The organism is Brevibacillus sp. FIR094, from assembly GCF_050477165.1.
Classification (GTDB): domain Bacteria; phylum Bacillota; class Bacilli; order Brevibacillales; family Brevibacillaceae; genus Brevibacillus.
Window position 1 is genome coordinate 1 of sequence record NZ_JBEAES010000012.1, and the last position, 177,616, is coordinate 177,616.

The window sequence follows — 177,616 nt, forward strand, 5'->3', positions numbered from 1 at the left end:
TATCGATAAACAACTTACAGTACACAGCAATTCCCCCGATTTCATATCAATTTATGTCCAATTGTAAACTGCTGATTTATTCGATACCACTTTTCTCCCTACACATTGTGATAAGATGAACAAAAACTAACTAAATATAGGTGATTAAATGGGCCTTACACATGAGTTTTTCTTACTACGGAGTGAAAGTGATGATGAACCAGTTGAGCAGGTAGTTTTAAGTGATAACCTTGTCCTTTACATATGGGACTCTTTTCGTTGGATCCCTGCCTTTAATCCCTCAACCAAAGAAAACCACGTCGGCTTAAATTACCACGGTATTACGTTGATTCGTCATGAAGGTGCAAACCTTCTCAAAGACATTTGCTTGAGTTGGTCATCCTTGTTTTCTCTGGCTCCTTCAACCCTCCAACTCACAGGCGACTTTGTTATGGACGAGAATGGTAATGGCCGATACGAGAAATTGAATTTCACCAGAGATGATCTGACTAAGCCCCTAACAACTTTAGCAGCTATTGCGGATCGGGCTTTTCTTGAAAACTACATCATCGTTCACCACGGCATTTAACATATTGAGCAATTTGTTAAATCTCGCACTTATCGCACACAACATCTTTGTTTGGATCGGTTTGGTAATATTCTTCAAATCCCGTGCAAACAATGACTTCCCCGCAGCGTTGACAAATCAGAGTTACCTTTTCGCCTTCAATTTTTACTTTTGCCAAGACGTCCACCACACTTTCCACAACATGAGCAGTTTGTTAAATCTCGATTTTCTTGTAATGCTCAAATTGGCCGTTCTTTTTTAGCTGATAAACCTTACTTAGAATTGTCCCGTGAGTCCTACCCAAGGCCATTGCAATATCAGCTTTTTTCATGCTGTCCCACATGGCGCACATATACGCCAGTTCTTTTACCGTGAAAGGCTTCCCATGGTTTTCGTGAAATTCAGGATTATATCTCATTCGATGATTTGAAGCCGTGTATTCGATTCCATCCTCCACATAGGATGCAGTCATTTCTACACCACCGTTTCGATTTAACATAATTGAGCTTGTGTTAAGCTTGGATATTGATCTCTAGGCTAAGCAAAGCGATTCCTCCCGTTTAACAAATCGTGTGTTTTGTGCTGATGAATCTGTCGAAAACAATTACTGTAAATCCGGAAATATGGACGGTATAATTTGCTTGCCCATTGTAAATTTGCTTTCTTCTTCGTTGATGGAACGCCGTGTGCGATGAAAGTCGCCCGCACGGTGTAGGCTCGAACGAAAACCCTCATAAAGAGAAGGGAATAAGTCGAGAATAGCCTAGTAGTACCGAATATTGATTCACTAACCATAAGAGCCAATAGTCCAGTTACTTTTAATATTCATCCGGATAAGTCAGATTGGCGGAGTAAACTAACATCAATATCTTTCGAGTCGACTGAGTTTATCGATGCGTATGACACAACTAAACCAAACTTACCATTTATGCCAGGTCGTATGGTTATCATTCAGCAAACAGGCACATATATCTGTACATTTAAATCAACCGGATATCCAGATGTAATTGTAACAATCACTGTTGTTTAATAATCCATCAACAACCCTTAGGGAAACCTAGGGGTCTTTTTTTACCCAATTACCGATTTGTTAAGTAGCCACTTCCAAAGCTTCCAAAGCGGCGTCGCAAATTGTCCTTGGGCTTATAGCATATATGCTGCTTGGAATGTGCTCATAAAAGACTAGGTACGCCAAATAGTTAGATTCTCTCAATGTTTTGAACTTCTCCACTAGCATCCAAGCATCAGTTAGGTTGTGGAGTGGGTTCCAATTTGCATAAAAGTCATCGGGCATTGCTTGCTGCCATCCAAAGGCTTGCATTCCATTATGAAAGGACCACTTCCACCCCATCACCTTCGTTGCCAGCGTTTCAATGATCTGCTGTTCAGTCATTGTCATCCTCGTCTTCCTCCTCAAACGCTTTTTTGAACATGCTTTCTAAGGCTTTTACATACGTCTCCAATTTCTCATCGGACATACTGTTGATATTTGGTCCGTGTCCTGGTACCGTTTGAAAGTTCGCCAATCGTTTGAGTAGATCTTGTCTAGCTGGTGTCAATGCAGTTATCTCTCCTTTCCTGAATAACTATTTTGATAAATACAGCCGTTTATGGTTTTGCTTATCTTCTTCTGTTTCCAGTACCATTTCATCGGGCTCAGGGCATCTGCCACGTTGATAAACCCAGCAGTCAATGCCGCACCCGCCCATAATCCCAACTTTGTGGCAATCAGTTGTATCAACCATGCCATAGAACGCTTCTTCTAAATGGTTGTCCACCTGCTTTCCTCCCTACACATAATGTAAAATTTAAATCATCCTTCATTTCACTTCATTGGGCACCAACGTTTTGCCGTTTTCAAAGCTAACGGACTTGCATATGTCATTGTCCCAAATCCGATAAAGTTATTTAGTGGTAGTCCTCGATCTTTCATTTGTTGCGTTTGTGGATGTTCGCAGTAATAACGTTTTCTGCCTGATTGGTTTTGTTGCGTCTGCTGCCTTCCTTGCTGCTTGCAGTACTCGCAATACTTACAGCTTCGAGTCACTTTCGTTTGCCACTCCTTATCTCACTGTGCATTACTCTTTGATCAGCTGTACCTCTGTCTTTGGCACTAGCGACACCTTCCCGGATTTCTCCCACTTAACAAGTAGCTTCGCAGGCTGCCATTGTATGACCACTCCCCGGCCTAATTCCGGGTGTTCAACTTTATCACCAGCCAAAAACGGATACATTTCCCCGTCTCCCTTTTTTTGTCCCAGCCTCCCACGTTACGCTCCAAGAAAAAGGAGTGTAGTTCCATGGAGAGGTCTTTTTACTATGTCGTTTCTTGACCGAAGCGAATGCATTAGTTCGGACATTATCCGAACGCTTTATTCCATTTGCACTCGTTCAGTCCAAGCAGCTAAAAATTCCGCCGAATCACATTGCAATCGTTTTTCCAGACCTCAACGTTCGCGTTTACGCCGTTGTTCGTGAACTATTCGGTGGGGACGGGATACGCTACCCTGAGTAACCCTATTTCCTCCCGTTCCAAGGCGGCAATGCTCCGCCTACTTTCCAGTTGTTCACGTATGAATTAGTGATGGACTGCTTGATATGGTCGTTTACCTTTTTGGTGATAAACCCCCGTCTCCAAGGGTGATCCGGTGCTGGCTTAACAGCTGTCATATGATCCCGCCTTTCTGGGGGAGAGGAGCAGCTTTACGCTGCCCCCGGTTCCTCACCGTTGAGTTTCGCCATATGTTCAGATACGAGTTTCTTGTATTTCGCCCAAGCAGCTTGTAGTTTGGAGGAGGATGTGCCGATCGATGATGCAATTTTTATCCACGTTTCGCCATTTTGTTTACGTGCCAGCAGTGCAGGGAAGTCATACTCCATTTCTTCAAACGCTGGGGCTTGTCCGCTCAAGATGAATGCCACCAGTTTATCCTTGTCGATTGCAGCGGCTGCATCCTCTTGTTTATTTGCCTCCTGATCGCTGTCATTCGTGTTGTCATCGGATTCTTCGTTGCTTTGTTGCTCTGGATCAGGTGTGTTCGCATTTTCTGTATCCTCAGTTTGGATTTCTGGATTGTCTTCGGAACCTTCCCCGCTCTCGGAAGATTCGTCGCCTTCTTCTCCGGTCTCTTTATCGTGTTCAAACTCTTCACTCTCGTTTTTATCGTTCTCCAGGTCATCGGTATCTTCGGGGTAATCGTCATGTTCATCCTCAGTGTCTACGCTAACTTGTGTTACCACGCCAGACTGATCGGTTGTGACGGATAAACCGCGACGTTCTTCTCTTTCATTCTCGTCAAACTCCAGAGCCATTTGTGGGTTTCCAAGATTTACAGTCACTTTGTCACCGATCATATCTACCAATTTCACTAGGGAAGTTGACTCGATGTTCCCTACCAACTCCAAGCTCAAAACCATTTTTTTATCATCCGTTGCCATTTTCTTTACCATTGCCGTAAATTGTGCTTGATTGCTCATTTTCCACACTCTCCCTTGGTTTAGAAATCAATTACCATCTGTTTTTTTGATGGCTTATTTTTTCGTGCTGGCGTGTCTCTTATAATCAGACCGCCAACAATCGGCTCTATTTCAATACGTGGGTTACCCCGATCAATTTGAAAATCCTGATACTGAATCAATGCCTGACTGTCATTTCTGTAGAGAATGCCCTCAAAAGCATCCGCCCAAGCTTTATCGGTGTTGTGGCAGTCTTTCTCTCTGGCATCGTTCCAGAAAATCCATGTGCGAAGAATAACCTTCCTAGTCTCAATCATCACCCAATCGTTATCCATGGCCCACTCAAGAGCAGCCTCTGCTACACGCTGTTTATAAAGCTCTCCCCACTTTCCGAGAGTTGGCTTATTTTTGACGATGGTGTACAGATGGTTCCAAGAAGGAACAACCCAGATATTCTCCATCTTCTTCGTAGTCTCGTTCCGCCGCCTTTTCTCCATCAGCAAGGGGATAATCAGCCGTTGCACCGTTTATGCCCCTTTCTTGATGGTCCGTGCTTTACCGGAGAAACGATGAATCAAAACCAGTTCTGTCATGCTATCGCGCTCAACCAGCCAGTTTGCTGGGTTTAAATCGCGTGCTTTCAATTCTTCTTTTTGCCGTTTGTTTGGTCGTTTGCCTTGCTTCATGACTGCTCTCCTCCCGGTTTAGGAACCTGTATTCAACGCTTCTTGTACCTGTCGCCCTGGAGCCATATCCCAGTCGATAAATTCTTGAAACACACGTCGAAAGGCAAGGTTCACTGTACCAACCGATCCGTCTCGATTCTTAGCAATGATGAGCTCAACCTTGCTGATTGGTTCTCCTGTTGCAAAATTTACGTACTCTTCGGTGTCATCCCTATGTAGAAAAGCAACCACATCAGCGTCTTGCTCAATATTTCCACTTTCGCGAAGGCTTGAAAGGTTCGGCCGTTTTACAATCCCTTTATCAATATCCCGGTTTAACTGCGCAAGAAGTACAACGGGGCAATCCAATTCCTTCGCTAATTCTTTTAGCGTGCCAGTATACTCCCCGATCTCTTGATCACGATTAAGGTTGCGGTTACGACGACCTCGACCTTTATTCCCAATAAGTCCAAGGTAGTCGATCAGAATCATACCCACTTTGCCATGCTTGCGTTTTAATGCCCGAGATTCTGCGACGATCTCGTTTAAAGCCTGTCTTCCCTTATCCTCCATGTAGATGTTAGAGCGATAAAACTTGTCGCTTACCTGCGTGAATACTTGCCATTCGCCTTCGCTCATCTTGTTGTGGCGGATTTTCAAAAGAGGTATCTTGGCCTCTGCGGAGAGCATCCGGTTTAACAAGTCTCCCTTTCTCATCTCTAGTGAGAAAATCGCTACCGGATCGCTATCAGGCTGAATACCAGTTGCTCGTGCCATCTTCAATGCGAACGCTGTTTTCCCAACCGATGGTCTAGCACCCAGAATGATCAGTTGACCCCCGCATGCTCCGCTGGTAAGCATGTCCGCTTTTGGTATGCCCCACGACTTGCCAAGAAGGGAACCACTATCTGTTCGAGTGTTTTCGATTACGGAAATGTGATCGAGGATAAAGTCCTTTACCGCTAGCAATCCTCCACGTTTACTTGGTCGAATTTCAGCGACCCTTTCTTCCGCCGAGTTCAGCAGCTCTTCGGCAGAATCATAATTCCCGTTCAATACACTCGCTCTGAGTGACTCCGCGTATCCGAATACTTTCCTTGTCGTTGCTGCCTCTTTGACTAATTCAGCGTGATGGTCTACTGCTGCGGCTGAGGCAACGACACTACCGAGACTAGTCAAGTACAGTACACCACCAATAGCATCTAGTTGTTTTTTATTACTCAATTCGGTGGTTAGAGCTACGAGGTCGATCTTTTCACCTCTATCTCGAAGGCTGAGCAAAGATTTGTAAATATCTTGGTGTCCTGAGTGTGAAAAATCTTCTGGAGACAAGATCAATTCGATTTCGTCGAGGCTCATCGGCTCCATGATTATGCTGCCTAGCGTTGCCTTTTCTGCTGGCAGGTTCTGTAGACGATCAATCATGTACTTTCTCCTTTCCCGAAAAGCATTTCTTGGAAGGCCAAGTCATTTGCAGCACGCCTTTCAAATCCAGCGTGAGTATGGTCTGAGCTATGGCCCATTGGAGTATTTGTTGATGGCTGTTCCACACGTGCCTGAGGCATGGGAACCACTTTCCTGCGCATATTTCCATCCAGTTTGTCGTACTGTTTTCGCAATGTACCTGCTGATAGGATATTTGTCTGCCAAAAGGAATCATCTGTTGCCCATTGGATGACAAGCTGTATGTCATATTTGCTACGCTTGTCCAGGTCGATCATCTTACGCATATCATCTGCCCATGTAGCTAGTGCAACAGGTGTGGCCTCTGGAACCTTAGCGTCAGGTTTCCAACGAATGATACGGTCGCGAAGATACCTTGCCAAAATAAATGCGTCTGTTGACTCGTCATAAACGCGCCTAGTGCGTTTGGGACAAGAATCTTTTTTATGTTTTACATGCTGTTCTTTAATGCTGTTCTTATATACTTCGGGAATCTCTTCGGGATTGTCTTCCGAATCTCTTCGGGAATCCTGTCCATCGGAAGCCCCTTCAACCATTGGTACATTAATGTTTTCAGCATCCTCCCTCTTCGGGAATTCAGGTGGAAACTCTTCGGGATTCTCTTCGGGAAAATTTGAGCCTTTTTGACGGCTATAGCTACCTAGATTTTGAAATGAATCATAGTTATTCACGGTGACCAACAGCCCGTTTTTTGTGTTCCCTCTGTAGAGCTGCCACTGGATCAATCCCATAGTCTTTAGTTGATTAAGCGAGTATTTGATTTGATCCTCGGACCAGTTTGTTTCTTTGGCATAGTCCTTCATGATGAATACAGCTTGTCCACGCCTACACTTTTCGTTGTCCTTGAAGTTCGCCTCACTCATAATCTCTTGGAAGATCCATTTGTCCCTTTTGCATCGAAAGGCCAACCGAGGGAGGACGTAGAACCCCGTTGTCCCGTATTCTGCTATGCCCATCCCCTGCCCCCTCGCGCATTAAGCAATCAAATCCAGATAGTGAATTGCACCACTAATCTTCTTTGTTTCCCGGCAATACTCACATTTTTCACATCTTGTCGGTTCAACCTCGCCAGATTTAACGGACTTAACACGCTCAATATGTTTGGCGACTATCGCAAGATGCGTTTCTATTGCGTCATAGTCAAAGTAGATAACTGCATGATCAGGTGGATCTTGTTTGGTTACAATGACCATGTGAGGTAGCAACCATTTCTTTACCCTTCTACCACTTGTCAATCGCTCTACCTCTGCATAGATCGCCATTTGAATTACATAACCGTAATAATCTAAGAAGTTTTCGTAACATTGAAGATCATTGTTCCACCATCTGCCGCCAATCTCAGATAGAGCCTTTAAGTCTGCGAATATCCCCAACTCTGGTTGATAACTATCAATCATGATTTTCCATGGGATACCGAATATTTCCGCAGTCATGATGACTTCTTTTTGACCAGCTAGTGCCTTCATAACCAATGGATCGCTTTCAAGCACTTCAATCATCTTGTTACAATGTTGGAAATTGCTCTTGAGCTGTCCCTTTGTTTGTCCACGACTGCTGTACAAATCGGGGTTGTTTGCCTTGAACTCGTCTAGAGTACCCTCGTTCCAAGCGTGTACATAATGACCCTCTGTAAAAGCTGGTGTGCTAGGGCGTTGATACCCTTCTGTAAGTTCAGCCATCGCTCGGGCTTCACATCCCCTATAAGCAGGTAAGAAACTCTTAAACTGACTTACAGACATGTAGTGGAGGTTGGCTTCAACAGAGTAGTAATTATGTTTGTTCAGCTTCATTTTCGTTCACCGGTTCATATTCACCATCAACCACTACTGCACCAGCGTTTAATGGGCTTTGCTGTTGTGGCTGTGGGGTCTTATTCATATCGAAGTCACTAGCATCCTCAAATGCTTGAGCCTGTTCGATCGTATCGAAATCTAACTCTATGTTTTTGCATAGCCTTCGCAATACCGTTTTGCGATACATCTCACCCGGGCTTTTCGTCCAGGCTTGTCCATTTGCTTGTTTGGAGTAATTTTTCCGAGTCGTTTCAATCTCAGATGCGCTCATCACCTCGTAAACCATTCCACCATCTTCAAACAAGGCGACAGCAAACGCTCCTAATATGGGTCCATCATTAAATGGCTTTGGCTTAAACTGAACGGTCTGTTGTCCATCCTTAATTTCTTCTGTAAACTCGTCACTTTCACGCACAAGCTTGGCGTAAATGTCCCTCACAGGGCGCACACTGTACTTCTTAGCAAGTTTCTTCTCACCTTTGTAGTCCGTCTGAAATTGAACGACACCACCATAGATGATTGCGTAGCACTCTTTGTTAAAGAAGTCGAGACCAAGGAATGCACCTTTGAGCATGGTTCTTGCTATGCTGGTCGGATCACACTTATCGACATCTCTCGTATCCTGTAGAACTGTCATGCAGTTTTGTAGGAAGCGCGTCTTGTTGAAGTTTGTTGGCATTGCTTCACGCTTGGAATCTAATAGCTTTTCAAGGTTGTTATGGATCACCAGTAGCTTGTTGTTTTGATCTGCCAAATTTGCCCCTCCCACTTGTTTTTTAATCTCAGGACGGCTAACATAGTTTTACTGATAATGTTTACCGTTCTGACCGAGACTCAGCGTTGCTGCGCTGGGTCTTTTTCATTTACTTCAATTTCGCCAATGGTTATTAAGGTGTTGTTTTGAAATAGCACATGATCGATCTTGGTTATTTTCCCTATCTGACCGTTAAAACCAATCTCTTGTCCAATTGATAACGAAATGTTACCTGGTCGCACCATCACTGTTTTTACGAAAGGAATTACGCGTTTACCAGCACTCACAGCATTCAGCCATCGTTTGTCTCGTCGCCTCACAGTTCCACCCCCTCTCCATTTGGTCGCGAGGCGCCGCCGTCCCAACCTCTACGGCAGCCGTTGTAGTTCCTTGCCTACGCCACGTCTTGACCTCGCTATGTATTACTTGGAGGTTCGAACCTCCGTGGAAGACTCAGTTCACGTGCGACTCTCAGATTTTGAAAGTCACTGAATCATCCACGCAGGGCCGAAGCCCGCGTTACTGCAATTCTTTAAGAGCATCCATCGCAATCCTTGCCTGACTTGATGACCTTGAGATTAATGTCGCTATCGCTTGAAGTTTCCCCTTCACTCTTTCGAGTTTTTCTTCTGCCTCAAGTGCTCGATGAATCCAATGGGGAAGGGCTTCTCTCGCCCGGAAAGCCTTGGCTGCATCTATGAGCTTATCCGGCAAATCAATTTCTCCCGAGGCGTGGCAGAGGCTCAAGTCTAACCCGGCACTTCGTTTTACTTCGCCCATTTAGTCAACCTCCGTTTCTGCTCCTGTAGTGATTCGAGATTGTCTCTGTTGGGGTAATCCCGCCTAAATTCCCAAATGCTTCGGACTTCCTCTTGGATATCTTCTAGCTCGCGCATCAAGTCTTGTACCTGTTCCTCCAGCGTTCCCAAATCCTGATCAAAGGCCAAAGTATCCATTTGTTTTTGTCGAATCTGTTCCGTTTGCTCCACATGCTCCGGAAAATCAAGCAGTTGCTGCATGCACCAACACCTCCTGTTGTTCCTCCAATTCGGTGATTTCTGCAAGGCGTGCGTCAATTTCTTCCTGACGAGCATACATACGAGCTTCTGCTTCCGACGCTTTTTTTCGGTAATATATTGCTTCGTCCATATTGCTATCCATTTCTGATTGGGCTTCGTCACGTAGCTCAGCCAAATTCGCTACTTCTTTTTGCAATTCCTGAACACGGATGTGTGCTGGCTTCATAAGGCTTGTCCTCCTCGGAAAGGTATGGTATTCTTCCGTTACGATGTTTTTCTAAGCCGTCCGTTCGCCGCGGGCGGTTTTTTCGTATTTCAGGTATGCTGCAACTTCTCTCGCTTTCAAAAGAACTGCTCTCCGCTTGCCCTTTACCATTACATACGGCGCCTTAAGAAATCGCTTCTCCCGCTTTGCCTTTACCTCCCGTAAACGAGTAGCTAGCCATAGAGCCTGTGATGCCTTTGTGTGTGCCAAACCCCTACGGTTCTCAACCGCTCTTTCTAACGCTCCGGCAGCCTGCTCTAACTGTTCCTCATCCAAGTAACCGGGATTTCCACCACACATTTCGATAAGAGTATTTGCCGTGATGATAAGCCGTTTTGCTTGCCAGGCATTACCCTCTTGCTGAACCCTGATCTTCTCTTCGACTAACGCTCCAATCATAATGAGCAACTGGTCTTGATCGAATACCATGTACTGATCACTCATGACGACCTGCCCCTTTCATCACTTTTATGAAACCTCTGCCCAAAAGCTTTGTCTTGTGCTTTGTCCATTGAGCTATCCAGCCCAACTTTCCTTCCTTTGTGATTACTGCCGCCATATGCGTTGTAGAAGTAACGACGTCCAACGTTTCTTGAACCAAATGCTCTATCTGTTGCTTTTCAGATGTACTCCATGTGGTTGGCGGTTTTACAAGGATGTTCTGGGCGCTCCTTATAGCTAGTAGCAACTCTTCGACTTCTTCGACCGTTTTAGCAACAACCGTATGCCTGTTCAATTCCACGTTGTTTCCGTCCAAAATGACCGGGCTTGTACCTGATGTCGATTCATAAGCTGCTGCCATGGCTAAGAACGGATTGTTTGTCACTTGTACAGCTCTCGACTTAACATCGGGCGGTGTCATAATTCTCCCCGTGGTGTATGAAGAAACTGCCTCCCGGCTTACATTAGCTTCGAAACCGAAAGCTAACTGTGTCATGCCAGCCTCTTGAAGTGACTGACCTAACTGTCTACCAAAGTCGCTCATTTGTTCGCACCATCCTTACCTTCATTATTCGATTTTCGATGTACAATGAATCCAAGCTCACTTTCCAGACTCCCCCTCGGCAGCCATATGAGCCGAGGGCATTTTTCTTTTTCGGATTAGTTCATGAAGCCTTTCTTTGTAAGCCAGAAGTTTTGGGAGCCGACGCTCTCTTTTCTCACGTGGCCATTTTGCTGATTGATTCACTTTTTTGGTGTACCAGCCAATGCGTTTGACCAGATTATCGAGTTTGTCCAGGTTGAATACCTCCAGTAATTGGTAGGGATTTCCACCCTTCCTGTCGAATTTCTCTGTCGGAAGAACGAGTACTTTGACGAGTGGCGTTCTTCTTCCAATATCAAAGACAGAAGGTGGTGAAATCTGTGAATCATGCAATCAACGTGAGGCAATTGTCAGAAGAGGATAAAGTGAAATTGGACAGTGATCTGAAAAGTCTAGGCTGGACTATACAAGGAACAAGTAAAGGACTACAATCTCCTGACAACCTAACTGACAAACTTGCAAGTTTGTGGCTTAGTTGCCCAGATGGTCATTTAGCCAAATTTCCTGATGGGTACGAAGTCACTCCAACTAATCAAGATGAATGTCCAAAATGTGGGCTTCCAACGTCAGTGATTATTCGCTAGCTTCAACCTTTTGGAGATACTCACGATAAATGTTGAAGCATGCTTCAAAGAGCGCGTCTTCCAATTGTTCTTTAAAAGGCTCCAACGACTCAGGAAAGTGGTACAGATCAAGACGATAGAAGTATTTAACCTCTCCATAACGATCCGACTGTTGTACGGATAATTGTGTGTGAATGCAACCGATTGCACTTTGAAACTCACTCAGAGGCCAATTATGTTGAACAGCAAGGCCAATAATTTCCGTTGCAATCTCATGGTTTTTGTTTGAAACGTAAAGCAGATCACGTATATTACGGATGGCTGGCTTTTTGTCGGTCATCCCTTTTCACCTCACTTTCATCACACAACTGCATGCACCGTCGAGTCATGGCAGTGACCCCACCTTGACCTTGTTTCAGCCTTACCCGGTGATTTGGTGGAATGTATTATGGCGCGGCTCATATCGTCGCTCGCTCCCGCTCTTCGGCGCTCTATGCAGTTGTGTGAAGCTTGTCCATCAGCACCGGGGATACTCACCCGGTCTGTTTTTGATAAATCTCTTCAAGGATCGTCCAACCTGCCATGTGCATATCACGGATGACTTTTTCTTTCTCTTCTGGCGTCTTTACGAAAGCGTTGCTTGCAATGCGAACAGTGGTGTCTCCATACTGGTACGTCTCCACAATGATTGGTTCATCGAACTTCCCAGCAGTTTTCATCTTGGAACCACCTCCTGTCACATGCTTATGCAGCATTGATGGGTGGACTACCATGGTTTTCACCCCCGTTGTTTTGTTGCTTCATAAGATCACTCCTTTCAGGCTGGTTGTTGATCCGCTTGTTCAACATGTTTTACAGTTTTGACAAAAAAAATTTCCCTTGGGTCTCTTTTTAAAGCTGCAGATATAGACAGAAGCACAAAACCTGTAGGTTCTTGTCCGCGCAACTCTATGTTAGTAATAGTTTGTCGTGTTATCTTTGCACGTCTGGCCAATTCCGAAACAGACATACCAACTTCAATCCTTACCTCTCTTAACTTGTTGTTCAACATGCTTTACACCTCCTGAAGTCAATGTAACACTTGTTTTACCGTTTTGTCAACCATGTTTTACAATGGTTTTGTTTATTATATTTTTCGTTTGTTGTAAAGTGTGTATTACAGGAGGTGATTTAATGAATAAGCTTGGGGATTTATTAATTCAGCTTAGAGGAAAAGAAACTCTTAGGGATGCATCTAAACGGATAGGTGTAAGTCACACATACCTTAGTCTGCTAGAGAAGGGCATTGATCCAAGGACAGGAAAGACTATTAGACCAACAGCAGATACTTTAAAACTATTAGCTAAGGCTTATCAGTACGATTATCAACAACTTTTGAAGGTTGCAGGTATCTTGAACTCTGATCTGACTGAAGACACTTTGCCTTCTGGAGTCCCCCACTATTACAAGGATTTTTTGGAAGTAATAAATGACCCTAGTGTTTCAGAAGACAAAAAAGAGCTAGCTCGTCTTCTTCTCAAAACCCCCTTACACCCTGAACAACTGGAATTACTCCGAGGAATGATAACTAACTTCAAGGCTGCAAACAAATAAAACGCCGTCTCCTATGCATGGAGAATGGCGTTTTTGTTTTGTTCTGCGAGTTCTTTTATAAGGTTCATTATATCTTCGGACATTTGATTTTCCCTTATCATCTTGCATAAAATTTGCACTTCTTCCGGTGATAGTGATTGCATTTTTCACCAACCCCCCTGATAAAAATTACCTATTTTATGTAAAAACAGTATAATTCTATCATATGGTTTAGCACCAATAACTTGGAACTTAAAATATTGGTTTTTTATCATTATTACAAAATTATTCATGAAATGGAAATTTTGTGTTATGATTTTAGTATAACGATATAAAATTGAGGTGGCCAATTTGAAACGTTTGATTGTGGCTTTTTTCATGATTTTTTCAATACTTAGCGTATCAACAGGAGCATCTGCAGGTAGTGGCATTGGTTGGTCTTCTGCAATTGATCAAAAAAATAAACCAGTTCCTACTCCCCCTGCAATTACTCTTCAGGGCAGTGGAATAGGCTGGTGATATAGGAGTCCCTTTTGGGACTTTTATATTTCCGAACAAATCGTTGCGATGTCGCCCTCGCGGAGCATTCCCAATAGCCTAACACAGTCTACAATGAGATTATTAAGTTTAAGTTTCCTCACTATAACAAATGCATCTTTAACCAATCGAGCTGCCTCAGTCTGATTGCCTTTATAAAGATGAAATTTTGCTATCATGAGTCTGACACTTACAGACATTTTCTTGTTGATTGGATCGTTTTTCTCAAACAATAATTTAATAGATTCTGAAAAAATCGAAAGCGTTTCTTCTATTTTGTCATACAATTCTTTACTAGTAAGATATCCCAGCACATAAATCAGATGGTTATAAGCCTCCTCGTGATGATTCCCCATAAGATTTATGAGTTCATGAACCCTCTCACCTTGCCCGGATTGAAGATGAACAACGCAAGAATTTAACTCACTCCAAATTTTAAAAATATCCCCTGGCAACTCACCACATAGTCTGTGTGCATTTAGAGCCTTTTGGAAATCTCCGGTGTTTCGATACGCAAATCCCAAGTAATTCAGGCACTTGGCATATAAAAAAATGTGCCTCTCTATATATGAATCCATTAGTGACTTTGCCTCTTCCCCGTACTTAATCAAGTGGTCCCATTTATCGAGAACATAAAATACAGACATAATGTTGGTATAAGCTTCAAACATCACTTCTTCTGGCAACATTCGTAAATGCTCACCAAGCTTTGTAGCTGCTTCATAGGCGTGATCCATGTCCCGATCTCGTACAACCATAAAGCGACGATAGTAGCTAAGCGCTAGATGTTCTGCCAGACGATTACGCTCGTTATCAATAACCAGGGTGTAGAAGTATTCGGCATCTCTTTGTAGGCCCTTCGCCTCCAGAATCACTCCGGTTGCATAAAAGATGTCGAGATGTTTCCCATCCTCAAGGGCTAGAGACACAATCTCCATTGTATAACGAAAAAAATTCTCTTCTCGTGTATAGCATAAAAACTCTGTAATCCTCTCCAGTTTATCCTTTGGAGCATGCCAACAGTCATACAAATAATCAGGTAAGAAGTAGTCTTTTGGCAAACTTAGATACTCTGTTGTAGCAATGAGTGCCTTTAGGTTAAACGGTCTCGTTCCCATTACCCATCGATCAAAAACATTCGAAGGATAATTGATGGCTTGAGCAATTTGCCTCCTAGATAAACCTCTCTGTTCAATTAATTCTTTTACTCGTTCTGAGACTCTTCGCTTCATAAATGCTAAATTAGTCCTCCTTCTTGCCTTTATATCTATTAGGTAGACACTTTTCCATTTCGTTTACTCTCATTTGCATTTTTTATACAAACATAATTATACATCCATTGAAAAAAAGTATTTTCTCAATCGCTCGACTTTTTATGACATAATTTTTAGTTGTAAGTAAGAATACAAAATAATTAAACAAAATTCGACATCATCCAAAATTTCTTTCACTGCGTTAGCTATATGACACATGTAGTAGATAACAAAAAAAGAGCAGCCTGAGCTCCTCTCACTTTTTTTCAAAATCTAAACCATATACCAATACAAATTTATATATGTATAGTGGCATATTGCTGCCCCAGAAGTTTCCACATTTGTTGTTCCGCATTTAGCGGATGGGATATAATGACAACAAGATAGTATACTATTAGAAAACGCCCAGTTTTCTGTTACCAAGGGCGTTTTTGTATTTTTAGACATCGACAGCTATCACTCATGGAGGGAAATATGGACCGAGTTTGTATGTACCTTCGTAAATCACGTGCTGATTTGGAAGCTGAAGCACGAGGTGAAGGTGAAACCCTTGCCAAGCACAAAAGAGCTCTTTTAAAACTCGCAAAACAGCATGAACTAAATATTATAAAAATTCGTGAAGAAATAGTTTCTGGAGAATCCCTGATTCACCGCCCAGAAATGCTAGAGCTCTTGAAAGAAGTCGAGAGCAAAGCTTATGACGCTGTATTGGTAATGGATATCGACCGTCTTGGTCGCGGAGACAAAGTGGATCAGGGGCTAATAGAACGAGCTTTTCGTGAATCTGGAACCAAGATCATCACGCCCAGGAAAATATACGATCCCAACGATGAATGGGATGAAGAGTACATGGAGTTTGAATCATTCATGGCACGCCGCGAGTTAAAGCTAATCAACAGACGTCTACAGCGAGGTCGTGTGGCCTCTGTCGAAGAAGGAAATTACATCGCTACTCGCCCACCCTATGGTTACCAAATTCATAAGACCGATCGTGAGCGTATCCTAATTCCACATCCCGAACAAGCTCGCATTGTGAAAATGGTCTTTGATTGGTATACACACGAAGTGCCTTCAAGCAGAATGGGGAGCAACAAAATTGCCCACACATTGAATAGTATGGGGTATTACTCATATACCGGAAAAGCCTGGTCTTCCTCATCTGTACTGGCAATCTTGAAAAATGCCGTATATGTCGGTCGACTCCAATGGAAAAAGAAAGAGGAAAAGAAGTCAACAGAGCCTGGTAAACGAAAGGATGTAAGAACAAGACCACGTAGCGAATGGGTAGACGTGCAGGGGAAGCACGAACCCCTAGTGGCGATCGAAACGTTTAAAAAAGCACAGGATATTTTAGGGCGTAAATACCACGTACCGTTCCAATTGGTTAATGGTATTACAAACCCCCTCGCCGGATTAGTAAAGTGTGACATGTGTGGTTCCTCAATGGTTCTTAGACCATACACAAAGCAACAAGCCCATCTAAAGTGTTACAACCAGCTTTGCCAAAACAAAAGTAGTCGCTTTAATTATGTGGAACAGGCTGTCGTTCTTGGGCTTAGAGAATGGCTAAACCAATACAAAGCCGATTGGGAAAAACACGAACAACCCTCACAGAATAATGACATTCTTGAGACCAAACGTCAGACCATCGCTATCTTTGAACGTGAATTAAAGGATCTGGATTCACAAAAAGGTCGGCTCTATGATTTTCTAGAAAGAGGTATTTACGATGAAGATACTTTTTTAGAGCGTTCTAAAAACTTGTCAAATCGAATGGAAGCCCTCCGCTCTGCAATTAACCAAGCAGAACAGGAATTAGAATTGGAATGTAAACGTCAGCAGGCACAGCTTGAAATTATCCCAAAGGTAGAAAATGTACTGGAACTATACGAACAAACGGAAGATGCAGCAAAGAAAAATTCTCTTTTGAAAACCGTAATTGGAAAAGCCGTGTACCGTAAGGAAAAGTGGCAACGTGAAAAAAACTTTGAGCTCACGCTATATCCATTGATTCCACAATAAAAAGACCCTCACAGATAACCTGTGAGGGTTAATTCATTGCCTTCTTTATCCGTCCCGATTGGGTCGTGCAAGGATACGTCTTTTTTGGTTTTTTTCAGGCTTCTTAGATGCATGAGGATCTCAATCTAAATGTCAAAAGGGGTGCGTAGGCAGACTCAGAACGTGTATATCTCCACGCTCTCTTCGAAAATTCTTACTTCCCTTACCACATGTCGGATCAGCTCTTTTTTATCTTCAAACGTTAGCTCATCCTGTGCTTTTGATAAATAATATTCAGCAGCTTCCTGGATCAAGTTGCGGCTATACTCATAATCGACCTGCTGTTTTGTTTGATCCAGCAGCTCGTTTAGACGCTGATTCAGTTTATCTTCCTTCTCCTTCAGTTCTTTCAACTCTTGGCGAATATCTTCTTCACCAATATCTTCTTCGCTAGACGCAAACAATTTAAGCAATCTCTTGCGTCCTGTTTTTGTTTTTTCGAGTTCCTTTTGCAATCGCTCCAATTCCACTTGCTCGAATGAAGTTTCCACTTTATCTTCCGCTGCCACCGCAATCTCGTCTGGATTATTCAACCAGGACGCAACCGTTTCCCAAACCTGATTGTCTAATTGCTCACATCTTACACGGCGACCGCATCCCTTATTTTTTGCACCTGCTGTATTCTTAACGTCGGTATACTCAAATACATGCTGGCTCCAGTTTTTCGCTTTTTTTCCTGACATGGTATTTCCGCAGGATCCGCAACGTACTAGACCACTTAAGAGGTACTCGTTTAAGCTCCGGCCCGCCCATCTTCTTCTGGATTCCTTAAGTAGTCGCTGGGCATGTTCAAATTTTACTTCGTCAATGATGGATGGACAGGGCAAGGATATCCACTCTTCTTTTGGCCGCATTTTCATACGGACTTTCTCATCTGGCTGGCGAAACTGATTACCCAGCATCCCTTCCGTATTCCACTTATTTTGATAAAATCTCCCCACGTACGCCTCATTCATCAGCATCTGTCGTACCACCTGACGATGCCATACACTAGCTCTCCGCTTTGTAGGGACCCCTTTATTGGTTAAATAAACAGCTATCCCGTTTATCCCTTGAACTAGCTCGTTGGGCTGAGTAAACAGATCAAATACAAGTCGCACCACTGCTGCCTCAGCTTTATTTATTACTATCTGTTCCTTCTCAGAATCATAACTGTATCCATATATTTGAAAGTCACGGAGAACGCGGCCTTGTCTTGCCTTTTCTCTTCTTCCACGACTCATTCGTTCATTAATTTTAGCTTTTTCGAATTCTGCAATTGCGCCACGCATGCTGTAAAAGAGCTGTCCTTCTGGGGTCTTGGCGTATTCGCCATTCACGAATACGAGCTCTATCCCGCGCTTATCAAATTCATCTGTAATAAGCAGTTGATTCATTAGCTTACGTGATAAACGGTCTGGGTCAAGACAAACGATCTTCGTAATGACTCCATCCTTAACATCTTGTCTTAGCCTTGAGAGAGCCGGTCGATCTAAGAACTCGCCTGATACATCATCTATGTACTCAGCAACTTCACTCGTTGCTGCCTTCTTCCTGCATTCCCTTAACTGATCGTCGAGGCTGAATCCGCTCTTGGCTTGTTCCTCTGTACTCACCCTGGCATATATTCCGATCATACGGCTTCTCCCTCCTGTATTTTCCTAATAAATACTGGTAACAGGCGGAACGAATACTGTCAGTAGAACTTCCCGGTATAATCTTTACATGCACCGTTCATCCCCTCCTGTCGAGAAGATATGCGCGAACGGCTTGTCAAAAGTAGTGAAGAAACCTGAAAAAACCGTCACCTTAAACCAAGGACGGGTTATCTACTTTTTGAACTCACTTTGAATATTTTCGCTGAATGTTCCTTTGATTTGAATTTATTCCTTTTACTGTTTTGCTTACATCATCGAAATGTAATATATTTCTGAAATGATTTGTTTTATTATCCATATTTAACAATTAAAGTAGGAATATGATGATTTTAACAAAGAGGTTCAACAAGCAATTCTTCAGCTTTGCTCTAATGTTTACTATTTTATTTTCTGGTCAGAACATTGGTCATGCCGAAAAACAATATTCTGATAATTTGATTGAAGTACATCAGGGTGCTAATAGTACCATTCTTCCTACCAGGTATTTACTGCATATCATTACTTACTTCTTGTTTGGACTATTGATTGACTTAGCACTTATATTTAGAAAAAAAACATCAAAATAATTAATAAAACAAAGGAGACATGTCCGAATAACATGCTTCCTTTGTTTTTTATAATGTTCATTTATTTGCAATTACTTGGTTACACTCACGAGGTCCTCTACATTGATCCAATCTATCGCCCAGTCGCTCACCAGCTTGAATCGCTTACGAATCGCGTCTATCTCGAGCACATCTCCCCGAAATCTTCATCGTCAACTTCCGGGCGCTTAATAAGGTCGCGTTCCTCATTATGCTTGAGTAGTTCCGTCCGATACTCCGGTAGCACCATGCGCATTGACGCGAATAAGTTATCGATTTTCTTCGCCACTGTTATCGTCCCTGTCGTTCCCACGATGTAATTACTTCCATGTTGTCCGGCTCCGACCGTTTCCACTCTGATGTACTCTTCGCGTGCCAACACGTCAAGCACGGTTATCACGCCTTCGCGACTTCGCCCGGTCTTTACAAATATTACGTTAATGCTCGGAGGCGTTGGATTCATCGCATAGTAATTTCCTAAAATCCGTAATACCTTGCGCTCAATATCCGCGAGCAAGCGACCCCTCCAAACAGGAACATTTGTTTGTATTGTATACGAACGCAATACGAACGCGCAAACAAAAAATGCCCTCCCCAGATTTTCCGAAAAGGAAGGTATTTACTTCTTTATAACAGAATCATTATCTACTCAAAATTTTCATTCTACGTGCTACAAGAAAAAAATGTTAAGGTGGTGATTTTTGTGCGTTCGCATAAGCAAAACACCGACAATTTTTCATCTTCCGCACATGAGTACACAAAAACTCCTTTCACACAGGCAAAAAGTCATTTGCAATTGCACAGTATACTGGCAAACTCGAAAAAAGTTTTCTCCGAACACTTTCATTCAAATGCAGAAAACCGTAGGAAATCGTGCGACCGAAAAGTTTTTAAAATCACAAATGCTTCCAAATCACCCTATTCAAAGGATCAAAACAGATCGGGCGAAAGTACGAATCGCAAGGAGGCGTTCAATTGCCGTTGCACGTAAGAGCGCTTTTCCTTCATGCTATGAGCCTTATTGAGTACGAACAATCGTTCTTCACTCATCTAATCAACGAATTTTTAGAGGAGATGAAATAACATGGCTACAATCATTGAAGGTTTCGTTCCTTATCAGGGCGAACATTGCGAGACGACGACGATGGGGAATTTGCTTCAATTTGCGGGTGTCCAGCTTTCGGAACCCATGTTATTCGGACTCGGGCAAGGATTGGGATTCATTTATTGGGATTCGAAGGGGATGGACTTTCCTTTTATTGGGGGGAGAGTGAAGCCTGATGAATTGACTGCTTGCTTAGCCACGCGACTCAACTTGACCGTCAGGATACAAGAAACTTCGTCCGTTGACAAAGCTTGGCAGAACGTACAGAGCCTCATTGAACACGGCATTCCGGTTGGACTTAAACTGGACTCTTACTATTTGGATTATTTCACAAACAAAGTGCACTTTGCCGCTCACTATGCGGTGATCTATGGAATGGATGACGAATACGCCTACATGGCGGATACGAAACAGCAGGGCGGACTGGTTAAGACGCGTTTGGATCATTTGGCCATGGCTCGCAATGCCAAGGGGTCTATGAGCTCCCGAAATCGTTCCTTCACGATTGAGTCGGTTGGTGCCCTTTCGCCGCTTGTACCTGCTATTCGAACGTCCTTAACCCAGAATGCTCATGACTATTTGAATCCGCCCATTCGAAATATCGGGAATAAAGGCATTATGAAAATGAGCAGCGAAATTCTGAAGTGGCATGAGCGCAGCAAAAATTTTGAGCATGATCTATGTTTAACTGCGTTGTTAATGGAAAGAGCGGGAACCGGCGGTGCATTGTTTCGAAACCTGTATCGCGATTTTCTCAAAGAATGTACAGATCTGCTTGGAGATCCAAAATTAGAGCAGGCATACTTGATGTTCGCGGAAATCGCTCCAATGTGGGCCAGTATTTCTTCTTTGATCGACCATGCAGGAAGAACGGGAAGTTACCAGGAGCTAAACCAGGTTTCCAAGTTTTTGCTCGAGATTGCGGATAAAGAACGAGCAGCTATGGAATTATTGTTGTAATTCCTTAGGTAGCGTAAGATCGGGCTTATTTGATTTAAGCTTAACGTACGTTTTTTCGCGTTTTGTTGTGGTCCTCTTCTATGGAGAAGATCCAAATTAATTAGCCCAAAATTCGACAATTTGCGCGTCAGATTAAAACCACCTCACTGAACTAACGGGGTTAGATAGTTCAATTAAACAGCGGTGAGTTTAAGACTTTATTATCAGGTCTTAACTCGCCGCTGTTTCAAATATTAGGCTTAGTCTAAAACTTAATTATCAACGAACACCTAGACGAGGGCTTGTTTCATACTGTCTACTTGACAGGGGTAAGACCATTCTCCGAAGGAGGGCTCAACTTGGTTTCATTCTGTTGTTATACGCTTATCCCGAGGATTTTGAGCTAGAGAGTCACTTCCTTGGTATCCATAATGATCAGTGGAAAGGACTCGTCGGCTGGATCAGTTCGGCCGGCATTAACCCGCCGAACAAAATGAGGCATCACTCAGTCGAAAAATCAATTTTTAAGACACCCCTATTACTTAATCAAATTATCTAGCTTCTCTGCTAGTTCTTCGTAATAAGACTAAAGCTCGAAGGAAGGATTGTTTAGGCAGTTCAATTTCCACTTCAATAGAGTTCATCATATGTATGAGTTAAACATTTTGCTCCACCAATCTTGTAATTTAGAATGAAGTAGTCTTTTGCCAGTCTGAGTTCTCTCTGTAATCTATTACACTTTGAATCATCTTTTCAATATCCCTCATGGAAGTATCAGGATCAAGCATTGATAGAGGGTCCTTACCATAACGGTTATAGTCCCGGTCCAGTATTCTGGATGGTGTCTTGCTATGAAAAATGTTTAAAGTTTCAAAAATAGCGGAAAACAACAAGCATATCGAATTTTTCTAAGAAAGGTGAGAGCAGATGTTCTTTCGAAATTTGAAGTTGTATTACAAAATCTTTACGCTTATTGTCCTAGCATTAATGATGTTGATCGCTGTCGGAGGGATTGGGTACATTTCCACAAGAGATGTGGTAGAAAGTTCGGAAACGTTGTATAACGAAAACTTTTATGCTGTCGAGTCGATCAGCAAGATCAGCACCAATATGCAGACCAATGCCTCTTATTTTATGGAACTAATGGTTACCACAGACCAGAAAAGGAATAAAGAATTAAAAGACAATATTGAACAAATGAAAAATGATAATGCAAAAGTAATAGCCGATCTGGACAACATCACTTTCGATCAGAAGAAAAGCGAGCTGTTCAAGAAATTCAAGGGATTGTATGCCGCTTACGTTACTGAACGAAATAAAACAATAGAACTTGCTACAACCAACAGGAACGTGGAAGCGTATCAGTATTACCTAACAAATGTCCGCGCTGTGCAGCAAGAGACCTTCGATGTGATGAAGGAATTCTCCGACTACATGGCCGATGATACAAGGAAGGTCAATGCAAAAAACAAGCAAAATGCCGAAACTGAAGCTACTTTCATGCTTGTTGCTGTCATCGTGTTTGTTATTCTACTTGCGGTAATCGGTGTTGTCATTAGCAATATGATTACAAAACCGGTAAAAAAAATACAGGAACTGATGAGCCGGGCCCAAGCTGGCGACCTAACCGTATTCGGAGAATATCAATCCAATGACGAAATTGGGACACTTACCAAAGATTTCAATCAAATGATCGCTGGACTGCGTACCGTTGTCAGCAAGATTAACGACAATGCCCTTTCCTTGGCAGGGAGCTCGGAAGAGTTGGCAGCTAGCGCGGAACAAACAGCGGAAGCCACTACTGTCATTACAACTGCGATTCAGGAAGTAGCCAATGGCGCGGAGCAACAGCTTCACGGGTCAGAGGAGAGTGCACGATCCGTGGAAGAAATGGCAGTAGGCATCCAAAAAGTTGCTGAATCAGCCTATACGGTGTCTGTCTCCTCCACAGAGGCTTCGGAGGAAGCGATACAAGGGAATACTTCGATTCGAGAAGCTATCGAGCAGATGGACTCAATCAAGGAGGCTGTAGATACCTCAACCAATGTCATAAAATTTTTGGGTGAACGCTCTGAAGAGATTGTCAAAATCGTAGATGTGATTACCGACATCGCCTCTCAGACCAATTTATTGGCGTTAAACGCAGCGATTGAAGCTGCCAGAGCGGGAGAGAATGGAAGAGGTTTTGCTGTTGTGGCTGATGAAGTAAGAAAGCTTGCTGAACAATCGGAGGAATCAGCAAAACAGATTGCACACTTAGTTCACGAGATTCAAAACAATACGAACCATGCCGTAGGCACGATGAGTAAAGTAAACCAAAATGTTCAATCTGGAATCAGTGTCGTCCACGAGGCAGGTGAATCGTTCCAGAAAATAGTAAACAAAATCCAGCACGTCACCGATCAAATTCAAGAGGTATCAGCTTTGGCAGAAGAGATGTCAGCCAGTTCCGAAGAGATCTCTGCTACTGTTTCTGAGTTTGAGCGGATATCCAAAGAAACAGCTGGGAACTCACAGTTGGTTGCCGCTTCCTCTGAGGAGCAGTTGGCTACAATGGAGGAAATTTCAGCTTCAACACAATCTCTAAATATACTGGCACAGGAGCTTCAGGAAATTACAGGTACATTTAAGGTAGCATAACGATAAGAATGGAAATCCTCGCATCTGCACAGATAGCGAGGATTTTTCGATGCTGATCTATTTTTGATCTCACTCGTTTTTTTAAGACAAATTGTCAAGCCACGTGCGAAAAAGCTTATATAATGGCAAGGTAGTGGCCTGTCTTGCGATCAGTGGGATGTCACTCGCCTTGCTTTCCCCATATCTTCATTTTAGAAGGTGTGCAAATAAAAATACGTGTCCGAATGATTTGACATACAAGCGTCAAATCAACTTTTGCCTGCCTAAACTTAACGCAAAACAGCTTTTCTTCTCCATCGATCCACCACATGTGCTCGCACACAATTTCACGTCCTCGCACCAATACATTTTTACATAAATTGTAAATAATGGTATATTCTATTTATAATATTTTGACTGGGGGTGATACATATGAAAAAGTTGCTTGCTGTTGTTTTCACTGTAATGATTGTAGCTTCTGTTCCGGTTGCTGCTTCCGCTTCCCCGTGGGGCTGGGGGGTTTGCCCTCCGTGGATTCATCTTTGCAGTAGAGGATAATTGCTATTTTCATAGTGAACGAGGACGATCATGCTCTCGTTTTCTTACAAGAAAATGTCCAAGTCGTGTGTTGTGTTATCCATTTCGAAGTAACGTCTTCACCATCCGTATCCTCTACAAAACTATAAATATCTATTAATTCACTTTACTAAAAACCGTTTTTATATTGACATTTATTGTAAATAAAACCATATTATTAGGGTGGACTAACAATGCAAAAACAAGATTTGTTTGATTTAGATGTACAGGTGAAATTCGTAAATCAAGTACAAGATGGCTTTCCATTGTCTGAGTATGGTTGTACTGGTATATGCCCAACTTATTGGCAATGCCCAAATTTTACCTACAACGGCTATTGCTAAGAAAATTATAAGTTTTTTAAAATATTAACTCACTGGCGACAGTGGGTTTTTGTTTTGTCTTAAGTAGGTAATTGAGCCATTTTCCTCAATTACCGTTGTGATAAATCAGTTCTCATCGTGAAGAGTGTTCAGCAGCTCGATTTTTTCTGCTTTGGTCATCGTTCTTTCCTCCATAACTATTTTGATAAATAAAGGTTTCTAATTCGTAAAAGATGAATTAACCTAAAAATTGAAATGCGATCACGTTATTTTTGGAGGACTTATGGAAAAGAAGATTAGTATTGTAATTGGTTTTCTTGTCGGAATTGTTTTAGTCAACTGGGACATAGACTATTTTTCCCTTTAAGAACTAGGAGTTATTCCATATTAGATACAATTGATTTGCCGGATAACATTACTTTTTGATGCCTGGAAAGCTATTCGTTCGAGCTGAAAATTTACATAGTACACATTTTGTAAAACCAGATCCCCTCTTGCTTCAAAACACTAAGGCACAGTAAGATTTAGGAAAAACAATTGGGAGTGGAAAAATGGTCACTTGTTACTTGAAATATGTTATTGATCCATATCAGGTCGATGTTTTTGAAGAGTACGCTAAAATGTGGATTCCTCTCGTCAATAAGTTTGGTGGACACCATCATGGTTATTTTCTACCTCATGAAGGAGCTAATAATATCGCCTACGCGCTATTCAGCTTCCCAAGCTTGGCTGAATACGAAGAGTACCGTAGGAAAATCCCTCTAGATGAAGAGTGCCAGAAAGCCTTTGCCCTCGCAGATAAAACAAAATGCATTATCAACTACGAAAGAAGCTTCCTACGCCCAGTACTTGAATAAATAGCTATCCAGTTGCCCATCTTTCGAGGATGGGTTTTTCCATGATCGTTGACATATTGATCAGTTTGTTAAAGGAGCCCCTAGTTATGAAGACCAGTCACGATCTTTTTCAGAGGCACCCCTTCATGTATCAACGTGTAGCCAATACTTTCTTCGATAATGTCGTGCGATCGTTCTGACAGCTCAAAACCGAAGATTTCCTGAACAAGTTGATACAAATTTGAATTCTGTTCCGCTCCTTTGCGGTATGCTTCAACGGCATTGTGATACTTTTGCAGGCGCTCTACTGTGTCGTCGTCAATCCAATCGCCTTCCTCCACTGTCATAGACTTACTAATATGTTGCACTATCGCATTTAGCGCATTCTCACTGCTTTCCAACTGTATCAGTGCATTGTATTCAAGCGTGACAGTTGCTCTGCTCAAGTCTGTCAACATCCTCATCACCTTCTCACAATTAATGATGTGTTAAGTCGTTTTCGTTGCATGGTATCGTATCCATTGTTCCCGTGCGACAAGTCAGCTTTTAATTGCTTAAACCATTCCTTGTCCTTCGTCAGCAAGGATAAATCGATCATTGGACATGTCCTCTGACATTCCCAAAATGAAACCAGTGAGTGTTCTACCAGTTTTGACATATGCATGAACCCAATCAGACTCTTTCAACCAAATCACCCCATTAACAAATCGTGTGATGTGATATTAGAAACCACAGTGCCTTTTTCACCTAAATTTAGTTAAAAATCTTTAGGAGGGCACATAATGTTATGGTTTTGGACGATTTGTCTAATAGTCATACTTTTAGTGGGAGCTACAACAGCAATTATATTTAGAAAGAACGCTGGCATATTTGTAGTTACCATCTTCATCACAGTTGGATTAAGCGTAATTATTGGTCTTGTCCCCTTAGAAAACGAGATGTCGGAAAGAAATATTAACATGATACAAAATATGTTGTATCTAATGGAGGTAAGGTACTAGACATCAGTTTGATTCATAAATCAAAGAATTCTAAAACATATCAAGTTAACTATGAATTGAACGGTGAAAAATACACTACTAGTTACCGACTACGTAATGCAGTAAATGCATCCGATACGGACATTGAAGAGGTCCACCCAGCCGATTAACTTTGTAACTATTAATAAAAAAAATAATTCGGAGCAGACTACTAAAATCAACCAACCTATATGGAGATGACTCTACTTATGGCCAACAACAATAGCAACAGCTCTGGTAACAGTAACAGCGGTGGTAATAGCAACAGCCCCGGTAATAACAACAGCCCCGGTAATAACAACAGCCCTGGTAATAACAACAGCCCTGGTAATAACAACAGCCCTGGTAATAACAATAGTGGCGGTAACAGTCCAGATTCCGGTCATTGGCATAACCCAAACACTAATAGTCAAGGACCCAATCAGCATAACCCTGATTTACCGGATACAAGTAACACCACCCACACTAACCCTAAACCTGATCAATAATTTGTTGTATTCTTAATCATTTTTAGCCGTTCATTACAGGAACGGCTATTTGTGTTTCTACTTAATAACTATTATGCTAAAAACTGTTTTCGATGTGGTAGAATGCCGATATACCTTTACCGGAGTGATTTATTAATGATTCAGAAACATGAGGTTATGGATTTATTCTTATCCGCCTGTCCCTCCTACGAAGAACGATGGGTCCGATACATTAGTGAATTATACGAAGATGGTGAAGAGCATCTACTTTACGTTGATCTTGGAGATTTCGCTCATCACGTAGTGGACCTGTATCAACTGAGCTACCTTGAGGAGTTCTCTAATCTATTTGAAGTCGTGGAGCATCTCCATATAAATGGTGACAGTTATGTGAAGGAGGCTGCTACTATTGGCTTTCTTGAGGCATTGCAAAATGTGTCCTCAAATTCTAATTTAGATCCCATACTATTCGTCCGTTTTTTAAAACCTGTTTCATTAAATTGGTGGGATGCATTGAATCGATTTTGGTCTGGGAGAAGCAATATTGTTGATGTGGAAGACTAATTTCACTAATTACACATTGTGTATCCATCCGTGATATCCCCGGCAACGAAAAGATTGTCTGTTGCCCGAATTGCTCCGCCGCAACAGGATTGATCCAAACCACTTTCGTTCTCGCCTTCCCCCGGCCCGCATAGCCACGAACTTCTTCCCGTCTCCAAGCGTAAATGAACACTTCTGGAAATCGGTATCGTTCAATCACCTTAAGCGCGTGCTGATTCTCAATTTGGACAGCCTTCGCTTGCTAAGTCCTTATCAAGAAGCGCCCCGCTCGTTCCAGTTTATTTCATTGTTTCTAGTTTTGATTGAGCTTTGTACTATCCTGATGCTTTCTTTTTCTTACACATGCTTAGGCAAAATTCTGAAAAGTCTGTATACAAATATCCATCTCCATGTGTTACTATTTAAATTGAAAGTTAAATTCATCCATAAATAGGAGGTAATTAGGAATGCTCAAGAAACTTCTTCAAAAGATAGGTAGTAAACCCCTAGCTAGATGTACTCCTCCCTGCCTTTGGTTTCCACCCTACACTAAATGCATGTGTCCTGACTAAGTGAGATATTACAAAAGAGGCCATCCCAAAGACCATGAAAATGGTAGAGGGGTGGTCTTTTTTTCGTCTATTTCGTTCATGTCTTTTTATCTAATCGAGCTGATTGTTTACCATAATTGAGCTTGTCGTGTCTGTCTCGGTTTTCCCTGTCCAAAGCCTTGAATTCCCCCATCGTTTTTGCTTTTCGCCTCTGTTTTCGATACTCCAAAACTCGCCCGATAGTAATGCTTTTAAGGTTTTCTGACATTTCACGTTTCATTTAGACGGCCTTCACTTAACGAGGCCGTGGCAAAAACATATTAGGGTCAAAGCATCCTCCATTTTCAGCCAGCCTGCAATCGTCACAATAGTGATCGATGTTGCCTTGCCATACGAAATCTTCACATCTGTCACGCTGCTTGACCATTTTTTCCTTTTTCATTGACTCATCCATACAAGGCCTCTCGTTTATCAAATCGTTTGTTGTGTTCCCATTTCGAAGTATTTTCTGCCCTTGATCACCTTCAATCAGCAAATCATCAGTATCTACGTTGTCATATTCGTTGTCTCCGCTAACTTGTGTTACAAAAGGTAAGTGTTGAAGATGTTGGCGTTATTCATAGAATTGACGATTTACGTCGGGTGCCTGCTTACACAAGATTCCTTTCTGTGGAACCGTTAATCGGTCCCATTGATAACCTGAATCTTGATGGCATTCATTGGGTAATTGTTGGAGGAGAATCTGGACCCGGTGCTCGTCCGATGAAGGAAGAGTCGGGGCGGCGTACAAAAACACCGTCATGGTAGGATAATAGATGGTCAGACATACGACGAATACCCAAATCATCTGGTAACAGTTTAAAGGGACCTTTATGGTTCTCTTTTCATTACACTGCTGCCCAACGGCTCACCTTATGACTTTAATATCTCATTCTCAATACAACGCGCAGCATACGTAGCAAGCTTGGTGCCCTTATCCACCTGATAACTCTCGATTGCTTTGATCAATCCAATGGTACCGATGGAAATCAGATCTTCACTGTCCTCACCCGTGTTCTCGAATTTCTTCACAATATGCGCCACCAAACGCAAATTGTGCTCAATCAGCTTGTTGCGGGCGTAAGGGTCGCCTTTGGCCATGAGTCGGAGGTACTTTTCTTCTTCGGTGTCCTGAAGCGGTTGTGGGAAGGCATTGTTCTTGACATAAGCCACGAAAACAAGAAGTTCTTTAAAAACAAGGGAAAGCGCCGCGATAATGCTGGACATGGCTGCCACCTCCACGTCTGGAATAGCTTACTTCTATCCTTATGTGGGCGGTTGCCTATGCGTGCCTGTACGCAGGGAGTTGTTGTCGATTAATTCACTGTTGCTTGTATGGTAAAGGATTGTTTCGAATAAATGAGATATTTTGGTAAAATGAACAAAACGAATGCTTGGAGTGATCACCCTTGGTAGAATTTGGTGCCGTATCGATCGAATGGGGTACTGTGCTCTTTCAACTCGTCATGTTATTACTGCCTTTAGCACTAGTCATTGTTTGCTGCTTGTTCATCGTAAAACGCACGTCAACCAAGCAAAAAGCCATCGACGAGCTGGAAAAACGCGTCACAGCACTCGAGCAAGAAATAAAGCGTCCGAAATCATAACGGACGCTTACCTTTTCCCCTATTCAAATAAAGCCATCATCTCTTCGTCTTCTCTCTCACGGGCTATATCGTATGGTGTTTGCCCCTCCATGTCCTTTTTGTGAGGATTCGCACCTTTAGCCAGCAGCAGCTCTACCACATCCACACGCTCCTCTCCATCCGCTACCTGTGTGTGCAGCGGCGTACTTCCATCAAGAGCGCTGGCATGTATGTCTGCACCGTGCGCGATGAGCGCCTCTGCGACCTCTGGATAGAGCGCGATATGCAATGGGGTAATACCCTCATCGTTTTTCGCATGGACATCTGCTCCCTGTGCGACCAAATACGCAATAAGGCCAACATCGTCTGTCATCACGGCTCCATGCAGGACAGAAAACTCATATTCATCCTTTTCATGTAGCAATTCCGGCTGGTTCGTGACGATCTTTTTTACGAGCTCAATGTCTCCTAGTTCAGCTGCATCATATAAATCCGCGAACTGGTAAGTCATATCTGTCCCTCCTTTCTCACGGATTCCTCTCTGCTCTTACCGCTCCTCTGTCTCAAATACAAGTTTGGCAAGCAGAACCACCGGTGAATCTTTTTCTTGCCCGCCCTCAGTGAGATCGAACAATTTTTCGTTAATCGGACCGTAGCGTGATTCATTTCCATACAGCAAAATGACATGTGGATACTTACCAATCTCCTCTGTTAACTGTTTAGGCCATTCTTTTCTATCGAGTGTTGCATTCATCGCATATTCGTTTTCCAAATACGTGAAAAAGTCAGCTCTGGCTTCTGCATCCTGTACCTCATGCACTTCAAAAAAATCTTCGTCAACCCATTCAAGGCCCGACGCAGTTAAAAAGCCAGACGGGATCACATCCCCATCCCCATCGTAAACCGGAGTCAGAAAATCCGCTAGTTCATCAGAAGATTGCAAGGTTGTTCCCCATACCGTTACCACATTTCTCATTGTCTTTCCCCCTTGTTCCATTCCTCTTGCACAAACATGGGTCAATGCCCCTTCGTCTAATACTTTGCTGTTTCCAAGGAAGAGCGAATGCGATCTACACGCTCCTTTTCCTTGCGCAGAATGGCTTTCTCGTACGCTACATCCAACAACCGATTAATTTCTTTCCAATTCGCTTCACCGAAAGGAGACTCATTACTTGTCAGCATTTTCCCCCAAGCACTTAGCGCAATCTGCCGCTGCGCTTCGTTTCCGTCTAGCCAGCGAATCAAGTCATCCCATTGTGGACGTGACAAAGCGAATAGCTCATCCCAGCCTTCAATCGGGTACGCCACATGCGGTTCCATCCACAAAATGACTTCACGGGAGCGAAAGTGGTGCATATGACTGTTGGCAGCATAGCCTACTAGACATTCTTTTCTGGCAACGACTTCGTCCATCTCAGCCAAAACTCGCTGTAAACCCTCTTCTTCAGGCAAACAAGCTGCCGTCACGTATGCACGTAAACTCGAGCCTATCCGTTCATAATGTGGCCCGGACTCCCAGAGCGAGCGTACCCACCCCTCTGCCTTTTTTCCTACTGTCTCTACAATGAGCTGGCACCAGAGTAGCAGATTGCTTGATGAGGTTTCCTGCTCGATTTGTGCTACCCATTTATGCAAAACCGACTCCCAATCGTACTGAGTAAAGGCCTCTTGGATACGTGCATCTCCTGCACCATGCATTTTTGCAAACAAGACCAGCTTCTCGAAATCTTGCGCCGCCTCTTCAAAGGTGAGCGTCCGATAGATTTGCAGCCATTCTTTCCACTCTTGTGCGACTTGCCCCTCGACATCGAGCCCATCTGCACCAGCGAGTGCTTCATAATTCCAGCACTCTGCCCCAATACAGCCCAGCTCCGTGACTCGCTCTACGAACTCTGTGAAGCTTTTGCCGAGTAATAGGAATTCATCTGTCTCATGCCCCCATGAATAGACCGGTGGGTCATCCGCGCCGGTCGACAAATCGATGAGCAGCATGTCGCCATTACCGCCGACGTGAAAACAGAGATACCTTTTCTCGTCCTCACTTTCTTCGTCTCCACCAAAGTACGGCCACTCAAATGCATCCAATGACCATCCCAAATCTCCACTGAGTGAAAAAGGATCTAACGCTCGAGATGGCAACGACCAATTTATTTGAACTTGACTGCTGCCCGCAAGCAAAATGCTACGGATCGTTCCGGGAAAGCTAACCCCAAGACTTTCCTCTCTTCTTTCGATTTCTTCCAGCGCCGCCGGTGGTTCTACCGTGAGCGGCCAAACCTGGGCACCCTGTCGCTCCATATCATGCATAAGTAACTTCCACGCTTCAAACCACTTTTCCATTCGCTGCTGCATTGGCATAACGACCTCTCTCGTTTGTCGTTTTCTATCTTCCGAATTCTATTTCTATTTTCTTTATCTAAAATTCGATTTCATATCCTACTAAAGCACCAATTATATCCATTTTTTTCATGGTAAAATTATCTACAAAGTCTCTAATTTTACCGATACTTGTAGAAAAAACACGGAAATGAGGACCTAGCTGATGACCACCATTGGAATTGATTTGGGCACGACGAACAGTCTGGTGGCCTACTGGACTGAGAATGGACCCGTGCTCATTCCAAACGCGCTCGGAGAAACACTGACTCCTTCTGTGGTCAGCGTCGATGAGAACGGCGAGATCTTGATTGGAAAAATCGCCAGAGAGCGCCTCTTGACTCACCCAGATCGTACTGCTTCTACCTTCAAACGGTTTATGGGGACAGAAAAAAGATACCAACTGGGTAGATATTCCCTTTCTGCCGAAGACCTTTCCTCCTTTGTGATTAAATCTTTGAAGGCCGATGCTGAGGCTCATTTCGGGCACGCCGTTCACGAAGCGGTTATCAGTGTACCTGCTTATTTCAATGACACACAACGCAAAGCAACGAAACGAGCAGCAGAGCTCGCTGGACTGAAAGTAGAGCGTTTGATCAGCGAACCGACTGCCGCCGCGATCTCATATGGGCTCCATCAGGAGGCATCCGAGACACAATTCCTCGTATTCGATTTAGGTGGCGGAACGTTTGACGTTTCTATTTTGGAAATGTTCGAGGGTGTGATGGAAGTAAAATCAATCGCTGGAGACAACTTTTTGGGCGGCGAAGACTTTACCGATCTGATTGCCTCTTATTTTATAGAAGCCCATCGACTCGATTTCAACACGCTGGACAGCAAAACGCGTTCTTCCATCCACAAGCAGGCTGAGTTGTGCAAGCGCGCCTTGTTTTCCGACCAAGAAGGGAAAATGAGTGTCAATATTCAGGGAGAGCTGGTTGAAACGACTCTCAGCCGGAACCAGCTGGAAGATCTCGCGTTTCCTCTGCTGCAACGACTGCGTCAGCCGATCGAGCGTGCTTTGCGAGACGCATCCATCTCGCCTCGGGAACTGGACGCAATCGTGCTTATTGGCGGTGCGACGCGGATGCCGCTTATCAAATCCATCGTAAGTAAAATATTTGGGCGACTGCCCTATTCCCATATTAATCCCGATGAGGCTGTTGCATTGGGAACAGCGATTCAAGCAGCACTCAAGGAACGCAACGAGGCGTTAAACGAGCTTGTTTTGACCGATGTTTGCCCATACACACTCGGTACGGGTATTGTACAAACCATGGCAAATGGTAAACACGAGGATGGCTACTTTTTTCCGATCATCGAGCGCAATACGCCAATCCCAGTCAGCCGAGTAGAACGGCTATACACCATTCTCGATTATCAACGCTCCATTCTCGTTGACGTGTATCAAGGGGAAAGCCGACGCGTCGAACATAACCTCAAGCTTGGTGAATTAAACGTTAAGGTTCCACCTGCAAAAAAGGGCGAGGAGTCTATCGATGTTCGTTATACCTATGACATCAACGGGATTCTGGAAGTCGAAGTGACTGTCGTATCTTCAGGCGTCAAAACCAAGGCCGTCATCGAAAAAAATCCGGGTAGCCTATCAAAACAAGAAATTGAGGAGCGTTTCCAAGCTCTTCAAAACATGAAGATCCACCCCAGAGAGCGAACCGAAAATCGATTGCTTCTGGCAAAAGGCGAGCGTATGTATGAGGAAGCATTGGGCGAAGACCGTATGATCATTGCGAATTACTTACGCCGCTTCGAAAGTGTCCTCTCCACCCAAAATGAAAGAGACATCGCCAAAGCAGCAGAAGAATTGAAGCAGCAGCTGGACATGTTTGAAGGGTGGAATGAGTATTAATGGGGATTTGGGAGATTCTCGGGATTGATCCGACAGACAATCCTGCCCAGATAAAAAAGGCTTATGCCAAAAAGTTGAAGGTGCACAACCCGGAAGTTGATCCTGAAGGCTTTCAGCGATTGAGGGAGGCGTATGACCTCGCCCTGAAGCACACACGCAATACCAAGCGCAATCGTATGTTCGAAGAAACACCCCTACCGGAAAGAAGACAGCCGGATGAGTGGAAGGAGCATGAATCGAAAGAAGAATCCGTTCACCTCCAACCGCCGAGACGTATTTACGAGCAGTGGCATTCTGACCCTGTAGAAGAAGAGCAGCCTAACTACGATCCACCACAGCGACTCACCCTGTTTGACAGGTTTTTAGAGGAAACAACGCAAGAAGTGGTCTCTCAAGAAGAAATCCCCATTCCCCAGCGGTACGATTTCACGGAGAGCTACGATCATGTCGAACGGTCCATGAACCCCGATGATATGGTGGCTCGTTTTTTCCGCCGTACACACGAGCTGTACGATAACTATCACGAACGAATTCAGCTTGAAAACTGGCGTGAGTTGCTGAATGACGAGGCCATGTGGAATGTCGGCTGCCATCAACTCATCGATACGCAATTTCTCCACTTTTTAGAAGAACACTATCACTTGCCTCATGAGGTGTGGAAGCTGCTCGATTCCCATTTTCAATGGCAGGAGGATTCGGAAAAGCTCGCAAGCCAGCTCTCAGGACGTTTTGTCGCTTACCTGAACGGCCAGCTCAATCAGACCTTCACGCTGCGTTACCACTCTTTTGAGAATCGCGAGGACTTGGATATTGAAGCGTTTCTAGAATGGCGCAGCGATGCGTTATTTGCCCTCATGGAAAATGATTGGGAAACGGCTCAGAGCTATTTGGCAAAAGCTCATGCTCTGTACGCTCTTGACCCCGATTTGATCCGTTTACAGGGCGAATATTTTTTGCGAACCGGAAATAAGAATCGTGCCTTTCATACCTTTGATCAATTGATACGTCTTGATCCAGATAACATCGATGCGTATTTGTATCGTGCCCGGCTTTTCCTCGAAAAGGGAGATGCAGCTGATGCGATCAAAGATTGCGAGGAAATCCTCACTCGCATGCCAGAACTGTGGGATGCTCGCAGCTTGCTGGGGAAAGGATATCTTCAGCTAGGTGAATGGGAGAAGGCACAAAAGGTTTTTCAGGAGATGCTTACGCATAATCCCTCCGATATTGATGTGAAGATATGTCTGACGCAAATACAATCACCGTTTGACAAGGGGTTTGAACCAACTGCGAACAAGCAAGCCAAAGCCGCTAGGAGAAAAAACTTGCAAGCACTCGGGCTTCCTGACATGTTAGGAAGGTTCAAGCAATTTTTTGCCATCTACACGAGACGTAACATTTGGACGATTATTTTTCTCCTTCTGCTCCATTACGCTATGTTTGCTGTTGTATCCATGAAGCTAGAGATGACTTCGGTGCAGATGTTTAACTCCTTGGTCAATAAATGTAAGCCTGTCCAAATTAAGACGAAGGACGAGTTGAAACAAACTCCCATTGGCTACCAGGTGGAATTTACATTGACCAAAGCTTCTTATATTAATATTCTCCGTGTCTATGACAAAGAAAAGCATCCCGAGCCAAAAGCCGAGTTCATTCCTGCTTCCAAAGCTGAAGAGCGAGATCTGTTAAACTCAGACACTGGCTATGTAAATGTGGGTTATCTGGATCAACAAGCGATCATTGTCATTACGGACTACGACCATGCCAAAGAAATTCACGATAAACATTCCATTACGATGCGAGGAACGCTCAAGGCGATACCGGATGGTGAGATGTTGCCTGTCATTGTGAATGCTTTGGAAAAACGCAAGCATCCTCACAATGCGGTTCTCGTGACCGATGCGTATATCAATGCCAAGCCTGACTTAGAAGAAAAAGGATGGGCGGGATCATGGCTTCTGGGCATTCTCGCGATCATTTCCATGTTGTATTACATCCGCATCATTCGTGAGATTCCCAAAACTCGCAAAGCATTGACATTCCACTAAAGGAGGCAGAGAGGAATTCCATGACAAAAGAAGCAGAAAACGAAAAAGAGATCGACCCAAAATTAAGCCGCTACTTGCATGCTCTCTCCTCTGTTTGCTTAAATCAGAAGCAGCTCGCGTATTATTTGGCAATCCATGAATACAACCGCCTGCGCGATACGTTTTTACGGCTTCGAATTGATAACAGATGGGACACGGGAGATGCCGCCAAAACCCAAGAGCGCTTGACCTGGTTTTTGGAACATGGGCGAAGAGCTGAATTTGATCAGCATCGCCACGTATTATCCGCACTCAGCGCTGCCAATCGTTCCAACTACATCGCATCCTTAAAAAAAGGCGCCCCGGAGTCAGCCCGGCAGTTGATCGTGTACGCATACATGAACAGACTCCCATATGCCGGTATTGCCGCCTTTGATTACGCCTGGTATCTCATTATTTGCAAGGCAGGTGCCCAGCAGTCCTATCTTCCCAAGGCGGATGCCGAATCGAGCATGCTGGACGTAGCCAAGCGAATTCAACTCGCTTATTCGAGCTGGGAAGAGTATTTATTTGCGTATGCATGTGGCAATCTTTACGACGAAGCAGGCTCTCCCAAAAATACGACTAAAGCAACCGAAGCTCATATTTTGAAGCTCCTGACGGGTAAGTACAGTCCGATCCGTGAATTTGACTGGAAGTTTGATCTCACATCTTACCTGCCCTCACCCAATTAATCTCTCTTAATGGAATAGTTGCAACGTTCTTGGCAATTCTAACTTTGCTGAACCACAGAGAGGAGTAATGAAAATTGGTGAGTTTTGGTACTCTGATTGCCTTTGTATTTGTTTCGCTTGGTATGGTTTGTTCCCCTGGTCCTAACATGATTTACCTCATTTCTCGTACTATTTCGCAAGGCCGCACAGCCGGAGTCATCTCGCTTCTTGGTGTTATACTTGGATTCGTAATTTACATGATCGCAACCATGCTCGGTCTCTCGGCACTTTTCTTAACGGTTCCGTTCATTTACGAATCAGTCAAGTGGGCCGGGGCTGTCTACCTGCTCTGGCTCGCTTGGAATGCGGTCAAACCAGGTGCTGCTTCCATTCTCAAGCCTGATACTCTTCCTATTGAACCGCCGAAAAAGTTATTTTTGATGGGATTGATCACAAATCTACTGAATCCCAAAATTGCTATCTTGTATGTTTCACTCTTACCGCAGTTTGTAGATCCTGCGCGGGGATCGGTGCTCCTGCAAAGTGCTACGTTAGGTCTAACACAAATAGCTGTCAGCTTTACCGTTAACCTGCTTATTGTTCTTGTAGCGAGCAGAGTTGCTCTGTGGTTTGGTACACGCCCAACATGGCTACGGGTGCAGCGTTGGCTAATGGCAAGTGTCTTGACAGGTCTTGCTGCGAGTCTTGCTTTTGATCGCAGATAGTTCGTTCAATAAAAAACAGCGACCAGTCTAAGACTTTTTTTCAGGTCTTAGGTGGCCGCTGTTGTATCAAGCCTCGATAGAGGTCTTCTTACGCCTTTTCCGCTATGTCCTTCACCATATGGCTCAATTTATGCCCGCTTACGATCACTGTCCCATCCTCACGATAGCCGAGCGATTCATACAGCTTGCGCGCACGTGGTTTTTCCTCGTCTACGAGCAAAGCGATTCGGTCATGCCCGCGCTGAATCGCTTCTTTTTCAAAGGCATCCAGCAGAAGTGATCCAATCCCCTTCCCTCTGCATGAGGAATCAACCGCAACAGAATCCAAATAGAATTCGTCATCCTTCGCTTCCTTTACAAGCGTAATCGTCTCGCCAGTCAAACGTTGGACATGCTCAACGAAGGGGCGATCGAGTACCTCTGTTTGGCTTCCATGATAAAAGAGCGCCAGTCCTACCGGTACATCTCCATCCATGGCAATCACCGCGTTTTCGTAGCTAAGTCGGTTATTTTCCTTCGCAAAAAACTCCTCCATCATGCGAATCGCATCCGCTGCCTCCGTTGCACCTGTCAACGTATGCGCGATATCTCCGATGGCATCATAAATTAATGGCGCAGCAAAAGCTGCATCTGTTGGTTCCGCTTTGCGTATCATGTGTTTCCTCCTTGCGTTTCGAACATTCGACACGGCTCTATTCGTTTCTTTGTCTATCATGCACACTTTCATTGTGTCACAATCTGCCAATCTGATCGAGCTTTCCCGACGATCGTTCACAGATCAGCAACAATGAAACCGCTCTCATTTCCCAAGAGCGGTTTCACCTTCTTCGCTTTGACTTTCTTATCCTATCATTTTTTCAATCGTCAGCTTGCGATCATGCCTCAAATCGAGGAATTCACCCATTCTTCTTACCAACGGACGCATTGGCTCATCCTGATGGATAAGAATCACTTCGACTTCTTCCCCGCTACTCAACCTCGCCTTCGCGCCTACGTACAGCAAGGCAATGTAGCGGACAAACTGTGCAACGATCTCAACGTTCAATATCCCGTTACAGGCTTCCTTCCACAGGAGCTGTGCCGCCTCGAATGGGGACGTCCTCCCTTTGTACACCCGATCAGAACAGATCGCATCAAACATGTCGGCAACGGCGAGTACCTGACATTCGATCGGAATGCTATCGCCTTTTCTTTGCTCCGGATAGCCAGACCCATCAAGTCGCTCGTGATGCAGCAAGGCACACAAAGCCAACAGCTCAGACCCACCCTTCATCTCACGGATCATTTCATAGCCGTAGATGGTATGCTTCTTCATGGTCGCAAATTCTTCTTCACTTAGCTTGCCTGCTTAAGCAATATTTCTTTGGGTACCCTCATTTTTCCAATGTCATGCAAAAATCCGGCTGTTCCCATGAATGCTATTCGCTCTTCATCCCATTTCATCAAGCGAGCAATGAGCGAACAGAGAATGCCTACATTTAATGAATGGCGGTATGTATAGCTGTCTGCCCCTTCTAGTACATACAAGTTCCGGAACAACCCCAAATGCTTCGTCGACTTTTCTGATACATCAAAAAAGATATTGGAAAAATGATCAAGACTCGGTGTCCCGCCAACTGTCAGTTCATCGAAGAGTACTCTCGTTTTGTCGAGAGCTTGTACATAAGCAGCAACGGTCTCAGAATCTGCCTCTAGTTGGAATAGTTGAGAAGTAACTTCCTCACCGGTTCCCTCCGTAAGACTCTGTATAATGTCAACCTCACGGACTCGTTGCTTTTGCAATAGGATCACATGGGCCGGCGTGATCGTCGTGTTTTGTCCCAGCAGCAAAATTCCTTGTTCGGTGTACAAATCAGCCGCTAAAACTTGTCCAATCAGTGAGAGATCAACAGGTGCCAAAGGCATACAATCAACCTTTCCAGTCTCCGTCTTTTTAGAGGTTGTTCAAAAAGTCGACTTTTTGAACTCACACTTTTACTCAAATTATAGAAAGGAAGGAGGTGAGTTACAATCTTTTTTTCGACAATTCATAACTTTGCTGGACACCGGGACATTTCACTATTCGCATACATATGATATCAAGCAAATGTCAGTGGTTTTATCAAGGAGGGACGAACGTCTCATGACGACGCTGTACATTACACCAAAAGCGTGGAAACAGATTGAGCAGGCCGTACGAAAAAAACCCTCACTGGAAACAGGAGGGGTTATGATGGGATACCCACTTGGCGAGGATAGATGGGTCGTTACGTATGCGAGTGAACCAGGCCCAAATGCGATTCACCAGCCACATTCTATATTTTTCGATGACATGCACCTCAATAAGCTCGTTCGCAAATTAAGCAGACATGGACAATGGAAATACATTGGTGATTGGCATAGCCATACGGTAAAGCGCCTTTCTCCCAGTAAAGGTGATAAGCGAACCATTTGGGCAAAAGCGTCGCAATCCATGTACATGTCCTCCTCTCCCCTCATGCTGATCGTTGGGCTAGGTAAAAACAATCAAATTAACGCAAGAGGATTCATCCTCGGAAATACTCTTCGCGAGGTTGGGAAGATTGAGCTGTATGATCGGCAAGCTCAGCAACAGCTCGGTGAAAAAGCTCCATAGCCTGGTTTTTTCCCCAGCTCGGCTGATTTTCTGCCACGACACAAATGGCGTAACGCGGCTCTTCTAACGGAGCGTACCCGAGAAACCACAGATGGTTGTTTCCATTCGCATCCCCAATTTGCGCAGTCCCGCTTTTTCCTGCCACCTGCCAAGCGGAATTCATGAGCATCTGTCCTGTTCCCTCTGTGACAACTTTGCGCATCATTTTTCGCAATTTATTGGCCGTGACGTAGTCAATACCGTCCAAAGAGAGCTCCTGCTCGGGGAATGTGTGGAACGACTGACCATTTCGGTATGCGATCTCTTTAACCAGCCGTACCTGAGAGCTTTGACCGCCACGCAAAATCGTTACCATCATGTTGGCTGCTTGCAAGGGGGTAATACGTACATCCCGCTGACCGATGGCGCTTTGAATCAGGACGCCTTCATCGTCGCGGGATATACCCTCTGCAAAGACTCTGCCTGGATCTTCGCCATCCAGCTGCTTAAAGTTTTTCAGTTTATACAGATGAGGGGTTACATGCCCCACTTGAGTGGTCAAGCCCAGCTTTTTTGCATATTCCTCCAACTTTTTTCCGCCCACCATCTTGGCGATATGGGCAATCGCAATGTTACAGGATTGGGCATACGCTTCTTCCAGTGTCACACTGCCGTGACCTTCTTTTTTCCAGCAGGAGAATTGGTACTTCCCGTACTCCCCTGTACATGTGAAACGGTCAATTGGTGAAACAATTCCTTCCGCCAAGGCGGCGGCGGCTACCACTGTTTTATAGACAGAGCCAGGCGGGAGTTGTTTGAATGCGCGATTCTTCCAGTCGCTTGTGTTTCCTGTAACATTTGTTTGATCATAGGTAGGGCGGCTAACAGCTGCAAGAACATCGGCTGTTTGTACGTCCAAAACAACGATACTGCCCTCTTTTAATCCTACTTGATCGGCTGCTGCCTCCATGCTTCTCTGGATTGCTGCATCCAAGGCAGTCGTTAATGACAAGGGATAGTATTGATTCGACTGCTTCGTATAGCGAATATCCAGCCCTCGGAGCGGTTGTCCGTGCCCATCTACATAATAGGACAAGACAGACGGCTCTACTCCCTGTAAAAACCGGTCAAAGCTTCGCTCCAGACCCGATGCCCCCAGCGTGCTCTCGGCATTCATTTTGCCGCTTGTCCATTCATCTGGATACAGCTTCTGCACCATGTCAGGATTTTTATGGATAAAACCAATCAGATGCTTGGCTACTTCATCAGCGCGGTATCGCTCTGTCACCGCCAATGCCACAACTCCTGGGATGGCAAGTGCATTGATTTCCTCAGCCTGCCGCTCGGTGAGCATCACCAGCTTACCGGATTCCTCTCGCATGAGTAGCGGTACTTTTGCCTTTTCCATCGTCTCCGACAGCCGTTCCTTGGATTCGCCGGTTATTTGAGCCAGCCTCTGCAAGCCATCTGTTCCTTGCAGGCTCCCACGCGCCAACGGGAACAAAATCAAGGCGAGATGCTCTTCTCCGGTAAAGGCGTACCCATTTCGATCCACGATATCGCCACGCCCGCTATGCAGTACGATGCTTTGCTGTCTTTGCTTTACTGCTGCCTTTACCAAATCAACGTCATGCCGAGAAAACCGATGGGGCGATCCGAGTTGAATCCACCACAATCGTACGACCAAACCGAGCCATAATAACGACATGGACAGCAATACAAGAAAGTGGCGTCTTTTGATTCGTCGATCCAGCTGCATCGAATTCCCTCCCTGGCTTTTTTCACCAGTATTGCCGGAATGTACGCGATAGAAACAACGAACAAAGAAAAAGCACACCGTATGTCACGGTGCACTTTTCGGTAATTAAGATTGATTGGCGAATTGTTGCTTCTCCAATAAAATATTGCTGATCTTCGTGGACAACAGATCCAATGCTACACGGTTGTAGCCGCCCTCTGGCATGATGACATCTGCATATCGCTTGGTCGGCTCAATAAACTGCAAATGCATCGGTCGAACGACGTTTAGATACTGTGTCACGACAGAATCGAGGGAACGACCGCGCTCTTCGATGTCACGTACGATTCGGCGTACAATACGCACGTCCGCATCGGTATCGACGAATACCTTAATATCCATCAAATTACGAATCCGCTCATCCTCCAGAATCAGCATTCCTTCCAGAATGACGACATCCTTTGGGTCGACCTGGATTTGCTCCGGCTTGCGGTTATGCTCTTTGAAGTCGTAGATCGGTTTTTGGATCGCTTTTCCTTGCATCAGCTCTTGCAAATGCGAAAGCAACAAATCATTGTCAAAAGCGAAGGGATGGTCGTAGTTAGTCAACGCCCGCTCTTCTGGGCTCAAATGGCTTTGATCCTTGTAGTAGGAATCCTGCTCAATCATCGTTACACTATCATTTTGGAACTGGCGGTACAGCTCCTTTGCTACAGTCGTTTTTCCAGAACCACTGCCTCCCGCTACCCCAATCAATACGGGGTTACCCATGCTTCATGTCCCCTTCCTCATGATGCTTTACACGTTTACGACCCTATGTTTTTACTTCTTTTTCATACTGATGGCCAACCCGTCTCCTACCGGAATAAATGTCGTTTCTAAATCAGGTCGCTCCATCAGATGTGAATTATAAGAAAGCAGCTTGTCCACCATCGGACGCTGGCGCTTGCCCGCTTCTTCTGGGGTCGCCACCAGTCCTCGGAACAGGACATTGTCGCTAATTACCAAACCGCCTTCGCGGAGAAGCGGTAGATACAAATCGAGGAATACTCGATACTGACCTTTAGCCGCATCGATAAACAAGCAGTCAAATTGATATGACTCCGGTAGCCCTAAAGTGGCGTCACGTGAGAGTATTTCCACACGATCTGCACATCCTGCTTCTTTTATATTTTCCCGTGCTCTCGCCAATCGATCTTCATCTATGTCCATCGTGACAATTCGCGCTTCCGACGCAGCTTCTGCAAGCCAAATGGTGGAATAGCCAATTGCCGTACCCACTTCAAGAATCGCTTTGGGACGATGCAGCAATAACAACATCCGCATGACTTGAGCGGATGGGAGCTGCACAATCGGAATGTTTTCCTCTGCCGCCTCCTGCTCCAATCGCTTGAGCAGCGGAGAACGCTCGGGAACCAGGCTTGACACGTAGTCGTCAATTGCCGGATTGGTAATCATGATTTCACTCCTCTTTCGTTACAACCGAATTATTATAGCACACCTTGAGAAAGCTTGGCTACGTCAAGCGCTGTTGATCGAATGCAAAAAAAAGAGGAAACCTGGTTAGTTTCCCCTGCTTTTCTTATCATTTGCTTCATGCTCTTGCAGTGTTTTGGAAAAGTAATGCTCGGACGTTCCGTCTTTTTTCGTTACATAGAAAAAGTAATCGTGTTTAGCCGGATCGACGACTGCTTCAAGCGAAGCTCTGCCTGGGTTGGCAATCGGCCCCGGTGGCAATCCAGGATTTGTGTACGTGTTGTACGGACTTTTTACTTTTAGGTCCTCAAAGGTCAAACGGTCTCGTTGTTTGCCGAGAACAAATTGGACGGTAGCATCAGCCTGCAACGGCCACTTGTCGCGAATCCGATTGTAGTACACGCCGGCTACAAGCGGACGCTCCTTGTCTACTGTTACTTCACGCTCAACGATCGATGCGAGATTAACTGCTTTATCCAGTGTTAAATTGCGCTGCTTCAACTGCTCTGTCCACTCTGGCTTCCATTCCTTTTGGAATTGAGCCAGCATACGCGAGACGACATCATGTGCTGTAGCATCTTTGTCCACCTCATACGTTTCCGGGAACAGATACCCTTCCAGACGGTATTTTCGGTCTGCATGCTTCGGTATGGCTGCGACAAAAGGATAGTCGGGGAATGCACCTTCATTTACTTCTTTTAAGAATGCCGACTTCTCTACAACGCCTTCTTTATCCAGATGATCTGCGATCTGTTCAACATTCCAGCCTTCTGGGATCGTAAATCGGTTCGCATTGATAACCGTGTTTCCTTCCACCATGGCGGTTAGTATCTCGTCAATGGCTTGGCCAGTCGTAAATTGGTATTCTCCCGCCTTAAGATCAGGGGCCACGCCTTTATACTTCACGTAGTAATTAAATACATCGGCATTTCGGATCAGACTTTGTTCTTCCAGAAGTCGACCAATTTTTTGTACGGATGAACCGGACGGAATCGCCACGTTTTTCACCGTCTGTTCACCTGCAACTGGCTGTAATTGCTGATACACGTACCACGCTGCTCCCCCCGCAGCCAAAATGATCAACAACAACAAGGCAACCAGCCACATCACAATTCGTCCGCCGCGTCTACGTCGATGCGCCACAGGGCGGCCGGGGTTAAAATCAGGCTTCGCTGACATTGGTTTCAAGCTAGAAATCCTCCCTTTAGGGTCTCTTTATCTCCATCCCATTCATTATACAAGAGGCTTATCCAGCTGTCACTTCATGGGTGATTTTGGCGAAAAAGACATAAAAAAAGAGCCCGCCAGTTGCGGACTCTCTTTCCAGGAATCTATTAAATTCCGTCTTTCTCCAAATCAGCAATCAAAGTTTCGAAGGTAGCTTCTACTTGCTCCCACTCTTCATCATCTTCGATAGGCATGAGCATGTCTGTACCATCATAACGCAGGAAGTGAACCTCGTACTCTTCTTCCTCTTCCTGGTCTACTGGTACGAGCACCAAATAGCTGCGGTCTTCAATGTCAAAAATGTACATGATACGAAAATCTCGCGGTTCCTCGGTACCTTCTTCCGTTAGCGCGATCACATCGCCCACTTCGAACTCTTCCATCATCTCTTCACTCATTGTGGTCACCTCGATTTCGCGTCCAAATATCCTTGGAGGATTAAAGTGGCCGCCATTTTATCTATCACTGTCTTTCGCTTTTGACGGCTGACATCAGCAGAGATCAGCATACGCTCTGCCGCCATCGTCGTCAAGCGTTCGTCCCACATGTGGACAGGAAGAGACGTGCGTTCCTCCAAAAGCTTGCCAAATGCTTGACACATTTCAGCACGCGGGCCTATGGTTCCGTTCATGTTTTTGGGCAAACCAACGACGAAAGCCCCAATTTGATACTGCGAAACTAATTCACTCAGGCGGGCAAAATCCTTTTCCTTGGATTGTCGCTTGATGGTCTCTATTCCTTGCGCAGTCCATCCCAGCTCATCGCTGACAGCCACTCCAATCGTCTTGTCGCCTACGTCTAACCCCATCAATCGTGTCATCGTTAAGGTCTACTTGCGCTCTGACAAGTAAACGGTCACCAACTCTTCTATGATTTTGTCCCGTTCCAATTTGCCGATCAGGCTCCGCGCGTTGTTGTGGCGTGGGATAAACGCCGGGTCGCCAGAAAGCAAGTAACCGACGATCTGGGTGATCGGGTTGTATCCTTTTTCCTGCAGGGCTTTGTACACCTCTGTCAATGTTTCTTGCACATCCGCCGCATTCGCTTCCTTGGGCACCGTGAACTTCATGGTATTATCCAACGAACTCACAATCAACACCTCGATTTCCTTTGAGACTCTTTTGGTTACTTACTCTTTTTTGTATTCGACTCGGATTTCGTTTACTCCTGTCGATTATACAAATTTCTCGCGCAATCGTACTATTTCGCTACTGCTTGACTCTTCACGAAGTCAACCACTGCATCCAGTGCTTCTTGCAGCTTGGATGGATCCTTACCGCCGGCTTGTGCCATATCAGGACGTCCACCACCGCCGCCACCGCAACGAGTTGCGACTTCCTTGATGATCTTACCAGCGTGAATACCTTGATCCATGAGATCTTTGGTTACACCTGCAACGAGGTTCACCTTGTCGCCATCGACCGCACCCAACACAATGACAGCGGAGCCGAGTTTGTTTTTCAGCTCATCTACCATGCCGCGCAGGTTGTCCATATCGACAGCGGAAACACGTGCAGCGAGTACATTCATGCCGTTTACTTGTTGGAGTTTATCCGTCAACGACGCTGCCTCGATGTTCCCCAATTTTGCACGCAGGGACTCGTTTTCGCGCTGAACTTCTTTCAATTGTTGTTGCAAACCTTCTACACGTGCAGGGGCTTCTGCCAGCACTGGTGCTTTGAGTGCTTGCGCCACTTCTTTGAGTGTAGTGAACTGCTGGTTCAAGAACTGATATGCGCCGCGTCCTGTTACTGCTTCGATTCGGCGTGTACCTGCGCCGATACCGCTCTCACTAACTAGCTTGAACAGACCGATTTCCGCGGTATTGTTCACATGGCATCCGCCGCACAGCTCCAGGCTGTATTCGCCCACTTTTACAACGCGTACAACGTCGCCGTATTTTTCACCGAACAACGCCATCGCGCCCATCGCTTTTGCCTCAGCCAATGATTTGTTGGAGATCTCGACACTCAGGTTTGCCCACACTTTTTCATTCACGATCGCTTCGATACGCTCCAGCTCTTCTGGAGTAATGGAGCTAATGTGCGTGAAGTCAAAACGGAGACGCTCTGGTGCTACCAAGGAACCTGCCTGATTGACATGCGTTCCCAGAACATCCTTGAGTGCTTGGTGCAGCAAGTGAGTCGCTGTATGGTTTTGTGTGATAGCCAGACGTGCTTCACGGTTCACTTCCGCGCGAACCTCATCGCCTTTGCGCAGGGTACCTGCTTCGACGATGACGGAATGTACATTTTGACCCATTGGTCCTTTTTGTACATCTGTCACACGTGCTTTCACCACATCAGAAATCAGGAAACCTTCGTCATTGATCTGACCGCCGCTTTCTGCATAGAAAGGAGTTTGGCTCAGAACGAGTTGAATGGTTTGACCTTCTTCTGCTTCTTCTACCAGCTGGTTGTCCAAAATAATCGCTTCAACTTTACCTGTTGCTACCAATTCAGTATAACCAACAAATTGGCTCGTAACCGTCAAATCAGACAATGGACCACCTTGGATTTGCATGCTGTCTACATCTTGACGTGCTGCACGTGCACGCTCACGCTGTTCTTCCATCGCTTGATCAAAGCCATCGCGATCGACAGTCAGACCTTGCTCGTCTGCGAAGTCTTCTGTCAAATCAACAGGGAATCCATACGTATCGTACATTTTGAACACATCTTGACCAGACAGTTGTGTCTTTCCATTTTCTTTTGCTGCCTTCACCATGTCAGACAGGATCGCAAGACCGTCGTTCAGTGTCTCGTGGAAACGATCTTCCTCGGCACGAATAACTTTTTCGATAAACGTACGCTTTTGGAAAACCTCTGGGTAGAATTCGCCCATCATCGTGCCTACTGTCTCAGTCAAGCTGTACAGGAATGGCTTCTCTACGCCCAGCTTTTTCCCCATACGTACGGCACGGCGAAGCAGACGGCGAATGACATAGCCACGTCCTTCATTGGATGGAAGCGCGCCGTCACCGATCGCAAACACAACTGTACGTGCATGGTCAGCGATTACCTTCAAGGCTACATCCATCTCAGGACTTGTTTTATACTTCACACCGGAGATTTCCGTGGTCTTTTCGATCAGCGGGAACAGCAAGTCTGTCTCAAAGTTGTTATCTACGCCTTGGATGACAGACGCCATGCGCTCAAGACCCATCCCCGTATCAATGTTCTTCTTAGGCAGCGGCGTGTATGTACCGTCTGGATTGTGGTTGTACTGGGAGAATACCAGGTTCCATACTTCCAGATAACGCTCGTTCTCCCCACCTGGGTACAGCTCAGGGTCGCTCGGGTCGTTTCCGAATGCTTCTCCACGGTCATAGAAAATCTCTGTGTTTGGTCCGCTCGGGCCTTCTCCGATATCCCAGAAGTTGCCTTCCAGTCGGATGATTCGCTCTTCTGGAACACCAATTTTCTTGCTCCACAGCTCAAATGCTTCTTCGTCCTCTGGGTGAATGGTTACGGAAAGCAATTCTGGATCAAAGCCCATCCATTTTGGGCTGGTCAAAAACTCCCATGCCCATTCAATCGCTTCTTCCTTGAAGTACTCACCAATAGAGAAGTTACCCAGCATTTCAAAAAAGGTATGGTGGCGAGCAGTACGTCCCACATTTTCAATATCGTTGGTACGAATAGACTTTTGTGAGTTCGTGATGCGCGGGTTGTCCGGGATGATTCGTCCGTCAAAATATTTCTTGAGAGTCGCTACACCGCTGTTGATCCACAGAAGGGAAGGATCGTCGATTGGAACCAATGGAGCGCTAGGCTCAATTCGATGTCCTTTTTCTACAAAAAAGTCGAGGAACATCTGGCGGATTTGATTGCCTGTCAGTTTCTTCATCTCAATTCTCCTCATCTAAAAATAAAAAAAGCCCCCATCCCCTCAGGGACGAGAACTGATTTTCTCGCGGTACCACCCTGCTTACAGGCTCGCTACACGTATCTGAGCTAAGGCCTGTCGCTTTAAGTGGCGTCTAACGGTGCCAAGCCGCCGGGTTTTGCCCGGTCTTAGGAGTAGCCTTCTGCTGCTCTTCTTTTGGTCGCCCTCTCAACCATGGAGCGCCCTCTCTGTAAAAGGTCTGCAACATACTCGTTCCCTCATTGATTTCACATAAATCACTTTGTCCATATTATAAATATTTTACCTGATCACTGTCAACTTTCATGCATCATGACAGCGATTCGGCTGACGATCACTTTGCAAACGGCAAGAATCGGGACAGCAACGATTAGCCCGATGATCCCCCCTACAGTCTCCCCTACCAGCAGCGCCAAGATAATGAGAAGCGGGTGCAAATGCAAAGAACGACCAACGATGTTTGGAGACAAAATGTTCCCTTCCACGATTTGAATGATGAGATTGACAACGAGAACGAGTAGTAGTGTCTTGGTTGAAATCGTAATCGCGATCACAACTGCCGGTGCCGCTCCAATCAATGGTCCGATGTACGGAATGATGTTGGTGAGACATACGAATGCAGCCAGTACAAAAGGATACGGCATGCCGATCCACCAGTAGCCCAAATATGCGAAAGCACCTACGATCAGGGCCACTATCATTTGTCCATGTATGTATTTGCCCAAGGATTCATTAATATCCCGCAGGACGATCAGCACTTGCTTCCGATAAGCCTTTGGAACAATCGACATACCCGTCTCATGCAATTGCTTCATATCCTTCAAAAAGTAAAAAGCGATAAACGGCACAATAGCAAAAGCGAACAGCTTTCCCATCGATTGCCGAGCATTATCCACGAATTTCGATACGGAATGAGACATTCCCTCATTCGACTGGATGATCACCCGATCCACACCCTTTGAGATGCTATCCGGCAAGAAATACTTTCGTGCCTCCCACTCACTCATCCATGTATAGTACCAATCCATCAGGCGAGGAATATCGTCTGACAGCTCCACCAATTGTTTCGTAAAAACAGGGATGGCGTTAATGATCGCAATGGTAATCACCAATACAAATGATCCATATATGAGCAGGACTGCCATTAAGCGCGGAACCCTTCTTTTTTCTAGCAATTGCACGACCGGATGGAGCAAGTAAGCGATGACGAGTCCCAATATGACGGGAACAAGCACTTCCTTTATGAGCGAAAACAACTGTGACAGGACTGGTCGGAGCAGCCAAAGCAGATTTCCGATGACCAAAAGTGCGATGAGCCAAACAGCAGCAGCAAATAGACGACTTCGCCGAAGTTCATCCACGTTCCCCAACTCCTCCCTATTTGCATACATCTTTTTTAGCTTGTCTCATTCACATTAATTTCATGTAACCTATTGACACACAATTTCGTGTTCAGTAGTATGTAATTACAAGAGGATATCTCCAAAGGGGAGTAGCTTTTTCGCAACATAGTCGTCATTACGGGATTTTTCCCCGGCTATGTTGGCAACATTTTCGTAAATGTTGTAAGCAAGACCTTTGCCGACCAGGTAAAAGGTCTATTTTTGTTTTTCCAACGACCTTTTCCTGTCCCGGGAAAGGTCGTTTTCTTTTTCGCCCCTTTACACACACTATAGGAGGTATCAAGAAAACGGCCAGCGGATTATTCGCTTCCAAAATGGATTAGGAGGAGGAAGAGAAATGGATTTATTGTTAAGCCCTGAGTTTTGGACCGCATTACTTTCTATCGTTATCATCGACCTGGTGCTGGCCGGGGACAATGCCCTCGTCATCGGGATGGCGGCTCGTAACCTGCCTGCTCATCAGCAAAAGCAAGCTATCATCTGGGGAACAGTTGGTGCAATTGTCATTCGTGCATTGGCGACACTTGCTGTCGTTTGGTTACTGAAAATTCCTGGTCTGCTGCTTGTAGGTGGTTTGATTCTCATTTGGATCGCCCTCAAGTTGCTGGTTCAAGATAATGGTCATGAAAATATGAAGGCAAGCGGAACACTTGGAGCAGCGATTTGGACGATTATCGTAGCCGACACAGTAATGGGCTTGGATAACGTTATCGCGGTTGCTGGTGCAGCACATGGTGATTTCCTTCTGGTAGTTATCGGTTTGATCATCAGTGTTCCGATCATGGTATGGGGTAGCACATTGATCTTGAAGCTGATCGAGAAATATCCGATCGTTATCTATATCGGTTCTGCCGTATTGGCGTATACCGCTGCGAACATGGTAACGAGCGAGAAGTTCCTGACACCATTCTTTGCCGCTTACCCTTGGGTAAAATGGGTATTCATCGTAGCTGTTGTGGTTGGTGTCCTGTTGATCGGACGCATGAAAAGCCAACAGCAAAAACGTTTGGCAGAACAATCTTAATGCAAAGCAAGGCTCCGTCGTTTCCGCGACGGAGCTTTTTCATGTATGTCGATGTCAAAAAAAGCACCCGAACACAGTGTATGTTCGGGTGTTTATTTACGTTCCACTTCACATTTTGTTAACGAGTCACGGCACGCATCAGCTTGCGACCTGATTTCCACATACGCGTAACATCACGCATGGAGAAGGGCAACTGATTCCAATTCAATGAAAACCGACTGCGACGTCGCGGAGCCATCCAATAGCCAATGATCGCCACAATTCCACTTGTGGCCAGAACCCGCAACAGGCCTCGAATGAACAAGCGTGCCACCTCCATTGGTTTTGCCGCTCAAATCGACTACATATTCAAGTGAGCGGTTACTGTCTGATCCTCAATAAACAGATCGTTGAGCGAATGCAAAGATCCATCTTCCTCAACCTGGTAGACAGAAGCGATCTGCTCATTGGAAACGCTCATTTCTATAAAGCAGTTCCAGCAATAGTATTGATTGGTTCCAATCTTTCCTACGTCTTTGGAACTGCAATTCGGGCATATGACACGCATCACGCTTTTCCTCCCTTTCACGCCTGGCCACGAACTAGTCCGGCACGATCAGGTTTTCTTCCCCGACGATAACGGATGCTGGTGCAGGGAGGCGCTTTCGTCCTTCCGTTATATCTGCAAACCAGCCATTCGATAGTTCGTACCCTACAAGTTTCTCCCAGTTGGCTGAAAAGTAAACGTCTTCCAGCCTCCCCAAACACTCTCCGGATGCGGTAATCACCGCTTTTCCTTTTAGCTTCGTCTTTCCCGTCACAATACCGACAGGCTCTAGTCCGGCGAGATGAGGTAAGGGCGTGATCGCGTCTTTTCCCGATACGGTAAGGCAGGACTCCCCGACCGCATGAATATGTTCGGTAGGAATATAGGTACCTGATTGGAACCAGCCCTGTTCGCTCAGCAAGACTCCTCGTACATGCCAAGTGGAGTCGCAAAGAATGTCACGCACGGTTCCAATCGTCTCGCCTGTTTGAAGGCAAACAACTGGCAATCCGACTGCATCCATTGCCTTGCGCATGTGGGACATCCCCCTTCCGCCTTGTTAGTATCAGGCGAAATGGACACGTCCATTCGGCGCAAATGGTTCCAACTTCACTCTTGCTTTAGCCGTTCCTCCAAGTAACTGTACCGTACCCCCTCCTCATCTGACTCTACAGCAGCACGGAACGCATCCGGCTCTCCACACATGATGAGGAATGATTTGCTCCGGGTAATCCCGGTATAGACCAGCTTACGTCTGAGCATACGGTAGTAGCTTTTGACAAACGGCATGATCACAATCGGAAATTCGCTGCCTTGAGACTTATGAACCGAGCAGCAGTAGGCAAGCGTCAACTGATGATAATCCGAACGCTTGTACACCACTTCCCTGTTATCAAAGGCAGCGACCAGCATCTCCTGGTTCTCCGCATTTTCATTCGGGAAAAAGATGGCGACGATCTCACCCATGTCACCGTTAAACACCTGTTCTTCAGCATTGTTCACTAATTGCAGAACCTTGTCTCCTGTACGGAAAGTCGTCTCACCGAAAGTAACTTCACGCTTTTGCGGCGTTTTCGGATTAAACAGCTCCTGCAATTCTTCATTCAACCGGTTGACACCGGCATTACCTTTATAGATAGGGGCTAATACCTGAACATCTTTTGCCGTATACCCTTTTTTTACGGCTCCGAAGCAAATTTGTTTCACTGCTTCCGGAACTTCTTGTGGCAAACTTGTGAAGAATCGCCGATCCGGGGTGGTGTGAAGCAAATCTGCCGGTACATTCCCCTTGCGTACATCATGGGCCAACCGAATAATGGTGGACTCTTCTGCTTGCCGATAAATTTCTGTCAGCTGTACCAGAGGTAGCAATCCAGATCGAATCATATCCAATAGGACATTGCCTGGTCCTACAGAAGGTAACTGGTCAGGGTCACCTACCATGATGATCTGCATGTCATCTGGAACCGCACGAAACAATTGATTGGCGAGCCAGATATCGACCATGGACATTTCATCCACAATTAATAGTCGGCCACGGATTGGGTGTTCCGCGTCATGCTCGAAGCTCTCCCCTTTGTAACCGAGCAAGCGATGGATGGTCATTGCTGGTAAACCCGTGGTCTCTGTCATACGTTTTGCTGCACGCCCAGTAGGAGCCACCAGAACGATCGGGAACGGATTTTCTTCGTTGTATTTTTTCAAGTCCAGTGACAATCCATGAAGCTGAGAAAAGACACGACAAATCCCTCGAATGACTGTCGTTTTCCCCGTACCAGGACCCCCTGTCAGAAGCATCAGTCCTGCTTTGATCGCCTGTTCAATGGCATCACGCTGTGTCTGGGCATACGTAATCCCCAGCTCATCCTCGACCGCCCCTAACGCACGGTAAAATTCAGATGTCGGGAACGTACCGAAATCATCCCGCTCAGCGAAGTGACGCAGTCTTTTGGCAAGACCTAGCTCGGCAAAAAACAACGAGGGCAAATACACCCGCTCATCTTCCCAGGCAATTTTGCTCGACACGAACAGGGCTTCCACTGCCAGTCGAATATCGTCTCCTGAAAAAACGTGCCCCCCGCACTCTTCGAGAAGGCCCAGCGTTTTTTCACAAAGCTCCTCCACAGGAAAATAAACATGTCCCTCTGAATACGAAGCCTCCTGCAACATAAAGAGAGCTGCCGCCTTCACACGTTCTTCTGAGGAAGCAGCAATTCCAGTTGCTCGTGCAATGTCATCTGCCCGCTTAAAGCCGATTCCTACGACATCCTCAATCAACCGATAAGGCTCTTCCTTCAGCACGGTCATCGTTTCCAGCTTATAGGTCTGATAAATACGCAGCGCCATGTTCACACCAATACCGAAGTCGTACAAGAAAACCATGGCACTTTCCAAGGAACGATGCTCGACTACGGAATCATAGATCGTTTTGGCACGTTGTTCAGAAATGCCTGGTACCTCAGCCAATCGCTCCGGGAAGTCCGCGATAATCGACAGCGCATCTACCCCAAGCTGCTCGACAATTCGTTTGGCCATCTTCTTTCCGATCCCTTGAAACAAGCCACTGGCTAAGTATCGCTCAACCCCTGCCAATGTTTTCGGCGTTTCACGTTCATAGCGCTTTGCTACGTACTGCTGGCCAAAACGAGCGTGTGTCTTCCATTCCCCGTAAAAGGTGTACAGCTCATCTGGATGTGGCCGAGGAAAATTACCGACAATAATGACCTCCGATTCTTTAATCGATTCGGTAGTCTCTTCTATCTTTAGACGGATAACTCCGTACCACGTTTCTTCATTGTAAAAAATTTCTTGAGAAACAAATCCTCGAATGAAGTTTTCCGCAAACAGCGAGATTGACTGCTGCTCGTCCATCTAAACGCCTCCTGACATAAAAACCGTTCCAGAAAGGAAAAATCCACTTCTCTCGAAAGTGGATTTCTCGTATGCTCGTCTTAAATTGTAAATCGTTTTACTTGTTCTGACAACTGCTCGGCCATTTTCGCAAGTGTTTCTGATGCTGCCGTCATTTCTTCGGACGTTGCTGACTGTTCTTCGGACGCTGCTGCCACTTCCTGTGTATCTCTGGCCGCTACTTCTGCAAGTCCAGCTATTTTTTCGGAATGACTCACTAATTGTACGGTATCGCGATGAATCCCTTGGGCTGCATCGTTCATACGATGTACTTGCTGGCTGACGTCTTGAACGGCCACCAAGATTTGCTGGAAGCTGTCTCCTGCCTGGGCCACTCCTTCGCGTCCATCCTGTATAGCAACTGCAGTCGTTCCCATTGCCGATACAGCGGCGAGAATATCTGTATGGATCGTATGAATCAAGCCTGCGATCTCTTCTGCAGCCTCACCCGATTGCTCAGCCAACTTACGTACCTCCTGGGCAACAACCGCAAAGCCGCGTCCCTGTTCCCCCGCCCGTGCAGCCTCGATGGCGGCATTCAAAGCCAATAGATTCGTCTGGTTGGATATTTGACGAATGATCGTGATGATTCCCATGATTTGCTCGGATTGAGAGCCAAGCTCGCGGATAACCTGCTCCGTACTACGGGCATGATTCGTGATTTGATCCATTTCTTGTACGAGCTCTTTCAGCTTGCCTTCACCAACCTGTGCCAATCGATTGGCGTCTGTCGCATCAGCATTTACTTGAGAGGTCGAGACTGCAATGAGTTGGATATCTCCACCGATGCGAGACAAAAAGCGTACTGTATCCGTCACCGTTTGTTTTTGTTGTTCGGAACCTGTAGCGATTTCCGAGGAAGCCATGGAAATCTGCTCGGAAGCACGTGCACTTTCTGTCGCACTCGCTGTTAATTCTTCCGAAGCTGCCGCGACCTGCTGGGCTACTCGCTGCACCTCGTTGACCATGCTGCGAAATACCCCCATCATCTCATTGTACATCGACGATAATTCCCCAAGCTCGTCCTGGGAACGCACAGTCACATGCGTGGTCAAATCTCCTGTCTCTGCACGCTTCATTGCCGATACTAGCTCTTTTAGCGGACGTACCAGCTTGTTGACAATAAAAATGCCTGTGACCAGCGCTAAGGTGGCACTTATCAGGTTGAGGAGAAACATCATCGGACGACTGCTCTCAATCGTCGTCAGCAAATCATTCTCGTAGCTGCCAATGACTAGAATCCACCCGTTCGGCAGTTGCTTATACGCCGCCACTTTGGTAGAGCCGCCGAATTCATATTCGATCCAGCCGTTTTTTTGAGCGAGCATGACTTGCGTGAATTCTTCATTCGCCAAAGAGGTATTTTCGACTTTCGGGTCTGGATGAAAAATAGCAATTCCACTCGCATCCAAGATATAGGCGTAGCCAACCATGCCGTTTGGCCGGTAATATTTTTCGGCCACCTCGCGTGTTATTTCATTAATTTTCTGTCTGTTCTCCTCATTACTCGTTGCATCTTGTGCGTAAACAGCCAGCTCACGTGCCTTCATTTCCGTTATGTATTGCAAGTCAGATACAGCCAGCTTGTATAGCGCACTGCGTGCATTTTCAAATTGGATATAGCCGACAACCATTAATGGAAGCATGGTTAGGATGAGTATCGTAAACACCAGTTTGTAGCGAATAGAGTAGCGTCTGGCCAACATGAAAGTCCTCTCCTTATCGGATGATCCGAGTTGTATAGTTCTTCAGGATTAGTACCACAGTATCATTTTACCATCCTCTTCCACAATTCACCACAAACTCCAATAAGAAACCCGCTTTTGCTCAAATGAAAAAACCGCTTGGCTTATCCAAACGGCTTTCATTCTGCGTTATTCGCGTACCAAGCGCTTTACAATCCCAGCAATCGCTGTAGCAGCTTGCTTCGCCTCTTCCACCGTATTCGTCATTCCAAAGCTGAAACGAATAGCTGAATGCACAATCTTCTCGTCCAAGTGCATCGCTTTCAGCACGTGTGACAGCTCTAACGATCCAGATGTACAAGCTGAGCCGCTCGCTGCTGCAATCTTGGCGATATCCAGATTCATCAGCATGGTTTCTGTATGTGCACCAGGGAAGGACACATTGAAAATATGTGGCAATACTTGCTCGCTATGTCCATTCAGGCAGAACGTAATTCCTGCTTCCTGCCAGACTGCGATCATCGCTGCTTTCATCTGCTCATACTTTTCAACCCGCTCCGCCATTTCCTCACCAGCTACCTTTGTCGCTTCGGCAAACCCAACAATCCCGGCCAGGTTTTCTGTTCCCGCTCTGCGTTTGCGCTCTTGTGAACCGCCGTGCAAAATCGGGGAAAACGGAACCTTACGCGCTAAATACAAAGCGCCGACTCCTTTTGGACCATTAATTTTATGAGCGGATACCGAGAGCATATCAACAGGCAGCTTCCGTGCATGGACAGGCAGTACACCAAAAGCCTGTACGGCATCCGTATGGAAAACAATCCCTTTTTCACGCAGGAAGGTACCGATTTCCTCAATTGGTTGGATCGTTCCTACTTCGTTGTTCCCGTACATAATCGACACAAGTACCGTATCCGGGCGAACCGCTTGTTTCAGGTCTTCGATGCGGACCATTCCTGTCTGGTCAACAGGCAAGTATGTCACTTCAAATCCAGCCTGCTCCAAAAATTCACAAGCATGCAAGACTGCATGGTGCTCGATTTGCGAAGTAATGATATGACGACCATGTTCGCGCTGTGCCATTGCTGCGCCGATGATTGCCATATTGTCCGCTTCTGTCCCGCCACTCGTAAAGATGAGCGACTGCGGATCAGCATCCATAAAGTCGGCAATCGTGTCTCTCGCATGCTCCAACGCCTTTCGCGCTTCGCGACCTGCACCATGAACACTGGATGGATTCCCGAATACTTGAGTCAAATAGGGAGTCATTGCAGCAACTACACGCGGATGTACAGGCGTAGTAGCTGCGTGGTCAAAATACATTAGATCTGACACTGCTGTCACCTTCTACTAACTTATATTCTAGATATAAAACATATAATTATCGGCAAGACTATCGTCTTCAAAGCTGATCAAGTCCTGAAGGGAAGTCGAATCCAGAACAGCAGAAATACTATCCCGAATACGCAGCCACAAAAAACGCTTAGCTGGGTCTTCTTCCTCTGCAAATTCCACAGGGCTGATCGGTCCTTCCAGCACGCGAATCACATCACCAGCAGAAATCTCATCCGGCTGCTTTGCCAGAACGTAACCGCCATATGCGCCACGAATGCTTTTTACCAAACCCGCGTTTCGCAGAGGTGCAATCAATTGCTCCAAATAATGCTCAGACAAATCGTGTTTTTGGGCGATGCTCCGCAGTGAAGTCGGCCCTTCTCCGCAACGGTTGGCCAATTCCATCATGATCGTCAGCCCGTAACGTCCTTTCGTCGAAATCTTCACGTTAACAACTCTCCTCTTTGTATCGGTAATACGCGCCCGCCCCCTACATGTCTTCTGTATCATGGGACACACTAACATCTTAGGGGGTGATATGCAGATGACAACGAACAAACGCTCGGAACGAGGTCCCAACCACCCGTCCGAAACCTTGTACGACCAACCCGCAGGCACGATTGCTCACAAAGCCCGTTACGGAGCGAGTGAGCAGAGCAAACAACCGAATGAAAACGGTGATTTGCCTAATAAACCAGGCGGAAACGTCCGCACGTAAATGTTAGCTCCCCCTAATTAGTCGGGGGAGTTTTTCCTTGGCAACCCACGTCCATCCATCTTCTGTCTTTCTTCCTGGAAGCGGCGAATGTGACGCTCATAGCCGTGATCCTTTGGCTGGTAGAACGAGTAGTTTACACCGTCAGGCAGATACTGTTGGGGTACATACCCATATGGATAGTTATGTGGATACAGATATCCCTGACCGTGTCCCAGCTTCGCAGCTCCCTTGTAAGCAGAATCTCGCAGATGAATCGGAACTTGTTTGTGACCATCCGTTCGGATACGATCCAACGCAGAATTAATTCCGTTGTAAGCGGCATTACTTTTGGGGGCAGTTGCCAGGTACGTCGTTGCTTGTGCTAAAGGGATACGCCCTTCAGGCATTCCCACCAATTCTACCGCCTGAAAGCAGGACATCGCAACTGTGATCGCTTGCGGGTCAGCATTTCCGATGTCCTCTGAAGCCGAAATGACCAACCGGCGAGAAATGAACCTCGAATCTTCTCCAGCATCGATCATTCTCGCCAACCAGTAAAGCGCTGCGTCCGGATCAGAACCACGAATGGATTTAATAAAAGCGGAGATCGTGTCGTAATGGTTGTCCCCACTCTTATCGTAGCGTACAGCCCTGCGTTGAATGGATTCTACAGCGACGTCCAGTGTTACCGTAATTCGTCCATCCGCTCCTGGTTGCGTCGTTGTCACTGCCAGTTCCAATGCGTTCAGCAAACGTCTGGCATCCCCTTCCGCGTATTGAATTAAATGCTCTGCCGCTTCCGGTTCTACGGTAACAAATAGCTCCGCCAATCCGTTTTCTTCATCAGATAGTGCCCGATCCATGACCTGCTTCAATTCCTCATGAGAAAGCGATTGAAGGGAAAACACTTGTGAACGCGACAAAAGCGCCGGATTCACCTCGAAAAAAGGATTCTCCGTCGTAGCGCCGATCAAAGTGATCGTGCCTTCCTCCACATAAGGAAGAAGGGCGTCCTGTTGCGATTTATTGAAGCGGTGAATCTCGTCTACGAACAACGTTGTCCGCTGACTGTCCATGACGAGCCGCTCCTTTGCCGCATCTACCACTTTACGGATGTCAGCGACACCGGCCGTAACAGCATTTAACTCGGAGAAATGCGTGCGTGTGGTCCGCGCAATGACTTTTGCCAGCGTTGTTTTCCCTGTACCTGGAGGTCCGTAAAAAATGACAGAGGACACTTGATCTGCTTCAATCGCGCGTCGGAGCAGCATTCCAGGTGCCAAAATATGCGATTGCCCGATCACATCTTGAATCGTTTGCGGCCGCATCCGTGCAGCCAATGGCTTCTGTTTGCCGCCACCCTGCTGGTCGTAGGCAAACGTGAATAAATCATCCATGTTCCACTATCCTTTTACAGGCTGCCACTCCAAAATATCTCTTGCCACTACACTGGCCAAAATTAAACCAGCTACAGAAGGCACGAAAGCATTGCTTGCTGGAGGCATCCGCACTTTGCTAATCGGTGAGCTCGGGTTGGAAACGATCTGTTCGCGTACATCTACACGTACGGTTATGGGAATCTCACGAGAATATACAACTTTTACCCCTTTGTAGATACCGCTTTTCCGTAGCTCACGACGAATGACCTTTGCAATCGGATCATAACTCGTTTGGGAAATATCGGCAACCTCAAAACGGGTTGGGTCCATTTTGTTCGCCGCACCCATGCTAGAAATAATAGGGATATTGCGACGCTTCGCTTCTTTAATTACATGGAGCTTCGCGGACATGGTGTCCATGGCATCCACGATGTAATCGAGTTCATGTTCAAACAGCGCATTCGCTGTTTCTTCATTGTAGAACATATTGAGAGTTACGACCTCGCACTCTGGATTGATCGTCGCAATGCGCTCCTTCATGAGCTCAGCCTTTTTTTGACCGACTGTGTTCAGCGTCGCATGGATTTGGCGGTTGATGTTCGTGATGTCTACTACATCCTTATCTACCAAAACGAGCTTACCTACACCTGTACGTGCGAGCGCTTCCACCGTAAAGGAACCCACTCCGCCAATTCCTAATACAGCAACGCGGCTATTTTTCATTTTTTCCAAACCTTCGGGACCGAAGGCCAATTCACAACGAGAAAATTGATGAAGCATATTTCGTGTCACCTTTCATTCGCAAGCGAGATTATTGGGTAGTTCAACACGCACTTATAGTCAATCGGAAAAGTAGGATTGAAATAGAAAAAGGAGCCCCATTATGCCGTGTTGCTCCTTAGTTTTGAACCTGCTCATCGCAGGTGGGTGTCTTGCCGAACTGTTACAGACGTCCACTCTAAGGAGGCATGCCTTTACAATCACGGACGAAAAACTCCCTAAACAAACTTTGTGGCTCAAAACTATCGGATGTCACGAGCATCGCAGGGCTTTCATCATAGTATTACCAATGTATCAAAGAGCAATGCAGTTGCGCAAGTCGATTACGCTTCCACCTTTTCTTCTTCTGTGACAATTGTTGCAATGGACAGCTCTTTCAATTGTTTTCCGTCTACTACATCTGGAGCGTTTACCATCAGGTCGCTCGCGCTTGCTGTTTTCGGGAATGCGATGACTTCGCGCAGGTTAGTGCGGCCAGCCAAAAGCATGATCAGACGGTCCAAGCCGAGAGCGATTCCACCGTGTGGAGGTGTACCGTATTCGAATGCATCCATGAGGAAGCCGAATTGTTTACGCGCCTCTTCTAGTGTAAAGCCAAGTGTGGTGAACATTTTTTCTTGCACGTCGCGCTTGAAGATCCGCATGGAACCTCCGCCAAGCTCGTATCCGTTGAGAACCATGTCGTACGCTTGTGCGCGCATTTGACCTGGATCGGTGTCGAACAGGTGCAGGTCTTCGTCTTTTGGACGTGTGAACGGATGGTGCAGGGCAACGTAGCGTTTTGCATCCTCATCCCACTCAACCAGTGGGAAGTCTACCACCCAGAGGAATGCGAACTGGCTTTGGTCAATCAGACCGAGTTCAGCACCCAGCTTGGAACGAAGAGCACCCAGGGCATCTGCTACTACTTTTGGTTTGTCTGCAACGAACAAGAGCAAGTCGCCTTCTTCTACCGCCAGACGTGCTTTCATCTCGTTGATTTCTTCTTCTTTAAAGAACTTCGCAATTGGCCCTTTGATCTCGCCGTCTTTGAAGCCGATCCAAGCCAAGCCTTTCGCGCCATAACGGGAAGCGAATTTGCCCAGGTCGTCTGCTTCTTTACGGGAGTAGTGTCCGCAACCTTTTGCGTTGATCGCTTTTACTTGTCCGCCGCCAGCTACTGCTGCTGCAAACACTTTGAAGTCGCTTGTCGCAACCAGATCAGATACGTCTGTCAGCTCCATGCCGAAACGTACGTCTGGTTTGTCAGAACCGTAACGCGCCATTGCATCCGCATACGTGAGACGAGGGAATGGAGTCGGTACGTCTACTCCAACTGTTTGCTTGAATACGTGAGCAACCATCTTTTCCATCATTGGCAGAATTTCTTCCATAGACAGGAAAGAGGTCTCAATGTCCACTTGAGTAAATTCAGGCTGACGGTCAGCACGCAGGTCTTCGTCACGGAAGCAACGAGCAATTTGGTAATAGCGCTCCAAGCCGGATACCATCAAAAGCTGTTTGAACAACTGTGGCGATTGCGGCAGTGCGTAGAACTCGCCTGGATGTACACGGGAAGGCACGAGGTAGTCACGTGCGCCCTCAGGTGTGCTCTTCTGGAGAATTGGTGTTTCTACTTCCACGAAGCTGTTCTCATCCAGATAGTCACGGAACGCTTTCGCTGCTTTGCTGCGTAAAATCAGGGAGCGCTGCATTTCAGGACGACGCAAGTCCAGGTAGCGGTATTTCAGACGAACTTGTTCATCTACTTCGATCTCGTCTTCAATCAGGAACGGAGGCGTTTTTGCATCGTTCAAGATTTCGATTTCAGAGATGTGCACTTCTACTTCGCCGGTTTTCAGCTTCGGATTGACTGCTTCTGGTGCACGGTTTACAACTTTCCCTTTTACCACCAGTACGTATTCGCTACGCACTTTGTCAGCCGCTTCCCAAGCCTCTTTGTTGTACTCCGGGTTGAATACGATTTGGACGATGCCAGTGCGGTCACGGAAGTCAATGAAGATGACGCCTCCGAGGTCGCGACGCTTTTGTACCCATCCGTTCAGTACGACTTCTTGCCCAACGTGTGCTGTTGTTACTTCTCCACCATGTACGGTGCGATATTGCCAAGACATGATCATTTCCCCCAACGATTTGTTTTATTGATTTGCTTTTGCAGCGAGTACCGAAACGAGTTCCTCGCGTTTCACTTCTTGTTGCTCGCCTGTTGCCATTTCCTTTAGAACAACCGTGCCATTCGCTAATTCAGACTCACCGATGATCGCCGTAAAACGAGCCTGTAGACGATCTGCTTGCTTCAGCTGTGCTTTCATTTTCCGATCCAGATAATCCAGCTCAGCCGCAATCCCGGCTTGGCGCAATTGGTCTACGAGGACGAAGGCTGTTGTTTTCGCTTCTGGTGTCTGCACCACTACGAAGCAGTCGATGCCACCCGAGATCGGCAGTTGAACACCTTGCTTTTCAAGAGCCAACAGCAGACGCTCGATACTAAGTGCGAAGCCAATGCCCGGCATATCGTCGCCACCCAGCTCTGCAACCAGTCCGTTGTAGCGCCCACCGCCACAAAGCGTTTCTACCGCACCGATCTCTGCCATTTTGATTTCAAATGCGGTCAGTGTGTAATAGTCCAAGCCGCGAACCAGACGCGGATTTACATGAAACGGAATATCCAACGCGGTCAAGTAATTTTGTACGGCTCCGAAGTGTGCCGCGGATTCTTCGCTCAAGTAGTCCAAAATAGACGGAGCGTCCATCGTTAGTGTTTTGCATTTTTCATTTTTGCAATCGAGCACGCGCAGCGGGTTGCGATCGATACGAGATTGGCAATCCTCGCACAGCTCGGAGCGAACGCCGTTCAAATGTGCGAGCAAATGCTCACAGTGACGCGCCCGGTCTTCTACTGTACCTACGCTGTTCAACTCCACAGAAAGTCCTGTCAATCCGAGCTCCTGATACAGACGAATTGCAAGGCCAATGACTTCTGCATCGATCGCTGGATCGCTTGAACCGAACGCTTCTGCACCGAATTGGACGAATTGGCGATAGCGGCCTGCTTGCGGACGTTCGTGACGGAACATTGGTCCTAGGTAGTACAGCTTGGTAGGCTGATTAGGTACACCGTACAGCTTGTTTTCCACGTAGGAGCGAACAACACCCGCTGTCCCTTCTGGACGCAGCGTGAGAGCATCCGTACTGCGCGGATTGGCTACACTGTACATTTCTTTTTCCACGATATCCGTGGTCTCGCCTACACCCCGTTGGAACAACTCTGTGCTCTCAAACAGCGGCGTACGAATTTCCGCGTAATTGGAGCGGCGACACAGATCGCGGGCCTTGGCCTCCACGTAGTGCCACAGCTCTACAGTACCAGGCATGATATCCTGCGTACCGCGTGGGATCTGGATTCTTGTCATTCCTCTCGAACCTCCATGTCTTTTCAAAAACTCGGGCTAAAGCCAAACCTTCAGGATCAAGGAACCTTTATTTTTGAACAAATAAAAAAGTCCCTCGTCTCCTGACATTTAGCAAATCGCCGCATGTCAGGGACGAGAGACTGGTTATACTCCCGTGGTGCCACCCTGTTTGAATAGCCCTACAATCATAAAAGGCTATCCCACTTATTAGCCGTTAACGCCGGCACACGCCTGCCAGTTACTGGGGAAAGAGATTTCTTTCAGCCGTTCACTGCGGTCTTCAGGGATGTCATTCACCAAGCCGTTATACGAAAGCACTCTCAGCCACGGCGCTTTCTCTCTGGGCATCCGGTTCCTGGATACTTGTTCCCGTCATCAGATCATTTCTTATTCAATAAAAAAGCTTAATGTGAATCATAGCAAACCCGCCAACAGCCGTCAACAGGCGCTCATGTAAAACTTTTTTTATTAAGGATCAGTATATCCATCACTTACTTGCCAGATACCTGTCCAGCCGTTCTCGCACCTGAATAGATCTCATCCAAATCACGGAGTTTGTTTTCGACCAATATCTTGTACGTGTCATTGTACGTTTTCGGGTCCTTTGGATTCGGAAAGCGCGTCAGCTTACCGCTTCCTGGAGCCATCAGCTTGGAGACTGCACCACAGCCGAGACCAAGAATGGTTTGTACCTCTTCCATGATCATGATGTTGTAGATGCTCTCCTGCCCTGGCTTGGCATATCCGACATTCTCCAAATTACCCAAAATATTTTTCTGCCGATACAAATAGTACGGGTCATAGCCGTTCGCCGCTGTCCACTCGGAAGCCATCTCCATCATCTTACTAATTTCATCACGACTGGCGACCTTGTAGCGTTCTTTGTTCTGCGTCATCTCAGATGCTCTCTTGAAAGACAGCGTATGAACCGTAAGCGAAGCAGGCATTAGCTTTTCTACCTCTTGGAGGCTGTGCGCCAGCTCGGCTACGCCTTCGTTTGGCAACCCAATGATCAGGTCCATATTAATATTAGTCAAGCCCATCTCCATAGCCAGATGGTATTTCTCAATCGTCTCTTCGACGGTGTGATGGCGTCCGATTGCTTGGAGCGTCTCCTGCGTGAACGACTGTGGATTAATGCTGATCCGATCCACTTCCCACTGCTTCATCACTTCAAGCTTTTCGCGTGTAATCGTGTCGGGTCTTCCCGCCTCAACTGTCAACTCACGCACATCTCCCATGTGTGGGAACGAACGATGCATCGTCTCAAACAGCTGGTTCATGTCATCTGCGGTAATACTCGTAGGAGTTCCGCCACCAAAATAAATGGACGTGATCCGTTGGTCGTTCGCGCGAAGCCACTCTCCCATACGCTCTATCTCGTAATGGAGACCTTCGAGAAACGGATTAACCGAAGCCGTATGACTGCGAATCGCGTATGCAGGAAACGTACAGTACGCACACTTCGTCGGACAAAATGGGATGCCGATATACACAGACAGTTCACGATCAATTTGATACAAATCAGGCACGACATAGAGCTGCTTGTCTATGATTTCTTGCAAAAGCTTTAGCTTATATGGACGCAAAATCACATCCTGCTGCAATCTCTTATGTGCTTCCTGCCTGTCTACTCCAGCGGCGTTCAACTGGTGCAGCAGTTTCGTCGGGCGTATCCCGGTCAAAATACCCCAGCCTTGCTCCATGCCCGTGTATTCTTCCAACATCAATAACAGCGCATAGCAAAGAGCTTGCTTGGCCGTCTTTTTCATCGCTTTTTCATCACGTGCTACGTAGTCTCGCTCCACCTGATGGGAGATGCTTCGTTTGCCATCGTATAACTCTCCCGAAGCTACGACTCCATTTTCATGCATGGTCAATGCCAGCTTGATTTTTAAATCAGCCTCACCTGTCCACTCCGGCACAAAAGTGAGCGCTGGATCTTCGTAAAATAACGCGAGAATTAAGGAGAGTTCCCGCTCGAATGCGTGTCCCTCACATATGATCTGTATCATGGAGTTCACCTGCTTTTTTCAAAAATGCCACTCCTCATCATAGCCGACGAGATTACTCGGGTCAACTAGACAAGTTGTGGCATCATGTGCAAGGTGGCAAAAACGGTCATTTCCGTTTTTGCCGCGGATGTTGGATATCCCTCAAGCCCGCATGAAAATCTTGAGCCATTTCTACATTTTGTAGTGACGTTTCTTTCTCCAAATCGTCTTGAAAATCAACAGACAAAAACTGCCGATTCAATCCTTGCGCAAATGTTTCCTTCTTTGACTGTCTCACGATGAATTCCTCCTGAAAAGCTGCGTGCACTAGCGTCTAGTAAAATCTAGTATTGCCTTGCCAGCTGAAAAGCAATCATGCAGAACTTTGTCGTTTTTTGCAGGAAAAAGCAGGAGAAATAGCGAAGTGATTATTTTGGTAAAAACATGCAAGATCGCAATGAATTCAAAAAGCTACGTATTTCGGAAAGGATGTCTATCGTGTTTGTTCGTCAAAAGATCCTGATGAGTCTCCTGACTGTCGCCTGTGCCATTTCCCTCCCCGTTTCTGCAGCCTGGGCCGCCGGTTCTGTTCAGGTCACCGTGGACAAGCTCAATGTCCGTTCAGGTCCCAGCCTCCAAGACGCTATCGTCTCCACACTGCCGAACAAAACTGTGCTGCCTGTCATCTCCACCAAAAATGACTGGATTCAAGTAAAGCTTCCGAACGGTCAAAGCGGTTGGGTAGCGAACTGGCTCGTCAGCACACAACAACAGCAACAGAAACCAGCAACATTATCTGCCAAGCAAGTGGAGAGCACCACAACGAATCTCAATGTTCGTTCTGGACCCGGTCAGACATATGCAGTCGTACAAACAATCAATCCAGGTACGCGCTACCCCATCGTGCAAACGAATGGCGAATGGCTCCAAATTCAACTCAACGCAGGAACAAAAGGCTGGGTCGCAAACTGGCTTGTAAAAGAAGTAGGTACGGGACAAGCAGTTTCTCCTCCCTCTACAGGTAGTACACCCTCAACGACCAATCCAGCGGGCACTGGCTCACAACCGAAGCCTCCTGCCGAACAAGGAGCCAGCCTAACCTTGGATTTCGCTCCGTACGTATACGCCACGCCAGATGCCAGTACACCTGCAATCGGTCAACTACATGCGGGCGAGAAAATCACGGTCATGAACAGACAAAACGGTTGGATTCAATTCCCTTACGATGGAGTCAATGCTTGGCTCTCCACCGATCAAACCAACCCGAACACAGGTCAACCGACCCTGCCCGAAAATGGAAATGGAAATGGAAACACGCAACCTCAGACTGGACAATCATCCTCTTCAAGTCAAACCGCCACAGTAAAAACGGACGGATTGAATTTGCGCAGTGAACCGAACACAAGCAGTGCCATTCAAACTACATTTCCCGTCGGAAGCAAGCTGACTGTTTTGGAAAAACAAGGAGACTGGTACCGCATCAAAGCGGCGGACGGAAAAACTGGCTGGGTGGCAGGCCAGCACATTACGGTGGACCAACCAAGCATGCCTACACCAAGTGGCCCATACGTGACGATCATGAATCCAGATACCAATGTTCGTTCTGGTCCGAGTACCGATCACGATGTTATCAAACAGGTACAGCCTGGCGAGAAATATGGGATTGCCAATAAATCAGGCGAGTGGTTCCAAGTAAACTTCCCTGACGGCTCCACAGGCTACATTGCAGGTTGGCTCGTTTCTGCTAACGGTGCGTCAGCAGTGGTACGCAGTAATGATCTTGTCGGCAAAGTCATCGTCGTCGATGCTGGACATGGTGGCACAGATGGTGGTTCGACTGGCTCCAGCTTCTCTACTTTAGAGAAAACGGTCAATCTGCAAGTATCTCTGCTCCTGCGCAACAAGCTGGAAGCAGCAGGTGCAAAAGTCATCATGACACGGGCTGATGATCGCAAACTGACCCTGCAACAGCGCGTCGACATCGCGATTCAAAATCAGGCTAATATTTTTGTTAGCGTCCATCACAATACGCATCCAAACTCTGCAACGAATGGTTCGATTATTTTCTACTACAACCAAGGTAACTCTAGCAAGCTCGCCTCCCTGGTTCAAACGGAACTGGTGAAAGCGACGAGCTACAAGGACATGAATTATCGGTACGGAGACTATTTCGTTCTACGCGAAAACCCGGTGCCATCCATTTTGGCCGAAATCTCCTTCTTATCCAACTACAACGATGAGATTCGCGCACGTTCCGAGAAACAGCAGGATCTTGCCGCAGACGGTCTATTCAAAGGGATTGTCCAGTACTTTAATACACAAAGCAATCAGGGAGGCTGATCCCTCTCTTACAACCCCCCATGCGAAAGAAGCTGCTCAAGCTCTCTCCTATGGGGGGTTCTTTTATGGCGCATCCGATCGCATCAAGGCAAGGTAGGCAGGAATTCCAAAAGGATTTGCGAATAACATAAAGCATCGAAAGGAGTGATGACGGATGAAAAATAATCACAACATCAGCAAACGTACGGTATGGACGCAGGTGATCACAAGTTAACCTTTAAAAATGGAGTGATTTCTATTAAAACCATGTTTGAGTACAATTGGATGGTTCGTGAAGAATGGCTGAAATGGTGTGAGGATGTTCCGATGGAAGGATTGCTTCGTCCGCGCATCGGTGGTGTCGGGGGTATTTTACACACACTGTTCCATGTTATTGATGTAGAGTGGAGCTGGATTCAAGTCATGCTGGGAAAGCCGGATTTTCAAGAAAGCTTCGACCTTCATAACCGGTTGGAAAAGGTTCGTGAGCTGGAGGCAACTTTTCGCCCGGATGTGCTTCAATTTTTGCGCAATTGGGATGAAAGTATGGAAACAAGATCCTTTCAGGATACGAAGCCAGACGGCAGCATCGTTACGTACACATGGGGTGAAATTATGCGGCACATGATCGCTCATGAAATCCACCATGTCGGACAGCTATCGATATGGGCACGAGAAATCGGGAAAAAGCCGATTTCCGCAAACCTGATCGGCAAAAATCTGATCCTCCCTTCAAACCATTTCATTCATTGACCCGAATCAGTACTGAAACGACAAAAACGATTGCATTCGGCAATCGTTTTTTGTTTTTGACTTCACTCTATGAATTAATACGCCGGGCGTTTCTCCCACAGCTCGACTTGACCGACGATGATTTGCCGTTCAGATGCTTGTAGAGCGCCAATCACCCCAACTGCGATTTCATCATTTGTCAGCCAGCGTGCATGCTCACCTGCAAACGTAAAACCGAGGATGACCCGTCGGTACATACAGAATTCCGATGCAGGCTCTGTCAGTGGATTTTTCCAAGCAGCACTCCCACACACATGCAGCAATTGCCAGCGCTTCTCAGGACGCGACAGTTCTTCCACGATCACAGGCAGTGCATGCGGCGCAGTCGAATGAATCCACGCGACAACCACATCCAACGGCCCTCTCTTCTCTATCAGATCGGCGATAGCTTGACGCAAGCTGTCTGTCTGGTGGTAGTCTTGCGATATCAAATGAATCGACTCTGGATGAGTTGAACCGTCTCTGACACTTCTTAATTTGACTGGATCACGACCAAGTACGGTTACTTGATAACCTTGGCGAGCCAGCCATCGGGAGACCTCTGTAAGCATGCCACTCGCACCTATTACCAATGCTTCTTGCGCCATGGTTTCATTCCCCCTGATGGTTGTCATTTACGATTCCACAATCAGAGTGACAGGACCATCATTTAACAAACGTACGTCCATCATTGCGCCAAAGCGTCCTGTTTCCACCTGGAGCCCTTTTTCACGCAGCTTGGCGTTAAACAGCTCGTACAGCGGTTCAGCTTGCTCTGGGCGCGCGGCAGCCATGAAGTTAGGTCGTCTACCCTTTCTGCAATCGCCATACAACGTAAATTGAGATACGGACAAAATTTGACCACCCTTGTCTAAAACAGAGAAATTCATTTTGCCTTCCTCGTCTTCAAAAATACGCAAGTTCGCAATTTTGTCTGCAACAAATTCTACTTCTTTTTCTGTGTCATCATGCGTAATTCCTACCAGCAGCATTAAGCCGTGATCAATTTGTCCAACGACCTCACCTGCTACGATAACACTCGCTTCTCTCGTTCTTTGTACAACAACCCTCACACTGACTCATCCTTCCTGTTATGTAAACAAGAACACCCAATCCACTAGGGATCAGGTGCTCAATATCCGGCGAACCGAATAAATATCTTTGATGCGCTTGATGCGCTCTACTACTTTCAACAGATGATCCACATTACTAATCGAGATGGTCATATGAATCGTTGCTACTCGATTTTTATCGGACTTGCCACTGACAGCCGCAATGTTCGTCTTTGTCTCTGCCACAACCTGCAATACATCGTTTAACAGTCCGCTCCGATCATTGCCCGTGATCTCGATCTCTACATGGAAATTATGTTTGAAATCGGTATCCCATTCGACATCAATCAGACGCGCTGTACATTCGTCTGTCAATACGTTCGGACAGTCCAGTCGATGCACGGATACCCCACGACCTCTTGTAATGAAACCAATAATCTGGTCGCCTGGGACAGGTGTACAACAGCGAGAAATACGGACGAGCAAATTATCCAAGCCACGGACTTTGACGCCAGACTCACTCTTGGCAGAACGATTTGCTGGATTCGGTTTGACTTCAGGAATGATCGGGTTTTGTTCTTCACGCTCCCGACGGAGTTTGTCTAGGAGACGAGTCGTAATTTGCGAAGCCGTAATGCCGCCATAGCCCACCGCGGCAAACATGTCTTCTGCCCCTTGGAAATTAAACCGGGCTGCCGCTTCCTTCAGGTTTGTTTCCGTCATCGCTTCTTTTACATCAAAGCTGCGCGACTTGATCTCCGCTTCCACCATCTGCTGACCTTTGGCGACGTTTTCTTCCCGCTTCTCTTTTTTAAACCACTGTTTAATTTTATTGCGAGCATGCGCGGATTTGGCCATTTTTAGCCAGTCCTGACTTGGACCATACGAATGCTTAGAGGTCAGGATTTCGACGATATCGCCTGTTTTCATCGCATAGTCAAGCGGTACAATCTTGCCATTCACTTTGGCGCCAATCGTTCTGTTTCCTACCGCAGAGTGAATCCGGTAGGAGAAGTCCAGCGGTACAGAGCCTTTTGGCAGCTCGACTACATCGCCTTTTGGCGTAAAGACGAAAACCGTATCCGAGAAAAGATCCTGCTTGAGACTTTCCATGAACTCTTGCGCGTTCGGAGCTTCTTCCGATCCGCCTTCAATAATCTCCCGCAGACTGCCCAGCTTCTCTGCAAACGAGCCTTGCACGATGCTTTTGCCTTCCTTGTACGCCCAGTGAGCCGCGATCCCGATCTCAGCTGTCTGGTGCATATCCCATGTGCGGATTTGCACTTCCAACGGCTCACCTTTTGGCCCAATCACTGTAGTATGAAGAGATTGGTACATGTTCGTCTTTGGCATGGCAATGTAATCTTTGAATCTGCCTGGCATCGGCTTCCACAGGGTGTGTACGATACCGAGAACCGCATAACAGTCGCGGATGTCATTCACGATGATTCGCAATGCAAGCAGGTCATAAATCTCATTGAACTGCTTGTTTTGCCTTGTCATCTTTTTAAAGATGCTGTAGATATGCTTCGGACGTCCCGAAATTTCCGCCTCGATATTTAACTCGCCCAGCTTTTCTCTGATCGTATCCGATGCTTCATTCAGATAGGCTTCACGCTCCACCCGTTTCTTTTGCATCAAATTCACAATCCGATAATACTGTTGCGGATTCAAATACCGAAGCGCCGTATCTTCCAGTTCCCATTTGACGGAAGCGATCCCCAAGCGATGGGCAAGTGGCGCAAAGATTTCCAGCGTTTCATCGGAAATCTCGCGTTGCTTCTCCTCGGACATATGCCGAAGTGTCCTCATGTTATGCAGACGGTCTGCCAGCTTGATCATGATGACGCGGATGTCCTGTGCCATGGCAACCAGCATCTTGCGGTGGTTTTCGGCGAGCTGCTCTTCTTTGGACTTGTATTTAATTTTTTCCAGCTTGGTCACTCCATCTACCAGGAGAGCTACATCCGGTCCGAACTGCTCACGAAGATGATCAAGCGTAATCTCGGTATCTTCCACGACATCATGCAAAAATCCAGCCGCAATCGTAACGGCATCCATGTGCAGGTTTGCGAGAATCCCCGCCACGGCGATTGGGTGCATAATGTAAGGAACGCCTGATTTGCGTATTTGCCCTTCATGCGCTTTTTCGGCAAGCTGATAGGCACGTGTAATCAGGTCCATATCCGATTGTGATAAATAGGTGCTTGCTTTTTTAACTATCTCATCAATGCCGGTAATCATAGTTCCCTTCCCTTATCCTCTCAGTAAAATAACCTCGTTCGAGGCCTTCTCACGGAGGAGCGACCGCATTATAGCGGAAAGTTTCACCGAAGTATTGCCGGAAGCAGACGCTGAGGCACTTCGTGATGCGCTCCGGAAAGTTTAAGCCTGGACGCATTTCGCACTGTGAAGCACTTGAACTTTCCTATACGTCTAGAAAACTTGGGCTTTGCCAAGCCTTTTGGCGCAGGCGAAGGCTTACTTGCACGTACCATGTCTGTCTATTTCATACTATTATCTTGTATGTCGTTCGTCTTGTAAAGCTGAATTCCCCTGTAAAGTATGTACAGCCGCAGAAAAAAGAAAAAAACGGGCATTTCACCCGTTTTTCCTTGTTGCATCAATTAATATTGAACGAGCGATTTGATAGGAATTTCACCTATTTTGCTACGTCCATCCAAGTAGGACAGTTCGATGAAGAAGGCAGCTCCTACTACTTTGCCTCCGAGTTGCTCAATCAAATTGATTGTTGTCTCAATGGTTCCACCTGTTGCAAGCAAATCGTCTGCAATCAGAACACGCTGACCTGGTTGGATAGCATCTACGTGTACTGCCAGTGCATCTTTTCCATACTCCAGGTCGTAATCCGCCTTGATGGATTCATATGGCAGCTTGCCAGATTTGCGGATCGGTACAAAGCCAATTCCCATTTCGTACGACAATGGAGCACCTACTACGAATCCACGTGCTTCTGGACCCGCAATCACGTCTGCTTGTACTTCACGAGCGAAGACAGCCAAGTCTTGAATCGCAGCTTTATAAGCAGGGCCATCCTTCAACAGAGTAGTGATGTCCTTGAAGCGAATACCTGGCTGTGGAAAATCCGGGATAACACGAATGTATTGTTTAAAATCCATGAAAAATTCCTCCTAAACGGTGGTTGGTTCCACCAATTGATGAAGCGCTTGAATCATTGCATCAGAAGAAGAAAGTAATAAATCCGTAGCAAGCTGTGCCTCTTCCTTCCAATTCGCGTAGAGCATAGAGCTCTCGAGTGGCCTTTTCGCAGTGTTGGTCTGCAACGTGTACTGCTCGGCCTCCTCTACTAAAAACTCTAGCTCCATAAAGATGGCGATCATGCCATCCAATAGATTTCTTTTCCATTGCAGCTTTTTAGCCAATGCATCCATATGGATTTTTTAACAGTTGGCACCTGGACAAAAAACTGGTACAACTGTTTAAAATGATCCCGGCCCGGACAGGAAAGCCGCTCCATTCCCAAGTCCGGATCACCAAACAAACAGTATATACGCTCCGCTTGTTTGAGCAAGACACGAACCACTTCCAATTCGGAACGATGCTTCGGCAAATCATACAAAATCACGTTGGAAGAGGCTGTGATGTACGTCTCCTCTCGACCAACCACGAACAAGGAATTCACCTGATCAATTGTCGCTTTCGCTGCCAATGGCTCATAGCTATCCTCGCGAAACAGAATGGTCACCGAATTTGACTCCGCCATCACTTGCTGCCATTTCTCTATCTTGTCACGACTGCCTCGCCAGTCAAACACTTGCTGGTGTCCAACAGATAAATCACGGATCGTTAGCTGAGGCTTTCGATTGCCGTTCCATTCGTTTACTGACACTTCTCCCAATACGTGAAAACGTGCCTTGGGTGTTACTCTCTTTGTTACATGTGCCCAGTTGAAGCCAATTGCATCCAAAGAGGTTCCCGCTTTGTTCAATGTACACTTCAAATGATTGTCATCTCGCCCAATGGTGCGCATCCCTTGTGTTTCTACTTCTTCTAATAAAACGAGTGGTGTTGGATTCCCCATTCCATATGGGGCGAGCTGTTCAAGTTGCTCCGCTGCGGTCAAGCTGATCTCTTCCATGCTCATCGCAACGTCCACTTTGGTCATCGGCGTGAAGTCTTCAGTGGACAACCACTCTCCAGCGAGCTCGTTTAATTTTTGGCGTAATAAGTCGAGATTTTCTACAGGCAAGGTCATCCCCGCTGCCATTGTATGACCGCCATAGTGCGGTAGCCATTCCTTGCAAGCAGTCAGACCTTCATACATATCAAAACCTGCAATGCTTCTTGCCGAACCTTTTGCCGTTCCTTTTTCCGGATCAATGCCAAGCACAATCGTTGGACGGTAAAAAAGCTCGACCAATCGGGAAGCTACGATCCCTACCACACCCACGTTCCAGCCTTCTTTAGCCAGAACGAGAACATTGTTCTGGTCTGGCGGATACAGCTCATTCACCATCTGTACAGCTTCCTCAGTCATCGCTGCGACGATTTCTTGACGTTCGCGGTTTAAGTCGTCCAGCGCCTGGGCACATTTCTCTGCTTCGTCCATATCCGAAGTCGTCAGCAATTTCACAGCAGATTCAGCCGTCTCCAGCCTTCCGCTTGCATTCAGACGCGGTCCTAACGCAAAGCCTACATGTCCCGCAGATAGCTCGGTATCCGCTAACCCACAAACTCTGATTAAAGCTTGCAGACCAAGGTTCCTAGTATGATTTAAGCGCTTTAATCCTGCTCGAGCAAGAATGCGATTTTCATCTACCAACGGCACCAGATCCGCTATCGTCCCCAATGCAGCCAAATCAGCCAAATGCAGCGGTGGTTCTTTCAGCAAGGCATGCCCCACTTTAAAGGCAACCCCAACTCCCGCCAACATATCAAACGGGTACGAACAGCCGGGCTTCTTGGGGTTAATCACAGCAAATGCCTCCGGGATGATTGCCGGAGGTTCGTGATGGTCGGTTACAATGACGTCAAGACCCAACTGGTTCGCGTACGCTACCTGCTCCACTGCACTGATCCCTGTATCGACAGTGATGATCAGCTTATAGCCGCTATGATGCAGATGCGCCAATGCGTCTTTATGTAACCCATACCCTTCTGTAAAACGGTTGGGAATGTAGTAGTCAAAAACAGCGCCGAGTTGGCGCAGTAGATGTACCATTAACGATGTGGAGCTAACCCCATCGGCGTCGTAATCGCCGTATATGCAAATCGGTTCTTGCCTTTGAATGGCTTGTTGAATGCGATGCACGCTTTGTTCCATTCCATCCAGCAAGAAAGGGTCATGAAACAATTCTGGACCGGCTTGCAAAAAGTCACGAGCCTTTTGTGATGTGTCAATGCCACGTATCACCAATAGCTTGGATACGAGCGGAGTAAGCTGGCAATCTGCGGCAATACTAGCAGCTAGCTGCTCATCATAGGTGGCCAGTTTCCAGCGTGTTTTCGCTTTCAGCATGGGCTTTCCTCCAATCCTCATTCATTATAGTGGATGGAGCACGAAGCTGACAACTGCATAAAACATACCGTTTTATGCAAAACTCTCAAGCGGCTCTAAACTGTACTCAAAACGGCAATAGAAGATAAAAAAACCGCAGGGTTCACCTGCGGTTTCGTCCACCTTTATACTGCTTCTTTTTTCTTTTTCATATTCCGTTCTTTCAGATTCACCCATATTTGGGCTGCAATAAAGATAGAGGAATACGTACCACTCACAAGACCGAACAGCAGAGCCAGGGAGAAGTTGCGAATGCTCTCGCTTCCCAAAACAGCAAGTGCAAGAGCTGTGAAGAATACAGTTGCTACCGTGTATACAGAACGACGCATGGTCTGCCAGAGGGACACGTTAACCAGATGTTCCAGTTCAGGAATCGTTTTGGACTTCATGGTTCTCAAGTTCTCCCGAATCCGGTCAAAAATAACGATTTTGTCGTTAATCGAGTAACCCAGGATCGTCAGAAGCGCAGCGATAAAGGTAATGTCTACCTCCAACCCGAGGATGGAGAACAACGCTATCGGGATAAACACGTCATGCGCCAGCCCCACGACACACGCAATACCGAACAGCCATTGGAAGCGGATCGCGATGTAGATGGCAATTCCCACAGCAGCGATCGCAACCGCAATTCCTGCTTTTTTCACCATCTCTTGCGCAATACTTGGATCAACCGACGAAACCTGTTTACTAACCTGCTCACCATATTTTGCTTTGAGCGCATTTTCCACTTTCATCAGTGTGTCGGATGAAATGGTTTGGTCAAAACGTGTATAGGCCTGATTAGTACCATAAGGAGTGACCTTGCTAAAATTCACCTCTGGAACCTCTTGCTTGATCACTGCTTCTACATCTGCTGGATTGAATTCTTTTCCAATGAACATATCCAAGCGAGTTCCTGCCTTAAAGTCAACACCAAGGTGAAGCCCTTGAAATAGCGTAAACAGAAGGCCGATGATAATAATCGCAGAGGAAAAGATAAAAAACTTCCTGCGATTTTTCACGATGTCAAATCTGACTACAGTATGGTCTTTATCATAGCTCACGGATCTCACTCTCCTTTACCCCGAACCAGAACGGCTTTTTAAACATGTTGGCACGGACAACCAGCCAGAGGAGGAAGCGAGACCCAAACACGTTGGTAATGATACTTACGATAATCGTCATCGCCAATACAACAGCGAAGCCTTGTACGGAGCTCGTCCCGAAAAAGAACAGTACGCCAGTCGCAATCAGTGTCGTCACGTGAGCATCGATAATCGTAACCAAGGAACGACGCTCACCAGCGCGGAAGGCGGAGAGAACGGTTTTACCGGAGCGAAGCTCTTCCTGGATGCGCTCATATGTAATGATGTTAGCATCCACGGCAATCCCGACAGCCAAAATAAATCCGGCAATACCTGGAAGTGTCAGCGTTGCATTCATCCAATCAAGCACAACCATACAAAAATAGGTAAATCCAGCCAAGGTAATGTTCGCAATCATACCTGGCATACGGTAAACAACTACCATGAAAATAAAGATCAGCGCAGCTCCGATATACCCTGCATACAAGGTTTTCTCCAGAGCCAGAGTCCCCAAGGAAGCACCCACAGAGGTTACTTGCTTCTCAACCAGCTTCGCTGGCATCGCACCGGAATTCAGCAGATCAGCCAATTCCTGTGCCGATTCCTGTGTGTAATTTCCAGTAATTTGCGCGCTACCACCAGAAATGACCGATTGAATGGTCGGATTGGTTTGCATCGTCTCATCCAAGAAGATCGCCATTGGCTTGTGCAGGTTTGCACGTGTGGCCTCTTCTAGCTTCTTCGGGTCAGAGAATTTCAGGGTAACGAGTGGGCGTTTCAGCTCGTCATAACCAACTGCTGCCCCGTTTGGAGCCAAGTCACTACCTTGCAACATAATCTTGCCATTTTCATCACGGAATGTCAGATGTGCAGGCTTCCCGATCAACTCGCGAAGCTTGTCCTGATCCGCTGTTTGTGATGCGATTTGAACACGAATCCGGTTTGGCAATTCAGTAGTGGTGACTGGTTCAGCCACGCCACCAATGTTAATCCGCCTTTCAATCATGTGAGCTGTTGATTTCAAAAGCTCGATATCAACTTGGTGCCCAGCCTCGAGAGGCTCTACCTCATACAGAATCTCAAACCCGCCCTGGAGGTCCAGGCCGAGTGTGATGTTTCCTGCCACCTGTTTGGTCGTAGTTGCCACGAGTGTAGCCAATAGCCCGACAACGACCAGAAACAGGAGGAATCTTCCCCATTTTATCATCGTAGTAATACCCCTCTTTCCTAACAGGGTCCCGTCCTAGACGAGAAACCAATATGTCCATTATAACGAAGTACAAAAAAACGTGTCAATTATTGCTGGAAAAGCGAACCATGGTAACCATCCCCTTGCCTATTTCGCGACATGTTACGTATACGAATTTGGCAGAAAGAAGTTTCTATAAAATCGCTACGAATTTTTATACATTTGAATCATGAGGTAATTCATATACTTGTTAGGCTTCAAGGACAAAATGTCGTTGACAAGCTGGTGTATTGGTGGCATTTCTTTATAGCTGTTCGTGACGCATTCCCAAACGTCTTCAGCTACCACATTGTCATACCCCAAGAGGGCAAATTCCTCTGCCTTGCTTACACAAAGACTTGCGACTTGCCCATACCATTCCTGTTTTTGCGCTTGGTCCATCCCAATTTCCCCCTCAAAGTAGTCATGCCGACAGCGGCACGTCCATATTCTTTACTGAGTGAATTTATCCTTGCAAAGGAGCCTTCCATGAAACAATCCTTCTTTTACGGAACGGTCATCCTCATTATTGCTGGTGGCATCACCAAAGTGTTTGGTTTTGCTCACAGGATCGTGTTGTCACGCATTATCGGAGCGGAAGGGATGGGGCTTTATCAGATGGTTGTGCCCCTTTTATACTTTCTGATTACTGTGACGACATTCGGACTTCCGGTTGCCATTGCAAAGCAAGTGGCAGAGACTGAAGCGGCTAATAATCCGCGGCTGACTCGCCGATTTCTGCTACTAGCCTTGTCGGTCACAGGCGGGATCAGCCTCTTCATCTGTATCCTGCTCCTCTTGTTCTCTCAATGGATTTCCGGAATGCTATTCGCGGACCCCCGTGCACACATTGTTCTGCTTGCAGCCATTCCGGTCATCCCGATTTCCGGCATTTCACTTGTCCTTCGCGGATACTTCCAAGGCAAGCAAAACATGATCCCTACGGCCGTCTCTCAACTCGTGGAGCAAATCGTCCGAATGGCACTGGTCGTTGTCATGACGATGTCGTTTTTATCGGCAGGCATTGAGTACGCCACAGCAGGGGCTGTCGCCAGCATTATTTTTGGAGAAGCCGCCGGACTCTTGTACATTCTCTGGCAGTATCGTAAAGGCAGCAAAAAAACAGCAGCTCAGCTTCTGGATAAGCCCCTTCTCATGACGGTTTCAGCAAGCAAAAAGAGCTTGTCGCAACTCATCCATGTCGCACTCCCTGTCACGCTAAGCCGTATCATCGGCTCCATCGCTTACGTGCTAGAGCCGATGCTCGTACCGTACGCGCTCGTCATCGCAGGCTTTACTACCTCGACTGCTACTGGTTTGTACGGACAGTTTGCGGGAATGGCCGTTCCTTTGTTGCTTTTTCCCACTTTTTTAACGTATTCCTTGTCCGTTTCCCTCGTTCCTGCCGTGGCGGAAGCGGCCTATCAAAAAAATGCTCCACTCGTGCATCGCCGCATTTATCAAGCCATGCGGATTACACTCGTCATCGGAGCACCTTGTACCGTCTTGCTCACCATTTTTGCAGAACCTTTATGTGTCCTGCTCTATGGCAATGAGTATCGGGAGGTTGGCGTGCTGCTAAAAGAGATGGCACCGTTCTCCGTCTTCCTGTTTTTCCAAGCACCACTTGCAGCCGCCTTGCAAGGCCTCGATTACGCTCAGGTCGTCTTTCGAAATACGCTGATCAGTGCCATCGTAAAAACTGTCGCCATGTTTTTTTCACGGCGCATCCAGCATTTGGCATTCACGGCGCTGTCATTGCTCTTAATATCGGCATTACACTTGGAACATTATTGCATTTTGCCAGCCTGATCAAAAAAATCGGGTTTACGATCGACCTTTGGGAATTCGGCAAAATCGCGGTCGCCATGCTACTCATGGGTTATTCCGGTTCCTACATTGCCAAGCACTGGTTTATGGAAGTATCCATTGGGCAGCTATTGACTGCAAGCACCTTCATTAGCACCTTGCTGTACTTTGTCCTGCTCGTCGCCATGCGTGTCTTGGGCAAGCAAGACGTGCGTCGCATCCCGTGGATCGGCGAACAACTCGCCGTGTTCTTCCCTCGCCGCTAGCGCTTATTGCAGCGGCTTGTCTTTTTTGTCCAAATACATGATGCCACGTTCGTCAATGCTGCAAAAAGAAACTTCTCGAATGTCTTTGATTCCGTATTTCCGGATTTCTCGTTTCAGCCAAAGCTGGTTTTGTCCGATCTTGCTCAATGCCTCTGTCCTCACCTTGCCATCGAGAATCAGTGGGATGGGCAGACCTTTGTACGAGACAGGACCGACCTGTGGCTTCTTCATCAACGCGAAATCTTCCCTCGTAACCTTTTCTTTTTGCTCCTTTAAAAACACACTCATCTGTCCAGTTGGCTCCAGCAACGCAAATTCAACATCGGCAATGTTTTTTACGTCTTTTTGCCGCAGATGTATCATCAAATCATCCATGTTCAAGCGATTACGACGCATCGCCTGCTCCCTGATTTGCCCATTTTCTATAATCAAATCGGCAGAGCCGTCCACTGTATCGCGGAATTTCTTGCTCTTTAAAGACAGAAAAGCGAAGGCGACTTCCAATAAGGCAATCAACAGCATCGGCAAATAAAACCGAAGAGCTGGCTTATCGACATCCTCAATCGCCAGTGCAGCCATTTCTGCAAGCATGATCGAGATGACCACATCAAAAACGGACAGCTTTCCCAATTCCCGCTTTCCCATCAACCGCACTAAGATCAAGAGGAAAAAATACGAGAAAAGGGTGCGAAGTAACACCATTGTAAGATTATCCACATACGCTGCCCCCTAAGAACATTTGATACTAGTGTTCAACAGGGGGCAGGGAAAGTATTAGCACCAATTACAGCCACTTTCGCTTGCGGAAAATGTGAAGCATAGTAAACGTCATGCCTAGCATAATCACGAGTGCCACGATCAGCATATACGGTTCGGCTTCTTCACCCAACCATGCGAAAGTATTCATCCCGAATAGTCCGGTGATAAATGTCAACGGAAGGATGATGGTAGAGATGATGGTAAGAACCCGCATCGTCTCCGTTGTTTTGGCGCTAATGATGGTGTAGTACGTATCCAACGCACCGTTTACCAGATCACGGAAGGTTTCCGTTGAATCGGAAATTCGCTCCAAGTGGTCTGTTAGGTCGGTGTAGAACGGAACGTTTTCCTCGGAAATATCGAAGGAGTAACGGCCGTTGACGTTCGCGAAAATTCTTTTTTGCGGCATGATCACACGCCTGATTAAAATAATCGTTCGCTTCAACGCCAGGAACTCTTCGGTAATTTCCTCCATCTGATGTTCATAAATCTCGTCCTCCAGCTCGTCAATCCGCACACTAATCCGATCAATAATGGGAAAATATTCATCGGTAATCCCGTCTACAATGGCATACAGCAAATAGTCAGGACCTCTGTTCAAGTAAGAAATGTTGCGGTGACACATGGCAGCGATCCGACCGATGGTATTCATCGGGGACTTGTGGATCGTCACGATGTAGTTAGGGCCGAGAAAAACGTTCAGTTCTACCGTTGTGATCTCGTCATCGCTTTCTTCATTGTAACGCAGGGCGTGAAAAACGAAGAAATAGTAGTCATCGTACTTATCTACCTTGGCACGTGGACTGACGTGCAGGCAGTCCTCAATTGCCAGCGGGTGAAAGTCGAAAATCTTGGCAATATAGGGTAGTTCATTGTTTCCCACATCATATAGATCGATCCAGAGTAGATCCTCTGGTGATTTCAGCCATTGATCCTTCGTTGCCAGATCAACGTCGTGAAACATCTTCTGTTCAGAGTGGTTATAAAAGTACGTTTTGATCAATCTTCCTCACCCCCGTCTCGTTCCCCATCCATCATACGAAAATTCCTATCAATGTTCAACGCGAAGATGAATACGTGAGCCAAGCCTCTCATATAGATGTACAAACACTTCCAATAAGGGGGTACATACCGTGCGAAGTGCATCCACCTCTGTACTGACAGGTCTATTGTATACGACATGTCTTGTTTTAGTTGGAGCGTTGCTTGCGACCTTGCTCCTTAGCTTCACCTCGATACGGGAAGGCACACTGCCCTATTTTACGTACGTGATCAATGCCATCGCCCTCTTGATCGGGGGATTCGTTACTGGACGTCGTTGTGGCGGCAGGGGCTGGTACTACGGCGGACTTACCGGACTCACTTACTTCCTTTTCATCCTTTTGATCGGCTTCCTTGGCTTTGACGCCCCGATGCAATGGGGGACCTTCTTGTTCTTGTTCGGCGCTTTCGGAGTGGCTGCGTTAGGTGGGATTCTCGGCGTGAATTCGGCCAATTCCAACAACAAGCATAAAGGCGGTAAACCTAAAGTTATCAAGCCTCGCCGCTAAAACAAGACAGAAAAAAGCAGGTGGATCACCCACCTGCTTTTCGCATGTATTATTTGGATTCTTCTTTTGCTTCTTCGATCTTTGCTGGTTCACTCTTTGCAGGTTCGTTGCTGGTAGAAACTACGCTGTTGATCGCACCACGATCGAACGTAACGTTTACGTTATGAGCAATACGCAAAGTGATAGTATCATCAGACAGGTCTTGGATTGTTCCATGCACTCCACCGATTGTTACGATCTTGTCGCCTTTTTTCAGAGCACCAAGCATAGCGTTGCGTTGTTTTGCCTTCTTTTGTTGCGGACGAATCAGCAAGAAGTAAAAAATCGCAAACATGATGATAATCGGTAAAAACTGAGTCAAGCCTTCCATGAAAAAAATCCCCCTCGATTAAAAAGATCTATTCTCACCCAATCCATATTGAGCGAAAAACTGGTCGCGGAAATCTTGCAAGCGGTCTTCGGCAATCGCCTGACGCACCTGTTCCATTAACTTCACCAAGAAATGCAAGTTGTGGTAGGTAGTTAATCGGATGCCAAAAGTTTCCTCCGACTTGACCAGGTGTCGGATGTAAGCACGTGTGTAGTTTTTGCAGGTGTAGCAATCGCAATTTGGATCAAGCGGGGTAAAGTCGCGCGCGTATTTTGCATTGCGGATGACCAGTCTTCCCTGGCTTGTCATGCATGTCCCATTGCGAGCAATTCTCGTCGGCAACACACAATCAAACATGTCGATGCCGCGGATCGCTCCGTCGATAAGAGCATCTGGTGAACCAACCCCCATCAAATAGCGGGCTTTGCTTGTCGGAAGCAGTGGAACGGTGTGCTCCAGCACTTCATACATCAAAGGAAACGGTTCTCCCACGCTCAAACCGCCGATCGCGTATCCTGGGAAATCCATGGAAACGAGATCGCGTGCACTTTGTGCGCGCAAATCGTTGAACATGCCACCCTGAACGATTCCAAACAATGCTTGTTCGTTTGGACGAGTATGTGCCTTCAGGCAACGCTCTGCCCAGCGGGTTGTTCGCTCCATTGATTTTTTTACGTAATCGTACTCCGCAGGATATGGAGCGCACTCATCGAATGCCATGAAAATATCGGCACCCAACGCGTTTTGAATCTGTGTAGCCTCTTCAGGACCAATAAACAGTTTTTCTCCGTTTAAGTGGGAACGGAAGGATACTCCTTCCTCCGTGATCTTGCGGAGGTTACTAAGGCTAAATACTTGAAAACCGCCGGAATCAGTCAGAATGGCACGGTCCCAATTCATAAAGCCGTGCAATCCGCCCGCCTCGCGAACAATTTCATGCCCTGGACGAAGAAACAAATGGTACGTATTACTGAGGATGATACCCGCGCCAAGTGCTTTTAACTCCTCGGGGCTCATCGTCTTTACTGTCGCTTGTGTACCGACAGGCATAAAGACAGGGGTGTCAATCGTCCCATGAGGGGTATGTAGCTTACCGAGACGTGCACCAGTTTGTTTGCATGTTTTGATTAACTCGTAGCGTACAGCCAAATCTTTGCACTCCTCAAGCTATGTATGTAAGTCTTACCTATTATAGAAAAACTTCTGGGCGAAGTAAACCCACCTGACTAATAAGTATACACTTATACAGGTGGGTTGTTCACATTTTTATAAAATTAACATTGCATCGCCAAAACTGAAGAAGCGATACTCCTCTTCCACAGCCGTTTTGTAGGCACGCATCACATTCTCTTTTCCAGCCAAAGCACTCACGAGCATAACGAGCGTAGACTTTGGCAAGTGGAAATTCGTCAGGAGCCCGTCCAGGATGGAAAACGTGTAGCCCGGATAAATGAAAATATCCGTCCAACCAGAGGTTGCGACCAGCTTTCCTCCATTCGCGCGCCCTACTGTCTCCAATGTGCGGCACGATGTCGTCCCGACAGCGATTACTCTTCTACCTTCTGCTTTTGCCTGGTTCACCAGCTCTACTGTTTCCTCGGGAATCTCATAGTACTCCGCGTGCATGACATGCTCTTCCACGGAATCGGCTGATACAGGGCGAAACGTCCCAAGTCCCACATGTAGAGTCACGTAAGCCAGCTGTACACCTTTGGCAGCGATTTGCTCCAAGTATGGCTTCGTGAAATGGAGGCCGGCTGTCGGAGCTGCTGCCGAGCCGCGCTCCTTCGCATAGACTGTCTGGTAACGCTCACTGTCGTCCAATTGTGCGTGAATATACGGAGGCAAAGGCATCGAGCCTAATTGATCGAGAATCTCATAAAAGATTCCCTCGTACAAAAAGCGCACGATTCGTCCACCCGTCTCTGTCACGCCTTCACAAACACAACGCAATAGACCGTTACCAAAAACCACTTCTGTCCCCGGCTTCATCCGCTTCCCGGGCTTCACCAGCGTCTCCCAGCGATCGTCACCAAGTGATTTCAGCAAAAGGATTTCTATTTTTGCACCAGTGTCTGCCTTTTCTCCAATCAATCTGGCAGGTAAAACGCGGCTGTCATTCATCACGAGTACATCCCCTGCCTGGAGGTGATCGATTAAATTGGTAAATTGCTGATGAACGATATTGCCTGTTTGTTTCTCTAACATGAGCAATCTCGATGATGTTCGGTCTTCTAGCGGGTGCTGGGCAATCAAATGCTCCGGCAAATCAAAATCAAATTGTTGCACGTCCACGAAATCGTTACTCCTTTTTGCGGTAGATCTTGTGGCAAACGAGTTACTTTTCGATTGTCACATCCTGGTAGTAGTGTTGCAAGATATCTTTGTAGCCATACCCTTCTTCTGCCATCGCACGAGCTCCGTATTGCGAAACACCAAGTCCGTGCCCAAAGCCAGTACCACGGAAGATGAATTGCGAACCATTGATCATTTCTACTTCAAACTTCGTGCTGCGCAGAGAGGTGCCACCTTGTTGAAAAACAGAACGGAAAGCATCCGGTGAAGAAACGACGATCGGCGTCCCGTTTGCTTCCATCGCGATCACACGCCCAGATGGACCGCGTTCTGTCACTTTCAGGCTCGTTACGTTTCCTGAAATGAGTGGAGCTTTGTTCTTGTCATGCGCAGCATTGATCATGGCTGCAACCTCTGTAGCAGTAAAGGGTCCACGCGTCCACGAATACGCATTTTCTTCTTTTACTTCTGAGAGGATCGTTACTTCTGCGCCAGTAGGGAGAACGGACAACACACGATGAGTCGTTGTACTTGGACCTGAGCGCAAATTGGTATTCTCGGTCGAAATGACCGCAATTTTTTGTCCCGCTGAATTGCTCTGGCCTGTTTCGGTTACCAGATCATTTCTTACATAGCCGAGCGATCCATCTGCTAGAGCCACGCGATACCATACGCTCGCATTATCCATTGGATATGTATCTTTACTCTCGACAGATCGCAAATATGGAACTGGATTGCCCCATACTTCTGTGCCGTCCGCCGTCATACCGCCTGCATTGGAATAGAAGAGTGACTCAGCAGGTTTGCCTTGGTAGTAAATGATTTCGCCTTCTGTCTCGTTGACGGCCTCACGTACATCATCAGACTCTTTTGTATAGCCATAATACGCCTGTTCGAAAACCGTATCGGACACATTGGCAACTCCATACTTATTGCCTTGCCACACAGCACGAGTTCTGGACAGGACCGCCTGTGTTTTCAATGCTTCCATCGGCCAGCCTGGAGCCATTTCAGAGCCAACGACTCCATACAGATACTCTTCCATTGGAAGCTCATTTACTAGCGTCAAGTGACCATTGTATTCCGACAGCTCCAGCTCGCCGCGATATGTGCGCTGCTCTCGTTCTACAACGCCAATCACCGATTCATCCCCTGCTTTATTCGCTTCCACTGTCAGCTTCACTTGAGGGGAGAATACATACTTCCAAATCACTTCATCTGGTGAACCGTATACATCCTGCTTCAATATAACATAAGATTGGCTGGCTGGCTCCTGATAGGAGAAAGAAGGAAATGCGGCGTTTGCTCTTCGTTTCAATTCTTTCACAGCATCAGGACTAACCTCGTCACCGATCCAAACCGCATATTTGACTTTATCCCCATCTGATACCATCACGGGATAAGCAGGAATACCTGCTGCTTCAAATGACGCTTGCCATTCTTGTGCTTCCTTTAAGCTTTTGAATTTACCCGCTTCGAGTCGATGCGGACCTTTTACCAACGGATTCTGCCCGATTGCTTGGGCAACCGTTTTTGCCTGATTGACTGCAACCTGATACGTATCATACGTTCCGCTTACAACCTGATAGACATTCTGACCGTTACGTTTTGCCACCTGGATGGAGCCCTCGTATTTTCGTTGGCTCATTTGCTGTGCAATCTGCTGTGCGCGATTCCAGTCACCTGTTTCGGTAACGATCAAATGATATTCATCAACTCGGTAACGAGCTGCATCTCCCTTTAATTCGGGTAAATCTGTTTTGCCCTCGGGTCCATTGAGCACGACTTCCATTCCATTTTCAGCCGTTAGTGTAACGGAAGGAACTACTCCCCGATAACCTTGTCCTGTATCCACAAATAGCGCAACCCTGATATTGTCGCCGGCTGCCTGCGCTGGTACTTGTCCTCCTACGAGAACTACTGATAGCAGGCCCACCGAAAGGACTTTCCCCATCCAATTCTTTCTCATGTCGTCCATTGTCCTTTCTCCACCTGATTTTGTCTAAGCTTGATTTCGTCAAAAATTGGCATGTCTTCCCATGTTTTTCGACAATCGTAGGCTGATCTCCTGCCTTTTTCGTAAAATGGGCCCAAACACCCGCACGCAAAAAAACCACCGGAACGATGAGCTCCGATGGCCTTCACACTTGCCTATTTAAACAGCCGGAATAAATACATGCCAAGAGACAGGACGATGCTAATCACAATACAAGTCACAATCGGAAAGTAGAACTTGACGTTTTCCTTTTCTACCACGATATCTCCCGGCAAACGCCCCAGTGGCAAAAATCTGCCTCCTACCTGCCACAAAAGACCGATTACGATTAAAGCAGCACCACCAATAATAAGTAGCTTGGCTACAGGATTCACGATTTCATCTCCCGACCAAAGTGTTGGTACGCACTCGGGGTGAGTACACGCCCCCGCGGCGTTCGCTGCATAAAGCCGATCTGCATGAGATATGGCTCGCAAACATCTTCCACCGTTTGTGACTCTTCTCCGATTGTTGCTGCAATCGTATCCAATCCAACCGGTCCACCGTCAAAGCGATCAATAATCGCTAGCAACAGTTTGTGGTCGATATGATCGAGACCGCAGGCATCCACTTGCAATCTTTCCAGCGCTTCTTTGGCAATCTCTGTCGTAATGACGCCTTCGCCTTTTACTTGGGCAAAATCGCGAACCCGCTTAAGCAAGCGGTTTGCCACCCGGGGTGTTCCCCGCGAACGTCTGGCAATCTCCTCTGCCCCACCTTCTCGAATGACGACCTGCAAAATGTCGGCTGCCCGCGAGACGATGAAGGTCAGTTCCGGGACTGTATAAAACTCCAGGCGATTTACAACCCCAAAGCGATCTCGAAGCGGCGCAGACAGCATTCCAGCCCGCGTCGTGGCCCCGACCAGTGTAAATGGCGGCAAATCCAAACGAACACTGCGAGCGCTTGGCCCTTTACCGATAATGATGTCCAGCGCAAAATCCTCCATAGCCGGATACAGAACTTCCTCGACGCTTCGGTTGAGCCTGTGAATCTCGTCAATAAACAGGACATCACCCTCTTGCAAATTCGTCAAAATCGCCGCCAAATCACCCGGACGCTCAATTGCCGGACCAGACGTCGTGCGGATATTCACACCCAGCTCATTTGCGATAATTTGCGACAGCGTCGTCTTCCCCAGACCAGGCGGGCCGTACAGCAGTACGTGATCCAACGACTCTTTCCGCATTTTGGCTGCTTCAATAAAAATTTTCAGGTTTTCCTTTACGTGCTGTTGACCAATGTATTCGTTTAAATAGCGAGGACGGAGGCTCAGCTCCGCCGCATCTTCTTCCCAATTCATATGCGTCGTGATGATCCGAGAATCCAAAATCCTACCCCCTCATGAGCAACGCAAGCCCTTGTTTGATGAGCTTTTCTACACCATCGCCCTCTTTTGATTTCTCAGACAGCGTGTTTCTGATTTTTTGCAGTTCACCATCAGAGTAACCCAGTGCGGTCAATGCATCGAGTGCTTCGTTCAGTGCCGACACAGCTTGTTCGCCTGCTGTCAAATCACCCGCTGCAACAGTCAAAATCGCAGATGGTGTGTATCCTACCAATTTATCCTTCAAATCGAGGATAATGCGCTGGGCAGTCTTTTTCCCAATCCCCGGAAATTTCGTCAAATAGGTAACATTCTCCTGTTGAACCGCCATCACCAACTGCTCAGGCGTCGCTGCAGCCAGAATGGCCAATCCGCCTTTTGGACCGATTCCACTAACATCAAGCAGCTTGCGGAACAAATCGCGTTCGTCACGGGTAGCAAAGCCGTACAACAGAATGGCATCTTCCCGCACGTGGTGGTGAGTAAACAATTTGGTTTTGTTACCTTCATATCGAACGAATTGGTACGGGTTTGGGCAAAACAGTCGATAACCAATTCCGCCCGTTTCGATAACTATGTATTCCGAATCGAGATAACTAAGTGTACCTTCTACAAAATCAATCATTTCTTGACCCCTTCCGAAATGGAAATGAACGCGCGAAACTGTGCGTGCGTAATGGCAATGCCCAATGCGTCCGCCACATCGTCAGGCTTTGGTATTTCTTTTAACCGCAATAGGAGCTTCGTCATTTCCTGTATTTGCTTCTTCTCTGCTCCCCCGTAGCCAGTAACCGCTTGCTTGACTTGCATTGGGGTATATTCATAGACCGGCACACCAGCTAGCTCTGCCGCAAGCAAAATAACCCCTCGCGCTTGACCAACTGTAAAGGCCGTCGTCACGTTTTTATTAAAGAAAAGCTTTTCGACGGACATTTCATCGGGACGATATGTTTCCAGAAGGCTCTGCATTGCCTCAAAAATCTGTTTCAATCTAAGCGGTACTGACAATCCTGCTTCTGTCTGAATGCTTCCATATTGGACGGGACGCAATTGGCTGCCCTCTTTATCCACAACCCCGAAGCCAACAATCGCAATGCCAGGGTCAATTCCTAAAATGCGCATAGTCCACTCTCCGTGAGCAAAGATTCTACCCTCTACTGTAACACAAAGCACTCAAAAAGCGAACGTGTATTTCCATAGTAAAAACCCGCTCCTTATAAAAGGAACGGGTTATACGGTGTCTGTTAGTGTTTGTTCATTCCGAGTGAATCCGACACATCATGCTGCAAGTGGGCATATTCGTCTACGCCACTTTGCATGTGCTCTTTGATCTTATTGATCTGTTGGTAATTGAGCTTGTTGTGCCCCTGGTTCAACTGAACGTACAAACGCTGATGGAACTGGTCTTTGTAGCTACCTCTAGGCATGGTAGACATGGTCTAAAGACTCCTCCTTCGATCACCGTATGAAATCAGTATGGCGTAAGCGCAAGGGCGTTATGATACCAAGATTTACGCCACATGAGCCAGACATCTAATTGAAACGATAAGCAGTGGAGGTGTTGGTTATTGCGAAGCAAAGTCCTCATTTTTTGTATATGCCTTTTCGTAATCGCACTGACAATGCCGCACTCTGCATTTGCCAAGGTCAAGGATGACATCATGGTCACCGTATCAGTGTCACCAGAGTCCCCCTTCCAAACGACCATGCCCTTCCTTGATCAAAAGCAATTTACGAAGCGGCTATTGGGCTCTACTACCGAAGTCGCCTCCCACAACCCACACTGGATACGTGCTACATTGACGGTAAAAAAAAGAACGTATGTATATGATCACGATGGCCAGCTTTATGAAAAAGAAATGCCTCGTCGTTATGTTTTGGTAAACGATGTTCGCCAGCGGATCGAGGAAATGGTCAAGTCCGTAGAGGCAGTCCATTTTGCACAAGCCCTCCCCTGGGAACAGGTGAAAAAAACGTTGAAACGGATGGAATTCGGTACCGTGATTGATTTAGAGACAGGACAGCGTTTTGATGTCCAGCGCAGAGCAGGTAGTCGCCATGCCGATGTCCAACCGTTAACACGCAAGGATACACTGATCATGAAAAACATTTATCAGGGGAAATGGTCGTGGAAGCGCAGAGCCATTCTGGTAGAGGTAGACGGTACTTATTTTGCAGCATCCATGCACGGAATGCCTCATGGCGCTGGCGCGATTAAAGGAAATGAATTCCCCGGGCATTTTTGCATCCACTTTTTTGGCAGCTCCACCCATCGACGCACAGAGCCTGATCCTAGTCACAGCATGATGATTCTCAAAGCCTCCGGAGCACTTGCGGCTACAATAAAAGGGGCGTCTCCTGAAGAGCTTGTCGGCTATTTCCTCACCGCGCTGCATGAGCACGACACCCATGCGATGCGAATGACAACGGACGGATTTGAACTTCCTGAAGGGTTGTCCGCGATCGAATCTGTGCGATCGTCAGAAATCGTCATCCCGTCGGACGAACGTGGTCCCCTTTTGATAGAGGTACCCGTTCGGCTCACGTACATCGCCCGGGAAGGCGGGAATTTTCGAAGGACATGGCAGTTCCTTTTGCGCCGCGAAGTCCCGGGGGAACGCTGGAGAATCATCGCGGTTGAACTGAATCCATAGCAATTGAAATAAGAAATCCCTTTCCAATCCAATACGTGCTTGTTACACGAAAGGCTCGAAAGGGATTTCTTTTCATTTCACCCGTTTTCATTGGCCACTCCATTGGTATTCGCCATAGGTGGACAATACACTGTTATACTCTGCCAGATTCCGAATGCGAATCCCCCGTTTCAGATTCTCCCATTCCTCTTTTGGCAGACTCGCTTCCATTTTCGCAGTATCGATTCGATAAAAGGTTTGCACGACATCTTGTTCAGCAGGCAGACCATGAAAGAGGGCAAGCATGCCGTCTGACGCTATTCCGATATGTCCACTATCCTTGCACGCTGGCGCTATATCCTGCTCGCGTTTCATTAAGATCATCTTGACGGGCTCAGCTTGTACAATTTCCCATCCATTATAGTTGCCCATGACGTCTGCCAGTTGATTGGTACGAACTGACACATGTTCTTCGTCTCGCATCCCACACAAATAATGGCGAGCTAAAACCAGTTCGTACGACGTCCCCGCGACTACATCTGCTTTGCCTGAATGGTTCAGTAAACGTGCAAGACCCGAATCGTTTCCGTCCTTTCCCACTAACAGGATACCGACTACGACACCTGTGGCTAGTGCTGCACCCCACGTCGCGTAAACCATCCACTTTTTCTTCTCAGTCACATAGAACCCCTTCTTTTATATAGGTTTTTCTTCCTATCATTACCACAAAGAAAGAGAGACATACGCGACCAATGGGGGATTGACGTTATATTTTTTTATTTTTGTCAATACAAAAAATTAATATACTATTTCATCTAGCTATCTATCCAGCTTCCGAATCTAATGATAAACTATTTTTGCTTGGCATTATTGTAAACTTATGGAGGTCATTTCAAACATGAAAAAAACGAACAAAAAAATGCTGACTGCTTTCCTCCTCAGCACTTCTTTGGTTGTTGGCGCACTCTCTTTTCCTCTTACTCCTGTAAGCGCGCAAACAGATTCTGTCCTGAAGCTCCGCCTGTTGGAAACGACAGATATCCACACCAACATCGTTAACTATGACTACTATCAAGACAAAAACACAGACGAGTTTGGCCTCGCAAAAACAGCGACATTGGTCAAAAAAGCAAGAGAAGAAGCGAAAAACAGCATCCTGATCGACAACGGTGACTTGTTGCAAGGAAACCCATTGGGCGACTACGTGGCAAAAATCGATCCGTTGAAAGCTGGAGATACTCACCCTGCCTACAAAGCAATGAACCTGATGGACTATGATGTTGCCAATATCGGTAACCATGAGTTCAACTTTGGTTTGGAGTTCTTGGACACCAGCTTGAAGGGTGCGAAATTCCCTTACATAAACTCTAACGTCTATGTAGACGACAAGGACAAAAATCCAGACAATGACAAAAACATGTACACTCCTTACGAAATCCTGGAGCGCACATTTAAAGATGAGAACGGCAAAGATGTAAAACTCAAAGTGGGCGTAATCGGTTTTGTTCCGCCACAAATCATGCAGTGGGACAAGGCTAACCTGGAAGGAAAAGTAATCGCGAAAGACATCGTAGAAACTGCAAACAAATTCGTACCTGAAATGAAGAAAAAAGGTGCAGACATCATCATCGCGGTTCCTCACTCCGGAATTGGCCCTACCGAGGGTGGTCCTCAATTGGAGAACGCTAGCTACCAACTGAGCAAAGTAGATGGTATCGACGCGATCCTGTTCGGACACTCCCACTCCGTATTCCCTGGTCCTGGATTCGATAAAATTCCAGGCGTTGATGCAGAAAAAGGAACGATCAATGGTAAACCAGCCGTTATGCCTGGCTTCTGGGGTAACCACCTCGGCGTGATCGACCTGACGCTGAAACAAGAAAAAGGAAAATGGAGAGTAGCTGAGTCCGCTACCAAAGTAGTTCCGATCTATGACAAAGCGAACAAAGCATCCTTGGCTGATGCAGACAAAGCTATCGTAGATGCAGTAAAAGAAGATCACGATAAAACGGTTGAATGGGTTCGTTCTGCTGTAGGGAAAACTTCTTCCCCGATCTTCAGCTACTTTGCACTCGTACAAGATGATCCATCTATCCAAATCGTAACCAATGCACAAAAATGGTTCGTTGAGAAAAACGTGAAGGGTACAGAATACGAAGGCATTCCAGTTCTGTCTGCTGGTGCACCATTTAAAGCAGGCGGCCGTAACGGGGTAAGCTACTACTCCAATATCCCAGCTGGTACAATCGCCATCAAAAACGTATCTGACCTGTACATCTACCCGAACACATTGAAAGCGGTTCTGGTCGATGGAGCTACGGTGAAAGAATGGTTGGAGCGCTCCGCTGGACAGTTCAACCAAATCGATCTGAAGAAAACTGATGAGCAACCACTCATCAACGAGTCTTTCCCAACGTACAACTTTGATGTAATCGACGGTGTTACTTATCAAATCGATGTTACACAGCCATCCAAGTACGCTGTAGATGGAAAAGTAGCAAGCAAAGATGCAAACCGCATCAAAAACCTGTCCTTTAATGGCAAACCAGTAAAACCTGAAGACAAATTCATCGTTGTAACCAACAACTACCGTGCAAGCGGCGGCGGTGCGTTCCCAGGACTGGATGGTAAAAACATCGTAATCGATTCTCCAGATGAAAACCGTCAAATCGTAATCGACTACATCCTGAACCAAAAAAATATCGACCCAGCAGCAGACAACAACTGGTCTTTTGCTCCAGTAGATGCGAAGCTGAACGTTACATTCACTTCTTCTCCTGACGCGAAACCATTCGCTGAAAAATTGTCCAATATCAAGTTCATCAACGTATTGGAAACTGGGTTTGCGAAATTCTCTATTGATCTGTCCAAGCCTGCTTCCAAGTAAGCTTGTCACCAACACAAACATCCCTCTTTCGAGAGGGATGTTTTGTTTTATCCGACTATCCGACAAAATGGTAATGCCCCCATGGAGAGTGCTGGAAAATTCGTTCTCCATCATTTAAAAAACGTTGGCGATTCGCCATTACTTTTCCTTCCATTTGGATCAGCTGCATGACGCCCTTCATGTGGTAGCCTGGGCGCTGACTATACAAGCCCGTTACCTCCCGCAAGAAGTTATCCGGATAGCGAAGCAATTGATGAACAGCCCATATCTGGGTATCAGATAAATAATTGATGTTACTATAGGCTTCCATCGCTTCCACAAAGGAATCCATGCGGTAGTCTTGCATCAACAGCATTCGCGACATTAATTGCACAAGGTCAACAAGCTGAAGATCATGACCTACTGTATCAAGGTCAATCAAATAGCAATTGCCTCGCTCCGTAAGCAAAAAGTTATGACTCGCCACGTCTCTATGCGCGAGTGTCCCCTTCTCCATGGCTAAAAACATTTCTGGCGTCAAAGGCAGCTTGTAGGCAGATTGGAGCAGCTCCTTACCATCTCGAAGAACGTGATCTGCCTGGTGCGAAATGAGCTGCTCTAGTTTTGTCTGGGGTCCCTTCTGTTCAATCGACCACATCAACCGCTCAAAGTATTCCAAGCGGCTCTCCCATTTATCTAAAAGAGCCGGTTTTCCTTCATACGCATACGTATGAGGAATAGGAAAACCCTGAGCTGCAACATGAAAACGGGCCAATGTTTCTGCTGTTTTTTTAACATCGAAAAGAGAAGCGTTATCTGCTTCATGCCCATCAATCATTTTCATGATGGTGTAATGACGGTCTTCAAATGCAAAAATTTTGGACCCTTCATGATTCTCCACATACTGCACAGTATGATGAAAGCCCTTCTCATGTAGTGCATCCGCTAACTCTGTCACCCACACAGCTTTTTCGACCTGCTTATATCCTTTGAGTATCCAGTGGCCCCTGTCTGTTTTTAACAGGTTTACGTTTCGCTTCGGCTTCACACCGTAGATTTGACAGCGAAAAGCCTTTTCAATGGTGGATAAGATTCCTTTGTTCATCCCATACCCTCTCAGTAAGAAGAGGAATCTTCATGCCCATCTCCCCAGTTCGGCCAAACCCCTTGTTCAGGCATGGTAGCCATACACGGGGAAGGAGGGAACATCATGTTATTGTGAATATCCTGTGGAGAACGATTGTACTTGCCTTTTCGGCCTTTGTACTCCCGGACTTCAGAAGAACACTCACACGATGATGACTCCACTGGTTCCGGGCACACAGGCTTTTTCGCTCGTGGCCGCTTTAATGGCATGGGTGGAAATGGTGGTGGGCATGGATACGGATACGGCGGCATCGGTCTGATCGGTGGTGGGACGATTGGAAATGGATTGATTGGTCGCATTTGTTCTGGACTCACAATCGGTCGTCGATTTGGATAAAACGGGCCAATCCACGGGTTCCCGCACGGTGGGCATGGCGGAAATGGCGGGCATGGTGGCATGAACGGCGGTGGAAATGGTGGAAATGGCGGGAATGGACGCACCTGTGGCATTGGCCTGCGCTCTTGCTCTGGACTTACCTTCGTCGATGGCTTCAGCTTCTGTTGCGGGCTCACTTTTGAAGGTGGCTTGAGCTTTTGTTGTGGGCTCACCTTTGAAGGCGGCTTCATCGGCCGCAACGGACTCACCCGTGGTGGATAGTTGGGCTGCATCGGTTGCAACGGACTTACTCGTGGTGGGTAGTTGGGCTGCATTGGTTGCAACGGACTTACCCGTGGTGGTGGATAGTTGGGCTGCATCGGTTGCAATGGACTTACCCGTGGCGGTGGATAATTTGGTTGTGGGCAAGGTGGGCATGCATATGCTGGCGGTCGTGTAGGCTGTAATGGCAAGACTTGAGTCGGTGGTCTATATGGAATGCTGGGCACATTTTGATTCGGTGGAATCGCTGGTGGATAAATATACGGACTCACTCCGGTTGGAGGTGGAGTCGGTATGAGCGGACGTATAGGAACAGGCGGAACCGGAGGCAGCACATTTGGCTTGCCTGAAATGTTCGGTGGTTTATACGGTGTTGGCTTCTCGATTGGTTTTTCGATTGGCTTTTCAATCGGTTTTTTAATCGGCTCCGTTGGTTTTGGAATAGGCTGTGTTGGTGGTGGAGGTGGTAATGTAGGTGGTGCTGTTGGCCTGACTACCTCTGGTGAAACAGAAGGAACTGGTGGTCTTGGCATTTCTTTGGGAGGCCTTGGCATCTCCTTGGGTGGTCTCGTAGGAATGGGAGCTGGCAGTGGAACTGGCCTGATCTCCTCCCTTGATTCGATTTGCACCTCTCCTGATTCTTCCGGCTCAATTGGCCGCCTTTCGATTTGTTGCGGTACCTCCATCTCTTCCTCTTCCGTAATCGGTCTTTCTTTCACATAAGGAGCCGCCTCACTCATTGGATGGGGGGGCGTCGTTCTTTGCTGCGGTCGGACAGGAACTTGTTTCGCCGGAATCTTGATTCTCGCTCCAGGATAAATTGTATCGGGAGTTTTTAATTGACTATTAAGGCGTAACAGTTCTTTGTAATCGACGCCATATCTTTTGGCGATCTTCCACATCGTATCGCCTTTTTGGACGATGTGTATTCTCAATGTTTTTCTCCTCCCTTGCACCAAACTCCCTAACATCGTATGCAGTCATGGGCGTTTTGCTCCTTGACGCCACTCCTTTGTTGAGAGGGAGCAAAAAAGAAAAAACCAATTCCTCTAGGAATTGGTCTGATGCATATAAAATGGATACGTACCAAGCTGACGAACTTGACAACCAATGGCTTCAATCTCCGCAAACGCTCCTGGCAACAAGACGTCGTCCATCTTCTGCTCAATGTCAATGACAAAATAATAGCTTCCGAGTGCTTTCTTCGTCGGACGTGATTCGATACGAGACAAGTTGACCTTTCTCCAAGCAAAAGCAGCCAGAACTTGATACAATGCTCCCGGGAAATCTTCTGGCAGCGTGACCAGTATCGTTGTCTTTTCCTTGCGGGAAACCGGTAGATCAAGACTTTCCAGACCGACGAGAACAAAGCGCGTGTAGTTATTCGAATAATCTTGAATTTGTTCACGCGCGAACTCCACTGGATAAATCTCTACATTCAATCGAGTACCAACAGCAGCCCACGGCTCTTCTGGATGCTCACTCACCATTTTTGCAGCCAATGCCGTACTGTTTACCGTTTCGATCGCTGCATCCGGCAAATTCTCACGCAAAAAGTTGTGGCTTTGTGCAATCGCTTGAGGATGTGACAACACTCTCGTAATAGCTGACAAAGGCAATGGGTGCTCTCTTTTTGCCACCAGTAAGTTTTGCGTAATCGGTAGTGCGAGCTCCGCCAAAATGGGCAAATCTACTTCGTGAATGAGCCAATCCAGTGTAGAATTGACTGTTCCTTCAATGGAGTTTTCCATCGGTACGACACCGTATGCCACTTCCTTTTTGGAAACAGCGTCTAGTACTTCAATAATACTTGGGTACGGAACGAAAGATAGCTTTTGTCCGAGCGACAATATCCTCGCTGCTTCTTCGGTAAACGTTCCACGCGGTCCTAGAAAAGCAAGTTTCTTCTCCATGGCTACTCCTATCCACTATGGTCTATCTCTGATGGATTTCTACCTGTACGCCATTTTCGTCCGGTTGCAAGATCATCACGCGGTACGAGATGTCGTGCCCTTTCATCACTCTGTCCACAAATGCACGCAGCTTCTCTAATTCTTCATCCGAAGAGAAAAAACAGAGGATCGTCGGTCCCGCGCCGCTTAAAGCAGCCCCCAGTGCCCCGTGTTCAGTCGCGTTGTCCAGGATTTCGTTCAAGCCAGGTACAAGCTTTGCTCGATACGGCTGATGCAACCGATCCGACATTGCCCGTCCCATCAGGTCGAGTCTGCCTTGTGCCAGTGCAGCAACTAGCAAACTACTATGACCCACATTATATACAACATCCTCTCTGCTGTACACCTGCGGCAAGACGTTCCGCGCTTTTTCTGTCGAGAGCATGAATTCTGGGATCACGACGAATGTTTGCAATCCCGCCGGAGCAGAAAACCGTACATATGGAATGGGGTCTCCTGGTACTTCAGGCATCGTCGCAACAATGATCCCACCAAACATCGAGGCTCCCGCATTATCCGGATGTCCTTCCAAACGTGTTGCCTTTTCAAACAATTGCTCACGAGTAAATGGTTCGCCAGCGAGATGGTTCGCCGCTACAAGAGCACCTACAATTGCAGCGGCACTACTTCCCAATCCCCTCGTCAAGGGAGCATCACTGGAGGCACGAATCGCAAGCTCAGGAATGGCGAGACCTGCTTCTTGAAACAATCCCGCCGCAACTCTGTACAGAAGATTGTTTTTGTCCGTCGGTGTTCCTTGCAGCTCCTTGCCCATCATCTCTACTGTCGTATGATCACTGATTTCCATCTCTACGACAGAATACAACTGGAAAGCCATTCCAAGCGCATCGAATCCCGGTCCTAGATTCGCTGTCGTTGCCGGTATGGTTACTTTTACACGGTGTCCATTCATGATACAAATTCTCTCCCACTTTGACGAACCAGCTCCATCACAGCTTCGTGTGTCGCCGGAACAGAGCGCGGCTCTTCACCTACCAGCTTCAAAGCGATATTCGGGTCTTTTAGTCCATTTCCAGTCAATACACACACGATCTGGCTACCGGGTTGAAGCCTTGCCGCCTCATGCAGCTTGATAATGCCAGCCAGCGATGCTGCCGAGGCAGGCTCGCAAAACACGCCTTCACTCTTCGCCAGCAAATGATAGGCATGCAAAATTTCTTCGTCCGTTACACTGTCGACAAGACCGCTTGATTTCGAAATGGCATTCAAAGCGCCATCCTTGCTCGCCGGGTTACCAATGCGAATGGCTGTCGCAATCGTTTCAGGGTTGGCTACTGGTTCGCCATGAACCAACGGCGCTGCCCCCGCTGCCTGGAAACCGTACATCTTAGGCAAGCGGCTCGATTTTTTGGCTGCGAAATATTCCTCGAAGCCCTTCCAATATGCTGTAATGTTACCTGCGTTACCAACTGGGATGGCCAAAATGTCAGGTGCGTCCGTCAGCGCATCGCACACTTCAAATGCCGCGGTCTTTTGTCCTTCAATCCGGTAAGGGTTCACGGAATTCACCAGTGTAATCGGCTCTTTCGCTGTGATTTCGCGAACAATATCCAGCGCTTCATCAAAATTACCGTCAATCGCGATGACTTCTGCACCATAGGCGATAGCCTGAGCCAACTTGCCCAACGCGATATTGCCGTTCGGGATCAGGACGATGCAACGTAATCCTGAGCGTGCGGCATACGCCGCAGCTGCTGCTGATGTATTCCCTGTCGAAGCACACATGATTGTGTTGCTTCCCTCTTCTACCGCTTTGGCTACAGCCATGACCATGCCTCTATCTTTAAAAGAGCCTGTCGGATTGAGCCCCTCGTACTTAACATACAGCTCCACCCCCAATTGTTTAGAAAGGTTCGGGGCATGAATCAGGGGAGTGTTTCCCTCATGCAAGCTGACCAGCGGAGTTTTTTCTGTGATCGGGAGAAATTCCCGGTAACGTGCCAAGATGCCAGATTGCCGATCAGAAGCCATTATTTGTCTCCCCCTTCTACACGGTAGCAGCTTTGTACAGTTGATACGATATCCATCTGCTCCATGTAAGCCAGTACCGCATCCATGTCACTCTTTGAGGACAGGTGTGTAATCATGATAATCTCCGCTTCACGTCCATTGTTGAACGGTTGCTGGATGACCTGCTCGAGGGAAATATTTTTGTCTGCCAACAGCTGCGTAATTTGAGCAAGAACACCGCGTTTATCTGCAACAACGATGCGCAAGAAGTATTTAGAGAATTTTTCGCTGTCTTCTTTCAATACTTTTTCCTTGTATGGAGCAACCATTCCACGTCCATTCACTCCTAGCTTTCTGTTTTTGACGACAGTAACTAGGTCAGACACAACGGCGGTAGCAGTCGGCAATTCACCTGCCCCCGGCCCGTAAAACATGGTTTCTCCTACCGCTTCCCCATGTACGTAAACGGCATTAAAGACACCATTTACAGAAGCAAGTGGATGGGATTTTGGAACCAGCGTCGGCTGCACACTTACCTCAATCGCCTCTTCGTCACGACGAGCCAATCCGAGCAGCTTGATTTCATACCCCAGTTGCTTGCCATAGGCGATATCTTCCTTGCTCACGGAACTGATCCCTTTTACGTCCACATCTTCGAGCTTCATCGGTACACGGAAGCCCAGCGTTGCCAGAATCGCCATTTTGCGGGCTGCATCAAAGCCTTCCACATCGGAGGTTGGGTCCTGCTCCGCGTAGCCCAGTGCTTGTGCTTCTTTCAATACCTCGCTATATTCTGCGCCCTCTTGACTCATTTTGGTCATGATGTAATTGGTCGTCCCGTTGACAATCCCCATCATTTTCGCGATACGGTCTGAGGAGAACCCTTCTACTAACGCGCGCAAGATCGGTATTCCACCAGCTACGCTTGCCTCGTAGAAAACATCACAGCCCTTTTCTTGCGCCTTCTCTAAAATTTCGGCTCCGTGCAATGCCATCAGATCTTTGTTAGCTGTTACTACGTGCTTGCCTCGTTCGAGTGCACCCAAAATGTATTCCTTTGCAGGGTGAATGCCACCAATTACTTCTACGATGACTTCAATTTCTGGATCATCCAAAACACTAGCAGGGTCTGTGGTCAGCGCACCCTCCATGGATGAAATATTGCGAGATTTTTCCGCATCTTGAACAAGAATACGGGAAACCTCAATACTGAGGCCGGTTTGCTTTTGCAAATCATCCTGATGCGCTTGAATAATGCGAACTACACCAGTCCCTACTGTTCCAAAACCCATTAATCCCAATTTAATGCTCTGCTTCTCCATGTCTCTCTCCCCTGCCTTTTCTTTGATTGTTTTTTTGCTTAGCCTCTACCGACGATCATCGCTTTGCGAACGCCCGGGATCAGCTGCAAGTTATCCAAAAACTCCGTGCTAGATACGCGAAGACTAGCCATATCGACTGACATGGATATGGTAGCAATCCCTTGAAGTGGTATCGTCTGATTGATGGTCAATACGTTTCCACCTTGATCTGCTACATATGTGAGCACTTTGGACAAGTAACCTGACATGTGATCCAAAGAGAACGTAAACGTCATAATTTTTTCGCTCATCATCGAATTGAACGGAAAAATGCCATCTTTATACTTATAAAAAGCACTGCGGCTCAATCCCACCCGTTCAACCGCTTCGTTAACGGTATCCACTTCGCCGGATTCCAGCATCTTCTTGGCTTCAATCGTTTTGGCAATCGATTCTGGCAGGATGTCAGATCGAATCAAGTAGAATTTTTCTTCCTTTTTCATGCGCTGTGTCCTCCTGAGAAAAACAGTTGTTTCTTCATAGAGGACATCATAACAGAAAGCATGTAATGTGACAATCCTTATCCGTCACTTTTTTTCATCGGATCATATTTGGTTTACTTTGATTACATGAGGGGGAGCTTCTTCGCGCACAATAATGCGTATCGTATGGAGGAGGTGAAAGACAAATGGCCGGACGTGGAAAGTCAGATAAATCGGAGCGCCGTAACAATCACCCAGCTGGTAAGCCAAGCAGTCTCGAACAGTTTGGCAATGACATGCGGGGTAAAAAAATGGCACAATCCCCAAACGTGATTGAAGATCCAGGCGGAAACGGATAAACAAACACAAAAAAACCCGGGACATCATGATCCCGGGTTTTCCTGATTCGATTAGTATGCCAAAGAGGACAAGCCGTTGATATGAGTCAAGTAGCGAACGTTACTCGCTTCTTTCATCAAGGTTGCAGGCAGACCCTTCAGCTTCAGTTGGCTTGCACCGATTGTTCCGATCGCGTCTTTACGGCCCAGGCTTCCCAGTGTACCAGAGAATACTGGTTTGAAGGTATCCATTTTAGTGCCGTTGAAGTGTGCGAAAAGATTGTGACCTACTACTTCGCCCATTTGCCATGCCAGTTGCGCAGTCGGAGGGAATGGACGACCTTCTGGTCCCATTACGACCGCACTGTCACCTGCAAGGAATACATCAGGGTGAGAAGTGGATTGCATGAATTCTGTAACAGTTGCACGCCCGCGGTTTACTTCCACGCCGCACTCAGCCACTACGCGATTTCCTTGTACGCCACCTGTCCATACCATTGTCTTGGTTTCAATGGTACCCCCATCTTTCAGGCAAACTGTGGTTTCTTTCATTTCCGTTACAGGTACGCCTGTCAGGAACTGAACGCCGCGTTTTTCCAAGCTCGTTTTCGCACGCTCAACCAGGTCAGGAGCAAAACCAGCCAAAATGGATGGACCTGCTTCTACGCAGTAGATGGATACATCTGCAAAGTCTACGCCGTGCTTGTGGCACAGATTTGGCAACATATCAGCGAATTCCCCAACCAGCTCGATACCTGTCAGACCACCACCACCTACAACGAAGGTAGCATCTGCTTTATTTTTGCTCGTCTTGTATTCAATCACGCGCTCTTCGAGGTGTGCACGCAGACGATTCGCTTCTTCTACAGACTTCAGTGTAAAGCTGTACTCTTGTAGACCTGGGATTCCGAAGAATGCGGTTTCACTTCCCAGCGCAATCACCAAAGCATCGTATTTGATGGACTCACCGCTTCCCAGTGTTACACGTTGGGAATCGAGACCAATATTTTCTACCGTGTCTACTACGAGGTTAATCTCTTTGCCACGCAGCAATCTTTCCAGAGGGAGCGCCACGTTTTGTTCCGACAGGTTTCCTACTGCCAAGCGGTGCAGTTCTGTAATGATTTGGTGAGTAGGAAAACGGTTTACCACCGTGATCGACGCTTCTTCAGCCGTCATGTATTTACGTGCAGTCAATGCGCTGAGCAAACCGCCATAACCGCCGCCTAGAATCAGAATATGCTTCGCCATGCCCAATCCTCCGTCCTTGTCTTACATTCCATAAAAAAAATACTAGCGTTTTTGTTGTTGACGTTCTGCTGATACTTCCAGAAATGCTTGTGCGAAACGCAAAGTTTTTTGTACTTGCGGATCCTTGAGCATTTTGAGAATACCGAACAAACCGATAGTAGACTCTTCAACATGAACACGGTCATTGGCTTCGATGGCTGCTTGCGCAATACCTTTTGCTTTATCAGAGATCGGTTTTACGAACTCTTCCATTCCGCCTTTGATGTCGTCGATCAACACATGATCATTTGCTACTGTTTGTACCAAATCATATGTTTTGGTCAAAAGAGTTGTCAATTCTGCCAATTTAGGCAGGTTCGCCACCAATACGTTAAGTGACTCTTGGATTTCTGGTTTCATCAACTGATCGAGTACATCTTGTTGCTGCGCTGGTGCCAGAGTTGCAGTGCTTGCTACTTCAGCAGCAGCTTGAGCTTGTTGCGTAGTTGTTTGAGACATAAAAAAAACGTCCTCCTTTGCTTTGGAATAGAGGCCTTTCATTCTCGATGCCTGTTCATACGAGTAACGGCCGCTATTCTCCCTGAAAATCCGGTAAAAAATTGCTTGTAACATTTTTCACAAAGTAAAGCAGACAACGGATTCGAATAATAAAAAGTGAATGATTTCACAAGTATTTATTCAGGAAAGCGTACACAACAAATCATGAAGTGAACAGGCTCGATGTAGAACTCTATGTACTCTACTATATACCTTCTTCACAGGAACATCAAAGGAAAAAAACCGCTTCCTTAGGAAGAAGCGGTAGTTGAGAGCTTTTTATAGTAATCTTTGATGAGTTCATGGTGCTTTTCATTGATATCCGTAAAGATTAATTCAATGATCGATTGCTTGTCTTGGAACGTTTTTTCCACGATTTTCGCCATCATGACGATCTCCTGCGCTTGCTTCGGTATCTTGAAAGACAAGTGGAGAAAATCGCCCTTCGACACATAACCGTCCGTTCCCAAAACAAGACGGGTTGGAGAGAATTTCAGCAACACTGCCTCGCCTTTCTCTTCGATCGGTCTAGCTCCCATCACCTTGTAAGGGACAGAAATACCGAGATCTGGAGAGATGGGATCCTGCTTGCGTTTTTGTGTTATTTCTACCCCTATACTAATCGGAATCATCCCTAAAAGCTTGATCGGCCATAGCGTTTGCTCCGAAACTACTTCCAAATCAATGGTATTCACTGCCGCATCCGTTTCCCAACGAATGCGTACAGTTGATCCGAGAAGCTCTGCTTTCGTTTCAGGCTTCATCTCGTAGGAAACTACGAGATAGCTGCCCTTTGCATGTTCAACCATAACTTGGACAGGTGTCTTCACCTGCTTGGAGATGATTAGCGGTAGAATCGCACCGCGTTGGAGTCGTTTATCCCCCATAAACGGGTTCAGTGATGGGACATCAATCATGGTTTTTGTCACTCCACAAAGTCAAACTCTAATTTGCCGATCCGAACGGTATCCCCGTCTTTTGCTCCCAACTTGCGCAGAGCATCATCTACACCCATAAAGCGCATTTGTCTTGCAAAACGCTGGGCTGCATCATAGCTGGTCAGATTGGTCATGCGTACGAGCTTCTCGATCTTTTCACCGCTGATAACAAATACTTCGTTATCACGCGTAATCTCGAATTCCTCTGGTTCTTTTTCTGCTCGGAACACCACGCGCTCTTCCACTTCCGCAACTTCCTCGACAGCAGGCTTGTCCGGAATCGTCGCCAAGGCATCCCCGATCGCATACATCAATTCTTGTACGCCTTGACGGGTTGCAGCAGAGATCTCGTACACCTTCGCATCTGGAACCTTTTCCTTGAAAATACGCAGGTTTTCCGCTGCTTCTGGCAGTTCCATTTTGTTCGCGACTACAATTTGCGGACGATCTTCGAGCTTCAGGTTATACATAGTCAGCTCTCGGTTGATCTGCAAATAATCCTCGTATGGATCGCGTCCATCTACCGCTGCCATGTCAATCACATGAACGATCAAGCGCGTACGCTCCACGTGACGCAGGAATTGGTGACCAAGACCCACACCTTCATGCGCGCCTTCAATCAATCCTGGCAAGTCAGCCATTACGAAGCTCTGCTCACCTAAGTCCACAACACCCAAATTCGGTGTCAGCGTCGTAAAGTGGTACGCCGCAATTTTTGGCTTCGCCGCTGTTACACTAGACAGCAAGGTGGATTTTCCTACACTCGGATAACCAACCAAGCCCACATCTGCAATAAGCTTGAGCTCCATGACAATGTAACGCTCTTGACCTGGTTCTCCGTTCTCTGAGATATGTGGGGCTGGATTCGAAGAGTTGGCAAAACGAGTATTGCCTCGTCCACCACGTCCGCCTTTTACGATCACAGCACGTTGACCCTGCTCCACGAGATCGACAATCACTTCTTTGGTATCATCATCAATGACAGTTGTTCCTGGTGGCACGCGCACGACCATATCTTCCGCGCCTGCTCCGTGCTGAGATTTGTTGCGGCCATGCTCTCCGCGAGGTGCTTTGAAATGTCGTTGATAGCGGAAATCTACCAGTGTACGCAGACCTTCGTCCACAACAAACACGACATCTCCACCTTGACCGCCATCTCCACCCGCTGGACCTCCCAGCGGTACGTACTTCTCCCGGCGAAAGGAGACAGCTCCGTTACCACCGTCCCCGCCTTTTACATATACTTTTACCTGATCGACAAACATGGTGTCACCTCTTTCATTCCGCGAATGGGACCACCAATTTCAGGACCCATTCTTCTTCCGTATGTATCCACTCGGTGACCTCCACCGTACTCTGTTCGCTTTTACGTATCAGCTTTTCCAATTCTTCCATTCCGGATGCACGAAGTACACCGGCCAGGTCAAAACGAAAATGAACCCCACGCTCATCCATCTGCAAGCTTACCTGCATGCTGGCTGCTTCGTACCCGCTCTGGTCTACATGATCGTTCACTGTGCATAATATCTCTGACACCAACTGGAACAAGTCTTGCTCGTTCAAAACTACTCGCGTGAGATCCACATGATTGCACACGTCTACTTCTAAAAGCAATTCATTGTTCAGTGCGTTAAATGTCAAGAAGAAGACGGACAACAAGGAGCTATTCAATCGGGCAACCATCGATTCCTGCATCGCCATCTGTGCGATGCGCTTCAAATGGGCCTCTCCTTGTTCAGTACGGTTCAAATGCAAATAGCCGAGCAGAACCTGAACGTGGTTCAACCAGTCATGCCGCTGCCTGTTCAGAACGGTCAGCAGTTGGTCTGTCTGATGCGTAAACAGCCTCCGCTCGTCCCCCATCACATTCACCCAAGTCGATAAGAATATCTTTCCCATCTATTGTACCATAAAAAAGAGCCGGACAAAAAGAAAACCCAGCTATATCGCTGGGTTTTTCTTAACAAATATTTACGCTTCGGAAGCAACTGGCTCGATCACAACTTGTTTGCGATCACGGCCCAGACGCTTGAAACGAACAACACCATCTGCAGTTGCAAACAGAGTGTCGTCTCCGCCTTTCATTACGTTCGCACCTGGGTAAATCTTAGTTCCGCGTTGACGAACGAGAATGTTACCAGCAGTAACGAATTGCCCGTCGCCACGTTTCACGCCCAGACGTTTGGAAATGGAATCGCGACCGTTCTTTGTGGAACCTACCCCTTTTTTCGATGCGAAAAACTGAAGGTCCAAGTTAAACAGCATGTTCATATCAGACACCTCCCTGCCATTTATCATCACTAACTTTTACGTATTTGCCGTAATTCGCCTCAACTGTCAAAAGAGATATAATCATACTCTCTGCCAAAAGCTGCTGCTTCTCGTGCGCAGTCTCATCTTCCGGAGAAGAAAGACTCCACTTCAAGAAACCGCCGCCTTCTTGAGCAACATCGACTGCAGGAGTGATGCCGGTCAAAGGTTGGATAGCGTTTAATATACCAAAGCTGATGCCTGATACAGCGGAACAAACGATGTCCGCTCCATAGGCACCCGCATTGGCATGTCCGGAAATACTAATTTCATGGATACCGTGCGACCCACGTCTCACGATTACTTCAATCATGTCAAATCACCAATTAAGCGTTGATCTTTTCGATCACAACTTTAGTGAATGGTTGACGGTGACCTTGCTTGCGACGGTAGTTCTTCTTGGCTTTGTATTTGTACACGATAATCTTTGCAGATTTACCGTGTTTTTCTACTTTACCAGTTACCGTTGCACCAGCTACTGTAGGAGCTCCTGCAGTAACTTTGCCGTCTTTGCTTACGAAGAGAACTTTGTCAAAAGTAACAACGTCTCCTTCGTTGCCAGCCAATTTCTCGATGAAGAGAACTGCTCCCTCTTCAACTTTGTATTGCTTTCCACCGGTTTCGATAATTGCGTACACTGTGTGCACCTCCTATACTCAGACTCGCCTTTACAGGTGCGTCGTCAAGCGACGGCTTATGTACCTGATTCGTGCGGTTACAGTATGCACGAGGCATATCTGTATGACAACCATTAGGTTATCATAGCTACAATGGCCCAGTCAAGTTATTTCGATTGTAAACGCTCCGCCTCTGCCCGATTTCCGACGTATCCAATTCGAAGCTCGTCGGGGCTCATCGCAGGAACAAGCTGCTTATAGACATGGACAGGCCAAGTGATTGCTTCTGCTTTTTCCCACTCCTCTATCATGTCCAACAATCTCGGCGGCATGTCCACGATAACAGCCTCCGCATCTTGGCTCTTTGCCAATGCGGTAACTTCGGCGTACAAGCGCCGGAACAGCTCGTCTACTCGCCAAACTCTCCCTCGGCCCTTGCATGCCTCACACGGCTCCGTCAGCCGCTCCATCAGGCTTGCTCGAACTCTTTTTCGCGTCATCTCGACTAATCCAAGCGACGTCATCCCGAGAACAGTCGAAGGGACAAGGTCCTTCGCCAGCTCTTGTTTCAATCGCGAGATCACTCGCTCCTTATTGCTCTGCTCTTTCATGTCGATAAAATCAATGATCACGATGCCACCGATGTCTCGCAACCGCAGCTGTCTGGCAATTTCAGTTACCGCCTCCAGATTGGTCGCCGTCACTGCCTGCTCCCGCTGTTGCCCTCCTCCACCTGTGAATGAACCGGTATTTACATCGATGACCGTCATCGCTTCAGTCCTGTCGATGACCAAGGACCCTCCACTCTTGAGCGGCACATGTCGATCACGAGCACGAATCAGCTCTGCCTCGACACCCAAGAAGTCAAAGAGCGGCTGTTTGCCCTGATACCAGCGTAGCTTCTCTTGTACTTCCGGAGCAAAAGCTGCCAACGCCGCTTTTACCTGCTGATGAGTCGTCGCACCTTCTACCAACAGCTCATCCAAGCCGTCTGCCAAGCCATCTCGGAGCGCCACCTCGATCAACTCTGCATCCTGAAAAATCCGCCCGGTCGAGCGCAATCCCTCGGCTGTTCGCAGCATGTCCTGCCAGCGCTTGCGCAAATAGACCAGCTCACTAATGAGTGTCTGCTCTTCTGCTTCCGCCGCTTCCGTGCGCAGAATACAGCCTTCCCCTTGCTCTACTGTCGTAGAGATCATCTGTTGCAGTCGTTTTCGTTTGGTATCATCCGTTATTTTACGAGAAAGCGATATGCTTTCTTCAGTCGGAAGGTATACCAGATAACGCCCCTGTAAGCTGATCCGCATCGTGATTTTTGGCGCCTTCATTTCCAACGCCTCTTTACTCACTTGAACCAATACCTTTTGCCCTACGTGAACACGTTCCGCAATACTTGGTTTCGCTGCTCCACCCGACTCCACACCGACCGTGTCATCTACATACAAATAAGCATTTTGGCCTGTACCAATATCAACAAAGGCGGATTGGATACCAGGCTTCACATCCGCGATTCGTCCTTGATAAATGTCACCGACACTTGCGTGTGACCCCACATCCTGTGTACGCCATTCCTGCAATTTTCCGTTTTCCATGAATGCGATGCGGATGCTGCCACCTTGTGCACTGATCGCTACTTGCTTCACTGCCTTCACTCCTTATTCCCCGTGCAAACATTGCCCAAAAAGAAGGATAAGCGGGCTCATAGGAAGTAATCTAACATAGCTGCTAAGTCAAGGTAAAGGAGATAATCCATGATTCATGCTAGTGATTTAAAAATAAGAGCCTTATCCCCCAATGATGCCGCTCACTTAGTCAAATGGCTTTCTGACGAGCGCGTTTTGGCCTATTATGAAGGTCGCGATCAGCCACATGACGAGTCCCTCGTGCAGCAAAGCTTTTTTCCGGAAGACGAAGGTGAAACTCGCTGCCTGATCTTGTACGCGGACAAACCGATTGGCTATGCGCAATTTTATCCACTTGATGCCCCGGAAAAACAACAGTATGGGTATGCAAAAGACGATGTCGTTTACGGCATGGACCAGTTCATCGGAGAGCCCGCTTACTGGAATCGTGGTATTGGCACTCAGCTCGTTAAAGCCATCCTCCACTATCTCCACAAGGAAAAACGAGTACAAAAAGTAGCGATTGACCCGCAAGCCTGGAATGAACGAGCCCTCCGTTGCTATGAAAAATGTGGTTTTCGAAAAGTAAAAGAGCTTCCTCTGCACGAATGGCACGAAGGAAGCATGCGTGATTGCTGGCTGATGGAATGGATCGCTCCTGCTGATTAAGGACGAGAGACTAAAGGAGCTTGCCCACTGCGGCGTCGTGCTTTTGCTCAAACAGAAGGGCATATAATAGCTGTTCCTCTGCCAAGAGACCCGCGCCTTGCACGTAGAAAAGATGCGAGCATCCCCGCCGCAGCTTGTGTGAGACTGCCAGTACCGTCTCCTCAGGATGCACGCGTACAGCTTGAACGGCAGCTTCTTCTTGCTGCCGATCGTATTTTTCCACAAGAAAGCGAAAAAATTGATATGGAAACCGCAAAAACGCCTGAATGTTCAATACCAATAAATAAATTCCGATCACTGCTAAGTTGTACTTCAACTCCAAGCTGGACATCCCCACCATGATCCCCGCAAACAGCGTACTCCCCGTCAACGATATCATCGTCGCCTGTCTATACGACATAAACCAGCATAGAACGGCCAACAAAATTCTCCCGCCATCTAAGGGCCAGATTGGCAACAGGTTAAACAGCGCAATCGTCAAATTGCTTACCAAGAAAAAGCGGGCCCACTCTTCCGTCCATATCCCCATAAACCAAAATAAGTACGAAGCAGCCATCATCATAATATTTAAAAAGGGCCCAGCGAGTGCTACGACAATCTCATCCATTGGGTCCGTGGCGTACGAGTTTTCCATCGTCGCTACTCCACCAAAAGGCAGAAGCTGCACTTCCTTTACGGTCCATCCGAGCTCGCGCGCCATGGCTATATGCCCCAATTCATGGATCAGCACGATGATAAACAAGGTAATGACCTCCAAAAAATGGCCTGTCACCACGGACAAGCCGATCACCGCCCAAAATAGCAGGTGAATGCGAAACCGAATGTCAAGCCAGCTTCCCCTATTCAAACGGTATCACTTCCAGGGGATTAACAAATTGCTCATTCACTTTCGCCCCTACATACAGATGACGTGATGTCTGCTCCATTACTCGTGCGGTTCCGATGACTTGACCAGGTTTAAGGACCTCGTCCTTCGTCACCCCTATACTATCGAGATTGCCCAACCATATTTCCCGCCCTTTGGTTAGACGAACAATCACTGTCGTCCCATAATCAGGCTTTTCTCCGACAAACGCGACCCAGCCAGCTTCTCCGATCGTGATTTGATCGTTCATTCCCGTATGCAGGATCACATTTGCACTCTCTGGATCAAAGGATTTTACGACTTTCCAGCTACTGGGGAGCTTCCACACAGCATTTGCGTCCTTTGTTGTACTCGTGGCTGGCACGGCAGGAGGATTGGTCGGTATCGAAGGAAGCATCGTCGGAATCGGACCAAATCTCGCTTCATACCAGTCCGCTACTCCTGAAAAATTAAATTCCCGTGTCATGACTTCCCTCGCGGAGCTTTTCCAAGAGGTAGGAATCAGTGTTGTTTGAAACAAAACATAAGCAGCACCAATCAATAAGACAGATGCTAAAATTTGCACGCCCCACTTTTCATGGGACGGTGGCTGTTCCATCATATCGTTCTCGCGCGGCGAGTAACTGAATGGGTCTGGCGATTCTTCGATGGGATCTTTCCAATCATCGACGTAGGGAGTATAGCTGTCTCGTGACTGTGTTCGGATTCTTTCCAAACGCTCTCTCCGTCTTTCTTTTACTCGATCTACTCTTTCAAACATGTCCATCCCTCCGCAGGCCAAGCCTTTAGTATCATCCTATGACTTGTCTACCTGCTTTATGACGACCGGCGCCCCTCTCCAACGACCCAGCGTATCGGGTGGAAACACGCAAAAAAGACAGTCTCCCCATTGAGAGACTGCCTTTGAATCTGTCAATTTTACAGTTTAGTTACACTAGCAGCTTGAGGTCCACGGCTACCTTGGACGATTTCGAACTCAACCTTTTGACCTTCGTCAAGAGATTTGAAACCTTCTGACTGGATTGCGCTGTAGTGTACGAATACGTCGTCGCCACCCTCAACTTGGATGAAGCCGTATCCTTTTTCTGCGTTAAACCATTTTACGATACCTTGTTGCATGAAACAAAACCTCCCTGAACATTACGCCCCACGAGGCGAAAGAGTGTAGCGTTAACCTCTTTTTTACAGATAAGCCTTTTGCGTCAAGGAAAAAAAGTCATACAAATTGCGATTGACAATTGGTGACGTCACTCACAATACGTACGACTCCATACCAATCAATCAAACACTATAACTTGTAAAAATGGTTAACTTAGGATGATTTTAGCATAAGTATTTGCATTTGTCACGCATTTCGTAAATGTTCAAAAAGTCTTCTATTCATCGCCGAGAAAGTGGCGAGAACCAGAAGACTTTTTGAAAAACCTCATTTAGTCAAAACGCAACTTGTCCTTACGCATCCCAATATTGAGCACCACACCAATGATCAGGAAGTTGGTTATGAGCGAACTCCCTCCGTAGCTAATGAACGGAAGTGGAATACCCGTAATCGGCATCAACTGAATCGTCATCCCAATGTTCTCGAAGATCTGGAAGGTAAGCATCCCTACGACACCCGCGACAACATAGGAGCCGAACGGATCTTTAGCCTCCATCGCAATGCGGATCATTCGGTAAATCAAGACGAAAAACAGAATCATCAGCAAGCCCGCTCCGACAAAGCCCAGCTTCTCTGCAATGACGGTAAAGATAAAATCACTTTCTCCTACCGGCACCCATCCAAAGCTCGCTTGCGTCGGCGTATCAATCCCTTTTCCGAACAATTGCCCTGAGCCGATGGCAATCAATGCTTGTTTGAGTTGGAACCCTCGTCCCATCGGTTCAAGATCTGGGTCCATCCAAAAGAGGATTCGATCCCACTGATACGGCTTGATAATCTTGAAAAAGATATCCTGCTTGTATTCATGCAGCAGCGTCATGGCGGCAAAGAAGCTGCCGACCAATCCTCCCATGTACAACACATGCTTCATCCGTACGCCACCCACAATTAGCATTGTGGCGAGCATCCCCGTAAAAACCATGGCCGTACCCAAATCGGGCTGAATCAAAATCAAAAGCAATGGTACACCAACCAAGGCTAATACTGGAATCAGCTTGTAAAAATAGTAAAAACGATCCGGATCGTTTGCCCTCTTCGACAGGAAGCGGGCCACCGTTATGATCGTGAACAGCTTCATCGGTTCAGAAGGTTGAACCAAGACAGGACCAAGGTCATACCAGCTCGTCGTGTTGTTAATCGGCTTCGTTTGAAATACCCCGATCAAAAGAATCAGACCGAGTGCATATAAGACATAGGCCATGTTGTGGAATAGACGATAGTCAAATAGCAATGTCACACCTAGCACAATAAAGCCAATGACATACCAAAGGACCTGCTGATGCGCTTTATCTACACCTGCCGCAGAACCGGAAATCCCCAAATAGCTGAAGACACCCAGCGCTGCCAAAATCAAAATGATGGTCCAGTCAATTGTTTTGAGATGACGTTTTTCCAGGTCCATCCGTTTCCTCCTAGAAAACGTGACTCCCCTCTTTAAAAGAAGGGAGCCATGTATTACCTATTTTAATCCAAAGAATTTACGCATTTTATGAAACACGCCCGCTTTTTCTTCCAATGGTTGCAATGGAACAGCTTCACCCAAAAGGCGACGAGCCACGTTCCGATACGCGATGGAAGCACGTGATTCGTGATTCATCACAGCCGGCTCACCTTGGTTCGCGGATTTAATGATATGATCATCATCCGGCACTACACCAATTAAGTCAATGGCTAACAAATCCAAAATGTCTTCTACATCAAGCATATCGCCATTTTTCACCATATGGGAGCGAACGCGATTGATGACCAGCTTCGGCATTCCGATTTTTTCTCGCTCTAATAGTCCAATAATCCTATCAGCATCACGCACAGCGGCTTTTTCAGGTGTAGTCACGACGATTGCTTGATCAGCCCCTGCCACTGCATTGCGGAAGCCTTGTTCAATACCCGCAGGGCAATCGATGATGACATAATCATATTCCCGCTTCAGTTGTGTAATGATTTCCTCCATCTGCTCAGGAGATACTGCTGATTTGTCTTTGGTCTGAGCTGCCGGGAGCAATGCCAGATTGTCAAACCGCTTGTCTTTGATCAGAGCTTGTGGCAGTCGGCATGCGCCTTCTGCAACGTCTACCAGATCATAAATAATTCGGTTCTCAAGTCCCATGACTACATCCAGATTGCGCAAGCCAATATCGGTGTCTACCATGCACACTTTTTGCCCCAACAATGCAAGCGCCGTTCCCAAATTGGCGGAAGTGGTCGTCTTACCCACGCCGCCTTTACCGGAAGTTACGACAATTCCAATCCCCACGTCCGTTCCTCCTCTTTCCCTCAACCCTCACGCTTTTTCTCACCCAAATCAGGGCGGATTCGCGACAAGTAGTTCATTTTCGCTACCAGCATGATCTCATTTTCCAGATAGGCAAATTCTGTGCCTCCGGAATTATTCGTCCATTCTTCACCCGGCTTGCTGATCACATCTGCAATCCGCAACTGGGTAGGACTCATGACTGCAGCCGCAATAATTACCTGTGAGTCACCGGAAATACCTGCGTGCGCGTACCCTCTGAGATGACCCAGCACGTAGATGCTTCCTGTACTGCGAACCGTTCCCCCGGGATTGACATCTCCCAATAAAAGCAAATCACCGTCAAACTCCAGTACTTGCCCAGAGCGTACCGTATTTACCTGTATGGAAAAATGGGTTTTCAGGCGTTCAGCCATAGCTTCTTCCCGCGTGATCAAATCAGATTCGATTGTATGGATCACCAGGTTGCCCTTCGTTCGAATAATTTGAGTCAACTGCTCTTGTTGCTCGGGTGAGCAGTAACGTTTTCCCAATTTTATAGATACCCGAATGAGTGGCCCCGACAAAATCTGTTGGTGGCTATGCTCTATTTTTTCACGCATATCGGCCAGCAGTTCGTCGAAGGAACAGGTATCATCCATAAAGAAGACGAGACCCTCTTTAGTCCCTTTGATCGTGACCTTGCTTTTCACAGTCGTCACCGGTTTCACCTCGACCGATACCATTCGCCATGCAGAAAGATTTTTCCTGCTCTGCGTGAAAAAATTGCCGAATCGGGTCAGATGGTGGCATTTCACAAGAGCTTGACTCCATTATTCTCTTGGGCTTGATTGCGCTGGACAACCATTGTGTTTACTTCGCGGACGGTGGATTTGGCTTCGGAACCCCACCAGTAAGGACACCTGGATTCAGTTCATTGTAAGCTTCGAGCAATCTACGCGAGATCGGACCAGTCGCATCAGAACTGGATGTTCCGTCTCTCAAACTGTTCGGCGCAATGACGACGAAAACCAGTTGAGGATTTTCATAAGGCGCAAAGCCGACAACCAGTGCATTTTCCGCTGGCTGCGACGTTTGTGCCGTACCAGACTTGGCTGCAACCGTGAAAGGCAAACCATTAAATCGTTGAACGGTACCACCTGGTTGAGTAACCAGCCGCATCCCTTCTTTTACCACCTGTATATGCTTCGGATCGATATCAACCCGATTGAGCACTTGCGGTTCAATAACCGAGAGCGTTTGTCCTGGTTTCTTCGGATCGGTAGTTCCTTTACGAATTTCTTTTACAAGATGCGGGCGTACCCGATATCCTCCATTCGCAATGGTCGATACGTATTGACCCAGCTGCATCGGCGTGAACAGATCGTATTGACCAATCATCACGTCCGCCAAGTTCCCGTAGTAAAGGTTCTGGTTTTCCCAACCGGTATGTTCATTCGGCAGATCCACACCTGTTTTCACACCAAGACCAAACTGGGCATTGTAGTAATCATAGACAGAGAACTGCTTCTCCCAGCCGTCTTTCCCTTTTCTTGCTAATCGAATCGCCATTTCGTACATATACGTATTGTTGGACACCTGCAAGGCACGACGAGCGTTAACTGGTCCATGACCACTTGCCTTCCAGTTGCGTTTATACGTGTTACCGACATTCAAGCCGCCTCGGTCATAGATGACTTCGTTCGGTGTAGTCAGACCCTCCTGAAGCGCAATCATGACAGAGAGTGGCTTGTAGGTAGAAGCAGGTGGATACGGCGTATAAATGAATCGGTTTGATTCGTTCGGCAAAATAAGCGAGGTGTAATTCTCGTTGAATTTCTTGCGGTCGTAATACAGATTCAAATTGTAATCTGGATAACTCGCCATCGCCAATATTTCACCCGTATTCGGATTCATCACCAAAACGTGTGCGTCCTTAAACTCTTTTGGTGTAGTCGGGCGCTTCTTGAATGATTCAAACTCTTCTTTCAAGATGGCCTCTACCTTGCTTTGATAACGCCAGTCCATAGCCAAAACGAGATCGTTTCCTGGCTCAGGGGCTTGGCGCATCTGCTTCTCTACCGTCTCCGAATTTTTGTTCACGTGCACTTCCATAATCCCGTTTTTGCCGCGCAAATAACGTTCATAGGAGCTCTCCAGACCAGTTACACCGACACGGTCGATAGCGTTGTAGCCCTGTGCCTGATATTCTTTCAAGCTCTCAGGACGAATCGCATTGATGTACCCGAGAAAGTGAGTACCAAATGCCGAACCATCCGGATCTTCGAAAATTTGGCGAACAGGCTCCAGCTCCACACTAATTCCCGGCAGTTCGGTACGCCGTTCTTCGATCTGGAACATTTCCTGCTCCGTGATGTTGACCTTGACACGTCTAGGAATGTAGCTAGCCATCTGCGGTGAACGCATCTCCTGCAACAACGAGAGCTTGTGCCACTGAAATTGGCGTTGCTGCTCTGTCAACGGTAGCTTGATATCCATGTCGAACAACGAGGCATAGCGCAGCAAATCCATGTCGGACTTTTCTGCTAAGCCTTCGGGGGTTGGCAAAACTCCGATCTGATCCTTCACTTTTTTGGCGAGGTCATTACGATCTTCCTTGTCCAATTTCAGAGTGAGGGTCATCTTGGCGTTGATCGCCATTTTTAACAGTTCGAAATCTGTAGTGTTCGCTTCCGTAATAGCGGGTGTACCCGGCTTGGCCGCGTTCAGTTTCTTAATAATATCTGCTCTCTCCTTGTCATCAAAAGGAGAACGCACGCGCATCCCGAGATACACAGCAGTTTTTACCAGTTCAAAGTCCGACATCTGATCGACAGTCTGTACTTTTGGAACGACTTTTAGCTTCGCCGCAACGTTTGTCTTGAGATCGTTTGTTTCTTGCGCATTGAAAGCTACAGGCAAAGTTGATCTCAGTTCAATCGTCTTCTTTAACAGTTCCTTATCCGTACCAATTTTGCCGCCATCGGGGATGAGGATTTTTGCCAGACGATCCGCGACTTTCTCTTCATCAATGTCCTGCCCTTGTTCTTCCACGTATTGAACAGTGTACACAGGCTTATTCGAAACGAGTACCTCGCCATTTTTATCCAAGATACGGCCACGAGGAGCGGAAATCGGCAGTTCACGAATACTGAACTTTTCTAATTCATGCTTGTACTGTTCTCCTTCCACCAGCTGCACAAAGGCTAGCCGTAAAATAATGGTGGCGAAGAACAAAAATACAATCACAAACAACATATTGAGCCGAATAGGTATGTCTGATTTCGGTTCTTTGACTTCTTCCACGAACTCTCCTCTCCTTTGCCCTTACTGCATGTGCATTTCCTTTTTCTCCAGAATCTTGTTGCATACATTCTTGATCGGAAAGTATACCAGCAAGCCAAAAGCGAGATTCAACAGTATACTAGGCAAAATTTGATGTGTCAAAATCCATTGAACATCGAAGGGGGCAGCGGAAAACAAGCGGAACAAGGAATACAAAAGCCATTCATGTCCGAACAAAATTAGGAAGCTGGTAATGAAAACCATCCCGAATCCTCTCTGGAACAAAAGAACGATCATCCCTGCAAAGTAGCTGGCCACCATCATGGACATGGTATAGATTCCAATTAGTTGCCCAAACAGGACATCCTGTAAAAATCCGAAGGCGATCCCGTAATACAAGCCCTCGCGCCTGCCGAGATACATCGAAATAAAGATGCAGCAGACAAGCGCAAACCGGGGTACCATCATCCAAGACAGACCCCATGTATCAGGTGCAAATACTTGCATCACAGTTCCTTCCAAAACAAACATGACTACGACGCCAAGGTCAATAATAAACGAGCCATTACTGACCACCCCCGCTAGCAGGTCGAGCCGGAGGCACAGTTGTCTGTGTTTGAGTCTGGCCGGCTGGCTGTTGCGGGATCAATTCACCATTGGGAGCGATTGTAAAATCTCGTTCCACAACCATGACTTCATTCAATTGTGAAAAATCAGCGCTTGGCTGAATGTAGGCGGTTTGAGTCAAGCCATAATCATCTGGCTCTACGCGAACAATATAGCCGATCGGCAAATTGCGAGGGACAACTCCTCCCAAACCTGACGAAATAACTTGCTGATCTTTTTTAATTGCTTGTCCCCAAGGGATTTTGCGCATGACGAGCAATCTCTTTTGCGGGTCGTACTCTTCAATGACACCACTAATTGGACGGAATACTGGCTTGCCATCGACCACCTGCTCCGTCAAAATATCCGCAGAAATATGGTCACGCCGTTCGTAGCTCGTCAACAATTCCACTGTAGCTGAAAAATTGGCTACACTCTGTACGCGGCCGATCATTCCTTTGGCTGTAATAACCGCCATATCCTTCTTGATGCCATGTTTCAGTCCTTTGTCGATCGTGATGACGTTATTCCATGTATCAGGGTTTCTCGCCACGACTTCCGCATAGCGGAGACGGTAAGACTTGAGTGAATCTTTTGCCTGCAGCATTTCTCGGAGGCGATCATTCTCAGCCTTGAGCGTGTGCAGTTCAGCACTTAGTTGGGCGTATTGATCCAGCCCAGCTTTGAGTGCCTTGTTTTCTTCATATACGCCGTACGCTTCTTCAATTTCCTGAAAAAAGCCAGAAACAGCCTGGGCAGGGCGATAGAAAAAGCCCTGCACCACGCTGAAGGTATCTTTGAAGAACATTTCTGGCCAGGTCAGGCTAACCCGTTCACGAGAAGTGAAGCCCACGACGGAGATAAGCAGGACCAAGCCTACAAGTACAATGATAAGCCGCTTATTCCCGAAAAACGACATGCCCTACCCTCCGTTTATTTACCCCGTTTTAGTCGGGAAGAGGTGATGCCTTGCTTGGATTTGAACAGGTGAATGTTCTCCAATGCACGACCTGTTCCAATCGCTACGCAATCTAGTGCGTTTTCCGCGACATGCACGGGCATACCCGTTTCCTTACTGATCAGGCGATCCATGTTACGCAAGAGCGCACCGCCGCCTGTGAGTACAATTCCACGATCCATGATGTCCGCCGCGAGCTCAGGCGGGCTTTTTTCGAGTGTTACCTTCACCGCTTCCACAATAGCAGAAATAGTTTCCGCCAATGCTTCCGCAATCTCTGTGCTGCTTACCGAGAGCGTTTTTGGCAATCCGGTTACAAGGTCACGACCGCGAATGTCAACGTTTTCGACCTCATCAGGAGCAATCGCAGAGCCGATCTCCAGCTTCAATGTTTCTGCTGTCCGTTCCCCGATCATCAAGTTGTAACGGCGCTTGATGTACTGAATAATCGCCTCGTCCATCTCATCCCCGGCCACACGAATGGAGCGGGATGTAACAATCCCCCCAAGAGAAATGATAGCGACTTCTGTCGTACCACCGCCAATGTCAACGACCATACTTCCAGTCGGTTCCCACACTGGCAGGTCTGCACCGATCGCTGCTGCAAACGGTTCTTCAATGGTATGTGCTTCCTTCGCCCCAGCCTGCTTCGTAGCATCTTCGACTGCGCGCTTTTCCACCGCAGTAATTCCCGAAGGTACACAGACCATTACGTTTGGACGACGTGAAAACAGCCCTTGATTTTTTTGTGCTTGATTGATGAAATAGCGCATCATTGTCGCAGTTGTATCAAAGTCAGCGATTACCCCGTCTTTCATTGGGCGAACCGCTACGATATTACCCGGCGTACGACCGATCATACTTTTCGCTGCATTCCCTACTGCTTCAATGGAATTGTTATTGGTACGAATCGCTACAACAGAAGGCTCACGCACCACAATTCCTTTCCCCTTCACAAAAACAAGTGTATTGGCAGTGCCGAGGTCAATCCCCAAGTCACGTGTAAATCCACCAAACATAAAAAAACTCCTTCCAAATGTTAATCCAAATGACAAGCATAAGAGAACCTCGATCGAGGCCTCTCCAAGATAGAGCGACCGCGTTTTGGTGGAAGGTTTTCAAGCACACAAGAATTCATAGACGTATCGATGATAAATCTTGCGCGTAAAAACATGCTACAAGTACCCTTGCTCTTTGAGACTAACGTACTTGCCTTCCCCGATAATAACATGATCCAACAATGAAATCCCCACCAGTTCACCAGCGTCACGCAATGTATGCGTAATCGCGATGTCTTCCCTGCTAGGTGTCGGATCACCGCTCGGATGGTTATGTAGGCATATCACCGATGCGCTGCTACGACGGATCGCTTCTTTAAAGACTTCTCTCGGGTGTACGATGGAAGCGTCCAGACTGCCTACGAAAATCGTCTGCTTGCCAATCACGTGGTTCTTGGTATTCAGAAAGAGACAGACAAAGTGTTCCTGTGTCAAATGAGCAAGCTCTGGCGACATCAAATCAGCTACGTCCCGTGGTAAACGGATAGAAGCCCTATACTCTCGAGGGACTCCCATCAATCTACGCCCAAGCTCAAACGCAGCATGCAATTCAATCGCTTTGACTGGACCAATTCCTTTTAGCTCTGTTAACTCAGCATGAGAGGCTTGGGCTAAACCACGCAGGTCTCCAAACCTGGCTAACAAGCGCTGAGCCAGCTGATGAGCCGTCTCTTGTTCCCTGCCTGTCCGCAGTAAAATGGCAAGAAGTTCAGTATCAGACAGATGGACCGCTCCTTCGCGAAGCAGTCGTTCACGTGGACGGTCATAGTAAGGGACGTTTTTCAACAGCATTTTGTTACAGGTATTTGTTGCCATTTTATATCCGCCTCCAGCCATATTCACATTATCGAAAACGGCTGACATGGAGAGGTTCATGAGGCGTATGGCCGTCGTCGCTTGCTTCAAGCATGACAACTTTACAATATCGGCATCCCAAAACGTGTCAAAAGAGTAGACGTCAGTCCTAACGGAAGACCAACAACTGTGAAGTAGTCTCCGGTTATTCCTTCCACGATCGTGGCTCCAATACCCTGAATGGCGTATGAGCCCGCTTTATCCATCGGCTCACCTGTCGCAATGTACGACTTGATCTCTTGCTCTGTTAAAGCTCGAATTCTTACGTGTGTTAGACTATGTGAGACTTCCGCACGGCCTGTCTCCACATCTATCAAGGCGACTCCACTATAAACGGTATGCTCTTGCCCCTGGAGCATGGACAACATACAATATGCGTCCATTTCATCAACAGGCTTGCCCAATATTTGGCCATCAAGAACGACTACCGTATCAGATCCTAAAACGACGCCTTCCGTCAAGCGAGAAGCTACTTCCTTGGCCTTGCGTAAAGACAATTCTTCTACTACTTCGCTCGCAGATAAATGCACTGCTGTCGTCTCATCTACATCACTGGTGATGACGGTAAATGATAAGCCTAAAGCTTGCAGAAGCTCCCTTCGACGCGGCGAAGATGAAGCCAGAATGAGAGGAACATTTTTTTTCGTCATTTTTCAACCTACTTTATTCGTCGATGTATCCAAAATGCGAGGGCTAAGCCTCCGATACTGGCTAGATTTAGTTTTACCTGAAAGTTCAGTTCGTACTTCAAAATTTCTAAATCTGCCGCAGGCGACCAAGTAATCTCTTTGCTCTTGGTCAAAAAAGGTAGCCAGGGACTTAAAATCTCCCCGATAATGCTGCCAAACAAAAGTCCACTCACCAACAGAAACACGAGAGTAAGCGTTTCTTTCCCCATTTTCCCAACTCCCTTTTTATAAGGGATTCTCTTTTTGCCAAACATAAGTTTAGCAAATGGGGAGAAGCGAAACAATCCCTGATTGCTCTTGGTAGTTACTGTAAAGAAAGAAAAGGCCTCCTGCAAGAAAACCTTGCGGAAGACCATATAAACGTACATTTATATGGATGAACGTGCATTTTGAATCCAGCTCGCGTAGCTCTCGAAAAAGGCAAGAACACCCGCCTGTACTTGCCACGCATAGGATTCGGCGCTTTCCACCTTTTTGCCCACGCTCGCTTCTGCCATTTTGTCCCTGGCTGCAAGCGCTTGATTCACCCCATTTACCATCCCGTCTAGCAATGGCTTCCAGGCTTCCTTAGCTTCCATTTTACGGCTTTCCTCCAGAAATTGGCGGTGAATTTCTTTTAATTCTGCCGTTTCTTTTGCCGTTGGCGCTAGTTGACCCGTCGTAATAATCAGCCCGGATTGAGCCGAAAGTGTTTGGACGAGTTTGACTCCATGGGCGAAAAATGCCTTCACGTTAGGGTCACCAGATGCGTTGGCAGCTTTCCCGACAGGAACAGACCCTTCAAAAGCGGGAAAGGAAAATTCTTTGACGTATATATCCATGCCTTTGTTTTTCAGGCTGGCGGCAAAGGCTAGCACAGCATCTCTTGTGGGAGCAGCGGCGGCGAACATGTACTGCTTGCTTGCGTCCTTATAAAGCAAATGAGGAATTCCCGCTTTCTCCAGTGGTTCTACAGCTGTTTGCGGCGATGCATCCGGCTGGAATACTCCTGCCTGTGCAACGTACATGTTTACTGCTGGCAGTTGTAAAGCTATCGCTTTTTGACCCACTGCGTTGCCATTCGTCGGCGTCTCTTGCGTTGACTGGCTTTGATTTGGCAAAGCTGGACTTGTCACGCCATTTTTCCCAGCCGTTTGTTCAGTGCCTGCACCCGGCGCAGTCAGTGTCTGAACCGTTTCACTCAGAACATTTCCATATGACTCGGAAAACTCCTTTTGGGAAAAAACCGTCAAAACAAGAAATCCGAACAAGAGGCCAATTGCTACAGCCCCACCTGTTGTTAAAGTCGTGCGCCAAAAGGGCCCCTTTGGCCATAACGCGGCAAGCCGACTCACCGGACTACTCCTGTACCCCTTCTCTTCTGTATCGTCGAAGGAATAATCGGATTCATAGGAGTCGTTTGTCGTCTGATCGAATTCAACGTTCGGTTTCGTTTCTTTCGCGGCAGCTCCACGTAGCTGCATCATCCGTTCCCATGCTTCGTTGCCCTTCTCCTTTAACGGGTCAGTAAACAGCAAGGGAGGTGCTTGAAAACGAACACGAGGAGTGTCATCCTTTGGGGTGCGCTTTCTACTTGCTTCCTTCGGGATGTCTTCCCGCTTTTCATCCCAGAACCTTCCGTTCATTTTGACCGTCACACGATTTTTATTTTGTCCGCTCATACGCTTGCCCTCCTAGTCACAGGCTCTTTGTACTAGCATACGTTTTACTCGGACGGGTTATGACTTCTATCTAGTGATTCTATTACATTTGTTTCTACTACTATTCCCCATGCCATTTCAAGAGGTTTTGCTCCAATACAAAATCACAGCTAACCCAATCGTCACAAAAGGCGCAAACGGCACTTCGCATTTGATACTTACTTTACGTATCAGCAACAAAATGAGAGAGACGAGAAAAGCTGCCAAGCTCGCAATCGTAAGAACGAGTACAAAATCGCGGACCCCAAGTCCATAGCAGACTAGAGCGAACAGCTTCACATCCCCCATCCCAAGCGCGAGCGGCCTATGCCAGCTGATCCATCCAAATACCAGTATACTGAGTATCGCAAAGAGTCCAGCCATCAGCCATTCCCTCGGCGAAGAGAGAACATACTCCATAAAAGAAATCAGTACAAAACCTACACCTAATGCACGATTAGGTATTCGCTTATGACGAAAGTCCACCCACGAGAGGTAAAGACAGAGCCCGAATAATATCACAGCGTTTGCCATTTCTTCTTCCCCCAGTCGAAAACTGTCGTTAAGAATACCTTTCATTCCTGGGACAAAAAAAACTGCCCAGAATGCTCTGGACAGCCTCTCGATTTATGACCATGTTTTACGGATTCCAAGTGAACAAAAGACCAGCGTGAACGAGACCACCGCCAAACCCATACAGCAGGATGGTATCCCCCGCCTTTACTTTGCCTTCCTTGACCCCCAAAGCGAGCGACAATGGGATGGTAGCCGCTGATGTGTTGCCGTAATGTGTCAGACTGTACAATGTCTTTTCGAGAGGGAATTGACTCTTCTCGCAAATGGATTCGATCATGCGCAAATTGGCACTGTGCGGGATGAACCAGTCGATTTCTTCGAGCGTTTTGCCCGCCCGGCTCACTACCTCCTGCATCCCTTTTGGAACAGTGGTTACTGCCCACTTGTACACTTCTCTCCCGTTTTGAACCATGCATCCATTCCCGCTCAATTCTCGTCCGTCCATATGCGTTGACAAGCCCGATCGGTATACATGAATCCCACCGTCCCCCTTTGAACCTAAATAGGCGGACAAAAATCCGGGAGCTGTAGAGTCCTGCTCAACCAGCACCGCCCCTGCTCCATCACCGAACAGGATGCACGTCGTACGATCCGTATAGTCGGTTACTTTTGTTAACGTTTCTGCACCTACCACCAACACTTTACGATGCATGCCAGAGCTGATAAGCGCATTTGCCATATGAAGCGCATACGTAAATCCTGCACAGGTAGCGGAGATATCCATTGCTCCCGCTTGCTCGACTTGAAAATGCGCCTGGATTTGACTTGCAACGCTTGGAAATGGATAGTCTGGCGTACTGGTCGCCACCAAAATCATATCGACATCACGGACATCCTTTTCGTAATTCGCGATCATATCGTGGATAGCAGCGATGGCCAGATCACTGGTAAATTCATCTTCCCTTGCCATACGCCGCTCATGAATACCCGTTCGTTGTAAAATCCACTCATTCGATGTCTCCACTAGCTTTTCCATATCTGTATTGGTAAGAACGCGACTCGGCACATACGTACCGATAGCGGTAATTCGCGACTTGAAGGGGCTTGCATTGGTCATCATCAGATCATCACCTTCCGTTTTTATGATCTGATTATAACACTAGATATTAGTATCTGGTATTAATTTTTGATTAAAAAAGATTTATGAAAATCCTTTTGGTTGGGTCAACATAGTGGAGGAGAAGAAAAAGCACTGTTCTCTTCGACTCTGACACGCCAGCAGGGGGATTCACTGGTCGTCTCCACTACAAAAAGGGGCCCGTCGATCCAAAGCCACCCTACGGGCGGAAGATTCTCAAGGGAGAAGTGTTCGACAAGCGTGGTCCCCTTTTTGTAGTTCCGACTGGGTTGGCGTTGTCAAGGTCTACGAGCCCTGTGCTTTTTCTTCTCACCAGCATTGTTGGTATATCGATGTCTTTTTAAATCTTTACTTTCCGATAGTAAATAAAAAGACTTGAAACCCGTAGGTCCCAAGTCTTCATACGCCTCTATCCGCTATTTTCCTAGCTTTTCAGCCAGCCAATAAGCAGATTTCCAGATATCTCCTGCACCCATTGTCAACACGAGATCGCCTTCTTGCAATCCTTGGAAGACATGCTCCTGCATTTGTTCCTTCGTCGGAATGTACTGCGCACGCGGGTGGCTGTTGGTACGGATTTTTTGCACCAACACCTCGGAGGTAACTCCTTCGATTTTTTCTTCTCCAGCTGGAGAGTAGATATCCGTGATAATCACTTCATCTGCTTCTGAAAAGGCACGGCTGAATTCATCCATGAGGAAATACGTACGCGTGTAGCGCTGTGGCTGAAACACTGCGATTACACGTCTACCCGATGCCCTTGCCCCGCTTAGTGTAGCGATAATTTCTGTCGGATGATGCGCGTAGTCGTCTACGACCAGGACACCTCGTGCATCCCCGATAATTTGAAATCTGCGCTTGGCACCGCTAAAAGTAGACAGTGCCTGTGCAATTTTATCAAAAGAAAGGCCAGCATCCAGGCAAACAATGATCGCAGCCAGTGCATTCGCAATATTATGCTTGCCTGGAACCGAGAGGCATAATTCACCCAAGAGCTCATTCTGACGATAAATTTGGGACTTGCTGCAACGATCACCACATTCAATTGAAACGGCAGAAACCCCTGCTTGCGCTGTGAAATTCGGGTCGACTGCATACGTCACGACCGTTTTTTCAACAGATGGCATGACTTCACGCACGATTGGATCATCGATGCACAGGATCGCTTTTCCATCCGGTTTGAGATGGCTCAAGAACTGGACATACGCCTGTTTCAAATTGTTGAAGTCGCCATCGAAGTGCTCCAGATGATCTGGTTCGATACTCGTTACAATTTCATACATCGGTCTGTATTCCAAAAAGGAACCGTCGCTCTCGTCTGCCTCGGCAATGACATAGTCACTGGTACCTGCTTTTGCATTGGTACCAGCACTCATCAATTCACCGCCGATGATGAAAGTCGGGTCTACACCGCACTCTTCCAGCACGTGAGAGATCATCGATGTCGTGGTTGTCTTGCCGTGTGCTCCGGCTACTGCTACTCCTGTGCGTTCATTCAATATGCGAGCAAGCATTTGGGAACGGTGCATGACCGGAATTCCTAATGCTTGACCTGCGATCACCTCAGGATTGTCTTTGGAAATACTGGTGGAGTATACGATGCTGTCTGCTCCCTCCACGTGGGCAGCATTATGGCCAATATGAATGACCGCCCCTCTTGCTTCCAGCTTTTTCGCCAAATCATTCATGGCGACATCGGAGCCGGTTACCTTGTATCCAAGGTCGATCAAGACGCGGGCAATGGCACTCATGCCATAACCGCCGATGCCCACAAAGTGGACGTGTTGGGCCTGATCCACCCTATTCACCTGCCTCTTCTACTATAGTGGGAAAGAATGCGCGTACTTGGGCGATGAAGTAGAGCGAACCGCAGACGACCAACCAGTCATCCGCCTTCGCTGATTGCTTCTCCCGCATCCAAGAAAGGAGAAACGCCCGCCAGTTTGGGACTGCATCGAGAAACTCTTGCTCCCAGCCACCGGCTAAAAACGACTCTTGTAAGCTATTGGCTTCGGCTGCACGCGGGAAGTCAAAGGTCGTCACATGCAGCTTTTTGATTTTTGACTTTACTGGTGCGAGCGACTCTGCCATTTTGGCAAGCGGCTTATCTGCCAATCCAGAAAAGAGCAAATGCAGCTGTACTCCGTCCGGTAACAACCGATCCAGACTGCTTACAAGCGCCTCCATTCCTTCCTGATTGTGTGCCCCATCCAAGATAACGATTGGTCTTGGAGAGATGACTTCTAGACGACCAGGCCAACGCGTTTGTTGCAAACCGCGAGATATTTCTTCTTCCTCCAGCAAGAAAGAGAAGTAATTCCGCAGAATATCAATGGTCATCAAAGCAACGGCTGCATTGGTTGTTTGGTGAATGCCATTCATGGTAAGACGGTAGGATGCTTCTGCACGACGGTGAATGCTTTTGTAGCGAAACTGTTGGTCGCCCAGTTGCTCCTCTACCTGCTCTGCCTGGAAATGTTCACCTATATGGTATAGCGTACTCTTCGTTTGTCTCGCGCGCTCCTCAAAAACCGCGAGAAGTTCCGGCCTAACCTCACCAGTGACTACAGGAACACCCGGCTTGATAATCCCCGCTTTTTCCCGGGCAATGTCTTCCAAGTTTTCTCCCAACACTTGCGTATGGTCCATGCCGATATTCGTGATGACCGAAACAAGCGGAAGGACGACGTTCGTCGAATCCAATCGCCCGCCTAGTCCTGTTTCCCATACGACTACCGCTGGTCTCGCCACTCTTGAAAAATAAAGAATGGCGATCAGCGTAATCACTTCAAATTCGGTAGGGGAACCGAACTCTGTTTCTTGTTCGCATCGTTGTACCCATACCTTAACCTCATTTACCAGCTGCAATAGATCTTCTTCCGCAATCATGCTGCCGTTGTAACGGATGCGCTCACGGAAATCAACCAAATAGGGGGAGGTAAATGTACCTACACTATATCCGGCCTCCATCAGCATTTGCGTTAGGAATGCGCAGGTTGAGCCTTTTCCATTGGTGCCAGCCACATGAATAAATGGGATTCTCCGCTCAGGATGCCCTACTTGCTCCAAAACCCACTGCATTCTCTCAAGCCCCGGCCGTTGACCGAACCTGAGCAGTCCATGCAGCCAGTCGAGCGCTTGCGTGTATTCTACAAACCCTTCTTCTGCATGCATACCACAATGCTCCATTCTCAAAAATATGCGATGGTATGGCGGATCATTCGCCCTTCAATTCGGCAAGTCGTGCAATCACTTTATCCCGCTTATCCATGTAGTCTGCCATCTTCGCTTTTTCCTCTGCGACTACTTTTTCAGGTGCCTTGGCCATAAATCCAGCATTGTTGAGCTTTTTCTCAATGCGCTCCACTTCGCCGTTGAGTGTCGCCACTTCTTTTTCCAGACGATTCAGCTCTTGCTCGATATCGATCAAGCCTGCCAGTGGAAGGAACAATTCTGCTCCCGTGATCACAGAAGACATCGCTTTATCAGGCGTAGCCAGATCCAGGCTGATTTCCAGACGCTCAGGGTTGCAGAAACGGGCGAGGTAGTGTTCACCACGTATCAGGCGCTCAGCGGACAATGCATCGCTTGGCTTGATCAAGAGCTCAATTTTCTTGGACATCGGTACGTTTACTTCCGCACGGATGTTGCGTACGCTACGGATGATATCCATCAATTGGTTCATTTCGCTTTCTGCTTCAGCAAAAATCCATTGCTCGTTAACAGTTGGCCAAGGTGCTACTGTGATGCTCTCGCCTTGGTGCGGCAATGCCTGCCAGATTTCCTCCGTGATGAACGGCATGAACGGATGCAACAGCTTGAGCGTTTGATCCAGAACCGTCACCAGAACGGATTGGGTTGTTTTCTTCGCCGCTTCATCTGTACCGTACAGCGGCAGCTTCGCCATTTCGATATACCAGTCACACAGGTCATCCCAAATGAAGTTGTAAAGGACACGGCCTACTTCACCGAATTCAAATGCGTCTGACAGACGGGTTACATCTGCGATTGTCGCTTGCAGGCGGGAGAGAATCCATTTGTCTGGTGTAGACAGCTCACCGCTCAAATCGATTTCCTCATATTTGAAGTCAGTCAGGTTCATCAAGGCAAAACGAGACGCATTCCAAATCTTGTTCGCGAAGTTGCGGTTTGCCTCCACCTTTTCCCAATAGAAGCGCTGGTCATTTCCTGGGGAATTCCCTGTCGCTAGTGTGTATCGCAGCGCATCTGCTCCGTACTTCTCAATCACTTCCATCGGATCGACACCGTTGCCAAGTGATTTGGACATTTTGCGGCCCTCAGAGTCGCGAATAATGCCGTGGATCAAGACGGATTCAAACGGACTTTTCCCGGTAAATTCAAGACCTGAGAACATCATGCGAGCAACCCAGAAGAAGATGATATCGTAGCCTGTTACCAGGACATTCGTTGGATAGAAGTACTTCATGTCCTCCGATTCTTCCGGCCAGCCCAGTGTCGAGAACGGCCATAGTCCAGAGGAGAACCATGTATCGAGAACGTCGTTGTCCTGCTCCAGCTTGTGGCTGTGGCAGCTTGGGCACTCAGTCACATCCGCGCGAGATACAATCGTTTCGTTACAATCTCCGCAATACCATGCAGGAATTCGGTGGCCCCACCAAAGCTGACGGGAGATGCACCAGTCGCGGATGTTTTCAATCCAACGCAGGTAGTTCGTCTTGAAGCGCTCTGGGACGAATTTCACACTTTCAGGGCTATTTGCATTAGCCAGTGCTTCGTCAGCCAAAGGCTGCATTTTTACGAACCATTGGGTAGAAAGGTATGGTTCTACAACTGCATCGCTGCGCTCACTATGTCCAACCTGATGGATATGCTCCTCAACCTTGAACATAACACCTTGCTCAGTCAAATCTTTGATGATTTGCTTACGGCATGCAAAGCGATCCAAGCCTTTGTAGATACCAGCCAGTTCGTTCATCGTGCCCGTCTCATCCATGACAACGATTTGTGGCAACTGATGACGAAGACCCAATTCAAAGTCATTCGGATCGTGTGCTGGCGTAATTTTTACAGCGCCAGAACCAAACTCAGGATCAACGTAATCATCAGCGACGATTGGAATTTCGCGACCTACGATTGGCAAAATAACGGTTTTGCCGATCATGTCCTTGTAACGCTCATCTTCTGGATGTACCGCAACAGCCGTATCACCGACCATCGTTTCCGGACGGGTTGTAGCTACTTCGATATAACCGGTGCCATCTGCCAATGGGTAACGCATGTGATGCAGTGCACCTTTTACTTCCTTGTAGATTACTTCAATATCGGACAGAGCAGTGCGAGCAGCAGGGTCCCAGTTAATGATGCGGTTACCGCGATAGATCAAGCCTTTTTCGTAGAGGCGAACAAATACTTCGCGTACAGCTTGGGACAAGCCTTCATCCATCGTAAAACGCTCGCGGGAGTAATCCAGGGCAAGACCAAGCTTTTCCCACTGCTCACGAATATGTGAAGCGTAAATGTGCTTCCATTCCCATATTTTTTCCACAAATTTTTCTCGGCCCAGATCATGGCGAGAGATGCCTTCTTCACGCAAGGTAGCTTCCACGCGTGCTTGGGTTGCAATACCAGCGTGGTCCATACCTGGCAAGAACAAGGTGCTGTAGCCTTGCATACGCTTGGTACGCGTAATGATATCTTGCAAAGTCGTATCCAGCGCGTGGCCCAAGTGCAATTTACCAGTTACGTTCGGCGGTGGAATGACAATCGTAAACGGACGTTTATTCGGGTCACGTTCTGCCTTGAAAAATTGTTTTTCGATCCAATACGGATACCATTTGTTCTCTGCTGCCTTTGGATCATAGTTTTTCGGCAGCAATTGGTCGATGTCGGTTGTTGGCTGTATAGACATGTACGACTCCTCCTATTAGCATAACTTGCTTTGCAAAAAATAAAAAAACCCTTCATCGCAAAGGACGAAAGGATTATTTTCGCGGTACCACCTTTGTTAACACACGATAAACGTCATGCTTATGGTGTGTTCACTCTGACAAGATAACGGTTGCGAACCGGTCTCGGCTAAGCACATGCTTTCACCGAAAAAACTCCTGGGCGACCTTCAGCCATTCATGACCTTAGAGAATCTCGCAGCAATTGATTCTCCTCTCTGCTAAGGCGTCCTGACTTACTCTTCCCACTCATCGTTCATATCGTATGTAGTTGTCGTATGATTAGCTTTCACTATTATATACAATCACGCTGTTTGGCGTCAAACCCGGGTTTCGCCCACTTTTCCAACTGCAATGCCCAGTGCTTCGGTAAAACCGAGCACGCCCAGAATATCGAGAATTTCTTCTCGGACATTGACGATTTCTACCTGTTTGCCCATGGCCAACAGTTCTTTCGTGGTAAAAAACAGGCTTCCAATACCGGAAGAATCTACAAAGGAGACACCTTGAAAATCGACGGTAACGGATTGATTTCGCCCTCCATACTGCTGGAGCAATTCACCTACTCGATCTCCTACAGCCATGTCCAACTCTCCGACGAAAAACAATGTAGCCTGTCCGTTCGCCTCTGTTGCGCGGTAGTCCATGCTCAAACTCCTCTCAATAGGTATCGGTACACCCAATCTGCTCGTCCTTTTACTATATTACCCATTTTCATTCACTTGCAAACATTTGGCTTTTGGGAAATCGTTGCTTAACGCGAAAGGATACATTCTAAAATGAGCTTTGTACCTGCCAGGGAGCTGCTTAAATAAACACGATCACAGTATTGCAGGATCACGTGAAAACCGGCCCCAAGCGAGTGGCGCGTAGAAAATCCTTGCTGTAGGGTAGCTCGCGGGATATCTTCGAGCAAAATTCCTTGGCCTTCATCATGAATCACAGCCCGGCACATTTGCCTGTCATTCGATAGGTATAGCGTAACCACACCGCCATTTCCGTGCTTCAACGTATTAGAAGCAGCTTCGTTGACCGCAACGAGAAACTGTAGCAAGCGCTTATCAGAAATGCCTTGTGGTTCCAAAGCTTGCTTAAATAATTTACGAAGTTCTGCAAGCTGCTCCGGTAAACGGATGTCGATTGCCAAGAGCTTATGCCCTTCACGAAGCAAGGAAAATAATTCTTCATCACTAAGCAACAAGAGCTTACCTTCTGTGACCACACCCAGAATATCTCTGTAGATCTCCCATTCCCGTCTTTTGCGTTTTCGTTCTTCTGCAATGACGGCGGTGACATCAATCAAAGCGATTCCACATGTCCGATCTGGCAAAACAGATGTGTATAATTCAAACACCTTTGTGCCATCAGTGGTGACAATTTGTTCCCTTACAGGACCACCCGATCCAGCCGCCTCTTCGACCAGTCGTTGCATTTCTTGCTCTACTTCCAAACTCGCGCGAACGTCACCCAGCGGACGCACTTCTCCTTCATCGTAAAGATAGAGGAAAACGGTCTCGATCTGACGCAGTATGGATAACTTCTGAATCTCTTGCTTTATTAATCGCCCCCGCTCGTCGTCTCGATCCTTCCAATGTAACAAGACGTCTGCCGGGTCCAATTCGCCACTCATGTGCCATGTGTGAAATTCTTCCAGGAGCAATCGCTCCAGAACATCTTCCCGTCGCAAAACTTTTTCGATATCGATAATGTAGTACGGATCACCTGCTATACCGCGCAATCCGCTACCGATTATTCGGAAATCATAGGCGAGCTCTATTTCTATGCGTCCGTGCAAATCATGATCAGAACTGCTTAACCCAATGGTCGTCCGGCTCACTGCTACCAGCTTCGCCTGGAACGATTCCATCGTCGCTAGGTTCGTCACCTTTACAGTGCGGGGCGGAACTACTTTGTTAGCTGCACCGCCAGAACGTAGCGCGACAAGGCAATTATCACAAGTGGGATTGTCCGGACAACGCTCACACAAAATCACAGTTCATCCTCCTATTCACGCGCAACTACACGAGGGCTATACTCTCTTCAGGCTCAAATTGAAGAATCAACACAGAAATATCATCCGTTTGGTTTCGCTGGTGTGTTATCCCCATTAAGTAGGCCTCAACACGATTCATCGATTCCTGCTTACTTTCACCAGGCATATTTAATAAGGAGGATAGTTCTTCAAGCCAATGCCTGCTGCCTCGAGATACTTCTTTTCTCCCTGTATCCAGCAAACCATCTGTGTAGAGCAATAGCATGCCCTCTTCTTCTAAGGGTACCTCCTCCATTTGATACGTGCTATCGGGCAAAAGCCCTAGGCCGACCCCACCCTTGCTAGCTAAAATGGTTTGATTCGATTTGGACAAATAAAAAGGCTGTGGATGTCCTGCCCTGCCAAATCGAATTTTGTGTTCGATCTCATCATAGACAGCAACCAGCATCGTAATGTAAGAACGGGTTTTCACTAAATCTGCATAAAGCAACTGATTGAGTCTTTCCAAAATCTCATCCGGCGAATAGCTGGACTGCAAAACCTGTCGTACAGCAATCCTAATCCCTGTTGCCCAAATACTGGCCAAAAAACCGTGCCCGGACACATCGGCAATGATAAAACAGGTGTAGCGATCATTGATTTGTCTATAATCGATGTAATCTCCGCCTACATAATCGACTGGCACGTAAACCGTTCTTGTTCGCAAACTGGTTAACTGCAATTCTTCTGTGGGAATGAGCATCGACTGCATGCGTCTAGCCAGCTTCATCTCCATCTCGATTTCTCGCTGTCCTGATGACTGGTCCTGCTGACATCTGAGGATCAACGCCCGAATGTTCACGAGGAGCAGCCCATAAAAAGATTTCTCCAATTCCTTTAGATCACGGTCATTGACGTTACTCTGGGCGAACAAGCGGACATAGCGCGGTGTTTGAGCGGTGTCACACTGTTCCGAGACAACAATGAGCTCTTCTACTTCGCGCTGCACTTTTGCGCTCTCTTTTTTGCCACGCTCGATCCGAAAATAGACAGCACCTAGAGCCGATTCAAACGTGATCGACAAGAAGCAAGGCTTGTCCATTTTCACGAACCACGTATCAACCAACTCTTCTATAAATGGCATGAGACTCTCGTAATTGACTTGGCGCTTGCTTTGCTCATTGCTGGTCATCACCAGATACTCGTAATTCTGTTTCAATTCCATTAGTTTGACCAATTGATGATTCATCCCCGAGCCACTCCCATACACACTTTAGCATAATTCTTTCTTTCGGGAATTGCGAAAAGGGTTATGGCAATTTTCAAAAACATTGTGATCACCTTTATTCGTTTCGTCCTAGCCTTCCTGCCCTACACCTTCCCTTTTCAGACACCCTTCAAACCACTATCTACTTTCCATGAAAATGTTTTAGGCATTTGCTCAAGGTTGTAGACACTGTCCAAAGTTGCCGCGCATATGCTGGAATGAGGTGATTGTGATGAATTTCCGTTGGAAGTATAACCCCACGTATTTACGGATCAAATACGGATGCAAACAAGTGCTCTTTCCGTTGTTGGTTTTTCAGTTTATCCGAACGGTTGTATTCCCTACCTCTTTTGATGTCGTCCTTCTCGGTTTGCTAGCCATGCTCTATGTTGCCATCTCCCTTGAATGGTTATAAAAAAGAAAAACAACGCCCCACGCGGTGAGACGTTGCTCATTAAAAGGCTTGCTGGACCCAACGATGCAGGCGCATCAGGCGGTCCATATCTTTTTCAAAACGTTGGACAGCGTAAAACTCGCTCCACTCGCGGGGATGATGATAATAAATTTCCAAGTCCCTCATGATCCTCTCCGGGTAGGACAGGAACGAGGCCATCAGTTCAATTTCTTCTGGTCGCAGCGGAAATATCTCGGCGTAGCGATGGAATAGTTGAGAAGCCCCAACCTCATCCCCCGCCATTTGAAAATAAGTACGATAAAATAGTGTCAAATCGCGCACTGGTGTATCAAAGCTGGCGCGATCAAAATTAAGCAGCCGTCCTTTTCCCGATCGATCTGGCACAACATGCTCAGGATTTGGGTTGCCATGGATCAACGATAAGCGAAAATGCGCGTGCGTCTCATGCCGCTCTCGCCAATCGGTCAATAAGTCTGTCGCTGTTTGAGCCATTTCCTCAAGAAATTCCTTGTTTGCCAAAAACACCAGGTCAAAAGGGGAAGGATATTTGCGTTCCTGTGCAAGGTTTGCCGCCTTATTCATTTGGTCTTGCCAATATTGCCAGCGGTTCAGCAAGGAGTCGACAAGTGGCTCTACCTGTCTCGGATCATCGTAGCGATAGTTTTGTGTCAAATGATGAAGCTCCGCCAAACGCTCCAAAGCAGGAGTCGCCCAAGACAAAGGCTGCTCGGCCCACTCCTCACTTCCTGGCTGCCAAGGGGTTACGTAAAAGGCGGTGCTACCTTGTTGGACAAATGGATCATCGTATTTCGTGTACGTAAAAGGAACGGCCCCATCCCATCCGCGGTGCTGCAATTGACGCAGCATATCGCTGACGAAAACAAGACGTTGAGCAGGTATTTGCGCTCGTTTGCATACGAAGGAGCCGTAGGGAGTCGTCGCCTTAAAAACATTTGGCTCCTTTAAAACGTCAATGCTCTGGGCATACATGTCATACTCTTTGAACAAAGGAGCAATGTCATCATACCGACTCATAGACTCCCTCCCTCCTCGAACGCTCGGCCCGCTCTGCAATATGCCGAAGCAGCAAGTCAACAGATTGTTGGCTCTGCAAAGCGTGCTCAATACCAGCGATCGACGCTTCTTGATCCATCGATACGCGCTTCACGTACGATTCGATACTTCTGTACACTTCACGAGGACGAGCCATAAAGGCGAGTATCAACGAATAGTTTCCATAGGTGAGTGGCTTGATTTCTTCATAGCCATCAAAAAAAGCGTCAATCTGCTTCAAATCCTTGTGGGTTAAAAAGTGATCGCGCAAAAAGGTGGCAACGTCTCGTTGCTGGACTGAAATTACCGGCCTGAAAAAGCCTCTCAAGTACAGCTTCCCGTTTACCATTCCCCAGTTATCACGCAAAAGGTCCCGATGGGATACAGCAACCGCCTCCGGAGTAATTCGCTCATGGGCAAGCATCGCAGCGGAACGGTCCATTCTTTGCAGCATAGGGGTCATGAGTTCCGATACCCAACGATTCCCCTTAGAATCCCGCCCAGATTTGGCTCGAAATAATTCGACCAGCTCCTTGGCACGTCTTCCTTTTTCTTCTACTTGCTGCTTTTCCTGCTTGAGTAAATCACTTCCGGAAAGTAAAGGACTTTCCTGCTGAGACTGATGCATCATCGCAATCACGCGTCCGCATTGCCTCGCAATGTCCTGACCGGGCTGATAGTCTTCGAATTGTCGGTGATGGTCGGTCATGGTAACGCCGCGTTTACCCAAAATCAAAAATGGCTTGGTGTCTCTCGTCCGAATAAACCGCTCCACTTCTCGAAACCCCTGACGTGCCAGTCGTTCGCGCCAGGCAAACGACCAGCGCATCACATCTACACGCGGCCAAACGTGGAGTTCTTTGGGGCCCCGGTTTGTCTCCAGTAAATAGCAATCATCAAGAGGCGTAATTCGGATTACGCGCGCCCGATATTGCTGGCAAACCTCGGAGAGATCAATTTTATCCACGGTCCCCCACTCCTCTATTGTGGGATGTACAGAATCTGCCCTGCTACAATCTGCTCAGAAGCTAATCGGTTTACTTCCACGATTTTGGAAACTGGCAAGGAGTATCGCTGTGAAATATGCTCTAACGTCTCATCTCGCTGAATAATGCACATTTTCAGCTGACTCGAGCGCTCTTCTTTTCTCCGGACAAACGACGTGAGATTTTGCATGGCCTCCATCGTAGAAGCGTTGACATTCCCCGCAGAGGCATATCGCGAAGAGCTAGATGAAGATTCCGCCTCCAACGCCATCGCTTCCTGTTTGGCACGATTCGCTTGTGAGAAGATGGAAGTAATGTTCACTCGACTTCTTTCTTCATAGGAGGGTTTCCCTGAAATCGCCACTCGCACTTCTACATCTTCCGCGGCAGCCTCTGGTTGTGCAACGACTGGTTCTGCTTCTTGCTCAGGTTCTTGCTCGGAAACAACAGTGGCTTCCACTGCTTCTTGCACTGCCTCCTGCGGCTCTGCTTCGACTGATGACCCTGTAGATTCATTGGAAATTTGCTGGTATGCGATTGCCTGTTGATCGTGTATAGCCAGTACAGGCTCCTCATGTCCTTGTTCTTTTTCGGCTATTTCTCTCATCTGCTCTTGCTCATCTGCCAATACTGACTGCTCAGAATAGGCGACAGAAGAATCGTACGAAGCAAATTGTTGGGAATCTAAGTCATACGAAATAGGAGCAGTCTCCCAGGACTCTGGAGGATTGGACTGTGCCATTTCAAGCACATCACCGTATTGCTCGTAGTATTCATCCTCATCGGATTGAGCAATAGCCGGAGTATCGAACATGGAAGGAGATTCGGTTGATTCATAGGATGCTGGCAATGCCTGCCTCTCTAATTCCTCCTCCAGCGCACTCAGCTTTTGATCAATGTCATCGAGGGACGTCTGCTCCGCATATTCTTGCCCATCATCCCCAGCAGCGAAGGTGTATTCCCATGCTCCTTCGCCTGGACCGGCAGCCTGCGTTTCGATCTGCTCTGCTTGTTCAGCTCTATCCCCAAGGACTATCCCCAAAATCTTCAGATCGGCATCGATTAGCATTTGATGTGGTGATTCCAGTTTGTAGTCAAAGCTGTCCACAATTGCATAGATGTCTCCGATCTCAGTAATCCGATCCAATGGAATGGTGATGTTCAAGGGAATGCGATGACCGATCTGTTCCTCCCAGCCATAAAAGGCTTGATCCGATGTTTCCTGGCGAAAGGGAGTAAAAGTCATGGCCTCAACCAGCGATTCTCCTTCACCGCCTGTCGCTTCTGCGGCTTCCCTGATTGGCTCGTACTTCCCTACTAATTGCAAGCAACCTGTGATCGAGACGTAGGAATCGTTTTCCAACACTTCCACATCTGGAACCAATTCCAGCTCTTGCAATTCACCTATTCCAGCTCTATCGGATGAGAGGAAAATGGTCTCCTTGATGGCAAAAGAGAGTTGCCCATCCTGTAATGCCATTCGTGCTCCTCCTTTCAAGTGCAGGACATTTCCCTATACTATATGGACAGGACGAGCCGTTTAGCACCGAAAAAAAAGGAAAAACCGGGGTTATCTATCTCCCCGGTTTTACAGACGCGATCCATTCTGCTATTGCTTTTTTCCCCTGATCAATACAATCTGGTACACCTACGCCACTGTACGACGCACCTGCCACGATAACACCAGGGAGTTTTTCTTTTAATTGATGGTTCACATCCTGCACCCAAGCCTGATGTCCGACCACATATGGTATGGCATTTTGCAAGCGCGATACGTTATAAAAATCCGGCTCTGCTCGAATCGTCATGATTTTGCGCAGATCACGGAGGACAACCTCCAAAATTTCCTCGTCTGTCTGCTCCATGAAGGATTGCTCTCCTGCTCTCCCTATGAAGCTACGCAGCAAGGCTTTGTTTTTCGGCGTCGTATGCGGCCATTTGCGATGCGCCCACGTACACGCGGTAATTTTTGCACCAGATTGCCGCGGTACAATAAATCCTGTCCCTTCCATTCCTAAATCAATCGCTGACTCTGGAAATGCCATAGCGATGGTTGCAACCATATGCGGCTTCGCTTGTGGCAGGGTAGGAACTTGTACATAAGGACGGAACAACGGCTCTGCGACAGCATGTGGTACGGTAAACAGCACTGTATCTGTCTCGATCGTTTCCCCATTTTTCAATACCAAGGTGTACTTCCCGTCTGGCCGTTTCACCAGTTCTTTGACACCGGTATTCTTCGAGATGACTTCTTCAGGCAGGCTCTTTTCGATTGCCTCTACTAAGGACTGCAAGCCGTTCTTCAACGTCAAGAAGATGCCTTTTGGCTTTTCTTGCGTTTTTACTTGCGGGCGAGAATGCTTCATCGCTACGATCAAGCTGCGATGCTGCTCCTCCATTTTGGCGAATTGAGGAAAACTCGCAAGCAAGCTGAGTTTGTCGAGATCCCCGGAGTAGACACCGGACAATAAAGGCGCTATAAGATTATCAATAACTTCATTACCTAGCCTACGCCGAAAAAAGTCTCCCACGGAGATATCGCCGTCTCCTTTTGATGCAGGAAGAACGAGATCCAAAGCTGCTCGAAGCTTGCCCGGCCAAGAAATGAGATCGGTCGTGACAAAAGGCATGAGCTTCGTCGGTACACCCATGACCGCTCCTTCTGGTATAGCTTTCAGGCGATCCTGATGCCAAATATAAGCTTGGCCTGTACTGTTGCGAACGAGATCATCCCCAAGCCCCAAGTCAACTGCCAGCTCAGCCGCACTCGTTTTCCGCTCGAGAAACGAATCGGGACCTTGCTCAATAACAAACCCTTCGTGACGCCATGTCTTGATTTTCCCACCAAGTCGTCCCTGCTCTTCAATCAGTTGAAATCGGATTGGCAAGCCTTTTGCTTCGATTTCCTTTTGTAAGTAAAAAGCAGCGGTCAACCCTGTGATGCCGCCGCCTATAATCGTAATATGATAGGTATTATCGCTCATATGATCGATCCCCTAATTCGCCAGCTTCTTTCCGACTGCATCAGCCAGACAGGAAATGAACGCAGGTCTGGCGTTAGGCATCGGTGGACGATTGTAATGTACCCCTAGCTCATCTGTAACCGCTTTGCATTCCACATCATTATCAAACAGAACTTCCAAATGCTCCGCAATAAATCCGACGGGACAGTAAACAAATGCTTGGTAGCCTTTTGCTTCATACAGCTCTCTAGTCAAATCCTGTACATCTGGTCCCAGCCACGGATCAGGTGTATTTCCGGCGCTTTGCCATCCAATTGCATAGGAAGTGATCCCTGCTTGCTCGGCAATGAGCTTTGCTGTCTCTTCCAGTTGCATTGGGTACGGATCACCTGACTTCAAGATTTTTTCCGGCAGGCTGTGAGCGGAGAAGATCACGACTGCTTGTCCACGCTCTTCATCCGTCATCGTAGCAAACGTCGCTTGAATAGCATCTGCCCAATATCCTATGAAGCCTGGTTCCAGATACCAGCTCTCAATGCTGTGGATGACAGGTCCGCCAATTGCCGCGGAATGCTCCTGTGCTCGTCCATTGTATTCTTTGACGCTATAGCTGGAATAATGAGGCGCCAGAACTAAACTGATCGCTTCTGTAATCCCATCACGCTTCATCTGCTCTACTGCGTCTTCGACAAACGGAGCGATATGCTTCAAACCAAGGTACCCTACAAATTCACGGTCAGGGTAGCGTTTGTTCATTTCCTGCTCGAGAGCACGCACCTGCTCATCCGTAATGTCTGCAAATCGATTCAATCCATCTACAGCTTCGTAACGCGCCATCAAATCATCGAGCAGTTCTTGTGGTGGCTTACGACCACGGCGAATGTGCGTATAGTATGGTTCAATCTGTTCAGGACTACGTGGCGTTCCATACGCCATTAACAAGAGTCCGATCTTCTGCTTTGACATGTAAGCGCCCCTCCTGATTAGACGTCCCTTTTGTAACTATGGATGAACTTCGTCAGTTGTTGCAGCGTTTCTACTTTGGCGTCAGGGAATACGCCGTGTCCCAGATTGAAAATGAAGCCTGGTTGTTTTGTGCCTTCATCCAAAATTTCCTTCGCCTTCGCTTCGAGCTTCTCCCAAGGAGCCAGTAGCAGCGTTGGGTCCAAATTGCCTTGCAGCGTCTTCGTCACACCCATCTCACGAGCAGTCGTAATCGAAGTACGCCAGTCCAGACCAACCACATCAACAGGCAAGCGGTTCCAATCCATCAAAAGATGACCAGCGCCGATACCAAAATAGATCGTTGGCACACCAGTATCTTTTAGCGCGTTGAAGATACGCGTCATGACTGGTGTAATGTACTCGCGGTAATCTTCGTCATTCAATGCACCGACCCACGAATCAAATACTTGCACAGCTTGCGCACCTGCTTTAATTTGCGCTTTGAGGTAGGTGATAGTCATATCGCCCAGTTTTTCCATCAGCGCCTGCCAAGCAACTGGCTCGGTATACATGAATGCTTTCGTCTTATGATAGTGCTTGGAAGGGCCGCCTTCGATCAAATAGCTAGCCAGTGTAAACGGTGCACCCGCGAAACCGATTAATGGAACAGATAATTGCTGACGCAAAATCTTAATGGACTCAAGAATGTACGGCACATGTGTTTCCGGATCGAGCTCAAGCAGACGCTCAACATCCTTCAAGGATTCGATTGGGTTTGCGATTACAGGACCAATGCCAGATTCGATATTCACATCCACGCCAATCGGTTTTAGTGGCGTCATGATGTCCGCAAACAAGATTGCAGCGTCAACGCCCAGTTGCTCCACGGGCAGACGTGTCACTTCCGCGCAAACTTCCGGTATGTAGTTCATTTCAAAAAAGCTATGCTTCGCGCGGATGGCGCGGTATTCTGGCTGATAACGCCCTGCCTGACGCATGTACCAAACCGGAACATGCTCTGTCGCTTCACCGCGACATGCTTTCAAAAACGTATCGTTAAAAGTTTTTGCGGTCATGAATAAACCTCGCTTTGCACAATTATGTTTCCTTCAATATGATACCATTCGTCATTCGACAAGTAATGTCTCTTTTGTGTCAAAATCTTTTCGTTTCTTCCGTTTCCAATCCTATCCATCAGTGTTTCCAAACTTCTCCTATTGAATGCGAACGTCCCCAGTAGAACTTCGCATAGTCATTTTGGGTCCATCTGATCCAATCGATGCCTTCACTTTGTATTCCTCGTTCTTTTCATAAGTAAGGTTAGACCAGGTGGTTTCAATGCCTCCTGTATCTGTCGTTACTTCCAGCTGTGCGGCAGCAGGCTCCTTGGCTACTGACACTCGAATATCCCCCGTATCCGTTCGAATAGAAACGTCATGGGTCAACTCTGGCATTGTCAGTTTATCAATCTCGCCTGTAGAGCTTTCAATTGTAACGGCCGAGCGAACATTCGCCAGATTGATATCTCCTGTAACTGTCTGAACGTTAAGCGCTTCTCCTTCATAGCCCAACACGTCCACATCTCCATTGCTGCTGGATATTTTCGTGTTCTTTGCACGCAGCATTCCGCTCTTGATATCCCCTGTCATCGTTTCAAGCTGGACGTGCTCATACACTTTTTCGGGCAGGAAGAGCTCTAGCTTTATCTTCCCGTTGCGAGGATAAAACATATTGACGTGAGGACGTTCACGCAGTTCTACAACCAGCGTACCGTCTGGTGAGACGACACTCCGAAACTCCAGTCGCTCCTGCTGTTGTTCGGATACTTCCCCGACCATTCGTACGCTCGCTTTTGGTTGCTTGGTTGCCATGATTTCCACATCAGACGTTTCCGTCAGCAACTCAATCGCTTTTACCTCTTGTTCGATCATGTGCTCTTCATTGACTTGTTTTAACGAAAATGAGAAATTTTCTTGCTTCGTAAAGAGCCAGATGATTCCACACACACCGATGATGAACAAAAGAAGACTGATTCCAAAGAGTCTTTTCCCCAAATTTCTCATCTCATTTCCCCCTGATCATCTTCACGTTGAACTGGAGATAACGCAAGAATTGGCGATACAGCCATTTCGTCAATCGCAGCAAGCCGATGGCAAACATTCCGCCCAATCCTACCGAAACCATGCTGGAGAACAGCAAGAAAAGTCGCTCTTGAGAAGGGGCAGGAATTCCGTAATCCAAGAATATTCCGACTGGCGCGACCAAAAGTGCCGCAGTCATTGCATACAACCCCATTAGTATACCAATCAGGCCTAAAAATGGCCCCAAAACAAAGACGAGATTGAAAAATCCCAAGCTGATCGTCGCGACAATCGCTCGCGTCATATTCCCTACGGATGCGTTGGACTGTGCTTGATCAATTCGGTAGCCAGCCAAAAGCTCGCGTGCCACTAGCTTCGGACTCCCCAATCCTTCTGCAATTTCATACTCTGTCTTCCCTTGTTTCATTCCTAAGAGAAAATGCTCTGTATAATCGGCAAGGATGTCTAAGCGCTCTTTATCAGGCAAAGCGCTAAGCAAAGCATTTAACTCATCCATAAACTCACGCCTTGTCATATTCGAGTCCCTCCTCTATGATCTCATTTACCCCGCGGTTAAATATTCGCCACTCCAAGACGAGGTCATTCATGTATTGACGACCGCGATTTGTCAGCTGGTAATATTTCCGTGGGGGTCCCTCTTGTGATTCTGCCAGATAGGTCGTAAAAAATCCTTCCTGGGTCAAACGGCGAAGTAAGGGGTAAACCGTTCCTTCAGAGATATGGAATTTTTCTGAGATGCTCGCAACCAGTTCGTAGCCGTATCTGTCCTGTTTAGCTGTCAAGACGAGAACACACAGCTCCAGAACCCCTTTTTTAAACTGTACGTTCATCAACATCACCCATGTCAAAGCTTATCAAATAGCTACTATATATTGCAAGGTACTTCATAATAAAAGACGGACAGGGAGTTTTTCCATCCCTGTCCGGTCAAACCTTATTTTACTTCAACAATGCGGCCTTCTACTTTTGGATTGACAGTTTCACGCTTGATCAAGCCTTCTTCCACAATGCTGTACATGGACAAGCCTGTGTTGAAGAAAGGCTTTTTCAACGATTCGTAACCATCTCCACCTGCTGCCAGGAAGTCGATCGTTGCCAATTTATACGTTTTGGTCAGGTCAAGCGGCTTGTCGCCCACTTTTACTTCTACTACGCGCTCGCCAGCTGGCTTGGATGGGTTGTACGTGAAGCTCATGCCGCTCACTTGCGGGAAGCGTCCTGCTCCCTCTTCTACCTTGCTCACGCCGTTTTCGAGGGCTTTCTTCAGTTCTTCGCCTGTTACTTCTACGACTGCCAGTGTATTGTTTTCGAATGGCAGGAGCGTGTACAGACCTTTTTTCGTGATATCGCCTGCTGGCAGCTGTGTACGGATTCCACCGCCGTTAGCAAGTGCTACATCTGCCTCGTAGCCTTTGATCGACTTCGTGCGCTCCAGCATGATATCTGTGATCAGGTTACCTACGTTTGTTTCTTTCGTACGTACCAGTGCCCGGTCACCATCGAGTGGCACTTCGGATTTCGCAATGACAACATTCATTACCGTATCGATCTTGCCCACGATTTCTTTTACCATCTTATCTACGTCTGGATCAGCCACAACTGCTTCATCGTACTCTTTCAAACCGCCGGTGAATGCTACCAGCTCTTTGCCGAGGTAGTAGAGGTCAGCGCGTCCGAGAGACTTGCCGTACTCCCAATCTTGTACGATGTACGTGCCGTTTACGAGTTCAGGTGCTTTCAGCGGAGTATGGGAGTGACCACCAACAATCAGGTCAATGCCAGGAACGTTTTTCGCGATTTCACGGTCTACATTCACTCCGATGTGGGAAACAACGATCACGTGATCTACTTCTTTTTTCAGCTCAGGTACAAGTACTTTCGCCACTTCTACCGGGTTCTTGAATGTCAGCCCTTTTACGTTGTCAGGGTGAGTCAATACAGGTGTGTCTTCCGCTACGAAACCAACAAAGGCGAATTTCTTCCCGCCAATCTCTGCTTTGAAAACAGGTGGCAGCAATTCTTTTCCATCTGCCTTGAACACGTTAGCAGAGATGACTGGATGCTCGAGCATGTCACGCAGCTTGAGCAATTGCTCATAACCGAAGTCAAACTCGTGGTTACCGGCAGCCATTACGTTGTAGTCAAGGCTGTTGAGGATTGGAACAACAGATTCGCCTTTGAATTGGTTCACGAAAACGGTACCTTGGAAAGTATCACCAGCGTCCAAGAGCAAGAAGTTTTCGTTCTCTGCACGCCATTCCTTGAGCAAGGTTGCGATTTTAGCAAAGCCGAATTCTTTTTGGTTCTTGTCTTCTTGAATATGACCATGTGTATCGTTGGTGTGTGCAATCGTTACATGCGTGGTAGCCGCATCACCCAATGCCTGGAAAAATTCACCGCGCGTTACAGTCGCTTTGTTGTCGAGCTTCATTTTGTAGCCCAGTTTGTCAGCCATTTGTGTCAGCTTGGCGGATGTTACCGCTTGCGCAGGGTTTTTATAGTCGTCTTGTGTGAGAGCACCTTGGCTCTTTGCCCAGTCGAAGTAAGGAGTAGACCAATGAGCACCTTTAGCGGCAGCTCCCACTTTTGCTTCTTTCAATTTGGAGAAAACAACAGTAGCTTCCGCCAGAGTCACGGCACGATCCAAAGCAAGATCGCCATTTTGACCCGCTGATACAATTGCCTTTTTCACCATCCAGTCAGCGTGCTGTACGGGATGCAATGGTGCTGCAAATGCTGAGGAAGACATCAGCGATGCAAATACGATAGATGCAAACGCCGTCATCGTAATCCGACGTGCCTTTTTCATGATAATTTCCCCTCTCGTCTATGTATAAATCAATAGGATAACGTTTTCATTATAGCAAAATTTGCTAGGACTATGGTGTGATTTTGTTACTTTTTGTTGAGAAAGCTCCCCAATGCTTCAGCCATTTTCTCTGGCGCTTCGACCATACCCATATGCCCAACATCAGGCAGCATCACTTGCTCGACACTATTTCTATCTACTGTAAAAGTTTTTTCAGCAGGAATGATCTGATCCTCTGTTCCTGCGACTAATAGCACAGGTAAAGTCGTTTCTTGCAGTACATGATTGCGATCCACTCGATCACGCATGGCGCCTAGTGTTTGGATGGCTCCAATCGAGCTCGTCGCAAAGCCAATCTCTTTTGCCAGCTGGACTTCTTCTCTCATCGATTCGATATGCGAAGGTGCGAACAGCTTCGGGATGAGTGCTTTGATAAAAGGCTCCATACCATTTTCCCGAATGCTCTGGGCTCCTTTATCCCGGTTAGCTTTAGCAGCGTCGTCATCCGGATATGGCGTCGAATGGATCAAGCCAAAGCTCGCCAGCTTGTCCGCGTATTGATTTGCAAATGCCAAGGTCACATAGCCACCGAGCGAGTGTCCAAACAGATGAATCTTCGCTAAACCCAGCTCATCTACAAACAAAGCCAGATCGTCTGCAAAGCGCTCCATCGAATACAGTTCATCAGGAGCCGAGCTATTTCCATGACCACGCAAATCGATCGCAATGACGCGATGCGTTTTAGACAGGAGCGGCATTAGCTTATGCCAGTAAGATGAGCTCCCGCAAAAACCGTGGATCAAAACAAGCGATTCTCCCGCTCCGTCTTCTACATAGGCTATTTTGATGCCGTTACTCAGTTGAACTTCCTTTTTCATCGAATCATACTCCTTTATTGTTTGTTTACTTCTTGTCAACAAGTGCTACTGACCCTTACGATTGGAAAATAACCCCTGCCCCGAAGAACATGAAAGAGGTGCATATGTAGATGGTATACCCAAAAACAGGTTCCGTGATCGTCAGGGACGGGAGAGAAATGACGTACACGCACATTCAGGCAAATCAGACGCCATCTCGCTCCGTCTGTTTTTTCTTTCCCGGAGCCAGCTATTCGTTCGACAGGCCTTATCTGTATTATTCTACCATGCTTTTTTTGAGCAAACAGTTCGATCTCATCTATGTACACGCAGAGTATGGACGAGACCATACGGATTTTTGGAATAGCTCATTCGCCAAACGAAGTGCTTGGATCAGCGAGGAGGTGCAAACGGTTGTCTCACATGTGCTGGATGTTCACGAGTATGAACGAGTTTTCTTCCTCGGGAAGTCACTCGGTACCGTGCCGATTACATGCGGATTGCTCAAGGAATCTCGTTTTGCCCGTTCATCAGCTATCTTATTGACGCCATTGCTGACTGAAGAAATGTTCCATACGGAATTGCTGACTCTTACCCAACAGGTATTTCTCGTTTCAGGAACAGCCGATCATTACTACAATCAGGGCGTGGTTGATCAGCTTGCCACATCCAAGCCGAACATTCAACTCTATCTCCCGCAAAACGCCAAGCACTCCCTTGATGTTGATCTCTACATCGATGATTCCCTTCACGTGCTACAGTCTGTCATGGGCGAACTAGCACGTTTCTTGGACAAGCAAATAGATTGACATCAAAAACAGCACCTCTTGATTGCACTGGGAGGTGTTGTTTTCTTGTTTTTTACCGAAGCGGAATAAAAACTTCATACGCATTGTCGACCCGAGCAGACTCATGCACAGATGGAACGTACCGTTGATCGTAGCGCTCCATGCGAAGGGCTTGCTCGTCCACCTGATGGCCATTCTCGTTGAGCCAACCAAACAGGCCGTGGTATGTGTTTTGCACCTGTTCCATCGGTCCTGTGTAGGTAAAGTGGGCGTATGTCTTCGCTGGAATCGTGAACCCGACCATGCCCGCAGGAATATGGTCGAAACGCTCTACTTCCACCACAATGTACTCCGTATACATTTGGTACGTCCGATTCTCGTCGCTGATGTCGTAACGAACATCTGGTGAAATCACGAGAGGAATCTCATCCTGGCGCTTCAAAAAAGTCTCCCACAGCTTCGGCATGTATTCCACAAGCATGGGAAAAGAACCAGAGAAGCTAAGGCCAACCAGATGCTTTTGCGGTACGTGAATGATCGTCCCTTCCATGTCTCCACCTCATTCATCTGCATTTTTCTTCGTATTTTGACAGACGGTGGAAAAATCCTGCAAAAAATCAAAAAAAGCACCTCCTGCATCAGCAAGGAAGTGCTTACTTCTTTTCATTCTTTATTCGAACGCTCTTTTCATCGCTTTGTAGCTTGCTTCAATTGTCCGTTCGATATCTTCATCAGTATGAGCCAAGGAAACGAACATGCCCTCAAACTGGGACGGCGGGATCATGATGCCTTCCTCCAGCAGATAGCTAAAGTACGCCGAGAAACGCTCCAGATCGGATGTTTTCGCTGTTTCATAGTTGATAACCGGCGTCTCTGTAAAGAACAGGCAAACCATAGAGCCTACGCGATTGAGCGTATGTGGGATGCCCAGCTTCTTGGCATTGTCAGCCAAGCCTTCAGCCAAACGAGCGGACATCTTCTCCAAACGTTCGTAAGCACCTGGTTTGTTGAGTTCTTGCAAGGTAGTCAAACCTGCTGCCATCGCCAAAGGATTACCCGACAGCGTCCCTGCCTGATAGATTGGTCCTGCAGGAGCCACTTGCTGCATGATCTCCCGTTTGCCACCGTATGCACCTACTGGCAAGCCACCACCGATGACTTTCCCCATCGTTGTCAAATCCGGAGTAATGCCGTACAGCTCTTGTGCACCGCCCAATGCTACACGGAAGCCTGTCATGACTTCATCGAAAATCAACAGTGTCCCATGTTTCTCCGTAATTTCACGCAGTCCTTCGAGGAAGCCTGGCTGTGGAGGAACAACCCCCATGTTGCCGCCGATTGGCTCGACAATCACTGCTGCCAGATCGTCGCCAAACGCTTCGAATGCCAGCTTGACGCTTTCCAGATCATTGTAAGGAACCGTAATCGTGTTGTGTGCTGTTCCTTCAGGTACACCTGGGCTGTCTGGAAGTCCGAGTGTAGCCACACCGGAACCAGCTTTGATCAACAGGCTGTCAGCATGACCATGGTAGCAGCCTTCGAACTTCATGATTTTGTTGCGTCTGGTATAACCACGTGCGAGGCGCAGAGCGCTCATCGTTGCCTCTGTACCGGAGTTCACCATGCGCACGACTTCTACAGATGGCACGATCTCACAAACGAGCTTTGCCATTTCTGTTTCCCGCTCAGTCGGTGCGCCGAAGCTAGTTCCAAGCGCAGCTACTTCCGTAATCGCTGCAAGGACACGCGGATGCGCATGGCCCAAGATCAATGGACCCCACGAGCCGATGTAGTCAATATAGCTGTTTCCATCCACATCAAAAATGTGGGAGCCTTCTCCCTTTGCGATGTAAACAGGATTGCCCCCGACGCTCTTAAAGGCACGAACGGGACTGTTTACTCCGCCTGGTATGTAATGCTGTGCTTCTGCAAATAACTGAGTAGATTTTTCTCTATTCATCTCGTGCTCACCTCGCCAGCCATTTTGCAACATCTTTTGCATGATACGTAATGATCAAATCTGCACCTGCGCGTTTGAAGCCAACCAATGTTTCCATAACGATACGCTCTTCATCGATCCAACCATTTAGGGCTGCCGCTTTTACCATGGAATACTCGGCACTCACATTGTAAGCAACGATCGGCAGGTTGAAGTTCTCACGCAGACGAAGAACCATATCCATGAAGGCAAGACCTGGCTTCACGATCAAAAAGTCCGCGCCTTCTTTTACATCGGAAGCTGCCTCGCGCAGACCTTCACGTGCATTGGCCGCGTCCATTTGATAGCTTTTGCGATCGCCGAATTGTGGAGTCGAGCCTGCCGCATCACGGAATGGCCCGTAGAAAGCAGAAGCGTATTTCACCGCATAGGACATGATTGGAATGTGCTCAAAGCCAGCCTCGTCCAAAGCTTCACGGATTGCAACCACGAAACCGTCCATCATGTTGGAAGGAGCGATAATGTCTGCTCCGGCTTTTGCTTGGGAAACGGCGGTCTGACCCAAAAGCTTCAATGTTTCGTCATTCACGACTTCGCCTTCGTGAATGACACCACAGTGACCATGATCGGTGTATTCACACAGGCATGTATCTGCAATCACGATCATTTCCGGATGGGCTTCCTTGATCAGACGCATTGCCTGTTGGGTAATCGCATCATCATTGTACGCCTCTGTTCCGCATGCGTCTTTATGTGTTGGTACCCCAAACATCAAAACAGCTTGAATTCCCAGAGCTACGATTTCCTTCATCTCTTCGGCCAGTGTATCCAAGGAGAGCTGATACACGCCTGGCATGGACGGAATCTCATTCTTAATACCGGTTCCTTCCACTACGAACAACGGATAAATCAAGTCTTCCACCCGTACGTGGTTCTCCCGCACCAGATTGCGCATAGCCGCACTTTTGCGAAGACGGCGATGACGGTCAAATGTTTGTGCCATGTCGATTCCCTCCCAAATTCTCTATGATAGCTGCTAGTAATCCTTCCACGGTATACTCACCCGCTACCACATGAACAGAAAGCCCCTTTTGTTTTGCTGTATCTGCCGTGATGGGTCCGATACAGGCTATCTGAACGTGCTTGAGCCAGTCAAACGATGCATAGGGCTCCATCGCTGCCATAAAATACGTCACCGTTGAAGAGCTGGTAAACAAGATGATATCGATTAGACCTTGCTGTAGCTTTTCCGCTGCGTCTGGCGCCTGCTCTGCATCAATAACAGTGTGATATACGTCTACCTCTGCCACAGCAAGCCCCAAGCGAGCCAACTCCTTTGGCAATGCCTTGCGGGCAATATCGGCGCGAGGTAACAGAACACGCTGACCAGGAAGCAACTGATCATACAAGCTCGACAGCAAGCCTTCCGCCACGTAATCAGACGGGATGACAGCTACTTCGAGCCCATGATGCTCAAGCGCCTTGGCCGTCTTCGGACCGACCGCAGCAATTTTGCCAGTGAATGCTTCGAGTCCTACCCCGACCTCACGCATGCGCTCCAAGAAAAAGCGCACGCCATTCACACTCGTGAAGACCACCCAGTCGTATGTTGGCAACTGGGTGATGGCTTCGTCAAGCTTGGCAGTGTCCGTCGGCGGCATCATTTTTAACAGGGGAAATGCGTACGCCTCTCCCCCTAACCGCTCGATATGTTCAACGAGCTCGCGAACTTGACTTATTGCCCGCGTGACCATGATGCACTTGCCAGTCAACGGCTTGTGCGATCCGTGGACAATCATTGCTCATTCTCCCGCAATACTTGCGCAAGTACTTCTCCCGCTCCCTGCGCCAGGAGGGCTTCCGCCACTTGAATGCCCAGCGCTAACGGATCTTGGCCAGTCGCCGTGTTTTTGAACATTTGCTTCCCATCTGGGGAGCCAACCATTCCCGTCATAGTAATTTCATTGTTCTCTCCAACAGTCGCATATGCGCCAATCGGCACCTGACAGCCGCCTTGCAGTTTGTGCAGGAAGCTGCGCTCTGCTGTTACCGCCAAACGCGTCGGTGCGTCATCAAACTGCTTCAAGAGAGCAAGTGTCTCCTCATCGTCTGCACGGCATTCGATGGCAAGGGCCCCTTGACCGACTGCTGGCAAGCTGATTTCCACAGGCAGGAACTGCGAGATGTTCCCTTCAAAATTCACGCGCTCAAGTCCAGCCGCAGCGAGGATGATCGCATCAAAATTACCTTCCTCCAGCTTGCGCATACGAGTATCAATATTTCCACGCAAAGATTCGATCTGAATGTCAGGGCGATGTGCGAGAATTTGTGCAGAACGGCGCAAGCTACTAGTCCCTACCAAAGCTCCTTGCGGCAGTTCATCCAACGTCTTACCATCCTTGGAAAGCAGAACATCCCGAGGATCAACACGCTTCGGGATCGCACCGATTACCAAGCCCTCTGGCAATTCAGCAGGCATATCTTTCAAGCTGTGTACCGCAAAATCGGTTTCCTTATCGAACAAGGATTGCTCGATTTCTTTGACAAACAACCCTTTTCCGCCTACTTTGGACAAGGTCACATCGAGGATTCGATCGCCTTTTGTCACGATTTCATGCAATTCAAAATCAGCTTCAGGTGCCAACCCCTTCAGTTTTTCTACGACCCATTTCGTTTGGGTGAGCGCCAATTTGCTGCGACGCGTTCCCACTTTCCATTTTCCCATGACAGCCTCCTTGATGAACAGCCCCTACCACCAGTCGTGAAATGTAGAAGTAGTGAAGCCTAAAAAGTTGATAAGCAGTAACAAAAATGCCAGGACGTTCCACTGCGCGAGCCTGCGCATCTGCACCGTATCCCGATAGCGTTGGTACAGCCACAGCGAATAAATCGCAAGAACCAGCACGGATAGCACTACTTTTGAGTCAAACAAAAATTTCTCCGGCAAAACCATTTTACCCCAAATGATCCCTAATACAATCGAGAGCAAGAGCATCGGTACACCCAGCATGTTCATTCGGTACGCGTAGCCTTCCAATTGATCGAGGCTAGGCAATCGCCTGAGCAACGGCGACCAGCGTCTTTCCTTGAGCATTTTGTGCTGAAGTAAGTACATGGCCGAGAAGATCATGGATAGCGAGAACGCCCCGTAGCTGAACATAGCCAGTGTCACATGCGTCAACAATAGCTCAGAGGTCAAGATGCTCGATACAGCCTCAATCGGCGTTTCCGGCAAAAACATCGACATGACGAGCACGACGAACCCGATAATATTAGTAAAAAAAACCAGTAAATCAATCCGAAAAAAATAGTGAATGGCAAGCGACAAGCCTACCAGCACCCATGAATAAAAAAAGAGCGTCTCAAACAGCGTAATGACTGGAAAATACCCCTTCATGACTGCTTGCGAGACAAAAAATGCGGTTTGCAAGGCCCAAACGACAACAAGCAACCCGAAAGCCAGACGATTGACTTTCCGGTTGCTTTGCAAGAAGTCGTTAAAATAGAAGAGAACACTTGCAGCGTAGAGAAAGATCGTCAAGTCGTAGATCCATCTCACCTCGGCCATGCACTCTCTCCCCCACTTTCCCAATCGGTTTCTAACAGTAGCAGATAGATTGTCAGGTCAGCTTATTCAGGGAACCGGGAAGCCAATACCTGCTCCCGAGAAGAAGATGTCTGTTTATTTTTATCGTTAGCCCAGATTGCTTCCTGTTCTTTTCGCTCCAGGATCTCCTCCAACGCAAACATTTTCTCGAAAATATCCAGTACTTCTTCCCCATCTTTGGTAGCTGCCATTTCTTTTAAACGCACGACCGGATCGTGCAACAGTTGATTGACAATACCCTTGGTTGTCTTGCGGATGATGTGCATCTCCCGCTCAGACAGGTTCGGCAGCTTGTTTTCGATTTTTCGCATCGCTTCGCTTTGGATCGTGTTTGCCTTGTCACGCAGTGCAGCGATGATTGGCGCCACGCCAAGCGTTTGGTACCAGGTCGTGAATGCCACGATCTCTTCTTGAATCATGACATCGAGACGTTCCGCTTCACGAGAACGTTCCGCAACGTTACTCGCAACGATGCCTTCGAGATCGTCAATATCATATAAAAATACGTTATCCAGATCATGCAAGTCAGGATTCAAGTCGCGAGGAACTGCGATATCCACCATGAACAACGGACGATGCTTCCTTTGTTTCATGATCGTAGCCAGTTCTTTTTTGCCGAGGACATAACCTGTCGCTCCGGTCGAGCTGATGACGATGTCTGCTGTGAGCAGTGCCTCTGGCAGCTGCTCCATCGTACAGGAGTCACCCTTGAACTTTTCTGCCAAAAGCTGCGCTCGCTCCAATGTACGATTCGCTACCATGACGCGTTCCGATCCGTTTGCGTGCAGGTGCTTGGCAGTCAGTTCGCTCATTTTTCCCGCTCCGACGATCAGGACAGACTTCCCTGCGAAGGAACCGAAAATCTTTTTCCCCAGTTCGACAGCAGCGTAGCTGACAGAAACCGCATTTTGTCCAATCGCTGTCTCTGTATGGGCACGCTTGGCGAACGTAACCGCTTGCTTGAACAAGGTGTTGAAGACGGTCCCTGTCGTTTGACGCTCCTGCGCCAACAGGAACGCATCCCGGACTTGTCCGAGGATTTGTGTTTCTCCCATTACCATCGAATCAAGACCGGAAGAGACTCGGAACAAGTGCTCGATTGCTTGTTCGTTCTCTTTTATATAGAGATGATCCTTAAATTGTTCTTTCTCCACGCCGAACCATTCAGCCAAAAAACGGCGGGAATAGTCTCGGCCAATATTCGCCTGGTCGCAAACAACGTAGATTTCCGTCCGGTTGCACGTCCCCAGGATGATACATTCTGCGATACTCTTCGTCTGGGAGAGAAGATGAAGAGCGCGTGCTGTCCCATCGTCGCTGAATGTAAACTTTTCGCGAATTTCGACAGGAGCTGTTTTATAGTTTAGACCCAGTAAAAGAATATCCATAATGTCCTCCCAGAATAACAAACCTGTTAGCGGCATATGTAAAATGCACTATCATTATATCATTATGTCCCGAATCGGATAGGAGTAATTGTGAAAAGTTTTTTAACGAAGTGCACTTTGCGTATATCCTATATAATCCGCTTGCGTTCCTTCCGGGAATACCTTATGATGTCGGCTATACATGAAAACAGAAGAAAAATTGCGAAAATGTCAGGAAGGAGAGAAAAGAAGCTTTGAGAAAACCTTGGATGGCAGACATAACGCTGCTCCTCGTCGCAGTTATCTGGGGAACTACGTTTTTGATCGTACAGCAGGCAATCGCATCGCTGCCTCCCAATACGTTTAACGCCGTACGCTTTACCATTGCTGCGTTATTTTTACTGATCATCTATTTCATCCGCAATCGTTATCGTTGGCAGAACTCTGAATGGAGAGGGCCACTGCTTCGGGCAGGCGTCATCCTCGGTTTTTGGCTCTGTCTGGGATACGCCTTTCAGACCGTAGGACTTTTGTATACATCACCGTCCAAAGCTGGCTTTATCACAGGTTTAGCCGTCGTATTGGTACCGCTCTTCTCGTTTTTGCTCTTGCGTGAGCGTGTCAAGCCTCTCGCTATCTTCGGCGTGATTCTAGCAGCGTTCGGCTTGTATTTGCTGACACAGAACCAGTCATTCTCCTTTAATCTCGGTGATGCCCTGGTATTCTTCGGTGCAATCTGCTTCGCTATGCAAATCGTCTCTACCGGCAAATACGCACCTCGTTTTGCAGCATTGCCCCTTGCCATTACGCAATTAGGCACGGTAGCTGTTATGAGCTGGCTGTACGCCTTTTTCTTTGAGGATTGGAGTCGTGCTTTTGATCCGGCGATCTTGTTCATCCCCGAGGTGGCCTTTGGTTTGATCGTCACTTCTATTTTCGCTACGGCACTGGCCTTTCTCGCACAGACGGCCTTGCAAAAACAAACCAGCTCGACGCGGGTCGCACTCATTTTCGCTCTGGAGCCCGTTTTTGCTGCAGTCACCTCCTACGTCTTTATTCATGAAGTATTGAGTGGAAGACAGTTGACCGGATGTCTCCTGATTTTCACCGGCATGATTCTCGCCGAACTGCCGATTCAAGAATGGTTGCGGAATTTCCGCCAGAGAAAACCAAATGAGAGTCGTGAATCCGCCTGATGCGAAAAGCAAAAAAGTTCCTTCTCCCCTGCGGGAAAGGAACTTTTTTTATGAGCTCTTCTTGACCTCTAGCATTACGGCATCCACAAAAAGCTGCATGACCGGTCCGCACACTTCTTGCGGGTAACGCTCCGTTCGTTTGAGCCACTGTTTGAGCCGGAGCAAATGATACGCTGCTTGTGGAAGTCGCCCTCTTGTCCCATGGTCAATGAGAGCGACTGCCGACAGACCGACCTTTGTCCACAGATGGAACTTCTCCACCCACGGCCTCGTTTCTTCTGCAAGCTTCTGATTCGTCATCCCTGCTAACAGCTTGTCTGCCGCCGCTTCCATTTTCTGAAAAAGAGCCGTCAAGTCAGTAATGGCTTTTTCCCGATCTCCCTGCAAAAAATGAAAGCGGAAGGTCAAGATAGCTTCTAGCAATCGCGGCGATTCCACCTCGCATAAAAACGAGCTTTGCACGTTATCCGCAAAGGTGAAGAAAGCATCTGCATCCTTTTGTCCCGCTATTTCCTCTACAGCTTGTTTCCATACCGTATCAGGATCGTAGCCGATCGGATCTCGCAAATAAGCTGCCGTCGTAATCAAAGGAATCTTCGAGCATTCTGGTCTAGACATCGCATTCGCCACATAGCCTGCTGCGTATTGCCACAGGTCAGGATCGCGGTGACGCAATGGACCGATATGTAGTTCATTCGCCATGGCCAAATCATTCACCGGGTAGTTGTCCCAATAAAATGGCTGATGACCTGTATACTCATGAAAGCGAATGGCATCGCCATCCGTCAGGTAGGGCGAGCAGACGAATCGTCCCGTCCAGAACAAATCGATTTCTGGCGGCAAATGCTGGCCAAGGTACATGATGTACGCTTCTTTTCCAATCCCGTTGTATTGTGTAGGACAGACAACTAGCTTGACTGGATCGCCCCAGCTCCTTATCAAATCCCACACATAAAGCGTCGTCTGGGTATGCGCCTCCGCCAAATGGGCAAACTCGGCTACATCCTTCTCATGCAAGAGATGCATGGGGATATCATCGAACAATAGCGCAAAGTAACGCACACCACGATCATACAAATCCCGATACTTCCTGCCTAACAGCTCCAAGTGCTGACGATTCGTATATTCCATGCTGAGTCCGGGTCCCAGACAATAAATAAACTGCATGTTGCGAGTCTTTGCCCGCTGGATCAACTCATCTAACTGTTGATTGGCTGTCGTAGGAAGCGGCTCCATCCAGCGTTCCCGCAGATACTCGTCATCTTTTGGAGCGTAGAAATACGCGTTGTAATCATGTCGGTGCAAAAAGTCGATCATATCCAGCCGCTCTTCATGTGTCCAAGGTGTTCCATAGAAGCCTTCGATCACACCACGTACAGCAAAGCAAGCACTCCCGCTCACTCAGATGCTCCCTTCCCCACGACGAATTGGGTCTAAGAATTACTCATTGGCTGGAGCAATCTCCTCAGCCTTGGCAGTCGTCTCCCTGGCCATTTCCTCGCCAGCACGGATACGGCGCATAATTTCTGCCCACAGTTCATCCTTGCCTTGACCTGTCTCCGAGGAAAACACAATGATCGTATCATCCCCGCGCAAATTCAGACTTTGACGGATGATCTTCACATGCTGTAGCCAGCGCCCGCGAGCGATTTTATCACCTTTCGTCGCTACAACTACGGTAGGGATCCCGATTTGCTTGCACCAATCGTACATCGCAATATCGTCTTTACTCGGAGCATGGCGAATATCGACCAGTTGAATAATGAAGCGAAGCTCTTCCCGGTTTTTCAAATAGCCCTCGATCATTTTTCCCCATTGTTCCTTGATCGTTTTTGCTACCTTTGCATACCCATAACCCGGGAAGTCAACGAAGTAGAGCATTTGATTGACACGGAAATAGTTCAATGTCTGGGTTTTACCCGGACGAGAACTGATCCGGGCAAGCCCTTTGCGGTTCATCATTTTATTGAGCAGAGATGATTTTCCTACGTTAGAGCGCCCTACCAACGCGATCTCATGGAGACCATCAGTCGGATACTGTTTCGGTCCAACCGCGCTGATAATAAATTCTGATGATGTTACTTTCATGCTTTGTCACCTACTGGCTGTTTAGTTAGCGCGTGACGCAGCACTTCATCTAAATGGTCAACTGGATAGAATGACAGTTCACCGCGTACGCTCTCCGGGATATCCTCGATATCCTTCTCGTTGTCTTTTGGCAAAATGATCGTGGTTAAACCTGCACGATGAGCAGACATGCATTTTTCTTTCAGCCCGCCAATTGGCAGAACCCGACCTCGCAACGTAATCTCCCCGGTCATCCCCACTTCTTTTTTCACAGGGATTTTCGTCAGGGCGGATACGAGTGCGGTTGCCATGGTAATCCCAGCAGAAGGACCGTCTTTTGGAATCGCCCCTTCTGGAAAATGGATGTGGATATCGTTCTTCTCGTGGAAGGACGGATCAATTCCCCACTGATCTGCATGGGAGCGAATATAGCTAAACGCAGCCTGCGCAGATTCCTTCATGACGTCACCCAGTTTCCCTGTCAGGGTGAGCTTACCTTTTCCAGGTAGAATGCTGACTTCTACATTCAGCGTATCTCCACCTGCTTGTGTCCAAGCCAGACCCGTAACGGAGCCGACTTGATCTTTTTTCTCCGCCAGTCCATAGCGGTAGCGCGGTTTGCCGAGCAGTGCCTCCAATGTCTTTACCGTAACCACGACACGCTTCTTCTCACCGCTCACGATCAGCTTGGCAGCTTTGCGGCATACATTGGCTGCTTCGCGATTGAGGTTGCGAACACCCGCTTCTCGCGTGTACAAACGAACGAGCTTCAGCATCGCATCGTCATTCATTTTCAGCTTATCTTTGCCCAGACCGTGATCCTGCATTTGCTTCGGCAAGAGGTAATCTCGCAAAATGTTCAGCTTTTCCAATTCGGTATAACTGGAAATCGAGATGACCTCCATGCGGTCCAAGAGCGGACGCGGAATCGTATCGAGACTGTTTGCGGTCGTAATAAACATGACGTTCGTCAAATCATAGGTCTCTTCGATATAGTGGTCACTGAATTTATCATTTTGGTTTGGATCGAGTACTTCGAGCAGTGCAGACGCAGGGTCTCCGCGGAAATCGGACGCCAGCTTGTCGATCTCATCCAGCAAAAAGACAGGATTAACCGTACCGGCTTGCTTCATTCCTTGTATGATTCGTCCTGGGAGAGCACCTACATAGGTGCGGCGGTGCCCGCGAATTTCTGCTTCATCGCGTACTCCACCCAAGGAAATGCGAACGAAATTGCGCCCGATTGCACGCGCTACGGAACGGGCCAGAGATGTTTTCCCGACACCCGGAGGGCCTACCAGACAAAGGATCGGTCCACGCATGGAGTTTACCAGCTTCTGTACTGCCAGATACTCCAAGACGCGCTCCTTCGGTTTATCCAAGCCGTAATGATCTTCATCGAGAACTTGCTGTGCATGATGAATATCTAGATTGTCTTCAGTCGTCTTTGTCCACGGCAGTGCAAACAAGGTATCGATATACGTACGGATGACCGAGCCTTCCGCAGAAGTCGCCGGCATCTTTTCCAGACGTTCGAGCTCCTTCTCGATCTTCGTTTTGATCCGCTCAGGAGCGTCCGATTTTTCCAGTTGAGCACGCAGCTCATCTACTTCGCCTTGGCGTCCGTCCTTGTCGCCCAACTCTTTTTGGATAGCTTTCATTTGCTCACGCAGGTAATATTCCTTTTGCGTGCGCTCCATCTGCTTCTTCACGCGGTTGCCGATCTTGCGCTCCAGCTCTAGTACCTCGCGCTCGTTGTTCAAAATGGTCAAAAGAATTTCGAGACGTTCCTTGATGTTGGTCGTCTCCAAAATTTCTTGTTTGTCCTTCATCTTGAGCGGCAAATGCGAAGCAATCACATCCGCCAAACGTCCCGGTTCCTCAATGTCCTGCACAGAGGTTAGCGTCTCTGGAGAAACCTTTTTGGACAGCTTGATGTACTGCTCAAAGTGGCCCAGCAAGGAACGCATTAAAGCTTCCACTTCGTTTTTCTCTGTTTTTTCATCTTGCAAATATGTAATCGACACGACGAAATAATCTTCCTGTTGAAGATACTCCTCGATCTTCGCGCGTTGCAAGCCTTCTACCAATACACGGATTGTCCCATTCGGCAGCTTCAGCATTTGTTTCACACGCGCAACGGTACCAATACTGTAAATTTGTTCAGCATCTGGCTCTTCTATATGGACCTCTTCCTGTGTCGCAAGCAAAATCTTGTTATCGTCTACCATGGCTTGCTCCAATGCGCGGATGGACTTTTCCCGTCCAACGTCCAAATGGAGTACCATTGTCGGATAAACAAGCAATCCTCGCAACGGGAGAAGCGGTAATTCTCGTTTACCGGAACGTTCGCCCAAGCGGATGCACCTCTCCTTGTTGATCTACCCTCTTACAAAGAGCCTTATAACAGACAAAAACGGCCCTTTAAAGCCGTTTTTAAACGCCCGCCCGGCCCCAAAAAACGAGACAAAAAAGATCATACGCAATCATTTTTTGTGGAGCTCGTTTCAGGCCGGGCAAGGCCTCAGGCTCTTTGCAAGCAGAAGCTTTTTTCCATTGTAGCGCAAACACAATCCGATGTCTAATCCGCGAGCATACCCGACTGTTACAGGGATAGCGGAGAGGAAGCGAGATCCTCTGCTGGGATTTGCAAAGTAAATCCTGTCGCCTCTTCTTCTTGCATGGCAGCTTGTGGTACAGCTAGCTCGATTACCTCAGTGACAGTTGACACTGGTATGATTTCGATCCCCTTCATGTCTGCAAAAATGCTTTGCCAGTTTTCCTGTGGAATGAGGACTCTGGTCGCTCCCGCTTGTTTGGCGGCCTCTACCTTCGCAACTACACCCCCAACTGGCTTTACCTTCCCATGAATACTGATTTCGCCAGTCATAGCCAGTAAATTATCGACAGGCTGATTAAAAATCGCCGAGTAGATCGCAGTGGCAATGGTAATTCCCGCAGAAGGCCCATCGACAGGGATGCCTCCCGGAAAATTGATATGCAGATCGTAATCATACGGGCGGACGCCCATTCTGTTCAGGACAGTCAAAACGTTTTCGATCGATCCTTTTGCCATCGACTTCCGGCGGATCGTCCGGCTGCGGCTGCCCATCTCCTCTTCCTCAGCCATTCCAGTCATCGCCATTCGACCTTGACCCGGAACAGTGGTGGGTGAAGCGGTCACTTCCAGCTCCATCACACTGCCCATGTTCGGACCGTACACAGCAAGACCGTTGACCAAACCAACCTGCGGTGTATCATGCACCTGCTTTTCTGGGCGAGGCGATTTTTGACTGCTGTGCATCACCCATTCCACATCGGCAGCCTGGATGTCTTGGCGGTCTTCGGTCAAGGCAATTCCCGCAGCGATTTGCAGTGTATTGATCGCTTCACGTCCATTGGTCGCATAGCGCTCGATTACAGAAACAGCACCGTCTTCCATATTCATATTCATTTTAGGCACGGCTGTACGCACGATACTCCCAATTTCTCCAGCCTTCAATGGGCGGAAAAAGATTTCCAGGCAACGGGAACGAAGCGCAGGAGGCAGTTCTTCTGGAAGCCTTGTCGTCGCTCCAACCAGGCGGAAGTCGGCGGGCAAACCGTATTTGAAAACGTCATGAATATGCGAAGGAATTTGGTTATTTTCCTCGCTGTAGTAAGCACTCTCCAGCATAACTTTGCGGTCTTCAAGAACCTTTAGTAACTTATTCATCTGCACAGGATGAAGTTCCCCTATTTCATCAAGAAAAAGCATGCCACCGTGCGCTTTCGTCACAGCGCCTGGCTTTGGCTGCGGAATCCCCGCCTGCCCAAGCGAGCCTGCCCCTTGATAAATAGGATCGTGTACAGAGCCGATTAACGGGTCAGCAATCCCTCGCTCATCAAAACGAGCAATCGTCGCATCGATTTCAATAAACTTGGCATCAGAAGAAAACGGCGATAGCTGATTTTTCTTCGCTTCTTCCAGCACGACCCTAGCCGCTGCGGTCTTGCCTACACCAGGTGGTCCATAAATAATGACATGCTGTGGGTTGGGACCACACAAAGCAGCACGCAACGCACGAAGCCCATCTTCTTGTCCTACAATTTCTTCCAAAGTCGCTGGTCTTGTTCTTTCTGACAGAGGCTCAGTCAATGCAACCATTCTCATTTTACGAATGGAATCAAGATCCTTACGCGATTCCTTTTCGGTTGAGGTTTTCGTGTTTCTCTGCGCTCGCAGTAAGTTCCAAAAGTAGGTGCCGATCACGATACCAACAACCACTTCAATGACAGCAATGACCAATGTCGTATAGTCCATATGCAGTCCCTCCCATGCGTCTTCGCTTGCGGTCAACTTTTGTCCCCCAAAGAGAGAGGAACACGTTCATGACCGTTTTGTGCATATGTAAAGCTTCTCTTGAACGATATCAAGTAGTATTGCCCCGCAAGCGTAGACGTAAACCAACAACAAAAAAACCACCTCGCTGATAACGAGATGGTCTGTGTAGACAATACTTATGCTGTTTCTTCGTGCAATTCCTGGCCTTCTTTGGTCAACAATTGTGGCTTCACTTTGTCGCGAACCGTTTCTTCGGTAATCACGCACTTGTTGACGTCTTCTCTGGAAGGAAGCTCATACATCATATCGAGCATGATTTGTTCGATAATCGCACGCAGACCGCGCGCACCAGTGTTGCGCTTAATCGCTTCTTTCGCGATTTGCATGAGCGCACCGTTATCGAACTCCAGCTCAACACCGTCGAGACTCAGCAGTTTTTGATACTGTTTCACCAAAGAGTTTTTCGGCTCTGTCAGGATACGAACGAGCGTCTCCTCATCCAGCGGCTCCAAGGTAGCCAGCACTGGCAAACGACCAACAAACTCCGGAATCAGACCAAATTTCAGCAAGTCTTCCGGCAAAATGTATTTCAGGTATTCTCCAGCTTTCAGATCGCCTTTTACGCCATCGCCGAAGTCTGCACCGAAGCCGATGACTTTTTTACCCAAACGACGCTTGATAATCTGCTCGACGCCATCAAAGGCACCACCGCAGATGAACAAAATGTTCGACGTGTCGATTTGGATGAACTCTTGGTGAGGATGCTTGCGTCCGCCTTGTGGTGGAACACTCGCAACAGTCCCCTCCAAAATTTTCAAAAGCGCTTGTTGAACGCCTTCACCAGATACATCACGCGTGATGGATGGGTTTTCCGATTTGCGGGCTACCTTATCAATCTCGTCGATGTAAATGATTCCTTTTTCAGCCTTCTCAACATCATAATCAGCAGCCTGAATGAGCTTGAGCAAGATGTTTTCAACGTCTTCACCCACATAGCCTGCCTCTGTCAGAGAGGTTGCGTCCGCAATCGCGAAAGGTACATTCAGAATGCGCGCCAATGTTTGCGCGAGCAACGTTTTCCCGCTACCAGTCGGACCGATCAGCATGATGTTGGATTTTTGCAGCTCCACATCCTCGATCTTCGCCCCGGAATTAATCCGTTTGTAGTGGTTGTACACCGCTACAGACAAGGACTTCTTCGCCATATCTTGACCAATAACATAGTCGTCCAAGATTTTGCGAATTTCCACTGGCTTTGGAATTTCTTTCATATCGATTTCTTCTTCAGTGCCCAGTTCTTCCTGTACAATTTCATTGCACAGTTCGATACATTCGTCACAAATGTAAACACCAGGACCAGCTACCAGCTTGCGCACCTGTTCCTGGGACTTGCCGCAGAAGGAACACTTCAGTTGGCCTTTGTCGTCGTTAAACTTAAACATGCGCTTCACCTCACAACGGGTCAGTTTTTGCGTTCGATAATAGAGTCAATCAATCCGTAGGCCTTTGCTTCTTCTGCGCTCATGAAATTGTCGCGATCTGTATCTTGCTCTACGCGTTCATAAGGCTGACCTGTCCGCTCAGACAAAATCTCATTTAGCTGGCGCTTCGTTTTCATAATCCATTCCGCATGAATGCGGATGTCTTCTGCTTGCCCACGCACACCACCGAGCGGTTGGTGAATCATTACTTCGGCATTTGGCAGAGCGTAGCGCTTGCCTTTTGCACCAGCAGCCAACAGGAACGCACCCATGCTGGCAGCCATGCCCACACAAATTGTGGACACATCCGGTTTGATGTACTGCATGGTGTCATAGATGGCCATTCCTGCTGTAACAGAACCACCTGGAGAGTTTATGTATAGCGATATGTCTTTGTCCGGATCTTCTGCCTGCAAGAAAAGCAGCTGAGCGACAACCAAATTGGCGATTTCATCATCAATCTCGGTGCCCAAGAGAATAATCCGGTCTTTCAGGAGGCGCGAGTAAATATCGTAGGAGCGCTCGCCCCTGCTTGTTTGCTCGATGACCATAGGGATTAGCATTATGTATTTTCCTCCTTTGCCGAAAAAAGTCAATGGTGGAAAAACAAGGCACGATACACTCGTGCCTTGTGATCTTGATAGCCAGTGCACAGGCTAAGCCTGCCCACTAACCAATCATGCGTTCTTCTAAGCTTATGCTGTTACTTTGCTTTCTGCAACCAGCAAATCTACTGTTTTGCGAGTTTGCACATCGCGGTACAGAGCAACCATGCCATCTTGTGCGGAGAAGATTTTGCGCAGCTCGTCTGCTGGGCGACCGTATACGCCAGCCAGTTTCTCGAGTTCTGCAGTTACATCTTCTTCCGTTGCTTCGATGTTTTCTGCTTTGCCGATTGCTTCCAAAGTCAAGGAAGTGCGAACGCGGGATGTTGCGTCTGCACGCAATTGATCACGCAGTTGGCTCTCGTCCATGCCGGAGAACTGGTAGTACAGTTCCAGCGTCATGCCTTGGTATTGCAGACGTTGACCAAATTCATTTACCATTTGATCCAATTCATGCTCAACCATTACTGCTGGCAGATCGATCTCAGCGCTTTCAGCTGCTTTCAGAACGAGCTGTTCACGAACATATTGATCTTTTTCTTGCGCTGTTTTTTCTTCGAGTTTTTTCTTGGTGTCTGCTTTCAGCTCTTCCAGCGTGTCGAACTCGCTCACATCTTTGGCAAACTCATCATCCAAAGCAGGCAGGTTTTTGCGCTTCAGGCTGTTCAGCTTCACTTGGAATACCGCTTCTTTACCAGCGAGGTTAGGAGAGTGGTACTCTTCAGGGAAAGTTACGGTAATTTCTTTTTCATCGCCGATGTTCAAGCCAGCCAGTTGCTCTTCGAACCCTGCGATGAAAGTACCGGAACCCAGTTCCAGAGAGTAATCTTCCGCTTTACCGCCTTCAAAAGCTACTCCGTCTTGGAAGCCTTCGAAATCGATTACAGCGATATCGCCTGTTTGTGCTGCGCCTTCTTCTACTGCTACGAGTTCAGCATGACGCTCTTGCATACGCTTCAGTTCAGCGTCAACGCTCTCTTCTGTTACAGAGAAGTCTTTATCTTCGATGGACAGACCTTTGTAGTCGCCCAGCTTCACTTCAGGCTTCACAGTTACAGTCGCTTTGAAGATCAGGTTTTTCCCTTGTTCCATTTGCGTTACGTCTACTTCTGGACGATCTACTGGCTCGATACCAGCTTCACGAACAGCTTGTCCGTATGCAGTTGGAAGCAGAATGTCAAGAGCGTCTTGGTACAGAGATTCTACACCAAAACGAGATTCGAACATTTTGCGTGGTACTTTTCCTTTACGGAATCCTGGAACTTGAACTTTTTGAACCACTTTTTTAAACGCTTGATCCAATGCTGCGTCTACTTGCGTAGCATCTACTTCAATCGTCAGGACTCCCTGGTTATTCTCTACCTTTTCCCAATTTGCTGCCACGTAAACTTCCCCTCCTAAATCGAATCAACAGAACATCGCCAGCCGCGCCATGGTATCTTCGCAGGCTCGGATGATAATATTCTAGCCATTATAACCATTCTAGTATAGCACAAATCTTTTAGTTTTCAAGAAGACCTCATTGGTCGACGAACAGAATAGTTCCCTCCCAATTGTGAAACCGGGTTGCCTACATGATCATAAAACGCCACGGATATGTAAACTTCTGTCGGGCTCGTTCCTGTCTCTTCTAAAAGAGCGTAAGTCGGTACGTGAAAACCGCGCGGCATTTGCAGGCTCCCCGGATTCAGAAACAAGATGTCTCTCTCTACGCCACAGACAGGTACATGAGAGTGACCGAATACGACTACATTTGCTCCGACCTCTTCTGCACGGTAATGAAGGCGCAGAAGAGAGCCTTTCACTCCGAAAAGATGCCCGTGCGTTTGCAGGATGTGAAGGTCGCGCCATTCGGTCTCTTGCTCAGTCGGCACCTCTTGTGTCGAATCGCAATTGCCTCGGACAAGCGTCATGTTGGAAAACGGCTCGCGCTTATGGTCGACACAAAAATCGCCACAATGCAAAATTTTTTCGACATGATGTCGTTTGACGACCTGGCTTACTTCCCGAACCAAGCCGTGACTATCGCTCATGATGAGAATTCCCATCACGCCTCACTCTCCTGTTTTCTCTCTTGTCCTACTTGATGATTTCAAGCAGTTGCTGCATGGCGCGAGCGCGGTGGCTGATCTGGTTTTTTTCTTCTGGCATGAGTTCGGCCATCATTTTGTCCATCGATGGGATATAGAATACCGGATCATATCCGAAGCCGTTTGTCCCTTTTGGCTCACGCGCGATCACACCCTCACAAGCGCCAGTGGCAATGATTGGCTCTTCTCCAGGAATCACCAACGCCAACGTACAACGGAAGCGAGCTGTGCGTTCCTCTGTCGACACCTCTTCCAGCTCTTTCAACAATTTACGCCAATTCTGCTCGTCTGTTGCTTCTTCACCAGCAAAGCGTGCGGAGTAAACTCCAGGGCGTCCTTCCAGCGCATCTACTTCCAGACCAGAATCGTCACCAAGGGCTGGCATTTTCAAGTATGTAGAGATTTCAATTGCTTTTTTCAACGCGTTTCCTTCGAAGGTGTCCTTGTCTTCTACTACCTCAGGCACACCGTCAAATTCAGCGAGGCTAATTCCTTCCCAGCCTGCATCTGCGAACAGCCTGTTGAATTCTTTCACTTTTCCTTGGTTACGTGTTGCGAGAACGACTTTTTTTCGATTAGGCATGACTTTCCTCCGCTACTGATTGTGAAAAAGAGAGCGAAACATCAGCGAGCGCTTCTTTTTGACTGTTAATCAAGTTGTCAATGCCGACTTTTGCAAGGGCAATCATTTCTTGTAGCTGTTCAGGCGAAAACGGAGCATCCTCCCCTGTTCCTTGCAGCTCGACAAACTTTCCTTTTCCCGTCATGACGACATTCATGTCTACAATCGCTGTAGAATCTTCTTTGTAGTTCAGATCGAGTACTGCTTCCTCGCCAACTACCCCTACTGAGGTCGCTGCCAGGAAGTCATTGAGCGGCAGTTGCTTCCAGGTGCCACTATCCACCAGCTTTTGCATCGCGTCTACCATTGCCACGAAGGCTCCTGTAATCGAAGCTGTCCGTGTACCTCCGTCTGCCTGAATAACATCGCAATCCAGCCAAATGGTGCGTTCACCCATTGCTTCAAGATTCACAACGGAGCGCAGAGCACGTCCGATCAGACGCTGAATCTCCATTGTTCGTCCACCAACTTTTCCTTTGGACGACTCACGCGCGTTGCGGGTCGCTGTTGCTCGGGGAAGCATGGAATACTCGGCTGTGATCCAGCCCTTCCCGCCACCACGCATAAAAGGCGGCACCCGGTCCTCCAAAGTCGCCGTACAAATCACCTTTGTGTCTCCGACTTCAATTAGGCACGATCCTTCTGCGTGTTTAATGTAATTGCGCGTAATGGTTACAGGGCGCAATTGATCATGGGCACGACCATCCACTCTCATTCCAAGTTCCTCCTAAATCACTTTGTTACACTTCGCTCATTATACCAGAGGCGGGAAACGATCTGCCACTGCACAAACGCCTCTTCTCTATTTACGTTAATTGCAAATATTCTTGTCACTTTACACTTTCAATAAAAATTTCATGCGGACATCAGTTGCTCCTTGGCGGCTGGAGGACTATCCGTACTGGTGACGGCGAACAAAAACCACGCTCGTTAATACGGGCGTGGCTCGTTCCTTACAGCTGTATGGGATTGAGTTGAACTGGGCGGCTCACTGGCTTGGTGAACTGGCCATTAGCTAGCGGTTTTCCTTCCACCAGCAGCTGCACTTGCTTGGCTCCTGTCGTTTCTGTCAATGACAAGACGAGCGATTGTAGAGCTTCTGGGCTCGCTTCCTTGCCATCGTCATACTTGAGGATGTCACTGCTCAAATTAACTGTCACCAAATCTTTTTCCTGCTTCACATCCAGAACACGTGTCGTACGGAGCAAGGAACTAAATAGCTGCGATCCTTGTTTCGGTCCTTTGATCAACTCTTCAACGGTTGCCTTGGCGACGTCAGCCGTTTCAGGAACCAGGCGAGTGACTGGGACATAATACGTACGTGTATCATCCAGCTGCCCTTGGAAATAAACCGTTACGCTGGAGGTATCTCCTGGTACCGCCCCATCGCCCAGTTCGAGATTGACTCCTTGATTCCGGTCTAATAGCGTTATGGGTGTTTTGGCTGCTGGCATTTCCGTCAACGGCGTTCCGTTCACCCAAATTTGCACAGTCTTGACGTTGCTAAATTCTGTCAACGCCCGGGTGACTGCATCGACAATTTTCTTCTCGTCTTTCTCCTCGTACGTTTTGAAGTCTTTGGAAAAATCGACAGTGGCTACGCCGTTTTTGATGACAAGTCCTTTTACTTCTGTCCCTTTCGGCAAGACAGCGGAGAAGCCATTCTGGAGCATGCTCTCTACCGGACCACCTTTTACCATATAGCTCAATACTTGTTTGGCAGGACCTTCTGATTTCGGAAGAGTCATCGAAACAGGAACGAGATATCCGTTAGCATCCTGCAAATACACCATTCTCTCTCCAGTCTCCTGAACGACCGGTTGTGCGCCTTCTTTTGCTGCATCCGGGGACGGCGTGCCGTTTGGCAAATCAACTGATACCTCGGACTGTGGTGGTGCATCAATACTAATCGTTTCCTTTTCCGGGCCAAAGAGACCGCAGCCCGACAAAAGCACTGCGCTAACCCCCAGCACGGCCGTCATTTTCCCGATGTGCCTTATCTTCATTTCCCCAGCCTCCTCCAGACACTTTGTACTACCATGTATACGAGCTAGGCTTGGGTTTATGCGTTGAAAGTTTGTCACGCTAGACAAGGTCTTCCATCAGGACTGGACGGTTTTTTCCAAGGAGTTGTGCTGGACGTTTACTTTGCAATCCAGCCATTCTTCTGCAATGGTCCGGAATTTGTTGGCGTCCCCACTCGTTACAAACAGATGCTTCGGGCGCTCTATTTGCTTGCTTTCGGCGTCCGTCGCAATTTGCAGGGACAATTCTCGCGCTGTCTCTTCTGCGGAGTTAATCAAGCGTACTCGATCTCCCATCACTTCGGAAATGACTGGTGCGAGCAACGGATAGTGTGTACAACCCAAAATTAACGTGTCCAAATCTTCGTGCAAGAACGGGGCGAGCGTATCTTTTACGACTCTCCTTGCTTCCTCCGAGTTCGCCATGTGGCTCTCCACCAGTGGCACAAATGCGGGACAAGCCATGCCTGCGACGTACAAATCTGGTTGAATCCGTAAAAGCGCACGCTCATACGCCTTGGTACGGATGGTCGTTTCCGTCCCGATGACACCGACCCTTCCGTTTTTCGTCACTTGAACAGCCGCACGTGCCCCTGGTTCAATTACCCCAATGACGGGCAGCGGCAAATCCTCCATCGCTTCCTCCAGCACGACGGCAGTCGCAGTATTACAGGCGATCACCAATGCTTTTAACGGTGTACGCATCACATAATCGATCATTTGAAAGCTGTAGGTACGAATCTCTTCCGGCGATTTGGAGCCATACGGACAACGGGCATTATCGCCTACATAAACAATCCGTTCTTCAGGTAGCTGACGCATGACTTCCTTCGCAACAGTTAATCCTCCCACTCCTGAATCAATAACGGCAATCGCTCGTTCTCTACTCATGCTAATGTGTCTCCCCTGTTGAAATGAATATAGTACAGCATACCACTCAAACATTTGTGCTACTACCATATGCGGAGATGAAATTTCTTGTACTCCGCAAATGTCGCACCTTCTCTAGGCGCCTTTCATAATGTGGGGAGAGATGATGTGCCCACGAGGAGGAGAATCTTTTGGTAGAAGAAGCCAAGAATTTGCTGGACTGGAGCCAATGGGGCCGACAATGGATCGAGCATTTGCGAAGACATAAGACCCTCAACCGAGAACTCGAGCGGCATCTGCACAAATTCGAAGAAACATTTACAGTGATTGGAAGGCAAGCATCGAAGCTTGATTCGACAAAAGAAAGCGACGAACTCCCTGCCCTCATCACTCGCGCAGAACAGGTGCAGGAGCAATTCCATCACTTTTTACGATTGGCTCAGTTGAGTGAAGATGAGCATTTGGAAGGAGAGGTGAGGGAACCTGTTCAGGAATCAGTAAATGCACAGCCAGCGGTGGCAGAAGAAGTACAAGTGCCTGTAGTTCCAGAACCCGTTTCCTATCCCGGTGCACGCGAGCCAGTCCGTGCGGCACGCCCTGTGGCTGTCGGCCGACATACCCTTCCCCCGCTCCCTTATGCCTACAATGCTTTGGAGCCGTACATCGATGAAGCTACCATGCAAATTCATCACAATAAGCTACACCAAAAGTATGTAGACGATCTCAATGCTGCTGAGCGGAAGCTAGCAGAGGCGCGAGAAAGTGGCAACTTCGAACTCATACGCCATTGGGAACGTGAGCTAGCCTTTAATGGGGCCGGTCATTACTTGCATACGATCTTTTGGCCATCCATGAGTCCAAATGGGGGTGGCACTCCCTCCGGTGATCTCGCAGCGGCAATCAATCGGTATTTCGGTTCGTATGACGCCTTTAAGAGACAATTTAGTCAGGCGGCAGAAAAGGTAGAAGGTCCTGGGTGGGCGATCCTCGTTTGGTCCCCACGCGCACATCATCTGGAGATTCTTATAGCCGAAAAGCACCAGAACCTTTCACAATGGGATGTGATTCCGTTACTTGCTCTGGACGTATGGGAGCATGCCTATTTCCTTGCGTATCAAAACCAGCGAGACAAATATGTAGAAAACTGGTGGAATATCGTCAACTGGCCCTATGTGGAAGAGCGATTCGAGAAAGCACGAAAACTGCGCTGGGAGCCGTATTGACTTGTATCTCCCCTTCATTGACAAACCCCCTCGTCATCCCAAATGACAGGAATGAGAGGGGGTTTTTGCTGGGTAAACTTATTCGCTATACGGGACAAATTCGATCTTTTGCACCTTGATCGGATTTTGGATGGGCTTCGCATTTTCATCTGTTTTCTGGGCAGCGATCTTGTCTACGACTTCCATCCCGGCAAATACATGACCAAAAACAGTGTGGCGATTATCGAGGTAAGCTCGTCCACCAATTTCTTTATACTTCGCTTCTGCATTCAACGGCAGCGCCGACAAATCGAGGTACTCCTGATCTACCTTGGGGCTCTGTACAATGTAGAAATGGGTGCTGTTCGTATTTGGTCCAGCATTCCCCATGCTTAGCGCTCCTCTGAAGTTGAACAGATCCCGGCTAAACTCGTCCTCGAACGACTCTCCGTAAATACTCGGCAGCTCCTTGCCATCCGGCCCTTTCAAATCTCCCGCCTGAATCATGAAATCGTTGATTACACGGTGAAATATCATATTGTTGTATTGCCCTTTTTTCGCAAGTGTCTTAAAGTTTTCCACTGCTTTTGGAGCTTTGTTCGGGAACAGTCTCAGCTTGATCACACCGGCATCAGTCGTGATCATGCATATTTCTTCACCTTTGCGTGGCTTCTCCAACTGAATCAGCTTCACATCTGACACATCGATGCCAGAGTCCTGCCAAATGACACCCCACGCCTTCCAGTTCACCGGGTCTGTCCCGAGTCTGGCCAAGCCGATATAATCCGTTTTTTCAATGGCCTTATTATCTGCGGTATATCCCACGTATTTGAATTTCACAATCGCACGGTAGTTATTGTAAGCGTCCTCCTTCGTGACGGTGTACAGCTTGTCTACTTTTGCTTCGATCACCTGAATGTTTTTGTATTGCGCTAATCCTTCCACATAGGTTTTCATCGCAAAATTCGTCAAGGAGTCATCTGCTACCAGCTTGGCTACCTCAGCAGGATTGGATCGTTGCTTCACTAAGGACCCGATGAAATCATTTACTTCCTGCTTATCTCCACCATGCGGGCGGAACTGGTTGACCTGAGCTTCATTACGATAATCATGAACAGCGTTTGCAGCAGCATGTTGGACAAAAGTCGGACTAAGTAACGGGATCACAATACTTGCAACGACAGCCAGAGAAACGAGTTTTTTCATTCTTTCCGCCCCCACTAAATTAGAAGATTGTTCCATAAAAACAGTATAGCTCAATCTGTGATTCGACGTACGAAATATTTTAAAAATTCCGCTAAATAAAGCGAGAAAATTTCATTTTTTCCCATAAAATCTCTTGCGTCTTTTTGCGTCCCTCCCCCGTCTAACCCATGTAAACTTCATGAAGCTACAACAAAAAAAAACAATCAATCATACCGGCAATCTGCCATATAAGGGAGAGACACACCATGAATAAAAAAACCATCACTGTATTTGCTGCTTCTATTTTGACTTGCTCTGTTTTTGCTGGAGCTCTCGGCACTACTTGGGCTAACCAAGCTACTGCGCCAGTAACCACGCAGCAAGAAACAAAAGCAAACGAAGCTGCCAAGCAAACTATGTTCCGGAATATCAAACTAGCGGAGCCTGCTCTACTATACACCTTACAAGGGGAAGCAAGTGTTTTTGAAGGAACGTACCAATACGCAGTCAAGCAAAGGAATCACGTCTTGGCAAAAGGGTTCGGCACAGCTTCAAAAGGTGGACCGGAATGGGGAACTTTTGCACAAACGATTACGCTTCCAACGAGTGAGCTGATCGGAAACGAGCCATTGATGCTCGAGATGTTCGAAATCAACCAAGAGAACGGCGCGATCATCAACAAGCTTTCCATTCCATTAGATAGCTCCGATATAGTAAAAAACAATAACGTATTTCGTAACCTGAAGCTTGCGGCACCATCTGTCGTGTACACCGTATCCGGCGAAGCTAGCGTTTTCGAAGGCACCTATCAATATGCCGTGAAGCAAGGCGAACAAGTAGTTGCCAAAGGCTTTGGAACAGCATCGAAAGGCGGTACGGAATGGGGTGAATTCTCTCAGGAGATTGTCATTCCTCTGAGCAATCTATCTAAAAATAAGCCAAGCACCCTCGAGCTGTTTGAAATCGATCAAGAAAGCGGCGAAATGAAAAATAAACTGGTACTTCCATTGAAGCAAGGATAAAAAGGATCTACGCTCCCGCAGTGTGTCTCGCGCTGCGGGATTATTTTCTATCAGAAAGGAAGAACCTAACGTATTCAGTAAGGAGGGTGTGCAGTATCGTGAATCAAACTGAACTGGCACAAAGAGCCATTTCCGGTGATGAAGACAGCTTTACTCTTCTGATCCAAGAGAATAGAGAAAAAATATATCGCATGGCTTTTACTTATGTACGAAACAAGGAAGACGCGCTGGAAATTGTGCAGGAAACTGTCTACCGCGCCTTTATCTCCGTACACAAATTGAAGCAGCCGCAATATTTTCAAACATGGCTGACCAAAATCGCCGTCAACTGCGCCTTGGATCACATACGCAAAGCAAAAAAAGTCGTTTATATGGATAAAGAACACGAAAGCAGCTACGAGCAGAAACCGACGGAAGATGTCATCGACTTGCATGATGCCTTGGGCCAACTCGATGAAAAATCCCGAACGGTCATTATGCTGAGATATTTCGAAGACATGCCCATCAAGGACATTGCCGATGTGCTAGACATACCCCTCAGTTCCGTAAAGTCGATCATTTACCGCGGACTGGAGAAATTGAAAGTGAACATTGGGGAGCGTGAATCTCTTGGATAAAAAGCTGGACGATTATAAACAAGCCTATCACGATATTGAAATTCCCGAAGAGTTGGCGGCTGTCACCGAGCAAGGCATCGAACGTGGGAAGCTTCATCGAAAACGTACGAAAGCAAGAACGCGTTGGATAAAGCACGCTGGCGTAAGCGCAGCGGCAGTCTTTGTTCTTTTTACAGTCAGCGTGAACACGATGCCCGCCTTTGCAAGTGCTTTGGAAAACGTGCCGGGTCTGGGCAAGCTGGTGAAAATATTGCAATTCAATAAAGGCAGTGCAGGCGGCGGTACTCCTCAGGATGCCGTAGATGTTAGCTTCATTACGGTACAGAAGCAAGGAGACAGGGAAAACATCATCTTGAACTTTACCCAGGATAATGAGGTACAGCAGAATGCCAGCTCCTTCCACGTGAGTTTTACGGAATATCCGAATACGATGACATTTGCTGTTGGTGGTGCGAGAAGATTTTCTGCTGTCAAAGATTTCGAGACATTGAAGCAAAGTCCGTATATCGAAGATGCCTACGAGATTATTTCGTTGGATGATTCTCTTGTGCGGTTTAATGTGACCTTTAAGGAAGCGATCGCTTATGAAGTGAAAGAGTATAAGGAACCGGCACAAGTTGTGATTACGATTTCGCCAAAAGAAGTGTCGTCAGAACAGCAGCAGCCTGTGTACGCGGTACGCACTGCTTCCGTGCCATATGGAGAGACGCTTGGGGTTATGGAGGAATCTTTGTTGGTCGCGGACAATATGCGGGTTTTGAAGGACAAGCAAGGTGGGTACTTTGTCGAGGCCGGGTATTATCGGACAGAGGCGGAGGCTCAGGAGAAAATGAAGCAGTTGAAGGATGAGCTTGGGGTTGTAGAGCCGTTGTTTGTGGAGAAGAGAGAGTATTTGGAGGTGCCTGGGGGGATTGTGGCGAGGTAGGGTTCTCCCCTTCCCCCCCACCAATTATCAGATTATTCTGGGAGGATAGAAAAGCTGTGAACATGATAGGAAAGTTCCTAGCGACTCTATATAATAAACTCTCAAGAGCGCTCTTGCATTTGTTTTTTAATTTGAATCGGGAGGTTCATCATGGATACAAAAATTGTCATTTTTGAAGACATCTATCGGGATCAATTAGTGGATATTTGGTATCGTGCTGTTTGCCGTACTCACCATTTTTTGACGAAAGAAGATATTGAATTTTATAAAAACATGGTAAAAAATGAAGCACTATCTGCCGTTGAGGTATGGATGGAAATAAACGAAAAGAAAGAGCCTGTAGGCTTTATTGGCCTAGATGGGACGAAAATCGAAATGCTGTTCGTTGATCCAGAATACCACGGAAAAGGGATTGGCAGCAGATTACTCGAACATGCGGAACGCAAGTATGGTTCTCATTTGAAAGTAGATGTCAACGAGCAAAACGAAGGGGCTCACGCCTTCTACAAACGGTATGGGTTTGTGCAAACAGGACGGTCTGAACTGGATGATTCGGGAAGGCCGTTTCCTTTGCTTCATTTAGATTTACAACGTTAATTCTTGGTTTTTCAAAAAACAAGACTGTCTCCTGTAGTAGAATTCTCTACTTGCGAGACAGTCTTGCTTCTGAAATTTCAAGAAGTAGTATTTTTGTCGCTTCTTCTACTAATCTCTTCTGCTGCTTCCATTTTGTTAATGAACGTCCCGACCACCTTTAATACTTGAAACAAGACGACCAGAATCGCGATGACCGTCAACCATAATACTCCAAACCCAATTACCCAGCCTGTAGACATGTTCATCCCTGCCTTTTTCGAAAAATATGTTGGAACGTACTAATTTCTCCGCTAATAGCCATGAGCAATGAGATGCACACACTCGAAAAAAAGATAGCGATTACCCAGTTGGCGATTTCGAAACTGCCATACAATAAGTAATGGTCAACGCTCGCCCAGCCCCCGCTCCATTGCCCCACATAGACCGCCAGATTGATGAATACGAGGTTACGCAAAACAAGCTTCCACGATAAAAAATGGTTTCCCGCCATTCCGCCGCATCCACAAGAAATCTTTCTTCTGCCTCCTGCCAGATTGATACCGATCGCGAGTGTATACGCCACCAGCAACAAAATCGCCAAGGTCAGTCCCAGCCTTGTAAAAAAACCAATCAGCAAGGAAATCGCTATGATGGCTTGCAACCCCAGATCAAGATACGTAAAGCCTTTTGACCACGAATAAGGTATGATCTGATAGGCTCGCACAATGGACAAATGCGTGCTCATATCGCTTATTTTTGAGACAAACGTGCTGATAAATAAAAATGCCAGAATCAGTCGAAACAGCAAACCAAGCTCCTCCATAACACCCCTCCTTCGTTACGCAAACCATTTTGCTTGCATACGATACATGCGCGAATATTCTCCGTTTGCATCCATTAACTCATCATGATGCCCCACTTCGATCAGTTGACCTTGCTTCATGACAAAAATCCGATCCGCCATTCGTGCCGCAGCCATCCGATGGGAAATAAAAATCGCCGTCTTATTCTGTGTGAGGGCATCAAACTGCTGAAATACTTCCAACTCTGCCTGCGGATCAAGTGCAGCCGTAGGCTCGTCCAGAATAAAAATCTCACCTCTTCTGTATAAAGCCCGCGCCAACGCGACCTTCTGCCACTGTCCGCCTGACAAGTCTTCGCCATCCTGTAGCGTCCGCCCCAAAATCGTATCGTATCCACTGGGAAGCTTGCGAATAAAGGTATCTACGCCGGTTTCAACTGCTACTTGCCTCATCTGCACGGGATTGATTTCCTGCGTTACTCTCCCAATGGTGATGTTCTCTCCAGCAGTGAAATTGTACCGAATGAAGTCTTGGAAAATGACCGTGATATTTCGTTGCAGGTCGGTAATATCAAGCTCATGAATCGACTGATCGTCGAACAGAATATTTCCAGAATGGATCGGATAAAGCCCCATCAAGCATTTGACGAGCGTCGTTTTTCCAGAGCCATTATCGCCGACAATCGCAATACGCTCCCCCGGGTTGATCGTAAAGGAAACTTCATTGATCACATTGCGCTCCATTTTGGGATAGCAAAACGAAACCCGATCAAACGTAATTCCAGATTGCAGCTTGGTGGGAAACTCAGCTTTACCAGTGAGCTGCGGAATCGTTTTATCCTCGTATTCCAGAAAGTCAAACAGATCAGCGATGTACAAGCATCTGTTGACAATATGTGCGAGGTTAAAGGTCATTTGCGAAAGCAACTGCTGTGTATTCTGTACCGCTTGTGCAATCGCTACAAAATCCCCTACCTTCAGGGCGCTCGCACGAAGCAGCGATACGACCAATCCCAAGCAGCCAATATACATCGAGGAGGTAAATATCCCTGAGAGAATCAGTGCTTTTTCCCTGCGGTGGAGCAGACGAAGTACCTCTTTCATATTTTTCAAATACAGGCGAGACCATCTACCTAGCAAAAAGTCCTTGAGCTGAAACAGTCGGACCTCTTTTGAGCTGTCGCGCTCATTCAGGATCGAGCTGATATAAGAGGCTTCTCGAATCTCTGGCGTCTGTAGCCTTGCGAGAAAGTATTCCGACATACCAAATTTGATTTGGACAATTAACAACGGGATCACGGCTAGCAAGCTCATCACAGCTAATCCCCAGTGAATGCTGAGCAAAAACACCGCATACGAAATCAGAGTAATCAGATTTTTCCCAAGATCCAACACCCTTCCCACAGGGTCCAGAAAGCGTTCCCCCATTGCCTCTGCCCGAATGCGGTGGTGATGATTGTAAAATTCCGGATCATCGAAATAAGAGAGCGGAACAGATGCTGCTTTCTTTGCTACCATATGCTCCAAATGATATTCCAGTCGTTGCTCCGTATGGGCATCGAGTATACGCAAGACCGTTTCCAACGCATTCGTCACCAGCGTCACAGAAAACAATCCCGCAAGCAGCCAAAGCAATGGCTGGTAATTATCAGTCTGGTCCAGCGCAATGGCTGTAACCTCGTTCACCATTTCTTTCATGATCCAGATTGATGCCAACGGAGAAAATGCCAGGATGATTCTGAGGGCAATGGAACAAATGAGCCATAGCTTGCCATGTGCCCAAATCAATCGAACTGTTTTTACAAGATAGGAGCGAGTCATGCTGGTTCACCTGCTAGCGCTAGGAGCTTCTTTTTGGTTTCCACGGCGGTTATTGGTTTGGCACGAATGACGTCCTGTTCATCGATTACCAAAACGCTGGGGAAATGGTTGATCTTGTATGCTTCCAGCATGGGTTCGTTGCCAATTAATACAGGGATGCCAGATATGTTGTTTTCTTGCAGCCATTGGGAAGTGGATATGTGCTCGGATTCTGTTGAGATGATAACGGATGCATCTGTGAGCACCTCTCCCTCTGACAATAGTTCGTGCACATGATTGGCACAGTGCCCGCAGCCCGTATGGGTGAAGTTTACGATCAGTGGGCGGGGCAGATGATTTAGTTGTTGCTCTTGACCGTTTAGCGTGAGGAAAGGTAGTGATTGCAGTTTGGTGCCGATTGCTGGTCCTGTTTCTGGGATGAATGGGTGGAAGTTGTGGACCTGTTTCTGGGTTTGTTTTAGTAGGGTGAGGAGTTTTGCCAGTATGAAGGCAAAGATAAGTAGAAAGATCATGTTTATGGCTATGAGCAAATCTATCGCTCTCCTTTCGTGCGACTCGAGATAATGCGAGAGGCGTAGAATGTTTTTACAGAGAAAATACCATAATATTCTAATTTTGTCATTGTTTTATGTATCATCTGATATGGAATATTTTGAAATCCATAGGGATAGAGGTGGATTCAACTATGGAATCAGACTAGAGAAGCGAAACGGCCCCTGCCTCCAATTTGCAAACTTTTATTAGAATTTCATTTTTAATCTTTTAAAATGACGCTCCTAGTTAGTAAACTTCTCGAGATGTGAGTCTGTAAAACATTCTGTGTAAACACTCAACCGCTAAACTACAATTAGCTTTTGCCCTTTATGTGGCGGTATGAAAAATCCCCTCCAGACAACAGTGTTGATCTCATGGACTGACCCTAATTAATGAGACGTTGAAAAAGCACCTAGGCTACCTGTTTCCC

General features: G+C 47.3%; 180 protein-coding genes, 1 other RNA gene, 4 pseudogenes and 2 other annotated features. Of the genes and pseudogenes, 37 read left to right on the top strand and 148 right to left on the bottom strand.

Features of this window, described 5'->3' with window-relative positions; translation table 11 throughout:
* Positions 1-148 precede the first annotated feature (148 nt).
* Entirely contained in the window at positions 149-568 is a 420-nt protein-coding gene (locus ACQ5DJ_RS12420) for a coproporphyrinogen III oxidase (protein WP_429842752.1), read from the top strand.
* Between the two features lie 193 nt (positions 569-761).
* Here ACQ5DJ_RS12420 and ACQ5DJ_RS12425 read toward each other — a convergent pair whose 3' ends face one another.
* Complete coding sequence (locus tag ACQ5DJ_RS12425) at positions 762-1,019, bottom strand: DNA-entry nuclease (RefSeq protein ID WP_429842753.1); 258 nt, start codon at positions 1,017-1,019, stop codon at positions 762-764.
* Between the two features lie 321 nt (positions 1,020-1,340).
* Between ACQ5DJ_RS12425 and ACQ5DJ_RS12430 the strand changes: the two genes are divergently transcribed.
* Complete coding sequence (locus ACQ5DJ_RS12430) at positions 1,341-1,577, top strand: hemoblobin-interacting domain-containing protein (protein WP_429842893.1); 237 nt, start codon at positions 1,341-1,343, stop codon at positions 1,575-1,577.
* Positions 1,578-1,637: 60 nt separating this feature from the next.
* Here ACQ5DJ_RS12430 and ACQ5DJ_RS12435 read toward each other — a convergent pair whose 3' ends face one another.
* The 20 genes from ACQ5DJ_RS12435 to ACQ5DJ_RS12530 form a co-directional block, all read right to left on the bottom strand.
* Complete coding sequence (locus ACQ5DJ_RS12435) at positions 1,638-1,946, bottom strand: BC1872 family protein (RefSeq protein WP_429842754.1); 309 nt, start codon at positions 1,944-1,946, stop codon at positions 1,638-1,640.
* On the bottom strand, positions 1,933-2,106 hold the full coding sequence (locus ACQ5DJ_RS12440; protein ID WP_429842755.1) for a hypothetical protein: 174 nt from the start codon (positions 2,104-2,106) through the stop codon (positions 1,933-1,935). The genes ACQ5DJ_RS12435 and ACQ5DJ_RS12440 overlap by 14 nt, the downstream gene beginning before the upstream one ends.
* Before the next feature lie 27 nt (positions 2,107-2,133).
* Entirely contained in the window at positions 2,134-2,325 is a 192-nt protein-coding gene (locus ACQ5DJ_RS12445) for a hypothetical protein (protein ID WP_429842756.1), read from the bottom strand.
* Between the two features lie 300 nt (positions 2,326-2,625).
* The gene (locus ACQ5DJ_RS12450) at positions 2,626-2,781 is read right to left on the bottom strand and encodes a hypothetical protein (protein WP_429842757.1); all 156 of its coding nucleotides are present in this window, start codon (positions 2,779-2,781) and stop codon (positions 2,626-2,628) included.
* A 469-nt stretch (positions 2,782-3,250) separates the two neighbouring features.
* The gene (locus ACQ5DJ_RS12455; protein ID WP_429842758.1) at positions 3,251-4,024 is read right to left on the bottom strand and encodes a hypothetical protein; all 774 of its coding nucleotides are present in this window, start codon (positions 4,022-4,024) and stop codon (positions 3,251-3,253) included.
* Positions 4,025-4,044: 20 nt separating this feature from the next.
* Entirely contained in the window at positions 4,045-4,527 is a 483-nt protein-coding gene (locus ACQ5DJ_RS12460) for a RusA family crossover junction endodeoxyribonuclease (protein WP_429842759.1), read from the bottom strand.
* Positions 4,528-4,530: 3 nt separating this feature from the next.
* Positions 4,531-4,689 carry a DUF6906 family protein gene (locus tag ACQ5DJ_RS12465; RefSeq protein ID WP_429842760.1) on the bottom strand — a complete coding sequence of 53 codons (159 nt, stop codon included), beginning with the start codon at positions 4,687-4,689 and terminating at the stop codon, positions 4,531-4,533.
* A gap of 18 nt (positions 4,690-4,707) precedes the next feature.
* A complete protein-coding gene (locus ACQ5DJ_RS12470) occupies positions 4,708-6,093 on the bottom strand; it encodes a replicative DNA helicase (protein ID WP_429842761.1) in 1,386 nt (461 codons plus the stop codon).
* Complete coding sequence (locus ACQ5DJ_RS12475) at positions 6,090-6,935, bottom strand: hypothetical protein (protein ID WP_429842762.1); 846 nt, start codon at positions 6,933-6,935, stop codon at positions 6,090-6,092. Before ACQ5DJ_RS12475 ends, ACQ5DJ_RS12470 begins: the two co-directional genes overlap by 4 nt.
* 171 nt (positions 6,936-7,106) lie before the next feature.
* Entirely contained in the window at positions 7,107-7,922 is an 816-nt protein-coding gene (locus tag ACQ5DJ_RS12480) for a PD-(D/E)XK nuclease-like domain-containing protein (RefSeq protein ID WP_429842763.1), read from the bottom strand.
* Positions 7,903-8,694 (bottom strand): recombinase RecT, encoded by a 792-nt coding sequence (locus ACQ5DJ_RS12485; protein WP_429842764.1) that lies wholly within the window; start codon positions 8,692-8,694, stop codon positions 7,903-7,905. The genes ACQ5DJ_RS12480 and ACQ5DJ_RS12485 overlap by 20 nt, the downstream gene beginning before the upstream one ends.
* Positions 8,695-8,759: 65 nt before the next feature.
* A complete protein-coding gene (locus tag ACQ5DJ_RS12490) occupies positions 8,760-8,999 on the bottom strand; it encodes a hypothetical protein (RefSeq protein WP_429842765.1) in 240 nt (79 codons plus the stop codon).
* Positions 9,000-9,198: 199 nt separating this feature from the next.
* Positions 9,199-9,459 carry a hypothetical protein gene (locus ACQ5DJ_RS12495; protein WP_429842766.1) on the bottom strand — a complete coding sequence of 87 codons (261 nt, stop codon included), beginning with the start codon at positions 9,457-9,459 and terminating at the stop codon, positions 9,199-9,201.
* Positions 9,447-9,698 carry a hypothetical protein gene (locus ACQ5DJ_RS12500; RefSeq protein ID WP_429842767.1) on the bottom strand — a complete coding sequence of 84 codons (252 nt, stop codon included), beginning with the start codon at positions 9,696-9,698 and terminating at the stop codon, positions 9,447-9,449. The genes ACQ5DJ_RS12495 and ACQ5DJ_RS12500 overlap by 13 nt, the downstream gene beginning before the upstream one ends.
* A complete protein-coding gene (locus ACQ5DJ_RS12505; protein WP_429842768.1) occupies positions 9,682-9,924 on the bottom strand; it encodes a hypothetical protein in 243 nt (80 codons plus the stop codon). Before ACQ5DJ_RS12505 ends, ACQ5DJ_RS12500 begins: the two co-directional genes overlap by 17 nt.
* Positions 9,925-9,975: 51 nt before the next feature.
* On the bottom strand, positions 9,976-10,407 hold the full coding sequence (locus ACQ5DJ_RS12510) for a hypothetical protein (protein ID WP_429842769.1): 432 nt from the start codon (positions 10,405-10,407) through the stop codon (positions 9,976-9,978).
* Complete coding sequence (locus tag ACQ5DJ_RS12515) at positions 10,400-10,948, bottom strand: XRE family transcriptional regulator (RefSeq protein WP_429842770.1); 549 nt, start codon at positions 10,946-10,948, stop codon at positions 10,400-10,402. Before ACQ5DJ_RS12515 ends, ACQ5DJ_RS12510 begins: the two co-directional genes overlap by 8 nt.
* 633 nt (positions 10,949-11,581) lie before the next feature.
* Positions 11,582-11,911 carry a hypothetical protein gene (locus ACQ5DJ_RS12520; RefSeq protein WP_429842771.1) on the bottom strand — a complete coding sequence of 110 codons (330 nt, stop codon included), beginning with the start codon at positions 11,909-11,911 and terminating at the stop codon, positions 11,582-11,584.
* A 193-nt stretch (positions 11,912-12,104) separates the two neighbouring features.
* Positions 12,105-12,290 (bottom strand): hypothetical protein, encoded by a 186-nt coding sequence (locus ACQ5DJ_RS12525; RefSeq protein ID WP_106833610.1) that lies wholly within the window; start codon positions 12,288-12,290, stop codon positions 12,105-12,107.
* Positions 12,291-12,388: 98 nt separating this feature from the next.
* Positions 12,389-12,622, bottom strand: a complete 234-nt coding sequence (locus ACQ5DJ_RS12530; RefSeq protein WP_429842772.1) for a helix-turn-helix transcriptional regulator — start codon at positions 12,620-12,622, stop codon at positions 12,389-12,391.
* A 122-nt stretch (positions 12,623-12,744) separates the two neighbouring features.
* On the opposite strand from ACQ5DJ_RS12530, the gene ACQ5DJ_RS12535 reads away from it, so the two are divergent.
* The gene (locus ACQ5DJ_RS12535) at positions 12,745-13,164 is read left to right on the top strand and encodes a helix-turn-helix domain-containing protein (protein ID WP_429842773.1); all 420 of its coding nucleotides are present in this window, start codon (positions 12,745-12,747) and stop codon (positions 13,162-13,164) included.
* Positions 13,165-13,494: 330 nt separating this feature from the next.
* The gene (locus ACQ5DJ_RS12540) at positions 13,495-13,662 is read left to right on the top strand and encodes a hypothetical protein (protein WP_429842774.1); all 168 of its coding nucleotides are present in this window, start codon (positions 13,495-13,497) and stop codon (positions 13,660-13,662) included.
* A 23-nt stretch (positions 13,663-13,685) separates the two neighbouring features.
* Here the strand turns inward: ACQ5DJ_RS12540 and ACQ5DJ_RS12545 are convergent, their stop codons facing one another.
* Positions 13,686-14,912, bottom strand: coding sequence for a helix-turn-helix domain-containing protein (locus ACQ5DJ_RS12545; RefSeq protein ID WP_429842775.1), 1,227 nt, complete (start codon positions 14,910-14,912; stop codon positions 13,686-13,688).
* Between the two features lie 495 nt (positions 14,913-15,407).
* Between ACQ5DJ_RS12545 and ACQ5DJ_RS12550 the strand changes: the two genes are divergently transcribed.
* Positions 15,408-16,955 carry a recombinase family protein gene (locus tag ACQ5DJ_RS12550; RefSeq protein WP_429842776.1) on the top strand — a complete coding sequence of 516 codons (1,548 nt, stop codon included), beginning with the start codon at positions 15,408-15,410 and terminating at the stop codon, positions 16,953-16,955.
* A gap of 155 nt (positions 16,956-17,110) precedes the next feature.
* Here the strand turns inward: ACQ5DJ_RS12550 and ACQ5DJ_RS12555 are convergent, their stop codons facing one another.
* Together ACQ5DJ_RS12555 and ACQ5DJ_RS12560 are read right to left on the bottom strand one after the other, a co-directional pair.
* Positions 17,111-18,610, bottom strand: coding sequence for a recombinase family protein (locus ACQ5DJ_RS12555; RefSeq protein WP_429842777.1), 1,500 nt, complete (start codon positions 18,608-18,610; stop codon positions 17,111-17,113).
* 744 nt (positions 18,611-19,354) lie between these two features.
* The gene (locus ACQ5DJ_RS12560; protein WP_429842778.1) at positions 19,355-19,732 is read right to left on the bottom strand and encodes a hypothetical protein; all 378 of its coding nucleotides are present in this window, start codon (positions 19,730-19,732) and stop codon (positions 19,355-19,357) included.
* A 567-nt stretch (positions 19,733-20,299) separates the two neighbouring features.
* Between ACQ5DJ_RS12560 and ACQ5DJ_RS12565 the strand changes: the two genes are divergently transcribed.
* From ACQ5DJ_RS12565 to ACQ5DJ_RS12580, 4 genes are all read left to right on the top strand, one after another.
* Positions 20,300-21,280 (top strand): BtrH N-terminal domain-containing protein, encoded by a 981-nt coding sequence (locus ACQ5DJ_RS12565; protein ID WP_429842779.1) that lies wholly within the window; start codon positions 20,300-20,302, stop codon positions 21,278-21,280.
* Positions 21,281-22,186: 906 nt separating this feature from the next.
* On the top strand, positions 22,187-23,899 hold the full coding sequence (locus ACQ5DJ_RS12570) for a methyl-accepting chemotaxis protein (RefSeq protein ID WP_429842780.1): 1,713 nt from the start codon (positions 22,187-22,189) through the stop codon (positions 23,897-23,899).
* A 411-nt stretch (positions 23,900-24,310) separates the two neighbouring features.
* Entirely contained in the window at positions 24,311-24,436 is a 126-nt protein-coding gene (locus tag ACQ5DJ_RS12575; RefSeq protein ID WP_429842781.1) for a hypothetical protein, read from the top strand.
* A gap of 892 nt (positions 24,437-25,328) precedes the next feature.
* Positions 25,329-25,634 carry an NIPSNAP family protein gene (locus ACQ5DJ_RS12580; RefSeq protein ID WP_429842782.1) on the top strand — a complete coding sequence of 102 codons (306 nt, stop codon included), beginning with the start codon at positions 25,329-25,331 and terminating at the stop codon, positions 25,632-25,634.
* Positions 25,635-25,714: 80 nt separating this feature from the next.
* Here ACQ5DJ_RS12580 and ACQ5DJ_RS12585 read toward each other — a convergent pair whose 3' ends face one another.
* Positions 25,715-26,071 (bottom strand): hypothetical protein, encoded by a 357-nt coding sequence (locus tag ACQ5DJ_RS12585; RefSeq protein ID WP_429842783.1) that lies wholly within the window; start codon positions 26,069-26,071, stop codon positions 25,715-25,717.
* Between the two features lie 770 nt (positions 26,072-26,841).
* Between ACQ5DJ_RS12585 and ACQ5DJ_RS12590 the strand changes: the two genes are divergently transcribed.
* The 3 genes from ACQ5DJ_RS12590 (at position 26,842) to ACQ5DJ_RS12600 (ending at position 29,000) form a co-directional block, all read left to right on the top strand.
* Positions 26,842-27,120 carry a hypothetical protein gene (locus ACQ5DJ_RS12590; RefSeq protein ID WP_429842784.1) on the top strand — a complete coding sequence of 93 codons (279 nt, stop codon included), beginning with the start codon at positions 26,842-26,844 and terminating at the stop codon, positions 27,118-27,120.
* 135 nt (positions 27,121-27,255) lie between these two features.
* Positions 27,256-27,663 (top strand): DUF7674 family protein, encoded by a 408-nt coding sequence (locus tag ACQ5DJ_RS12595; RefSeq protein WP_429842785.1) that lies wholly within the window; start codon positions 27,256-27,258, stop codon positions 27,661-27,663.
* A 1,172-nt stretch (positions 27,664-28,835) separates the two neighbouring features.
* A complete protein-coding gene (locus ACQ5DJ_RS12600) occupies positions 28,836-29,000 on the top strand; it encodes a DUF5131 family protein (protein ID WP_429842786.1) in 165 nt (54 codons plus the stop codon).
* A 105-nt stretch (positions 29,001-29,105) separates the two neighbouring features.
* On the opposite strand, the gene ACQ5DJ_RS12605 is transcribed toward ACQ5DJ_RS12600, so the two are convergent.
* Positions 29,106-29,459: a sigma-70 family RNA polymerase sigma factor gene (locus ACQ5DJ_RS12605; protein ID WP_429842787.1), complete on the bottom strand. Its 354-nt coding sequence runs from the start codon at positions 29,457-29,459 to the stop codon at positions 29,106-29,108.
* Positions 29,460-29,641: 182 nt separating this feature from the next.
* Between ACQ5DJ_RS12605 and ACQ5DJ_RS12610 the strand changes: the two genes are divergently transcribed.
* A complete protein-coding gene (locus tag ACQ5DJ_RS12610; RefSeq protein ID WP_429842788.1) occupies positions 29,642-29,839 on the top strand; it encodes a hypothetical protein in 198 nt (65 codons plus the stop codon).
* Between the two features lie 19 nt (positions 29,840-29,858).
* Here the strand turns inward: ACQ5DJ_RS12610 and ACQ5DJ_RS12615 are convergent, their stop codons facing one another.
* Genes ACQ5DJ_RS12615 through ACQ5DJ_RS12625 form a run of 3 tightly spaced genes read right to left on the bottom strand, consistent with a single transcriptional unit; the run spans position 29,859 to position 32,176 of the window.
* Positions 29,859-30,329, bottom strand: coding sequence for an ankyrin repeat domain-containing protein (locus ACQ5DJ_RS12615; RefSeq protein WP_429842789.1), 471 nt, complete (start codon positions 30,327-30,329; stop codon positions 29,859-29,861).
* Positions 30,330-30,365: 36 nt separating this feature from the next.
* On the bottom strand, positions 30,366-30,794 hold the full coding sequence (locus tag ACQ5DJ_RS12620) for an immunity 22 family protein (protein WP_429842790.1): 429 nt from the start codon (positions 30,792-30,794) through the stop codon (positions 30,366-30,368).
* A gap of 56 nt (positions 30,795-30,850) precedes the next feature.
* Positions 30,851-32,176, bottom strand: a complete 1,326-nt coding sequence (locus tag ACQ5DJ_RS12625) for an SMI1/KNR4 family protein (RefSeq protein ID WP_429842791.1) — start codon at positions 32,174-32,176, stop codon at positions 30,851-30,853.
* A 184-nt stretch (positions 32,177-32,360) separates the two neighbouring features.
* Between ACQ5DJ_RS12625 and ACQ5DJ_RS12630 the strand changes: the two genes are divergently transcribed.
* From ACQ5DJ_RS12630 to ACQ5DJ_RS12645, 4 genes are all read left to right on the top strand, one after another.
* A complete protein-coding gene (locus tag ACQ5DJ_RS12630; RefSeq protein ID WP_429842792.1) occupies positions 32,361-34,061 on the top strand; it encodes a molecular chaperone HscC in 1,701 nt (566 codons plus the stop codon).
* Entirely contained in the window at positions 34,061-36,109 is a 2,049-nt protein-coding gene (locus ACQ5DJ_RS12635; RefSeq protein ID WP_429842793.1) for a J domain-containing protein, read from the top strand. Before ACQ5DJ_RS12630 ends, ACQ5DJ_RS12635 begins: the two co-directional genes overlap by 1 nt.
* Before the next feature lie 20 nt (positions 36,110-36,129).
* Positions 36,130-36,822, top strand: coding sequence for a DUF1266 domain-containing protein (locus ACQ5DJ_RS12640; protein ID WP_429842794.1), 693 nt, complete (start codon positions 36,130-36,132; stop codon positions 36,820-36,822).
* A gap of 74 nt (positions 36,823-36,896) precedes the next feature.
* Positions 36,897-37,526: a LysE family translocator gene (locus tag ACQ5DJ_RS12645; RefSeq protein WP_429842795.1), complete on the top strand. Its 630-nt coding sequence runs from the start codon at positions 36,897-36,899 to the stop codon at positions 37,524-37,526.
* Positions 37,527-37,614: 88 nt separating this feature from the next.
* Here ACQ5DJ_RS12645 and ACQ5DJ_RS12650 read toward each other — a convergent pair whose 3' ends face one another.
* Positions 37,615-38,181: a GNAT family N-acetyltransferase gene (locus ACQ5DJ_RS12650; protein ID WP_137029819.1), complete on the bottom strand. Its 567-nt coding sequence runs from the start codon at positions 38,179-38,181 to the stop codon at positions 37,615-37,617.
* A gap of 186 nt (positions 38,182-38,367) precedes the next feature.
* Positions 38,368-39,431: pseudogene (locus ACQ5DJ_RS12655) on the bottom strand (HD-GYP domain-containing protein).
* Positions 39,432-39,648: 217 nt separating this feature from the next.
* Between ACQ5DJ_RS12655 and ACQ5DJ_RS12660 the strand changes: the two are divergent.
* Positions 39,649-40,140 carry a Mov34/MPN/PAD-1 family protein gene (locus ACQ5DJ_RS12660; protein ID WP_429842796.1) on the top strand — a complete coding sequence of 164 codons (492 nt, stop codon included), beginning with the start codon at positions 39,649-39,651 and terminating at the stop codon, positions 40,138-40,140.
* Here the strand turns inward: ACQ5DJ_RS12660 and ACQ5DJ_RS12665 are convergent.
* The 9 genes from ACQ5DJ_RS12665 to ACQ5DJ_RS12705 all read right to left on the bottom strand — a co-directional run bounded on the left by ACQ5DJ_RS12665 (position 40,052) and on the right by ACQ5DJ_RS12705 (position 49,788).
* Positions 40,052-41,878: a peptidoglycan D,D-transpeptidase FtsI family protein gene (locus ACQ5DJ_RS12665; RefSeq protein WP_429842797.1), complete on the bottom strand. Its 1,827-nt coding sequence runs from the start codon at positions 41,876-41,878 to the stop codon at positions 40,052-40,054. The two genes, ACQ5DJ_RS12660 and ACQ5DJ_RS12665, sit on opposite strands and share 89 nt — an antisense overlap.
* A gap of 105 nt (positions 41,879-41,983) precedes the next feature.
* Entirely contained in the window at positions 41,984-42,628 is a 645-nt protein-coding gene (udk, locus tag ACQ5DJ_RS12670) for a uridine kinase (protein ID WP_429842798.1), read from the bottom strand.
* 51 nt (positions 42,629-42,679) lie between these two features.
* The gene (locus ACQ5DJ_RS12675) at positions 42,680-43,315 is read right to left on the bottom strand and encodes an O-methyltransferase (protein WP_429842799.1); all 636 of its coding nucleotides are present in this window, start codon (positions 43,313-43,315) and stop codon (positions 42,680-42,682) included.
* Between the two features lie 105 nt (positions 43,316-43,420).
* Positions 43,421-44,521 carry an endolytic transglycosylase MltG gene (mltG, locus tag ACQ5DJ_RS12680; RefSeq protein ID WP_429842800.1) on the bottom strand — a complete coding sequence of 367 codons (1,101 nt, stop codon included), beginning with the start codon at positions 44,519-44,521 and terminating at the stop codon, positions 43,421-43,423.
* Positions 44,522-44,667: 146 nt separating this feature from the next.
* The gene (locus ACQ5DJ_RS12685) at positions 44,668-44,958 is read right to left on the bottom strand and encodes a DUF1292 domain-containing protein (RefSeq protein ID WP_007727932.1); all 291 of its coding nucleotides are present in this window, start codon (positions 44,956-44,958) and stop codon (positions 44,668-44,670) included.
* A 5-nt stretch (positions 44,959-44,963) separates the two neighbouring features.
* On the bottom strand, positions 44,964-45,380 hold the full coding sequence (ruvX, locus tag ACQ5DJ_RS12690; RefSeq protein ID WP_429842801.1) for a Holliday junction resolvase RuvX: 417 nt from the start codon (positions 45,378-45,380) through the stop codon (positions 44,964-44,966).
* Between the two features lie 9 nt (positions 45,381-45,389).
* The gene (locus ACQ5DJ_RS12695; RefSeq protein ID WP_007727936.1) at positions 45,390-45,650 is read right to left on the bottom strand and encodes an IreB family regulatory phosphoprotein; all 261 of its coding nucleotides are present in this window, start codon (positions 45,648-45,650) and stop codon (positions 45,390-45,392) included.
* Between the two features lie 110 nt (positions 45,651-45,760).
* Complete coding sequence (gene alaS, locus ACQ5DJ_RS12700; protein ID WP_429842802.1) at positions 45,761-48,409, bottom strand: alanine--tRNA ligase; 2,649 nt, start codon at positions 48,407-48,409, stop codon at positions 45,761-45,763.
* A gap of 314 nt (positions 48,410-48,723) precedes the next feature.
* Positions 48,724-49,788, bottom strand: coding sequence for an AI-2E family transporter (locus ACQ5DJ_RS12705; protein ID WP_429842803.1), 1,065 nt, complete (start codon positions 49,786-49,788; stop codon positions 48,724-48,726).
* Positions 49,789-50,167: 379 nt separating this feature from the next.
* Between ACQ5DJ_RS12705 and ACQ5DJ_RS12710 the strand changes: the two genes are divergently transcribed.
* The gene (locus ACQ5DJ_RS12710) at positions 50,168-50,854 is read left to right on the top strand and encodes a TerC family protein (RefSeq protein WP_429842804.1); all 687 of its coding nucleotides are present in this window, start codon (positions 50,168-50,170) and stop codon (positions 50,852-50,854) included.
* A gap of 118 nt (positions 50,855-50,972) precedes the next feature.
* On the opposite strand, the gene ACQ5DJ_RS12715 is transcribed toward ACQ5DJ_RS12710, so the two are convergent.
* From ACQ5DJ_RS12715 to cymR, 7 genes are all read right to left on the bottom strand, one after another.
* Positions 50,973-51,167, bottom strand: a complete 195-nt coding sequence (locus ACQ5DJ_RS12715; RefSeq protein WP_228088569.1) for a hypothetical protein — start codon at positions 51,165-51,167, stop codon at positions 50,973-50,975.
* A 27-nt stretch (positions 51,168-51,194) separates the two neighbouring features.
* A complete protein-coding gene (locus tag ACQ5DJ_RS12720; protein ID WP_007717618.1) occupies positions 51,195-51,401 on the bottom strand; it encodes a hypothetical protein in 207 nt (68 codons plus the stop codon).
* A gap of 34 nt (positions 51,402-51,435) precedes the next feature.
* A complete protein-coding gene (locus tag ACQ5DJ_RS12725; RefSeq protein ID WP_106839314.1) occupies positions 51,436-51,915 on the bottom strand; it encodes a PRC-barrel domain-containing protein in 480 nt (159 codons plus the stop codon).
* A gap of 74 nt (positions 51,916-51,989) precedes the next feature.
* On the bottom strand, positions 51,990-54,251 hold the full coding sequence (recD2, locus tag ACQ5DJ_RS12730) for an SF1B family DNA helicase RecD2 (protein ID WP_429842805.1): 2,262 nt from the start codon (positions 54,249-54,251) through the stop codon (positions 51,990-51,992).
* Between the two features lie 80 nt (positions 54,252-54,331).
* A complete protein-coding gene (locus ACQ5DJ_RS12735; RefSeq protein ID WP_429842806.1) occupies positions 54,332-55,996 on the bottom strand; it encodes a methyl-accepting chemotaxis protein in 1,665 nt (554 codons plus the stop codon).
* 168 nt (positions 55,997-56,164) lie between these two features.
* The gene (locus ACQ5DJ_RS12740; protein ID WP_429842807.1) at positions 56,165-57,310 is read right to left on the bottom strand and encodes a cysteine desulfurase family protein; all 1,146 of its coding nucleotides are present in this window, start codon (positions 57,308-57,310) and stop codon (positions 56,165-56,167) included.
* 27 nt (positions 57,311-57,337) lie between these two features.
* On the bottom strand, positions 57,338-57,757 hold the full coding sequence (gene cymR, locus ACQ5DJ_RS12745) for a cysteine metabolism transcriptional regulator CymR (protein ID WP_429842808.1): 420 nt from the start codon (positions 57,755-57,757) through the stop codon (positions 57,338-57,340).
* A gap of 97 nt (positions 57,758-57,854) precedes the next feature.
* Between cymR and ACQ5DJ_RS12750 the strand changes: the two genes are divergently transcribed.
* Complete coding sequence (locus tag ACQ5DJ_RS12750; protein WP_016739245.1) at positions 57,855-58,028, top strand: hypothetical protein; 174 nt, start codon at positions 57,855-57,857, stop codon at positions 58,026-58,028.
* Between the two features lie 17 nt (positions 58,029-58,045).
* Here ACQ5DJ_RS12750 and ACQ5DJ_RS12755 read toward each other — a convergent pair whose 3' ends face one another.
* The 7 genes from ACQ5DJ_RS12755 to ACQ5DJ_RS12785 form a co-directional block, all read right to left on the bottom strand.
* A complete protein-coding gene (locus ACQ5DJ_RS12755; RefSeq protein WP_429842809.1) occupies positions 58,046-59,404 on the bottom strand; it encodes a replication-associated recombination protein A in 1,359 nt (452 codons plus the stop codon).
* A 6-nt stretch (positions 59,405-59,410) separates the two neighbouring features.
* Entirely contained in the window at positions 59,411-60,166 is a 756-nt protein-coding gene (locus ACQ5DJ_RS12760; RefSeq protein ID WP_429842810.1) for a tRNA threonylcarbamoyladenosine dehydratase, read from the bottom strand.
* A 91-nt stretch (positions 60,167-60,257) separates the two neighbouring features.
* A non-coding RNA gene (ssrS, locus tag ACQ5DJ_RS12765) (6S RNA) lies at positions 60,258-60,439 on the bottom strand.
* Positions 60,440-60,489: 50 nt separating this feature from the next.
* Positions 60,490-62,280 carry an aspartate--tRNA ligase gene (aspS, locus tag ACQ5DJ_RS12770; protein ID WP_429842811.1) on the bottom strand — a complete coding sequence of 597 codons (1,791 nt, stop codon included), beginning with the start codon at positions 62,278-62,280 and terminating at the stop codon, positions 60,490-60,492.
* Positions 62,281-62,304: 24 nt separating this feature from the next.
* The gene (gene hisS / locus ACQ5DJ_RS12775; protein WP_429842812.1) at positions 62,305-63,579 is read right to left on the bottom strand and encodes a histidine--tRNA ligase; all 1,275 of its coding nucleotides are present in this window, start codon (positions 63,577-63,579) and stop codon (positions 62,305-62,307) included.
* Between the two features lie 491 nt (positions 63,580-64,070).
* Positions 64,071-65,594: a coproporphyrinogen III oxidase gene (locus ACQ5DJ_RS12780; RefSeq protein WP_429842813.1), complete on the bottom strand. Its 1,524-nt coding sequence runs from the start codon at positions 65,592-65,594 to the stop codon at positions 64,071-64,073.
* A gap of 106 nt (positions 65,595-65,700) precedes the next feature.
* Complete coding sequence (locus ACQ5DJ_RS12785; RefSeq protein WP_429842814.1) at positions 65,701-65,871, bottom strand: hypothetical protein; 171 nt, start codon at positions 65,869-65,871, stop codon at positions 65,701-65,703.
* A gap of 146 nt (positions 65,872-66,017) precedes the next feature.
* Here ACQ5DJ_RS12785 and ACQ5DJ_RS12790 point away from each other — a divergent pair, with 146 nt between their 5' ends.
* Together ACQ5DJ_RS12790 and ACQ5DJ_RS12795 are read left to right on the top strand one after the other, a co-directional pair.
* Positions 66,018-67,913: an SH3 domain-containing protein gene (locus tag ACQ5DJ_RS12790; RefSeq protein WP_429842815.1), complete on the top strand. Its 1,896-nt coding sequence runs from the start codon at positions 66,018-66,020 to the stop codon at positions 67,911-67,913.
* A gap of 237 nt (positions 67,914-68,150) precedes the next feature.
* Positions 68,151-68,645, top strand: a complete 495-nt coding sequence (locus ACQ5DJ_RS12795) for a DinB family protein (RefSeq protein ID WP_429842894.1) — start codon at positions 68,151-68,153, stop codon at positions 68,643-68,645.
* A 74-nt stretch (positions 68,646-68,719) separates the two neighbouring features.
* On the opposite strand, the gene ACQ5DJ_RS12800 is transcribed toward ACQ5DJ_RS12795, so the two are convergent.
* The 8 genes and pseudogenes from ACQ5DJ_RS12800 to ACQ5DJ_RS12835 form a co-directional block, all read right to left on the bottom strand.
* A complete protein-coding gene (locus ACQ5DJ_RS12800) occupies positions 68,720-69,271 on the bottom strand; it encodes a short-chain dehydrogenase (protein ID WP_429842816.1) in 552 nt (183 codons plus the stop codon).
* A 27-nt stretch (positions 69,272-69,298) separates the two neighbouring features.
* The gene (gene dtd / locus ACQ5DJ_RS12805; protein WP_429842817.1) at positions 69,299-69,736 is read right to left on the bottom strand and encodes a D-aminoacyl-tRNA deacylase; all 438 of its coding nucleotides are present in this window, start codon (positions 69,734-69,736) and stop codon (positions 69,299-69,301) included.
* 51 nt (positions 69,737-69,787) lie between these two features.
* The gene (locus tag ACQ5DJ_RS12810) at positions 69,788-71,959 is read right to left on the bottom strand and encodes a RelA/SpoT family protein (RefSeq protein WP_429842818.1); all 2,172 of its coding nucleotides are present in this window, start codon (positions 71,957-71,959) and stop codon (positions 69,788-69,790) included.
* Positions 71,960-72,342: 383 nt separating this feature from the next.
* Positions 72,343-72,855: an adenine phosphoribosyltransferase gene (locus ACQ5DJ_RS12815; protein WP_017247577.1), complete on the bottom strand. Its 513-nt coding sequence runs from the start codon at positions 72,853-72,855 to the stop codon at positions 72,343-72,345.
* 12 nt (positions 72,856-72,867) lie between these two features.
* Positions 72,868-75,215 (bottom strand): annotated as a pseudogene (gene recJ / locus ACQ5DJ_RS12820) (single-stranded-DNA-specific exonuclease RecJ).
* Positions 75,216-75,379: 164 nt separating this feature from the next.
* Positions 75,380-76,297 (bottom strand): protein translocase subunit SecF, encoded by a 918-nt coding sequence (secF, locus tag ACQ5DJ_RS12825; RefSeq protein WP_429842819.1) that lies wholly within the window; start codon positions 76,295-76,297, stop codon positions 75,380-75,382.
* A complete protein-coding gene (secD, locus tag ACQ5DJ_RS12830; protein ID WP_376898708.1) occupies positions 76,287-77,525 on the bottom strand; it encodes a protein translocase subunit SecD in 1,239 nt (412 codons plus the stop codon). Before secD ends, secF begins: the two co-directional genes overlap by 11 nt.
* 186 nt (positions 77,526-77,711) lie before the next feature.
* Positions 77,712-77,948 (bottom strand): post-transcriptional regulator, encoded by a 237-nt coding sequence (locus tag ACQ5DJ_RS12835; RefSeq protein ID WP_429842820.1) that lies wholly within the window; start codon positions 77,946-77,948, stop codon positions 77,712-77,714.
* A gap of 87 nt (positions 77,949-78,035) precedes the next feature.
* Here ACQ5DJ_RS12835 and spoVB point away from each other — a divergent pair.
* Positions 78,036-79,621 (top strand): annotated as a pseudogene (gene spoVB / locus ACQ5DJ_RS12840) (stage V sporulation protein B).
* 3 nt (positions 79,622-79,624) lie between these two features.
* On the opposite strand, the gene ACQ5DJ_RS12845 reads toward spoVB, so the two are convergent.
* Entirely contained in the window at positions 79,625-80,338 is a 714-nt protein-coding gene (locus tag ACQ5DJ_RS12845) for a DUF421 domain-containing protein (protein ID WP_429842821.1), read from the bottom strand.
* A gap of 67 nt (positions 80,339-80,405) precedes the next feature.
* Positions 80,406-81,383 carry a magnesium/cobalt transporter CorA gene (gene corA / locus ACQ5DJ_RS12850; protein WP_137029849.1) on the bottom strand — a complete coding sequence of 326 codons (978 nt, stop codon included), beginning with the start codon at positions 81,381-81,383 and terminating at the stop codon, positions 80,406-80,408.
* A gap of 130 nt (positions 81,384-81,513) precedes the next feature.
* Here corA and ACQ5DJ_RS12855 point away from each other — a divergent pair, with 130 nt between their 5' ends.
* Positions 81,514-81,930, top strand: a complete 417-nt coding sequence (locus ACQ5DJ_RS12855; protein ID WP_144616740.1) for a TIGR04086 family membrane protein — start codon at positions 81,514-81,516, stop codon at positions 81,928-81,930.
* 49 nt (positions 81,931-81,979) lie between these two features.
* On the opposite strand, the gene yajC is transcribed toward ACQ5DJ_RS12855, so the two are convergent.
* The 9 genes from yajC to ACQ5DJ_RS12900 all read right to left on the bottom strand — a co-directional run bounded on the left by yajC (position 81,980) and on the right by ACQ5DJ_RS12900 (position 89,393).
* Positions 81,980-82,300 (bottom strand): preprotein translocase subunit YajC, encoded by a 321-nt coding sequence (gene yajC, locus ACQ5DJ_RS12860; RefSeq protein WP_429842822.1) that lies wholly within the window; start codon positions 82,298-82,300, stop codon positions 81,980-81,982.
* Positions 82,301-82,318: 18 nt separating this feature from the next.
* Complete coding sequence (gene tgt, locus ACQ5DJ_RS12865; protein ID WP_429842823.1) at positions 82,319-83,449, bottom strand: tRNA guanosine(34) transglycosylase Tgt; 1,131 nt, start codon at positions 83,447-83,449, stop codon at positions 82,319-82,321.
* Between the two features lie 117 nt (positions 83,450-83,566).
* Positions 83,567-84,595, bottom strand: a complete 1,029-nt coding sequence (queA, locus tag ACQ5DJ_RS12870; RefSeq protein ID WP_429842824.1) for a tRNA preQ1(34) S-adenosylmethionine ribosyltransferase-isomerase QueA — start codon at positions 84,593-84,595, stop codon at positions 83,567-83,569.
* A gap of 43 nt (positions 84,596-84,638) precedes the next feature.
* On the bottom strand, positions 84,639-86,573 hold the full coding sequence (locus ACQ5DJ_RS12875; protein WP_429842825.1) for a SpoIID/LytB domain-containing protein: 1,935 nt from the start codon (positions 86,571-86,573) through the stop codon (positions 84,639-84,641).
* Positions 86,574-86,746: 173 nt separating this feature from the next.
* Positions 86,747-86,965: a DUF2905 domain-containing protein gene (locus ACQ5DJ_RS12880; RefSeq protein ID WP_012685583.1), complete on the bottom strand. Its 219-nt coding sequence runs from the start codon at positions 86,963-86,965 to the stop codon at positions 86,747-86,749.
* On the bottom strand, positions 86,962-87,960 hold the full coding sequence (gene ruvB / locus ACQ5DJ_RS12885) for a Holliday junction branch migration DNA helicase RuvB (RefSeq protein ID WP_012685582.1): 999 nt from the start codon (positions 87,958-87,960) through the stop codon (positions 86,962-86,964). The genes ACQ5DJ_RS12880 and ruvB overlap by 4 nt, the downstream gene beginning before the upstream one ends.
* A 4-nt stretch (positions 87,961-87,964) precedes the next feature.
* Positions 87,965-88,582: a Holliday junction branch migration protein RuvA gene (ruvA, locus tag ACQ5DJ_RS12890; RefSeq protein WP_012685581.1), complete on the bottom strand. Its 618-nt coding sequence runs from the start codon at positions 88,580-88,582 to the stop codon at positions 87,965-87,967.
* Positions 88,579-89,079 (bottom strand): crossover junction endodeoxyribonuclease RuvC, encoded by a 501-nt coding sequence (gene ruvC / locus ACQ5DJ_RS12895; RefSeq protein WP_429842826.1) that lies wholly within the window; start codon positions 89,077-89,079, stop codon positions 88,579-88,581. The genes ruvA and ruvC overlap by 4 nt, the downstream gene beginning before the upstream one ends.
* Positions 89,080-89,201: 122 nt before the next feature.
* Positions 89,202-89,393, bottom strand: coding sequence for a hypothetical protein (locus ACQ5DJ_RS12900; RefSeq protein ID WP_017247563.1), 192 nt, complete (start codon positions 89,391-89,393; stop codon positions 89,202-89,204).
* A gap of 132 nt (positions 89,394-89,525) precedes the next feature.
* Between ACQ5DJ_RS12900 and ACQ5DJ_RS12905 the strand changes: the two genes are divergently transcribed.
* Positions 89,526-90,611: a hypothetical protein gene (locus ACQ5DJ_RS12905; protein WP_429842827.1), complete on the top strand. Its 1,086-nt coding sequence runs from the start codon at positions 89,526-89,528 to the stop codon at positions 90,609-90,611.
* Between the two features lie 87 nt (positions 90,612-90,698).
* Here ACQ5DJ_RS12905 and ACQ5DJ_RS12910 read toward each other — a convergent pair whose 3' ends face one another.
* Positions 90,699-91,271 carry a BofC C-terminal domain-containing protein gene (locus ACQ5DJ_RS12910; RefSeq protein ID WP_429842828.1) on the bottom strand — a complete coding sequence of 191 codons (573 nt, stop codon included), beginning with the start codon at positions 91,269-91,271 and terminating at the stop codon, positions 90,699-90,701.
* Between the two features lie 217 nt (positions 91,272-91,488).
* On the opposite strand from ACQ5DJ_RS12910, the gene ACQ5DJ_RS12915 reads away from it, so the two are divergent.
* Entirely contained in the window at positions 91,489-93,477 is a 1,989-nt protein-coding gene (locus tag ACQ5DJ_RS12915; protein ID WP_429842829.1) for a bifunctional 2',3'-cyclic-nucleotide 2'-phosphodiesterase/3'-nucleotidase, read from the top strand.
* A gap of 55 nt (positions 93,478-93,532) precedes the next feature.
* Here ACQ5DJ_RS12915 and ACQ5DJ_RS12920 read toward each other — a convergent pair whose 3' ends face one another.
* Positions 93,533-94,561 (bottom strand): phosphotransferase, encoded by a 1,029-nt coding sequence (locus tag ACQ5DJ_RS12920; RefSeq protein ID WP_429842830.1) that lies wholly within the window; start codon positions 94,559-94,561, stop codon positions 93,533-93,535.
* Between the two features lie 183 nt (positions 94,562-94,744).
* Positions 94,745-95,347, bottom strand: a complete 603-nt coding sequence (locus tag ACQ5DJ_RS12925; protein WP_429842831.1) for a hypothetical protein — start codon at positions 95,345-95,347, stop codon at positions 94,745-94,747.
* 147 nt (positions 95,348-95,494) lie between these two features.
* On the opposite strand from ACQ5DJ_RS12925, the gene ACQ5DJ_RS12930 reads away from it, so the two are divergent.
* Entirely contained in the window at positions 95,495-95,923 is a 429-nt protein-coding gene (locus ACQ5DJ_RS12930; protein WP_429842832.1) for a hypothetical protein, read from the top strand.
* Positions 95,924-96,048: 125 nt separating this feature from the next.
* Here ACQ5DJ_RS12930 and ACQ5DJ_RS12935 read toward each other — a convergent pair.
* The 6 genes and pseudogenes from ACQ5DJ_RS12935 to ACQ5DJ_RS12960 form a co-directional block, all read right to left on the bottom strand.
* Positions 96,049-96,171, bottom strand: a pseudogene (locus tag ACQ5DJ_RS12935) (LysM peptidoglycan-binding domain-containing protein); the annotation flags it as partial.
* A gap of 78 nt (positions 96,172-96,249) precedes the next feature.
* Positions 96,250-97,113: a prephenate dehydratase gene (gene pheA / locus ACQ5DJ_RS12940; RefSeq protein WP_429842833.1), complete on the bottom strand. Its 864-nt coding sequence runs from the start codon at positions 97,111-97,113 to the stop codon at positions 96,250-96,252.
* Positions 97,114-97,135: 22 nt separating this feature from the next.
* The gene (thrB, locus tag ACQ5DJ_RS12945) at positions 97,136-98,065 is read right to left on the bottom strand and encodes a homoserine kinase (RefSeq protein WP_429842834.1); all 930 of its coding nucleotides are present in this window, start codon (positions 98,063-98,065) and stop codon (positions 97,136-97,138) included.
* The gene (thrC, locus tag ACQ5DJ_RS12950; protein WP_429842835.1) at positions 98,062-99,144 is read right to left on the bottom strand and encodes a threonine synthase; all 1,083 of its coding nucleotides are present in this window, start codon (positions 99,142-99,144) and stop codon (positions 98,062-98,064) included. Before thrC ends, thrB begins: the two co-directional genes overlap by 4 nt.
* On the bottom strand, positions 99,144-100,445 hold the full coding sequence (locus ACQ5DJ_RS12955) for a homoserine dehydrogenase (protein ID WP_429842836.1): 1,302 nt from the start codon (positions 100,443-100,445) through the stop codon (positions 99,144-99,146). Before ACQ5DJ_RS12955 ends, thrC begins: the two co-directional genes overlap by 1 nt.
* Before the next feature lie 38 nt (positions 100,446-100,483).
* Positions 100,484-100,927: an ACT domain-containing protein gene (locus ACQ5DJ_RS12960; protein ID WP_144616754.1), complete on the bottom strand. Its 444-nt coding sequence runs from the start codon at positions 100,925-100,927 to the stop codon at positions 100,484-100,486.
* Between the two features lie 185 nt (positions 100,928-101,112).
* Between ACQ5DJ_RS12960 and ACQ5DJ_RS12965 the strand changes: the two genes are divergently transcribed.
* Complete coding sequence (locus tag ACQ5DJ_RS12965; RefSeq protein WP_429842837.1) at positions 101,113-101,265, top strand: hypothetical protein; 153 nt, start codon at positions 101,113-101,115, stop codon at positions 101,263-101,265.
* A gap of 51 nt (positions 101,266-101,316) precedes the next feature.
* Here the strand turns inward: ACQ5DJ_RS12965 and ACQ5DJ_RS12970 are convergent, their stop codons facing one another.
* The 9 genes from ACQ5DJ_RS12970 to ACQ5DJ_RS13010 form a co-directional block, all read right to left on the bottom strand.
* Positions 101,317-102,495, bottom strand: a complete 1,179-nt coding sequence (locus ACQ5DJ_RS12970; RefSeq protein WP_392427710.1) for an NAD(P)/FAD-dependent oxidoreductase — start codon at positions 102,493-102,495, stop codon at positions 101,317-101,319.
* A 42-nt stretch (positions 102,496-102,537) separates the two neighbouring features.
* A complete protein-coding gene (locus ACQ5DJ_RS12975; RefSeq protein WP_007728644.1) occupies positions 102,538-102,993 on the bottom strand; it encodes a DUF1641 domain-containing protein in 456 nt (151 codons plus the stop codon).
* Positions 102,994-103,283: 290 nt separating this feature from the next.
* Positions 103,284-103,949, bottom strand: coding sequence for a PilZ domain-containing protein (locus tag ACQ5DJ_RS12980; RefSeq protein WP_429842838.1), 666 nt, complete (start codon positions 103,947-103,949; stop codon positions 103,284-103,286).
* Positions 103,950-103,957: 8 nt separating this feature from the next.
* Positions 103,958-105,235 (bottom strand): GTPase ObgE, encoded by a 1,278-nt coding sequence (gene obgE / locus ACQ5DJ_RS12985; RefSeq protein WP_429842839.1) that lies wholly within the window; start codon positions 105,233-105,235, stop codon positions 103,958-103,960.
* Positions 105,236-105,248: 13 nt separating this feature from the next.
* Entirely contained in the window at positions 105,249-105,833 is a 585-nt protein-coding gene (locus ACQ5DJ_RS12990; protein WP_012685565.1) for a sporulation initiation phosphotransferase B, read from the bottom strand.
* A gap of 108 nt (positions 105,834-105,941) precedes the next feature.
* On the bottom strand, positions 105,942-106,235 hold the full coding sequence (rpmA, locus tag ACQ5DJ_RS12995) for a 50S ribosomal protein L27 (RefSeq protein ID WP_005832382.1): 294 nt from the start codon (positions 106,233-106,235) through the stop codon (positions 105,942-105,944).
* Positions 106,236-106,242: 7 nt separating this feature from the next.
* The gene (locus ACQ5DJ_RS13000) at positions 106,243-106,593 is read right to left on the bottom strand and encodes a ribosomal-processing cysteine protease Prp (protein WP_376898678.1); all 351 of its coding nucleotides are present in this window, start codon (positions 106,591-106,593) and stop codon (positions 106,243-106,245) included.
* A gap of 13 nt (positions 106,594-106,606) precedes the next feature.
* Positions 106,607-106,918 (bottom strand): 50S ribosomal protein L21, encoded by a 312-nt coding sequence (gene rplU / locus ACQ5DJ_RS13005; protein WP_016739197.1) that lies wholly within the window; start codon positions 106,916-106,918, stop codon positions 106,607-106,609.
* Positions 106,919-106,928: 10 nt separating this feature from the next.
* Positions 106,929-107,007: a sequence feature (ribosomal protein L21 leader region), on the bottom strand.
* A 57-nt stretch (positions 107,008-107,064) separates the two neighbouring features.
* Positions 107,065-108,540, bottom strand: coding sequence for an Rne/Rng family ribonuclease (locus tag ACQ5DJ_RS13010; RefSeq protein ID WP_429842840.1), 1,476 nt, complete (start codon positions 108,538-108,540; stop codon positions 107,065-107,067).
* Between the two features lie 108 nt (positions 108,541-108,648).
* Here ACQ5DJ_RS13010 and aac(6')-35 point away from each other — a divergent pair, with 108 nt between their 5' ends.
* Positions 108,649-109,188, top strand: a complete 540-nt coding sequence (gene aac(6')-35, locus ACQ5DJ_RS13015; protein ID WP_429842841.1) for an aminoglycoside 6'-N-acetyltransferase AAC(6')-35 — start codon at positions 108,649-108,651, stop codon at positions 109,186-109,188.
* 10 nt (positions 109,189-109,198) lie between these two features.
* On the opposite strand, the gene ACQ5DJ_RS13020 is transcribed toward aac(6')-35, so the two are convergent.
* From ACQ5DJ_RS13020 to ACQ5DJ_RS13125, 22 genes are all read right to left on the bottom strand, one after another.
* Complete coding sequence (locus ACQ5DJ_RS13020; RefSeq protein WP_429842842.1) at positions 109,199-110,035, bottom strand: M50 family metallopeptidase; 837 nt, start codon at positions 110,033-110,035, stop codon at positions 109,199-109,201.
* Positions 110,028-110,813 carry a peptidoglycan DD-metalloendopeptidase family protein gene (locus ACQ5DJ_RS13025; protein WP_429842843.1) on the bottom strand — a complete coding sequence of 262 codons (786 nt, stop codon included), beginning with the start codon at positions 110,811-110,813 and terminating at the stop codon, positions 110,028-110,030. The genes ACQ5DJ_RS13020 and ACQ5DJ_RS13025 overlap by 8 nt, the downstream gene beginning before the upstream one ends.
* Positions 110,814-110,971: 158 nt before the next feature.
* Positions 110,972-111,172 carry a cold-shock protein gene (locus ACQ5DJ_RS13030; protein WP_005832370.1) on the bottom strand — a complete coding sequence of 67 codons (201 nt, stop codon included), beginning with the start codon at positions 111,170-111,172 and terminating at the stop codon, positions 110,972-110,974.
* A 311-nt stretch (positions 111,173-111,483) separates the two neighbouring features.
* Positions 111,484-112,614 (bottom strand): rod shape-determining protein RodA, encoded by a 1,131-nt coding sequence (gene rodA, locus ACQ5DJ_RS13035; protein ID WP_429842844.1) that lies wholly within the window; start codon positions 112,612-112,614, stop codon positions 111,484-111,486.
* Between the two features lie 57 nt (positions 112,615-112,671).
* Positions 112,672-113,466 (bottom strand): septum site-determining protein MinD, encoded by a 795-nt coding sequence (gene minD / locus ACQ5DJ_RS13040; protein WP_144616765.1) that lies wholly within the window; start codon positions 113,464-113,466, stop codon positions 112,672-112,674.
* A gap of 20 nt (positions 113,467-113,486) precedes the next feature.
* A complete protein-coding gene (minC, locus tag ACQ5DJ_RS13045; protein ID WP_026042972.1) occupies positions 113,487-114,164 on the bottom strand; it encodes a septum site-determining protein MinC in 678 nt (225 codons plus the stop codon).
* Between the two features lie 151 nt (positions 114,165-114,315).
* Positions 114,316-116,748, bottom strand: coding sequence for a peptidoglycan D,D-transpeptidase FtsI family protein (locus ACQ5DJ_RS13050; RefSeq protein ID WP_429842845.1), 2,433 nt, complete (start codon positions 116,746-116,748; stop codon positions 114,316-114,318).
* 21 nt (positions 116,749-116,769) lie between these two features.
* Entirely contained in the window at positions 116,770-117,234 is a 465-nt protein-coding gene (gene mreD, locus ACQ5DJ_RS13055; RefSeq protein ID WP_429842846.1) for a rod shape-determining protein MreD, read from the bottom strand.
* Between the two features lie 58 nt (positions 117,235-117,292).
* The gene (gene mreC / locus ACQ5DJ_RS13060; protein WP_429842847.1) at positions 117,293-118,252 is read right to left on the bottom strand and encodes a rod shape-determining protein MreC; all 960 of its coding nucleotides are present in this window, start codon (positions 118,250-118,252) and stop codon (positions 117,293-117,295) included.
* A 14-nt stretch (positions 118,253-118,266) separates the two neighbouring features.
* Positions 118,267-119,310 carry a rod shape-determining protein gene (locus ACQ5DJ_RS13065; protein ID WP_017247535.1) on the bottom strand — a complete coding sequence of 348 codons (1,044 nt, stop codon included), beginning with the start codon at positions 119,308-119,310 and terminating at the stop codon, positions 118,267-118,269.
* A 156-nt stretch (positions 119,311-119,466) separates the two neighbouring features.
* Complete coding sequence (radC, locus tag ACQ5DJ_RS13070) at positions 119,467-120,165, bottom strand: RadC family protein (RefSeq protein ID WP_012685551.1); 699 nt, start codon at positions 120,163-120,165, stop codon at positions 119,467-119,469.
* 101 nt (positions 120,166-120,266) lie between these two features.
* Entirely contained in the window at positions 120,267-120,854 is a 588-nt protein-coding gene (locus tag ACQ5DJ_RS13075) for a Maf family protein (protein WP_429842848.1), read from the bottom strand.
* Positions 120,855-120,862: 8 nt separating this feature from the next.
* Positions 120,863-121,102 (bottom strand): DUF4321 domain-containing protein, encoded by a 240-nt coding sequence (locus ACQ5DJ_RS13080; RefSeq protein ID WP_007726664.1) that lies wholly within the window; start codon positions 121,100-121,102, stop codon positions 120,863-120,865.
* A gap of 159 nt (positions 121,103-121,261) precedes the next feature.
* Positions 121,262-122,554 carry a hypothetical protein gene (locus ACQ5DJ_RS13085; RefSeq protein ID WP_429842849.1) on the bottom strand — a complete coding sequence of 431 codons (1,293 nt, stop codon included), beginning with the start codon at positions 122,552-122,554 and terminating at the stop codon, positions 121,262-121,264.
* Between the two features lie 117 nt (positions 122,555-122,671).
* Positions 122,672-123,106, bottom strand: coding sequence for a prepilin peptidase (locus ACQ5DJ_RS13090; RefSeq protein ID WP_429842850.1), 435 nt, complete (start codon positions 123,104-123,106; stop codon positions 122,672-122,674).
* Positions 123,107-123,212: 106 nt separating this feature from the next.
* Positions 123,213-124,208, bottom strand: a complete 996-nt coding sequence (locus ACQ5DJ_RS13095; RefSeq protein WP_429842851.1) for a ketoacyl-ACP synthase III — start codon at positions 124,206-124,208, stop codon at positions 123,213-123,215.
* 434 nt (positions 124,209-124,642) lie between these two features.
* Entirely contained in the window at positions 124,643-126,025 is a 1,383-nt protein-coding gene (gene murC / locus ACQ5DJ_RS13100; protein ID WP_429842852.1) for a UDP-N-acetylmuramate--L-alanine ligase, read from the bottom strand.
* A 1-nt stretch (position 126,026) separates the two neighbouring features.
* A complete protein-coding gene (locus ACQ5DJ_RS13105) occupies positions 126,027-127,400 on the bottom strand; it encodes a bifunctional folylpolyglutamate synthase/dihydrofolate synthase (protein WP_429842853.1) in 1,374 nt (457 codons plus the stop codon).
* Positions 127,401-127,443: 43 nt separating this feature from the next.
* Complete coding sequence (locus tag ACQ5DJ_RS13110; protein ID WP_429842854.1) at positions 127,444-130,116, bottom strand: valine--tRNA ligase; 2,673 nt, start codon at positions 130,114-130,116, stop codon at positions 127,444-127,446.
* A 57-nt stretch (positions 130,117-130,173) separates the two neighbouring features.
* Positions 130,174-130,415: a binding site (T-box leader), on the bottom strand.
* A 58-nt stretch (positions 130,416-130,473) separates the two neighbouring features.
* Positions 130,474-130,800, bottom strand: a complete 327-nt coding sequence (locus tag ACQ5DJ_RS13115) for an STAS domain-containing protein (RefSeq protein ID WP_007726674.1) — start codon at positions 130,798-130,800, stop codon at positions 130,474-130,476.
* A gap of 107 nt (positions 130,801-130,907) precedes the next feature.
* Complete coding sequence (locus tag ACQ5DJ_RS13120) at positions 130,908-132,146, bottom strand: ATP-binding protein (protein ID WP_429842855.1); 1,239 nt, start codon at positions 132,144-132,146, stop codon at positions 130,908-130,910.
* Between the two features lie 25 nt (positions 132,147-132,171).
* On the bottom strand, positions 132,172-133,374 hold the full coding sequence (locus tag ACQ5DJ_RS13125; RefSeq protein WP_429842856.1) for a PP2C family protein-serine/threonine phosphatase: 1,203 nt from the start codon (positions 133,372-133,374) through the stop codon (positions 132,172-132,174).
* Positions 133,375-133,624: 250 nt separating this feature from the next.
* Here ACQ5DJ_RS13125 and ACQ5DJ_RS13130 point away from each other — a divergent pair, with 250 nt between their 5' ends.
* Positions 133,625-133,807 (top strand): hypothetical protein, encoded by a 183-nt coding sequence (locus tag ACQ5DJ_RS13130; protein WP_007726679.1) that lies wholly within the window; start codon positions 133,625-133,627, stop codon positions 133,805-133,807.
* Positions 133,808-133,846: 39 nt separating this feature from the next.
* Here ACQ5DJ_RS13130 and ACQ5DJ_RS13135 read toward each other — a convergent pair whose 3' ends face one another.
* The 11 genes from ACQ5DJ_RS13135 to ACQ5DJ_RS13185 form a co-directional block, all read right to left on the bottom strand.
* Positions 133,847-134,842, bottom strand: coding sequence for a hypothetical protein (locus tag ACQ5DJ_RS13135; protein WP_429842857.1), 996 nt, complete (start codon positions 134,840-134,842; stop codon positions 133,847-133,849).
* Positions 134,829-135,827 carry a phosphotransferase gene (locus ACQ5DJ_RS13140; RefSeq protein ID WP_429842858.1) on the bottom strand — a complete coding sequence of 333 codons (999 nt, stop codon included), beginning with the start codon at positions 135,825-135,827 and terminating at the stop codon, positions 134,829-134,831. Before ACQ5DJ_RS13140 ends, ACQ5DJ_RS13135 begins: the two co-directional genes overlap by 14 nt.
* A 14-nt stretch (positions 135,828-135,841) precedes the next feature.
* A complete protein-coding gene (locus ACQ5DJ_RS13145; RefSeq protein ID WP_429842859.1) occupies positions 135,842-137,326 on the bottom strand; it encodes a LysM peptidoglycan-binding domain-containing protein in 1,485 nt (494 codons plus the stop codon).
* 94 nt (positions 137,327-137,420) lie between these two features.
* The gene (gene hemY, locus ACQ5DJ_RS13150) at positions 137,421-138,830 is read right to left on the bottom strand and encodes a protoporphyrinogen oxidase (RefSeq protein ID WP_429842860.1); all 1,410 of its coding nucleotides are present in this window, start codon (positions 138,828-138,830) and stop codon (positions 137,421-137,423) included.
* Positions 138,831-138,842: 12 nt separating this feature from the next.
* Positions 138,843-139,775 (bottom strand): ferrochelatase, encoded by a 933-nt coding sequence (hemH, locus tag ACQ5DJ_RS13155; protein WP_429842861.1) that lies wholly within the window; start codon positions 139,773-139,775, stop codon positions 138,843-138,845.
* A 17-nt stretch (positions 139,776-139,792) separates the two neighbouring features.
* The gene (gene hemE, locus ACQ5DJ_RS13160) at positions 139,793-140,830 is read right to left on the bottom strand and encodes a uroporphyrinogen decarboxylase (protein WP_069850577.1); all 1,038 of its coding nucleotides are present in this window, start codon (positions 140,828-140,830) and stop codon (positions 139,793-139,795) included.
* Between the two features lie 138 nt (positions 140,831-140,968).
* Positions 140,969-141,817 (bottom strand): DUF4097 family beta strand repeat-containing protein, encoded by an 849-nt coding sequence (locus ACQ5DJ_RS13165; protein WP_429842862.1) that lies wholly within the window; start codon positions 141,815-141,817, stop codon positions 140,969-140,971.
* Between the two features lies 1 nt (position 141,818).
* A complete protein-coding gene (locus tag ACQ5DJ_RS13170) occupies positions 141,819-142,370 on the bottom strand; it encodes an HAAS signaling domain-containing protein (protein WP_429842863.1) in 552 nt (183 codons plus the stop codon).
* A complete protein-coding gene (locus ACQ5DJ_RS13175; RefSeq protein WP_173608498.1) occupies positions 142,357-142,686 on the bottom strand; it encodes a PadR family transcriptional regulator in 330 nt (109 codons plus the stop codon). The genes ACQ5DJ_RS13170 and ACQ5DJ_RS13175 overlap by 14 nt, the downstream gene beginning before the upstream one ends.
* A 104-nt stretch (positions 142,687-142,790) precedes the next feature.
* Entirely contained in the window at positions 142,791-144,665 is a 1,875-nt protein-coding gene (locus ACQ5DJ_RS13180; RefSeq protein WP_429842864.1) for a bifunctional metallophosphatase/5'-nucleotidase, read from the bottom strand.
* An 86-nt stretch (positions 144,666-144,751) separates the two neighbouring features.
* Positions 144,752-145,543 (bottom strand): alpha/beta fold hydrolase, encoded by a 792-nt coding sequence (locus ACQ5DJ_RS13185; RefSeq protein ID WP_429842865.1) that lies wholly within the window; start codon positions 145,541-145,543, stop codon positions 144,752-144,754.
* A 110-nt stretch (positions 145,544-145,653) separates the two neighbouring features.
* On the opposite strand from ACQ5DJ_RS13185, the gene ACQ5DJ_RS13190 reads away from it, so the two are divergent.
* Positions 145,654-146,331 carry an alpha/beta hydrolase gene (locus tag ACQ5DJ_RS13190; RefSeq protein WP_429842866.1) on the top strand — a complete coding sequence of 226 codons (678 nt, stop codon included), beginning with the start codon at positions 145,654-145,656 and terminating at the stop codon, positions 146,329-146,331.
* 52 nt (positions 146,332-146,383) lie between these two features.
* Here the strand turns inward: ACQ5DJ_RS13190 and ACQ5DJ_RS13195 are convergent, their stop codons facing one another.
* The 7 genes from ACQ5DJ_RS13195 to hemA all read right to left on the bottom strand — a co-directional run bounded on the left by ACQ5DJ_RS13195 (position 146,384) and on the right by hemA (position 153,244).
* Positions 146,384-146,860, bottom strand: a complete 477-nt coding sequence (locus tag ACQ5DJ_RS13195) for a GyrI-like domain-containing protein (protein WP_429842867.1) — start codon at positions 146,858-146,860, stop codon at positions 146,384-146,386.
* 120 nt (positions 146,861-146,980) lie between these two features.
* Positions 146,981-148,270, bottom strand: a complete 1,290-nt coding sequence (gene hemL, locus ACQ5DJ_RS13200) for a glutamate-1-semialdehyde 2,1-aminomutase (protein ID WP_429842868.1) — start codon at positions 148,268-148,270, stop codon at positions 146,981-146,983.
* A gap of 7 nt (positions 148,271-148,277) precedes the next feature.
* Positions 148,278-149,252, bottom strand: a complete 975-nt coding sequence (gene hemB, locus ACQ5DJ_RS13205) for a porphobilinogen synthase (protein WP_412843661.1) — start codon at positions 149,250-149,252, stop codon at positions 148,278-148,280.
* Complete coding sequence (locus tag ACQ5DJ_RS13210) at positions 149,236-150,048, bottom strand: uroporphyrinogen-III synthase (protein WP_429842869.1); 813 nt, start codon at positions 150,046-150,048, stop codon at positions 149,236-149,238. The genes hemB and ACQ5DJ_RS13210 overlap by 17 nt, the downstream gene beginning before the upstream one ends.
* On the bottom strand, positions 150,045-150,974 hold the full coding sequence (hemC, locus tag ACQ5DJ_RS13215; RefSeq protein WP_429842870.1) for a hydroxymethylbilane synthase: 930 nt from the start codon (positions 150,972-150,974) through the stop codon (positions 150,045-150,047). Before hemC ends, ACQ5DJ_RS13210 begins: the two co-directional genes overlap by 4 nt.
* A 24-nt stretch (positions 150,975-150,998) precedes the next feature.
* On the bottom strand, positions 150,999-151,817 hold the full coding sequence (locus ACQ5DJ_RS13220) for a cytochrome C assembly family protein (RefSeq protein ID WP_017247503.1): 819 nt from the start codon (positions 151,815-151,817) through the stop codon (positions 150,999-151,001).
* A 62-nt stretch (positions 151,818-151,879) separates the two neighbouring features.
* Positions 151,880-153,244 carry a glutamyl-tRNA reductase gene (hemA, locus tag ACQ5DJ_RS13225; protein WP_429842871.1) on the bottom strand — a complete coding sequence of 455 codons (1,365 nt, stop codon included), beginning with the start codon at positions 153,242-153,244 and terminating at the stop codon, positions 151,880-151,882.
* Positions 153,245-153,477: 233 nt separating this feature from the next.
* Between hemA and ACQ5DJ_RS13230 the strand changes: the two genes are divergently transcribed.
* Positions 153,478-154,419, top strand: a complete 942-nt coding sequence (locus tag ACQ5DJ_RS13230) for a DMT family transporter (protein WP_429842872.1) — start codon at positions 153,478-153,480, stop codon at positions 154,417-154,419.
* Positions 154,420-154,467: 48 nt separating this feature from the next.
* On the opposite strand, the gene ACQ5DJ_RS13235 is transcribed toward ACQ5DJ_RS13230, so the two are convergent.
* From ACQ5DJ_RS13235 to racE, 12 genes are all read right to left on the bottom strand, one after another.
* On the bottom strand, positions 154,468-155,820 hold the full coding sequence (locus ACQ5DJ_RS13235; RefSeq protein ID WP_429842873.1) for a protein O-GlcNAcase: 1,353 nt from the start codon (positions 155,818-155,820) through the stop codon (positions 154,468-154,470).
* A 39-nt stretch (positions 155,821-155,859) separates the two neighbouring features.
* The gene (yihA, locus tag ACQ5DJ_RS13240) at positions 155,860-156,507 is read right to left on the bottom strand and encodes a ribosome biogenesis GTP-binding protein YihA/YsxC (protein WP_429842874.1); all 648 of its coding nucleotides are present in this window, start codon (positions 156,505-156,507) and stop codon (positions 155,860-155,862) included.
* Positions 156,504-158,843: an endopeptidase La gene (gene lon / locus ACQ5DJ_RS13245; protein WP_429842875.1), complete on the bottom strand. Its 2,340-nt coding sequence runs from the start codon at positions 158,841-158,843 to the stop codon at positions 156,504-156,506. The genes yihA and lon overlap by 4 nt, the downstream gene beginning before the upstream one ends.
* Positions 158,844-159,091: 248 nt before the next feature.
* A complete protein-coding gene (gene lonB / locus ACQ5DJ_RS13250) occupies positions 159,092-160,789 on the bottom strand; it encodes an ATP-dependent protease LonB (protein ID WP_429842876.1) in 1,698 nt (565 codons plus the stop codon).
* A 197-nt stretch (positions 160,790-160,986) separates the two neighbouring features.
* On the bottom strand, positions 160,987-162,252 hold the full coding sequence (clpX, locus tag ACQ5DJ_RS13255) for an ATP-dependent protease ATP-binding subunit ClpX (RefSeq protein ID WP_007722243.1): 1,266 nt from the start codon (positions 162,250-162,252) through the stop codon (positions 160,987-160,989).
* Positions 162,253-162,272: 20 nt separating this feature from the next.
* Positions 162,273-162,854 carry an ATP-dependent Clp endopeptidase proteolytic subunit ClpP gene (clpP, locus tag ACQ5DJ_RS13260; RefSeq protein ID WP_429842877.1) on the bottom strand — a complete coding sequence of 194 codons (582 nt, stop codon included), beginning with the start codon at positions 162,852-162,854 and terminating at the stop codon, positions 162,273-162,275.
* A gap of 132 nt (positions 162,855-162,986) precedes the next feature.
* On the bottom strand, positions 162,987-164,279 hold the full coding sequence (gene tig, locus ACQ5DJ_RS13265) for a trigger factor (RefSeq protein ID WP_429842878.1): 1,293 nt from the start codon (positions 164,277-164,279) through the stop codon (positions 162,987-162,989).
* Positions 164,280-164,404: 125 nt separating this feature from the next.
* Complete coding sequence (locus ACQ5DJ_RS13270; RefSeq protein ID WP_429842895.1) at positions 164,405-164,944, bottom strand: metallophosphoesterase family protein; 540 nt, start codon at positions 164,942-164,944, stop codon at positions 164,405-164,407.
* A gap of 31 nt (positions 164,945-164,975) precedes the next feature.
* The gene (locus ACQ5DJ_RS13275) at positions 164,976-165,569 is read right to left on the bottom strand and encodes an XTP/dITP diphosphatase (RefSeq protein ID WP_429842879.1); all 594 of its coding nucleotides are present in this window, start codon (positions 165,567-165,569) and stop codon (positions 164,976-164,978) included.
* On the bottom strand, positions 165,562-166,323 hold the full coding sequence (gene rph / locus ACQ5DJ_RS13280) for a ribonuclease PH (protein ID WP_429842880.1): 762 nt from the start codon (positions 166,321-166,323) through the stop codon (positions 165,562-165,564). Before rph ends, ACQ5DJ_RS13275 begins: the two co-directional genes overlap by 8 nt.
* A gap of 238 nt (positions 166,324-166,561) precedes the next feature.
* Positions 166,562-167,614, bottom strand: coding sequence for a GerMN domain-containing protein (locus ACQ5DJ_RS13285; RefSeq protein WP_429842881.1), 1,053 nt, complete (start codon positions 167,612-167,614; stop codon positions 166,562-166,564).
* A gap of 96 nt (positions 167,615-167,710) precedes the next feature.
* The gene (racE, locus tag ACQ5DJ_RS13290; protein ID WP_429842882.1) at positions 167,711-168,523 is read right to left on the bottom strand and encodes a glutamate racemase; all 813 of its coding nucleotides are present in this window, start codon (positions 168,521-168,523) and stop codon (positions 167,711-167,713) included.
* A 170-nt stretch (positions 168,524-168,693) separates the two neighbouring features.
* Between racE and ACQ5DJ_RS13295 the strand changes: the two genes are divergently transcribed.
* Complete coding sequence (locus ACQ5DJ_RS13295; RefSeq protein ID WP_429842883.1) at positions 168,694-169,725, top strand: superoxide dismutase; 1,032 nt, start codon at positions 168,694-168,696, stop codon at positions 169,723-169,725.
* 78 nt (positions 169,726-169,803) lie between these two features.
* Here the strand turns inward: ACQ5DJ_RS13295 and ACQ5DJ_RS13300 are convergent, their stop codons facing one another.
* Positions 169,804-170,910, bottom strand: a complete 1,107-nt coding sequence (locus tag ACQ5DJ_RS13300; protein WP_429842884.1) for a peptidylprolyl isomerase — start codon at positions 170,908-170,910, stop codon at positions 169,804-169,806.
* A 245-nt stretch (positions 170,911-171,155) separates the two neighbouring features.
* Between ACQ5DJ_RS13300 and ACQ5DJ_RS13305 the strand changes: the two genes are divergently transcribed.
* The 4 genes from ACQ5DJ_RS13305 (at position 171,156) to ACQ5DJ_RS13320 (ending at position 174,050) form a co-directional block, all read left to right on the top strand.
* Positions 171,156-171,911 (top strand): Gmad2 immunoglobulin-like domain-containing protein, encoded by a 756-nt coding sequence (locus ACQ5DJ_RS13305; RefSeq protein ID WP_429842885.1) that lies wholly within the window; start codon positions 171,156-171,158, stop codon positions 171,909-171,911.
* A 98-nt stretch (positions 171,912-172,009) separates the two neighbouring features.
* Complete coding sequence (locus ACQ5DJ_RS13310) at positions 172,010-172,528, top strand: sigma-70 family RNA polymerase sigma factor (protein ID WP_429842886.1); 519 nt, start codon at positions 172,010-172,012, stop codon at positions 172,526-172,528.
* Positions 172,512-173,453: a DUF4179 domain-containing protein gene (locus ACQ5DJ_RS13315; protein WP_429842887.1), complete on the top strand. Its 942-nt coding sequence runs from the start codon at positions 172,512-172,514 to the stop codon at positions 173,451-173,453. Before ACQ5DJ_RS13310 ends, ACQ5DJ_RS13315 begins: the two co-directional genes overlap by 17 nt.
* Positions 173,454-173,603: 150 nt before the next feature.
* A complete protein-coding gene (locus tag ACQ5DJ_RS13320; protein ID WP_429842888.1) occupies positions 173,604-174,050 on the top strand; it encodes an acetyltransferase in 447 nt (148 codons plus the stop codon).
* 77 nt (positions 174,051-174,127) lie between these two features.
* On the opposite strand, the gene ACQ5DJ_RS13325 is transcribed toward ACQ5DJ_RS13320, so the two are convergent.
* The 4 genes from ACQ5DJ_RS13325 to ACQ5DJ_RS13340 are packed head-to-tail and all read right to left on the bottom strand — an operon-like array spanning position 174,128 to position 177,182.
* Positions 174,128-174,289, bottom strand: coding sequence for a hypothetical protein (locus tag ACQ5DJ_RS13325; RefSeq protein WP_429842889.1), 162 nt, complete (start codon positions 174,287-174,289; stop codon positions 174,128-174,130).
* A gap of 2 nt (positions 174,290-174,291) precedes the next feature.
* Complete coding sequence (locus tag ACQ5DJ_RS13330) at positions 174,292-174,852, bottom strand: MauE/DoxX family redox-associated membrane protein (RefSeq protein ID WP_429842890.1); 561 nt, start codon at positions 174,850-174,852, stop codon at positions 174,292-174,294.
* A 15-nt stretch (positions 174,853-174,867) separates the two neighbouring features.
* The gene (locus tag ACQ5DJ_RS13335) at positions 174,868-176,652 is read right to left on the bottom strand and encodes an ABC transporter ATP-binding protein (RefSeq protein ID WP_429842891.1); all 1,785 of its coding nucleotides are present in this window, start codon (positions 176,650-176,652) and stop codon (positions 174,868-174,870) included.
* The gene (locus tag ACQ5DJ_RS13340; RefSeq protein ID WP_429842892.1) at positions 176,649-177,182 is read right to left on the bottom strand and encodes a TlpA family protein disulfide reductase; all 534 of its coding nucleotides are present in this window, start codon (positions 177,180-177,182) and stop codon (positions 176,649-176,651) included. Before ACQ5DJ_RS13340 ends, ACQ5DJ_RS13335 begins: the two co-directional genes overlap by 4 nt.
* Between the last annotated feature and the right edge of the window lie 434 nt (positions 177,183-177,616).

Coding starts and splice junctions, on each gene's coding strand:
- ACQ5DJ_RS12420 (WP_429842752.1), top strand. CDS start 149: ATGGGCCTTACACATGAGTTTTTCTTACTACGGAGTGAAAGTGATGAT.
- ACQ5DJ_RS12425 (WP_429842753.1), bottom strand. CDS start 1,019: ATGACTGCATCCTATGTGGAGGATGGAATCGAATACACGGCTTCAAAT.
- ACQ5DJ_RS12435 (WP_429842754.1), bottom strand. CDS start 1,946: ATGACAATGACTGAACAGCAGATCATTGAAACGCTGGCAACGAAGGTG.
- ACQ5DJ_RS12450 (WP_429842757.1), bottom strand. CDS start 2,781: ATGTATCCGTTTTTGGCTGGTGATAAAGTTGAACACCCGGAATTAGGC.
- ACQ5DJ_RS12455 (WP_429842758.1), bottom strand. CDS start 4,024: ATGAGCAATCAAGCACAATTTACGGCAATGGTAAAGAAAATGGCAACG.
- ACQ5DJ_RS12465 (WP_429842760.1), bottom strand. CDS start 4,689: ATGAAGCAAGGCAAACGACCAAACAAACGGCAAAAAGAAGAATTGAAA.
- ACQ5DJ_RS12470 (WP_429842761.1), bottom strand. CDS start 6,093: ATGATTGATCGTCTACAGAACCTGCCAGCAGAAAAGGCAACGCTAGGC.
- ACQ5DJ_RS12475 (WP_429842762.1), bottom strand. CDS start 6,935: ATGAAGGACTATGCCAAAGAAACAAACTGGTCCGAGGATCAAATCAAA.
- ACQ5DJ_RS12480 (WP_429842763.1), bottom strand. CDS start 7,922: ATGAAGCTGAACAAACATAATTACTACTCTGTTGAAGCCAACCTCCAC.
- ACQ5DJ_RS12495 (WP_429842766.1), bottom strand. CDS start 9,459: ATGGGCGAAGTAAAACGAAGTGCCGGGTTAGACTTGAGCCTCTGCCAC.
- ACQ5DJ_RS12500 (WP_429842767.1), bottom strand. CDS start 9,698: ATGCAGCAACTGCTTGATTTTCCGGAGCATGTGGAGCAAACGGAACAG.
- ACQ5DJ_RS12505 (WP_429842768.1), bottom strand. CDS start 9,924: ATGAAGCCAGCACACATCCGTGTTCAGGAATTGCAAAAAGAAGTAGCG.
- ACQ5DJ_RS12510 (WP_429842769.1), bottom strand. CDS start 10,407: ATGAGTGATCAGTACATGGTATTCGATCAAGACCAGTTGCTCATTATG.
- ACQ5DJ_RS12515 (WP_429842770.1), bottom strand. CDS start 10,948: ATGAGCGACTTTGGTAGACAGTTAGGTCAGTCACTTCAAGAGGCTGGC.
- ACQ5DJ_RS12520 (WP_429842771.1), bottom strand. CDS start 11,911: ATGACCGACAAAAAGCCAGCCATCCGTAATATACGTGATCTGCTTTAC.
- ACQ5DJ_RS12525 (WP_106833610.1), bottom strand. CDS start 12,290: ATGAAAACTGCTGGGAAGTTCGATGAACCAATCATTGTGGAGACGTAC.
- ACQ5DJ_RS12530 (WP_429842772.1), bottom strand. CDS start 12,622: ATGTTGAACAACAAGTTAAGAGAGGTAAGGATTGAAGTTGGTATGTCT.
- ACQ5DJ_RS12535 (WP_429842773.1), top strand. CDS start 12,745: ATGAATAAGCTTGGGGATTTATTAATTCAGCTTAGAGGAAAAGAAACT.
- ACQ5DJ_RS12545 (WP_429842775.1), bottom strand. CDS start 14,912: ATGAAGCGAAGAGTCTCAGAACGAGTAAAAGAATTAATTGAACAGAGA.
- ACQ5DJ_RS12550 (WP_429842776.1), top strand. CDS start 15,408: ATGGACCGAGTTTGTATGTACCTTCGTAAATCACGTGCTGATTTGGAA.
- ACQ5DJ_RS12555 (WP_429842777.1), bottom strand. CDS start 18,610: ATGATCGGAATATATGCCAGGGTGAGTACAGAGGAACAAGCCAAGAGC.
- ACQ5DJ_RS12565 (WP_429842779.1), top strand. CDS start 20,300: ATGGCTACAATCATTGAAGGTTTCGTTCCTTATCAGGGCGAACATTGC.
- ACQ5DJ_RS12570 (WP_429842780.1), top strand. CDS start 22,187: ATGTTCTTTCGAAATTTGAAGTTGTATTACAAAATCTTTACGCTTATT.
- ACQ5DJ_RS12575 (WP_429842781.1), top strand. CDS start 24,311: ATGAAAAAGTTGCTTGCTGTTGTTTTCACTGTAATGATTGTAGCTTCT.
- ACQ5DJ_RS12580 (WP_429842782.1), top strand. CDS start 25,329: ATGGTCACTTGTTACTTGAAATATGTTATTGATCCATATCAGGTCGAT.
- ACQ5DJ_RS12585 (WP_429842783.1), bottom strand. CDS start 26,071: ATGTTGACAGACTTGAGCAGAGCAACTGTCACGCTTGAATACAATGCA.
- ACQ5DJ_RS12590 (WP_429842784.1), top strand. CDS start 26,842: ATGGCCAACAACAATAGCAACAGCTCTGGTAACAGTAACAGCGGTGGT.
- ACQ5DJ_RS12595 (WP_429842785.1), top strand. CDS start 27,256: ATGATTCAGAAACATGAGGTTATGGATTTATTCTTATCCGCCTGTCCC.
- ACQ5DJ_RS12605 (WP_429842787.1), bottom strand. CDS start 29,459: ATGTCCAGCATTATCGCGGCGCTTTCCCTTGTTTTTAAAGAACTTCTT.
- ACQ5DJ_RS12615 (WP_429842789.1), bottom strand. CDS start 30,329: ATGACTTACCAGTTCGCGGATTTATATGATGCAGCTGAACTAGGAGAC.
- ACQ5DJ_RS12620 (WP_429842790.1), bottom strand. CDS start 30,794: ATGAGAAATGTGGTAACGGTATGGGGAACAACCTTGCAATCTTCTGAT.
- ACQ5DJ_RS12625 (WP_429842791.1), bottom strand. CDS start 32,176: ATGCCAATGCAGCAGCGAATGGAAAAGTGGTTTGAAGCGTGGAAGTTA.
- ACQ5DJ_RS12630 (WP_429842792.1), top strand. CDS start 32,361: ATGACCACCATTGGAATTGATTTGGGCACGACGAACAGTCTGGTGGCC.
- ACQ5DJ_RS12635 (WP_429842793.1), top strand. CDS start 34,061: ATGGGGATTTGGGAGATTCTCGGGATTGATCCGACAGACAATCCTGCC.
- ACQ5DJ_RS12640 (WP_429842794.1), top strand. CDS start 36,130: ATGACAAAAGAAGCAGAAAACGAAAAAGAGATCGACCCAAAATTAAGC.
- ACQ5DJ_RS12650 (WP_137029819.1), bottom strand. CDS start 38,181: ATGATACGCAAAGCGGAACCAACAGATGCAGCTTTTGCTGCGCCATTA.
- ACQ5DJ_RS12660 (WP_429842796.1), top strand. CDS start 39,649: ATGACGACGCTGTACATTACACCAAAAGCGTGGAAACAGATTGAGCAG.
- ACQ5DJ_RS12665 (WP_429842797.1), bottom strand. CDS start 41,878: ATGCAGCTGGATCGACGAATCAAAAGACGCCACTTTCTTGTATTGCTG.
- udk (WP_429842798.1), bottom strand. CDS start 42,628: ATGGGTAACCCCGTATTGATTGGGGTAGCGGGAGGCAGTGGTTCTGGA.
- ACQ5DJ_RS12675 (WP_429842799.1), bottom strand. CDS start 43,315: ATGATTACCAATCCGGCAATTGACGACTACGTGTCAAGCCTGGTTCCC.
- ACQ5DJ_RS12685 (WP_007727932.1), bottom strand. CDS start 44,958: ATGAGTGAAGAGATGATGGAAGAGTTCGAAGTGGGCGATGTGATCGCG.
- ruvX (WP_429842801.1), bottom strand. CDS start 45,380: ATGACACGATTGATGGGGTTAGACGTAGGCGACAAGACGATTGGAGTG.
- alaS (WP_429842802.1), bottom strand. CDS start 48,409: ATGAAGAAACTGACAGGCAATCAAATCCGCCAGATGTTCCTCGACTTT.
- ACQ5DJ_RS12710 (WP_429842804.1), top strand. CDS start 50,168: ATGGATTTATTGTTAAGCCCTGAGTTTTGGACCGCATTACTTTCTATC.
- ACQ5DJ_RS12720 (WP_007717618.1), bottom strand. CDS start 51,401: ATGCGTGTCATATGCCCGAATTGCAGTTCCAAAGACGTAGGAAAGATT.
- ACQ5DJ_RS12725 (WP_106839314.1), bottom strand. CDS start 51,915: ATGCGCAAGGCAATGGATGCAGTCGGATTGCCAGTTGTTTGCCTTCAA.
- recD2 (WP_429842805.1), bottom strand. CDS start 54,251: ATGGACGAGCAGCAGTCAATCTCGCTGTTTGCGGAAAACTTCATTCGA.
- ACQ5DJ_RS12735 (WP_429842806.1), bottom strand. CDS start 55,996: ATGTTGGCCAGACGCTACTCTATTCGCTACAAACTGGTGTTTACGATA.
- ACQ5DJ_RS12750 (WP_016739245.1), top strand. CDS start 57,855: ATGACAACGAACAAACGCTCGGAACGAGGTCCCAACCACCCGTCCGAA.
- ACQ5DJ_RS12755 (WP_429842809.1), bottom strand. CDS start 59,404: ATGGATGATTTATTCACGTTTGCCTACGACCAGCAGGGTGGCGGCAAA.
- ACQ5DJ_RS12760 (WP_429842810.1), bottom strand. CDS start 60,166: ATGCTTCATCAATTTTCTCGTTGTGAATTGGCCTTCGGTCCCGAAGGT.
- aspS (WP_429842811.1), bottom strand. CDS start 62,280: ATGTCTTGGCAATATCGCACCGTACATGGTGGAGAAGTAACAACAGCA.
- hisS (WP_429842812.1), bottom strand. CDS start 63,579: ATGACAAGAATCCAGATCCCACGCGGTACGCAGGATATCATGCCTGGT.
- ACQ5DJ_RS12780 (WP_429842813.1), bottom strand. CDS start 65,594: ATGATACAGATCATATGTGAGGGACACGCATTCGAGCGGGAACTCTCC.
- ACQ5DJ_RS12790 (WP_429842815.1), top strand. CDS start 66,018: ATGCAAGATCGCAATGAATTCAAAAAGCTACGTATTTCGGAAAGGATG.
- ACQ5DJ_RS12800 (WP_429842816.1), bottom strand. CDS start 69,271: ATGGCGCAAGAAGCATTGGTAATAGGTGCGAGTGGCATGCTTACAGAG.
- ACQ5DJ_RS12810 (WP_429842818.1), bottom strand. CDS start 71,959: ATGATTACCGGCATTGATGAGATAGTTAAAAAAGCAAGCACCTATTTA.
- ACQ5DJ_RS12815 (WP_017247577.1), bottom strand. CDS start 72,855: ATGGATTTTAAACAATACATTCGTGTTATCCCGGATTTTCCACAGCCA.
- secD (WP_376898708.1), bottom strand. CDS start 77,525: ATGATAAAATGGGGAAGATTCCTCCTGTTTCTGGTCGTTGTCGGGCTA.
- ACQ5DJ_RS12835 (WP_429842820.1), bottom strand. CDS start 77,948: ATGGACCAAGCGCAAAAACAGGAATGGTATGGGCAAGTCGCAAGTCTT.
- yajC (WP_429842822.1), bottom strand. CDS start 82,300: ATGGAAGGCTTGACTCAGTTTTTACCGATTATCATCATGTTTGCGATT.
- ACQ5DJ_RS12875 (WP_429842825.1), bottom strand. CDS start 86,573: ATGGACGACATGAGAAAGAATTGGATGGGGAAAGTCCTTTCGGTGGGC.
- ruvA (WP_012685581.1), bottom strand. CDS start 88,582: ATGATTGATTTTGTAGAAGGTACACTTAGTTATCTCGATTCGGAATAC.
- ruvC (WP_429842826.1), bottom strand. CDS start 89,079: ATGCGCATTTTAGGAATTGACCCTGGCATTGCGATTGTTGGCTTCGGG.
- ACQ5DJ_RS12900 (WP_017247563.1), bottom strand. CDS start 89,393: ATGTCTACCATGCCTAGAGGTAGCTACAAAGACCAGTTCCATCAGCGT.
- ACQ5DJ_RS12915 (WP_429842829.1), top strand. CDS start 91,489: ATGAAAAAAACGAACAAAAAAATGCTGACTGCTTTCCTCCTCAGCACT.
- ACQ5DJ_RS12920 (WP_429842830.1), bottom strand. CDS start 94,561: ATGAACAAAGGAATCTTATCCACCATTGAAAAGGCTTTTCGCTGTCAA.
- ACQ5DJ_RS12930 (WP_429842832.1), top strand. CDS start 95,495: ATGAGCGGACGTATAGGAACAGGCGGAACCGGAGGCAGCACATTTGGC.
- pheA (WP_429842833.1), bottom strand. CDS start 97,113: ATGGAGAAGAAACTTGCTTTTCTAGGACCGCGTGGAACGTTTACCGAA.
- thrB (WP_429842834.1), bottom strand. CDS start 98,065: ATGAATGGACACCGTGTAAAAGTAACCATACCGGCAACGACAGCGAAT.
- thrC (WP_429842835.1), bottom strand. CDS start 99,144: ATGGCTTCTGATCGGCAATCTGGCATCTTGGCACGTTACCGGGAATTT.
- ACQ5DJ_RS12955 (WP_429842836.1), bottom strand. CDS start 100,445: ATGGAGAAGCAGAGCATTAAATTGGGATTAATGGGTTTTGGAACAGTA.
- ACQ5DJ_RS12960 (WP_144616754.1), bottom strand. CDS start 100,927: ATGAAAAAGGAAGAAAAATTCTACTTGATTCGATCTGACATCCTGCCA.
- ACQ5DJ_RS12965 (WP_429842837.1), top strand. CDS start 101,113: ATGGCCGGACGTGGAAAGTCAGATAAATCGGAGCGCCGTAACAATCAC.
- ACQ5DJ_RS12970 (WP_392427710.1), bottom strand. CDS start 102,495: ATGGCGAAGCATATTCTGATTCTAGGCGGCGGTTATGGCGGTTTGCTC.
- ACQ5DJ_RS12975 (WP_007728644.1), bottom strand. CDS start 102,993: ATGTCTCAAACAACTACGCAACAAGCTCAAGCTGCTGCTGAAGTAGCA.
- ACQ5DJ_RS12980 (WP_429842838.1), bottom strand. CDS start 103,949: ATGATTGATGTCCCATCACTGAACCCGTTTATGGGGGATAAACGACTC.
- obgE (WP_429842839.1), bottom strand. CDS start 105,235: ATGTTTGTCGATCAGGTAAAAGTATATGTAAAAGGCGGGGACGGTGGT.
- ACQ5DJ_RS12990 (WP_012685565.1), bottom strand. CDS start 105,833: ATGGGGGACGAGCGGAGGCTGTTTACGCATCAGACAGACCAACTGCTG.
- rpmA (WP_005832382.1), bottom strand. CDS start 106,235: ATGCTGTTTAACTTGGACCTTCAGTTTTTCGCATCGAAAAAAGGGGTA.
- ACQ5DJ_RS13000 (WP_376898678.1), bottom strand. CDS start 106,593: ATGATTGAAGTAATCGTGAGACGTGGGTCGCACGGTATCCATGAAATT.
- ACQ5DJ_RS13025 (WP_429842843.1), bottom strand. CDS start 110,813: ATGTTTGAAAGAGTAGATCGAGTAAAAGAAAGACGGAGAGAGCGTTTG.
- ACQ5DJ_RS13030 (WP_005832370.1), bottom strand. CDS start 111,172: ATGCAACAAGGTATCGTAAAATGGTTTAACGCAGAAAAAGGATACGGC.
- rodA (WP_429842844.1), bottom strand. CDS start 112,614: ATGGACCTGGAAAAACGTCATCTCAAAACAATTGACTGGACCATCATT.
- mreD (WP_429842846.1), bottom strand. CDS start 117,234: ATGCAAGTATTTGCACCTGATACATGGGGTCTGTCTTGGATGATGGTA.
- mreC (WP_429842847.1), bottom strand. CDS start 118,252: ATGTCGTTTTTCGGGAATAAGCGGCTTATCATTGTACTTGTAGGCTTG.
- ACQ5DJ_RS13065 (WP_017247535.1), bottom strand. CDS start 119,310: ATGTTTGGTGGATTTACACGTGACTTGGGGATTGACCTCGGCACTGCC.
- radC (WP_012685551.1), bottom strand. CDS start 120,165: ATGGCAACAAATACCTGTAACAAAATGCTGTTGAAAAACGTCCCTTAC.
- ACQ5DJ_RS13075 (WP_429842848.1), bottom strand. CDS start 120,854: ATGACGAAAAAAAATGTTCCTCTCATTCTGGCTTCATCTTCGCCGCGT.
- ACQ5DJ_RS13080 (WP_007726664.1), bottom strand. CDS start 121,102: ATGGGGAAAGAAACGCTTACTCTCGTGTTTCTGTTGGTGAGTGGACTT.
- ACQ5DJ_RS13085 (WP_429842849.1), bottom strand. CDS start 122,554: ATGAGCGGACAAAATAAAAATCGTGTGACGGTCAAAATGAACGGAAGG.
- ACQ5DJ_RS13090 (WP_429842850.1), bottom strand. CDS start 123,106: ATGGCAAACGCTGTGATATTATTCGGGCTCTGTCTTTACCTCTCGTGG.
- ACQ5DJ_RS13095 (WP_429842851.1), bottom strand. CDS start 124,208: ATGATGACCAATGCAAGCCCCTTCAAGTCGCGAATTACCGCTATCGGT.
- ACQ5DJ_RS13105 (WP_429842853.1), bottom strand. CDS start 127,400: ATGCATGCAGAAGAAGGGTTTGTAGAATACACGCAAGCGCTCGACTGG.
- ACQ5DJ_RS13110 (WP_429842854.1), bottom strand. CDS start 130,116: ATGTCTATACAGCCAACAACCGACATCGACCAATTGCTGCCGAAAAAC.
- ACQ5DJ_RS13115 (WP_007726674.1), bottom strand. CDS start 130,800: ATGGACTACCGCGCAACAGAGGCGAACGGACAGGCTACATTGTTTTTC.
- ACQ5DJ_RS13125 (WP_429842856.1), bottom strand. CDS start 133,374: ATGAATCATCAATTGGTCAAACTAATGGAATTGAAACAGAATTACGAG.
- ACQ5DJ_RS13130 (WP_007726679.1), top strand. CDS start 133,625: ATGAATTTCCGTTGGAAGTATAACCCCACGTATTTACGGATCAAATAC.
- ACQ5DJ_RS13135 (WP_429842857.1), bottom strand. CDS start 134,842: ATGAGTCGGTATGATGACATTGCTCCTTTGTTCAAAGAGTATGACATG.
- ACQ5DJ_RS13145 (WP_429842859.1), bottom strand. CDS start 137,326: ATGGCATTACAGGATGGGCAACTCTCTTTTGCCATCAAGGAGACCATT.
- hemY (WP_429842860.1), bottom strand. CDS start 138,830: ATGAGCGATAATACCTATCATATTACGATTATAGGCGGCGGCATCACA.
- hemH (WP_429842861.1), bottom strand. CDS start 139,775: ATGTCAAAGCAGAAGATCGGACTCTTGTTAATGGCGTATGGAACGCCA.
- hemE (WP_069850577.1), bottom strand. CDS start 140,830: ATGACCGCAAAAACTTTTAACGATACGTTTTTGAAAGCATGTCGCGGT.
- ACQ5DJ_RS13165 (WP_429842862.1), bottom strand. CDS start 141,817: ATGAGAAATTTGGGGAAAAGACTCTTTGGAATCAGTCTTCTTTTGTTC.
- ACQ5DJ_RS13170 (WP_429842863.1), bottom strand. CDS start 142,370: ATGACAAGGCGTGAGTTTATGGATGAGTTAAATGCTTTGCTTAGCGCT.
- ACQ5DJ_RS13175 (WP_173608498.1), bottom strand. CDS start 142,686: ATGAACGTACAGTTTAAAAAAGGGGTTCTGGAGCTGTGTGTTCTCGTC.
- ACQ5DJ_RS13180 (WP_429842864.1), bottom strand. CDS start 144,665: ATGAAAAAGGCACGTCGGATTACGATGACGGCGTTTGCATCTATCGTA.
- ACQ5DJ_RS13185 (WP_429842865.1), bottom strand. CDS start 145,543: ATGAAAAAGGAAGTTCAACTGAGTAACGGCATCAAAATAGCCTATGTA.
- ACQ5DJ_RS13190 (WP_429842866.1), top strand. CDS start 145,654: ATGGTATACCCAAAAACAGGTTCCGTGATCGTCAGGGACGGGAGAGAA.
- ACQ5DJ_RS13195 (WP_429842867.1), bottom strand. CDS start 146,860: ATGGAAGGGACGATCATTCACGTACCGCAAAAGCATCTGGTTGGCCTT.
- hemL (WP_429842868.1), bottom strand. CDS start 148,270: ATGAATAGAGAAAAATCTACTCAGTTATTTGCAGAAGCACAGCATTAC.
- hemB (WP_412843661.1), bottom strand. CDS start 149,252: ATGGCACAAACATTTGACCGTCATCGCCGTCTTCGCAAAAGTGCGGCT.
- ACQ5DJ_RS13210 (WP_429842869.1), bottom strand. CDS start 150,048: ATGATTGTCCACGGATCGCACAAGCCGTTGACTGGCAAGTGCATCATG.
- hemC (WP_429842870.1), bottom strand. CDS start 150,974: ATGGGAAAATGGAAAGTGGGAACGCGTCGCAGCAAATTGGCGCTCACC.
- ACQ5DJ_RS13220 (WP_017247503.1), bottom strand. CDS start 151,817: ATGGCCGAGGTGAGATGGATCTACGACTTGACGATCTTTCTCTACGCT.
- hemA (WP_429842871.1), bottom strand. CDS start 153,244: ATGGATATTCTTTTACTGGGTCTAAACTATAAAACAGCTCCTGTCGAA.
- yihA (WP_429842874.1), bottom strand. CDS start 156,507: ATGAAAGTAACATCATCAGAATTTATTATCAGCGCGGTTGGACCGAAA.
- lonB (WP_429842876.1), bottom strand. CDS start 160,789: ATGGACTATACGACATTGGTCATTGCTGTCATTGAAGTGGTTGTTGGT.
- clpX (WP_007722243.1), bottom strand. CDS start 162,252: ATGTTTAAGTTTAACGACGACAAAGGCCAACTGAAGTGTTCCTTCTGC.
- clpP (WP_429842877.1), bottom strand. CDS start 162,854: ATGCTAATCCCTATGGTCATCGAGCAAACAAGCAGGGGCGAGCGCTCC.
- ACQ5DJ_RS13270 (WP_429842895.1), bottom strand. CDS start 164,944: ATGGGAATTCTCATCATGAGCGATAGTCACGGCTTGGTTCGGGAAGTA.
- ACQ5DJ_RS13275 (WP_429842879.1), bottom strand. CDS start 165,569: ATGCCTAATCGAAAAAAAGTCGTTCTCGCAACACGTAACCAAGGAAAA.
- rph (WP_429842880.1), bottom strand. CDS start 166,323: ATGAGAGTGGATGGTCGTGCCCATGATCAATTGCGCCCTGTAACCATT.
- ACQ5DJ_RS13285 (WP_429842881.1), bottom strand. CDS start 167,614: ATGAAGATAAGGCACATCGGGAAAATGACGGCCGTGCTGGGGGTTAGC.
- racE (WP_429842882.1), bottom strand. CDS start 168,523: ATGAGTAGAGAACGAGCGATTGCCGTTATTGATTCAGGAGTGGGAGGA.
- ACQ5DJ_RS13300 (WP_429842884.1), bottom strand. CDS start 170,910: ATGAAAAAACTCGTTTCTCTGGCTGTCGTTGCAAGTATTGTGATCCCG.
- ACQ5DJ_RS13305 (WP_429842885.1), top strand. CDS start 171,156: ATGAATAAAAAAACCATCACTGTATTTGCTGCTTCTATTTTGACTTGC.
- ACQ5DJ_RS13320 (WP_429842888.1), top strand. CDS start 173,604: ATGGATACAAAAATTGTCATTTTTGAAGACATCTATCGGGATCAATTA.
- ACQ5DJ_RS13325 (WP_429842889.1), bottom strand. CDS start 174,289: ATGTCTACAGGCTGGGTAATTGGGTTTGGAGTATTATGGTTGACGGTC.
- ACQ5DJ_RS13330 (WP_429842890.1), bottom strand. CDS start 174,852: ATGGAGGAGCTTGGTTTGCTGTTTCGACTGATTCTGGCATTTTTATTT.
- ACQ5DJ_RS13335 (WP_429842891.1), bottom strand. CDS start 176,652: ATGACTCGCTCCTATCTTGTAAAAACAGTTCGATTGATTTGGGCACAT.